Origin of the sequence: Bradyrhizobium sp. Bra64, from assembly GCF_024519875.1 — a bacterium.
GTDB classification, from domain to species: Bacteria; Pseudomonadota; Alphaproteobacteria; order Rhizobiales; family Xanthobacteraceae; genus Bradyrhizobium; species Bradyrhizobium japonicum_G.
On record NZ_JALJRD010000007.1, the window covers coordinates 113,678 to 340,921 of the forward strand.

Genomic DNA, 227,244 nt, shown 5'->3' on the forward strand with positions numbered 1-227,244 from the left:
GAGGCCGTCTGCACCACGCTGGTGTGGTCGGGCGTCGGTTCGGCGATCCTCTACAAGGTCGTCGATGTGATCGTTGGCCTCCGCGCCAATGTCGAGACCGAGCGTGAAGGCCTCGACATCACCGAGCACACCGAGCGCGCCTACAACATGTAAGTCTCCTCCCGGGCGCGGCCTCCTCGGGGGTCGCACCCACAACTACGGTTTGGGGCACATACCCGGCAATGTCCCGACCGTTGAGGGGCTCCAGCGCAAGTTGGAGCCCCTTTCTTTTTGGAACGGGCGCAAAAGAAAAGGATTGCCATTCCGCCCCGACGGCGCAGAAATATCGACCACAAGAACAACAATCGGGAGGTCGTCATGCGTTTGGAAGGCGGATGCTATTGCGGTGAAGTGCGCTATGTCGCCGAGGGCGATCCGATGATGCAGGCGCAGTGTCATTGCCGCGAGTGCCAGTACATCTCGGGCGGGGCGCCCAACACCTTCATCGCGATGCCGGCGGCGAGTTTCAGCTACATCACCGGACAACCCAAGCAGTTCACGCGCAAGGACCTCGAGCGCGCAGTGACGCGCGAGTTCTGCGCCGAGTGCGGCACCCATCTGGTCACCAAGGTTCCAGGCCTGCCCGCCGCGATCGTGAAGGTCGGCACCCTGGACGAGCCCGCGCAGTTCCATCCGCAGATGGCGATCTACACCTGCGACAAGCAGGAGTTTCACGCGATCCCCGCCGGCATGGCGACATTCGAGAAGCTGCCGGGGCACTGAAGGTCGAATCGAGCCCGGAAAACGGTGTGCTCCCTCTCCCGCAAGCGGGGGAGGTTGGAACAGCCGCGCATCCCGTTGTTATCCGGCCTCATTATTCCTGCTCTGGACGGAGCCGGCGACCGATGGTTAATCGCGTCTTAACCTCGCCCTATCTATGGTGAACTGAACCGCTTCCCGCCGGCGCCTTGGTGCGACCGGCTGTTCCAAGAGTGCTGGCGTCCAGAATGGCTATGATCGCTTCATCCCGTGCGCCGCTGGAAGGTGGAAGCTCCGATAGCGAACGCTCTCCCTTCGTCCGGCTGAACGAGCTGCTGGCCCCCCATCAGCCGGGTAAGCCCTTGATTAGCCTCGCCGTCGGCGAGCCGCAGCATCCCGTGCCTGACTTCGTCGGCCCGGTCCTTGCCAAGCACATCGCCGATTTCGGCCGTTACCCCGCGAACAAGGGCACGGACCCGTTCCGCAAGGCCGCCTGCGCCTGGCTGTCGTCGCGCTTCAAGCTGCCGCGGCCGCTCGACCCCGAGAACGAGATTCTCGTCCTCAATGGCAGCCGCGAGGGGCTGTTCCTCGCCGCGATCGCGGCGGTCCGCTACGTCGGCCCGCGCCCCGGCAAGCCCGCCATCCTGATGCCGAACCCGTTCTATCCGGTCTATGGCGCCGGCGCCGGCGCAGCCGGCTGCGAGCCGGTCTATCTGCCGACCACGGCCGAGAACGGCTTCCTGCCCGATCTCGACGCCATCGACGAGGCGACCCTGGCGCGCACGGTGGCGTTCTATCTGGCCTCGCCTGCCAATCCGCAGGGCTCGGTCGCCAAGCCCGACTATTTCCGGCGGTTGAAGCAGCTCGCCGACCGCTACGGCTTCGTGATCCTCAGCGACGAGTGCTATTCCGAGATCTACACCCGAGAGGCACCGGGCAGCGCGCTGGAATGCGCCGGCCCCGACTTCACGCGCGTGGTTGCGTTCCAGTCGCTGTCGAAGCGCTCCAACCTGCCCGGCCTGCGGGTCGGCTTCGCCGCCGGCGACAAGAGATTCATCGGAATGTTTCTCGAGCTGCGCAACATCGCTGCGCCGCAGGTGCCGGTGCCGCTCCAGCATGTCGCAACCGTCGCCTATGGCGACGAGGCGCATGTCGAGGAGAACCGCAGGCTCTACCGGATCAAGTTCGATCTCGCCGACCAGATCATCGGCAATCGTTACGGCTATCGCCGGCCCGACGCCGGCTTCTGCGTCTGGCTCAACACGTCAGAGCTCGGCGACGACGTGTCGGTGTGTCTGAAACTCTTCACGCAAGCAGGCGTGCGCGTGGTGCCCGGCAGCTATCTGGCGCGGCTCCAGCCCGACGGCTTCAATCCCGGCGCAGGCTACATTCGCCTCGCGCTGGTGCAGGATGGCGAGACCACGGCGCAGGCGCTGCACCGGCTGGTCGAGACTCTGGGTTAGGCGGGCCCATGAGCATGTCGGCAATCGAACGAGTCATTCCACTGGTCGGCCATCTGCCGGCGTCGATCCGCGAGGGGCTGGCGCGGCGCGCGCGCGAGCTCGCGGGTCTCGGCCTGATCGTGCTGTCGGGCATCGCCTCGGCTGCGCTGATGACCTGGTCGGTGCAGGATCCCAGCCTCAGCCACGCGACCTCGCGCCCGATCCGCAACATTCTCGGCTATGCCGGCGCGATCGGCGCCGACCTCGCGATGCAGATCCTCGGACTCGGCGCGATCATGCTGGTGCTGACGGTCGCGGTCTGGGGCTGGCGCATGCTGACCCATCGGCCGTTCGATCGCGAGGCGCTGCGGATCGGTTCGTGGATTCTCTGCACGGTGATCGCGGCAGGCTTCGTCAGCTGCTGGCCGCATGGCGGCGCATGGCCGCTGCCGACCGGCCTCGGCGGTGTCGTCGGCGACGCGCTGGTGCGCGCGCCCGCGGTGATTTTCGGGCCGCCGGGCACGATCTACCGCATGGTGCTGGGCGCGATCCTGTTCGCCGCGATGGCTGCGACCTTCCTGATGGCCTGCGGCCTTGGCGCACGCGCGCATGACGACCACCTCACGGAGATCGAGGACGACGACAAGCCGCTCGACGAGGACGAGGAGAGCGACCGCGGCTCGGTGTCGCTGGGCTGGCTGTTCCACGCGTTGATGAGCACCAAGGCGCGGCTGATCTGGCTGCTTGGCGCCGCTTACCGCTCGCTGGTCTCAAGCGGGCCGAAGACCAGGGCCGTTTCGTTCAGCCGCCAGGAGCCAAATCTCGGCGGCAGCGGCCGCACAGCACCGCCAATCTCGCCGCAGTCCGCAAACGAGGATGACGAGGACGAGCCCGAAGACGAGGACGAGGAGGAGGAAGAGGAGGAGCCGGCCGCGCGCGCCCCGCGCAAGAAGGCTGTACCGAAGGCCGCTTCCAGGAAATCCTCCGACAAGTTCGAGCTTCCGTCCGTCTCCGTGCTGGCCGCGCCGAAGGCCGGCGATCGCCAGCCGCTCAGCAAGGCCGAGCTGGAAGCCAATTCGCGCTCGCTCGAAGGCGTGCTCCAGGACTTCGGCGTGCGCGGCGAGATCGTGAAGGCCAATCCGGGTCCCGTGGTCACGCTGTACGAGCTGGAGCCGGCGCCCGGCATCAAATCATCGCGCGTGATCGGACTTTCCGACGACATCGCCCGCTCGATGAGCGCGCTGTCGGCGCGCGTCGCCGTCGTGCCCGGCCGCAACGCCATCGGCATCGAGCTGCCGAACGCGCATCGCGAGAAGGTGTATCTGCGCGAGCTTCTGGTCGCCAAGGAGACCGTCGACACGGTTGCGAAGCTGCCGCTCTGCCTCGGCAAGACCATCGGCGGCGACCCCGTCATCATCGACCTCGCGCGCACACCGCACATGCTGATCGCCGGTACCACCGGCTCCGGCAAGTCGGTCGCCATCAACACCATGATCCTCAGCCTGGTCTACCGGCTGCGGCCCGACCAGTGCCGACTGATCATGGTCGATCCGAAGATGCTCGAACTCTCCGTCTATGACGGCATTCCCCATCTGCTCACGCCCGTCGTGACCGACCCGAAGAAGGCGGTGGTCGCGCTAAAATGGGCCGTGCGCGAGATGGAAGAGCGCTACAAGAACATGGCCAAGCTCGGCGTGCGCAACATCGACGGCTACAACACGCGCCTGCTCGAATTGAAGGCAAAGGGCGAGGAGCCGACGCGCACGGTGCACACCGGCTTCGACAAGGAGACCGGCAAGGCGATCTACGAGGAAGAAAAGCTCTCGCTCGACCCGCTGCCCTACATCGTCATCATCGTCGACGAAATGGCCGACCTGATGATGGTCGCCGGCAAGGACATCGAAGGCGCGGTGCAGCGTCTCGCGCAGATGGCGCGCGCCGCCGGCCTGCACGTGATCCTCGCGACGCAGCGTCCGTCGGTCGACGTCATCACCGGCACCATCAAGGCGAACTTTCCGACCCGCATCGCCTTTCAGGTCACCTCCAAGATCGACAGCCGCACCATTCTCGGCGAGATGGGCGCCGAGCAGCTGCTCGGCCAGGGCGACATGCTCTACATGGCCGGCGGCGGCCGCATCAGCCGCGTGCACGGCCCGTTCGCGTCGGACGAGGAAGTCGAGAAGGTGGTGCGTCACCTCAAGACGCAGGGCCAGCCGGAATATCTCGAAGCTGTCACCGCCGAAGAGCCGACCGAGGACGAGGATGGTGGCGCCGTGTTCGACGCCAGCGGTATGGGCGCGGATGGCGGCGGCGATCTATTCCAGCAGGCCGTTGCGATCGTCAAACGCGACCGAAAGGCCTCGACCAGCTACATCCAGCGCCGCCTGCAGATCGGCTACAACCGCGCCGCATCGCTGATGGAACGCATGGAACTGGAAGGCATCGTCGGACCCGCCAACCACGCCGGCAAGCGCGAGATTCTGGTCGAGGAAGAAGACAGCCACATGTGAGGCGAACGGCCTCAAACGTGATCTCACACAAAATCGATATCTGCTTTTGCCCGAAACCACGGTAAAAGGGCGCCCAGCCATACAGGACGACGCGTTGATCAGACCTCCGGACATACGATTCGCTGCCACCATCGCCGCGCGAAGCGCGCGCGTGGCCGGCGTGCTTCTCGTCGCCGCCGCGATGGTGACCACGGCATCGTTCGCGCAGAACGTTCCCGTGCCGAAGCCCGCGCCGAAGGGCCGCGACAATGCTCCGCCCTCGGGGGGGCCATCGATTACCGGGGCGACCCAGACGCCGCCGAACCCGGTGATCCCGGATCCACGCCGCAACGTGCCGAGCAGCATCTTCCAGACCTTCGATGCCAACCAGAAGGCGCAGGCTGCCAAGGTCAGCGCCTATCTGTCCTCGGTCTCGACGCTGGTCGGGAATTTCGTCCAGGTCGGTCCCGACGGCAGCAAGACGCAAGGCGACTTCTACATTCAGAAGCCCGGCAAGATGCGCGTCGAGTATGATGCGCCGAGCCCGATCGACATCGTCGCCGACGGATCGTCGGTCGTGGTGCGCGACCGCAAGCTGGCGACGCAAGACGTCTATCCGCTGTCGCAGACGCCGCTACGTTTCCTGCTGTCGGACCGGATCGACCTCATGAAGGACACCAACGTCGTCAACGTGACGGCGGACGATCTCTTCATCAGCGTCACCATCGAGGAGAGGCAGGCGGTCGTCGGCACCAGCCGACTGCTGCTCATGCTCGGCGCCAAGGACGGCCAGCTCAAGCAATGGACCGTGACCGACCCGCAGGGCTACGACACCACTTTTGCGGTCTATAATCTCGACACCAGCAAGAAGCTCGATCCCAACATGTTCAAGATCGACTTCACAAATTACAGCGTCCCGTCGCCGGGATAGGTGCCGCAGGGTGGGCAAAGCGAAGCGTGCTCACCATTAATCCAGCCCCGGAAAAGACGGTGGGCACGTCGCTTTGCGCCTTTGCCCACCCTACGATGGCTTGCTAAGACGCACTCCTCATGCGTCTTTCCCTGACAAGCTGGAACATCAATTCGGTGCGGCTGCGCATCGAACTGGTCGCGAAGTTTCTGAAGAGCGCACGGCCGGACGTGCTGTGCCTCCAGGAGACCAAATGCATCGACGATGCCTTTCCGCTGAAGCGCTTCAAGCGGCTCGGCTATGAGCACGTCGCGCTGAACGGGCAGAAGGGCTATCACGGCGTCGCCATCGTCTCGAAGATTCCGTTCGAATCGAAGGACATCCGCACCTTCTGCGACAAGGTGGATTCGCGCCACATCTCCGTGTCCTTCGGGGCGCAGGCCGGCATCGCAAAGCCGCTGGTGCTGCATAATTTCTACGTTCCCGCCGGCGGCGACATTCCCGATCCCGCGCTGAACGAGAAATTCGACCACAAGCTCCGCTTCCTCGACGAGATGAAGGCGTGCGAGCCGCTGCATCCGCGCGGCGAGGACCGGCACATCCTGGTTGGCGATCTCAACGTCGCCCCGCACGAGAACGATGTGTGGTCGCACAAGCAGCTTCTGAAAGTGGTCTCGCACACGCCGATCGAAACCGAGAAGCTCAAGGCGGCGCTCGAAGCCGGCGAGTGGGTCGACGTTGCGCGCGATCGCATCCCGATGTCGGAGAAGGTCTACACGTGGTGGAGCTACCGCTCCGCCGACTGGACCGTCGGCGACCGCGGCCGCAGGCTCGACCACATCTGGGTCTCGCGTGCGCTGAAGGACGCGGTCAGTGATTTCAACATCCTGCGCGACGCGCGCAGCTGGGAGCGTCCGTCGGACCATGTGCCGGTGACGGTGACGCTGGAGGTGTGATTTCGGCAGGCCGGTCACCCGCTCAGGACGTCAGCTTCGCACCCGCCATCAGGATATCGCTGGCGATCTGGCTGGAGCGGACCGCGAATTCGTCGCGCAGGCGCACCGCGGCGGCAGGGTCGCTCTCGAGCACGCGCTGGAACAGGCTGCGCGCGACGCGGATGACGGAGGCGTGCTCGATCGCGATCGCGCTCGACGGCCGCTTCATCGGCACCACCAGCGCAAGCTCGCCGATCAGCGCACCGGGACCAGCGATCATCTCCGCGCCGGCGCCATCGTCAACCCGGAAAGCGCCGCGCTGGACCACGAAGCCGGCATCGGCGTCGTCACCGAGATTGAACAGGATGTCGCCGCGGACGAAGTCGCGCTGCTCGGAGCCGATTGCCAGCATGCGCAACGAAGCCTCTCCCAACAGGCGCAGTGTCGGGACACGCTCGAGAAGCGCTACATCGTCGTCGATTGACATTCAGGTCCGAGGCTCGAGGGCACGCAATCTAAAACGATTCGCATGCCCCTGAAGCGTATCACGGCACCAGCTTGTAGCCACCGGCTTCCGTGACCAGGATCTCCGGGTTGGCGGCGTCCTTCTCGATCTTCTGGCGGAGGCGGTAGATGTGGGTTTCCAGCGTGTGGGTGGTGACGCCGGAATTGTAGCCCCAGACCTCCTGGAGCAGGGTCTCGCGCGAGACCGGCATCTGGCCGGCCCGGTAGAGGAAACGGAGGATGGCGGTTTCCTTCTCGGTCAGCCGGACCTTGCGCGCGTTGGCGGCGGTCAGCATCTTGGAGCCGGGACGGAAGGAGTAGGGGCCGACCGAGAACACCGCGTCCTCGCTGGCCTCGTGCTGGCGGAGCTGGGCCCGGATGCGAGCCAGCAGCACGGCAAAGCGGAAGGGCTTTGCGACATAGTCGTTAGCGCCGGATTCCAGCCCCAAAATCGTGTCGGAATCGGTATCATGCCCGGTGAGCATGATGATCGGGGCCTTGAAGCCGCCCTTGCGCAGCGAACGGACAACCTCACGGCCGTCAGTATCGGGCAGGCCAACATCCATCAGGACGAGATCGGGGGCATTGGCCTTCGCGGCGCTCGCGCCCTTGGCGCCGGTATCGACGGCGGAGGCTTCAAATTCTTCGTGCAGCGATAATTGCTCCACCAACGTATCGCGCAGATCGGTATCGTCATCCACGATCAGGATCTTGCGGGCATTGGCCATAGGGGGTCATCCTTTTGGGGCCGGCTCGGCGCGCATCCAATGCTGCACCCAGCCGCGAGGGAAGTTTAGGGGGTCGCCGTTATTATTGTTGTTCGTGTTGAAGTAGTGGGCTGTTACCGATTCACAAGCCAGAACCACTCTAACCCAGAATAACAGGGCGGTCTGATGAATGTCCTGTAATGAATTCGACATCGCATGTTTACATGAAAAGCAAAGTCGCTTCAGCTAGTTACACCATGCCCAGACGTGCCGGGCCATTATCTGCGATCCGCGTTAAGCCTGCAGCGGGGAATCCGCGCCGGGGCTGGCTGACCGTGGGGGCGCTGACCATTCCGGTCGCGCTGGGGCGGGGCGGCATTCTGGCGAACAAACGCGAGGGCGATGGCGGCACCCCGAGGGGCAGCTTCCGTCCCAGGCAATTGTGGTGGCGGGGCGACCGGCACAGTCGCCCGCAGACGTTTTTGCCGGCCCGGATCATCACCGGCGAGGACGCCTGGTGCGAGGACCCCATGGACCGCCACTACAATCAGGGGATCCGGCTCGGCGAAGGGCAGGGCGGCGACCGTCTCAAGCGGGCCGACCATCTCTATGACTTCATCATCGAAATCGACCACAACACGAGGCCGCGCATCGCCGGCCGCGGCAGCGCGGTGTTCCTGCATCTGGCCCGCGACAATTTCGGCCCGACCGCGGGCTGCGTCTCGATGACGAAGGCGGCGATGCTGCAATTGCTGCGGCGGCTGGGACCAAAAACAAGAATCATCATCGGGTGAGGACGCATGCTGGACAAGGATCAGATCGCCGCCGCTTCGCATCTGCTGGTCAAACATTGGCGCGACGGCACCAAGTTCGACGCGCTGGAGCCGCGGTTGCGGCCGCATAGCCGCGCTGACGGTTATGCCATCCAGGCCGCGCTCGAAACGCAATCGCTCGGACAATTGTTCGGCTGGAAGATCGCGGCAACGAGCGAGTCTGGACAGAAGCACATCAACGTCGCCGGACCGCTGGCCGGCCGCATCATGAGCGACACCGTGATCGCCGATGGCGGCACGGCCTCGATGAAGGGCAACGCGATGCGCGTCGGCGAACCGGAATTCGCCTTCCGCATGGGCCGCGACCTGCCACCCCGGTCCGCGCCCTATGGCGTGGACGAGGTCCTCGCCGCCGTCGGCAGCTTCCATCCGGCGATCGAGATTCCCGATTCGCGCTTTGTCGATTTCGCCGGCGCCGGCGAGGCGCAGCTCATCGCCGACAATGCCTGCGCGCATCTGTTCGTGTTGGGCGCTGCGACGAGCGCGAACTGGCGCGCCATGGACCTCGTCGAGGAGCGGCCGCAGATCACGCTGCGCGGCCAGCGCTATCTCGGTCACGGCAGGAACGTGCTCGGCGACCCCCGTGGTGCACTTGCCTGGCTTGCCAACGAGCTGCGTGGCCTCGGCATCACCTTGCGGGCAGGGGAGGTGGTGACAACGGGCACATGCCATCCGCCGCTGCCGATCCAGGCCGGCGATCAATTCGCGGTGGATTTCGGCGTGCTGGGGAAGGTGTCGGTGGGGTTCGACTAATCACCGCCGTCGTTGCGAGCGCAGCGAAGCAATGACGAATTCGAGAGTCAGTATGGCTCTCTGCCGTCGATGACGGCTCTCACCTGTGCCCGAAGATCGCACTGCCCACGCGGACATGGGTGGCACCTAACATGATGGCAGTCGCGTAATCCGCGCTCATGCCCATCGAGAGCTTGTTCAACCCGTTTCGCGCGGCGATCTTGGCGGTGAGCGCAAAATGCGCCGCCGGCGGCTCGTCGACCGGCGGGATGCACATCAGGCCGGAGATCGTCAGCCCGTAGGTGTCGCGGCAGCTCGCGATGAAGGCATCGGCCTCGCCGGGAGCGATGCCGGCCTTCTGCGGCTCCTCGCCGACGTTGATCTGGACGAACAGCTCCGGGTGCTTGTTCTGGGATTCGATTTCCTTGGCTAACGCCTGGCAAATGCTCGGGCGGTCGACCGAATGGATGGCATCGAACAGCGCGACCGCCTCTTTCGCCTTGTTGGATTGCAGCGGGCCGATCAGATGCAGCGCGATGTCCGGGTAAACAGACGTTAACGCGGGCCACTTGCCCTTGGCTTCCTGCACGCGATTCTCGCCGAATACGCGCTGCCCGGCGTCGATGACCGGTGTAATCGCATCCGCGGCGAATGTCTTCGACACCGCGATCAGCGTGACGGACGCACGTTCGCGCCGCGCGTCCCTGCAGGCGCGCGCGATTTCGGCTTCGACCGCGGCGAGCGCGTTTGGTGAATGGCCGGTTACCGGCGCGGCGTTGGGTTCAGTCATGATGTCGCATCGGCACTGATTGTTGCGGGCCTAGTTCCAATTTTACCGAGTTCAAGAAAGAGTTTTTGAACCCTTCGCTTTACCTTGGCCCATGGGGTGGGTCGCGAAGATGGCAAACGTCAGTTTCAACCGCAAACGAGCGAAACTCAAGCAAGTTCTCGGAATCCGGGCGCGGCTTGCGTTGCTCGCGGTGATTCTGGTGGCGCCCTTGATGTTCGAGCGCATCCGTTCGCTCGAAACCACGCGCACGCGGCAGATCGCGCAGGCCGCGGCTGAATTCACTACCGTCGCAAGACACAGCGCGGACGCGCAGCGCGAGGTGATCTCGTCGGTCGAGACCATCCTGAAATCGGAAGCCTTCATCCGGGCATCGGCCGGCGGCATCAGCAAGAGCTGTGACGTGCTGCGCGCCAGCCTGCCGTCGAATCTTCCCTGGATCCGCACGCTTCTGATCGCCGGCCAGGACGGACGCATCCAGTGCGCCACCAACAACATGTATGTCGGCCTCGACCTCAGTGACCGGCCTTACTTCCAGCAGGCGCAGGAAACCGGCCGTTTCGTGCTGAGCGACTTCATCCTGTCACGACCGGTGCCGTCACCGACCGTGATGGCGGTCTACCCGGTATCCGCGTTCAGCGGTGTGGCGGATGCCGTGGTCCTCGCCACCGTCAACCTCGACTGGATGTCGAAGGTCATGAGCAATCTCGGTGGCCGTCCCGGCATCACCGCCGTGCTCGTCGACAGCACCGGCACCGTGCTTGCGGCGCCCGCCGACCAGCACAGCGCGATCGGCCGTCCGCTCGACAACTTGCCGCTGATGTCCGCGATCGCCGACAAGGCGCTGCGGTCGGACCAGGACGAAGGCTCGCTCTCTTTCCTCGCCGCCGACGGCTCCCGCCGCGCGGTCAGCTATATCCGCATCGCCGGGACCAATGCGCGCCTGATCGCCAGCATCGACGAGGACAAGGTGTCCGCGGCCGTGAGCCGCGACATCCGCACGGCCTATCTCCAGCTCGCTTTCGTCGTCCTGTTCGTCCTGCTCGGCGCGCTGATCGCCGCCGAGAAACTGGTGATCAAGCCGATCCAGATGCTGGCCGATATGGCCAAGCGTCTCGGCGAGGGCAATCTGTCGGCGCGCGCGGCGCGCAACCGTCTGCCGGCCGAGTTCGTTCCGCTGGCCCGCGCCTTCAACGCGATGGCCGCGCAGCTCAGCCAGCGCGAGCGCGAGCTGATCGCGAGCAACGACCGGCTCACGGTGATGGCCTCGATCGACATGCTGTCCGGTCTTGCCAACCGCCGCGGCTTCCAGAGCCGGCTCGACTTCGAATGGATGCGCGCCCAGCAATACGGCAGCGAGCTCGCGCTCCTGATGATCGACGTCGACCACTTCAAGCTGTTCAACGACACCTATGGCCATCTCGAAGGCGATTCCTGCCTGACCAGGCTCGGCGAGTCGCTGTCCGGCATCGCCGCCGACACGATGGGCTTCGCGGCGCGCTATGGCGGCGAGGAATTCTGCCTGCTACTGCCGAACACCGACGTGGCCCGCGCCGTCGAAATCGGCGAGCTGGCGCGCGCGGCCGTGCTGAAGCTGTGCCTGCCGCACATCACCTCCGCCCACATGATCGTCACCGTCTCGATCGGCGTCGCCGCGGCGAAGCCCAACGAGAGCTTGCGCCCCGGCGATCTGATCGAAGCCGCCGACGCCGCGCTCTACGCCGCAAAACACCGCGGCCGCAACAACGTCGTCGAGCACGGCGTGCAGGCGATCGAGAACGGTGCGGCAGACATGATGCTGGCGGGCTGATCGCCAGAGCCGATTGCGTTCAAATGACTTCGGAACGGGGCTCTCGACTCTTGCTTTGACGCGTTTTCTCTACGCGAACCGGTATCCACTTCGCTCGAAAACGCTTTAGCCCGCAGCCCCGGCACGATCGAGCTCGCGCTCCGTCACCACGCGATTGCGGCCGCCGCTCTTGGCAAGATAGAGCGCGCGGTCACAGCGCTCGATCAGATCCGTGATCGCTTCGCCCGTCCGGTACTGCGCCACGCCGATCGACACGCTGATGCCGGGCAGGACCTCGCCGGTCGAGCGGCGCGTGATCGTGCATTCGGCGATCGCATGCCGGATGCGCTCGGCGATCTCGGCACAGGCGGCCAGATCGGCAGCCGGCAGCACCGCGATCAGCTCCTCGCCGCCGTAGCGGGCCGACAGATCCTGCTCGCGCACCTTTTCGCGCAACACCTTCGCCATCAGGCGCAGCACCTGGTCGCCGACGCCGTGGCCGAAACTGTCGTTGAAGGTCTTGAAGTGGTCGATGTCGAGCATCAGCACGCTGAGCGGCTCGCCCCAATCCGCCGTCGCCTGCGCCTTGCGCAGGAATTCATCGAGTGCCCGCCGGTTCGCGAGGCCGGTCAGCGTGTCGGTCCGGGCCCGTTCCTCGGACTTCGAGAGCGAGTCTCTGATGACGTCGAGCTCGCGGGTCTTCTCCGCAAAGCCTGCCTCGAGCCGCGTCGCGCGGGCGGCGGCGCGGGCGAGCTCGTTCATGAGCTGGGCGACCAGCGCCTTCGGATCGACGCCGGCCTTGCCCTGGTCGGCGACCTCGCTGATCGCCTCCATCTGGGAGTGGTTGTCGGCGATCGCGGTCGCCAGAAACTCCTTCGCCGCGCCCATGAGAGCGTGCAGCCGCTCGGAGGTGTCGAGGACGATGGCGCTGACCTGGGGCGCGACGTAGGTCTCGAACAGTTCCTGATTGGTGCGGCTGTCGAAGGGACGATTGTGGTCGATCAGGAGATCGATCGCGTTGCGCAGATCGTCATGGCTGCCTGCGAAATACTGGAACCAGACCGCAAAATTGATCGGGGTCGGCGCAATCCGCTGTTCGGCCATGCTTCGCAGCGCCCGTCCGGCGATGGAGACGGCATAGTCGAGATCGAGATCGAAGCTGTCGTCCATCGCACGCATTTGGGTCCTGGCCAGCCGCAACCTCGCATCGACCCCTTAATCACACCCCAACGCGGCCTCAGTAGTTATGCGGGGCGGTGTCGAAGGTTCCCAAGTTGCGGCAACCCATTGACCCCTTGAGGACTTCTATGGCCTAGTCCGCCGTCTTCAGACGGCCGAACCCACGAAAACCCAACGATTCCATGACCTCCGAACGCTACAACGCCCGCGACGCCGAACCGCGCTGGCAGGCCGCCTGGGACCAGCAGGCGATCTTCGTCTCCAGGAACGACGATTCGCGGCCGAAATACTATGTGCTGGAGATGTTCCCCTACCCGTCCGGGCGCATCCATATCGGCCATGTCCGCAACTACACGCTCGGCGACGTGCTGGCCCGCTTCATGCGCGCCAAGGGCTTCAACGTGCTGCATCCGATGGGCTGGGACGCATTCGGCCTGCCGGCCGAGAACGCCGCCATCGAGCGCAAGGTCGCGCCGAAGGCCTGGACCTACGACAACATCGCCGCGATGAAGAAGCAGCTCCGCTCGATCGGGCTGTCGCTGGACTGGTCACGGGAATTCGCGACCTGCGACCCCAGCTACTACAAGCACCAGCAGAAGATGTTCCTGGACATGCTCGCCGCCGGCCTCGCCGAGCGCGAGAAGCGCAAGCTCAACTGGGATCCGGTCGACATGACCGTGCTGGCCAACGAGCAGGTGATCGACGGCCGCGGCTGGCGCTCCGGCGCCGTTGTCGAACAACGGGAAATGAGCCAGTGGGTCTTCAAGATCACGAAGTACTCGCAGGAGCTGCTGTCGGCGCTGGATGGACTGGATCGCTGGCCCGACAAGGTGCGGCTGATGCAGCGCAACTGGATCGGCCGCTCCGAAGGCCTGCTGGTCCGCTTCGCGCTCGATGCGGCGACCACGCCTGCCGGCGAGAGCGAGCTGAAGATTTTCACGACGCGTCCCGACACGCTGTTCGGCGCGAAATTCATGGCGATCTCGTCGGATCATCCGCTGGCGCAGGCAGCGGCCGCGAAGAACCCGAAGCTTGCGCAGTTCATCGCCGACATCAAGAAGATCGGCACGGCGCAGGAGATCATCGACACTGCCGAGAAGCAGGGTTTTGACACCGACATCCGCGCGGTGCATCCGTTCGATCCGTCCTGGAAGCTGCCGGTCTATGTCGCCAACTTCGTGCTGATGGAATACGGCACCGGCGCGATCTTCGGCTGCCCCGCGCATGACCAGCGCGACCTCGACTTCGTCAACAAGTACAGCCTGGGTGTCACGCCGGTGGTGTGTCCCGAGGGCCAGGATCCCAAGACATTCGTCATCACCGACACCGCCTATGACGGTGACGGACGCATGATCAATTCGCGCTTCCTCGACGGCATGACCATCGATCAGGCCAAGGACGAGGTGGCGAAGCGCCTGGAGAGCGAACTGCGCGGCAACGCGCCGGTCGGCGAGCGTCAGGTCAACTTCCGTCTGCGCGACTGGGGCATTTCGCGCCAGCGTTACTGGGGCTGCCCGATTCCCGTCATCCACTGTCCGAAGTGCGATGTGGTGCCGGTGCCACACGCCGATTTGCCGGTGACGTTGCCTGACGATGCGACCTTCGACAAGCCGGGCAACGCGCTCGATCATCACCCGACCTGGAAGCACGTCACCTGCCCGCAATGCGGAGGGAAAGCGCAGCGCGAAACCGACACCATGGACACCTTCGTGGATTCGTCCTGGTACTTTGCGCGCTTCACCGATCCCTGGAATGAGAACGCGCCGACGACGCCCGCGGTTGCCAACCGGATGCTGCCGGTCGACCAGTATATCGGCGGCGTCGAGCACGCGATCCTGCATCTGCTCTATAGCCGCTTCTTCACCCGGGCCATGAAGGCGACCGGGCACATCGCACTGGACGAGCCGTTCGCCGGCATGTTCACCCAGGGCATGGTGGTGCACGAGACCTACCAGAAGGCCGACGGCACCTATGTGCAGCCGGTCGAGGTGACGGTCGAGACCGGCGCCAACGGCCGCCGCGCCACGCTTCTTGCGACCGGCGAGGACGTCCTGATCGGTGCGATCGAGAAGATGTCGAAGTCGAAAAAGAACACGGTCGACCCGGACGACATCATCGAGACCTACGGCGCCGACGTCGCCCGCTGGTTCATGCTGTCGGACTCCCCGCCCGACCGCGACGTGATCTGGAGCGACGAGCGCGTCCAGGGCGCCTCGCGGTTCGTGCAGCGGCTGTGGCGGCTGGTGAACGACTCCGTGGAACTCGGCAAGAGCGCGCCGGCAGCCCGGCCGGCCAGCTTCGGTCCGGACGCCACCGCCTTGCGCAAGGCCGCCCATGGCGCGCTGGACAAGGTCACCACCGGGATCGAGCGGCTGCACTTCAACGTCTGCCTCGCCCATATCCGCGAATTCGCCAATACGTTCTCGGAGGTGCTCCAGCAATCGGGCCAACCGGCCCCCGACCTCGCCCCAGATTTGGCTTGGGCGATCCGCGAGGCAAGCCAGATCCTGGTCCAGCTGTTCTCCCCGATGATGCCGCATCTGGCCGAGGAGTGCTGGCAGGTCCTGGGCCACAGCGGGCTGGTTTCGGAGGCCAATTGGCCGCAAATCGAACGCGATTTGCTGGTCGAAGACAGCGTGACCCTGGTGGTCCAGGTCAACGGCAAGAAGCGGGGTGAGGTCACAGTTGCAACAGCGGCCCAGAATCCGGAAATCGAGGCTGCCGTTTTGGCCCTCGATGCGGTAAAACTGGCCCTGGACGGCAAGCCCGTCCGCAAGGTGATCATCGTCCCCAAGAGGATCGTGAATGTTGTCGGCTAGGATCCGCATCGCAGCCCGCCTGCTGGCAGTCGCCGCACTGGCGGCGCTGACAGCCGGCTGCTTCCAGCCGATGTATGCCGAGCACGCCGACGGCACCCCCGGCCTGCGCGACAAGCTCATGGGGGTCGAGCTCCCGCCGATCAGCAAGCCCAACGCCTCCCGCGAGGCCCGCATCGGCGTGGAAGTCCGCAACGCCCTGGCTTTCAAGCTCTACGGCACCGCCACGGGCATGCCGCCGACCCACCGTCTGGAGATCCGCTTCACCTCCTCCCGCTCGTCCCTGATCGTCAGCCAGACGACGGGACTGCCGACCAGCGAGAATTTGGGAATCGACGCCCAGTACAACCTGATCGAGGTCGTGTCCGGCAAGTCGGTGATGAGCGGCACGACGTTCTCGCGGGTGTCCTATGACATGCCCGGCTCCTACCAGCGCTTCTCCCGCAACCGCGCGGTGCGCGATGCAGAGGATCGTGCCGCCAACGAGATCGCCGAGAACATCAACACCAGGCTTGCCGCGTTCTTCACCGCGGGCACGTAGATCGCTCCAGTCGTTCCAAACCGTCCGGAATGACGACCCCCAAGCAACGACGAACCCCAAGCAACATGGTCGCGCTGCGCGGAAAAGAGATCGACGCCTTCCTCGCCCGCCCCGACGCGGGCCGACCGATCATCCTGCTTTACGGTCCTGACGCAGGCCTCGTCCGCGAGCGCGCGGATGCGCTGATCGCATCGGCCGTCGACGATCCCAACGATCCCTTCTCGCTGGTCAAGCTCGATGGCGACGAGCTCTCCGCCGAGCCGTCGCGCCTGGTCGACGAGGCCATGACGGTGCCGCTGTTCGGCGGCCGCCGCGCCATCCGGGTCCGCGCCGGCTCGCGCAGCTTCGCCAGCGGCGTCGACACGCTGGCGGAGATGGGCGTGAGGGATTGCCGCATCGTGATCGAGGCCGGCGAGCTGCGCCCGGAATCGCCGCTGCGCAAAGCCTGCGAGCGCGCCAAGGCGGCGGTGGCGATCGGCTGCTATCCCGACACCGAACGCGACCTTGCCAAGCTGATGGAAGACGAGCTCCGCATCGCCAATCTGCGCATCGCGCAGGACGCCCGCGCCGCGCTGATGTCGTTCCTCGGCGGCGACCGCCAGGCCTCGCGCAACGAGCTGCGCAAGCTGACGCTCTATGCCCATGGCAAGGGCGAGATCACGCTCGAAGACGTGATGGCGGTGGTCGCCGATGCTTCCGAGCTGAAGCTCGATCCGATCGTCGACGGCGCCTTCGCCGGGCGGCCCGACATCGTCGAGACCGAGTTCGCCAAGGCCATGATCGCCGGCACCTATCCCGGCGTCATCATCTCCGCGGCGCAGCGCCAGGCAGCGTGGCTGCATAAATCGGCGCTCGCGATCTCCGACGGCACGCCCGCTTCCGCGGTGCTCGACGGCGGCTTTCCGCGCCTGCATTTTTCACGAAAGCCAATGGTCGAAACCGCGCTGCGCAATTTCAGCGTGGCGCGGCTCGCAGGCATCATCGAGCAGCTCGCAACCGCTGCACTCGACACCCGCAAGCAGTCCACCCTCGCCGCCGCCATCGCCCAGCGCACGCTGATGGCGATCGCAGCGAACGCGAAGCGGCGGAGTTAGCCCGCACGCTCTCCGCGACATTGCGGGCACATCTCTCTCCCCCAGTCATTGCGAGGAGCGCAAGCGACGAAGCAATCCAGAGTCTCTCCGCCGCAAGAGTCTGGATTGCTTCGCTTTGCTCGCAATGACGAGGAAAGTGCGGGGGCCTAAAGCGCGCCCTTCGCGAGCCGCTTCATCACCTCGTCGAGCTGATCGAGGTTGCGGTAGTTGATCTGCACCGAGCCGCCGGGATCGCGGTGACTGACGGTGACCTTGAGGCCGAGCGCGTCGCTGACGCGCTTTTCGAGATCGATCGTATCGGGATCCTTGTCCTTGCCGCCGGCGCGCGCCTTTTGCGGCTTGCGCTCCGGCACGCCCTCTTCATGCGCCAGCGCTTCGGTCTGGCGGACGTTGAGGCCCTCCTCGACGATGCGCTTGGCGGCTGCGAGCGGATCGGGCACGCCGATCAGCGCGCGGGCGTGACCGGCAGTCAGCTCGCCGCTCGTGATCAAGGCCTGCACCTCGGCCGGCAGCTTGGTCAGCCGCATCATGTTGGCGATGTGGCTGCGGCTCTTGCCGACGACTTTTGCGATGTCGTCCTGGCTGCGTTTGAACTCGTTGGCGAGCGCGTGATAGCCCAGCGCCTCTTCCATCGGGTTGAGGTCTTCGCGCTGCACGTTCTCGACGATCGCGAATTCCAGCGCATCGCTGTCGCTGATGTCGACCGGCACGATCGGCACTTCATGCAGACCGGCCATCTGCGAGGCGCGCCAGCGCCGCTCGCCGGCGATGATCTCGAAGCGGTCCTGCGCGCCCTTCACCGGACGCACCACGATCGGCTGGATCACGCCGTGCTGCTTGATGGAGTCGGAGAGCTCCCTGAGCTCGGCCTCCGAAAATGCGCGGCGCGGATTGCGCGGATTGGGCTTGATGAATTCGATCGGCACCTTGCGCTGCGCGCGCGGACGGTCGACATGCTGGGCTTCGCCGCCGACGTCACCGATCAGACTCGCAAGACCCCGGCCCAGTCGCGAACGCGCTTCATCGGCCATCGCCAGCTCCCTTGGATTCACGCTGCAGCACTCCAGAACTGAATTGTCGTAGGGTGGGCAAAGCGAAGCGTGCCCACCAGTTTTGTGCGGAGGATGGTGGGCACGGCAAATACACCTTTGCCCATCCTGCGGTATCGTCAATGCGTGACGCGCAGCTCGCGCTCGCGCTGGATCACTTCGGTGGCGAGTCGCAAATAGGCTTCGCTGCCGACGCATTTGAGATCGTAGACCAGGACCGGCTTGCCGTAGGACGGCGCTTCCGAGATGCGCACGTTGCGCGGGATCATGGTCTTGTAGACCTTCTCGCCCATGAACTGCCGGACGTCGGCAACGACCTGGTTCGAGAGGTTGTTGCGCGAGTCGAACATGGTCAGAACGATGCCGTGGATCGACAGGTTCGGATTGAGCGTCGAGCGCACCTGCTCCACCGTCTGCAGCAATTGCGACAGACCTTCGAGCGCGAAGAACTCGCACTGCAGCGGCACCAGGATCGCGTCGGAGGCCGCCATCGCATTCACCGTGAGCAGGTTGAGCGAGGGCGGGCAGTCGATCAGCACATAGGTGTAGTCGGCGTCCGGCGAGACGTTGTTGTTGAGCGCGCCGATGGCGTCGCGCAGCTTGAACGCACGGCCGGGCGTGGTGCCGAGCTCGAGCTCGAGGCCGGACAGATCCATGGTCGAGGGCGCGATGTGCAAGCGCGGCACCGCGGTCGACACCACCGCTTCGCGCAAGGCGGCTTCGCCGATCAGCACGTCGTAGGTCGAGCAGGAGCGGTTGCGGCGATCGATGCCGAGGCCGGTCGAGGCGTTGCCCTGCGGATCGAGATCGACGATCAGGACGCGCTCGCCAATCGCCGCGAGCGCCGTGCCGAGGTTGATCGCTGTGGTTGTTTTTCCCACACCGCCCTTCTGATTCGCCAGCGCGAGGATGCGCGGATGGCCCTGCGGGACCACTGCAGTCTCTTGCGCGGCGTTTTGCTCCTGCGGTTCGTCAATCACGCTCATCGCCAATTCCCCACTCCACCCCTGAACGTCTCACTTGCGCCGTTCGACGGACGTCAGCTCCACGATCCAGCCGTCACCGGTGCGGCTTTGGTGGAGCTCAGGCTGAATATTCCAATATTTAGCGGCTTCGGTCAATTCAGCCTCTACATCTTGACCCTTGAGAAACAACGCTTTTGCGCCATGGCGCATCAGCGGCTCCGCAAAGCCGATGAGTTGATGTAGCGGAGCCAGCGCACGCGCGGTGACGCAATCGACCGGGCCGGTGATTCTATCCACATTATCCCCGATCTCAGCGAGATGTACGACTCCCGGAGATGTGGTGACGCGGATGGCTTCGCGCAAAAAGGCGGCCTTCTTGGTGATTCGCTCGACGAGGTGGACGCTGGCGCCCGGCGTCCCGGCCATGGCGCAGGCGAGCACGACGCCGGGAAAGCCACCCCCGCTGCCGAGGTCGGCCCAGCGTTTGGCCGACGGTGCGAGAGCCACAAGCTGAAGCGAGTCGGCGATGTGCCGGGTCCAGAGATGCGGCAGGGTCGAAGGCGCAACCAGATTGGTCTTGGCCTGCCACTCCCGGAGCAGCGCGATGTAGCGATCGAGCCGGGCTTCCGTTTCATGTGAAACGGGCGCGAGCTTCAAGGCCTCGCGCTTGTCCGCGGCGATGACGGCGTCGAGTGCCCGATCGTTGGCGCTGGCCTTGTCGATGATCTTCGGCTTGGCCGGCGCTGGGTCCGGCCGACGACCGGCGCCCTCGCCCGCCCCGGGTCGTCGCGATAGCGGTCTATCCCCGCCAGGTCCGCGCTGTTTCACGTGAAACGCCTATGCGATTGCCTTGGACGTCTTCCGCGCCTCACGCCGGAGATAAGCCGCGAGGATGCCGAGTGCCGCCGGCGTCATGCCGTCGATCCGGCCGGCCTGGCCCACCGTGAACGGCCGGGCCTTTTCCAGCTTGGCCCGGACCTCATTGGAAAGACCGGGGACCTGCTGGAAGTCGACCTCCGACAGCACCATCCCTTCGTCGCGCCGGAAGGCTTCGACGTCGGCGCTCTGGCGCTCCAGATAGACGTCGTACTTGGCATCGATCTCGAGATGGGTGGCGATGACGGGATCGATGGCAGAGAGCTCCGGCCAGATCGTCCGGACCTGGGTCCAGCCGATGTCCGGATAGGCCATCAGCTCGAACGCCGATCGGCGCTGGCCATCCCGGTTCAGGGACAATCCGTGCTTGATCGCCTCGTTCGGGGTGACAATCAGCGACTTCGACAGTGCCCTGGCCGCGGTCAAGGCATCCATCTTGGCCCGATGATGCTGCGTTCGAGCACCTCCGACGCACCCCAAGGTAATGCCCTTCTCGGTCAGGCGCTGATCGGCATTGTCGGCCCGCAGCGTCAGCCGATACTCGGCGCGCGAGGTGAACATCCGATAGGGCTCGCTGATGCCGCGGGTGACGAGGTCGTCGATCATCACCCCGAGATAGCCATCGGCACGATCGAACACCGTCAGCGCGGCCCCGCTCGCGGCCAGTGCCGCGTTCAGTCCGGCCACGATGCCCTGGCCGGCGGCCTCCTCGTATCCCGTGGTGCCGTTGATCTGCCCGGCCAGGAACAGGCCACGCAGACGCCTGGTCTGGAGGGTCGGATCGAGCTCCCGGGGATCGATGTGGTCGTATTCGATGGCATAGCCCGGCCGGACCATCTTGACCCGCTCAAGGCCGGGAATGCTGGCGAGGATTGCGAGCTGAACCTCCTCCGGCAGCGAGGTCGAGATGCCGTTGGGATAGACCGTGCTGTCGTCGAGCCCTTCCGGCTCCAGGAAGATCTGATGGCCGTCGCGGTCGCCAAATCGGACGATCTTGTCCTCGATCGACGGGCAATAGCGCGGTCCGGAGCTCTTGATCTGGCCGGAGTACATCGGCGAGCGATGGACATTGGCCCGGATCACCTCATGGGTCGCGGCCGTGGTCCGGGTGATCCCGCACTGGATCTGCGGGGTCGTGATCCGCTCGGTCATCACCGAGAACGGCTCCGGCGGTTCGTCGCCGGGCTGCATCTCGACCGCCGACCAGTCGATCGTGGTGCCGTCCAACCGCGGCGGCGTGCCGGTCTTAAGCCGTCCAAGGGTGAACCCTGCGCGTTCGAAAGAAGCGGAAAGGCCCATCGCCGGCGCTTCGCCGACCCGGCCGGCCGGCCAGTTCTTCTCACCGAGATGGATCAGACCGCGCAGGAAAGTGCCGGTGGTGACGACAATTGCCCCGGCCCGAAGCGCTCGGCCATCGGCCAGGCGCAGGCCGGTCACCCGACCCTCGACCACGATCAGCTCGTCAGCCTCGCCCTCGATAACAGATAGACCCTCGCACTCCTGGATCGCGGCCTGCATCGCCGCAGCATACAGCTTGCGATCGGCCTGAGCCCGCGGACCACGGACAGCGGGACCCTTGCGGCGATTGAGGACGCGGAACTGGATGCCGCCGGCATCGCCCACGCGGCCCATCAGGCCATCGAGCGCATCGATCTCGCGGACCAGATGACCCTTTCCGAGACCGCCAATGGCGGGATTGCAGGACATTGCGCCGACCGTCGAGAAACGGTGCGTTACAAGAGCGGTCGCCGCGCCCATCCGGGCAGCCGCAGCCGCGGCCTCACAGCCGGCGTGGCCGCCGCCAATCACGATGACGTTGAAGCTCTCTCGCTCTGTTCGCATGGGCGGACTTCTATCCCAGTGGGGGAAAAGCCGGAAGTCAAAACTGGGGTGAGGCGGGTGTTTCACGTGAAACAGCCTCTTACTGGCTGGCCGAAGCGCTTTTCGTGAAAACAAACCCATGCACAGTAGAAGCCCCTTGGAATGTCTATTGTTTCACGTGAAACGAAACCAGGTTCGTGCGGGATAAAGGCATGGTGGTCGAAAGTTGTTGCCTCGGCAAATATGACTCGCCGGGAGGGCCAGTGGACGGCGCGTTCCGCCATTGCGAGCGCCGCGAAGAAATCCAGAATCCCTCGACGGCGGCGGCCTGGATTGCTTGGTCGCAGGATTCCTCGCAACGACGGGTTGCGGCAGTATCTACGCTCATCACCATCAACGCGGCGTCGCACAGTCGATTTTTCGTACGATCGTTCAGTTCCAGCGCGGTGATCGGGCGACCGGTGTTTCACGTGAAACAGCACGGAACCCGCTCTGTTTCACGTAAAACACAAACAATGGAACAAGCGCTAGTTCTACATTGAAGAACTAGCGCTACTTTCCGATGCAGAATTTCTGGAAAATCGCCCCGAGAACGTCCTCGACGTCCACCCGGCCCAGCAGCCGGCCCAGGGCGTAGGCCGCAGCGCGCAGCTCTTCGGCGGCGAGCTCTTCGCCCTCTTCTACAAGCTCCAGACTCCGGCGCAAGCTGTCCGATGCCCGGCGCAGCAGATCGCGTTGGCGGACCCGGGTCACCAATGCGCCCTCGGTCATTCCGAAGAAGTCGGACGCGAACTTGACCAGCGCCTCGACCAGCTCGGGGATGCCGTCCCCCCGGCACGCCGAGATCCCGAACTCGCCGTGCGGCCCGGAGTCACCTGCTCCGCCAAGATCGATCTTGTTGCGGACGATCCAGACCGGACCACCCGCGGGATTGCCGTCGCCGGATTTTCTCAGCGACCGCATCGCTTCCGGGGCGACGGGCTGCTCGCCCTCCACCAGCCACAGCACGAGGTCGGCGTCTTCGGCGCGCGCTCGCGCCCGGCGCACACCCTCCTGCTCGACGGGATCGTCGGTCTCGCGGATGCCGGCGGTGTCGATCACCGTAACGGGGTAGCCGTCGAGATCGAGCTGCACTTCGATCACGTCGCGCGTCGTGCCGGCATGGGGCGAGACGATCGCGACCTCGCGGCGGGCGAGCTGGTTGATCAGCGTCGACTTGCCGACGTTCGGCTCGCCCGCGATCGCAACCACCAGTCCGTCGCGCAGGCGTTCAGCTTGTCCCTGTGCCGCAAGGACTTCTGCGATTTCCGCCTGCAGCGCTCTGATCGCTTTCACGGCCGGTGCCATCAACTCGGCGGGGACGTCGCCCTCGTCGGAAAAATCGATGCCAGCCTCGATCAGCGCCGAGGCCTCGATGATGCGCTCGCGCCAGTCGCGCGCGCGATTGCCAAGCAGGCCCTGCAACTGACGCAGCGCCTGGCGGCGCTGGCGGTCGGTGTCGGCATGAATGAGATCGTCGAGGCCCTCGGCCTCGGTCAGATCGAGCTTGCCGTTCTCGAAGGCACGCCGCGTGAACTCGCCGGGCTCGGCCGCCCGCGTATTCGGAATAGAAGAAATTGCGGCGAGGAGTGCGGCCAGCACCGCGCGGCCGCCATGGACGTGGAATTCGGCGACGTCCTCGCCGGTCGCGCTCCCCGGCCCTGGAAACCAGAGCACGACCGCGTCGTCGATCGGCGGGCCTGCGCCGTCACGAAGCAGCCGGCGGCTGGCCTGCCGTGGCGCTGCCGGCTTGCCCGCCAGCGTCGTCAGCACCAGACTGGCCTGCGGCCCGGAGACGCGCACCACGGCGATCGCGCTCGGGGCCCGGCCCGACGACAGCGCAAAAATGGTCTGGTCTCGCGGATGCATGGCCTATTTGTCCGGCTGCCGAGGAAAAGGCAAACATCCGTTTCAGCGATCGGATCGCAGAGTTTTGCTGCATCATCCGCCGCAGCAAAATCGCATATTGCGATGCAGCATCAAGGAGCAATTTGCTGCAAAAAGTGCTTCCGCTCCGATCAAAATGACCCCGCATAAGTCAAGTATTTATAAATTATATCAATAACTTAATATATCTTCAGGGCGAGAAGGAAAAGCGTCTTCCCTTGCTGCGCCTCAGCCGCAACAGGGCCGCACAAACAAAAAGGGCGCCCGAAGGCGCCCCAATCTCATGTTGCACTGCAATCAGGTATTCATGGAGTCGAAGAACTCCGAATTGCTCTTGGTCGAGCGCAGCTTGTCGAGCAGGAAGTCGATCGCGTCCATCGTGCCCATCGGGTTGAGGATACGGCGGAGCACGTACATCTTCTTGAGCACCTGCGGATCCGTGATGAGCTCTTCCTTGCGGGTGCCGGAGCGCGAGATATCGATCGCCGGGAAGGTGCGCTTGTCCGAGACCTTGCGGTCCAGGATCAGTTCCGAGTTACCAGTGCCCTTGAATTCTTCGAAGATGACTTCGTCCATGCGGCTACCGGTATCGACCAGCGCGGTCGCGATGATCGTCAGCGAGCCGCCCTCCTCGATGTTGCGGGCGGCACCGAAGAAGCGCTTCGGGCGCTGCAGCGCGTTGGCGTCGACACCGCCGGTCAGCACCTTGCCGGATGACGGCACCACGGTGTTGTAGGCACGGCCGAGGCGCGTGATCGAATCCAGCAGGATCACGACGTCGCGGCCATGCTCGACCAGGCGCTTGGCCTTCTCGATCACCATCTCGGCGACCTGGACGTGGCGCACCGCCGGCTCGTCGAAGGTCGATGACACTACCTCGCCCTTCACCGAACGCTGCATGTCCGTGACTTCTTCCGGACGCTCGTCGATCAGAAGCACAATCAGATAGCACTCGGGATGATTGTGCGTGATCGAATGCGCGATGTTCTGCATCAGCACGGTCTTACCCGTGCGCGGCGGCGCAACGATCAACGCGCGCTGGCCCTTGCCGATCGGCGCGACGATGTCGATCACCCTTGCAGAAAGGTCTTTTCGCGTCGGATCGTCGATCTCCATGCGGAAACGCTGATTTGGAAACAGCGGCGTGAGGTTGTCGAAATTGACCTTGTGCTTGGCCTTTTCCGGGTCCTCGAAATTGAGCGTGTTGACCTTCAGCAGCGCGAAATAGCGCTCGCCTTCCTTCGGGCTGCGGATGTGGCCCTCGATGGTGTCGCCGGTGCGCAGGCCGAAACGGCGGATCTGCGAGGGCGAGACGTAGATGTCGTCCGGGCCCGGCAGATAATTCGCATCGGGCGAGCGGAGGAAGCCGAAGCCGTCGGAGAGAACCTCGACAACGCCCTCGCCGACGATGTCGGTCTCGGCGAGCGCAAGCTGCTTGAGAATGGCAAACAGCAGCTCCTGCTTGCGCATGGTGCTGGCATTCTCGACCCCGTTCTCTTCCGCGAACGAGACGAGCTCGGCCGGCGTCTTCGACTTGAGGTCCTGAAGTTTGATTTCCCGCATTGGGGTGGTCCTGTGGGGTAACCTGGGGAGGAGGGGGTGCGAGGAGGCTCTGAAATGCGGACGTGAGAAGATAAGGTCCGCAGGTCTGGCAAGGAGAGTGCCGGAGAGGCTTCAAACCTGATGCGGTGTCCGGCCTCTGAAAAGCTCAGACACAACCACATCCGCCTGCGTTGGGTGGGATATCACCAATATAGAAAATCGCGTCTCACAGCGCAAGCCGAAGCGCTGAGCGATCGTTCACGATCCTTGCCTAGAACGGCTTCACGATCACCATGACGACGATGAGAATCATCAGGACGGTCGGCACCTCATTGATAATCCGATAGAATTTCTGGCTGCGCGGACGCCGGTCGGCCGCGAAATCCTTGCACCATCGCGAAAAAAAGCCGTGGACCGCGGACATCGCCAGGACCAATGCCAGTTTTACGTGCAGCCAGCCGAACGAGAACCAGTGCCCAAACCAGGCAAGATACAGCCCGGCGAGCCAGGTGACGATCATGGCGGGGTTGATGATCGCCTTGAGCAGCCGGCGTTCCATGACCTTGAACGTTTCCGACTGCTTCGAGCCGATCTCGGCTTCGCAATGATAAACGAACAGCCGCGGCAAATAGAGCATGCCCGCCATCCAGGCGATGACGGCGATCACATGCAGCGCCTTGATCCAGAGATAGACGTCTTCAAACATTTTGCGCGTCCCGGTGCCCAGCTCAGAGAACGCTGGGGATAGTAAGACCTCGTTAAGGTCTTACCTGCACACATGTCCATCCGTAGCGCCCCTCTTACTTCTAAGAATCTTAGATTCTTAAGGTTTGAGTCTTAGTGACGGTGGATTGGACTCATGCAATTCCGTCCGCACGCTCACGCGCGCTTGTTCACATCCATCAACATATCCCGGACAGTTGCGGCGACTTGCGATAAGTCGGCCAGCTTCAATGACTTGCGCCTTTCCATCGGCAGCTTATCAAAGGGGTTGTCCGCGCAATCCCGCTTCCGTCTCGGCAGGGCGCCAGACTTGTTCCGGCGGGCAGCGGTGTGAACAAAATTGGCAGTTGTCCCGCCCCTGGTGTCGCGCAACCCTTTCCGAGCGGTTAAGGTCCACAGAAATCCACAGACCACACCGACTCCATACAAAGGGATTTTGTGCCGACCTCGAACAATTATTTCCACCTGCACCTCGTCTCCGACTCCACCGGCGAGACGCTGATCACGGTCGCACGCGCCGTCGCCGCGCAGTACGCGAATGTGACTCCGGTCGAGCACGTCTACCCGCTGGTGCGCAGCCAGAAGCAGCTCGATCGCGTGCTCGACGAGATCGAGGAAGCGCCGGGCATCGTGCTGTTCACCCTGCTCGAGAAGGATCTGGTTTCCAGGCTCGAGGACAAGTGCAAGGGAATCAACGTTCCGAGCCTGTCGATCATCGGGCCGGTGATGCAGCTGTTCGAGGCCTATCTCGGCGCCGCCACCACGGGCCGGGTCGGCGCCCAGCACGTGCTCAACGCGGAATATTTCAAGCGCATCGATGCGCTGAACTACACGATGATTCACGACGACGGCCAGCATGTCGAAGGCCTCGACGATGCCGATGTGGTGCTGGTCGGCGTCTCCCGTACCTCGAAGACGCCGACATCGATCTATCTCGCCAATCGCGGCATACGCACGGCCAATGTGCCGCTGGTTCCGGGCATTCCGGTGCCCTCGCAATTGGAAACGCTGACGCGGCCGCTGGTGGTGAGCCTGCATGCGACGCCGGAACGCCTGATCCAGGTGCGCCAGAACCGTCTCCTCTCCATGGGCGCCGATTCCAGCAGCGACACCTACACCGACAAGCAGTCCGTCGCCGAGGAAGTCGCCTTTGCACGCAAGCTGAGTGCCAAGCACGATTGGCCGCTGCTGGACGTTACGCGGCGCTCGATCGAGGAAACCGCGGCGGCGATCATGAAGCTCTACAGTGATCGCCAGCGCAACCGTCCCACTGAATAGTCTTTGGAATAATTTTCGCGATGAGTCTGTGGCTCGGCAAAGCTCCGTTGATCCTGGCCTCGCAGAGCAGCGCGCGAAAGATGCTGCTGGCCAATGCCGGTCTAGAGTTCAAGACTGTTACGGCCGATATCGACGAGCGCGGCATCCAGGCCGCCTCCGGGCTTTCGAATCCGCGCGAGATAGGCCTGCTGCTGGCGCGCGAAAAGGCCAAAGCCGTTTCGGCGCATTTTCCCGGCAGCCATGTGATCGGCGCCGATCAGACACTGGCGCTCGGCGATCGTCTCTTCAACAAGCCCGCCGGCCGTCCCCAGGCGCTGGCCCAACTGCGTGAGCTGGCCGGGAAAAGCCATGAGCTGAATTCCGCCGTGGCGATCGCACGCGATGGCGAGATCATCTTCGAGGACGTCTCGGTCGCCCGCCTGTCGATGCGGCAGATGAGCGAGGCTGAGCTTTCGGCCTATCTCGACGCGGCTGGCGATGCCGTGACCACCAGCGTCGGCGCCTATCAGCTCGAAAGCCTCGGCATCCACCTGTTCGAGCGCATCGACGGCGACCATTTCACCATTCTCGGCCTGCCGCTGCTGCCGCTGCTTGCGTTCCTGCGAGGCGAGCGGCTAGTTGCGGTGTAAATGACAGAGATGGCTGGACGCTGATGCGGATCCTCGGACTGACCGGCTCGATCGGGATGGGCAAATCGACCACCGCGAAACTGTTCGCGGAGGCCGGCGTTCCCGTCTACGACGCCGATGCCGCCGTCCATCAGCTCTATGAGGGCGAAGCGGCCCCCGCGATCGAAGCCGCCTTTCCAGGCACGACCGTGAACGGCAAGGTTGACCGGCCAAAGCTGTCGGCGCGCGTGGTGCACGATCCCGCCGCCATCAAGCAGCTCGAGCAGATCGTCCATCCGATGCTCGGCGCGTCCCGGACAAAATTCTTCGCCGACGCCGAAGCTGCCAACGCGCCGGTCGTGGTGCTGGACATACCGCTGCTGTTCGAAACCGGCGGCGAGAAACGGGTTGACGCGGTGGTCGTGGTGTCGACCTCGCCGGAACTGCAGCGGGAGCGGGTGCTGGCGCGCGGCACGATGGACGAGGCGAAGCTCGACGCGATCATTGCCAAGCAGACTCCCGACGCCGAAAAGCGCAAGCGCGCCGATTTCGTAGTGGATACGTCACACGGACTTGAACCGGTGCGGGCGCAAATCACGCACATCCTGGCCGAGGTCGTTAAGATGCCGCAGCGGCGAGCCTGATTCGCTGCCCTCAACACGGCCTCTCAAGATCATGCGCGAAATCGTCCTCGACACCGAAACCACCGGCCTCGATCCCATCCGTGGCGATCGCCTGGTCGAAATCGGCTGCGTCGAGATGTTCAACCGCATGCCGACGGGGCAGAGCTACCACGTCTACATCAATCCCGAACGGGACATGCCGGCGGAAGCCTTTGCGGTGCACGGGCTGTCGGCCGAATTCCTGGCGACGAAGCCGCTGTTCCATGAGGTCGTCGACGAGTTCATCGAGTTCATCGGCGATGCGCCGTTGGTGATCCACAACGCCTCGTTCGACATCAGCTTCATCAATGCCGAGCTCGACCGGATCAAGCGCGCCGCGATCCCGCGGGAGCGGCTGGTCGATACGCTGCTGCTGGCGCGGCGCAAGCATCCCGGCGTGTCCAACCGGCTCGACGACCTCTGCTCGCGCTATGCGATCGACAATTCACGCCGCACCAAGCACGGTGCGCTGCTCGACGCCGAGCTGCTCGCGGAAGTCTATGTCGATCTGGTCGGAGCGCGGCAGTCGCAGCTGCTGCTGGCTGCGGAAACGGAAGAGAGCCGCGCCAATGCGGCTGGCGATACGCCGCGGCGGCAGCGGCTGGTGCCGCTTGCGCCACGGATTTCGGACGCCGAGCACGAGGCCCACCGGGCCTTCATCGCAACGCTCGGCGACAAGGCGATCTGGAACGAGTACCTGCCCGCTCCAGCCGCCCCGACGGCCGGTCAGGCCTGACCGCTCGGCTGAGCGGCCATTTGCCGCTCCATGTTCTGGCGATAGAGACCGACGAAGTCGACCGGATCCAGCATCAGGGGCGGGAACCCGCCGTCGCGCACGGCGGTCGCGATGATCTCGCGGGCGAACGGGAACAGCAGGCGCGGGCATTCGATCATGACCAGCGGATGCAGGTTCTCCTTCGGCACGTTGGCGATACGGAACACGCCGGCGTAAGCGAGCTCGAACGAGAACATGATCTTGCCCGCGGTCTCGGCCTTGCCCTCGACCGACAGCGTCACCTCGAACTCCTGTTCGCTGAGGTTGTTGGCGCTGACATTGATCTGGATGTTGATCTGGGGCGGCTGGCTCTGCTGCTGGAGCGAGCTGGGTGCGTTCGGGTTTTCGAACGAGAGGTCCTTGGTATATTGCGCCAGCACGTTGAGCTGGGGAGCCTGGGCCGCCTCGGGAGGGATGCCGTTACCGTTGGTCATAAGAGTGTCTCCTTACCCGATTTGGGCTGAATTTCGCGGCGGTTGGCTAACATAGGGCCGCCTCATTCCACAAGGACGAACGGTCCCGGCCGGGGAATTGAGGCTCCGCCCACAACCGTGACGTTCCACCCTGCCCTATCCACGACACTACGCCTTAAACGATTGAAGATGCGCTATTTCCGGGCAGGATCGGGTTTCCCCTTAAGGATAAAAGGCGCTACACTCGGGCTGTGCCAAAAGGCGCCATTGGCCGGGCGAGATTTCGTGCCTACATCCCACGGACCTGACGCGCGGACCTAAAATGGTGATGTAGACTTGCCGTTTCCGTATGGAACGGTCTACTGGCCGGATTGATTTTCCCGGCAACGATCCCTTCGAGACGGCCCCTTTCGACAGAAGACCAGAAAGCGAATACGACGTGGACATCTACACCATCATCTTCCTGGCGCTGGCGGTCTTCATCTTTCTGAGGCTGCGCAGCGTGCTGGGGCAGCGCACGGGCAGCGAGCGGCCGCCGTTCGACCGCAACGCACTCCAGGGCGCCCAGGACAAGAACGTCGTGACCATGCCGGGCAAGGTCATCGACCAGGCCCCGCTCGCGCCGACGGCCGAGCCGACCCCGCCCTCCGACCGCTGGAAGGGCCTGACCGAGCCGGGCACCACGCTGGCGCAGGGCCTCGACGCCATCGTCGACAAGGATTCCACCTTCGATCCGCGCCATTTCATCTCCGGCGCCCGCGGCGCCTACGAGATGATCGTGCTGGCCTTCGCCAATGGCGACCGCCGCGCGCTGCGCGACCTGCTGTCGTCGGAGGTCTATGAAAGCTTCGATGCCGCGATCAAGGAACGCGAGAAGAACGAGCAGAAGACCGAGACGCGCTTCGTCTCGATCGACAAGGCCGAGCTCGTCGGCGCCGAGCTGCGCGACCGCATGGCCCAGCTCACGATCCGCTTCGTCTCGCAGATGATCTCGGCGACCCGCGACAAGGCCGGCAACATCGTCGACGGCAGCGCCGACACGGTCGCCGACATTACCGACATCTGGACTTTCGCCCGCGACGTCACCTCTCGCGATCCGAACTGGAAGCTGGTTGGCACCGGAAGCGCGAATTAAGGCTTTCCTGAAGACCAGCGCGACGGCGCTTTGCGCAGGTGTCGTCGCGCTGTCGTCGTTTTCGCTCGGCGCCGAAGCGGCGCGGCGGCACTATCGCAGCCATCACCATCATCTCCCGGCATTGCCTGCCGCGCCGCCGCGGGCGTTGCCGTATCCGCAGCTCCCCCTGCCGTTCGAGATTCCCGGCGCGCAATACCTGCCGCTGGCCTGGGCCGATTTGAAGGGCTGGAGCGACGACGATCATCTTGCCGCCTACAAGACCTTTCGCGCGAGCTGCCGTTCGATCAACGCGCAGAATGGCGCGGCCGAACCCAAGGCCGAAATCAAGGGCGAATCCAAAGCACTTGGCGCCTCGCTGAGAGAACCTTGCCGCGCCGCCAAATCGCTCGAGCTCACCGACGACGCCAGGGCCAAGACGTTCTTCGAGGAAAATTTTGCGCCGCTGCGCATCTCCCGGCTCGGCGAGCCCGACGGTTTCGTCACCGGCTATTACGAGCCGGTGCTGGAGGGATCGCGCACGCAGACCGATGTCTACAATGTCCCGGTCTATCGCCGGCCCTCGAACCTGTTCGTGCGCGGCTACAAGCAGGATTCGGTCAGCCTGCCGAACAAGGGCCCGGTCTATCGCAAGATCGGCCGCCGCAAGCTCGTGCCCTATTACGACCGCGCCGAGATCGAGGACGGCAAGATCGCCGGCCGTGGGCTGGAGATTGCCTGGCTGAAGGACCCGACCGATCTGCTGTTCGCGCAGATCCAGGGTTCGGCGCGGATCAAGTTCGAGGACGGCGGCATGGTCCGGCTCAACTACGACGCCTATAACGGCTATCCCTACACGGCGGTCGGCCGGATCCTGATCGAGCGCGGCATCATTCCGAAGGAAGAGATGTCGATGCAGAAGATCAGGGAGTGGATGGCGCAGACCCCGGACGGCGCCAAGGAGCTGCGGCGCCAGAACCGCTCCTACATCTTCTTCCGCGAGGTCAACCTGTCCGACAAGGACGAGGCGGTCGGCGCGCAAGGCATTCCGCTCACGGCCGGCCGTTCGATCGCGGTCGACAAATCGCTCCACGTCTACGGCACGCCGTTCTTCATCGAGGGCGAGTTGCCGATCGATTCAGAACGGTCGAAGACGCCGTTCCACCGGCTGATGATCGCGCAGGACACCGGCTCGGCGATCATCGGCCCCGCGCGCGCCGACCTCTATTTCGGTGCCGGCGCGGATGCCGGCCGCGTTTCGGGCCGGCTGCGCCATCCCATGCATTTCGTGATGCTGGTGCCGAAGGGCCTCGATCCGACGGCACGCGCCGCGCGGCTCCCGGTGCCGGACCCGCGGCCGTCGGAGAAGATTGCAAAACTTTTTCCGCAAACCGATCTTGCCAAGGATATTGCCAAGGATACTGCGAAGGATCAGGCCAAGCCTGCGGCTGCGGCCGCAGCCGTGGCGCAAGGCAAAGGCGAGACGGTCGCCGTCGCCAATCCAGTCCCGTTGCCAGTGCCGCGTCCCGTGATTGAGCCCGTTCAGGAGCCGCGGCGGCCGATCAAGAATCGCCCCCATCGACAGCAATGAAGCGATCGTCCCGTCCGCCCGTGCTGGAGCCTCGTCCCTCGCCGCGCCGCCGCGCGCTGAGCGAGGAGGAGCGCGAGCTGTGGGACACGGTGGCAAAGCAGGTCAAGCCGCTGAGGAAGCATCGGGGGGCGAAAGCGCATGCGCCGCCGCGCGCAGAGCCTTCACCCGCTGCGTCCGCCACGCGGCCTGCGCCATCGCCACGTCCGATCGCCGCTGCCCCGGCGCCGCGCGCAGCGAAGCCCGCGATACCGCCGCTGGCACCGCTCGGCAAGCGCGAGCGCACAAAGCTGTCGCGCGGCCGCAGCGAGATCGAGGCGCGGCTCGACCTGCATGGCATGACCCAGATGCGCGCCCATCGGGCTCTGACCGGCTTCCTGCACCGCGCCCACCATGACGGCCTGACCTTCGTGCTCGTCATCACCGGCAAGGGACGAAGCGGCGGCGAAAGCGGCGTGCTGCGCCGCCATGTGCCGGAATGGCTGAGCCTGCCGGAATTCCGCGCCTTCGTCGTCGGGTTCGAGGAGGCAGGTATCGGCCATGGCGGCGAAGGCGCGCTTTATGTCCGGATCAGGCGGGCGCGGTATTAGACTAGAGGCGGGCGCGGTTCACCTCTCCCGCTTGCGGGAGAGGGAGCGCACTTCCGATGCGGCTCTAAAACGGCCGGACGATTCCGACGCGCGGGATCAGTGTGATGATCAGGCCGAAGATGTTCGTCTTCCGGTCCTGCGCCGGCATCGGCGGCGTCTCGCGCGCGGCCGGCAGCATTTTCACGGCGTGCAGGATCAGGAACATGCACACCGCCCAGTTCGAGATCCAGCGCGAATAGTCGAACACCATCGCGAACATCACGAGATAGGCGAGGCTGATGCCGATCAGTGCGGCGACCACGAGACGGCGGTGCATTTCGCTCGCGAGCGCGGCGATCAGGTTCGCAAAATAACGCCACAGCGGCGTGTGCAGCCAGATCAGGAGCGCGAACACGGGCACGCCGAGGATGTTGTGCGGCAGGCGGCCCCAGGTGTCTGAGATTTCCTTCGCCAGCGGCTGGTACCAGATGTAGGCGAATTGCAGCAGATCGGTGCGCGCCGGATCGGCCATCCGGCTCTTCAGATACGCGACGAAATCCGCCTCCGGGATCGGCATCGTTCCCCAGAACTGCGCCGTGAAAAACAGTGCGGAAACGAGGGCGAGGGCGGCGATGCCGAATGCAACGTTGCTGCGGCTGCAGCCGCAGGCCAGATAATGCCTGATCACCACGATCGTGACGATCGTCGGCACATACATCAGCAGATGGATGTGGTGGATCAGCACGAGGACGATCGAGAACAGCGCGGCCAGGGCGACGAACAGCAGCGAGCCCGCCGGCACCAGCAGCAGCATGATTGCCAGCGCGCAGCCATAGATGTCGAAATGGCCGAGCGTGTGCATGAAGTTCTTCAGGAAGAACGGCGAGCCCGCGATGAAGACGAACAGCGGCAGCGTCCTGGCGGTGAAGCCGAACGTCCGCTGGAACAGTTTTGCGTACAGCCCCAGCGTTACCAGCCACGTCGCGCCGCCGAGCGCGAACACCAGCCATACCGGCACCTTGTCGGTGACCAGCGCGACGATCGCCCCGATCAGCGCGCGCTTGATGAAGCCGAAATGATAGTCGACGAGGAGATGGATGTAGGGGACGTAAGGCGGCAGCTGGATCTTGTGGATGAAGACGCCGGCAATCACCGCCGCGTTGATCGCGAGCAGGATGCGCCAGGGGTTTTGCAGGATGCGTGCGGTCACGCGGCATCCATAGCGCGGTCGCCCGGAATTACAAAATGAACCGGCTCAAATCCGTATTCTTGGCGAGGTCGCCGACGTGCTTCTGCACGAACTCCGCATCGACCTTGACGGTCTCGCCGCTGCGGTCGGGGGCGGTGAAGGAAATCTCGTCCAGCACCCGCTCCATCACCGTCTGCAGCCGCCGCGCGCCGATGTTCTCGACGGTCGAATTCACGGCGACCGCGACGTCCGCCAGCGCGTCGATCGCGCTATCGGTGATGTCGAGCGTGACGCCCTCGGTCTGCATCAAGGCGATATATTGCTTGATCAGCGAGGCCTCGGGCTCGGTCAGGATGCGGCGCATGTCGTCGCGGGTCAGCGCCTGCAATTCGACGCGGATCGGCAGGCGGCCCTGTAATTCCGGCAGCAGGTCGGACGGCTTGGCGACGTGGAAGGCGCCGGATGCGATGAACAGGATGTGGTCGGTCTTCACCGCGCCGTGCTTGGTCGAGACCGTGGTGCCCTCGATCAGCGGCAGCAGGTCGCGCTGCACGCCCTCGCGCGAGACGTCGCCGCCGACCCTGCCGTCGCGCGCACAGATCTTGTCGATCTCGTCCAGGAACACGATGCCGTTGTTCTCGACCGCGCCAATCGCTTCCAGCGTCAGCTGCTCGGTGTCCAGCAGCTTGTCGGATTCCTCGTTGACGAGGATCTCGTGCGAGCTGTCCACCGTCAGCCGCCGGGTCTTGCTGCGGCCGCCGAGCTTGCCGAAGATGTCGCCGATCGAGATCGCACCCATCTGCGCGCCGGGCATGCCGGGGATCTCGAACATCGGCATGCCGCTGCCGCCGCCTTGCGTCTCGATCTCGATTTCCTTGTCGTTGAGCTCGCCCGCACGCAGCTTCTTGCGGAAGGATTCGCGGGTTGCGGCGCTGGCATTGGCGCCGACGAGGGCATCGAGCACGCGTTCCTCGGCGGCGAGCTGCGCGCGCGCCTGCACGTCCTTGCGCTTGCGCTCGCGCACCTGGGCGATCGCGACCTCGACGAGATCGCGCACGATCTGCTCGACGTCGCGGCCGACATAGCCGACCTCGGTGAATTTCGTCGCCTCCACCTTCAGGAACGGCGCATTCGCGAGCTTGGCGAGCCGGCGCGCGATCTCGGTCTTGCCGACGCCGGTGGGGCCGATCATCAGGATGTTCTTCGGCAGCACCTCCTCGCGCAAGGAACCTTCGAGCTGCTGCCGCCGCCAGCGGTTGCGCAGCGCGATCGAGACGGCGCGCTTGGCATCGGCCTGGCCGACGATGAAACGGTCGAGTTCGGAAACGATTTCGCGGGGAGAGAAGTCTGTCATGGGACCTTAGCTAGGATCAGATGCGGGCCGGGACAAGCCGCATTTTTGCGTCAGATGATCGGCGGTCCGGATTGCCATTGTTTCACGGCCTCGACCGGATGGATCAGCATCAGGACGTTGAGCGTCAGATTGTCGCGAATGTGCAGCGCCAGCATGATTTCGAACGCGAGCCCGAGCAGGACGGTCACCGGTACAGGCAGCAGGCGCGCGGCGAGGAAGCCCAGCATCATGGACAGCGTATCGGAGATCGAATTGACGACGCTGTCGCCGAAATAATCCAGCGAGATCGTGCCGGCGCGGTAGCGTTCGATGATGAACGGCGAGTTCTCGACGATCTCCCAGGCACCCTCGATCAGCATCGCGATGATCAGCCGCGCCGGCCAGGACAGAGGCAGGAAAGGCAGCCGCGCGAACAGCAGCCAGGTCAGGCCGTAGAACAGGAAGCCGTGGAGGACGTGCGAAAAGCTGTACCAGTCGGCGATGTGCTGCGAATTCTCCGAGCTGTTGACCACGCCATGCCACAGCTTGACGTAGCCGCAGGTGCAGATCGGCACCCGGCCCATCGCAAGCAGGATCGAGGCCTGCAGCGCCAGCAGCAACAGCGCGATACCGACCCAGTAGGTTGGGGGGATCGTCGTGCGTATGCTTTGCTTGGCGCCATCGGCAATGGTCATTGGGCGCGTATCATTGCAGTGAGAGGCCGTCATGCGCAACCAGAGCGATGCTGCGCTCCCTCTCCCGCTTGCGGGAGAGGGCTGTCTCCGCAGAGGGATTCCCCCGGAGGAGAAAACCCTCACCGGGCGCTTCGCGCCGACCTCTCCCGCAAGCGGGAGAGGTTACACCGCATCCCGGGCTCCGCTGTTCAGTCACAGTTCTAGCCCGCCGCCAGGGCTTCGATGGTGACGTTGCGGTTGGTGTACACGCAAATATCCGCGGCGATGTCGAGGGAGCGGCGGACGATGGTCTCGGCGTCCTTGTCGGTGTCGAGCAGGGCGCGAGCGGCGGCCAGGGCGTAATTGCCGCCGGAGCCGATCGCCATCACCCCGGCCTCGGGCTCCAGCACGTCGCCGGTGCCTGTGAGCACCAAGGAGACGTCCTTGTCGGCCACGATCATCATGGCCTCCAGCCGCCGCAAATAGCGGTCGGTGCGCCAGTCCTTGGCGAGCTCGACCGCGGCCCGGGTCAATTGCCCGGGATATTGCTCGAGCTTGGATTCCAACCGCTCAAAGAGCGTGAAGGCGTCGGCCGTGGCGCCGGCAAAGCCGCCGATGACGTCGCCCTTGCCGAGTTTCCGGACCTTCTTGGCGTTGTGCTTGATCACGGTCTGGCCGATCGAGACTTGGCCGTCGCCGCCGACCACGACCTTGCCGCCCTTGCGGACCGTCAAAATCGTGGTGCCGTGCCAGCCCGGCGAGCTGTTTGGGGAGTCCTGCATGAATGATCCTCGTTGTCCGGCCTGATTTAGGGGGTCGGGAGCGGGGGCACAACGGGCCGTTCCGGCCCTAGATTTCGCTCACCATAGGCGGAAGTGCTGCCCTGCCGGGGCGTTCCCGCAGTAGCGAAGGCGTCATTTGGCTGTTAAAAGACCGGCGTTTTCGGCCCAAAACCATAGCGAAAGCTTTCAATGCGCACCGCGACGATCAAGCGCAAGACCAAGGAAACCGATATCGAGGTGACCGTAAACCTCGATGGCACCGGCGTGTCCAACATCGCGACCGGCATCGGCTTTTTCGACCATATGCTCGATCTCCTCGCCCGCCATTCCCGCATCGACCTCACGGTCAAGGCGGTGGGCGACCTGCACATTGATCATCACCATACCACCGAGGACACCGGCATCGCGCTCGGCCAGGCGGTCAAGCAGGCGCTCGGCAACATGGCGGGCATCACCCGCTATGCCGGCGTGCACATGCCCATGGACGAGACGCTGTCGCGCGTGGTCATCGACATCTCGGGCCGCCCGTTTCTGGTGTTCAAGGCCGACTTCCCCCGCGACAAGATCGGTGAGTTCGACACCGAGCTGGTGCGCGAGTGGTTCCAGGCCTTCGCCATGAACGCCGGCGTGACTCTTCACGTCGAGACCCTATATGGCGATAACAGCCACCATATCGCCGAATCCTGCTTCAAGGGTCTGGCGCGGGCGCTGCGCACCGCCGTCGCGATCGATCCGAAGGCTGTGGGCGAGATCCCGTCCACCAAGGGCTCGCTCGGCGGCTGACATCTCCGCTCGGCGGCGAAACGCGCCGCTTGCGGTATCACTGAATTCTTGAGAACGGGGCATCACCATGCCTGTCTACACAGTTCATGCTCCCTCCCCTGCCGGAGCCGACCTGCGCGCGACCGACAAATTCGTCTTCGTGCGCGACGGCTTCCATTTCTGGGCGATGATCTTCGGCCCGGTCTGGCTGCTGTGGAATCGGCTGTGGCTGGCGCTGATCGGCTGGGTGATCTTCGTCGCCGCGTTCAACGCCGGGCTGTCCACCCTCGGCCTCGGCCGTTTGTCGATCTTCGTCGCCGACATCATCGTCGCGCTGCTGATGGGGTTTGAAGCGTCGAGCCTGCGCCGCTGGACCCTGTCACGCGGCAGCTGGAGCCAGCTCGATGTCGTCGTCGGGGATGACGAAGACACAGCCGAGCGCCGCTTCTTCGAGCGCTGGAGCCAGAAGCAGCACGGCATCGTCAACGATCAATGGGCCGTCGATCGTGGCGGACCGCCGCCGACCCGCAACACGCCGGGTCGGCAATTCTCGAACCCGCCGCCGCTGCCGGCCGGCGGCATCATTGGATTGTTTCCAGAACCGGGAGGGTCAAGATGAGCGTCGCCATCATCGATTACGGTTCCGGCAATCTGCATTCCGCCGCGAAAGCGTTCGAGCGCGCCGCGCGTAGCATGGAGAATCCGCAAAAGGTCTTCGTCACCAGCGATCCGGACCAGGCCTATTCCGCCGACCGTCTGGTGCTGCCGGGCGTCGGCGCCTTCGCCGATTGCCGCCGCGGGCTCGACGCCGTCAACGGCATGGTCGAGGCGATCACCGAAGCGGTGCGCGTCAAGGCGCGGCCGTTCTTCGGCATCTGCGTCGGCATGCAGCTGATGGCGAGCCGCGGCAAGGAGCATGTCACGACCGACGGCCTGAACTGGATCGGCGGCGACGTCGAGAAGATCACGCCGCGCGACGAGAGCCTGAAGATCCCGCACATGGGCTGGAACACGCTCGACGTGCTGCGCGAGCATCCGGTGCTGGAGAGGCTGTCGCTCGGCCCGAAAGGCCAGCACGCCTATTTCGTGCACTCCTACCACCTCAACGCCGCCAACGAGGCGGACGTTCTCGCGCGCGCCGATTACGGCGGGCCTGTTACCGCGATCGTCGCGAAGGACACCGCCATCGGCACGCAGTTTCACCCCGAGAAGAGCCAGCGCTTTGGCCTGGCCCTGATCTCGAACTTCTTGCGATGGAAACCGTGATGCGAGCTGCTCTTGTTACCTCCCCCCTTGCGGGGGAGGTCGAACGCGCAGCGTTCGGGAGGGGGGTAAGCCCCAACGGCCATGCCTGTGGCTACCCCTCTCCCCAACCCTCCCCCGCAGGGGGGGAGGGAGCAGACCGTCTGCGCGGAAAGGACGCTGCCGACAGATGATTCTTTTTCCCGCGATCGACCTCAAGAATGGCCAGTGCGTGCGCCTCGAGCAAGGCGACATGGCGCGCGCGACCGTGTTCAACCTCAATCCCGCGGCGCAGGCGCAGAGCTTTGCCGAGCAGGGTTTTGAGTATCTCCACGTCGTCGACCTCGACGGCGCCTTTGCCGGCAAGCCGGTGAATGCGCAGGCCGTCGAGGCGATGCTGAAGACGATCAGCATCCCCGTGCAGCTCGGCGGCGGCATTCGCGATCTCAAGACCGTGGAAGCCTGGCTCGCAAAGGGCATCACCCGCGTCATCATCGGCACCGCCGCGGTGCGCGACCCTGAACTGGTGAAGGCTGCCGCGAAAGAGTTTCCCGGCCGCGTCGCGGTCGGGCTCGATGCGCGCGACGGCAAGGTCGCGGTCGAAGGCTGGGCCGAGACCTCGCAGGTGACGGTGCTGGAGATCGCGCAGCGTTTCGAGGATGCCGGCGTTGCCGCCATCATCTTCACCGACATCGCGCGCGACGGCCTGCTCAAGGGCCTGAATCTCGATGCGACGATCGCGCTGGCCAACGCCATCTCGATCCCGGTGATTGCTTCGGGTGGCCTCGCCTCGATCGAGGACGTCAAGGCGATGCTGACGCCGCGCGCCAAGAAGCTCGCCGGCGCGATCGCTGGCCGCGCGCTCTATGACGGCCGGCTCGATCCAGCTTCTGCCCTCACCCTGATCCGCAACGCGCGCGGCTAGGAGACATCCGATGTTCAAGGTGCGCGTGATCCCCTGCCTCGACGTCAAGGACGGCCGGGTCGTCAAGGGCGTCAACTTCGTCGATTTGCGCGATGCCGGCGATCCCGTCGAAGCGGCGATCGCCTATGACGCCGCCGGCGCCGACGAGCTCACCTTCCTCGACATCACCGCGACCCATGAGAACCGCGGCATCATGCTGGACGTGGTCCGGCGCACGGCCGAGGCCTGCTTCATGCCCGTCACCGTCGGCGGCGGCGTGCGTGAGGTCAACGACATCAAGACGCTGCTGCGTGCGGGCGCCGACAAGGTCTCGATCAACAGCGCCGCGGTGTCGCGTCGCGAGTTCGTCAAGGAAGCCGCAGAAAAATTCGGCGAGCAGTGCGTGGTGGTCGCGATCGACGCCAAGCGGGTCAAGCGCGCCGGTGGCGGAGAGCGCTGGGAGATCTTTACCCATGGTGGCCGCAACTCGACCGGGATCGACGCCATCGAATACGCCCAGGAAGTGGTCTCGCTCGGCGCGGGCGAGATCCTGCTCACCTCGATGGACCGCGACGGTACCAGGCAGGGGTTCGACCTCCCGCTGACCCGAGCGATCGCCGACAGCGTTCCCGTTCCGGTGATCGCCTCGGGCGGCGTCGGCAATCTCGATCACCTGGTCGACGGTATCCGCGACGGCCACGCCACCGCGGTGCTGGCCGCCTCCATCTTCCACTTCGGGGAATTCACCATTCGCGAAGCCAAGGAGCACATGTCCCGGCGCGGGCTGCCCATGCGCCTCGATGCCTGACGACTCCCGTCGATAAAAATGCTAGATCAGCCGGTGGGGACCGGCTGTCACCCGCCAAGGTCATCAGTCAGGCCGCGTTTTCCGAGTATTCTGAATGCCGCGTTTCACGATCCACGATCTGGCCCAGACCATCGACGCCCGGGCGGCGGCCGGCGGCGAGGCCTCGTACACCCGCAAGCTCCTGGACAAGGGCGCCGAACATTGCGCCAAGAAGTTCGGTGAGGAAGCAGTCGAAACCGTCATCGCAGCAGTCGAAAACGATCGCGATCATCTGATCGCTGAAGGCGCCGACCTGCTGTACCATTTCCTTGTGTTGCTCAAGGCCCGCGGCGTAAAGCTGGAGGAGGTCGAGGCCGCACTGGACAAGCGGACCAATATGTCTGGGTTGGAAGAAAAGGCGTCGCGCAAGGGCGGCAACTAGCCGAGGTGGAGAGTCGCGTCATGGATATCCGCGCACCCGAGCAGCAGTATAATCCGTACCGTGTCTACACGCGCGAGCAGTGGTCGCGACTGCGCGACGACACGCCGATGACGCTGGAGCCCGGCGAGTTCGACCGGCTGCGCTCGCTGCACGATCGCCTCGACCTGCAGGAGGTCGAGGACATCTACCTGCCGCTGTCGCGCCTGTTGTCGATCTATGTCGATGCGATGCAGCGCCTGTATTACGCGGAGCGCCAGTTCCTCAACATCCGCGACCGCAAGATGCCCTACATCATCGGCGTTGCCGGGTCGGTCGCGGTCGGAAAATCCACCACGGCACGCGTGCTCCAGGCATTGCTGGCGCGCTGGTCGCCGCGTCCCAAGGTCGAGCTGATCACCACCGACGGCTTCCTGTATCCCAATGCCGTGCTCGAACGGCAGGGCATCATGCAGAAGAAGGGTTTTCCCGAGAGCTACGACCTGCCGCTGCTGCTCAGCTTCCTCTCCGACATCAAGGCCGGCCGCCGCCACGTGCGGGCGCCGGTCTATTCGCATCTGACCTACGACATCGTACCGAACCAGTGGGCCGAGATCGACCAGCCCGACATCCTGATCGTCGAGGGCGTCAACGTGCTGCAGACCGGCAAGCTGCCGCGTGACGGCAAGGCCGTGCCCGTGGTCTCCGACTTCTTCGATTTCTCGGTCTATATCGACGCCGAAGAGGCCGCGCTGCGGCAGTGGTACATCAGGCGTTTCCTGTCGCTGCGCGACACCGCGTTCACCAATCCAAAATCCTACTTCAACCGCTATGCGCTGTTGTCCGACGAGGAAGCCACCGCCACCGCGATCGCGATCTGGGAGCGCACCAACCTCGCCAATCTCGAGGACAACATCCTGCCGACCCGCCCCCGCGCGACACTGATCCTGAAGAAGGGCGCGGATCACACGGTGGCGAGCGTGGCGCTGCGACGACTGTAGAGCTCGGTGTCGCAGGGTGGGCAAAGGCGCGAAGCGCCGTGCCCACCATCCATCCGCATTGTCGAACGTGAATGGTGCGCACGCCACGCTTTGCCGACCGTACGAGATTCGCGCCTGCCACCACATCGTCACTGCGAGCGCAGCGAGGCAATGCAGAATCTTTCCGTGGTGGCAGTCTGGCTTGCTTCGTCGCAAGGGCTCCCCGCAATGACGGCGGACAGCCTTTCTACACCGCGATCTGCCGCGACGCCGCCAGCCCGGCCAGCGCCTCCTCCAGCTTCTCGCGATCGAGCGGCTTGATCAGGAATCCGTTCATGCCCGCCTCGAAGCAGGCGTAGCGATCCTCCACCAGCGTATTGGCGGTGAGCGCCAGGATCGGCGTGTGGGGGCCACCCTTGGCTGCCTCATGCGTGCGGATGCGTTTTGTCGCCTCGATGCCGTCGAGCTGCGGCATCTGGATGTCCATCAGGACCAGATCATAGGGCGTGCCGGCCGATGATGCCGCAAGCCAGGATTCCAGCGCGTCCTCGCCATGGACCGCGATGACGACGCGGTGGCCGAGTTTCGTCAGCAGCGAGCGCATCAACAGCGCGTTGATCTCGTTGTCCTCGGCGACGAGGACCGAAAAGCCCTTCGCCGGTGCCGCGCCGGTGGATTGGGCCGGTGGCTCCGGCGCCAGATCGGGCGAGGCGACCTCCGGCGTCAGCGCGAGGCGTGCGGCCAGCGAGGCCGCGCGCAGCGGCTTCACCAGGAAGCCGGTGAAGGCCGGCGAAATTTTCTCGTGACGCGAGCCCGACGTCAGCAGCACGAGGCGTTGCATCGCATGCGCCCGGGCGGCCTCGCCGAGGCGGTCGGCGATGGCAGCGCCGAGCGCACGGTCGATCAGCACCGAATGCCACGAGCGCTCCGGCAGCAGCGCTTCGGCCACCGCTGCGTCCGCCACCATGCAGGTCTGGCCACCCCAGCGCTCCAGCCGCCGCGCGATCAGCGAGGCCTCGATGCCGTCGGCAATCAGCAGGATCGACTTGCCCGTGAGGTCGGGACTGGGGAACGCCGTCTGTTCCGCGCCGATCTGCGATGACGCCAGCGGCACCGCGACCTCGAAGGTCGCGCCCTTGCCCGGCTCGCTCGTGAGCGTGATGCGACCGCCCATGCGCTTGACGATCCGCTCGCTGATGGCAAGCCCGAGCCCCGTGCCGCCATAGGTGCGCGCGACGCGCTCGTCGGCCTGTTCGAATTCGCGGAAGATGCGCGACTGCGCCTCCGGCGCAATGCCGATGCCGGTGTCGCGCACCAGAAAGCAGATCTCGTTCGGCCAGATACCGGGTTCGACGATCAGCGCGACGCCGCCGCTCGCGGTGAACTTGATGGCATTGCCGGCGAGGTTGAGCAGCACCTGGCGCAGCCGCGCGGCATCGCCGACCACCTCGAGCGGCAGGCGCTCGTCGACATAGGCGGCGATCTCCAGCTTCTTGGCCTGTGCGCGGGGCGCGAGCAGCTCAGTGATTTCCTCGATCAGGGCGGAGAGCGCGAAGGGACGCTGCTCGAGATCGAGCTTGCCGGCTTCGATCTTGGAATAGTCGAGCAACTCCTCGATCAGCGCCATCAGCGCTTCGCCGGAGGTCTTCACGGCCCTGGCGTAGGTCGCCTGCTCCGGCGTCAGCGTGGTGTCGAGCAGGAGCCCGCCCATGCCGATGATGCCGTTGAGCGGGGTGCGGATCTCGTGCGACGCCATCGCCAGGAAGCGCGATTTGGCGCGGTTGGCGGCGTCGGCCTGGTCGCGCGCGTCGGACAGCGCGCGCTCGGTCTCGGTGCGGTCGGTGACGTCGCGTCCGACGCTCTGCAATTCGGCGGGCTGGCCGGCGTCGAGCCGGACATAGCCTTCGCGCCAGGCGATCCAGCGCGCGCCGAGCGGGGTTGTGATCTTCTGGTCGTGAATACGCGTGCCGTTGCTCTCGCGGGCGCTGTCGCCCTGCTCCAGCACGTCGAAGTCGAAGCGCGTGCCGACCAGCGCGCCGCGCGCCTGCCCCGCGAGTGCGCAATAGGCGTCGTTGGCAAAGGTGATGCGGCCCTGACGATCGCGCAGCACGATCAAATCGCCCTGCTGCTCGAACAGGCTGCGCGCGCGCTCTTCGGCTTCCTTCAGTTCCCAATTGCGGTCGATCAGCGCCTCGTTGTGAGCGGCGAGCGAGCGCATCCGCTTGTTGACGAAGCGCAGCCGCATGCTGAGCGTGGCAAGGCCGAGGCAGGCGAGCGCGAACAGGAAGCTCGCGCCGATCGCAAAGGTGTTGGGATCATAGCCGGAATTCTCGGACCGGCTGCCGGAGACGAAACCATAGGCGCCGCCGAACGTCGCCGAGAAGATCATGAAGGAGCGAATCGCGAAGGCTATGCGGGGATGCTGCCGCCTGAAGCGGCGCATGCGCACCTTGATCCGGAACGTCCGACCCATCGCCACCGACCCCGACTCTTTTGCGAAATTCCGCCACCGCCGCCCGCGACGATGTCGCCTCGACCTTGCGAACAGTTTGAGGCTTCGCCGCTGCCTCCAAACAGGGTTGACGAGGTGTTAATGCGTCAGAGCGAGGCGGCCTGCAGCGGGAGAGGGCGGTGGCCGCCGCGAGCACCGACGATCAGGGCCGCGGCCTCGCGCTGCGAGAACGTCTTCGAGCGCACATAGATGCGGTAATCCGCCGGTCCCTCGGTGGAGAGATAGATCACCTGGCCGCCGTCGACGGGCTGCGCGGCAATCGAGATGAGGCGGGTCGAAGGATTGGCCTGGCAGGACTCCGATTCCGAACCGGGCCCGTCGTCGACGACGGCGAAGTCCGCCGCGTCCGCATCGTCGGTGATCTGGACCCGCACCGTGGCCCGCGCGGGGTCTTCGGTGAAGGCGACATGCATGCCGGCGGTCCAGAACAGCGACGTCAGCTCGACCGAAGTTTCGCCCAGGGCGATGCAGGGATGCGAGACCGATCCGGTCTCACTGCGTGCGAACACTACGGCCGCCAACAGGGGAATGACCGAGGCCAGGACCTTGAAACGCAACATGACACGCTACTCGCCGGGCCCTGTACGGGAACTGATGGGCCTTATGGTTTGCAGAGCGTAAAGGAAACTCGTTACCGCCGGGTTGACGCGCGCGGCCTTCAGGCCATCTGGCGCACATCCTCCGCGAGTGCGCGGTAGGACAGCGCCTCGGCCAGATGCAGCCGGCCGATCTTCTCGCTGCCGTCGAGGTCGGCGAGCGTGCGCGCCACCCGCAGCACGCGGTGATAGCCGCGCGCCGACAGCCGCATGGTCTCGGCGGCATCGCGCAGCAGCTTCTGGCCCTGTGCGTCCGGCTTGGCGATCTGTTCCAGCACGGAGGCCGGTGCTTCCGCATTGGTGCGAACACGCGGCAGGCCCGCATCCGCATAACGCGCGATCTGGATGTCGCGCGCCGCCGCGACGCGCGCGGCGACTTCGGCCGAGCCTTCGGCCGGCGGCGGCAGGATCAGATCGGCTGCGGTGACCGCGGGAACCTCGATGCGCAGGTCGATGCGATCCATCAGCGGCCCCGAGATGCGCGCCTGGTACTCGCCGGTGCAGCGGTCGATGCGGCCGCGCTTGCAGGCATAGCCGGGTTCGAACGCATTGCCGCAGCGGCAGGGATTCATCGCGGCGACGAGCATGAAGCGGGCAGGGTAGGTGACGCGGTGATTGGCGCGCGACACCGAGACCTCGCCGTTCTCCAGCGGCTGGCGCAGCGAATCCAGCACGCGCGGGTCGAACTCGGGCAGCTCGTCGAGGAACAGCACGCCCTGATGCGCGAGCGAGATCTCGCCGGGCCTTGCGCGCATGCCGCCGCCGGTGAGCGCGGCCATGCTGGCGGAATGATGCGGCGAGCGGAACGGACGCCGTGCCGTCAGCGCGCCGCCTTCGATCTCGCCGGCAACGGAGGCGATCATCGAGACCTCGAGCAGCTCGCCCGGCGACAGCGGCGGCAGGATCGAGGGCAGCCGCGCCGCCAGCATCGATTTGCCGGCGCCGGGCGCGCCGATCATCAGGATATGGTGGACAATTAAATTACTATTTGTTAATAATTACAGATGGTTATAGTTCACCCATCGGCCCGCCCGAAAGCCTTCTCCTACGTCCGGATGTCCACCGACCTTCAGCTGAAGGGCGATAGCCTTCGCCGTCAGCGTGAAGCCTCCCGGAAATACGCCGAACAGCACGGCTTGGAGTTGGTCGAGGACGATCGTTGGCATGACATCGGTGTCTCGGCCTACTCCGGCAAAAATATCGCATCCGGGAGGTTTGGCGAGTTCCTGGAGGCTGTTCGGGCGGGCGAGATCGAGAAGGGCTCGTACCTGCTTCTCGAATCTTTCGACCGAATGAGCCGCCAAGAGCCGATGATCGCCCTGAAGCCATTCATGGAGATCGTCGAAGCGGGCTTGATTCTGGTCACCCTGGACGATGAGCGCGTCTTCACGGGCAAGATCAGCTTTGAAGACCTGATCATTTCGATCGCCAAGATGAGCCGGGCCAACGAGGAGTCAGCTCGCAAGAGCGATCGTCTGTCCCAAGCCTGGAAGGCAAAGCGGGCCGTCATCGGTCAGAAGAAGCTGACCGCAAGGTGCCCAAGCTGGCTGCGCCTGACCCCGGATCGGATGGGTTTTGAAGTGGTGGAGGACCATGCTGCCGTGGTCCGCCGGATTTTCGATGAGGCTGCATCTGGAATCGGTACGTTCACGATCGTTCGCCGGTTGAACGAAGAAGGTGTCCCGACCTTCACCGGCAAGGGCGGATGGCAAAACTCGACCGTCAACAAGATCTTGAGCAGTGCAGCGGCGATCGGAACGTTCCAGCCGAACCGCATGGAAGGCGGGAAACGGACTCCTGACGGCGATCCGATTCGCAACTATTTCCCCCGAATCGTGCTCCAGCCTGTTTTCGAAGCGGCGCAGCGCGGTCGGCTCGAGCGCAAGACCAAGCCCGATAAGGAAACAGGTAAGAAGGGCAGCGGCGGCTCGAAGGGGAAGCACTTCACCAACCTGTTTTCGAAGTTGGCGGTCTGCGACTACTGCGGCAAGCCAATGCACTATCAAAACAAAGGCACGCCGCCCAAGGGGCAGTCGTACCTCGTGTGCTCGAATGCACTCCGGAATATCGGATGCGAAATGACCGGCCGCTGGCGCTATGACCAGTTCGAGTCGACGTTCTTGTCATTCGTCGAGCAGCTCGATCTCGCCTCGCTCGTCTCGTCGAGTGAACATTCGTCAAAGCGCAATGAGGTGGCGTTTCACCTTGATGCTGCTGTGGGCAAAGTGAGACTGTTGGAGGACGAGCAGCACAAAGCTTACGAGATCGGCCTGAAAATGGCGGATTTTGACAGCGCATTCATCGCCGAGCGGATAAAGAAGGCTGAACTGGAGCTGGTCGCAGCGAAGAAGCAGGAGAAGCAACTTCGCCACGAGATGTCGGTGCTCGACCAGACGGCATTGACGTATTACCGGCACCCCGACCAGGTTGCGGGGCTGATCGAGCGTGTGCGGGCCGCCAGAGGTGGGGATGTCTACAAGCTCCGCGCTCAGATCGCATCGAGGCTGCAATCGTTGATCAGCGAGTTGCGCCTGACCGTGGACCCTGACACACAGCGCTTTGAGGTGGTCTTCCGAGATGGTCAGAGCATGACACTCTTCGTCGATCCTGAAGACCCGGCGAAGTTCATCCAGAAAGTCAGTGGGAAGGCGCCGGATTTCGACGTGCTTTCCGCAGATGGCACCGTTTTCCAACTGCCAGCCGACGAACCAGCTCTGGACGGGAAATAAAGAATCCCGATCAGGTCACTCAGAGAGCTAATATTTCCCCAGTGGGATTCGCGGTCTTGAGGTGCTCGCTTGAGGCTAGTCGGGTTCGTAGCAGGAGGCAAAATGTTAGATGCATTCATCCGCAAGCGTTCCGACGTTCCCGATAAATTAAAGGCTGACGGCGCGCAGTTGATCGTCGAAGATGCCATTACGTCCGCGTTATTCACTCCAGTTCGTTTTATGTCACCAGCGGACGTCTTCAAGATTGTCGCACTACTCGCAGGAGAGAACGATGCTAGCGAGCCGGATTGGACCAGTGTGCAATTGTGGCCAATGCTCGACGTGGCTCCCGGATACCGGAATAAACGATACGTCGAACCTGACGTGCTGATTGATCTTCATTATGGTGATCACACTCTGCGAATCGTAATCGAAGTCAAATGGGATGCGGCCTTCGGAGAAGACCAAGTTGAGATGCAGATAGCGAGCGCAAGCCGCGATCTAAAAGTAGGTGACAAACTCCAGCACTTGTCCATCGTCAAGTACGGTAGCAGCGATGCACAAGCACGTGGCAAGACTAGCCTACGCCAGTGGTCAAGCATATTAGTTGACCTGATGTCTGCCAAAAGCCGAGTAGCTCACTCGCCTCGACCTGCTTGCTTCGTCGAGTGGTGTGAGAGCGCAGCATCCTTTCTGAGAATGCAAGGGATTGGGACCTTCAATGGCGTCGACGTCCTTCAATTGAAGGACGTTGAACGCGTAGGAGGCTTTTTGGAATATTTTCAATGGGCAACTCTCAAACCCATACAGCGAGAATCTGAGTCTATCAGTTGGAGGTGAGCACCAATGTCGATCGTGTTTGATTCCGTCGCGAACGTAGCCAAAGTAACTCAAGAGCTTGAACACTTGCCACAGTCTGCAAAAGACCTGTTGGGCTCGCGCATTGGGATGCAGCTGGGAACTTTCTCCTGGAACAAGCATGCGGAATGGGCAGGTTCAGGAAAGTGGACGTGCTGTTGGACTTCAATGGGCGCCGAGGTGTCGAGTGATCAACCCAAGGGAGTGAAGCCTTTGGGGCGAGTCATATTATGTACCGATCTATATCGTCAGAGTTCGCCGGGGGTTCCAAGGCGTAAGCTGGAACACGCTGAATCGTCCCTCCTTACATGCTGTTTCATAGCTGGTACGGGCGTCCAAGAAGAAGTTACGTACTTTGTTCGATTTCTGAAATTCGATACGTGCGGTTGGCCCATCGAGTCCGCTTCATACGATAGGCACTTAGGAGGCAGATTGCTCGTCTACAAGCAACCCGAATCAGGGGAGCAACCGTGGACCAAGCGATCATGGGTATTTGCAGTGCCGCTAGAGGCGATTCGAGACCAAGAAGCCTTCCGTAATGAGATATCCGATCCCTTTTGGGCTATTCTGCATGGCGATCTGACGAATGCGTTTCCACCCAGGAGCCTAGCTTGCGCGTTCCCAACATCATAGCATGCTCAACCGTCGGACATAGTTCTTGACCGTCTGCGGGTAGAATTTTCGCCCGGTCGCCGTCGTTATTCCCGCGTCGTTCAGGTGCCGCGCAATTTCGCTGTAAGGTCGCCGCAATAGATCCGCATCCAGTTTTTGCCTGAGCTGAGATGCAAATTCGTCAGCAGCCTTGCGGTTCTTCGCGGCCAAATTCCTTCCGTTTAATCCTAGAATCTTGCCTCGACGTTTTGCCTCGGCCAATGCTGCCTTCGTTCGTTCGGAGATCAATCGGCGTTCTTCTTGAGCGAGAGCGGCAAATATATGCAGCTGGAAATCTGTGGCATTGGGCATTTCAGCGCAAACCAGGCCGATGCCTTGTTCAAGAATGCTGGCGATGAAGCTAACGCGGCGGGAAAAGCGATCGAGACGCGCGATGACGATCTTTGCGTTCTCCCGCTTTGCTAGCTGGATTGCCTTCTGCAATTCTGTGCGGGAATCGTCCTTCCCGGATTGGATATCGCAGAATTCAGCGATCAGTGTGCCGGCGCCTGCAACGAAATCAGCGATCTTGCGACGCTGAGCGGCTAAGCCAAGACCAGACTTGCCCTGGCGTTCGGTGGACACACGGAAATATGCGATGAATTTTGACAAGTGCCCCTCATAGGTAAGCGAGGGGCGTGATCATCCAAACGAAAAACTCAGACAACAGATCGTTTGAAGCATCTAGAGCCCGTTGATCAGCCGCCATCCTTCCGTTCTGAATGGTATTTCTTGAACTCGACGCGCTCAGAGAGTGCAGAGGGGCGACACCGGCTTCTTCACCGGCCCGCACACGCACGTCATGGGCCGCAGGATCGACACGAGTGGTGTATTCATTGACAAGAACGATGCCGACCATTCGTTTGATCTCATGGCCTACTGGAAAGCATTTACGCCGTGGATGCACCAGCATCATCACAGGCGAGCCGATCAACGCCGACCTCGCCACATCGCTCGGTAAATCGCCTTTCAGAACGCTGTAAGCGCCTACGGCTCGCGCTGGCTCTACATCATTTCCGCAGTTGACCGGCAGCCCGATTCTCGGCTCGTAAAGCTCATTTTGTGCGGGATACACCCTTGAATCACAGCCGCGTGACCTTGTAACCGGAACTTCTCCTGCCCAGATTCCCGCCAACCGCCGAGGAGGGCCGGGAAATGATCACAGAGGACGACTTTTTAGCTGCTGCTGACTGTCCGCCCGATCTGGCGTTTGTGCGCCTCGAGCGCAAATTCCGGGAAATGCTGGAGAGCAACCTGGAGAGCTCTCAGAGCGGCAACATGTACGAGCATTTCGTCATTGAGTACATGAACCACACGTTGGCAGCCGCCAACGCCCTTGGTCTGGATATTCTGGAGTTCTTCTCAGTCCCCGACCCCAACAACACCTCGAACCTGACCCAGACCTACAACCACTTCCGCCAAGTGGTCGACGGCTACACCGTCGGGGTCCACATCAGGAATATCCGGGTCGGGCCGGCAACGTCGCTGCCCTTCGACGAGCACGAAAAGAAGCACATCCGGGCCTACGTCACGAAGATTAAGGAAATCGTCGACGCCTCAGCCCTGGAGGCCGCGAAAAAAGAGGCGCTGATGAACCGCCTCAACGCCTTCCTTGCTGAGGTCGATAAAGACCGCACCTCGATGCAGCGCTTCCAGGACTTCATCATGTCGCTTGCCAAGACCACGGCCGACGCAACCGAAGAGCTGGAGCCGACTTGGAAATGGGCACGGCTCATTGCCGCCATCTTCGGTGTCCGCCAGGACACGGAGAACGCCAAGCTGCCGCCGCCGCCGAAACGGATCGAGAGGCCCAAGCAGCAGATACCGCCGCCGTCTGCACGTAACGGCACCAGGCGGGCTGATATGGACGACGATATCCCCTTCTGATGAACTTGCGGCAGGACATCTACAAAGCCTCCCGCGAGGGGCAGGATAAGTACACGTACTTCCTGCTGGCCGCCGCCGGCGCAGCCATCGCCTTTGCCGTGACGCAGTCGCAGACGGCGACGCTGTCCTGGTCAAAGCTGCCGCTTGCCCTTGCCGTCCTATCGTGGGCTTTCAGCTTCTATGCCGGGTGTAGGCAGCTTCGCGACGTGGCCAACGTCGTGAGCGCGAATTACGACATGCTGCGGGTCCAGGAAGGGATCCACCCCCAGTATCCCAATCACCCACAAGTCGTCGAAATTATCGAGGAGGCTGTGCGTGAACTCGCCGACAAGACCGGCAGGTGGGGCGTGTGGCAGTTTCGCTTTCTTATCCTCGGAGCGGTCTTTTACGTCCTCTGGCACGTCACTGAAATGGCGCTGCGCACCCCCGGCTTGACCGTCCCTTATCTCGGGTACTCATAGCGGCACGCCTTTGGTTAGCGGGAGATCAGTCCCTTCATCACGCCACGCCCGATGGCTCCCAAGAGAGTATTGGGGCCAAAATCTTCGAGGTAAGAATCAATACTCAAGCCCCGCCGGACCTTGCATTGCACGTCCTCGATCCTACACATGACCTCTGGCTCTACGAGTTTTCCGTCGAAAAAAACAGCGACCTCCAGCCTCTCTTTCGGATTGAGAAAGGGGGCGGTCAACCTCACGCTGGAATATTGCTCTACCGACGCTACCTTCATTAGCACGTCTGTCTGCAACAGCAGGCTCGATGCATTCAGACTCGGTTGAACGAATTTATGCGGCCCGGGCAGCAATATCTCAAACGAAAAATTGGCAATGGAAGTATTTCCGTTGTGATAGGCATGCACCTCCGTTCGGTTAAGTGAGTCCAATTCCTGCTTATTGATCGTGACTTTCGCGATCTCTCCGCTCCGCGCCTTCAGTGAATCGGTCAGGCTCTCCGACTTCCCCGCAAAGAGGATTACCCGCTTGCGCTTCTGCACCAGCGTATAGGTCACAGCTGCGCCGATCAGTGCGCCTACCGTTGCCCCAATAATAGGGGCAATCGGCCCGACGTACAGCGTCCACCATTCCGGCATATCCACACCCCCAACCCGACTCGCCCGTAGGTGGCATATTACAGTGAGTCTATGGTCCAAGGTAAGGATAACGCGCAGAGTGGAGCCTTCCGCGCGGCGTCACGTGAGCCGATTGCAATTCGCGCGTGTTGCGTGTGTATTGTTGTCCCGGTGCGGGGAGACAAAATGCCAAAGAAATTGAAGAAGACTGGGAAGCAAGGCGGGGATTTGTTCCCGGATTCTTCAACTCTGAATCGGCTCCGCGATCATGACCGTAAGCTCGAAGCGGAAATAGCGCACAAAATCGGCGAACTTTTTCAAGCAGCGAAATTAGACCTGACTACATTGCCCGATGGTGGCCGAGCCCGTCCAGGCGATCTCTTATTCAAGCGGACCGACTTCGGGCAAGAGCGGCGCTACATCATCGACTGTGTGCAAGAGATTAATCCCGCAACGGTAAAGCGGGCTTACGAGGACTTCCGCTATTCGCTGGATATGTATAAGCGCCAGGACTTCGATGAATACTGGCTGGTCGGTGCACGTAGCGTCGGCAATCCGATGCGGAAGCGGCCGGAAAATGACCGGCGCTTCCGTGCGCTGGACTTGAAAGAGCTCGAAGCCCTGTTGGCTACGCCGAAGTCCAAGCGGGGTGCGGCGACTACCCGGATCGGCAAAGCGGTTCAGGCGAACGAGAAGGAAATCAATCTAGCGATCAACGGCCTCATTCTGCAGATAGATGCCAGGCTCGAAGCCCTGAACGGAGAACGTCCCAATTCTGACGATGGACGGGCGCGGGTTTCCCAGGAGACTTCCGACTTCGAGCGGATGAAAGCCGAGCTTGAGCGCATCCGCGAGATGGTCGCTGCGTTCAAAAAGAGCAAGGCGTCCGAGAAAGAGGTCGTGACTGCGACCAAAACGTTCAGACAAGGAGTCGAGGAGTGGTGGACCAATAAGAGTGGAGAGATCATCACCTCGACGGCAAAAGGGGCCGTGCTGGTCTCATCGATTGGCCTTTTAGCGCTGATGAAGGCGGATAGCGTCGCCGCCATTACTGCCGTGGCCGCCGTCGTCAATGGGGGGGCAATCCAGAAGGCCAAGCAGATCGGCACGGCAATCAAACGACTCGGCAAGCAAGCTCTCGCTGCCGATGACGACGGCGCGGTACAATAGAAACGCTCTTTGTATCCGATTGGCGGTCCCGTAGCGCGTAGCGCGCCCACCATTGGCTGCATCGTATCGGTGTCCGTTTATCGCGAAGCATGAGAGCTACTCCGCGTCGCGATGCGGAAGAAGCGCCGCCAAGCCAAAGTGCAGGCTGTATGATGTACGAAAGACAACCCTATCGGAGCCGAATTGATGGCGCTCAAGCCTTGGGATGACCGCCCGCACCCTAAGAAGGGGGACAAAAAAGCGGATGCTACGTATGCGGCGGTCGGACGCGCCCTCACGCAGTGGGAGTATCTGGAAACGAAGCTTGCCGAATTGTTTTCGCAGTTGGTCGGCGGGGAATGGCCGAGCGGTGACGACACGGTCTATCACCCTGCCGACAGAGCCTACGGGTCCGTTTTGGGCAGTTCGGCAAGGCTCACGATGATCGAGGAAGCCGCCAAGGCTCATTTCCAATGGTACCCGAACGCAGCATTGGAAAAGCGGCTGCATTATCTCATCGGTACCGAATGTAAGCATTTCGCCGGCAAGCGAAACAACATAGCGCACGGCATCGTGGACATGCGCTTCAGCGATCCACCCAAGCTAAAACTGGGCTATTGGCTCGTTCCAAGTTTCTACGCGACCAAGAAGCACCCGCTCAAAGGGCCAAGCGCATATGCCTACACTTCTGCCGAGATCGGCTATTTCACCCGGGAGTTCGACCGGCTTTGGATCGAAGTGGGACAATTGACGAGCGACCTAGCCAAGGATCGCCGCTAACAGGCGCTCAGGGACTCGGCAATGTCGTACAGCATCTCTTTTAGGAAGGGCTTGTCGTCAGGGACAAACCTGTTCGGTCTTGTTATCTCAAACACGGCGATCAGCATGTTGTAGAACCAAGATGTATCGTTCTGCATTGGCGGTATCGCGTGTGCGTGCGCCAAATAGCCGACAGCTTGGGCCAGGAGCGCCGTGTCGATATTCAGCGACGCGCTCTCTTGGTCCATGGCGATCTCGTAGAAGCTATCGCTAAGGGTCTGAATGGCCGCAGTATCGACGGGCGTCATGTCCCAATTGGTGACGCGCGCCAGTTCGAAGCAGGCATGCCGTAGCTCTTCACTCATTTCCAATCATTCCACAGGTCAATGGTGGCGTCCTTGAAAGCGCGATAGTTTGCCGTGGACCACTTGGTTGGCGAGTTGTCCCCGATCAGGGCGCCAGACATTCCGTTCGGACAGCTCAGCGAGCTTTCGACGGCCGTATTCATCCAATTCAGGCAGTTAAAGACCGTTGTGCTGTAATCCTTGCCAAAGGAGGCGAGCGGAGCGTTCCAGAGCACGCCCTCGACGTAGTAGGACGGTGCAACGCCACTGGCGAGCTTGCCGTCGTCGATCAGGCGATTGCGCATGTTCTTGAATATGCGGATCGTAGGTTTCAGCCAACTGCTTGATAGCTGGTGCCTCGCGGTCAAGGCTGCGGAATGTGCCTTGGGAAAATTCTCGATTCGCTTGCCGTCGGTCGTGAGGAACGCGACGCCCGTATCGTAGTCGCTGGGGTAGCCGGTAAGGTTTTTGTATTTGCGGAAATCCTGACAGACGAGAACGTCGGCACCTCGCCGGCTCCCGTTAGCTTTGATCTTGATCGCCTTTTTGTGGCTCGTATCAACGTCGTTGCCGAAGTTGCCCTGCAGGACTTTGATAACGTCAGCGCGGAATGTTTGGTACGGATACGATACTGCACCGCTCGATGTCGAGTTGAACATCGCTTGCTGCATAGGTGTAAGGGCGCTCAGGTCGTAAAAAAACGCGCGGTCGCATTGCACCACGATATCAACATCGCTCTCCTTGCCGTAAACGTTGGTGTCGTTGCCGTAGGAGCCTTGCAGGTAGATATCGACATCGCCCGCGTACGGCGCTGTGTTGACGATCAGGGCGTTGCGAATGGTCGCATAGGTTTCCTTTGACTGAACTTGCGAGCCGACCTTCGACCACGTTTCAAGTTGGGTTTCTCCGATGCTCATCGGCTAACGTTCCCTCAAACCAAAAAATTCTTCAAATCTTGCTCGACCTTCGCGTAGGACTCGCGTCCTCGGATGAACAGGTCGTTGAGTTTCTTCATGTCATGCTCGAACAGGTCCGTTGCCATATGCGGCTCTGGAAACGAGTCGTTGATCCTGATGGTGGGAACGTCCTTGAACATGATGGCGCGCAGCTGATCCATCGACTGCGTGTTGATCTCCATAACCTTCTGCATAAGCTCTACGCTCTCGGGATCATACTTTTTCGCCCACCACATTTTGCTGAAGCGCTTTAGCGGCTTCGGCGGATACTCGCCGACGCCCACGCTCACTACACGAATCTCAGCTCGAGGTTTCCCCAGCGGCCCAGTCACGTCAGCGAGCGCGTACATCGTCGGATTGTTGGCGCAGAACCCGCCATCGATTAGCTCGAAATCACCGAGCGGTGTCTTGACCAGCTTTTTCTCGAAGAACGGAAATGCGGAGCACGATGCCTGGACAGCTTCGGCGATCGTGCAGCCGAAGCCGGGCTTAAATGTTCCTTGCCGTCCGTGCGCCTGCTCCTTCGATCCCTTGAACACCATTGGTCGATCGTTGATCCATTTCGTGGTCACGATGCCAATTCCGGTCTTCACATCTTCAAAGGTCTTTTCCTTGAATACTTCGATAGCAAGCGCTCTCAGACTTGCGGTCTTCCCTGCTGCCGTCTGGGACGCCATCACCTTGACGACGTTCTCTTTGTAGAGATGGTGTATTTCATCAACGGAATGGCCGAGTGCCAGCATGGCAGCGATGATCGCTCCGGTGCTTGTGCCGAAGATCAGGTCAAATTTCTCATGTAATCGGACGCCTACAAGGCCCTCGATTTCTCTCAGGACCCCGAGCGTATAGAAACCCTTGGCACCGCCCCCATCGAGGGTCAGCACGCGGTATGGCTGTATAGACACGGCTATTCAGGCCTCCCTCGTCGTTTAGAGTCCGCATTTCCCCCTACCGCCCACGTGGCGACCCATCGAGGTCGCGCAACTCCTGATTCTAGTCAACGACGAATACTACCTTACTATGGACTTGATTCGCGATCCCGGCTGTTCGCTGGGGGGCGACGCCCCTGGGACTCCTGCCCCCCGGAGCGTGGACTAGCCCACCCGATTGATTAGTGGTGAAGGACGCCAACGGAGTACCCATCATGGAAGCGCGCGATGGAGAGCAAAGACACTTTGTTCTCAGCGACGATCTACCTAAGGAAAACCCGTGGCAGGACGACCGCTTAGGGTACAAGCCGTTCTGTGAACGGCTCTCGAAGGTGATGCTCAGCCTTAGCGTGCCCAATGGGTACGTTGTAGGCCTGCATGGCGAGTGGGGCAGCGGAAAAACGACTGCCCTCAACTTCGTTCACGCCTTTCTGGACAAGCATAATCAAGAATGCCCGGTCGATACCGAAAGGCTGACGCTGGTCACTTTCCGACCTTGGATCGTATCCGGCCATCAGGACCTAATAGCGGCGTTCTTCAAGATCATGACTGAAAACCTTGGTGAACGGCGGAGTTGGCTTGGGCGGCAGTGGAATAGACTGCTGCGAGCGTTCCAGCTGGGCGGTGACCCGCTCATCGAAGCGGTTGCTACGGTAGCGGTTACTGTTGATCCCAGCGGCGGCGTTGCCTCGAAGACTGTCGGAACAGTAGCGAAGAAGTCGCTCGGCGCTATGGTGGACAGATTCCTTGCCAACCCATCTTTGCAGACTGCTTATGAAGAATTGCGCAACCGGCTCGCTGAGAGCGGCAAGAGATTCCTTGTGACCATTGACGATCTGGATAGGCTTCATGACGAGGAAATCCGGTCGATCATGCAGATGGTGAAGACGGTCGGGCGATTGCCCAACGTAATCTATATTTTGGCTTACGACCGACGGATCGTGTGGAATGCACTCAACGGCGACGACGACGAGCATATCGGACCGCGATTTGCAGAAAAGGTCGTTCAGCAAGAAATTGAGCTGCCTCGGCCTTCAACAAATTCGCTCCTTTCGATGCTCGATGAGGAAATCGCCTTTCTTAACGAGCACATCAATGACTCGCTACGTTGGCAATATATCGTCCGCGATGGGGTTCGCCGGTGGGTACGCAACCCGCGCGACCTATTTCGACTTGCGAACGCCGTAAAGTTCTCTTGGCCCGCGCTGCAGGGCGAAATTGATCCAGGAGACCTCCTCGCGATGGAAGGCATCCGTCTCTTCGATGCCGAGGCTTTCGAGTGGATTCGACGGAACAGAGATTTCCTGTTTTCCGAGGGAGCCTTCATGATGTCGAGAGACGAGACCAGGGTTGCAGCGGTGAACCGGCTGAAGGAAAGCCTGCCAGAGCCGAAGCGGGAGCACGTGATGAGCCTCGTCAAGGTCCTCTTCCCGCGCAGCATTAAGGCTTTCGAAGATAACAAAGCTATGTCGGAGGAAGCCCCAGCCGCTACGGCCGCACGTCGGGGTGTGGGCTACGCGCCAGGATACGACGCATATTTCGGCCTACACCCTTCTTCGGATGCCATCCCAAAGACGGTGATTGACGGCATCGTTGCAAACATGAGCGACGCAAGTGCCTTGCGAAACGCCATTCTGCCCTACATCGAAAAGCCAAGCCGAAGCGGTCAACCCGCGATTGGGCAGCTACTAGAAGAACTCCGTTACCGATTTTATGGACACGGGCGCCCGCAGCCAACGCAAGAGCTTTTGGCTGTCTTATTCGAGATCGGCGAGAAGGTCTTATCATCAGACTGGACAGCAGAGCTATTCGTGCTATCGCCGCGCGCGATCCTGTCGTTCCTAATAGCGGACATGCTCGAAGCTTGGGGACAGGAGCATGCTGGAAAACATCTTCTTATGTCGTTCAAACAATGCACGTCCGCCGCCTTTTGCGCCGACGTTTTCGTCGAGCGCGCGCGTGAGCTGGGTAAAATGCGAGACCAGGCAACAAGGTCGCCGACGATAACCGAACAAGATTTGCAGGCTCTTGGCGAGGACCTTTTGGCCAAAATCGAAAGCGCGGCATCCGGAGGAACGTTGGCGGACGCGCCTTTCTATTTCGATATTGTCAGAGCGTGGGCATACATGGGCAAAGCTGGCGAAGCCAAAGCGTGGCTCTCCGGCGAGATAATCAAAAGCCCGAAATCGCTGGCGAAGGCCGGCATGGGGCTGGTGTCTTATTCGCTCGGCAGCCGAGATCGGTTCTACACGATGCGCTCCCGACCCGACGACCTGTACGACATCAACGTCATTCACGAAGCAGCGACCAAGCATGCAGGGAGCGAGGAACTGAATCAAGACGAGCGTAACCTAGTCGCGAGCCTCGCCAAAGGGGCGGTTGAACTTCTAGGGTACAATGCAGCGGAAGCGGCTGCAAAAGATCAAGAGGCGGAGGCAAGAGGTCCTTAGCCTCGTCCTTATAACATAGACCAGCGTTTATGTTTGAAGTATCCCGCCAATCGAGCATTGGCCAAGCATGACACCGCAAATCTCGGCACGGTCAGGAAAAATCGTTCGTCCGTGAAAATAGCGGCTCCGTGGAACGCACGGAGCCGATGATTGTTGCCGTCACTTCTGAACCAATCAGGATTAGAAGCTAAGGGGTGGCCTGGGACGAAGCTGAAAATCATACTTCGTTCGCGTCTCATCGAGCAATACATACGGAGCCTTTGTCGACGTCAAAGATGTACTCCTTGCCGTCAAACAGCTTCAGTGTGATCAGATACGAAGCGATGTCAGACGGAAGGGCCTTTGATATCCTTCAGCCAATCGAAATCAACAGAGAGCGCTGGACCATCAGTGGCAGTCGCCGTCGCTTTGACACCAGGGATCAACATTCGGCCCTGAACACCGACGTCGGACTTGTGACCGTGGGTCAGCCTGAACGCAAAGCCGTTCGGCGTGAGACTCTCCGAGAGCAAACCTGAATAGGAAGCCCCACACCCGACGTCTTCCAATACCTAAGACCATTCTTAACGGGCGCTTCAACATCAATTTTCCAACCATCTGCGACGTCGGGTTTCTAGCTTGACGGGCAGGCCCATAGGTTGCCAGGCCACAAAACTTGCAATCTGTGCGAGAATGCGCAATCATTGCGATTATTATGTGAGATTGCCCAATGAAGCATTACGCGAGAACAGCACTCTGGCTTTGTTTTGTAGTGTTGGGCCCAAGCACACCTGCGAGTGCAGGAGACTTTCTGCAATCGCTTCTCCCTTCATGGCCATTAGTGAATGCAGGCGATCCTATTCCGGCGAATCTTGTGAAACTCTGGTCTAACAAAGGGGATTCGTGTCCCGGCCTTAAGGGACATTTTTCCGCATTCCCTTCGAAGGGGAATGCTAATCCGGAAGCCCCTGCAGACCCGACAAAACCTGACGGGCCCAAGATCAAGGAGACTCGCGATTACCGACTGGATCACGACGACATTTGCGATGACGGTGACCAAACAACCTATAACGGCCTTCTTTGTGCGAGCGGAGATAGTGGCGCATGTAGAAGCATCGCGGAGTCGCAGGATAATGAGGGGCGCTGGTTTCGTTCGCCTCACCGGCGTTGGATGTGGGAAAATCGTTGTTTCGACAAAACGTTTCCCTTAGCTACCAGCAAATTCAACGATAATTGTGCCTACGGATTTTCGCCTGACATGAATCTTGGCGTCTTGCTTTACACGCTGAAGACCAAGGATGTTCGGCGATACTCGGCTTGGCTCCGATGGCTCAACACAAATGCTTCTAAGACGAAGTTGTGCAAGCTCGACGAAAAACGCGAAGTCATCGAAGGCTCTTGTGAGAAAATCGAATGGCCGCGGGTCTGTACCGACGATCTCGGTCATCTGAATCCTAATGAGAATCCAGGATATGACATAAACGGGAGGTATGGCGGAAAATGTGCCCTTCGTCCGTGGGATGCACTCGATTTCTCGGCCGTTAATGAAGCTACAGCAACAGCTCCCCCGACGCGGATGAGCAGCTGGGAGGTAGAATCACGTGCGCTAATCGGCGCTAGCAAGCAATTACTTAATGGAGCTCCTGTAATAGGAGCGCCCCTCTCGCAGACCCCCACATTGCTTATAATGTCGTCTGTTGAAGGAACCAACTTCCCGTTACACCTCGATGCGGTGCGCGTTTTGATCAGAATGATGATCCGCAACCCATCTCTTGAACTTAATACTTTACCAACCCTGCCTGGTCCCGATGACTTGCCAGGATTGCTCGGAATCGCAGCGTCTGATGCCACTGATCCGCTTTCGATAAAGACCGCAGCTGCAATTATAGCCGCGCGAGCCTCTTGGAATCCATTCTACCAGCTACTGTCTGAAGGACCAACTTCAAATGTGAGATCCTTGATTCTTGAGCGCTGTCCGGCAAACGAAAGCGATAGCGTTCAAAAGACGGATTGGTTGTGGGAAAAGGATACCCATAAGCGGGACGATGGAACATTGGATAACGACAGGCAGCACGGCATGGGGTGGGACTGTGCGTTTGTTGGCAACCTCTACAACAAAATGCGCGTCAAGAAATCGACCATGGACGAGCTGTTCTCCCTGTTTAGAAGGTACGCCGACGTCTTGGGTAACTCCCTGAAGCAATTGACGCAGGCGCTTCAACTGGCTGAGACCGCGAATGCTTTGGCGGAAAAGGCCGTCGATGAAGCCGAACGAGATCTTTCCACCGCTCAGGACTTTGTAAACGCGCAGTATGATCAACAACGAAAGATCGCTCTGGATCGAGTAAATTCTCTGACAGCGCAGCTATCTCAACTAGCTCAACAGCAGTCCGCACTTCAAAGCCAAGTTTCTAGTTTGCGAAGCAGCGCGGCAAGTTTGCCGGATCAAATAGTCACGCAGGTTACAGATAGAGTATGTAAGACGTTACCCTGGCCCGCCAGCGAGCTCTGCAACAATGTCACTAGAACAATTTCAGTGGTGAATCAGACGAAGCAGAATATGTTGGGCCAAGTTCGCCAGCTCGAAAAGCAAGTTGCCGATATTAGAGATCAAACGATTGTATCCACTCAATCTCGGCTATCTGAGGCTCAGCAGCTTGTGAATAAGTTGGACGAAGAAGTCCAAGCAGCACAGAACAAACTTCAAAAGCAAGTCCTGCAAACGGCTGTAAGAATTGCAAAGACGGATCTTCAATTGAAGGCGCACATACTGAGTGAAACGAGAAAGGGTGTGTCGGAAGTCCGACGAGCCAACTCACGCGTTAACAGCTATCTATGCGTGTGGAAAAATGATTCCAAGTGCGATGCTTAAAACAACACGTCTTTTAATTTATGAGGATGAGCCAGTTTTAGTATGAGGATGAGCCAGCGGATTTCGCGAGCGCCGACCACGCAGCAAGCATCATTGCTCGCATCCTCGTCAGGATCGAACCTCGCAGCGAAGGCTTTACATCATCTGGCTGCTCTACTTTAGGGCGTCGATCTTTACGGATTATTGCTGAGGTCGAGATAGACCAATCAAGGAAAAATGTCCGTTTTGGGTCATATGCCGAATTCTCGCATTTCAATTTTCAGGTCCGCTTCGACCCTCATTGCAGACGATCTGGATTGTCTGCGTCGACATTTGGCTTTGAGCAGAGCAGCGATTTCAGCGATCTTCTTCTCAAGATTTGAGCCGTGTCATAGCGAATAAGGTCGCATGATGACAAAGGCTGAATTGGGTCCTGTCAGACTACCTCTTACACTGCGACAGGACTGACTTGACGGTCTCGATGAATTCCGCATTCATCAGAGCGTTTGTATCCTGTTGGCGTGGCTGCATCGCATGGCCGTAATGCGAAGAAGTCGAGAGCAGAAGAAACGTTCGCATCCGATTGTCATGCAGTAGCCGAAGGCCTTCGTCAGAATTGGTGTCTCTATTGTTCGTGAAGCCGGCTATTTGGTAGCCGGGAATCTCGATTTCGTAGCGATTGGCTTCGGCCGCCCATACCGCTCGCGCCCTCAGCAAAGCATCATACTGCTCATCATCCGAGCCAGATAGTTTCAAGGTGCTAGCCAGGGGTGGCGGTGGGACATCGATCCACTTGTCCGGGTTGTCGGAAAAAGCCAACCGACGAACGACCGAGGACGGATCATCGATTTCGAAATAGATATCCAATCCGGCCGCAGCCTTTCGGATCAGAGCTTCATCAAGGGTTGCGAGGTCAAATGCGACCTCGCGACCGACAATTGCTTTACCAACGACCTTGCCGTCCCAAGCCTTCTCCGGCTCTGCGAACAGGGGCGTTCGTTCCCGAACGACCATTTTGCAGTGCTGCGGGCTGCTCGTTTCAAACCAGAAGCCCCTCGACAAGATGCACGCCTTGCGGTCAAAGTAACTTTTCCCCCGAACGGCGAGTTCGGTGCAGTTCGCGCTCGACAGGCGCCGATCAAGCCAAAATGTTTCGAGGAAGTACGCGAAGCGCTTCTCTATCGGGTAAGTTTTCCACTCTGGCGACCGGACAGGCTCGGACGAATCCGATGCCCGCGGGCGTAGGTCCTGTTCGCACTTTGCGATGATCCGGCTGTAGTAGGGATCGTTAGGATAGATGTTCCGCTGAATAAGGTCGCCGACGCTCGTGCGCTCTCTTTGAAGGCTGGAGTCGGTGCATGACAGGACCGGGCCAGCGAGCCGCTCCCAAGCTGATTTTGCGTTGGCTGGATCACGGTTAACAGTACGACCGTTTGATCGATCCTGCGCCGCACCATCTCTAAAGACATTGAATTGAGCATTTGCGGGAGCTGTCAGAGCAGCCAAGCACGCAGCCAAGACCGAAAATCTCCGCATAGCAATCTCCCTGGCATCGTATCACTTTGTCGATTTAAAGCGGTGGTCGCTTATAAGCAACAGCCCGATCACTTGGCCTTATGGACTGGCGGCAGGTGGTTGCGGGAAACTTGAGAAGGATTCGGCGGGAACGAGGGTTTTCGCAGGAAGATCTTGCGACTGACGCAGACGTTAACCGCACCTACATCAGCAAGCTGGAGAAGGGATCGACGTGGGTCGGCCTGGAGGTGTTGGTGAAGATCTCCAAGGTGCTTCAGGTGGAGCCGACCGACTTTCTTCAGCGTCCAGCTCGAAAGCCGGCCAAGAAGGCCTAAGCAGCCTCCCCAGGGTCAGCCAGCATCATTCTTCGCTCGCACCGCATCAATCAGATCGTCGGTAACGGTGGTGTATGTGCGCCAGAATTCGAGGTCCTGAGGCCCTTTGCGGCCAAGACGCCGATCCACCTCGGCCGTCACCCATTTGCAAACGCGAATATCGTCACGGACGAGCGAAAGAGCATGGGCAACAAGTTGATCGTCCATAGAAAACCCTCCTTGGTATCGAGTCCAAGGAGGGTCTGACGAGTTATCGAAGATGGTCAACAGCCGGGGCTAACCCTTGCCGGCCTTCTTGTCCTTTGCAGTCTTGAAGTTCGACCGCACTGCATTGGCGCATGCCGAGAGGGCATCGTCCAAACCGCCAGCAACCGCGAGCGTTTTGATCTGCTCCAGTTGCTCTACGAGATCATCCCAAGCAGCGTTGCCAGTGCCGACAGCCTTGAGGGTGCTCTTCCCCTTCTCTAGCTCCAGCGGCTGCTTCCCATAGCGCAGCTGGAAGAAGATCCCGCCGTTCGCATCCACCCAGAACTGTTCGCGTGAGATTCGCTTTCCCTCGCGGAAGAGCCCGATCTTCGTGATCTGCTGATCAATGCTCGACGTAAATTTGTTGCGACGCTGAAGGACCGGAGTGTTGGCGGTCGGCTTCTGTACGGAAACCAGAGAGATAGTCGCTCGTGCCATGATGGGCTCCTCGTTGTTGATGGAGCCGCCGTCTTCTGAATTCAGCACTTGGGCAACAGCGATGTGGAGCGAATCCCTAAGCCGATCTATCTGATTGTAATCTAACCATTTTCGTCTCCCTCCCGAGCCGATCAATCGGGCGACGGTAGTTCTTCATTCTAGACTCGGTCAGCAGGCAGGTGGCGTAGCGGAGCGATGCTACCGTCTGCTCTGCCAAGCCCGCCCTGGTCCAAAGAGCCGCGGACGCCGAGATGATCAGAGCTGGTCGATACATCGCTTGCGCTCGCCCTGCAGTTGCGGTTGGATAGCAGAAGGTCGGGGGAAGCCATGCGGAAATTTGTGGTGTTAGCGGTGAGCGTTGCTGTGGGGGGCTGCGCATTTCAACGAGCTGAGATTGCCCAAGATGCGCGCTCGCAAATGGTAGGCATGTCGAAGGAACGAGTGCTTGCATGCATGGGCCCCCCAGTCAGCAAGGCAGCTGAAGGCAACACAGAAGTGTGGGGCTACGACTCTGGCAATGGGATGCAGGTGGCCAGCATCAGTGGCGATCGGTATAGCGCTTCCGCAGTCAGCTCGAAGCGCTTTTGCAGGATTAACATTGTGTTCGGCGCCGGCCAAGTTGCGTCCGTCAATTACTCCGGCCCAACAGGTGGCATCCTGACGGCCGGAGAGCAGTGTGCTTATGCGGTTGATGCGTGCGTAGCGAAGCGACAGTAGCTGGTGCCATGTCAATACGAAGCGCTATGGGTCTCACATGCTGTTTGATGCTTCTAAGCGCGCCTGCGTGGGCTGCGTGCGGTGATAATGGCGGCCCAGGTTATCGAAACCAAGCTGGCAAGTGTGTTGGCTGGGAAGCATTAGCCCGCCAATGCGGGAACCCGCCCTCGGCAAATTGCACGCCTGAGAACGTCGCTGGGGGAGCCGGGGACGCCGCGACAAGGGGGGCCGCTATCCGCTCACTCATGGATCGCTCACATGCAGAAAAAGCTTCTGCAAGTCGTTAAAACGCAAAGCATCTTGCGACCATCCTTCGGCTATCTAAACTTAGCCGCGGCTGCAGTCGTTATCGCCATATCGACGCTCGCCCTCCCTTCTCTCGCCGCTATCGATCCGGCAAACGGTTCGAGATACTTGGGCCACGCTGCAGTCGAGATCGAGCAATGGCAAAGGATCGATTTTCGATCTGGACGCGCACCGTTTCGAAGAGCGGGGCAGATCAAAGTCGCCATCAGCACGAAGGGTCCCAGCTTGCAGGGTTTGATCCGAATACCTGGTGCGCTCGCGTCCAACTTCGATACCGGCAATGGGATGACTGTCGTCGATCTAACTAATGCCGGCGATGACAACAGTGGCTATGCTGACATTGTAGCTCTGGAAATATTTCTGACGCAGACAATGCCGGGACAGTTTTACGAGGTGTTCGCCGTCGAGGATCGCGACCAAGCCAAATAGATTTGCTACGGCGCAACAGCTGCGGATGTCTGCCGATGGCTAACTCGCTCGTCATACGAAAGGGAACGGCCTTAGAGAGGCGCAGCCGAGCCCTTCGTGCAGCGCAATATGTACGCATGTCGACAGAGCTACAGCGGTACTCGATCCAAAATCAGGCGGCTGCAATAGCTGCGTACGCCCAGCAAAAGAACCTCACCATTGTTCGGACCTACGTCGACGAAGGCCGCAGTGGCTTGAGAATAAAAGGTCGGCCGGGCCTCATCGAACTGATCGAAGACGTTCAATCAGGGAACGCAGATTTTGACCATATCCTTGTTTACGACGTCAGCCGGTGGGGCCGGTTTCAGGATGTCGATGAAAGCGCGCATTATGAGTTCGTCTGTAAGCAAAATGGCGTTCGGATCGCCTATTGCGCCGAGCAATTTGAGAATGACGGCAGCTTACTGTCGAGCATCGTCAAGAACATAAAGCGCGTGATGGCGGCAGAGTATAGCCGGGAGCTGTCGGTCAAGGTTCACACCGGCCAATGCCGGATAGCAAGCCTGGGCTTTCGCGTAGGTGGGCCGCTTGGCTATGGGCTTCGTCGAATGATGGTCGACGAGAACAAGAACGCGAAAACACGGCTCAACAAAGGGGAGCGCAAGGCGCTGCAAACTGATCGTGTTAGGCTGGAGCACGGATCTCCGGAAGAGTCTGCTGTGATCAGGTGGATCTTCAATCAGTTCGTGGCCGAGCGAAAGTCATACACGGAGATCAGGCGACAACTAAATGACGCGCAAATCGACAATCACAACGGACGACTTTGGACCGACGGGATGATTTCGACGATTCTCGCGAATGAAAATTACGTTGGAAAGATCGTTTACAACCGCACATCAAGGCGTCTGGGACAACGCCTTGTTAAAAATCCGATCCACGCTTGGGTTCGCGGTGATGCAGCCATTGACCCGATCATTGATCCGGACACTTTCGCCAAAGCTCAGACTTTACTCGCGGAGCGGCGCCTTGAAATCTCAGAAGAGGAAATGCTGACGCGATTGCGTATGACGTTGCGCCGCAAAGGAAAGCTAAATTCCCGCATCATCAATACGACGCTCGGGGTGAATCATGTCTCGTCATACGTGAAGCACTTCGGGTCGCTACGAAAGGCCTATAGCCTAATTGGATACACAGTCTCGCGAGATTGCGACTGGATAGACACCAAGAAGCTCTGGACCGACGAGTTGACACGGCATGCAGATCGGCTCTCCTGGACACTGACCGCTGACCTTGGACTAACCGTCGAGAGCGCTCACGGTGGTATCGCCATCGACTTGAACGGGAAACGCGGGGTCACATTTCTTGTTGCGCGGCAACTGACGACACGCGGTCCAGATCATGCCCCGCAATGGAAGCTAAATCGGAGGCAGATTCAAACCGGATTACTAGCAATCTTGCGCTTGGATAAGTCAAACCGTGCAATCGAGGATTATCTCTTGCTGCCTTCTCGGCTCAAGGCTGGACGCTATGTCTGGCTCTCGGATGATGCTCTAACGCGTCACCACGCGGTGCGCTTCCCCACCTTCGAAAAACTCGTCCACGAGCTGAAGGTTAGACTTGGGGAAGCCACCCGTGCCGAGTCAGCCAAGCGAGCGCCGCGGAACAAGCGAACGAAGCAAGGCCGACCCAAAACCAAGAGCGCCCGCGTGCGGCACTAATGGAACGCAGATACAAGAACGCCCCGAGAAGCGTTCCGTAGTTCCTTCTGAAATCACCGTTGAGCTTGGCGATCTTCGAAAGTTCTGAAGACGTGTCGTCGGTCACGGTGCTGGCTCCCTATAGCGGCTACCAGCACCCTATGAACCACTGTTTTGCCCGACGGAGCAAGCGAAAATTTCGGTATATCAAAAATTCCCGGCCGTGACATGGATGACAGCTGGAACGAGGAGCCAATTCTTTCGAGACGATTAGCCGGGAGAAAATATCGCTCCCAAGCGCAGCGAAGGTGACCCACCGAATTCTAAATACCTCCATTGGAGCCGCAGACAGCATGTGCGGTTCACGATCCCAAACCCAATGGAGACCCCTATGGCCGAAGCGCCGCCGCTCTGGGAGCCAGAGCCAACCCTCAATTCATCCCCATCATCATCGACCGAGCCATCACCGAAGCCTAAGCAGCGATATCGCGACCGCTTCCAGAATGGCATGCCAACAGACGTGCTCGAATGGCTGAAGCAGAACGAACCGGCCAATTTCGCCGAGCTGATGGACCTCCGCAAGTCGCTCTACGCGCGTCGCACGAAGGGTAAGTATCAGATCAGACTTGCTGGCCTCACTTCGATCGGCGAGCAGAAAATGTTGCTGACCGGCCCAACCAGTGCGGTCCTGATCCTGAGTGACAAGGCCCGCCACTTCCTTCTTCGCACACTGTGCAGACTTCGCAGGGCCCGTCGTTGGCAGCCAATTCGATACCGATGATGCCACCCGAGCAGGCATGTCGAGAGCAATTGGATCGACTAATAAACACGATGCCGTTTGTCGCGCCCGCCGCAGTGACGCTTACGATGAAGAAGCGGAACGGCGCACGTTCGGCCGATGACATCGTTGCTTCCGAAAATTTCAGGCACTTCCGTAACAGGCTTGAGCATTCGTTACTGGGCAGCGCAGCCAAGCGTCACGGCAAGCATCTGCTCATGATCGTGGTCCTCGAAATGAGCGCTGACGATCGGCTGCATTATCACTGCATCATCGATCGCCCTTATCATTGCTGCTTTGGCCGGTTCGAGTCCGTGGTGCGTGAGGAATGGGCGAAGACAGATTTCGGGTATCGGCAAGTTGATATCCAGGACCAGCCGGACGAAGGCTGGACAGATTATCTACTCAAGCGTCGTCAAAAGCGGTCGCTGTTCGATTCCATAGATTGGGCCAATTGCCAACTGTTTGCTGAGTGAAGTCTCCTCTCAGGCAACCGATCGTTCATCGAAGTGCAAAGGGCGTCTCCGTGAGGGGGCGCTTTAATAGCCAACTGTACTCCAACGGAATAGCTAACTGTACTCCGATGGAAGAGTAGCAGAGTACGAAGGCACCGTTGCAGAAACAGCCTGATCGGTAAGCCAGGTCAATTGAATTTCATCGAGCGTCGCGAGCTTTAAAGATTGAACTATAGCTGGCCGCTGCTAATGAAGCGCCTTCATATTCTTATGGGAGGCAGTAATTGGCTAAGAAGTCGAAAAGCGTAAAGCTGGTACGAAAGCCTTACTCAGCAGCCGACATCAAATTGCTCAAAGCTCATTCGAAGTCGCGAACGCCGGTCGCTAAGATATCGAAGCGGATGAAACGTAGCGAAGGTTCTTTGAGGCAGAAAGCATTGAAGCTCGGCATTGGTCTGGGACACCAACGATAAGTGTTAACGACCGCACGCCGGCTGTAAGCTGAGTTTGCGCATCAAAGAGCCAAGGCCATCTGTTCGACAGTGTTGTGACTCGGCAAGCTTGGTAGAGGTGCCGTTACGGGAGGCCATTCTTGATGACACGGGCTTCAACTTCTTTGCACTGGCTCTGGTGTCATTAGGATCATGCCAGTGGCGAGAAATAAACTCGGGCGCCGTAGTCTTGGCTACTTCCTTTGGCTGAGGCTGAGCTGGTAATTGAGGCTCGGAAAGTGGCGTGTAAGCGAAGGCGACCTTGCCTACCGTCGGCTGGATGTCCAGCATGCTGATCAGCGATAGCCGATCAGCCTTAGTGCCGGTTACAGCGGGATAGACTACCGAAGATATTGGCACCGGGGCGGACTTCGAGGTGGCGGCAGCGATAGCTCCGATGCCCCCCACACAAACCAATCCAAGTACGACGACCTTAATCACAGCGATGCCCCACACCGAGGCACCAAGCCGTAGACGACAATTGGCCTGGATTAAGGCGACTGGATTATTTGGTTAATGGTAAGGACGCCTGAGGCCCTTGCCGCTGGTTGTAAGAGCGTTTCGCAGCGATCATTATCAACGGAAACGGAACAGGACAACAATGCCGGCGAAAGCGAAGTCGAGCCAGAGGATATCGCTAAAACAAACGCGTATCGCGATTCATCGCACATTAGACGATATCGCAGAACTGGAGGGCGACATACCAGACGAGTACGTCCAGTGGGTTCGAGACAGCCTCGCTGAACCGAGCGATCCAGTTGGAAGACTTTTCGAGCGCACGAAACTAGACCCAGACAACGCTGGACACTGGGTTGCGCTGTTATCGTACATTGCGGAGGTGATCTACGAGGAGAGAAGGGGAGCCCCGGTCGTGTGGACCGCCAAGCACGACGAACAGCTGGTTAGGGCTGCCTTTCAAATTCATAAGACCGCAGAGCGAAAGGGTACTCCGATTACAAAGGAGGCGATCTGCGAAATCCTCCGCAAACGAGAGACGTACAATCTAAAAACGGGAACCTTCACGGGCCAACGGCGAGAGCGCAGAACATTGCTCCGGCGACTGGAGCAGGCGCTGACGAACATCGAAGATGAGTTCGTTTATCCAGCTCGGCGCAAAGAGCTAGATACCCTACCAAAACTTCGAGCAAAATACGAGACGTGGCTAAATGCGATGCGCCCCAAATGGCATGCTCGGCTTTCTGGATCTGCAAGACGCAGACGAGATAAGCCCAAAAACGTTGATTAGTCGTGCTGTTAGAACGTGCGTTTTACCTACATGGCCGCTGGTGACACTTCTTTCACATCGCTCTCATGGTGGGGGCGGTGAAGAAAGGAAAATCAGTTGTGAGACTTGATATTGAAGGTGCCGACATCCCAGATCCCGATCAATTTAAAGACGTCGGGATTTCGACCAAGTTGCAACTTCGTTGCGACTTCATGATCAATGAATTGGAGATCGACGGCAAACTTGCCGCGGTCTCGATCGAAGATCGGCCTGGCGGAGGCGGGAAGACCTACGTCCTTGTGTTCGAAGGCGGAGGTACATGCGAGTTCGACATTCATGGAGAGGGCAAGTGGCTGGAATTGATGGACAGCCATGGGCTCGATTTCTCCTGGGCCGGGAATGGAACGGTCAGAATTCGACCTTACCGGCCTTCATTGGCACCGGGCAGCCGGTCTACTTGGGGACGTGAAGAGGTGCTCGAAGACAACGGCAGCGACGAGAATTAGTCGTCTTCACGGAATGCAAGATCAACACCGAGGTCGGCCAATTGGCCGACCTCTTTTTTTTGATTTGTTTGTGCACCTAGACATTGTCATCGGGAAAATACTCCTCGCGGGTCAACCACCGCGAGGGTGGCGGCGGGTCAGTGAACTCGCGCGATTGCTCAAAAATACGCTTTATCTCGGCGTTTGACTGTAGCGTCGGCTCTAATCTACCGACGCCAGGGATCGTTATACCCTCGTAATATGAGTCTCCACGAGCCCGAAGCGTGGCATAAGGACGTCGCCGCGGCTTGATCGACGCGACAGCAATGTGCGTTGTGCAAAGAGCCTCGGGCGACAAGTCAGGAAATAGTTGTTGCAATTTTCCGATTGCAGCCAGCACGCCGTCGGTCGGAGGTACGCTATTCGACGCAAAATGTTGCTTGCTGCCGTTCTCGACGTTCGCCCTGCTACACTTGACCCCGCAAGCGGTAAGGGTGTCAGCAAATTGCTGTGCGCTTTGCACGTGCGGATTATCTCTAAGGCCGAACGCCCGGCTGTGCCAACCAGAGCACAGCATCATACGCAATCTTTTCAAGTCGCCGGACCGTTTGCGAAGGTAGCTACGCTCCTGCTCGGAAAGCTGCATACTGGCATCGACGTACACAGAGAGAGAATCGAAGTCTCCAACGGATTTGATGCAGTGCGGGTCAGAGTCGAGATACCGCTCAAATAGCTCGCGGACAGCAACAAATTGGTCGACCGTGTCCCACGGATTGGTCGAAAACGCGCAATGCTTGTATTCATGATGGTCGAACAAGATGTCCGGCCTTCGCTTCCAATCGTACTCCATGTTGACGCGACGGGTAACTTCTTTACGGACCAGGTCGGCGTCAAATTCGATGATGTCGCGGATGCCTGTCAGACTCTCGAAAGTCAGCTTGTCATCCGGCTGCCTATCGAAAAACATTCGGACAATCTCTGCATTGCGTAGCTCGTCCGTGGTAAATTTATCATCCAGCCGAAGGCCACCTTTCGCCAGGACAAGGTTTGTCGGGCGATCAACCGAACCCTCGACCAACGTTGCTTGGCCACGCGTTCTCCATCCAAGGGGGCAACGGACTTGATGCTTGATCTCAAGCACGGTTGGCTCACCGGTAAGCAGTTCACGCGTTTGGTTGAAAGCACTAGCGGCCGGACCTCGGATAGCGGCATCGATATCGGTCTTTGTGGCGTTAGTCAGGAAGCCGTCCGTCGTACAGCTAAAAACGCAGACGCGGTCTGGCAGCGCGTTGAGGATTTCTCCAATAACCGCACGATCGAACGAAGTAATGTAAGCAGCGAAGTACGGGTTCGTTATCTTGCTTGGCGGGAGGGGAGCCATATCCATAGCGCGACTGTCATAAACACGCTTCTCACGAAGCCCCTGGGCGGTCTTCCCATACGTCGAGTTGCTAAGCTCCTTCCAGAACAAGTCATCGAGCGACTTTTTCGGATGTTTGCGCCGCTCGGTAATGCAATGAGTGATGTAGCTTGCGAAGACGGGCTCGCGGCGGTCCGATTCAATAACAACGCCGTGCTTGATGCTCAGCGCAGCGCCCAACGAGCGCGCAAGGGCGATCTCAGGTGCGGCGCAGAACGACTGTCCCTTGCTTGGAAATACGAGACCATTATCAGTGCGGACCGGTAGAGAAGGGAATCGCACCGAAACAGGAAATTCAAAGTCAACCAGTGCATATCCAAGCGTTCGGATACCAAAATCATCAACAGCAAGCGTGTGCTTGAATTTACTCCAATCGGGCGTGCCAATCAGCGCCATGCCGGTCGCATAGGCACTTGAAAGATCGTAGTCGGTCCAGTCGTCGACGAAGGCGGGTCCAAACCAGTACTGCTCATTCCTGCCACCGTGATAGGCCTCGGTCGCAAGCGTCTCATACAGAGCGTAATTAACTTGTGCGACTTCCCGATTTTCAGATTGATAACGTCCGAGGCGTTTCTTCCACCGCTTCTCCTTCACGGTCTCTCGACCAAGAATTGCCTCAGCGTCGCGCGAGTCGTCGCTCCATTTCTTCATGAGCAGGTCGACGCCAATAGACGTTAGCGTGACTGGCAGCCGGGTCTTTCCAAGGTGCTGTTCACACAGCCGGATAATGCGCTGCGCATATTCTGCACAGATCACCGCGTCCTGTATCGCGTACCGCCGAAACAATGGCCACTCGTTAGACCGCAACAAATCCATGCGGCTTTTGATTCGGTGCTCTTCGGCCGGATCGTCTCTAAGCACTACCTTAGGGATACCAAGGATTTCGCCGAGGGAAGCAAGCGATTGAGAGCCAGCAGGGGCGAGCAGAAACGTGTCCCTCAACAAAACACTGAGTTCGAGATCGCCACTGCCCGTGCTGATGGCGAAATCAAAGCTGGCGTCCGTCGATACGAATGAACTGCGGACTGCGGAGGCGATCTTTTTGATGCTGTCAAAGTCACTGAACGCTGGAAGGTCTGCCTTCGTGTAGTGGCCGACGAGATAGATTGAGCGCGGCAGCAAACTGGTACCCGCTGCTGCTGCTGGCCGAGACCCGAGAGCGAAGACAATCAGCTCCCCCATCGATATCCGTTCCCCGTCGGGTGGGATGGTGATTCCGGACCAGGCGTCTCCGGACGGAAGGAGACAGTGGACTTGATACGAAAGGACCCGGTATTTCGCTCTACCCTCACGGACGTCGTCGCGGCTTGAGGGCGATTCGGGCGTTACGTACTCGGTATCGAAGCCAATGATCGCATAATCTGCCACCCCCGAAACTTTCTTCTCCGGCTTCGGCTTAAACCTGCTTGCGTCGAGGGAAAACGTGCAGGCCTCCGAAGAAACTTCCGGCGGCGTCAGATTGAGGGTCACGGACCCTGGTATCGATTTGAGGTCTTTGGGCTTACGTTTTTGCATTCCGAGTGACGAGGTTAAGCTTCAGTAAATGTCGTACCTCTTCTCCCATAGCAGACATTTACTGAGGTTCAGGTCCGGGTCCGTGTGAAGCCACAACCTTCAGTAAAAGGGCGAGCTCTTCTCCCATACGGGACATTTACTGAGGTCGAAGTTCGAACCGAGCGCCCTTGTAGCAATTGACCACCATATCAAGATATGCTGTCCAATTGATCCAAAGTCAAAAGGCCATCACTTAAGCAGATGATGTCCGCCGGCGGCCGCGATCTCCAATGCGCGCTTGGCGCTCTCCTGGCCCTTGATGTCGCGCAGGTCGAGCGGCGAGGCCGCGGCTTCGTGCACCTTCGGAACAGGCCGCGACAGCACTTGCGTGCCCTTGAAATGGTTGGCGATCTGGATGAGTGAGCTTGCAGCGACGATCTGGATGTCCGGGCTCGCCCACGCCGCTTCCGAGCCGCAGGATGCCGGGCAGATCAGCCCCTCCTCGCGCACATTGGCGCCGATCGCGGCGGGAAGAACGCCGGCCACCGGCGCGATCGATCCGTCGAGGCCGAGCTCGCCCAGAACGGTGAAGCCGGTCAGCGCGTCCGGCGGGATCGCGCCAATTGCCGCCATCAGCCCGAGCGCGATCGGCAGGTCGTAATGGCTGCCTTCCTTGGGCAGATCGGCCGGCGCCAGATTGACGGTGATCCGCCGGGCCGGCAGCGCCAGCCCCGAGGCGATCAGCGCCGAGCGGACCCGCTCGCGGGCCTCGGACACCGCCTTGTCCGGCAGGCCGACGATGGCGAAGGCCGGCAAGCCCGGTGCGACCTGCACCTGCACGTCGACCGCACGGGCCTCGATCCCCTCAAAAGCGACGGTGGAAACCCGCTGAACCATGCCCGAACCAGCCTGCCCTCTTGCACAATCGAGGGTAGCAGAGCGCGGGAGTGTCCGCAAGAACAATACGGGAACAGGTTTGGAGGCCCTAAAGCCCTAACCCATCGTAAACGCGGTGGAGACACTACGTCTCGAATGCGAACGACCCCACTCAGCACATCCCAACGAATGTCCGCTACTCCTTGGGGTGCGGGATGGGCCGTGGTCTAACGGGTGAACAATTCAAATGCTTGCAAATCGCCGGAGAAGCGAACGACGAGTGTGTACGCGGCTTGCCAAGATCCATTTTGGCGCGGGCTCGCTGCCGCGGGACTGCACGATCACGGATATTTCGGATGGTGGCGTGAAAGTGGTGGCCGAGTTTCTGGAAGTGCCGCCGCAATTCACCATCATCTTCGCGCCGGACTATTCCCGCCAGTGCCGCCTGCGCTGGCGCATCGGCTGCGAATTCGGTGCCGAATTCACCGACTAGGCTCGTAAAGGCCGCGGCCTTAACCGGACTTTAGCGTTAATCGGTAAGCATCTCTGATCAGTCGCCGAGTGATCAGAGTATGTCCAAGCGTTTGTCCGTTGCCTGTCCTACGGCGAGATATCTGTTTTCCGCGCTTCTGATCCTTGCCCTCGGCGGTTGCCAGACCACTGGCATCGAGGACATCACCGGCGCGCTCGGCGGCAAGTCGGAAACGGCCGACAGGGCCGACGCCAGGCCGGACATGAAGCCGGACATGGACGCATTGCGCGAGCGCTATCGCGCGAGGCCCGGCGACCCCAACACCGCGCTCGAATACGGCAAGGCCCTGCGCGCGACCGGACAGCGTGCGCAGGCGGTCGCGGTGCTGGAGCAGGCCGTGCTCGCCCATTCCAGCAACAAGGCGCTGCTCGCCGGCTATGGCCGCGCGCTCGCCGACAGCGGCAATTTCCAGCAGGCGTTCGATGTGCTGAGCCGCGCGCATACGCCCGAGGATCCCGACTGGCGCATCCTTTCGGCGCAAGGCGCGGCGCTCGATCAGCTCGGCCGCAACGACGAGGCGCAGCAATATTATGCGACCGCCTTGAAGATCGTGCCCGACGAGCCGCAGGTCCTGTCCAATCTCGGACTGTCCTACATGCTCCAGAACAATCTGCCGCGGGCCGAGGAAACCATGCGCCGCGCGCATGAGCGCAATCCCGCCGATTCCCGCGTGCGCGCCAATTTCGCGCTCGTGCTGGGACTGGAAGGAAAGCAGGCCGAGGCCGAGGCCATCGTAAAGGCCGACCTGCCGCCGGATCAGGCCGCGGCAAAAGTCGCGGCGCTGCGGCAGCTGGTAGCGAAGAAGCAGCAGCGGGCGGACAAGTAGCCCGCCGCGCAGCGCACGTCAGGACGCCTTGCGATGCGGGGCGGATGCGCGCCCCGACCTGGCCTTCAGCCTCTTGAGGAGCGGCCCGAGTAGCGAGCGCTTCGGCTTCTTCACCTCGCCGCGTCCGGCGAGGCGGTTGGCCATGTTCTGGAACAGCAGCGTGGTGCGGTGGCTCTTGGAGACCTCCGCGATCATCTGGCCGTTGTTGGCCGCGGCCGAGAACAGTTTCGAATCGAACGGGATCACTGCGATCGGCTGGCTCTCCATGGTCTTGGCGAATGCCTTGACCTCGATCTCCGCCCGCTTGGGCATGCCGACCTGGTTGATGCAGTACAGCGGCGGCCGGTCGTTCGGCCGCGCCGCCTTCAGCACGCTCAGCATGTTCTTGGTGTTGCGCAAATTGGCGAGGTCCGGCTCGGCCACGATCACGATGTCGTCCGCGTTGACCAGCGCGCGCCGGGTCCAGCCCGACCACTGATGGGGAACGTCGAGCACGATGCAGGGCGTGGTCATGCGCAGCGTGTCGAACACCGCGTCGAAGGCCTCGGCGCCGAAATCGTAGACGCGGTCAAGGGTGGCGGGCGCAGCAAGGAGGCTGAGCCGCTCGGTGCATTTGGCGAGCAGGCGCTCCATCAGCGCCGTGTCCGGCCGGTCCTGCGACAGGACCGCGTTGGCGATGCCCTGCACCGGATCCTGGTTGTAGTCGAGGCTCGCGGTGCCGAAGGCGAGGTCGAGATCGATCACGACGGAATCGAGCGCGAGGTCACGGGCGATGGTCCAGGCCACATTGTGCGCGACGGTGGACGCACCGACGCCGCCCTTGGCGCCGACCACCGCGATGACGCGGCCGGTGATGATGGTTTCGGACGCCGAGAACAGGCTGCAGATCGAGCGGACGACGTCGAGCGTCTCGACCGGGCCCACAACATAGTCGTTGACGCCGCGGCGGACCAGCTCGCGATAGGGCGCGGTGTCGTTGGGATTGCCGATCACGACCACGCGGGTGCCGGGATCGCAGACGCCGGCGAGATCGTCGAGTCCCTCGAGGATGTCGCGCGTGCCGTCGGATTCGATCACGATGACATTCGGCGTCGGCATCGTTTCATAGACTTCGATCGCCGCGGCGAGACCACCGTCCTTGGCGGTGAGATGCGCCTTGGCGAGACGGCGATCCTGCCCGGCCGCGGTCACGGCGGCGAGCGTCTGCTCGGTTTCGCAAAACGCCTGTACGGAAATGCGAGGAACCGGCGCAATGTGTTCCTCGGGGTGCTGCGGATCGTCCGCCTCTTCGTCGTGGACGCTTGTCATCTGCCTGTGTCGCTGAGTTTGGCCTTGTCAGCCTCGGGGTTGGGAGTCGCGATCGGCGTGCCCTTGCGATAGCGTTCAAAGGCGATGTCGCGACGTGCGGTATAGGCCGGAGTCTCGGTCCGCGGCTGCTCGAGGTCGGCGGGGTTGTCGATCATCGCCGCGAGATTGCGCTGGCTGGCGCAGCCCAGATTGAAATACGGCCGGTTCTCGTTGTAGCCGGGGTCGAGGATGGAGGGGCCGACGTCTTCGGGCCATAGCCCGCAGGGGCCTGCGACCGCGGCGATGCGGGAATAGCTCAGGCGAATGGTGGGCAGCAGTCCGGGATCCTCGGGCCGATAGGGGTGCTGGACGATGGCGCGCGAGGGCACGCCGCCGGATGCGAGCACGGAACGGATTTCGTGATAGGTCGCAGCCGCCGCGCGCGAATTCGCGGTGTCGACCGGCACGTCGACCACGACCGAGCCGGTGCCTTCGCGCACCCAGTCCCGGGCAATGCCGGCGACGTCCGAGTGCTGCGCGGCCGAGAGGCCGCCGCGAGCCTTGCCGACGAAGATCACGATCGACTTCTTGGCTTCCTGCACCGCGATCGGGTGGCGCTGGCGATAGTCGGTCGGCACCGTCTGGGTGACGATCTCGCCGGTGGTGTTGCAGGCGCCGAGCACGACGGAGAGCCCCGTCAGTGCCAGCGCGATGCTCAGATTGCGACGTCGATCGGCCATGGTCTTCGTCATCGCCTCATCCCCCTCTTGCCCCGTCTCTTGCCCCGCATTTTGCCCCATTCCCCGAAGCCGTCCGCTCGTCTCAGTCGATGATGAAGCCGAAATCACCGGGCGTGCCGGCGATGGGATCGACGCGGCGCGCGATGCCATAGAGGCGGTTCATGCGGCCGAGCAGCGCCGTCTGTGCATCCGAGGCCGGCGCGAAGCCGTCGTCGGGCCGGGACAATTCCTTCTGCGCGACCGCGCGCACCACATAGGGCGTCACGATCACCATCAACTCGGTCTCGTTGTTGACGAAGTCCTGGCTCCGGAACAGCGCGCCGAGGATCGGCACCTGATCGACGCCGGGCAGGCCGTTGATCGCCTGCTTGGTCTGCTGCTGGATCAGGCCGGCCATCGCCATCGAGCCGCCCGAGGGAATCTCGAGCGTGGTCTCGGCGCGGCGGGTCTGGATCGAAGGGATGGTGATCGAGCTGGTCGAGCTGGCGGACACCGCCTGTGTCACGGAGATGGCGTTCTGATTCGACAGCTCCGAGACTTCGGTCATCACGCGCAGGCTGATGCGTCCCTCGCTCAACACGACCGGCGTGAAGCTCAGGGAGATGCCGAACTTTTTGTAGGTGATCTGGGTGGTACAGACGTGGGTGACCGGATCGCAGGAATAGCCCGCAGGGATCGGGAATTCGCCGCCGGCGATGAAGGTGGCGGACTCGCCGGAGATCGCCGTCAGGCTCGGCTCGGCCAGCGTTCGCATCACGCCGGCGCTCTCCATCGCGCGCATCGTGGCGCTGACCGTGGCAACGCCCTTGGCGAGGCCGGCGACGCCCAGCCCGTTGCTGCTGACGAGCGGGCCGCCGGAGACCGAGAACGGGTTGGAATTGTTGAAATTGACGACCGCGGTGCCGGCATTCAGGCTGGCGCTGAGATCGACGCCCAGCTGCTTGACGATGTCGCGGCGCACCTCGCCGACGACGACCTTGAGCATCACCTGATCGCGGCCGCGCACGACGATGTTGTTGACCACTTTCTCGGAGCCGCCGACGAGCTTTGCGGCGACGTCGCCCGCCTGCTGCGCCTCGACCGGGCTCGACACCGAGCCGGTCAGCATCACGCTGTCGCCCACGCCTTCAATCTGCACGCCCGGCAACGACTGGCGCAGCGCGGCTCGCATGCCGTTGAGGTCGCGCTTCACCGCGATGTCGTAGGCGGCGACCTGCTGGCCGTCGGCGGCGAAGAACACGACGTTGGTCTGGCCGACCTGACCGCCGATGATGTAGGCGCGCTGCGCCGAACGAATCACCGCGTTGGCGATCTTGGGATCGGCGACCAGCACGTCCTTGACCTCGCGCGGCAGGTCGATGACGATGGATTTGCCGACGCCGAGCGACAGGAAACGCGTCTTCGCCGGCGCGATGGTCGCGACCGAGGCCACCTCGAGATCCGGCGCCTGCATCGGCGCCTGGTCGCCGACCGGTGCATCCGCGGCGTTCGCCAGGTGCGGGACTGCGACCAGCCCCAGCGTCAGCATCACCCCCGCCCAGAACGTGCGTGCGCCATTCCCCCGAATGCGCAGCGCCGTCCGATAGTCCCCATGTCTCATCTTGGGTATCCCCATCACTTCTGTGACGTCAGTTGCCGTGTCTGGACGCCGTAGCGGATCACGTTGATCCCTCCGGAACGCTTGGTTGCCGGGTCCTCGGGCATGCCGTCGGCGGCGTTGGCATCGACGATGCTCCGCAGCGCGAGCTGGAGCGTGCCGCCCTGGCGCGCGGCTGCGAGAGTTGCGACCTGGTCCGGCTTGAGCTCGAGCGTCACGGTCTTGCCGAGCACGGCGTTCTGGCCATCCTTCTCCTTCGGCGCCTGGTCGATCGCGAGCACGCGGATGTTGCTCAGGATGGCCTCGGACAGGATGAGGTCATTGCCGGCCGTCGGGCCGTTGGCGCCGTCGGGATTCTTCAGGCGGCGGGTCAGGACGATGTCGACGCGGTCGTTCGGCAGGATGAAGCCGCCGGCGCCGGTCTCGGCTGAAATCTCGGTGGAGACGGCGCGCATGCCCGACGGCAGGATCGCGGCCATGAAGCCGGAGCCTTCGGCCTTGACCAGCTTCTGCTCCCGGATCGGCTCGCCCTGCATCAACGGCACGCGTGCGATCGAGCCGGCGATCTGGCTCTGCGCCTCGGGCCTGGCGTCGCGGCGGATGAAGGCGCTGCTCGCTGTGGTCGACGGCCAGGTCTGCCAGAGCAGATCCTCGGCCTTCACGGCCTGGCCGAGCTGGATGTCGTTTTTCGCGACGAGAACCTCGACCGTCGGCAGCTTCTCGGCGACGGGAAGGGCGGGCGCGGGCTTGTTGTCGTAGCCGCTCGCCAGATACGCAGCGACGCCGCCGGCGCCGAGTGCGATGACGAGAACGACAATGCGTGCGGTGTTCATACGCTTCTACTCTTACGCGGGGCACTCGAACCGCACGTGGCGGGTTCCCCCGCGTCGATGAGTAGGGAGTAAAAGTATAAGGGGTGTTGCGAGGCCGGATGTGATCGCCCGTCACGATGCGGGTTCTGGGCAGATGGTGAATGCCGCGTTAGCCGGTCGGCCAGTGGCCCCGTATATTTACGAGCGGCGGCTCGTTCGTTCGCACGAGGCGCAGGGTGTCATGGTGAATGGGTGGTTAGTGATGCGCGCGGGCTGATGCCGCGCTGCTATGGCCGTGGGGCGGAAGCAACGTGCCACATCATGAGTGATCAGTGTCGTCCTGGCGAAGGCCAGGACCCATACCGCGTGATCTTTCGAGTGTAGAAGGCAGACTTACCAACGACGAATCTTCGCCAAGCCACGCCCAGTCGTTATGGCTCCCGGCCTTCGCCGGGAGGAGATTGGGGAGGTCGCGTGCGAGCGCCTACTTCGCCCGCTTCTGCTCGATCACGTCCCAGACCCTGGCCGCAACGTCAGGACCGCCGAGCCGCGCGATGGCGCGGATGCCGGTGGGCGAGGTCACGTTGATCTCGGTGAGGTTGCCGTTGATGACATCGATGCCGACGAACAGCAGGCCGCGCTCGCGCAGTGCCGGGCCGACGGTGGCGCAGATCTCGCGCTCGCGCGGCGTGAGCTCGGTTTCCTGCGCGGCGCCGCCGCGCACCATGTTGGAGCGGAGGTCGTCCGCAGCGGGCACGCGGTTGACCGCGCCGGCGAATTCGCCGTTGACGAGGATGATGCGCTTGTCGCCGTGCTTCACCTCGGGGATGAACTGCTGGATCACCCAGGCTTCCTTGAACGTCACCGAGAACATGTCGAACAGCGAGCCGAAATTCATGTCCTGCGGCATCACGCGGAACACCGCCGCGCCGCCATGGCCGTGCAGCGGCTTCATCACGACGGCGCCGTGCTTGTCGCGAAAGGCGTTGATCTCGTCGAGATCGCGCGAGATCAGGGTCGGCGGCATCAGCTGCGGAAAGTTCATCACGAACAGTTTTTCCGGCGCGTTGCGCACCGAGGCGGGGTCGTTGACGACCAGCGTCTTCGGGTGGATGCGTTCGAGCAGATGCGTCGAGGTGATGTAGGCGAGGTCGAACGGCGGATCCTGGCGCAGCAGCACCACGTCAAAGCCGTTGAGCGCCTCGCGTTTTGGCTCGCCCAGCGTGAAGTGATCGCCGGGCTCGTCGCGCACGGTCAGAAGTTGAACGGGAGCGACGATCTCCTCGCCGACCATCGAGAGCTTGTCGGGCGTGTAATAGGACAGGCCGTGGCCCCGCTTCTGCGCCTCCAGGAGCAGCGCAAAGGTGGAATCGCCCTTGATGTTGATGCGGGCGATGGGGTCCATCTGGACGGCGACGTTCAGTTTCATGGTCTGCCTTTCAGGTCGAGGCGTCGAATGCCGCCAACACATGGCGTGGAAGTGACCGCGGCGCAATCAGCATGGCGTCGAATCGCAGTTCGAATTCGGCATGCTCGGGATGCGCTGCGAGCCAGCCTTGCGCGGCGTCGATGATGCGCTGCTGCTGGCGCGGGGTCACCGCGAAGGCGGCGTCGTCCAGCGTCGCGCGCGCCTTGACCTCGACGAAGGCGATCAGGTTGCGGCGGCGGGCCACGATGTCGATCTCGCCATGCGGCGTGCGGTAGCGCTTGGCGAGGATGCGATAGCCCTTGGCCATGAGATAGGCGGCGGCGCGGCTCTCCGCGGAAATGCCGGTGCGGAACGCGGCGACGCGCTCGGGCGAGGCGACTTTCGGTTCCTTCGCACCCTCAGTCTTCGCCATCGCCGCCCCGCAGGTCTTTGGCGAGCTCGAGCGCGCGGGCATAGACCTCGCGGCGCGGCCGGCCCGACAGCGCGACCGCATGGGCCACGGTGTCCTTGACGCTGTGCGCGGCCAGCTGCTCGCGCAGGACATCGTCCAGCGCGTCCGATGTCAGCATCTCGGAATCCGCCGCAGGCGGGGCGATCACCAGAACGAATTCCCCGCGCGTCTCCAGCGTGTCGGCGTCGCGTGCAAGATCATGCAGCGTCGCGCGCGAAATCTGCTCGTGCAGTTTCGTCAGCTCACGGCAGATCGCGGCCTCGCGGCTGCCCATGATCCCGGCGAGCTCGGCGAGCGTGTCCTGCACGCGGTTTCCGGATTCGAACATCACCAGCGTCGCATCGATGCGGGCGAGCTCCGTCAGGCGCGATCGCCGCGCGGCCGATTTCGCCGGCAAAAAGCCTTCGAAAAAGAAGCGGTCGGTCGGCAGCGCTGCGACCGAGAGCGCCGCCAGCACCGAGGACGGGCCGGGCAGCGCGTAGACCGCATGGCCGGCGGCGCAGACCTCGCGCACCAGCTTGAAGCCGGGATCGGAGATCAGCGGGGTGCCGGCGTCCGACACCAGCGCGACGGAACCGCCTGCCGCAAGCGCCTCCAGGATCTTTGGACGGGCCGCTTCCGCGTTGTGCTCGTGATACTGCTTGAGCTGCGCCGTGATGGCGTAGCGCTCGGTCAGGCGCCGGGTGATGCGGGTGTCCTCGCAGGCGATGACGTCGACGCCAGCGAGGGTCTGAAGCGCGCGCAGCGTGATGTCGCCGAGATTGCCGATGGGGGTCGCGACCAGGTGCAGGCCCGGCGCGGCCTTCGGGGCGGCAAGCCGATGGGCGTCGATGGAGAAACCGCGCGAGGCGGCGTCCGTAGACTCAGGTGTATTTATCGGGGCCGGCTTTGCGCGCATAATGAAACGAACTTAGGCATGATCCCCGAGGCTGGGAACCGGTCCTCCGAAAAAGATCGCGGCGAGGCCAGGGCGAGGCAAGGACTGAGGAAGGACTGGAATGTGATCCATTCGGCATCACATTCCAGAGGGAATGAAGCGTCAGCGCCATATTCGCGGCGGAAACGCCGCCTTGATGCTGGGTGACGGACGGTGGACAGCTAGCCAGGACTTGCGGTGGGGCCGCGTTAAGCGGTTATTATCCTTTTGTTTTAGTTAACTATTTGCCGACAATATGCCTGAATCCACGGCTTGTGTCGTGGAAAGAATGTTGTGACCGGCTGGCGACGGCCGGTCGGAAGAGAAGCTGCGATGCCGGGCCCGCGTGATCCAAAGTCTCCCATTCAGGGGCCCCGATTGTCGGGAGCGACCCGGCGCAGCGCGCTCGGCCTGTTGCTCGGCGCGCCCGTGCTGTCGGCCTGCGCCGGCGTGCAGCAGAGCCTGAGCCAGTTCTCCAGCCCGTTCAGCAGCTCCTCGGCGCCGGCCCAGCCGGCTGGCCCGCCGCAACAGGCAACGACCGCCGGCACCGGCGGGGTGAAGGTCGGGGTGATCCTGCCGCTCTCGGCCGCCGGCAATGCCGGCCTTGCCGCGCAATCGATGCGCAATGCCGCCGAGATGGCACTGGCCGAGTTCCAGAATCCGAACATCCAGCTCCTGATCAAGGACGACAATGGCAGCCCGCAGGGCGCCCAGGCCGGCGCGCAGCAGGCGGTCGACGAAGGCGCCGAGATCATCCTGGGGCCGCTGTTCGCGCAATCGGTGCCTGCGGTCGCGCAGGTCGCGCGCACGCGCGGCATTTCCGTGATTGCGTTCTCGACCGATTCCAGCATCGCCGGCCGCGGCGTCTATCTGCTCTCTTTCCTGCCGGAGTCCGACGTCAATCGCATCGTCGAATATTCCGCCAGCATCGGAAAGCGCTCCGTTGCCGTGCTGGTGCCCGACAATGCCTATGGCAATGTCGTCGAGGCCGCGGTGAAGGCGGCGGTGCCGCGGCGGGGCGGGCGCATCGTCGCGTTCGAGAAATACGGCGCCGATCGCGCCACGCCGGCGCGCACCGTGGCGCAGCAGCTCGGCAGTGCGGACGCACTTTTCATTGCCGATGACGGCGATGCCGTCGTCACAGTGGCCGACGCGATGACCGCGGCGGGCGCGAATTTGCGCAACATCCAGCTGCTCGGGACCGGCCTGTGGGACAGCCCGCGGGTCTATGCGAGCCCGAGCTTGCAAGGCGGCCTCTACGCCGCGCCGGACCCGGCCGGCTTCCGCGCCTTCTCCGGCCGTTATCGCACCAAATACGGCGCCGAGCCGATCCGCACGGCAACGCTCGCCTATGACGCCGTCGCCCTCGTCGCCGCGCTCGCGCGCACGCAAGGCACCACGCGCTTCTCGTCCGACGTGCTCACCAACCCTTCCGGCTTTGCCGGCATCGACGGCCTGTTCCGGTTCCGCGCCGACGGCACCAACGAGCGCGGGCTCGCGGTAATGAAGGTGACGAACGGTGGTGGTGTTGCGGTGGCAGGATCGCCGAAGAGTTTCGGGGCTTGATGGTTCACCTCTCCCGCTTGCGGGAGAGGTCGGCACGTAGCGCCGGGTGAGGGTTCTGTCCTCTGGGGGATTGTCCCGTTGCGGAGACACCCTCTCCCCAACCCTCTCCCGCAAGCGGGTGAGGGAGCGCACCGCCGATCTGGCTCAAATTTACGCCGCCAGATCCGCGACCACCGCATCCAGCACCGGAAAACCGCTGCTCGTTACGCGCAGGCGGCCCGTCGCATCCACGGTGATCGCGCCCTCTTCGCGCAGCAGCGCGATGCGCTTGGGATCGAGCGGGCGGCCGGAGAGCGCCCTGTAACGCTCGGGGTCGATGCCCTCGGCCAGCCGCAATCCCATCAGCAGGAATTCGTCGGCGCGCTCTTCGCTGTTGAGGAGGTCGTCGGTGACGTTTCCATGGCCGTTGGTCTCGACGCGCATCAGCCAGGCTTCCGGACGCTTCTCGGTGGCGGTGGCGTGCCTGATACCGTCGATATCGAGCCTTCCGTGCGCGCCGGGGCCGATGCCGGCGTATTCATCGCCGCGCCAATAGACCAGATTGTGCCGGCATTCGGCGCCGTGCCGCGCGTGATTTGAAATCTCGTAGGCGGGCAGGCCGAGCTTGTCGCAGGTCTCCTGCGTGACGTCGTAGAGCGCGCGCGCGACCGCTTCGTCCGGCGTCTTCAGCTTGCCGGCCTGGTGCAGGCCGAAGAACGGCGTGCCTTCCTCGATCGTGAGCTGATAGAGCGACAGGTGCTCGGCGGCCTCATCGATCGCGAGACGCAGCTCATCGGCCCACATCGCCGGGGTCTGGTCGGGGCGGGCGTAGATCAGGTCGAACGAATAGCGGTCGAACGAGCGGCGCGCGATCGCGACGGCATCGAGTGCCTCGCGTGCGCTGTGCATGCGGCCCAGCGCTTTCAGCGAGGCATCGTCGAGCGCCTGCACGCCGAGCGAGACGCGATTGACGCCGGCGCTGCGATAGCCGGCGAAGCGCGTGGCCTCGACGCTGGTGGGATTCGCTTCCAGCGTTACTTCGACGTCCTTCGCCACGCTCCAGTGCTTGCCGATGGCATCGAGCACGGCGCCGACGGTCGCGGGCTGCATCAGGGATGGTGTGCCGCCGCCGAGAAAGATCGAGGTGACCTCGCGGCCGGGTACGCGCTCGGCGGTCGCCGCGATCTCGCGCGCGAAGGCGGAAGCGAAGCGCGCCTCGTCGATCGCAGCATGGCGAACGTGGCTGTTGAAGTCGCAATAGGGGCATTTCGACAGGCAGAACGGCCAGTGCACGTAGACGCCGAAGGCTTCCTTAGCGTGGCTCAAGGCAGATCTCCGCCAGTTTCACGAAGGCACGGGCGCGGTGCGACAGGCCGAGGCCGAGCGGCGGCAGGCCATGCTTCTCGATGCTGATCATCTCGCCGAAGGTGCGGTTGTGACCGTCAGGCAAGAACATCGGATCGTAGCCGAAGCCGGCGGTGCCGCGCGGCGGCCAGACCAGCGTGCCGTCGACGCGCGCCTCGACCTCTTCGAGATGATCATCGGGCCATGCGACGCAGAGCGCGGAGACGAAATGCGCCTTGCGCTTGTCGGGCGTGGTGGCGCCGCGCTCCTGCAACAGGCGCTCGATCTGCGCCATCGCCGCGGCGAAATCCTTGGAGGGGCCGGCCCAGCGCGCGCTGTAGATGCCCGGCGCGCCGTCGAGTGCGTCGACCACGATGCCGGAATCGTCGGCGAAGGACGGAAGCTTGGTCGCCCGCGCCGCCGCGATCGCCTTGATCGCGGCGTTGCTGCGGAAATCATTGCCGGTTTCTTCCGGCTCGGGCAGGCCGAGCTCGCCGGCCGACACCGCCTCGATGCCGTAAGGCGCGAGCAGCTCCTTCATCTCGGCGAGCTTGCCGGGATTATGGGTGGCGACGACGAGCTGTCCGGTGATTCGGCGGTGCATGGGCCTATTGACTACGCGACAGCCAGTTTCTGCAAGTCCACGAGGCGCGCAATGCCCTTCTGGGCCAGCGCCATCAGCGCCAGGAACTCGTCCTGCGTGAACGGCTCGCGTTCCGCGGTGCCCTGCACCTCGATGATACGGCCGTCGCCGGTCATGACGAAATTGGCGTCAGTCTGCGCTTCCGAATCCTCGGCATAGTCGAGATCGAGCACCGGTGTGCCGTTGTAGATGCCGCAGGAGATCGCGGCGACGTTGTCGCGCAGCACCTTGGCCTTGATCATGTTGCGCGCTTTCATCCAGTTGATGCAGTCGGCGAGCGCGACCCAGGCACCGGTGATCGACGCCGTACGGGTGCCGCCGTCGGCCTGGAGCACGTCGCAATCGACCGTGATCTGGCGCTCGCCGAGCGCTTCGAGATCGACGATGGTGCGGAGCGAGCGGCCGATCAGGCGCTGGATCTCGACGGTGCGGCCGCTCTGCTTGCCGGCGGCAGCTTCGCGGCGGGTGCGTTCGGAGGTCGCGCGCGGCAGCATGCCATATTCGGCGGTGACCCAGCCGCGGCCCTGGCCTTTCAGCCATGGCGGCAGGCGGTCTTCCAGCGTGGCGGTGACCAGCACATGGGTGTCGCCGAATTTCACCAGGCAGGAGCCTTCCGCATATTTGACCACGCCGCGCTCCAGCGTCACGGGGCGCAATTCGTCGGGCGCACGGCGGCTTGGCCGCATGGGAAATCCTCCAAAACTCACGGGAAAGGCTGTTCGCGGTGCTTGTAGGTGGGGTGAGGGTGAGCGGCAAGGCCTTTTCGGTCCCCAGGCAAAGTGCAAAACCACGCTTGTCAGGGACCTCGCGGATGGACAGATTACAAGCACCTGACAGGAGTTGCCGTCTGTGGCCCATCACGATCCGATCCATCTGATCGCGCCGCGCGCAGGCCTTGCCCAGCTCAACGAGCGTTCCCGCGACATCTTTCGTCAAATTGTCGAAAGCTATCTGGCGACCGGAGAGCCCGTAGGTTCGCGCAATATCTCGCGCCTGATCGCCATGCCGCTGTCGCCGGCGTCGGTCCGCAACGTCATGGCCGACCTGGAACAGCTTGGCCTGATCTACGCGCCGCATACTTCCGCCGGCCGGCTGCCGACGGAACTCGGCCTGCGCTTCTTCGTCGATGCCCTGATGCAGGTCGGCGACCTCAATGACAGCGAACGGCAGACGATTCAGAGCCAGTTGACCTCCGTAGGCCACGCGCAATCGGTCGAGGCGGCGCTGGAGGAGGCGTTGACGCGGCTCTCCGGCCTGACCCGGGCTGCCGCCGTCGTGCTGACCCCGAAATCCAATGCGCGGCTCAAACATATCGAATTCGTCCGGCTGGAACCGGAAAAGGCACTGGTGATCCTGGTCGGCGAGGACGGGCAGGTTGAAAACCGCGTCTTGACGCTGCCACCGGGAGTTCCATCCTCGGCGCTGACAGAAGCCGGCAACTTCCTCAATGCACGAATCCGGGGCCGGACCCTGGCCGAGGCGCGGCTCGAGCTCGAGACCGCGCTCGGAGAGGCGCGCACCGAGCTCGATCAGCTGACGCAGAAAGTGATCTCGGCCGGCATCGCCAACTGGTCCGGCGGCGACAACGAGGATCGTCAGCTCATCGTCCGCGGCCACGCCAATCTGCTCGAGGATCTGCATGCGCTGGAGGATCTCGAGCGCGTTCGCCTGCTGTTCGACGATCTCGAGACCAAGCGCGGCGTGATCGACCTGCTCGGCCGGGCCGAGACAGCGGAAGGCGTGCGGATCTTCATCGGCAGTGAGAACAAGCTGTTCTCGTTGTCGGGCTCGTCCACGATCATCTCGCCCTATCGGGATGCCGCCGGCCAAATTGTCGGAGTTTTGGGCGTGATCGGACCGACACGGCTGAATTATGCCCGCGTGATCCCGACCGTGGACTACGCCGCCCGCATCGTCAGCCGGCTTCTGGGCGGCTGACCGAAGTTCCCCCCGATCACGGGCGCTTGATTTTCGGCGCCCGAAGCACGATATCCGGGCCAGAAAACTCCTGAGACGAATGCGAAAAGAGAGCCGATGACCGATCGAGACCGGCAACCCGAAGACACGAGTGCTGCGGCCGGCGAGCCCGTGGTGTCAAAACCCTACATCATGCCCGACGATCCGGAGCCCGGCTCGGTCGAGACGTTGCAGAAGGAAGTCGCCGAGGCGCGCGACCGCATGCTGCGGACGCTGGCCGAGATGGAGAACCTGCGCAAGCGCACCACCAAGGAAGTCGCTGACGCCCGTCTCTACGGCATCACCGGCTTTGCCCGCGACGTGCTCGACATCGCCGACAATCTCCAGCGCGCGCTCGATGCCATTCCGGCCGAAACACGTGCCGCGGCTGATCCCGGCCTGACCTCGCTGATCGAGGGTGTCGAGCTCACCGAACGTTCGCTGCTCAACGCGCTGGAAAAGCACGGCGTGAAGAAGTTCGATCCCTCGGGCCAGAAGTTCGACCCGAACTTCCAGCAGGCGATGTTCGAGGTGCCCGACGCGTCGGTGCCTGCGGGCACCGTGGTGCAGGTCATGCAGGCCGGCTACACCATCGGCGAGCGCGTGCTGCGCCCCGCTTTGGTCGGCGTCGCCAAGGGCGGCGCGAAGGCCGCGCCCGCGGCCAACACCAACGAGCCGAACAGCGCGGCGAATTGATCGATCCTCATGGTGAGGAGGCGCGTCAGCGCCGTCCCGAACCATGCAGGCCGAGCTGCCGCAGCGGTGCCTTCATCCTTCGAGACGCGCGCGAAGAAGCGCGCTCCTCGGGGTGAGGGTCTTGCAGTTGTTCGCGTCGATTACGCGCCGACCGCAATGTCCGCGGACTGAATCCGCTTCACGCCGGCCTTGGCCATATCCGTCCAGGCCTTGGCCAGCGAGCCCTGCGTGTCGATGCCGCGGCAGGCGTCTTCCACCACATAGACCTCGAAGCCCGCCTTGCGCGCGTCGAGCGCGGTCCAGGCGACGCAGAAATCGGTCGCCAGCCCCGCGACGAAGACGCGCTTGATCTTGCGCGCCTTCAGATAGCCGGCAAGGCCGGTCGAGGTCTTGCCGTCGGCTTCGAGGAAGGCCGAATAGCTGTCGACGTCCTTGTGAAAACCCTTGCGGATGATCAGCTCGGCCTGCGGGATCGAGAGGTCCTTCGACAACGCGGCGCCGTCGGTGCCCTGCACGCAATGGTCGGGCCACAGCACCTGCTTGCCGTAGGGAAGATCGATGGTCTCGAACGGCTTCTTGCCCGAATGCACCGACGCAAACGAGACGTGGCCGGGTGTATGCCAGTCCTGCGTCATCACCACGTTCGCGAATGCCTTGGCCATCTTGTTGATGACCGGCACCACCTGCTCGCCTTCCTTCACTGCGAGGCTGCCGCCCGGCAGGAAGCAGTTTTGCACGTCGATCACGAGCAGCGCGGATGTCTCGTCCGGCTTGATCGATGCCGCTGCAAGAAGTGCGGTTGGCGCGAGGGTCGCCAGCGCCGTGGTCCCGAGCGCTGCCAAAATTTGTCGTCGATCAAGCATCGTTCGCCTCCCTCCAGGATGATCCAACGGAAGGGGGAGCCTAGTTCCGTTCGTACACGAACAGAAGCCCGAAAATGCAGGCGGTCCTGGCGAGTGGCCGGGCTTGTCGGCCCTATGATTCTACCCCTTCGGCTGGATGCCGTCGCGCACGGCGCGGAAGCGGGTGAAGGCGGCCGGCCATTGGTCGCGCGGGGCGCTGGCGATGATGCGCAGCGAGGCGCCGCCGCCGCTGAAGCGGATCCATTGCACCACGGTCACCGCGGTCTTGTCCTTGCCGCTGATGCCGTCGATCCGGGTCTCGAAACCCTGCTGGCCATTGATGCGGATCGGCTCGGACATGGTGACGCGCGACTCGCGCAGGCCCGGAATCTGCAGCGCCGCCTCCTGGGCGAAGCGGGCACGGTCGTCGGCCTGCTGCGGGGTGGCGCCGATCAGGCCGAGGATCATGAACGGCTTCGACTCATAGCCCGTGGTCTCGTCGCCGTCGGCCAGGATGATGCTGCTGCCCGGCGCCAGCGTGCGGATGTCCTTGAAGTCGGCGAGATCGGTGATCTTGAACGGCATCAGCGCGATCTGCTCGTCGGCCGAGACCTGCTTGCGGGTGACGGTGCTCGCGAACATCTGCCGCACCGCCTCGTCGGTGTAGATCTTGGTCGCATTGTCCGGGATCTGCACCGCGACATAGCCGGAAAAGCCGGCGCCCGGCACGATCATCGAATAGCGCTTCACCGGGGTCTCGCCGGCCTTGCCGCTTTCGGTGGTGAAATAGGCAAGACCCGCGGGGGTCTCGATCTTGTCCTGCTTGACGCCATTGGCGCCGGCCGGATTGGAATTGAAGGCGCTCACGACCTCGCCATAGGCCGCCGGCGGCAGCTCGGTGATCAGCACCTTGACGTTGCCGTCCTCGCTTTCGAAGCCCGGGAAGGTCTTTGCCGTGCTCAGGCCGATCAGCGGCACCATGCCGAGGCGCAGGCCGGGCGGGAAGACCGCGTCGGCAGCCAAGGCCGGAAGCGCGGAGGCGACGAGGAGGGCGAGCGCGGCTAGGGGGCGGATCAGCGTCATGGGCACTCTGATTGGTTCACATTGAGGCCGTTCGATGGTCGGCCACTGGGCCGCTTTGTCGCGCGAAGCAGGCTCGCGGCTTCGGTCCGGCCGGCCGCCTTTTAGCGGCTTTGGCCTTGCCGCAACAGGGGTGGGGGGTGATCGCGGTGGCGGGGCTTGCCCAGGCCCGGACCTGTTAATAATTCCTCACCCGCAAGGGCGGTGAAGCCCGGATATGATCTGCCAAAACCCAATGTTTTCACGGCGGAAACGTAGCTTCGGTCCTTGCGGGCCCCTCCCCCCCTCCTATATGAGCGTCAACCATCGCAATATCGCGAATGTTTGATCTTAGGGGGTTTCGGTTCGGGTGCCTTCTGGGCCCAGCCAACCTGCCGCAAAAAGAAGGATATCAGGACCATGGGAAAGGTCATCGGGATCGACCTCGGCACCACGAATTCGTGCGTTGCCGTAATGGATGGCAAAAACGCCAAAGTCATCGAGAATTCCGAAGGCATGCGCACGACGCCTTCGATCGTCGCCGTCACGGACGACGGTGAGCGCCTCGTCGGCCAACCGGCCAAGCGCCAGGCCGTCACCAATCCTGAGCGCACCTTCTTCGCAGTGAAGCGCCTCATCGGCCGCCGCTACGACGACCCGATGGTCGAGAAGGACAAGAAGCTCGTTCCGTACAAGATCGTGAAGGCTTCCAACGGCGACGCCTGGGTCGAAGCCGATGGCCAGACCTACTCGCCCTCGCAGGTTTCGGCCTTCATCCTGCAGAAGATGAAGGAAACCGCGGAAGCCCATCTCGGCCAGAAGGTCGACCAGGCTGTCATCACCGTTCCCGCCTACTTCAACGACGCCCAGCGCCAGGCGACCAAGGACGCCGGAAAGATCGCGGGCCTTGAAGTGCTGCGCATCATCAACGAGCCGACCGCGGCCGCGCTCGCCTATGGTCTCGACAAGACCAAGACCGGCACGATCGCCGTGTACGATCTCGGCGGCGGCACGTTCGATATCTCCATCCTCGAAATCGGCGACGGCGTGTTCGAGGTGAAGTCGACCAACGGCGACACCTTCCTCGGCGGCGAAGACTTCGACATGCGCCTCGTGGGCTATCTGGCCGACGAGTTCCAGAAGGAGCAGGGCATCAACCTGCGCAACGACAAGCTCGCGTTGCAGCGCCTGAAGGAAGCCGCTGAAAAGGCCAAGATCGAGCTGTCGTCGACGACGCAGACCGAGATCAACCTGCCCTTCATCACCGCGGACCAGACCGGCCCGAAGCATCTGACGATGAAGCTCACCCGCGCCAAGTTCGAGGCGCTGGTCGACGACCTCGTCCAGAAGACCGTCGAGCCCTGCCGCAAGGCGCTGAAGGACGCCGGCGTCACCGCCGGTGAGATCGGCGAAGTGGTTCTGGTCGGCGGCATGTCGCGCATGCCGAAGGTCCAGGAAGTCGTGAAGCAGCTGTTCGGCAAGGAGCCGCACAAGGGCGTCAACCCGGACGAAGTCGTGGCGATCGGTGCCGCGATCCAGGCCGGCGTGCTCCAGGGCGACGTCAAGGACGTGCTGCTGCTCGACGTGACCCCGCTGTCGCTGGGCATCGAGACGCTGGGCGGCGTGTTCACCCGCATCATCGACCGCAACACCACGATCCCGACCAAGAAGAGCCAGGTGTTCTCGACCGCCGAGGACAGCCAGAACGCGGTCACCATCCGCGTCTTCCAGGGCGAGCGTGAAATGGCCGCCGACAACAAGATGCTCGGTCAGTTCGACCTGATGGGCATTCCGCCGGCTCCGCGCGGCATGCCGCAGATCGAGGTGACCTTCGACATCGACGCCAACGGCATCGTCAACGTTTCGGCCAAGGACAAGGCTACCGGCAAGGAGCAGCAGATCCGCATCCAGGCCTCCGGCGGCCTGTCGGAAGCCGACATCGAGAAGATGGTCAAGGACGCCGAGGCGAATGCCGAGGCGGACAAGAAGCGCCGCGAGGCCGTGACCGCCAAGAACGAGGCGGATGGTCTGGTGCATTCGACCGAGAAGGCGCTTGCCGAGCACGGTTCGAAGGTCGCCGAGACCGAACGCCGCGCCATCGAGGATGCCGTCAGCGACCTCAAGGAAGCGCTGAAGGGCGACGATGCCGAGGCGATCAAGGCCAAGACCCAAACGCTGGCCCAGGCGTCGATGAAGCTCGGCGAGGCCATGTACAAGCAGCAGGCCGAGGCCGACGCCAAGAAGGACGCGGCCAAGGACGACGTCGTCGACGCGGAATTCACCGAAGTCGACGACGACAAGAACAACAAGAAGTCCGCCTGATCCCCAAGAGGGTGATGATGCGGACGGCTTGGACCCCACACGCGCTAACGGCCTCCTCCCTCGCGGGGGAGGCCGCCGTGTCGGGCTCGACAGGCCAGGGCTCTGGCCTCGTTACGATCGATCAATTCCCAGTTGTTATTCTGAACGCTGCCTTGCAGTCCTCTGCCGCGAGGCGGAATGGCGCTTATATCGTCGCATGGCGACGTTGTTTCGCTCCGACTTGAATCGCGATTGGATAGACCGAGTTCATCATGTCCACGTCCACCAAGCGCTGCTATTACGAGACTCTCGAAGTCGAACGCGATGCTGACGATTCCGTCCTGAAATCGTCGTTCCGCAAGCTGGCGATGAAGTTCCACCCCGACCGCAATCCCGGGGACGACACCAGCGAAGTCAAGTTCAAGGAAATCAACGAGGCCTACGAGGTCCTGAAAGACAAGGAAAAGCGCGCCGCCTATGACCGCTTCGGTCATGCCGCCTTCGAGCAGGGTGGCGGTGGCGGCGCCGGTTTCGGCGCGGGCTTCGCCTCCTCCTTCTCCGACATTTTCGAAGACCTGTTCGGCATGGCTGGACAACGTGGCCGCGGCGGCCGCGAGCGCGGCGCCGACCTGCGCTACAATATGGAAATCACCCTCGAGGAAGCCTTCGGCGGCAAGACCGCGCAGATCGAGATTCCGGTCTCGGTCACCTGCGAGGCCTGCTCGGGCATCGGCGCCAAGGCCGGCACCAAGCCGAAGACCTGCTCGACCTGCGGCGGCGCCGGCCGGGTGCGGCAGTCGCAGGGCTTCTTCACGCTGGAGCGGACCTGTCCGGGCTGCCAGGGCCGCGGCCAGATGATCGAGGACGCCTGCCCGTCCTGCTCGGGCCAGGGGCGTGTCACCCGCGAGCGGACGCTGTCGGTCAATATTCCTCCGGGCGTCGAGGACGGCACCAGGATCAGGCTCGCCGGCGAGGGCGAGGCCGGGGTCCGCGGCGGCCCGCCCGGCGACCTCTACATCTTCCTGTCGCTGGCCCAGCACCAGTTCTTCCAGCGCGACGGCGCCGATCTGCATTGCCGCGTGCCGATCTCGATGGTGACGGCCGCCCTTGGCGGCGAATTCGAGGTGCCGACGATCGAGAAGGGCAAGACCAAGGTGAAGGTCCCGGCCGGGACCCAGTCCAGCCGTCGATTCCGCATCGCGTCAAAAGGCATGCCGGTGCTGCGCTCGCGCCAGATGGGCGACATGTACGTCCAGGTCGTGGTCGAGACCCCGCAAAATCTCACCAAGAAGCAGCAGGAATTGCTGGCCGAGTTCGAAAAGCTCTCCTCCGGCAACACCCAGCCGGAATCCGAGGGCTTCTTCACCAAGGTCAAGGATTTCTTCGGTAATCGGGCGAATTGAGCCGTCTTGACCGTACCGCCTTCGGCCTATACCTGTTTATGACCATTTTCTGACACGCCGCGGTCACGCGGTCTCGTCCCGTCCGGTCCAGACATGCCATTGCCGTCGTCCGCGCGTGCGTTGAAGAAGCCTCGTCTTGACGACGAGGTGCGTTTTCTCCGGTCATGGATCGAAAAGCCCCTGCACATGGGGGCGGTGATGCCGTCGGGCAAGCTGCTGGCCCGGACCATGGCCCATTACGTCGATGTCAATTCGGACGCTCCGGTGGTCGAGCTCGGGCCCGGCACCGGCGCCATCACCTCGGCCCTGATCGAGCGCGGCGTCGATCAGAAGCGTCTCGTCCTGGTCGAATACAATCCCGGCTTCTGTGCGCTGCTGCGCGACCGCTATCCGCAGGCCAAGGTGGTGCAGGGCGATGCCTATCGCCTGCGCGACACGCTCTGGAACGTGCTGAGCGCGCCGGCTTCCGCGGTCGTCTCCGGCCTGCCGCTCGTCACAAAACCGATGCTGACGCGGCTGCGGCTCATCCGTGACGCCTTCACCGCGCTGGCGCCCGGCGCGCCTTTCGTCCAGTTCACCTATGCGGTGGTGCCGCCGATCCCGAAATCGCTGCCCGGCGTGTCCACAGAGGCCTCCGAACGGATCTGGATGAACCTTCCGCCGGCCCGCGTCTGGGTGTATCGCAAGCACTAATTCCGCCGGCATCCTTAGTTTGCGCGGCGGGCTCGTTTCGCCGAACGCATGGAAGTGGATGTCCGCACCCAAAATCCTGGTCATTCCCGGCTCGCTGCGCACCGGCTCGCACAATGCGAAGCTGGCGGCGGTCGCTGCCCATGAATTCGCGAAGGCCGGTGTCGACATCACCCGCATCTCGCTCGCCGATTTTCCGCTGCCGATCTACGACGGCGATCTCCAGGCCAAATCCGGCGTGCCCAAGCACGCCATCAATCTCAAGCGCATGATCGGCGCGCACCATGGCGTGCTGATCGTCTCGCCCGAATACAATGCTTCGGTGCCTCCGCTGCTGAAGAACGCAATCGACTGGGTCAGCCGGGTGCATGAGCTGCACGAGGCGCGCGGCGACGTCTTCCGCAACCGTGTCTTCGCGCTCGCCGGTGCCTCGCAGAGCCGGCTCGGTGCTGCTCGCGCGCTGCAGGCGTTGCGGCTGATCCTGACCTCCTGCCACGCCAATGTGATTGCCAGCCAGCTCACGCTCGCCTTTGCCGATCAGGCCTATGACGATATGGACAGGCTGAAGAACGAGGGCGATATCGCCGCGTTGAAGGAGCTGGTGCGGCAGTTGATCGACATTTCCCAACGCATGATGTGAGGTGACATGACGCAAGCCGAGATCGCCCCGAAAGACCGCCTGATCGTTGCGCTCGATCTGCCGAGCGTTGATGCCGCGGAGGCGATGATCGCGAAGCTCGGCGACAGCGTCACGTTCTACAAGATTGGCTATCAGCTGGCTTATGCCGGCGGCTTGCCGCTGATCGGCAAGCTCGCCGACAAGGGCAAGAAGGTGTTCGCCGATCTGAAGATGCACGACATCGGCAATACGGTGACGCGTGGTGTCGAGAGCGTGGCGAAGCTGGGCGCAACTTTCGTCACGGTGCATGCCTATCCGCAGACCATGAAGGGCGCCGTCGAAGGCCGCGGCAGTGCCAGCCTGAAGATTCTCGCCGTCACGGTGCTGACCTCCTACAACGACGACGATCTGCATGCAGCCGGCTATCGGCTCAGCGTCTCCGAGCTGGTCGAGGCGCGCGCGCAGCAGGCGCAGGTGCTCGGCATCGATGGATTGGTGTCGTCGCCCGAGGAGGTGGGAGCCTTGCGCAAGATCGTCGGCCACCAGATGAGCCTCGTCACCCCCGGCATCCGCCCGGCGGGTTCGGCAACCGGTGACCAGAAACGCATCATGACGCCGGGGCGCGCGATCACTGCGGGCGCCGATTACCTCGTCGTCGGGCGTCCGGTGGTGGAAGCCGCCGATCCCAAGGCAATAGCCGAGGCCATCCAGGCCGAGATCGCGCAGGCGCTCGGAGCATGATCCGGACCCGAAGGGCCGCGTTAGCGCAAAGTGTGCAGCGATTTTCCGATCAGATCATGCTCAAATAGAGATCAACAACAACACAGGGAGAAGAACAATGGCAAAGGGCTACTGGATCGGACGCGTCGATGTGAGCAGCGACGAGGGCTACAAGCCCTATGCCGTCGCCAACGGTCCGATCTTCAAGAAATGGGGTGGCCGCTTCGTGGTCCGCGCCGGCAAGTTCACCACCGTCGAAGGCGCCAGCCGCACCCGCAACGTCGTGATCGAATTCCCGGACTACGACACCGCGATCGCCTGCTACAACTCGCCGGAGTACCAGGCCAACATCAAGGTACGCCAGCCGCACTCCATCGCCGACCTCATCATCATCGATGGCTATGACGGCCCGCAGCCGTCAGACGGCTGAGGCGCGATCTCAGGCCTGCATGGTTCGAGACGCCCGCTTGCGCGGGCTCCTCTCCATGAGGGTCTGATATCCCGCCGCGAAACGCGACCTCATCCTGAGGCCCGCCGCAGGCGGGCGTCTCGAAGGATGGCCGCAGGCGACCCTGCCCGATCCCCCTCGGTTGCCGGAACTGCGTCCTCCCGCTAAAACCGCCCCGAAGAGGATCACACCATGTCGGACATGCGCCTGATTGTTGCTGGAGCCGGCGGCCGGATGGGCCGGGCGCTGACGCGGGCGATCGCCGAGAGCAAAGGCGCGGTGCTGGCGGGCGCGCTGGAGGCGCCGGGCTCGGAGCTGCTCGGCAAGGATGCCGGTGTGCTCGCAGGCCTGCCGGCCAACGGGATCAAGCTCTCGGCCGACCTCTGGGCGATGTCGAAGGAGGCTGACGGCATCCTCGATTTCACCGTGCCGGCTGCGACCCTCGCCAATGTCGCGATCGCGGCCGAGCGCGGCCTCGTCCACGTCATCGGCACGACGGGCTTGTCGGGTTCCGACAATGCCGTGATCAAGAGCGTCACCAACCGCGCCGTCGTGGTGCAGTCCGGCAATATGAGCCTGGGCGTCAATCTGCTCGCCGCCGTGGTCAAGCGCGTCGCCAAGGCGCTCGACCAGAGCTTCGACATCGAGATCGTCGAAACCCATCATCGCATGAAGATCGACGCGCCCTCGGGCACCGCGCTGATGCTGGGCCAAGCGGCTGCTGCCGGCCGCGGCGTTGCGCTCGACGAGCATGCGGCGCGCGGCCGCGACGGCATCACCGGCGCGCGCCGGCCCGGCGATATCGGCTTCGCCTCGTTGCGCGGCGGCACCGTGGCGGGCGATCACAGCGTGAGCTTCCTCGGCCCGTTCGAGCGGCTGACGCTGTCGCACCAAGCCGAGGACCGCATGCTGTTCGCTCATGGCGCATTGAAGGCGGCGCTGTGGGCGCATGGCAAGCCGGCGGGGCACTACTCCATGGCCGACGTGCTCGGCCTATCCGACATCTGAACAAAACGGAAAGCAGTTGATGAGTGAACGTCTTCTCGTGCTCGTGCGCCACGGCCAGAGCGAATGGAATCTGAAGAACCTGTTCACGGGCTGGAAGGATCCCGATCTCACCGAGCTCGGCGTGGCCGAGGCAAAGGAAGCCGGCCGCAAGCTGAAGGCGCAGGGCCTCGTGTTCGACGTCGCCTACACCTCGGTGCTGACGCGCGCGCAGCACACGCTCGATCTCATCCTCGGCGAGCTCGATCAGAAAGGCCTGCCGACGAGCAAGGACCTCGCGCTGAACGAGCGCGACTACGGCGATCTCTCCGGCCTCAACAAGGACGACGCCCGCAAGAAATGGGGCGAGGACCAGGTGCTGATCTGGCGCCGCTCCTACGACGTGCCGCCGCCCGGCGGCGAAAGCCTGAAGGACACCCTCGCGCGGGCATTGCCTTACTATGTGCAGGAGATCCTGCCCGGCGTGCTCAACGGCAAGCGCACGCTGGTTGCCGCCCACGGCAACTCGCTGCGCGCATTGATCATGGTCTTGGAGAAGCTGTCGCCCGAAGGCATCCTGAAGCGCGAGCTCGCCACCGGTGTACCGATCATCTATCGGTTGAATGCGGATTCGACGGTGGCGTCGAAGCTGGATCTGGCTGGGTAGCGCCGACACCGTAGGGTGGGCAAAAGCGTAGCGTGCCCACCATGCATCAACGATCGCAAAAGAATGGTGGGCACGGCGCGCGAAGTGCGCCGCCTTTGCCCACCCTACGAAATCTACTGCATCCCCAGCTGCCCGGCTTCCCAGCCCAGCATCGCCTGCTTGCGGGTGATGCCCCAGTGATAGCCGGTGAGCGTGCCGCTCTTGCCGAGCGCGCGGTGGCAGGGCACGACGAACGAGACCGGGTTCTTGCCGACCGCGGCGCCGACGGCGCGCGAGGCCTTCGGGCTGTTGATGTTGCAGGCGATGTCCGAATAGGACACCGCGCGGCCCATCGGGATCTTCAGCAGCGTCTCCCACACCCGCACCTCGAAATCGGTGCCGATCATCACCACACGCAGCGGCTGGTCCGGCCGCCACAGCTTGGTGTCGAAGATGCGCTGTGCCAGCGGCGCGGTGCCTTCGTGATCCTCGACGTAAGTCGCGTTCCGCCATCGCCGCGTCATGTCGGCGAGCGCGATCTTCTCTTCGCCGGGGTCGGCGAAGGCAAGCCCGGACAGTCCGCGGTCCGTTGCGATCACGATCGCCGTGCCGAACGGCGAGGGGTGGAAGCCGTAGCGCAAGATGAGACCCGCGCCGCCGTTCTTCCATTCGCCCGGCGACATCGCTTCGTGCGTGACGAACAGATCGTGCAGGCGGCCCGGGCCCGAGAGGCCCGAGTCGAGCGCCGCATCGAGGATGCTCGCTGAATCCCGCAGCAGGCCTTTGGCATGATCGAGGGTCAGGGCCTGCATGAAGGCCTTTGGCGTGATCGAGGCCCAGCGCCGGAACAGATGGTGCAGCTCGTCCGGCGTGACGCCGGCCGCATCCGCCATCGCCTCGATGGTCGGCTGTGCGCGCCAGTTTTCGGAGATGAAGGCGATCGCCCGGCGCACGGAATCATAGTCGCGCAGCGCGGCGTTCTGGGAGCCTGGCCTGGCCAGGCGCTGGTCATGTATCGCGAGTGTCATCATGACCGCAAATGTAGGAGAGGGGAGGCTTCGAAACCACCCGATTTCCGACAGCGCTCAGGTCACCGGATTGTAGGTCGGGCCGCGCTTGGCGGCGTTCAAGGCCTCGATCAAGCCTTTGTAGAAGCTTGCCTTTTCGTCCGGTCCGAGAAAGCGGGCGATCTGGATCTGGCGGCCCCGCGAAATCAGATAGAGATGCTCGATGCCAAAATCCTCGTCGACTTCCGTGTCGAGCCGGACCCAGAGCGGATTGAAGGTCCATTCGGCGACCTGGCCGCGATGGCTGACGCGCCGCACGCGCAATTCGGATGTCGTGACCACGATCTCCTCGCGGGCGCGCGCGCTACGGAAATTGGCCTTGAAGGCCCACCAGATCACCAGCACGTCGAGGCCGAAGAAGCCGAACACCGGCCATGCCCCCATCATCAGGAAGACGAGGCCGGTGACGAAGCTGACGGCGCTCAGGAACAGCATCACGGCGAGGAAGCCGGTACGGTTCAGCGAGCGGTGCGGGGTCAGCAGCGCGGAGAAGATCTGCACTTCGCTGTCGCGCTCAATTTCGTTGCCTGTGCTCATCGTCCCTCAGTATATCCCGATCATGGCGAAAATCACCCGCAAGCCGGCCCCGCGCAAAAAGCCCGTGCCGAAGAAAAAGGCAACGGCAACGGTCGCGAAGCCCAAGCTTCCCGCTAAAAAATCGGCGCCGGCCAAAAAATCCCTGAAAGCGACAAGGCCCAATTCTATCAAATCTATCAAACCTTGGACGCCGGCCGAGATCCACGAGGTCTTCAGCCGTTTTCGCAAAGCCAACCCGGAACCGAAAGGCGAGCTCGAGCACGTCAACCCGTTCACGCTGCTGGTCGCCGTGGTGCTGTCGGCACAGGCCACCGACGCCGGCGTCAACAAGGCGACGCGCGCCTTGTTCGAGGTCGCCGATACGCCGCAGAAGATGCTCGACCTCGGCGAGGAGTCCTTACGCGACTACATCAAGACCATCGGCCTCTACCGCACCAAGGCGAAAAACGTGATCGGGCTCTCGGCAAAACTGCTCAGCGAGTTCGGCGGCGAAGTGCCGCGCACGCGGGCCGAGATCGAATCGCTGCCTGGTGCCGGGCGCAAGACCGCCAACGTCGTGCTCAACATGGCCTTTGGCGAGCACACCATGGCGGTCGACACGCATGTCTTCCGTCTCGGCAACCGGACCGGCCTTGCGCCCGGCAAGACGCCGCTGGAGGTCGAGCTCGGTCTCGAAAAGGTGATCCCCGCAGAGTTCATGCTCCACGCCCATCATTGGCTGATCTTGCATGGCCGCTATACTTGCCTCGCGCGCAAGCCGCGCTGCGAGGTATGCCTGATCAACGATCTCTGCCGCTGGCCGGAGAAGACGGTCTGAGGTAACGGCAAGACTTGCGTTCGGGCAAGGTCGCTTGGGGGCAAAGTCGTTTTGAGGGATGTCGTGAGTCAGCAGGAACAAGTCTCGTCGCCATCACCGGTCGCCGCGCCGGCCCCGCCGCCGAAGCCCACGCAGCCGCCGGCGAGCTCGCTGTGGAGCCGGCTCGCGATCCCGCTGTTCGCGGTGATCGTCGCGCTCGGCTTCGTCGCGCTGGCAACGCAGCGCTTCGACGAATGGGTCGGCAACGCGGTGATCCAGACCACCAATGACGCCTATGTGCGCGCCGAGCTGACACAGCTTGCGAGCCGCGTCTCCGGCGAAGTACTGACCGTTGGGGTCACCGACTTCCAGCGCGTCAAGGCCGGCGATCTGCTGGTTCAGATCGATCCTGCGGACTATCAGGCGCAAGTCGCGCAGTCCGAAGCTGCGGTCGCCGCCGCTCAGGCCGCGCTCGACAATCTGGCCAATCAGGTCGAGCTGCAATATGCGACGATCGCGCAGGCGCAAGCCGCGCGGCTCTCGGCCGAAGCCCTGGAGGTCGAGGCGAAACAGGAGCAGGAGCGCCAGCAATCGCTGTCGCAGAGTGAATCCGGCACGCGGCAGCGGTTCGAGCAGGCGGTCGCGGGCTATGCCAAGGCGCAGGCCGACGTGCGCGCGAGCCGCGCCGTGATCGCCGCCCAGCAGCATCAGCTCGAAGTCCTGCAGGGCACCAGGAAGCAGCGCGCCGCGGATGTCGAGGCGGCCAAGGCGGCGCTTGCGGGCGCAAAACTCAAGCTTGGCTATACGAAGATTGCGGCGCCGTTCGATGGCGTCGTCGGCGAGCGTCAGGTGCAGCCCGGCGACTACGTCAACATCGGCACCAACCTCATCAACGTCGTGCCGCTGCCCAAGGTCTACGTGATCGCAAACTACAAGGAGACCCAGCTCACGCACGTGGCGCCGGGCCAGCCGGTCGAGATCACCGTCGACAGTTTCCCGCGTGAGACGCTGCGCGGCAGGGTCGAGCGCATCGCACCGGCGACGGGCTCGCAAGTCGCCTTGTTGCCGCCGGACAATGCGACCGGCAATTTCACCAAGGTGGTGCAGCGCATTCCCGTCCGCATCCAGCTCGACGACAACCAGCCGATCACGGCGCGGCTGGTGCCGGGCATGTCGGTCGTCACCAGCATCGACACGAAGGCCGCGAATGGCGGAAAGTGACGATGCCGGCCGCGGACCCCTCTCGCGCGGTGGCGTCGCGCCACAGCCCCTGTTCGCCGTCGCGGCCGTGCTGCTCGGCTCGTTCCTCGCCAATTTCGACAGCCGGCTGACCACGGTCGGGTTGCCCGACCTGCGCGGCGCTTTCTCGCTCTCGTTCGACGAGGGCGCCTGGCTCTCCACGGCCGGCATCGGCTCGCAGATCTTCATCGCGCCCGCGGTGGCCTGGCTTGCCACCGTATTCGGCCTGCGCCGCGTGCTCGGCATCCCCAGCCTCGTCTATGCCGGCGTGTCGCTGATCATCCCGTTCGTGCACGATTATCCGACGCTGCTCGCTTTCAGCGTCGTGCATGGCCTGCTGCTCGGCACCTTCGTGCCGGCGACGCTGATGATCGTGTTTCGCAATCTGCCGATCCGCTGGTGGCTGCCGGCGATCTCGATCTATTCGATCCGCGTCGGCTTCGCGCTGGACACGTCGAGCTCGCTGGTCGGCTTCTATGTCGACCATCTCGGCTGGCAATGGCTGTACTGGCAAAGCGTCGTGATCGCGCCGCTGATGGGCCTGATGGTCTATCTCGGCACGCCCAACGAGCCGGTCAATCGCACGCTGCTTGGCGAGGCCGATTGGGGCGGCATGCTGCTGCTCGGCGCCTCGGTCTCGATGATCTATGCCGGGCTCGACCAGGGCAATCGGCTGGACTGGCTGGGATCGGGAACGGTGATGGCGTTGCTGGCCGCCGGTGCGGTGCTGTTCGCAGGCTTCCTCGTCAACGAGTCCCTGGCCAGGCAGCCATGGGCGCACGTCAACGTGCTGTTCTCGCGCAATATCGGCCTGGGGCTGGTGCTGATCCTGCTCTACACGCTGACCAGCCTGTCCAACGCCTCGCTGGTGCCGAATTTCCTCGGCGCCATCGCCTTGCTCAGGCCGGAGCAGAGCGGCCTTTTGCTTCTCACCTGTGGCGCGTTGCCGATGCTCGTGCTGGTGCCGCTCTCGATCTGGCTGCTGCGGCATTTCGATACGCGGACGGTGGTGGTCGTGGGATTTGCCTGCTTCGCCGCCGCCAATCTCTGGGGCACGCAGCTCAGCCACGACTGGGCGCGCGAGGATTTCGCCGGCATCGTGCTGCTGCAGGCGATCGGGCAGTCGCTGACCCTGCTGCCGCTGATCATCACGCTGCTGTCCAACTCCGATCCCAGCCGCGCGACCTCCTTTGCCGCCTATATCCAGATCATGCGGCTCGGCGGCGCCGAGATCGGCGTGGCGCTGATGGGGACGTGGCTGCGCGTCCGCGAGCAGGTCCATTCCTTCTATCTCGGCCAGAATCTCGGCGTCGGTGATGTCGATGTGGTTCGCATGCTGAAGCAGCTCGCCGACCATTTCGCGGCCCATGGTGCGGGCTCGGCGCAGGCCCGCGCGGTCGGCACGCTCGCGGGCCTGGTCCAGCGCGAGGCCAATGTGCTCGCCTATATCGACGGCTTCTGGCTGTGCTTCTGGATGGCGATGGCCGCGCTCGGCTGCATCGCGCTGCTCACCCGCGCGCCGCCCGGCCCGTTCACGCCGGCGCCGTTCGGCTTCGCCAGGATGCTGTTGCGCAAATTTGGAGTGCAGGTGACTTAAGTCAGCGTCACCGCATCTGCCGTGCCGGCTCGATCAGCTCGGGCCGTGGACCCGACAGCCGCTTGTGCATGTGGACCATGAAGGCCATGCCGAAGATCGGCGTCGCCAGATTGACGATCGGGATCGAGACGAAGGCCGCAATGATCAGGCCGGCAGCGAAGATGGTCGCGGCATTGTCGCGCCGCATCGCCTTGGCTTCCTCCGGCGAGCGGAAGCGCATCGCGGCGAGCTCGAAATATTCGCGTCCCAGCAGCCAGGCCGTGGCGAGGAAGAAGATCAGGAAACCGGCGCCGGCCAGGAACACGAAGGGCAGCGCGATCAGATAGACCAGGATGGTCAACAATGCGGTCTTGACGCCCTCGTAGATCGCCTGGCCGACCGGCAGCGCGACGCCGGGACGCTCGGCGGGATAATGCTCGCGCTCGACATGGTCGGCGACGTCGTCGACGAACAGGCTCGCCACCAGCGAGGTGATCGCCGGCATCAGGAACACTGCGCCGAACACGACGCCAAGGCCCGCCGCGATCGAGACGATCCAGGCCAGGACCTCGAGCGAGCCGTGCCAGCCGGGACCGAGCAGGCCTTCGAGCCAGACCTCGCCATAGGTCGCAAACCAGCTGAGCAGCCGCTGCAGGCCGATCGCCAGCACGATGATCAGCACCAGTGCGACGCCGATCGACCGCCACAGGATCGAGCGCATCGGCGGCGAGATCATTTGCGACAGCGCCTTGACGGCGGCATCCAGCATGGGAGTACCTCTCGGGAAAACCACCCGCGAGAGGTAGACATACCCGGAAGGTTCAGCAAGAGGCCGAGCCTTCCGGGAACGCTCTAGCTCACCCTGATGACGAGGGCATAATTCTGCGGCGCGAGGGCGATGGAATGCGCGATGACGGAGATCACGGCTTCGCCGGGCGGCAGATTATCGAAGATGACCTGCTCCACGTTGTTCCTGCGGTCGAAATCCGTCGAGCCGGCCGGCATGTTGCCGTGACGTTCCTGCTTGTTGGCGACCACGACGAGGTCGAGGTCGCTTTGCAGGCCTTCGCCGGGCGGATCGGTCCAGACCAGCGTGACCTTCAGGCGACGGCCTCCCGCAGGGATCGTCACCGTGCGGTCTTCGCGGTCGCCGGCGTCGAGCTTCTTTTTCTCGTCGAAGAACTGCAAGGTTTCCTTCGCAGCGAGCGGGCCGACCACGGCCTGGACGTCGACCCGGCCGAAGCCCTGACTGTTGTTTGCGACGGAGCCGGCCTCCGACGGATTGTATTGTCCGGCAAGACTGCGTGCTCCGTTGATGATGAGCGCCTTGAGCAGCGCCGCGCTCGGCGACTTCAGTCCGTGGCTCTTTCTCAGGAACGCCCGGACCACGGCAACACACCCGGCGACCAGGGGGGTTGCCATGCTGGTGCCGCCCTCGAACATGTAGAGCGGGTCCTTCGAGAGCTGCCATCCCTCCGATTGCGTGGTGCGGGAGCGCGCTGACAGGATGAACGATCCCGGCGCCACGACGTCGGGCTTGATGCGTTCGTCGTTGGTGGGTCCCCGGCTGCTGAACGCCACCATCCCTTCGGGATTGTTGGCCACGCGATCGGATCGAATGGGAGTGGCTGGAAAATCGTGTGGCCAGGCCGCTCCGTAGGTCATGGTCTGGTTGGGGCGATTGTTCTCGCAGGCGCCGATGGTGAGGCAGTTCTTGGCCGTACCGGGCGGTGTCACGGAGTTGGGGTCCACCTGACCGTTGCCATCCTTGTCGCTGCCTTCATTCCCCGCGGCGAAGCAGATCAGCATGTCGCGATGCGCATAGACGAACGTGTCGAGCTCGTTGGCCTGGGAGTCGTATACGCCGAAGTTTCCGACGCTGCCCCAGGAGTTGGAATGGATTCGCGCCTTGTCGGACTTGTAGGGCGGGCCGAACAGCGCATCGAGGCTGTCGGGCAGGCCGCCGAGATTGCCGCCGCTGTCGAGCACGGATTGCAGGACCAGCTTGGCGCCGGGAGCGGTGCCGCGGATCGGGCCGTCGCTCTTCGACACGCCGTCGCCCAGGGCAGAACCCGCAACATGAGTGCCGTGGCCGTCCGGATCGTCCTTGCGTCCGGGACGGCCGAGCCCATAGAGCTTCTTGACGCGCCCCTTGAAGGCCGGGTGCGTGTTCGTGGTCGATCCCTTGTCGAAACCGGTATCGGCGATCGCGATGATCTCGCCGGTGCCCTCGCCACCATTGCCCGGCGCCGCCGCGGGAACGCGAAGAATTCCCCGCGCGATGTTGTTGAACAGCTTGCGGGGAAACACCTTCTCCACACTGCGGACCTCGTCGAGCGCCGCGACGTCGGCAAGACGGCGCATCTTCAGCGTCACGCGAACCTTGGCGGTGCCCGGGACGACGTCGTCGAGATGCACATGCGCCGCTTCAGCGATCGCCTTTGCGGCGGCCTTCACGCCGATATTGCGGTGGAGCATGACGTCGACGGTCACGCTGGTGCGATCGAGCGCCGCCGGCTTTGCGGCAAGCGCGCGCGCCGCGGCGACCCCGCCGGGTTGAGTGTCCAGATTTCGCAGCGCCGGCGCGATCTTTACGATGCCCGGATAAACGTCTGCCCACGTCACGAACGGCAGCTTCCGGACCTTGTCGAGCCCGGACGCCGGAAAGTGACAGATGACGGCGCTGCCCGGGACGGCTTCCAGGATCTTGGCGCCCGCCTTGGCAAGCTGCTTTCTGCGCTCGGCATTGAGCGGCTGGTTGGTCTGCACGATGATGTAGTCAGATTCCTTCGCATTAGCATGATCCAGCGAGAGCGCTGCGCGTTCCGCATGCGGAGCCGAAGGATCGATCGTGATGCCGTTGATCGTGATCTGTGCCATGGCCGTTCTGCTCTCCCTGAATCATCATCCGTTTTTGTTGTCCGCGATGGCAAAAGCGCCGGCTCGAGGCCACGCCGCGATACGCGTCTCCGCAGCTTGACTTCGACAAGCGTCTTTCATTGGTCGGCCAAGTCGGCCGGCGGTTACAATCCTAGATCGAATTTATTGGTGTCGAATGGGTCGGGGCTATTGACCGATCGCGTGCCGGTTCGGGCCGCAGACGGTTCCGTCGTTCAATAAAGGCAATCCCGGAAAAAAGGCGCGCAGTATCTGAACCAATCCAGACTTCAGACTACACCTAGAGTTGAGGCGCGACAATCCGTCTTCCGGCCGCAGGCGGAGCACGTCGTGGCAAGCTCGGCGACGCCGATCCCGCCGCCGGCTATCGGATCTTCCTCAACGGCATCGGCACGACGACCGCGGCACCAGCTGAGTGCCATGACGTGCGGAACGTCACACCGTATCCAGCGGCCTGCCGCGCACGTTCGGGCCGAACAGCGCCATGGCGATCACCACGATCAGCATCGCCGCGGTAATCAGGCCGAACACGCCGGTGACGCCGGCCTCCTTCAGCATGTAGGCGACGATGAAGCCCGAGAACGTCGCGCTCAGCCGGCTCATCGAATAGACGAGGCCGGAGGCGCGCGCCCGGATCTGGGTCGGAAACACCTCGGTCTGGTAGGCGTGATAGGCGTAGGACATCGTCGTGTTGCAGGCCGTCAGCAGCACGCCGCAGACGATCAGCAGTACGGGCTCGGTCAGCTGCGCGAACGCCATGCCGAAGACGATGATGGCGACGCAGGCTCCGGCGATGATCCACCGGCGCTCGAATTTGTCGGCAAAGCTCGAGGCCAGCAGCGGCGCGATAGGATAGGCGAAGGCGACGATGAAGGAATATTGCAGGCTCTTGGTGATGTTGATGCCCTTCTCCACCAGCAGCGTCGGCACCCAGTTGGCGAAGCCGTAGAAGCCGAAGGCCTGGCAGAGGTTGAACACCATGAAGAGGACGACGAGCGAGAGATAAGGCGGGCGGAACAGGTCGGCGAAGCCGACGTCCGCGGCCGAGCGCGTGGCCAGCGGTGCGGGCGGCGGCGCCGGTCGCGCCGGAGCAATGTTTCCGCCGGCGGCTCCAAGCTTTGCCAGTTCGAGTCTTGCAAGGATGCGATAGGCTTCCTCGGCGCGGCCGTGCCGCGCCAGCCAGAGCGGGCTTTCGGGCAGGAACAGCCGCAGCACCCAGACGATCATGCTGGCGGCGGCACCAATCAGCACCACCCAGCGCCAGCCGTCGATGCCGTAAGGCGCGAGCGGCACCAGCCACCAGGCGAGAAAGGCGACGACGGGCACGGCGATGAACATGATCGACTGGTTCACCGCGAAAGCGCGGCCGCGCATCCGGCTCGGCACGAGCTCGGTGATGTAGGCGTCGATGGTGATGACCTCGACGCCGATGCCGATGCCGGCGAGGAAGCGCCAGAACAGCAGGCCTTCCGGGGAGGTCTGGCAGGCCATGATCACGGATGCCGCGGTATAGAAGAGCAGGGCATAGGTGAAGATCGCGCGGCGGCCGAAGCGGTCGGCCAGAAAGCCGAGGAAGAAGGTGCCGACGAACAGGCCGGCAAAGGTCGCGGCGACGAAAGCCCCGATGCCGGAGAAGCCGAAGAAGGCCTGCGTCGTCGTGGAGAGCAGGCCGCTGCGAATGAGGCCCGGCGCGATATAGCCGGTGAGGAACAGATCGTAGATCTCGAAGCAGCCGCCGAGCGAGAGCAGGACGACGAGGCGCCAGACGTAAGCGGAGCCGGGCATCGCCTCCAGGCGCTGCGAGATTTCATCCGGTGCCGCGGATGCGGTGCCGAGCTCAAAGCCAGTGCCGATGCCGACAACGCTCATGAAATCCTCCCCGGAAGAGCGCGCATCTGCGTGCGGCTCTGGTTCCCGGCGGCTTTCTTGCTGAAGCTCTGCCGGATCGCGGCCATGTTGGCGTCCGCGAGCCAGAAATCCAGACGAACATATCGATGGAAGCGTTCGAGATTTTCGAACTCGGCTATGAGAGGCAGGACAGACGCTCGGCGAACCCGGTTACCTCTCCCGCAAGCGGGAGAGGGAGCGCACCATCGTGTCTACTCCGCCAGCGTCGCCTGCCAGCCGCCGCTGCGCACCTGCCCGGCGATCAGCGCCAGCATCAGGCGACGCATCTCCTCCATGGCATAGGTCATCGGGCGGTTGCGCAGGCGGCAGAGATAGAGCGTGCGGGTCAGCTTCGGCTCGATCACCTCGCGCGCGACCAGGCGGCCCGCCGCAAGCTCCTCCCGTGCGAACAGCTTTGTCGCGATGGTGCAGCCCAGTCCTTCCACCAGCGCGCCGGTCATGCCTGTGATCGAGTTGGCGTGCAGGATGGCGCCGCCTTCCAGCCGCTTGAGCAGCACCGGATCGTCCAGCAGCGCGCGCGAGGACAGGCCGAGACCGTAGCGAAGCAGGATCAGCGGCAGCCGGTTCAGCTCCTCGAAGCGGATCGGCGCCTTGCTCTTGCCGACCAGTTTTGGAATGCCGACGAGGAACATCTCCTCTTCGAGCACGGCTTCCGTGATCAGCTCCTTCTCCGACGGCGGATTGTAGACCAGCGCGAGATCGACATTGGACACCATCAGATGCATCAGCGTCGCGCCCGACAGGCTCTCGGTGAGCGACATCTTGAGCTTGGGATATTTGGTGAGCACCGTGCGCATCAGCTCGACGCCGATCGCCTTGACGCCGGAATTTGCCATGCCGATCGAGATGTCGCCGGCAATGACGCGAGCGCCCTCGCGCACCTCGGTCTCGGCCTCCGCCATCGCACGCAGGATGATGCGCGCGTGTTCATAGAGCCGCTCGCCGGCCGCGGTCGGCTCCATGCCGCGCGACTTGCGCTCGAACAGGGGCGTTGCGAACTCGGCCTCCAGGTTCGAAATATGATGGCTCAGCGCGGACTGCGCGACATTGACCTGGTCGGCCGCACGCGACAGGTTCCGCTGCTCGTAGACGGCGATGAAATAGCGGAGCTGGCGTGAATCCATGGCAGAAAAGCGTTCTATAATCGTGAAGATAATCTTCGATAGATTATATTTTTCAGATGGCTTGTGAAGGCCTAGTCTTTGGGATGGACGAACAGGGAGACACGCATGGCCGAGACCGGACTGCCGCTTGCAGGCGTGCGCGTCGTCGAGATGACCCACATGGTCATGGGCCCGACCTGCGGCATGATCCTCGCCCAATTGGGCGCGGAGGTGATCAAGGTCGAGCCGCCGGCGGGCGACAAGACCCGCTCCCTTGGCGGCATGGGCACCGCGTTCTTTCCGCTGTTCAACCGCGGCAAGCGCAGCGTGGTGCTGGATTTCGAGCAGCCGGATGATCGCGACACCATGCACCGGCTGCTCGCGAGCGCCGATGTGTTCCTGGAGAATTTCCGCGACGGCCAGCTCGAGAAGCAGGGACTTGGCGCGGACGAATTGCGCCGCCTTCATCCGCATCTGATCATCGCCGGCCACAAGGGTTTCCTGTCCGGCCCCTACGAGCATCGCCCTGCGCTAGACGAGGTCGTGCAGATGATGTCGGGACTCGCGGCCATGACCGGCACCAAGGAAAAACCGCAGCGCGTCGGCTCGTCCGCCAATGACATCATGGGCGGCATGTTCGGCGTGATCGCGATCCTCGCGGCGCTCTACCAGAAGCGCGGAGGCAAACGTGACGGCGCCGACATCCGCATCGGCCTGTTCGAGAACTGCCTGTTCCTGGTCGCCCAGCACATGGTCGAATACGAGATGACCGGCAACAAGCCGCGCTCGATGCCGGAGCGCGAGCACGCCTGGCCGATCTACGACATCTTCGAGACCGCCGGCGGCGAGCGCATCTTCATCGGCGTCGTCACCGAAGGCCATTGGCGGAGCTTTTGCCGCGAATTTGGCCTGGCCGAGTTTCTCGATGATCCCGCCTTGCGCACCACGACCGATCGCATCCTCGCGCGCGGGCGGATCATTCCGCGCGCCGCAGAGGTGGTGAGGCAGTGGGACGTGACGAAGCTGTCCGAGAAGCTCGATGCGCTCAACATCTGCTTCTCGCCGATCAATCGGCCCGAGGATCTCTTTGCCGATCCCCATGTGCTGCGGCCGGGCGGGCTCGTCAACAATGTCACCGCCGACGGCAAACCGTTCCGGGTGCCGGCGCTGCCGATCGAGTGGAACGGCCGCAACATCGGCGAAGGCCTGAAGGTCGCGCCGCTCGGCGCCGACACCGCGGCGGTTCGCGCCGAGATCGACGATCAAGACGTCACGTCAAAAACAGGGAGGCGCGCATGAGCCGGATTCAGGAGATCTACCCCGCAGACCGAGTCAGCCTGCGCGAAGTGGGTCTGCGCGACGGGCTCCAGCTCGTGAAGAAAATTCCGTCGACAGGCGCCAAGCAGCGCTGGGTCCGCGAGGAATATGCCGCCGGCGTGCGGCATTTCGAGGTCGGCTCGTTCCTGCCGGCAAAGACCTTTCCGCAATTCGTCGATGTCCGCGACGTCGTCGCGACCGTCGCGGCATTGCCCGGCGCGCATGGCATCGCGCTCGCCCTGAACGAGCGCGGGGTGAACGAGGCGCTGCAATCCGGCGTCGGCGAGATCGCCTCGGTGGTCTCGGCCACGGAAGAGCACAGCCAGGCCAATGCGCACCGCTCCCGCGAATCCGCGATCGCCAATGTGAAACGTCTCTGCGACATGCGCGATGCGAGCTCCCACAAGCCGCTGGTGAATGCCGCGATCTCGATGGCGCTCGGCTGTTCCATCACCGGTGCGGTTGATCCTGCCGAGGTGCTTCGCCTAGTCGACAAATGCCTTGAGGCCGGCGTCGACTTCGTCGCGATCGCCGACACCGTCGGCTATGCCGGGCCGAAGCAGGTGGCCGAGCTGACGCGCGCTGCGGTTAAGCTCGCGGGACCAAAGCCGATCTGCATCCATCTCCACGACACCCGCGGCATGGGCATTGCGAATGCGGCGGCCGCGCTCGACGAAGGCGTCCGTATCCTCGACGGCTCGCTCGGCGGCCTCGGCGGCTGCCCCTTCGCGCCCGGCGCAACCGGCAACGTCGTGTTCGAGGACCTGGTGTTCCTCTGCGAGAGCAAGGGTTTTGCGACGGGCATCGATCTCGAGAAGCTGATCGCGGTGCGCAGGATCCTGCGCGAGGAAATGCCGAACGAGGCGCTGTACGGCGGCATCGCGCGGGCGGGCCTGCCGGGCGGGACCGCGGCGAAGGCGGCGTGAGGTTTTCTTCTCTTCTCCCGCAAGCAGGGGAGAGGGGAAGTGGACCGTGCTGTCAGTTCGACCTACTCATGCCGATGCCCGTGCTTGCGCACCTTCGCCTGCTTGCCATCCCCCGTCGGGATCATCACCACGCGCCCGTAGCGCACGCCGCGTTCGGCGATGATGTGGTCGGCGAAATGCTTGACCTCGCCGGCGTCGCCGCGCAGGGCGGTCATCTCCATGCAATTGTTGTCGTCGAGATGAACGTGCAGCGTTGCCAGCGCGAGGTCGTGGTGGCCGTGGAATTCCTGCACCAGTCGTTTCGACAGATCGCGCGCGGCGTGGTCGTAGACATAGACGAGGCCGGCGACGCAAGAACCGGTCTGCGCGGTATCCTCACTGCTCTGCTGCAGGCCGGCGCGGGCGAGATCGCGGATGATCTCGGAGCGGTTCTGGTAGCCGCGCGCTTCGGCCGCCGCGTCGATCTCCGCCAGGAGATCGTCCTCGATCGTGATCGTAATCCGCTGCATCAGGTCTTCTCCGCGTACGCCGAATGGAGCTGTTTTACACGGATTTTGCGACCCTCACAGCCGCGTAGCGCGCAACCTCAGCGCATTTCCGACCACGCTGACCGAGGACAGCGCCATCGCTGCTGCGGCGATGATCGGCGACAGCAGGATGCCGAACGACGGATAGAGGATACCGGCGGCGATCGGAATGCCGGCCGCGTTGTAGATGAAGGCGAAGAACAGATTTTGCCGGATATTGCTCATCGTCGCCTGCGACAGTTTTCGCGCGCGCACGATGCCAATGAGGTCGCCCTTCAGCAGGGTGACGCCCGCGCTCTCCATCGCCACGTCGGTGCCGGTGCCCATGGCGATGCCGACTTCGGCCGCGGCCAGCGCCGGGGCGTCGTTGACGCCGTCTCCGGCCATCGCGACGATGCGGCCGGCCTTTTGCAGCCTTGTCACCACCGCGCTCTTCTGGTCCGGCAGCACCTCGGCTTCGACCTCGGCGATGCCAAGCCGGCGCGCCACCGCTTCCGCCGTGGTTCGATTGTCGCCGGTCAGCATGATGACCTTGATGCCTTCGGCAGCTAATGCCTTCAGCGCCTCCGGCGTCGAAGCCTTGACGGGATCGGCGATCGCGAACAGGCCGGCGAGCCGGCCGTCGACGGCCATGTTGATCACCGTGGCGCCGTCGCCGCGCAGGCGCTCGGCCTCGGCGTCGAGCGCTTTGGTATCGATGCCGATCGATGTCAGATATCGCGCATTGCCGAGCACGATGGTTTTGCCGTCGACCTTGCCGGTCGCGCCCTTGCCGGTCGGCGAATCGAACTGCTCGGCTTCGCCAAGGGCGAGCTGCTTCTCCTTTGCCGCGCGCACGATGGCGTCGGCCAGGGGATGCTCGCTGGCGCGCTCGATGCTGGCAGCCATGCGGAGGATGTCATCTTCCGCAAATCCAGCCGAAGGCAGGATCGCGACGACCTTGGGCTTGCCCTCGGTCAGGGTGCCGGTCTTGTCGACGACCAGCGTGTCGATCTTCTCCATCCGCTCCAGCGCCTCGGCGTTCTTGATCAGCACGCCCGCCTGCGCACCGCGGCCGACCCCGACCATGATCGACATCGGGGTCGCAAGGCCAAGCGCGCAGGGGCAGGCGATGATCAGAACGCTGACGGCGGCGACGAGACCGAAGGCGAGCCGCGGTTCCGGGCCGAACCAGGCCCAGGCCGCAAAGGCCGCGATCGCAACGGCAATGACGGTCGGCACGAACCAGCCGGCGACCTGATCGGCCAGCCGCTGGATCGGCGCGCGCGAGCGCTGCGCGTCCGCGACCATCTGCACGATCTGCGACAGCAGCGTCTCGCGTCCGACCTTGTCGGCGCGCATGATGAAGCCGCCCGACTGGTTGAGCGTGCCGGCGATGACTTTTGCGCCGCTCTCCTTGGTGACCGGCATGGATTCGCCCGTCACGAGCGACTCGTCGAGCGAGGAGCGCCCCTCCAGGATGGTGCCGTCGACCGGCACCTTCTCGCCCGGACGAACGCGCAGACGATCGCCGGCGTGGAGCGTCTCGATCTCGACCTCATGCTCGCCACCGTCGGCATCGACGCGGCGTGCGGTCTTCGGCGCGAGCTGGAGCAGCGCCCTGATCGCGCCCGAGGTCGCATCGCGGGCGCGAAGCTCCAGCACCTGTCCGAGCAACACCAGCACGGTGATGACGGCGGCCGCTTCGAAATAAACGGCGACCGCACCCTCATGGGCGCGGAAATTGGCAGGAAAGATCTGCGGCGCGAGCGTGCCGATCAGGCTGTAGACGTAGGCGACGCCGGTGCCCATCGCGATCAGCGTGAACATGTTGAGGTTGCGCGTCAGCAGCGACTGCCAGCCGCGGACGAAGAACGGCCAGCCGGCCCACAGCACCACGGGCGTGGCGAAGACCAGCTGGATCCAGTTGGAGAGGGTCTGGTCGATCCAGTTGTGCGGACCCGCGAGATGGCCGCCCATCTCCAGCACCACGGCCGGCAGCGCCAGCGTGCCGCCGATCCAGAGCCGCCGCGTCATGTCGGCAAGCTCCGGGTTGGGGCCGGTCTCCAGGCTCGCCACCTCCGGCTCCAGCGCCATGCCGCAGATCGGGCAGCTTCCGGGTCCGACCTGGCGAATCTGCGGATGCATCGGGCAGGTGTAGATCGTGCCCGCGGGCATCTCGGGCTCGCTCGCCTTGTCCTTGGCGAGGTACTTGGCGGGATCGGCGCCGAATTTGGTGCGGCAACCGGCCGAGCAGAAATGGAAGGTCTCGCCGTGATGCTCGAACCGGTGCTTCGAGGTCGCAGGATCGACCGTCATGTCGCAGACGGGATCGCGGACTTTTGCGGCAGCGGCGCCGTGGCCGGCATGATCGCCGTGCCCGCCGCAGCAGGAGGAAGCCGCGGGCTTGTCGGCGGGTGGAACAGGCTTGGCGGAGCAGCCGCATCGGGAAGGTGTTTCCGACTGGTGATGGTGCCCGTGCTCGGTGTCGTTCATTGCCTCGCTCCAGCCTTGCAATTTATACCCTAGGGGGGTATATAGGCGGCATGCGCAAGGACATCAAGGCATCTGTCGGAAAACGTCTCGGCCGGATCGAAGGGCAGGTTCGCGGCCTCTCGAAAATGGTCGAGGATGACCGCTACTGCATCGACATCGTGACGCAGATCTCGGCGGTGCGCGCCGCGCTGCGCCGGGTCGAGGAAGAGGTCTTGAAGGACCACGTCGCCCATTGCGTCGAGCACGCGATATCAAGCGGCGACAAGGCCGATCAGCGCGAGAAGATTGCGGAGCTGATGGCGGTGATCGGTCGGGCGGAGCGGTAGGTTGCCGTCATTGCCGACGGTGGAGCGAGGACGGCTATGCCGCCATCTCCTGCGCCCGTCCCCGCGCGCGGTAGATCGCGAGTTCGGTGAGCAGCACAAAATGCTCGGAGAAAGCGACGGCCATCTCCGCCGCCGCTTCGCTCATTACTTCCTCAGCCGGAATTTCATCTTGCGCCGCCTCGTCAACCGCTTCAGGAACGAGCGGCGGCGCACTGATCGCTTCTGGAAACACCCCGAATGAGCCTGCTACCTCCTCGAGCGGCTTTTGCTTGTCGGCCCAGTGCAGGGCTGTGTAGTCGAAGCCGTGCACGATGGTGGGTTTGACGACTTCGAAATAGGGCGAGATGTCGAAGTCGCGGGGCATGTAGAGCGAAGAATCGCGGATGTGCAGGATCTCGCGGCGGGCCGCGCGGCTGCCGGCCTTGGTGATCTTCGGCAGGATCGGATAGCGCACGGCGTCGAACGCCTGCGCGATCAGCGCCGAGCAGATGATCTTGGTGGGATCACCCGAGCCGATCGCGATCATGCGGCGCCGCCAGCGCTGCGGGATCGGCAGCGGAAACAGGAAGCGCATGAGATCGACGATGTTCTTGGTGTCGTAGCCGAAGCCGATGCGGTTGATCGCATAGCGGCAGACGGTGGTGCGGTCCTCGTAGGACAGCCCGACCGGACGGCAAACGCGGGTGTGATAGGGAAAATATTTCGACAGCGGCGCGGAGGTGACGCCTTCGCCGATATTGGCCTCGATCAGCACGTGCGGCTCGCCGTCGGGTTCCTGCGCCCCCTCGATCGGGCCGACATAGAGCGCGCCATGCGACCATGTCGACTGCGTCAGATATTTGATGATGCCGGAGATGCGGTTGTTGCCCTCGACCAGCAGCACGTCGCCGGGTTCGATGACGCCGCGCAGGTGCTCCGGGTCGCTCGGCGTGAACGGCTCGTAGCCCGGCACCTCCTTCGAGAGGTACGCGGCAATCAGCTTGCCGACTGAATCCAGGACCGTCCCCATTTCAAACTCCCCCCGCGGCCTTTTCCGGCCACCTTTTTCCCTTCTCTATCATGGTCGGAACGTGTTGCAATTCGGTTCATCGCTCTGTGAGATCAAGCACGATTGATTCACCATGATGGTTGCCGCGCAACATCAGATACGGCAAGGTTCTCTGGCTGTTCCCGTTCGCCGCAAGTCCCCGGAAACCATGACATGACAATCACGCGCCGCAGCTTCCTATCGGCGTCGGCGGGCCTTGTTGCGATGCCGGTCCTGCGCGCAACCGCCGCACCCCTGCCGCGCGAGGCTGACATCGTCGTGATCGGCGCGGGCGCAGCCGGAATTGCCGCAGCGCGGCGCATCATGGCGGCTAACCGCAAGGTCGTGGTGGTGGAAGCCGCAGGCCAGATCGGCGGGCGCTGCATCACCGACACCACGACCTTCGACACGCCGTTCGATCGCGGTGCACGCTGGATGCACAATCCCGACACCAATCCGATGATCCGGCTGGCCCGCAGTGCTGGGCTCGACGTGCTGCCCGCGCCGTCGGGCCAGAAGATGCGCATCGGCCGCCGCAACGCGCGCGCCGGCGAGACCGAGGAATTTCTGGCGGCGCTGGTACGTGCCAACCGCGCGATCGACGAGGCCGCGCGCGGCAAGCTCGACACCGCCTGCGCCTCGGTGCTGCCGAAGGATCTCGGCGACTGGGCCGGCGCGGCCGAGTTCATGCTGGGTGCGAGCTTCGCCGGCAAGGACCTTAAGGAGTTTTCTGCGATCGACAAGGCGCGTGCCCAGGACCGCAATGCCGCGATCGCCTGTCGCCAGGGCCTCGGCACGCTGATCGCCAGGCTCGGCGAGCAGGTGCCGGTCGCACTGGCGACGCCGGCAAGCCGAATCGCCTGGAGCAATCGCGATGTCAGCGTCGAGACGCAAGCCGGCAAGATCGCCGCGCGCGCCGCCATCATCACGGTCTCGACAAATGTGCTGACATCGGGCGCGATCAAGTTCGGGCCTGACATTCCCAAGCGCACGCTCGATGCCGCCGCGAAGCTCAGCCTCGGCAGCTACGATCACATCGTGCTGCAACTGCCGGGCAATCCGCTCGGCCTCGCGCGCGACGACATCCTCATCGAGCAGAGCAATTCGACACGCACGGCGCTGATGTTCGCCAATATCGGCGGCTCCTCGCTGTGCTCGATCGATGTCGGCGGCTCGTTCGGCCGCGATCTTTCCGAGCAGGGCGAAAAGGCGATGACGGCCTTCGCCAGGGAATGGATCACGAAACTGTTCGGCAGCGAAGTCGCCGCTGCCGTGCAGAAGGCCAGCGCGACGCGCTGGAATGCCTCGCCCTTCGCGATGGGCGCAATGTCGGCGTCCGCACCCGGCGGGCAGCTTTCGCGCAGAATCCTGAGCGAGCCGATCGGCAATCTGTTCCTCGCCGGCGAAGCCACGCACGAGACATTGTGGGGCACCGTCGACGGCGCCTGGGACAGCGGCGAGCGCGCCGCGGATGCGGCCTTGCGCAAGATCGGCGCACTCAAGGACGAGCCGGCCGATGTCCCGACGCAGTCGACGAAGAAGCGGCGCGCGCCGCGGCGGCAGGCCAACTAGCGCAAGACGCCATCCAGCACCGGCAGCCCCGCGATCACCGCCGTCGCGATCAGCGCGTAGCAAATCCCGCGAAACACCTTTTCGCTGGCACGGCCGAACAGCGATGCGCCGAACGCGACGCCGACGGCATAGACCGGGCCGACGATGAGCGAGAGCACCAGCGATTCGCGGCTGATCAGCCCGGTCGTCGCGTAGCTGATCATCGAGAACAGATCCGAGGCGCCGAAGAACAGCACGATGTTGGCGCGCGCGACGATCGGGGCGATGGGACGGCCGAGCCAATAGCCGACGATCGGCGGGCCGCCGGTCTGCGCGAGACCGCTGCAGAAGCCGGAGAGGCCGCCGATGCCGACCGAGAGCCAGGCGTGGTCCTTGCCGCGATAACGCCAGCCCGACAGCAGCAGAAGCAGCAGCGCGGCGACGAAGCAGGAGATGATCCAGCGCGTGGTGACGGGCTCGAGCACGCTGAGGAAATAGGTGCCGACTGGGACGCCGACCAGCGCGCCCAGCACGATCACGGCGGTGGCCTTGCGGTCGGCCTTGCGCCAGGCATCGGGCAGCATCGGCGCGGCCGCGACGAAATCGATCACGAGCAGCAGGGCGGCGACGAGACGCGGCGCCGCGATGCTGCTCGCCAGCGGCATGAAGATCAGCGCCGAGCCGAAGCCGGAGAAGCCGCGCGCGGTGCCCGAAACGAAAGCGACGGCGCAGAGCGCCATCGCAATGGTGAGGCTGACGTCCTTGGGAAGAAAGTCAGTGAGGGTCATGCTCTCGGTTTCTGGAGCATGATGTCATCCGAAAACCGCTTCGCACTTTTCGGCATCATGCTCTCAACGTGCCGCCGGTCTTCTTCGTGACCTCGGCCACGATCTTCGCGGCGACGGCCTCGATCTCCTGGTCGGTCAGGGTCTTCTCGCGCGGTTGGATCGTCACTGCGATCGCGATCGACTTCTTGTCGTCATCGATGCCCTTGCCTTCGTAGACGTCGAACACGTTGACGCCGGTGATCAGCTTCTTGTCGACGCCCTGGGCTGCGCGCACGATGTCGCCGGCCTTCACGGTGCGGTCGACAATGAAGGCGAAGTCGCGCGACACCGGCTGGAATGCCGACAGCTCGATCACGGGCTTGGCGCGGGTCGGCTTCTTCTTTGCTTCGGGCACGCGGTCGAGGATTACCTCGAACACCATCAGCGGACCGTCGGCGCCGAGCGCCTCGAGCGCGCGGGGATGCATCTCGCCGAAATGGCCGAGCACGTTCTGCGGCCCGATCTGGATCGTGCCGGAGCGGCCCGGGTGCAGCCAGGCCGGACCGCCGGCGATGATCTGCAGCGCCTGCATCGGCGCGCCGGCCGCGGCCAGCACAGCGAGCGCGTCGGCCTTGGCATCGAAGACGTCAGCCTGCGCCGAGCCCGACCAGTGCCGGCCGAGACCCTCGGACGACGCAACGCCGCGACGCACGCCGCTTGCCGCCATGAACTGATCCTGCGGCCGATCGCCCTTGAAGATCTGGCCGACCTCGAACAGCGCGACATCGCCAAAGCCGCGATCGGCATTGGCCTGCGCCGCGGCGATCAGGCCCGCCAGCAGGGTCGGGCGCATGTCGGAGAGATCCGCCGCGATCGGGTTGGCGACTTCGAGCTCGCGCTGGCCGCCTCCGAACAGCTTTGCCGCAGCTTTCGTGATGAACGACCAGGTCACCGCTTCGACGATGCCGCGGCCCGCCAGCGCGCGCTTGGCGCGGCGGGTGCGGAGCTGAAGCGGGGTCAGCACGGATTTCCGGGCGTCCTCGCCGCGCTCGAACGGCGTCATCGGCACCTTGTCGACGCCATAGATGCGGACGACTTCCTCGACGATGTCGGCCTTGCCGTGCACGTCGGTGCGCCAGGACGGCACCGCGACCTTCACCACCGGACCCGGGCCCGCCATCATGAAGCCGAGATGGGTCAGGATGCGCTTCATCTCCGGCTGCGGGACCTCGATCCCGGAGAGGCGCTTCACTTCCGTCACCGGGAAATCGATCACGCGGTCATCGCCAAAGGCTTTGCCGACCACGACGTTCTCCGACGGCGTGCCGCCGCACATTTCCATCACGAGTTTCGTGGCGAGCTCCAGCCCGGGCACCATGAAGGCCGGGTCGACGCCGCGCTCGAACCGGTAGCGTGCATCCGAATTGATGCCGAGCTTGCGCCCGGTCTGGGCGATGTTGATCTCGTTCCACAGCGCCGATTCGATCAGCACGTCGGTGGTGGCCTCGTCGCAGCCCGAGGCCTCGCCGCCCATGATGCCGGCGAGCGATTCGACGCCGTGCTCGTCCGCGATCACACAAGTAGCTGGATCGAGATTGTAGCTGCGGCCGTCGAGCGCCAGCAGCGTCTCGCCGTCGCGGGCGCGGCGCACCACGAGATTGCCCTTGACCTTCCTGGCGTCGAACACATGCAGCGGCCGCGCGCGGTCGTAGGTCATGAAGTTGGTGATGTCGACCAGCGCGTTGATCGGGCGCAGCCCGATCGCGGTCAGCCGCTTCTGCAGCCATTCCGGCGACGGCCCGTTCTTGACGCCGCGCACGAGGCGAAGCGCGAAGCCCGGACAGAGCGTCGCGTCCTCGACCGTGACCTTCACGGGGCAGGGGAATTCGCCCTTGATCGGCTTGATGGTCGGGTCCTTGAACTTGCCCATGTCGGCGGCGGCAAGATCGCGCGCGATGCCGTGCACGCCGGTGCAATCCTGCCGGTTCGGCGTCAGATTGATCTCGACCACGGGATCGCCGAGCGCGGCCCATTCGGCGTAAGCAGCGCCGATCGGCGCGTCCGCCGGCAATTCCATGATGCCGTCATGGTCGTTGGAGATCTGCAGCTCGGCCGCCGAGCACAGCATGCCGCGGCTCTCGACGCCGCGGATGGTGCCGACACCGAGCGTGATGTCCTTGCCGGGAATGTAGGTGCCGGGGGCTGAGAACACGCTGACCAGTCCCGCACGCGCATTCGGCGCGCCGCACACGACCTGCACCGGTGCGGCACCGTTCCCGGTGTCCACCATGCAGACGCGCAGGCGATCCGCATTCGGATGCTGCTCGGCCGAGATCACCTTCGCGATGGTGAAAGGCTTCAGCGCCGTCGCCTTGTCCTCGATGTTCTCGACCTCGAGCCCGATCATGGTGAGCTTCTCGGCGAGCCTGTCCAGCGGCTCGTCGGTCTCGAGATGATCCTTCAGCCAGGAGAGGGTGAATTTCATGGCTGTCTGCCTCGGCTCTTGTCGGTGGAATTGCTTTGGTCGGTGTCAGTGTTCCCTCCCCCCTTGTGGGGGAGGGTCAGGGAGGGGGGTGAGCCGCGGGCTCCGGCGGAAGCTGCTTGGCGGATGGCCTCAACAACGCCTTCCAGGTTCGACATCACCTGCTCATTGGTGAAACGAAGAACGCGAAAGCCCTCGGCTGCGAAGAATGCATCGCAACGCTGGTCCATCTTCTGACGCTCTTCGAAATCGTGAGATTCACCATCGACCTCGATGACGAGCTTTGAGGAGAAACAAACGAAGTCAGCGATGTAATTTCCGACCGGCGCCTGGCGTCGGATGCCGACACCGTCCATGCGATTGGCTTTCAAATATCGCCACAGCAGTGTTTCGGCGCGCGTCATCGCCTGGCGAAGCTGCTTCGCCCGGCGGCGTTGACGTTCGCTTACAACTGCGTGCGGCATCCGCGGCTACCCCCCTCCCTGACCCTCCCCCACAAGGGGGGAGGGAACGGAGAGAGCCTTCGTGTGTCCGGGCGCAGCCATCACGAGCTCAGCCCTCCCGCGAGCGTGGGCACTTCGAGCGGCTTGAAGCCGTAATGGGACAGCCAGCGGACGTCGCTGTCGAACAGTTGGCGCAGATCGGCGATGCCGTATTTCAGCATGGCGATGCGGTCGATGCCCATGCCCCAGGCAAAGCCCTGGTATTCGTCGGGATCGATGCCGCAGGCGCGCAGCACGTTCGGATGCACCATGCCGCAGCCGAGAATCTCGAGCCAGTCCTCGCCCTCGCCGAAGCGGATCTCGCCCTTGTCGCGGCGGCACTGGATGTCGACTTCAAGCGACGGTTCGGTGAACGGGAAGAACGAGGGACGGAAGCGCATGTTGATGTGGTCGACCTCGAAGAACGCCTTGCAGAACTCGTGCAGGATCCATTTGAGGTGGCCGAGATGCGAGTGCTTGTCGATGACGAGGCCTTCGACCTGGTGGAATTGCGGCGTGTGGGTCGCATCCGAATCGATGCGGTAGGTGCGGCCCGGGCAGATCACGCGGATTGGCGGCTTCTGGCTCAGCATGGTGCGCACCTGCACCGGCGAGGTGTGGGTGCGGAGCAGCATGCGCGAGCCGTCCTCCTTCGGATGGAAGAAGAAGGTGTCGTGCATCTCGCGCGCGGGATGGCCTTCCGGGAAATTCAGCTTGGTGAAGTTGTAGTCGTCCGTCTCGATGTCGGGGCCTTCGGCGACCGAGAATCCCATGTCGGCGAAGATCGTGGTGAGCTCGTCCCAGACCTGGCTCAGCGGGTGGATGCGGCCGGCCTCAGTCGGCGCATCGCGCAGCGGCAGGGTGACGTCGATGGTTTCGGAAGCGAGCCGCGCATCGAGCGCTGCGGACTTGAGCACGTCGCGCCGCGTGGTGAGCGCCTCGGTGACCTTGTCCTTGGCCTGGTTGATCGCAGCGCCCTGCGTCTTGCGCTCGTCCGGCGACATCTTGCCGAGCGTGGCGAGGAGCGCCGAGATCGAACCCTTCTTGCCGAGGGCTGCGACGCGCACCGCTTCGAGGGCGGCTTCATCGCCGGCGGCGGCGATCTGGTCGAGGATGGATGTTTCGAGCGTTGCGAGGTCGGACACAGTCAAATCCTTGCTGCCAAATTCGGCTGGGTTGTCGCCGCCCGAAGGGCGTAACGTCAAGCAAAAAGCCGGTCATTTCGGGCTGAAGAACGGCTGGGTTGAACCTCACGCGGGGGCCCGGCACCAAGGGGGAAACGAGGAGACTTCCGCGATGCTTTCGAAATCCTGCCTTGAAGTTCTTCTTGCCGCTCTCGCCGTCGTTCTATCCGTCGCCGGGACGCCTGCGCGCGCCATGGTCTGCATGGACAAATCCATGACGCTGGACGAGGTCGCCGACGCCATCAGTGCCCAGAAGAGCTGCGAAAGCGCGATGAAGGTCTTCAAGGATTGCGAATTGACCGCGAGCGGCGACGTCGAGCTCGGTGCCGCCGTCGAGAAGAAATGCGAGGCGGACTTCAAGCCCGGCTTCAACGCCGCGCAGACACAGGCCTACCAACGCGAGATGCGCGTGTGCGACGGCAAGTACCGGAACAAGTCCGGCACCATGTATCTCTCGTTCACTGCATTCTGCCGGGCGGAGGTCGCCCAGCGTTACTCGCAACGCGCGCTGAAGGCTGCGGGCCAGAAGACCCGCTAGCGCAAGCCTCAGGCGGCCAGCGCGGCCTTGGCCTTCTCGGCGATCGCCTGGAACGCCGCGGGCTCGCTGATCGCGAGATCCGATAGCACCTTGCGGTCCACGGTGATGCCGGACTTGGCCATGCCGTCGATAAATCGGCTGTAGGTCAGGCCGAACGGACGGACGGCGGCATTGATGCGCTGGATCCAGAGCGCGCGGAACGTCCGCTTCTTGCGCTTGCGATCGCGGAAGGCGTAAACCAGAGCCTTCTCGACCGCCGGCTTGGCGGTGCGGATGGTGTTCTTGCGGCGGCCGCGGAAACCCTTGGCGGCCTTGTAGACTTTCTTGTGCTTGGCGTGGGCGGTCACACCGCGTTTGACGCGAGACATGACAAATATCCTTCGAAAGATGACTTAGTTTTGGGATCGCCGCGAAAGCTGCGGCGCTGGCGGCAATGATCGTGGACGCGATCAGGCGTTCGGCAAGAAGTACTTCTTGACGTTGTCGCCGTCGGTCTTGAACAGCACGGCCGTGCCGCGCAGCTGACGGATCTGCTTCTTCGTCCGCTTGATCATGCCGTGACGCTTGCTGCGATGGGCGAACATCACTTTGCCGGTGGCAGTCACCTTGAAGCGCTTTTTTGCGCCCGATTTGGTCTTCAGCTTGGGCATTTGGCTCTCCTAATGGCCACAGAAATCCGCCCGCGAAGGCGGCTGGGCCGTCAAAATGCTCTATTAGAGCGTTGATTGTGCTCAGGTTTTTGCGAACTAGCGCAAAACCCGCACGGAACGCCGCCACGGCAGCCCTTAATCAGCCGGGCGATGAAGGCTGGGCTTATGCCAGAGGACAGGCCGATTGGCAACGATGAACCGGCGCAACCTGCCCGGCGACTATCCGGAATCGCGACCTCATGTCCAAGCCTTGTCGCCCGGAGCAGGACCCAAATGGCCCCTTTTTCCCGAATGCTTTCGTCTTTGACCGATGTCGCTCGTCCGCGCCGCCTAGCGCTGTTGGCCGTGCTCGCCGTGGCTGCGTTTCCCTCGACCGCAGATGCCCGCCTCGGCGGATATGACGGCGTCTGGAACGTCACCTTCGCCACCACGCGCGGAAATTGCAGCTCCGGCTACAGCGTCCCCTTCACCGTCACCGGCAGCCGGGTCTCGTCCGCCGGCGGAGGCCGGGTCTCCGGCAAGGTCAATCGCGGCGGCGCCGTCGCGGTCCAGGTTTCCGTCGGGGCGTCCCACGCCACTGGCGGCGGCCGGCTCGCCGGCGTCGCCGGGACCGGCTCCTGGAACGGAATCATCTCCGGCGATCGCTGCAGCGGCACCTGGCAGGCGACGCGGAACTAGTGAGGAAAGCGACCGCCAAGATGGCGATCGGCTGCCTCTCCCGCAGTCGGGAGAAGTTGCAGCGGCGCCTGCGGCTTGCACCTCGCCCAAAACAAAACGGCCCGCCGAGATCCGGACGGGCCGTTGAATTCCTTGGCCTCAAGAGACGGGCCTCAAGAGCCGGTGTCAGCGCGGTGCCAGCACCATGACGACCTGACGGCCCTCGAACCGCGCGTCCTGCTCGACCTTGGCGAGCTCGGCGACGTCGGTCTTGATCTTGTCGAGCAGCTTGGTGCCGATCTCCTGGTGCGCCATTTCGCGGCCGCGATAACGCAGGGTGATCTTGACCTTGTCACCCTCTTCGAAGAACCGCTGCATCGCGCGCATCTTAACTTCGTAATCGTGGTCGTCGATCATCGGGCGGAGCTTGATCTCCTTGATCTCGACGATCTTCTGCCGCTTGCGGGCTTCGGCGGCTTTTTTCTGCGCGGAATATTTGTACTTCCCGTAGTCCATGATCTTGCAGACGGGAGGGCTGACATTCGGCGAGATCTCGACCAGATCCATGCCGGCTTCCTGGGCCATGCGGATAGCCGCGACGGTCTCGACCGTGCCTTTGTTGTCACCGGTCTGATCGATCAGCTGGATCTGCGCATTGCGAATATCGTCATTGATGCGCGGCCCGTCTTTGGCGGCAACGGGCGGGGCTTTATTGGGACGGCGAATGGGTGGTTCTCCAAAGTTGTGAAAGAGGCAGCTATCTTGCAGGAAGATACGTTTGCCGGCAAGCAATTCGCTCGTGCGAGGGGCGAAAAAGCCTCAAATGCGAGGCATTTTGGCCACGCCCGGGCACGCTGACCACATAGACACCTTGCTTCTGTTCCGCAAGCGTCCCAAAGGGCCAATGCCGGTGTCCCAATGCGCCGCAAAGCAGATCCGAGCAGCTCAAACCGCACAGCCAGAGTAAACGTTCCATGACCAACGCAATTCCCGATGCCGTGCTCGACTTCATCGATGTGGGCGAGGGCCAGTCTGCGCGCAGGATCGCGGTGCGCCGCCGCGCGGGCCAACAATCTGGCCAAGGACCCGGGCTGGTCTGGCTCGGCGGGTTCAAATCGGACATGCAGGGCAGCAAGGCCGTTGCGCTGGACGACTGGGCCCGGGCGCAGGGCCGCGCTGTGGTCCGGTTCGACTATTCCGGCCACGGCGAATCCGGCGGCGATTTCGCCGACGGCACCATCGGGTGCTGGCTTGAGGAAAGCGTCGCGGTGGTCGAACGCTTCTGCGACGGCCCGCAGGTTCTGATCGGCTCCTCCATGGGCGGCTGGATGGCGCTGCTGCTCGCGCGTGAGATCGGGAAGCGGCAAGAGAAACCGCAAGCCAAGGCGTCGCTCGCAGGCCTGGTGCTGATCGCGCCGGCACCCGACTTCACCGAGGAGCTGATGTGGAAGAATTTTTCGCCCGCGGTGAAGCAGGAGATCGAGACCAAGGGCGTCTGGATGCGGCCGTCGGATTATGGCGACGGCTCGCCCTATCCGATCACGCGGAAACTGATCGAGGAAGGGCGGAATCATCTGCTGCTCGGCAGCGCGATCGATCTCGGCTGCCCGGTTCGCATCCTGCAAGGCGCACAGGATCCGGACGTGCCCTGGCAGCACGCCTTCGCGCTGACCCATCGCCTGCCGGCCGACGACGTCGTACTGACGATGATCCAGGACGGCGACCATCGGCTGTCGCGCCCGCAGGACATCGCGCGCATTCTTGCAGCGGTCGCCGAGATCGGGTGAAGTGTCTCCAAACGCGAAGCCAGGAGAAACGCCGATGACCAGCGCCGAAATGCTGCGCGCCTTCTGCGATGCCGTCGAGCAGCGCAACGGCCGTGCCTTTGCCGATCTCTTCACCGAGGACGGCGTCTATCACGACGTGTTCTACGGCGCCTTCGAAGGCCGCGAGAAGATCGCCGCGCTGATCGACGACTGGTTCTATCGCACGGCGACCGATTTCCGCTGGGACATGCACGACCCCGTCACCGACGGCACCACGCTCTGTGCGCGCTACACCTTCAGCTACAGATCAACCTTGCCGGAAGCGAACGGCGCGCGGGCGATGTTCGAGGGTGTCGCGATCATGACGCTGCGTGACGGCAGGATCGCTTTCTATCACGAGGTCGCCAACACCGCGCCGGCGTTCGTCGATTTGAAGTTCGCGCCTGAAAGAATCGCGAAGATCGTCGCCAGGCAGGGTGCGGAACTGAAGGCGCGGCCGGAGATGAAGCGGCATCTGGTTTAGCTGCACTACCGCTTCGACGGATTCGCCATCGGCTTGCGTTGCGCCAGGGCTGCGACCGTGGCGGTGCCGATCGGGCCCTGTTCGTCGTAGAGCCAGCATTCGCCGACCGCCACGCCATCGGTGGCCTGGTGGTTCACCACGTCGAAGCCGATCCAGTTCGTCACCGGCAGGCGGTGCAGATAGATCGTGACGTCGCTGTTGATGTAGCCGAGCCCCTTGTCGCCGGCGTTTGCAAACGGGCTGGCGAAGTCGGCTCCAACAGCGACATGGACGAAGGGCGTCATCGGCACGCCCGCGACCAGCTCGCGCACCTCGCTCATCCAGAGCCGGCGCGGACCCAGCGAGCCCATATGGCCGACGATCGGCCGTGTCGTCCATTTGCCGTTCAAGCCGAGCCGCGGATCGGTCGGCTTGGGGATGTCGGCCGGTTTCGGCACGTCCCAGTTCGGCGGCGACCAGACGTTGCCGTCCGGATTCTGCGTCCGCCGCAACAGCTGGCACGAGGCGCGTGCCATGCTGACGCCGCCGGACAGGAACTCCGCTTCCACCACGCGGATGCGCAAGCCGTCGCGCACCAGCCGCGTCGTCACCTCGATCGGCTTGTCGATGGTGGGAAGCCGAAACATGTCGACGGTCAGCCGCGCCGGCACCAATTCCGGGCCCGAATGGCGCTCCTCGATGGCGAAGCCGAGCAGGCCGACGATGACGCGTCCGTGCAGCGATTTCGGATCCCAGGGACCGTTGGCGACTTCCGTCGGATGGAATGTATCGCCCTCGCGGGTGAAGAAAGGCATGTTTGTCATGGCCCGCGAGCTTGAAGGAAGCGGCGGGGAAATCAAGATGCTCAACCCTCATGGTGAGGCGCGCGGCACGCGCGTCGCGAACCATGAGAGCCCCGCTGCTGCAGCTTGGCCCGCATCCTTCGAGACCCGCGCGAAGACGCACGCTTCTCAGGATGAGGGTCGGGAAGCTGCCCGCCACTCCTCATGCACGCCGTCGTCGCGCTCGCTGTTCATCGCGGCAGACTTGATCGCCTCGAACTCATCGCGCGACAGCAGCTGCGCCAGCGCCCACACCGCCGCGCAGCGCACCAGCGGACTCGCGTCGTCGAGCAATCGCCGCGCCTCCTCAGCCAGCGCCGCATCGCCGGAATTGCCGATCGCGATCAGCACATTGCGCAGAAAGCGGTCGCGGCCGATGCGCTTGACCGGCGACTTCGTGAACAGCGCACGAAACGAAGCGTCGTCGAGCCGTGCGAGCTCGGCAAGACCCGGCGCGCGCAATGCCTCGCGCGCGGCGAGCTTTGCCTCGCGGCCTTCCTGCGCGAACTTGTTCCAGGGACACGCGGCGAGGCAATCGTCGCAGCCATAGATGCGGTTGCCGATGGCCTTGCGGAATTCGCGCGGGATAGGTCCCTTGTTCTCGATGGTGAGATACGAGATGCAGCGCCGCGCATCGAGCTTGTAGGGCGCGGGAAATGCCGCGGTCGGGCAGATGTCGAGACAGGCCCGGCACGAGCCGCAATGATCGATCTCGGCCGGGTCGCGCGGCAGCTCCAGCGTGGTGTAGATCGCGCCGAGAAACAGCCAGGAGCCGAACTCGCGCGAGACCAGATTGGTGTGCTTGCCTTGCCAGCCGAGACCCGCGGTCTGCGCCAGCGGCTTCTCCATCACCGCCGCGGTGTCGACGAACACCTTCACCTCGGACGGTGCGGCCGCGACCAGCCAGCGCGCCAGCGCCTTCAGGCGCTTCTTGATGAGGTCGTGATAGTCGTCGCCCTGCGCATAGACCGAGATCGCCGCGCGCGTTCGCTGCTTCAGGATCGCGAGCGGATCCTGGTCGGGGCCGTAATTGACGCCGAGCATGATGACGCTGCGCACGTCCTGCCACAGCCCGCGCGGATCGACGCGGCGCTCCGGCTGCGCGGCGAGCCAGTCCATGTCGCCATGGCCGCCCGATGCGATGAATTCGAGGAAATGCTGTCCGGCGCTTTCGATCGTGCCTGGTACCGTTACGCCGATGCAGTCGAAACCGAGCGCGCGTGCCTCGTTGGCCAGCGCTGCCTTCAGTTCAGTCGGGTCGGAGTTCAGAAGTCGAGGTCCACGTAGGTCCGCGATGCCGGCACGCCCGCCAGCCATTCGCTCAGCAGCGGACGGAACGACGGGCGGGATTTCACCCGCGCGTACCACGCCTTTGCTGCGTCGTCCTCGCTCCATGGCACGTCGCCCAGATAGTCGATCGCCGAGAGATGCGCCGCGGCGGCGAGATCCGCGTAGGTGAGCCGGTCGCCGGCGAGGAAGTTACGCGTCTGCGCCAGCCAGCCGATATAGGCCAGATGATAGCGCACGTTTGCCTTCGCTGCGCGCATCACGTCGGCCGAGGGCGCGCCGCCGCCATTGTCCTCGCTCATGAAGCGCTTGTAGATGCGCTCGGTGACGAGCGGGTGTGAGACTTCCTCGAAGAACTTCTCGTTGAACCAGGCCATCAGCCGGCGCACCTCGACGCGCTCGCCGATCGTTTCCGGCATCAGCCGCTTGGGGCCCATGTCGTGCCCATAGGACTCGTCGACATATTCGGCGATGATCGCCGCGCCCGGGATAGGCGGCTGCTCGTCGTCCACCAGCACGGGCGTCGCGCCCGCCGCATTGAGCAGCAGAAAGGCTTCGCGCCGCTCCCAACTGCGCTCTTCAACCAGCTTCAGGTCGAGCCCGTATTCTCCCGCGATCAGGCGGATGAACCGCGAATGCGGACAGAACGGATGATGAAACAGCGTAAACATGAAGCCTTTGACTATTTGATGGTGCTTAAGAATCCATCAATGTTTGTGCGGCGCCACACTAGTCCTTCAAAACCGCGAAGCAAGGGTGCGATGCCGCATTTTGCGATTGCGGGAAAGAGGCGGATGGGCGAGAAGAGCCCCGTTTTTCCAGCGGAAATGGACCGTAAATATGTCAGATGCAATACGGGCAGTGATCCTCGGCATCATCGAGGGTGTGACCGAGTTCCTTCCCGTGTCCTCGACCGGTCACCTGCTGCTTGCGGAGCGCTTCTTCCATCTCGGCGAGGGCGCGTTCTGGGATTCGTTTACGGTTCTGATCCAGCTCGGCGCGATCCTCGCGATCGTCGTGTTGTACTTCAAGAAATTGTGGGACGTCGCGATCGGCATGTTCACGGGCGACGCCCATGCGCGCCGCTTCGTGATCGGCGTGCTGGTGGCGTTCCTGCCCGCTGTCATCGTCGGTCTCGTCGCCGGCAAATACATCAAGAGCATGCTGTTCAATCCATGGGTGGTCTGCTTCTCGCTGATCGTCGGCGGCGCCATCCTGCTCTGGGTCGATCGGCTCGATTTCAAGGCGCGTGAGCACGACGCCACCCGGTTTCCGCTGCTGATGTATCTCTATATCGGCATCGCTCAGTGCGTGGCGATGATCCCGGGCGTGTCGCGCTCCGGCGCCAGCATCGTGGCGGCGATGTTCCTGGGTGCCGACAAGCGCGCGGCGGCGGAGTTCTCGTTCTTCCTCGCCATCCCCACCATGATCGGCGCGTTCGCCTACGATTTCTACAAGAACCGCTCCGAAATGACGATGGACCACATCGGCGTCGTCGCGATCGGCTTCGTGGTGTCGTTCATTACCGCGATCATCGTGGTGAAGACGTTTTTGTCCTACGTCACCCGCCACGGCTTCGTGGTGTTCGCCTGGTGGCGCGTCATCGTCGGCACGCTCGGCCTGATCGCGCTGGCGCTCGGCCGCTAGAGGTCGAACGGGCCGCCGCGCCCGCGAACGGCGAGGCGAAGAGACCCTACGCGCTCTTGCGCTGGAATTGCCCGGCGGCGCGGAAGCGCCAGAGATATTGCGGGGCGATGGCTTCCATCGAATCGGCGGTGATGCCGAGACCTTCCAGCGTCAGGCCGGCGGCCTTGGCCGCATCCGACACGACATTGTCGCGCTCGAGCAGCGTGACCTGGTCAGGCGTCAGCTTGAACGCGCCCGGCGCGAATTGCAGGAAGTTGGCCTTGAAGCGGGCGAGCCCGAACGGCAGCGGCACCAGCATCCGCTCGCGGTCGGTGATCTCCAGGATGGCTTCGATGATCTCGCGCATGGTCAGGACTTCCGGCCCGCCGAGCTCGTAGGTCGCGCCCGGCCTGGCCTTGCCGTCGACGGCATCGGCGATCGCGGTGGCGACGTCGCCGACATAGACCGGCTGCATCCGGGTCGTCCCGCCGATCAGCGGCAGCACCGGCGACATCCGCGCCAGCGCCGCGAAACGGTTGGTGAACTGGTCCTCGGGGCCGAACACCACGGAGGGACGGAAGATCGTCGCCGACGGCACCGCGGCCAGCACCGCGGCCTCGCCGGCCGCCTTGGCCCTGGCGTAGTGCGAGGGCGATTCCGCGTCGGCGCCGATCGCCGAGACGTGCACCAGGCGCGCACCTGCCGCAGCGGTGGCCTTGGCCACGGCCTCGGCGCCCTTGGCCTGCACCGCGTCAAACGTCTGCGCGCCGCCCTCGGCGAGGATGCCGACCAGGTTGATCACGACATGCGAATCACGCAGCGCCGCCTCGACCGAGGCCGGATAGCGCAGGTTGGCCTGGACGGTGTGGACCTGCCCGACCTTGCCGGAGGGCTGGAGGTATCCGGCTAGTTCCGGCCGCCGCACCGCGACCCGGACCCGATAGTCGCGCCGGCACAGCGCGCGGACGACATTCCGGCCCAAAAACCCCGATCCGCCGAAAACCGTGACGAGAGTTTCCAGATTCGATGCCATGGGATCCATTCCTGCGGGAAGACTGCGTGTTATCAGGCTTGTATCGGGCCGGTTTGCGATGCGCAATCCGCATCCCCAGCCCGGGGCACGCATGAATTGACAACGGCGTCACTGAACCGTAGTAACCGCCTCCGTGCCCAACCGGCATGCCCAGGTGGTGGAATTGGTAGACGCGCTGGCTTCAGGTGCCAGTGGCTTAACGGCCGTGAAGGTTCGAGTCCTTTCCTGGGCACCATCTTTGGCACTGTTTCCCGTTCGATTCTCCCCTTGGGGGATGCTCCGCACGGTGTGCCGCAGTGTCGCGACGTCTTGTCGTAAGGTCTTGGTCGCAACGTCTTGATCGTAAGGTCTTGATCGCACCGCGACATGCGCGATGCGATCGACGTCGTCGCTTTTTTCACCCGTTTGATCTGGTCGCTCCGTCGCGGACGCCCGTGCTTGCGCGGCCGGGCTGCAATGGGTACATCGCGGGCAATCCGAATTAGCCTATTGTTCCGACGCAACCGATTCGCTCGAGGTTTTGAAACGCCATGACCGTACGCCTGCATCGCGGCGACCTGCCGGACCTCTCCCGCTATACCGGAGCGGTGGCGATCGACACCGAGACCATGGGCCTGAACCCGCACCGCGACCGGCTCTGCGTGGTGCAGCTCTCGCCCGGCGACGGCAGCGCCGACGTGGTGCAGATCCCCAAGGGCCACACCGATGCGCCGAACCTGAAGGCCCTGCTGGCCAATCCCGCCAACACGAAAATCTTCCACTTCGCGCGGTTCGACGTCGCAGTGCTGTACCAGACCTTCGGCGTCATGACCGGGCCGATCTACTGCACCAAGATCGCCTCCCGCCTGACCCGCACCTATACCGACCGCCACGGCCTCAAGGACCTCGTGCGCGAGGTGCTCAATGTCGACCTCTCCAAGCAGCAGCAATCCAGCGACTGGGGCGCCGACAGCCTGACCGAGCCGCAGCTCGCCTACGCCGCCTCCGACGTGCTGCATCTGCACGGCTTGCGCGAGCGGCTCGATGCCATGCTAGTGCGCGAGGGCCGCGCCGCGCTGGCAAAGGCCTGTTTCGACTTCCTGCCGACCCGCGCCTTGCTCGATCTCCAGGGCTGGGCCGAAGAGGACATTTTTGCGCATTCCTGAGCGGTTCGGCCGGCTGCTGAGGCGAGTTGCCGCCCCGTTTCGGACACTTTCGTAACGGCCTGTCGCTGGCTGCATGTTTGGGCGTTGCCAGCTACAATGGGGCGACCTTCAACCGGACACGGCGAGCGACACCTCAGGAGCCCAGGTGAATTCGGCCCATAATCCCACCTACGACGCCGCGCTTGCGGCGAAGTTTGCCAGCGCGGCGCGCCACAGCCGCCTGGTGCGGATTCTGCGCATTGCCGTGCCGGGCGCGGTGCTGTTGTCCCTGGCCGCCATCCTCGGCGTCTCGATCTTCAATCCGTTCCGCATGCTGATGCCGAAACTGCCGCTCGATTCCGGAAACATGGTGGTGTCAGGCACCAAGATCACGATGGAATCGCCGCACATGGCCGGCTTCACCCCGGACCAGCGGCCCTACGAGCTCTGGGCCAAGACGGCAACGCAGGACATCACCGATCCCGATCACGTCGATCTTCACGACCTGCGCGCCAAGGTGCTGATGGAAGATCAATCCACCCTGTTCCTGGACGCCCGTACCGGCCGCTTCGACAACAAGCAGCAGCAGCTCGACCTGCACAAGGACATCTTCCTGCGCACCTCGACCGGCTACGAGGCGCGGCTGAACTCCGCCTTCGTCGACATGGGCAAGGGCACGGTCTCCTCGGACGAGCATGTCGACGTCAAGCTGACCAACGGCACGCTGACCGCCGATCGGCTGCGGATCACGGAAGGCGGCGACGTCATTCGCTTCGAGGGCAACGTCGTGATGCACCTGGACAAGCTGGACGACCCCGCCGTTCAGCCTGCACCGCCCGAGCCCGCGCCGCCGGTGAAGACGCGTACGCCCCAGAACAAGTCTGCCAATTCAAAGTGATTTTCATGGCTCCTTTTTTCTCGCGCAACGATAACAAGCGGCGCGCCATCGGCAGCGTCGCCGCGCTCGCCGTCGGCGTCGTGCTGGCCGGTGCGGCAACCGCGCAGAGCACGATGCAAGGCGTGCCGAACGCGATGCAGGGTTTTTCGCAGAACCGCGACCAGCCGATCCAGATCGAAGCCGCCTCGCTCGAGATGCGCGACAAGAAGAAGGAAGCGACCTTCTCCGGCAATGTGAAGGTGATCCAGGGCGACACCACCATGACCTCGAAGACGCTGGTGGTGTTTTACGAGTCCGGCGGCGACAAGCCCGCCACGCCGCAGCCTGCGTCTGCCAAGGGTGCGAAGTCCGCGCCGATTCAGTCGGCGACGCCGGGTCCGGGCGGCAGTTCCTCGATCAAGCGGCTGGAAGCGCGCGGCAATGTCGTCGTTACCCAGAAGGACCAGGTGGTGACGGGCGAGACCGCCGTGTTCGACACCAAGACCAACCTCATCACCATGCTCGGCGGCGTGGTGCTGACGCAGTGCAAGAACGTGCTGCGCGGCGACCGGCTGGCGGTCGACATGACCACGGGCGTGTCGCGTGTGGAATCCGACACCGGCCGGGTGCAGGCACTGCTGCCGCAGGGCGCCGGCAGCGAGTGCGGATCCGGCAGCCCGGCCAAGCCCGGCCCGGGCGCGCCTCTGCAATTGCCCGGCGCAAGTAAACCAAAGTAACTTCAATAAGTTGGGCTGACGCCTCCCGATCCGAGGTTGAAGCTTGGCCGGCGAGACTGTATTTACCGCGAAGGGCTTTCGAAGCGGGGTCCGCCGCTTTTCGGGCGTGTTTCACTGGGCATGAGACATTCCTCAACTCATGCTGCGTCGGCAAAACGAAAGGCCGGCGCGGCAGATCGCGCGAATGTCGTTCAGGATCGTCGTGGAAGGCTAGAAGGCGGGGATGGTCGATCTCTTCAGCATGTTCCGTCGGCGCCCCGCCAAGCGCGGCCGGCCAGGATTTGCGCGTCAGGATATCACCGCGCTCGGTGACGGCGTCGGGGGGCTCGTGCCCAGCCCTGTCAGGGACACACCGCCGATTGCCCGCGACCAGCCGATGCGTGCGCCGGATCAGTTCCAGACCGATTATCAGGCCGAGCCGCAGCGTGCGCAGGCGGCTCACCCCGCCAGGTCGGCCACCAGGCCCAATGGCGCCGGCGGGCCCCAGCTCCTGAAGCGGCCGGGCTACCTCGCTGTGCATAGCGTGGAAAAGAGCTTCGGTAGCCGCAAGGTGGTGCGCGGTGTCAGCATCTACGTGCGCCGCGGTGAAGCGGTCGGCCTGCTCGGTCCGAACGGCGCCGGCAAGACCACCGTGTTCTACATGATCACCGGCCTGATCAAGCCCGATCGCGGCGCGATCGAGCTCGACGGCCACGACGTCACCAAGCTGCCGATGTATCAGCGCGCGCGGCTCGGCATCGGCTATCTGCCGCAGGAAGCCTCGATCTTCCGCGGCCTCACCGTCGAGCAGAACATCCGCGCCGTGCTCGAAGTGGTCGAGCCGTCGCGCAAGAAGCGCGAGCAGCAGCTCGACTCGCTGCTCGACGAATTCAACATCACGCGGCTGCGCAAATCGCCTTCGATCGCGCTGTCCGGCGGTGAGCGGCGCCGCGTCGAGATCGCGCGCGCGCTGGCGACGCGTCCGAACTACATGCTGCTCGACGAGCCTTTCGCGGGCATCGATCCGATCGCAGTCGGCGACATCCAGGATCTGGTCCGCCATCTCACCAATCGCGGCATCGGCGTGCTGATCACCGACCACAATGTGCGCGAGACGCTGGGCCTCACCGATCGCGCCTATATCGTCTATGCCGGTGAAATCTTGACCGAGGGCAGCCCGGATGAGATCGTCGCTGATCCGGATGTGCGCCGCCTTTACCTTGGCGAGGAATTCCGCCTCTAGCCCATTTTTCCAATTCGTCAAGCCGTGTACATCGGGCGCGGACTAGGATAAGCAAAAATCGGACCAACTTTTCGGGATCGGTTCTTGCTTCATGGCGCTTTCGCAGAGATTAGAGTTCCGGCAATCGCAGTCGCTGGTCATGACGCCGCAGTTGATGCAGGCGATCAAGCTGCTGCAATTGTCCAATCTCGATCTCACGACATTCGTGGAAGAGGAACTCGAGCGTAATCCGCTCCTGGAACGGGCCAACGACGAGCCCCCCGCGGGCGAGGCTCCCGCCGAGGCCCGCCAGTTCAGCGATGGCGAGGAGTCCGGCGGCCAGGGCGACGGACAGGGCGACGGACAGGGCGATGACGGCTTTGGCGGCAGCGGCGAGGCCTTCGAGCCGGGCCAGGAAGACTGGATGAACAAGGATCTCGGCACCCGCGCCGAGATCGAGCAGACCCTGGACACCGGCCTCGACAACGTCTTCTCCGAAGAGCCGGCCGAGGCTGCCGCCCGCAACGCCCAGGACGTGGCGCCGACCACCTATACGGAATGGGGCGGCGGCGCCTCCGGCGACGAGGACTACAATCTCGAAGCCTTCGTCGCCGCGGAAACCACGCTCCGCGACCATCTGGCCGAGCAGCTTTCGGTCGCCTTCGCCGGCCCTGCCCAGCGCATGATCGGCCAGTACCTGATCGACCTCGTCGACGAGGCCGGCTATTTGCCGCCCGATCTCGGCCAGGCCGCCCAGCGCCTTGGCGCCCCGCAGCAGGACATCGAGGCCGTTCTTGCCGTGCTGCAAAAATTCGATCCGCCCGGCGTTTGCGCGCGCAATTTGAGCGAATGCCTGGCGATCCAGCTCCGCGAGCTCGATCGCTACGACCCGGCGATGCAGGCGCTGGTCGAGCATCTCGATCTGCTCGCCAAGCGCGACGTCGCCTCGTTGCGCAAGCTGTGCGGTGTCGACGACGAGGACATCGCCGACATGATCGGCGAGATCCGCCGGCTCAATCCCAAGCCCGGCATGAAGTTCGGCTCGGCCCGTTTGCAGACCATGGTGCCTGACGTCTATGTCCGCCCGGGTCCGGACGGCGGCTGGCATGTCGAGCTCAACAGCGACACCTTGCCGCGCGTGCTGGTCAACCAGACCTATTATTCCGAGCTGTCGAAGAAGATCGGCAAGGACGGCGACAAGTCCTATTTCACCGACGCGCTCCAGAACGCGACCTGGCTGGTGCGAGCGCTCGACCAGCGCGCCCGCACCATCCTGAAAGTCGCAACCGAGATCGTGCGCCAGCAGGACGGCTTCTTCACCCACGGCGTGGCGCATCTGCGGCCGCTGAACCTGAAGGCCGTCGCCGACGCCATCCAGATGCATGAATCCACGGTGTCGCGCGTCACCGCCAACAAATACATGGCGACCAATCGCGGCACGTTCGAGCTGAAATATTTCTTCACGGCCTCGATCGCGTCGGCCGACGGCGGCGAGGCGCATTCGGCCGAAGCCGTGCGCCACCACATCAAGCAGCTGATCGATTCGGAAGCACCTGCCGCGATCCTGTCGGACGACACCATCGTGGAACGCTTGCGCGCCTCGGGCATTGATATTGCCCGCCGCACGGTCGCGAAGTACCGCGAAGCCATGCGCATTCCATCCTCGGTGCAACGCCGTCGCGACAAGCAGAGCGCTCTTGGTAACGTCCTCTCCAACGCAATGCCCGATCGCTCCCGCAACCCCGAGCCGGCCTGATTGCGCTGGCGCGAAATCGCGCTACTCTCCTTCCCCCATTCGCGACCGATCCAAGCACGCGCATGATCCGGAAAAGTGTGAAGCGGTTTTTCGAACGGATCACGCGCAGGGAACAAGCCCGGCTGCGATGACGCGTCGTCGCAGCGGGCGCAAACCAAGCGAGGCATCACATGACTCTTCGGATTTCGGGCAAGAGCGTCAGCGTCGGCGAGGCCCTGCGCGGCCGCGTGACCGACCGGACCGAAGAGGTCCTGCGTAAATATTTCGACGGCAATTATTCCGGCCACATCACGCTCAGCAAGGACGGTTTCGGCTTCCGGACCGACTGTGCGCTGCACCTCGATTCCGGAATTACGCTGGAAGCCGATTCGAACGCGCCGGACGCCTATGCCAGCGCCGACCAGGCGCTGCTGATGATCGAGAAGCGGCTCAAGCGCTACAAGAGCCGGCTCAAGGACCGCTCCGCCCGCAAGGCCCACGTCGCGTCCGCCGCGCTCGCGGCCATGGATGCCACGAGCTACGTGCTGGAAGCGCCGGGCGAGGGTGAGGACGAGGAAGAGGTCACCGGCTACAGCCCCGTCATCATTGCCGAGGCCACCACCGCCCTGAAACCGCTGTCGGTGAGCGAGGCCGTCATGGAGCTCGACCTCAGCGGAGCGCCCTGCCTGGTATTCCAGCATGGTTCCAGCGGCCGGGTGAACATCATTTACCGCCGCGCCGACGGCAATGTGGGCTGGATCGACCCGCCGGGGGCCAAACCGGACGGCTAGGGCCGGAACCGGGCCCCGTAGCATCCGCAGGCCTTAACAATGACCGGGGCAAAGCCGCACGCAGCAGTTGGCACCGGGATTGCGTTGGAGTAGAAGCGCCCCACATCAGGATCGGGGCTAAGTCCTCTTCCTGCTTCACCTTCTTGACGCCGGCCCGGCATGGTTTCTCTCCAAGCTGGCCAATTCGGAACCTGACGGTTTAATTCACCTCGGAAAATTTCCATGCCGATTACCGATCTGGTCGCACCCGAGGCGATTCTCCCGGCATTGAAGGTCAACAGCAAGAAACAGGCGCTCCAGGAGCTCGCGGCGAAGGCCGCCGAGCTGACCGGGCAGAACGAGCGCTCCGTGTTCGAGGTGCTGCTGCAGCGTGAGAAGCTCGGCACCACCGCGGTCGGCTACGGCGTCGCCATTCCGCACGGCAAACTGCCCAAGCTGGAAAAGATCTTCGGCCTGTTCGCGCGGCTCGATCGCCCGATCGATTTCGAGGCGATGGACGGCCAGCCGGTCGATCTCGTCTTCCTGCTGCTCGCCCCCGAAGGCGCCGGCGCCGATCATCTCAAGGCGCTCGCCCGCATCGCCCGTCTCCTCCGCGACCAGGACATCGCCAAGAAGCTCCGCGCCTCGCGCGATGCCCAGGCGATCTATTCGGTGCTCGCCCTGCCGCCGGCGACCGCGGCGTAATTTCTCACTGACTGCGAGAGTGCGAGTGTTTCATCTCGCTCTCGTACCCTGGACGCGAGAGTTGAGCGCGCCGTAGCCTCACACTCCGTCATTGCCGACGCGAAGACATCATTGCGCAAATGAAAACGGGCACGCCTTCGTCTGAAGACGTGCCCGCTTGAAACTCTATTCGTGCGACGCGCGCGTGCTCAGTGCACGCTCACCGCTTGCAGCTCGTTGCTCCAGGCGTTGGCGACCGCGGCTTCGCGGCTGTCGGTCAGCATGATCGGGGTGCCGTCGGCGGCGTGGAGCGCGAAGAGCTTGAGGCCCGGCGCGATTTTCGGCGCCTCGGGAAACAGGCCCGGAACGTCTTCGGAGCGGATCTGCTTCACATAGGCGATGTGGCCTTCGCCGAGGGTTGCCAGCGTCTCCGGAGAGACGTTCTTGGCTTCGTATTCGAACGCAACGTGACCTTCACTCATGGTCTCGACTCCTTCACAGAAACTAAGCGGTCGAGTCCGCTACTCGTTCCATTATTCGTGCTCATTGATAGCGATTGTCTTAACGATCCTCTCCGGTTCCGGCCGGGCCAGATCGATCGACAACAACCCGTTCTTCAGATCCGCACCCAGCACCAGCATCCCCTCCGCCAGCACGAAGGTGCGCTGGAAGTGGCGCGCGGCGATGCCGCGATGGATGTATTGCCGGGTCTTGTCGTCCTGCTGCCGCCCGCGGATCACGAGCTGGTTTTCCTCAATGCTTACATCGAGTTGGTCGCGGGTGAATCCGGCGACCGCCAGCGTGATGCGCAGCCGCTCGGGCTGGCCGTCGGACCGGTCGCACCGCTCGATATTGTAGGGCGGGTAACCGTCGGCGCCTTTGACGACGCGGTCGAGCACGCGCTCGATCTCGTCGAAGCCCAGAAGGAACGGACTGGAAAGCGTTGGAACACGAGACATAGTTTACAAAGTCCTCTCGAAGCGACTTTGGCATTTCAGGGCCCTGAAACGGCACCCCTTGGTCAGCAATATGGTCATATCCCCATGTCGGTTCAAGGACGTAGCCGGGGCTGTGGATGGACCGTCCCGGCCATCCTCGACCTTGACAAGCCGGGCACGACGAATCTGCGGGCGATTTATCCCAATGAAAACAACCCCCCGGCTACTGTGCATGGGGTTGTTTTCGCCGTTTTGGTCGCGGACCTGCGAAATCGGTCAGGCCTCGATCCGCGTCCGTCCGTCGTCGCTGAACAGATGCAGCTTTTGGCGCACCGCTGCGACGCGGATTTTCTGGCCGATCGGCGGCGCCTCGGAGCCGGGAATGCGGACGATGACCTCGCCGGGCGGCAGCTCGCCCGGATTGGCTGCGATGCGCTGCTCGTCCTGCGCCCGCGTGCCATAGACGAAGGTTTCGGCGCCGACACGCTCGATCGCCTCGACAGTCAACGCAAGCGCGACGCCGCCGGCGGGCGTCTGGTCGGTGATGACGAAATCCTCGGGACGGATGCCGAGGATGCCGGCGTCGGCGCTGCCGAGCTGCGATTTGATCTCGTCGGCGCGCGTCGACATCAGATTCATCGGCGGCGCCCCGATGAAGGAGGCGACGAAGGTCGTGGCCGGCTTCTCGTAGATCGCCAGGGGATTGCCGACCTGCTCGACCTTGCCGCCATTCATCACCACGAGAATGTCGGCGAGCGTCATCGCCTCGAGCTGGTCGTGGGTGACGTAGATCGACGTCGTGTTGAGCCGGCGCTGCAATTTGCGGATCTCGACGCGCATCGCGATGCGCAGTTTCGCGTCGAGGTTCGACAGCGGCTCGTCGAACAGGAACACCTTAGGCTGGCGCACAATGGCGCGGCCCATCGCGACGCGCTGACGCTGGCCGCCGGACAATTGTCCGGGCTTGCGATCGAGCATGGTGCCGAGCTCGAGAATGCGCGCGGCTTCCTGCACTCGCGTCTCGATCTCGGGCTTCGGCATGCCGCGATTGCGCAGGCCGTAGGCCATGTTGTTGTAGACGCTCATATGCGGATAGAGCGCGTAGTTCTGGAACACCATCGCGATGTCGCGATCGGCCGGCTCGACCTGGTTGACGACGCGTCCGCCGATGTCGATCTCGCCCGAGCTGATGGTCTCGAGCCCCGCAACCATCCGGAGCAGCGTTGACTTGCCGCAGCCCGATGGACCGACCAGCACGCAGAACTGCCCGTCGGCGACATCGACGTCGACGCCTTTGATCGCCTCGAAACCGTTGGGATAGGCCTTGCGGACGTTGCGCAGGGTAACATTGGCCATAGGCCTACTTCTCCGTTTCGATCAGGCCCTTCACGAACAGGCGCTGCAAAAGCACGACGATCGCCACTGGCGGCAGCATCGCGAGCACCGCGGTCGCCATCGCGACCGACCATTCCGTGAGTGCGTCCTTCACATCGATGATCTTCTTGATGCCGATCACGATGGTCTGCATGTCGTCGCGCGTGGTGATCAGGAGCGGCCAGAGATACTGGTTCCAGCCGTAGATGAAGAGGATGACGAACAGCGCGGCGATGTTGGTCACCGAGAGCGGCAGCAGCGTATCGAAGAAGAAGCGGATCGGGCCGGCGCCATCCATCTTCGAGGCCTCGACCAGCTCCTTCGGGATGGTCATGAAGAACTGCCGGAACAGCAGCGTCGCCGTCGCGGACGCGATCAATGGCAGGATCAGGCCGGAATAGGAATCCAGCATGTGCAGGTCGGACGTGATCTTGTAGGTCGGGAAGATGCGCACCTCGACCGGCAGCATCAGCGTGACGAAGATGGTCCAGAACGTCGCCATGCGGAACGGGAAGTTGAAGAACACGATGGCGTAGGCCGAGAGGATGGAGATCGCGATTTTTCCGACCGCGATCCCCACCGCCATGATGAAGCTCGCCATCAGCATGCTGCCGACCGGCTCGCGCGTGGTCCTGCCGGCACCGGAGACGATGGTGTTCCAATAGGTCTCGAGCGCGTGGCTGCCGGGATAGAGCGGCATCTGGCCGTTGGCGATGACGGTGTTGTCGTGGGTGGACGCGATGATCGCGAGATAGACCGGGAAGGCGACCACGGCCACGCCGGCCAGCAGCACCAGGTGAGGCAACAGATTTCCAAATCGGCGATGCTCTACCATGGCTCAGTAATGCACTTTCTTTTCGACGTAGCGGAACTGGATCGCGGTGAGCCCGATGACGATGATCATGAGGATCACCGATTGCGCCGCCGAGCCGCCGAGATCGGAGCCGGCCTTGCCGTCGAGAAACACCTTGTAGACCAGCGTCGACGTGGATCCGTTCGGGCCGCCTTCGGTTGCGGTGTCGATGATGCCGAGCGTGTTGAAGAAGGCATAGGTGATGTTGACGACGATCAGGAAGAACGTCGTCGGCGACAGCAGCGGGAAGACGATGGTCCAGAACCGCCGCGCGGGCCTCGCCCCGTCGATCGCGGCCGCCTCGATCACGCTCTTCGGGATCGACTGCAGGCCGGCGAGGAAGAACAGGAAATTGTAGCTGATCTGGTTCCAGACCGCGACGATGACGATCAGGATCATCGCATGGTTGCCGTTGAGCACAGGATTCCAGTCGATGCCGTTGCGCTGGAGCGCGCGCGCGATCATGCCGAGCCCCGGCTGGAACATGAAGATGAACAGCACGCTCGCCACGGCAGGGGCGACGGCATAGGGGATGATCAGGAAGGTGCGATAGATCTGCACGCCCGCGATGTTGCGGTTCGCCATGACGGCGAGCAGGAGTCCGATGGCGAGCGAGAAGAACACCACGAGCAGCGAGAAGAAGAAGGTGGTGCCGATCGCGTGATAATATTCGGGCGTCTTCAGCAGGGTGACGTAATTCTCGAACCAGACGAACTCGGTCGAGAGCCCGAAGGCATCCTGCACCAGGAAGGATTGCCAGAGCGCCTGCGCCGCCGGCCAGTAAAAGAAGATCAGGGAGATCGCAAGCTGCGGAAATACCAGGAGGCAGGCGAGGAGCCTGCCTGAGAAGATCGCCCGGTTCTCCATGAAGCCCCCGCCTCAATTGTGTGATCGTGGCTGCGGCCCGTCCGCAGCCACGATGTGACGACGCTACTTGGTCGCGGTGCGCTCGAACTGACGCAGCATCTGGTTGCCGCGCGAGACCGCGGCATCGAGCGCCTCCTTGGCCGACTTCTTGCCGGCGAGCGCTGCCTCGATTTCTTCGGACCAGACGTCGCGCATCTGCACCATTCCGCCGAAGCGCAGGCCGCGGGAGTTGTCCGTCGGCGGCTTGTTGGTCAGTTCCTTCAGCGGCACTTCGAGAATCGGATTCTTCTCATAGAAGCCCGACGCCTTGGTCTTGTCGTAAGCCGCCTTGGTGATCGGCAGATAGCCGGAGACCTCGTGCAGGTAGACCTGGCGGTCCGTGTCGGACAGGAAGGTGAAGAACTTCGCGATGCCCTTGTACTCTTCCTTGGACTTGCCGCCCATGACCCACAGTGAAGCGCCGCCGATGATGGAGTTCTGCGGCGCGTCCTTGGCGTCCGGGAAATAGGGCATCGGAACCGCCGTATAGTTGAACTTCGCGTTCGCCTTGACGTTCGGATAGAAGGCCGAGGACGTCATGTAGAGCGCGCATTCGCCGGAGGTGAAACGACCTTCGCCGGTGTTGGTGCGACCCGAATAGTCGTAGCTCTTGTCCTTTTGCAGCTCGACGAGATTTTCCAGAAGCTTGGTCTCGAGCGGATTGTTGAATTCCAGCACGGTGTCGAAGCCGTCGAGCCCGTTGGCCTTCGTGCCGATCGGGATATTGTGCCAGGCCGAGAACTGCTCGATGAAGCCCCAGGTGACCCAGGACGACGAGAAGCCGCAGGTCGGGCTCGTCGCATGCAGCTTCTTGGCATCCGCGAACACCTCGGGCCAGGTCTTCGGCGGCGCGTCGATGCCGGCCTTCTTCAGGGCGTCGAGGTTGGCCCACATGACCATGCTCGACGAGTTGAACGGGAACGAGAGCATCTCGCCCTTCGCGGTCGAGTAGTAGCCGGTGATTGCCGGCAGGTAGGACTGCGGATCGAACTTCTCGCCCTGCTCCTTCATGAGATCCGAGACGGGCTTGATGGCGCCCTTGGCGGCCATCATGGTCGCGGTGCCGACCTCGAACACCTGCATGATGCCCGGTGCGTTGCCGGCGCGGAACGCCGCGATGCCGGCGTTCAACGTGTCGGCATAGCTGCCCTTGAAGGTCGGGACGATCTTGTAGTCGCCCTGAGACGCGTTGAAATCGTTGGCAAGCTTGACCACGACGTCGTTGTTCGGGCCGGTCATCGCGTGCCACCACTGGATTTCGGTCACGGCCCACGCGGGCGAAGCGCCCGAACCAACCATGGCTGCAACAGCGGCAGCCGCTCCAAAGCGTCGAAGAGCCATCAAGTAAACCTCCCTTGGGTCGTCAAAATGATCGCTTGCGCTAGCAGCGCCATATGACGTTCACATGACTGTGTAAGCGGCCGAAACGAAAGCGGCAAGCGCTGGAAAAGGGAAGCCGTCAAATAGGCGAATGCCGAGCGTGCAGCCGCCTCCGTTCGCGGTGCACATGCGCGCCCGCGCCGCAGTGCGGCATTGGATCTGTGAGGCTGACGAACAGGCCGCGGGTTCAAAACCTCTCCCGCTTGCGGGAGAGGTCGCGCGTAGCACGGGTGAGTGTTCTCTCCTCCGGGGGATTGTCCCATTGCGGAGACACCCTCTCCCCAACACTCCCCCGTAAGCGGAGGAGGGAGCGCACTTGCGCTGCCGCTCGATCTTCGTCCTATCTCAGCGCTTGCGCTCGGGGCCGCAGACGGTGCCCTTCTCGACCATCGCGTCGATCTCCGCCTTGGAGTAGCCGAACTCGCCCAGCACTTCCTGGGAGTGCTGGCTGAATTTCGGCGGCAGGCGGCGCAGGCTCGGCTTGCTGCGATCGAGCCGGATCGGCGAGGCGACACCCTTGTACCAGTCCTTCTCGATGATGTCGCCGCGATGGATCGTGTGCGGGTTCGTCAACGCCTGGTCGATCTTCTGCACAGGGCCCGCCGGCAGGCCCGCGGCAAGCAGGCGATTGCACAGCGGCTCGGCCTCGTGCTGGCTGAACACGGCGGCAAGCTCGGCCCGCAGCGCCTCGCGATTGGCGATGCGGTCCTTGTTGCGGGCGAAGCGCGGATCGGTGCCGAGCTCGGGCTTGCCGATCTCCTTGGCGAGCTTGCGGAAGGTGCCGTCATTGCCGACGCCGATGAAGATGTCGTCGGTCTTGGTCGGGAAGATCGCGTAGGGCACGAGGTTGGGATGCTCGTTGCCGGTGAGCGACGGCGGCTTGCCATGCATGAAATAGTTCGCAGTGTGCGGATGCATGATGGCAAGGCCGGTCTCGTACAGCGTCGTCTCCAGGAACTGCCCCTGGCCCGAGCGCTGCCGCTCCGACAGCGCCATCAGGATGCCGATCGCCGCATACAGCCCGGTGGTGATGTCGACCAGCGGCACGCCGATCCGCATCGGCCCGCTCTCGGGCGAGCCGGTTGCAGCGATCATGCCGGTCATGGCCTGGATGATGGCGTCATAGCCGGGATTGCCGCCGCGCGGCCCGTCGGCGCCGAAGCCGCAGATCCGGCAATGCACGAGGCGCGGGAATTTTTCGCGCAGCACCTCGCTGCCGATGCCCCATTTCTCCAGCGTGCCCGGCTTGAAATTCTCGATCAGGACGTCGGCCGTCTCCAGCATCTTGAGCAGAACAGTTCGGCCGCCTTCGGAGGCGAGGTCGAGGCCGATCGAGCGCTTGTTGCGGTTGATGCCGACGAAATAGGCCGCGTCCTCCTCGTGGAAGGGCGGGCCCCAGTCGCGCACCTCGTCGCCGGCGGGCGGCTCGACCTTGATCACGTCGGCGCCATGGTCGGCGAGAATCTGGGTGCAATAGGGGCCGCCGAGCACGCGCGTGAGATCGATGACGCGCAGTCCACTCATTGCGCCTGGTGCGGCTCCAGAACTGGCGGCTTCAGTCATGCCTTCGCTTCCCCTGTGTCGATCATTGATCACAGGCCTAGCGAGGTTTTTTTGCCCCAGCAATGGCTTGGTGCGTAGGGGCGTATGCGGTGCCGCCGCGCCATCCCGCGGGATGGCAAATCAAGAATCTGGCAAATCGAACCGAAGCGGCCGGCCCGAGGGGGATCCCGGGCCAGCCAATCCGCCGTTGGATCAGACGACCGTCAGGCGAACGTCGACATTGCCGCGCGTCGCGTTGGAATACGGGCACACCTGGTGCGCCTTCTCGACCAGCGCCTCGGCCTCCGCGCGGGCAAGGCCCGGCAACGAGACGGCGAGATCGATGTCGAGCCCGAAGCCGCCGGCCGAGCGCGGGCCGATGCCGACCGTCGAGGTCACGGAGGCATCGCCGGGAACCTTCGGGCCGCCTTGCGAGGCCACGAACTTCATCGCGCCGATGAAGCAGGCGGCATAGCCGGCCGCAAACAGCTGCTCGGGATTGTTGCCTGCGCCGCCGCCGCCGCCGAGCTCCTTCGGCGTGGTGAGCTTGACGTCGAGCGCGCCGTCGAGGGTCGCAGCATGGCCGTCACGGCCGCCGGTGGCTTTTGCGCTGGTCTTGTAGAGGACGTTCACGGACATTTTCGTCTCCTCAGGTCTTCGGGTTGGGGTGACGCTTCTATCGCAAACAATTAGATTGTGTGCAATTGAAATCAGACTGTCTCACATTTAATTGTTCGCAATTGAATGTGCCGCCCGCCGGGCCCAGAATGAGGAAAGCCCCGTGAGATTCTCCATGCCCCGGAAACATCCGGCAGCGGACCAGCCGCTTCGCCTCGACAACCAGATCTGCTTCGCGGTCTATTCCGCTGCGCATGCCTTCAACCGCGTCTACAAGCCGCTGCTGGACCGGCTCGGCCTGACCTATCCGCAATATCTGGTGATGCTGGTGCTGTGGGAGCGCGACGACGTGCCGGTCAAGGACATCGGTGAAAGGCTGTTCCTCGATTCCGGCACGCTGACACCGCTGCTCAAGCGGCTCGAGGCCGCCCATCTCGTCAAGCGCACGCGCTCGAGCGAGGACGAACGCCAGGTGCTGATCGCGCTGACGGCGCAGGGCCACGCCCTGAAGGACAAGGCGCGCGCCGTTCCGCAATCGATCCTGGCGGCGTCGGACTGCTCGGTCTCGGAACTGGTCGCGATGAAGGACGAGATCGTCGCGCTACGCGACCGGCTGAATGCGGTGATCGGGGAGTAGGGCGGTTAGCGCGGGCAATCAGAAGTATTTCTTTGCGAAAGCTCGCCCCGAGCCGGATTTAAGATATCGCTCGAATGCGACGGCGCGTGCGGCATCATCAAATGCGAAATAGGTTCGTATTCTCCAGGGACCATATTTCGACGTGTGAGGAACCTCTCCGGCATTATGCTTGGCTAAACGAGCCCGCAGGTCGTCGGTGACGCCCACATAAAAATGCTCGTGGTCGAGACTTTCGAGAATGTAGACGTACTTCGTGTCCCATACCCCCCACGAGGACAGGATACAAAACCAGTCTAAGGATGCGATTGGGAATTTGCCCAGGCCCGCCGTCGCCCTTCGGGCTACGGCGAGGCAGCCTTCGCTACGATGGGGCTTGCCCAGCCGAAGCAGGCGCAGCCTGCGAAGGCTGGTGGAGCCAGGCGGGATCGAACCGCCGACCTCTTGCATGCCATGCAAGCGCTCTCCCAGCTGAGCTATGGCCCCTTAGTCTTCCAGTTGGGTGGGTCCTGGGGGACCCGTCCCGGCCGGCGAGCCCTAAGCGACTCGCGCGGTGCACCCTTTTTCACAGATCAGGGCTGATCTCAAGTCTCTTCATCGCCGCCGACGTCACCAATGATGTCGGTCACGTCTTCGTCGCCTTCTTCCTCGTCGGGGATGAAGGTCGAATCATCGTCATCGTCGTCGTCGAGTGTCTCGTCGACCTCGATGTCGTCCTCGGATTCGGGCACCACGGCCTTGACCTTGCCGGTGTTTTCCTCGGCATCGGCCTCCTCGAGCGAGACCTCCTCGACCTCCGCCGGCTCCGGCGTGGTGTCGGCGGCTGCTGCGTGGCGGGCTTCGGCGCCGCGGGGCGCGCGCGCCGGCGCCACGGGCGCAATCGGCACGACTTCACCGGTATAGGGTGAGATCACCGGATTCTTGTTGAGGTCATAGAATTTCTTGCCCGTGGTCGGGCAAATACGTTTGGTTCCGAGTTCGGACTTGGCCACGGCAGGAATCCTGGAGATGTCTGAAAAGCGGTGCTTCACTTGGCTAGTTGGCGGCCCGCTGTCAATAGCGCATTACGGGAGAAAGACATGCCCGTGACGGCGGGGAGACCATGTGGTACCTGCCCCGGAAACCCGGCAGGGATGTTTTGGGCCTATCCAAGGACGCAATCTTGACCCATTCCGACAAGCCGACGCCGCTTCAGTCGCGCGCAAGCGGTCCCCTGACCGGGAGGGTACGGGTGCCCGGGGACAAGTCGATCTCCCACCGCGCCCTCATCCTGGGCGCGCTCGCGGTCGGCGAGACCCGGATTTCGGGCCTCCTCGAGGGCGAGGACGTGCTCAACACCGCCAAATCCATGCAGGCCCTGGGCGCCAAGGTCGAGCGCATCGGCGATTTCGCCTGGAAGGTGCAGGGGGTGGGCGTCGCGGGCTTCGCCCAGCCCAGGGCGCCGCTCGATTTCGGCAACTCCGGCACCGGCTGCCGGCTCGTCATGGGCGCCGTCGCCGGCTGCCCGATCTCGGCGGTCTTCGACGGCGATGCCTCGTTGCGCAGCCGCCCCATGCGCCGGATCCTGGATCCGTTGGAAAAGATGGGCGCGCGGGTCGTCTCCGGTGGCGAGGGCGGCCGCTTGCCGCTGACCGTCCAGGGCGCGCGCGATCCGCTGCCCATCACCTACAAGACCCCGGTCGCCTCGGCCCAGATCAAATCGGCCGTGCTGCTGGCGGGCCTGGCCGCGCCCGGCGCCACCACGGTGATCGAGTCCGAGGCCAGTCGCGACCACACCGAGTTGATGCTGAAGCATTTTGGTGCGGAGATCATCTCCGTGCCGGAGGGCCTGCACGGCCGCCGCATTACGCTCACGGGTCAGCCCGAGCTGCATGGCGCCACCGTCGTGGTGCCCGCCGATCCCTCGTCGGCGGCGTTCCCGGTCGTTGCCGCGCTGATCGTAGAAGGCTCCGATATCGTCCTGTCCGACGTCATGACCAATCCGCTGCGGACCGGTCTTTTCACGACGCTGCGCGAAATGGGCGCCTCGATCGAGGAAAGCGAGGTGCGCGGCGACGCCGGCGAGCCGATGGCGAAGCTGCGCGTGCGCGCCTCGAAACTGCGCGGAGTCGAGGTGCCGCCGGAGCGCGCACCGTCGATGATCGACGAATATCTCGTGCTGGCGGTGGCGGCCTCCTTCGCCGAGGGCACGACGATCATGCGCGGCCTGCAGGAGCTGCGCGTGAAGGAATCCGACCGCCTGGAAGCCACCGCCGACATGCTGCGCGTCAACGGCGTCAAGGTCGAGGTCTCCGGCGACGATCTGATCGTCGAGGGCCGCGGCCACGTCCCTGGCGGCGGCACAGTCGCCACCCACATGGACCATCGCATCGCGATGTCCGCGCTGGTGATGGGCTGCGCCTCCGATCGGCCCGTGACCGTCGACGACACCGCCTTCATCGCCACCAGCTTTCCGGATTTCATTCCGATGATGCGTTCGCTCGGGGCCGAGTTTTCATGATCATCGCCATCGACGGGCCCGCGGCCTCGGGAAAGGGGACGCTCGGCAAGCGTCTTGCCCACCACTATGGCTACCGTCATCTCGATACCGGCGTGATCTATCGCGCGGTGGCCTACGCCCTGATGCAGTCCGGTCATGATCTCCGGGACGAGGCGGCGGCGGTCGCGGCGGCGCTGGAACTCGATCCTGAAAAGTTCGGCAATCCCGCCCTGAAAACCCAGAAGGCCGGCGAGGGCGCCTCCATCGTCTCGGCCATCCCCAGGGTCCGCGAGGCCCTGATCAATTTCCAGCGGCAATTCGCCGCCGATCCGCCGGGAGCGGTGCTGGACGGCCGGGACATTGGAACCGTGATCTGCCCGCATGCCGACGTGAAGATCTTCGTCGTCGCCGACCCCAGGGTCCGCGCCCGCCGCCGGACCATGGAGGCCAGGGCGCGGGGCGAGGAGGCGGACGAGGCGGCCGTGCTCGCCGACATCATCCAGCGCGACGAACGCGACAAGAACCGGCCGATTGCGCCCCTGAAGCCGGCCGCCGATGCTTACTTGCTAGATAACTCCCAACTGGATATAGAGGGCGGCGTCCGGGCCGCCATCGACATTATCGAGGCCGTCCGAGCGGGCCGGTCGCGGGGTTAAGCCGCTGCCGTCATTGGAGGAAGCGCCCGCTCCCGCTCTATGAGGTCGATACCTTCGGTCCCTGTTTCGGGGCCGTCGCGATCCAGGCTCCGGACACAGATTTCCACGTATCGAACGCGCGGGCCTCAGCCGGCCCGCTTCCGCTGTTCCGCCTCCAGGCCGGAGCAGCGAGCGGTCGCTCGAAGGTCTTGCGGACCTTCCGACACTGCGCGTGCGATCCGCCCATGAACCCAACGGCCGGCACGACATCCGCAACTGGAGAACAAATGGCTTCGACTTCCGCTGATACCTATAGCCCGTCGCGTGACGATTTCGCCGCGATGCTCGACGAGTCCTTCGCAGGCGGCAACCTGCAGGAAAGCTCCGTCGTCAAGGGCAAGGTGGTTGCAATTGAAAAGGACATGGCCGTCATCGACGTCGGCCTGAAGACCGAGGGCCGCGTCGCCCTTCGCGAATTTTCCGGCCCCGGCCGTGACAGCGAGATCAAGGTCGGCGACGAGGTGGAAGTGTTCCTCGATCGCATCGAGAACGCCCTCGGCGAAGCCGTGCTGTCGCGCGACAAGGCGCGCCGCGAAGAGAGCTGGGGCAAGCTCGAGAAGGCGTTCCAGAACAACGAGAAGGTCAACGGCGTCATCTTCAACCAGGTCAAGGGCGGCTTCACCGTCGACCTCGACGGTGCCGTGGCCTTCCTGCCGCGCTCGCAGGTCGACATCCGTCCGATCCGCGACGTTGCGCCGCTGATGAACAACTCGCAGCCGTTCCAGATCCTCAAGATGGACCGCCGCCGCGGCAACATCGTGGTGTCGCGCCGCACGGTTCTCGAAGAGACCCGCGCCGAGCAGCGCCAGGAGCTGGTGCAGAATCTCGAAGAGGGTCAGGTCATCGACGGCGTGGTCAAGAACATCACCGATTACGGTGCGTTCGTTGATCTCGGCGGCATCGACGGCCTGCTGCACGTCACCGACATCGCGTGGCGCCGCGTCAACCACCCGACCGAGGTGCTCTCGATCGGCCAGACCGTGAAGGTCAAGATCATCAAGATCAACCACGAGACGCACCGCATCTCGCTGGGCATGAAGCAGCTGCTGGACGACCCGTGGCAGGGCATCGAAGCCAAGTACCCGCTGGGTGCCCGCTTCACCGGCCGTGTCACCAACATCACCGACTACGGCGCGTTCGTCGAGCTCGAGCCGGGCATCGAAGGCCTGATCCACGTTTCCGAGATGTCGTGGACCAAGAAGAACATGCACCCCGGCAAGATCGTCTCGACCTCGCAGGAAGTCGAAGTGCAGGTGCTGGAAGTCGATTCCGTCAAGCGCCGCATCTCGCTCGGCCTCAAGCAGACCATGCGCAACCCCTGGGAGGTCTTCGTCGAAGGTCACCCGACCGGTTCGACGGTCGAAGGCGAGGTCAAGAACAAGACCGAATTCGGTCTGTTCCTGGGCCTCGAGGGCGACGTCGACGGCATGGTCCATCTCTCCGACCTCGACTGGAAGCTTCCGGGCGAGCAGGTGATCGACAACTACAAGAAGGGCGACATGGTGAAGGCCGTGGTGCTCGATGTGGACGTCGAGAAGGAGCGCATCTCGCTCGGCATCAAGCAGCTCGAAGGCGACCCATTCGCCGAGCCGGGCGATGTCAAGAAGGGCGCGGTCGTGACCTGCGAAGTGCTCGAAGTGAAGGAGAGCGGCATCGAGGTGAAGATCGCCGGTACCGACTTCACCACGTTCGTCAAGCGCTCGGAGCTCGCCCGTGACCGCAACGACCAGCGCGCCGAACGCTTCGCCGTCGGCGAGAAGGTCGATGCCCGCGTGATCCAGTTCGACAAGAAGGCCCGCAAGGTCCAGGTGTCGATCAAGGCGCTCGAAGTCGCCGAAGAGAAGGAAGCCATCGCGCAGTACGGCTCCTCCGATTCGGGAGCGACGCTCGGCGACATCCTCGGCACCGCGCTCAAGAACCGCGACAGCAAGTAAGCGAGACGCAAGTTTCGCTGTCATCAAAGCCCCGGCGCGAGCCGGGGCTTTTTTGTTGGTATGGTCGTCCCGGCCTTCGCCGGGACGACGAGGAGTGTGTGGCAACGTCCCGGTCCTTCGGGGAAGTCGGCCATCGGGCCTTGTTTTCTACAAATTGGGCCGCAATTGATGTATCCAGATAAGCCAATGGTCACGCTGTGACGGCACAACGCGCGTGGTCTTTCATTTTGGAGATATTCCGATGTCGCTCGATTCGGACATCATCGTCGACCGCCGCAGGATCCGCCGCAAGCTGACGTTCTGGCGCGTGGTGGCCGCGCTGATCGCGATCGCGGCGATCGCGGGCTTCGCGCTGATCGCGACACCCGGTGCGCGCGGCACGTTCGCATCCGCCGGCTCGATCGCGCGGGTCCAGATCGAAGGCCTGATCCGCAGCGATTCCGATCGCACCCAGGCGCTGGAGCGGCTGGAGAATTCCCAGGCCGCCGCCGTCGTCGTCCATATCAACTCGCCGGGCGGCACCACCGCCGGCTCCGAGCAGCTCTACGATTCGCTGGTACGGCTGAAAGCGAAGAAGCCGCTCGTCGTCGTGGTCGAGGGCCTCGCCGCCTCCGGCGGCTACATCACGGCGATCGCCAGCGACCACATCGTCGCCCAGCAGAGCTCGCTGGTCGGCTCGATCGGCGTGCTGTTCCAGTTTCCCAACGTCTCCGAGCTCTTGAAGACCGTCGGCGTCAAGGTCGAGGAGGTGAAGTCGTCACCGCTGAAGGCCGCGCCCAACGGTTTCGAGCCGACCAGCCCCGAGGCACGGGCCGCGCTCGATGCGCTGGTGAAGGACTCCTACGCCTGGTTCAAGGGATTGGTGAAGGAACGGCGTGGCATGGATGACACGCTGCTCGAGAAAGTGGCCGATGGCCGCGTCTTCACCGGACGCCAGGCGATCGATCTCAAGCTGATCGACCAGATCGGCGACGAGAAGACCGCAGTGGCCTGGCTGGTCGAGCAGAAGGGCGTCAAGAAGGGTCTCTCCGTGCGCGATTACAAGCTCCAGCCGCGCTTCGGCGATCTGCCGTTCCTCAAGGCGGCCGCCGCCGTAACGCTGGAAGCGCTGGGTTTGGGCTCGATTGCGCATCAAATCGGGCAAACCGGCGTCGCACAGGCGGTCGATCGGCTCGGAATGGATGGAATGCTGGCCCTGTGGCAGCCGGCGGCGTCGAACTGACGGTACCAGAGCGAGCCGTCGAGGTTTTTCCCGTCTGACGCGTGCCGGGCCAGCCCGCTTTTTCGGCATTTGTCACGCATTTTCACGACGCTCAACCTTGATTTAGCGTCTTGACAGATCAAGGTATTTTCACGGAAATGGTCATCCGCACGCTCCCGGGTCCTATCTCTCGATGATCAAATCCGAACTTGTTCAGCGTATCGCCGAGCACAACCCGCATCTGTACCAGCGGGATGTCGAGAACATTGTGAACGCGATTCTCGAAGAGATCGTAGCGGCACTCGCGCGCGGTGACCGCGTCGAGTTGCGTGGCTTCGGTGCCTTCTCGGTCAAGCATCGCCCTGCACGCGCCGGGCGTAATCCGCGGACCGGCGCTCATGTGCCTGTCGACCAGAAGAGCGTTCCGTTCTTCAAGACCGGCAAGGAAATGCGCGAACGGCTGAATCGCGACCATCCGGATCCAGGCGCGCCAGACTGAGGCCGGCGTCGGAGTTTCCCGCGGTCGCGACGGTGCGGCCCGAAGCTTGATTCAAGGCGAGCGAAGCGAGATGCGAAAGTTTCTGACCGCGCTGATCGTGATTCCGCTGGGCCTGGTCCTGGTGACTTTCGCCGTCGCCAACCGGCATTTCGTCACGGTCTCATTCGATCCCTTCGTGTCCGACGACCCGTCTTTCTCGGTCACGCTGCCGCTGTTCCTGCTCCTGATCCTGGTGGCCGCCGTCGGTGTCCTGGCGGGCGGTTGTGCCGTCTGGTTCGGCCAGCGGCACTGGCGCCGTGCGGCGCGCCGGAACGATGCGGATGCACGGGCTGCCAGAACCGAATTGGCCGGTCTGCGGGCCCAGGCGGCCGCGGCAAGGCCCGAGCCCCAGCGTCTCCCCGTTCCCTCCGGGGTGGGCCTTTACGGGCCCGTCGGGCGAGACAAGCAGCGCGCGACGTTGTAGAAGCGGCCGCAACCGAAAACCCCGGTTTTCGGCCGCAGACCCGCGGCCTCCCTTTGCTTTGAGCCCATATCCCTCGAGAACATGTCCCTGCTCGTCAAAATCTGCGGCCTGTCCACGCCCGAGACGCTCGAAACAGCGCTCGACGGCGGTGCCGACATGGTGGGGTTCGTGTTCTTTCCGCCGTCGCCGCGGCATCTGTCGCTGGAACTCGGCCGTGACCTCGGCCGCCAGGTGAAGCGGCGCGCGCTCAAGGTCGCGCTGACCGTCGATGCCGACGACACGAGGCTCGACAACATCATGGATGCGCTATCGCCGGACATTTTCCAGCTCCACGGCAAGGAAAGCGTCGCACGGTTGCGCGACATCAAGCAGAAATTCGGCCGCCCGGTGATGAAGGCGCTGCCGGTCGAGACATCAGCCGATCTCGCCGTGCTACCAGGCTACGCTGCGGTTGCTGACCGCATCTTGTTCGACGCGAGGCCGCCGAAGGACGCGACTCGGCCGGGCGGGCTCGGCACAGCCTTCGATTGGCACCTGCTCGAAAACCTCGAGCTCAAACTGCCGTATATGGTTTCGGGCGGTCTGCATGCGGAGAACGTCGCCGAAGCCGTTCGCGTCACCCGCGCAGGCGGCGTCGATATCTCCTCCGGTGTCGAGAGCGCTCCCGGTGTGAAGGATCCGGAGATGATCAAAGCCTTCATTCGCGCCGCGCGCGCCACCCAAGAGTTGAGCGTCCGATGAACATCGCCAAACCCAATTCCTACCGCAGCGGCCCTGACGAGCGCGGTCATTTCGGCATTTTCGGCGGACGCTTCGTCGCCGAAACCCTGATGCCGCTGATCCTCGATCTGGAAAAGGCCTATACCGAGGCCAAGGCCGATCCGGCGTTCCAGGCCGAGATGAACGGCTATCTCAAGAACTATGTCGGCCGGCCTTCGCCGCTCTACTTCGCCGAGCGCCTGACCGAGCATCTCGGCGGCGCGAAAATCTACCTCAAGCGCGAAGAGCTCAACCACACCGGCTCGCACAAGGTGAACAACGTGCTCGGCCAGATCATGCTGGCGCGACGCATGGGCAAGAAGCGCATCATCGCCGAGACCGGCGCCGGCCAGCACGGTGTTGCCACCGCGACGCTGTGCGCGCGCTTCGGCCTCGACTGCGTGGTCTATATGGGCGCTGTCGACGTCGAGCGGCAGCAGCCCAACGTCATCCGCATGGAGATGCTGGGTGCAAAGGTGGTCCCGGTGCAGTCGGGCACACGCACGCTGAAGGACGCCATGAACGAGGCGCTGCGCGACTGGGTCACCAACGTGCACGACACCTTCTATTGCATCGGCACGGTCGCGGGCCCGCACCCCTATCCGATGCTGGTGCGCGACTTCCAGTCGATCATCGGCAACGAGACCAAGGTGCAGATGCAGGAGGTCGAAGGCCGGCTGCCGGATTCGCTGGTCGCCTGCATCGGCGGCGGCTCGAATGCGATGGGACTGTTCCATCCGTTCCTTGACGATTCCACCGTCGAGATTTTCGGCGTCGAGGCAGCGGGCCACGGGCTGACGCAACTGCATGCGGCGTCGATCGCGGGCGGCCGTCCCGGCGTGCTCCACGGCAACCGCACTTATCTCCTGATGGATGCCGACGGCCAGATCCAGGACGCGCATTCGATCTCGGCCGGCCTCGACTATCCCGGCATCGGCCCCGAGCATTCCTGGCTGCACGAGATCGGCCGCGTGAACTATCTCTCTGCGACCGATGACGAGGCGCTGGCTGCCTTCCAGCTGCTGTCGAAGCTGGAAGGCATCATTCCCGCGCTCGAGCCCGCGCATGCCATCGCCAAGGTGATGGAGCTCGCGCCGAAGCGGCCAAGGGATCACCTGATGGTCGTCAACCTCTCCGGCCGCGGCGACAAGGACGTCCCGCAGGTCGGCGACATCCTGAGGGGCAAGAGCAAGTGACCACGCGTATCGATACCCGTTTCGCCGAGCTGAAGAAGCAGGGCCGCGCGGCCTTCGTTACCTATGTGATGGCCGGCGATCCCGATCCGGCGACATCGCTCGAGATCGTCAAGGCGCTCTCGAAATCAGGCTCCGACGTCATCGAGCTTGGCATTCCCTTCACCGATCCGATGGCGGATGGTCCGTCGATCCAGGCCGCCGGGCTCCGTGCGCTCAAGGTCGGCATGACGCTGAAGAAGACGCTCGATCTCGTGCGCGGCTTCCGCAAGGACGACAACGTCACGCCGCTGGTGCTGATGGGCTATTACAATCCGATCTACATTTACGGCGTCGACAAGTTTTTGGCTGATGCCAAGACGGCCGGCGTTGACGGCCTGATCATCGTCGATTTGCCGCCGGAGGAAGACGACGAGCTCTGCATTCCCGCGCTGAAGGCGGGCCTGAACTTCATTCGCTTGGCGACCCCGACCACCGACGACAAGCGCCTGCCCGCGGTGCTCGCGAACACGTCAGGCTTTGTCTATTACGTCTCTATCGCCGGCATCACCGGTGCAGCGGCGGCGGATGCGAATGCCGTCGGTGAAGCTGTCGCGCGCATCAAGCGGCATACCAAGCTGCCGATCTGCGTTGGTTTTGGCATCCGCACGCCGGAGGCGGCGCGCGCCATTGCCGAGAAGGCCGATGGTTCGGTGGTCGGCACCGCGCTGGTCGATGCGCTCAAGAACAGCCTCGATTCGGAAGGGCGGGCGACCGCCAAGACCGTTAACGCCGTCGCCGAATTGACGGCGGCGCTGGCCCAGGGCGTCAAGGGCGCGCAACAGGCGGCGGAATAGGCCATAATTTCGCTTTTGGGGCGGCTGACACGGCGGGTTGCCGGGCCGAGGTCCGGCCGCCATATATCCCTTCAGGCGATCCCCTGCGCGGGGTCGCACATCGGAGCAAACCATGAACTGGCTTACCAATGTGGTCCGGCCGAAGATCCGCAACATGCTGCGGCGGGAGACGCCGGAGAATCTCTGGATCAAATGCCCGGATTCCGGACAGCTCGTGTTCTACAAGGACGTCGAGGCCAACCAGTTCGTCATCCCCGGCTCGAACTACCACATGCGCATGGGCGCGGTGGCGCGCCTGAAGTCGATCTTCGACAACGAGACCTGGTACGACGTTGCGCTGCCCGACGTCACGCCCGATCCGCTCAAATTCCGCGACGAGAAGAAGTATGTCGACCGCATCAAGGATGCCCGCGCGCGGACCAATCTGAACGACGCGATCAAGGTCGGCTATGGCAGGCTCGAAGGTGCCGCCGTCGTCGTCGCCGTGCAGGATTTCGATTTCATGGGCGGCTCGCTCGGCATGGCCGCGGGCGAAGCCATCGTGCGCGGGCTGGAGCTCGCGGTCGAGAAGAAATCGCCCTTCATCGTGTTCGCCGCGAGCGGCGGCGCGCGCATGCAGGAAGGCATTTTGTCGCTGATGCAGATGCCGCGCACCACCGTTGCGGTGCAAATGCTGCGTGAAGCAAAACAGCCCTACATCGTCGTGCTGACCAACCCCACCACCGGCGGCGTCACCGCGTCCTACGCGATGCTCGGCGACGTGCAGATCGCCGAGCCCGGTGCGCTGATCGGCTTTGCCGGCGCGCGCGTGATCGAGCAGACCATTCGCGAAAAGCTCCCCGAGGGTTTCCAGCGCGCCGAATATTTGAAGGAGCACGGCATGGTCGACATGGTCGTGCATCGCCACGAGCTGCGTCCGACCCTGGCGCGGCTCTGCCGCCTGCTGACCAAGGCGCCGGCACAGGAGACCGCATCGAAATCGGTGCAGCCAGTCGTCAGCCCGGCGCAGATCGTATCGGCGGCCGAGACGGCGCCGGCCGTGCCGCACGCGTGAACGCATCCTCTGACAGCGCAAAGCCGCCGCTCGGCGAATTGATCGGGCGGCTGTCGGCCCTGCATCAGAAGCGGATCGATCTCGGGCTGGAGCGGATGCACCGCCTGCTCGAGCGGCTCGGTCATCCCGAACGAAAGCTGCCCCCGGTGATCCATATCGCGGGCACCAACGGCAAGGGCTCGACCGTTGCCTATCTGCGCGCGACGCTGGAGGCAGCCAGCCTGCGTGTCCACGCCTACACCTCGCCCTATCTCGTCCGCATCAACGAATGCTTCCGGCTCGGCCGCGCCGGCGGCGGCGTGCTGGTCGGCGATGACGAGCTGCGCGCGGCGCTGGAAGAGGTCGAGCGTGTCAATGCGGGTGAGCCTGCGACCGTGTTCGAGCTCAAGACGGCCGCGGCGTTTCATCTGTTCGCGCAGAACCCGGCTGATGTCGTGTTGCTCGAGGTCGGCCTCGGCGGGCGGCTGGATTCGACCAATGTGATCGAGACGCCGGCGGCCTGCGTGATCACGCCGATCAGCATGGATCACATGGACTTTCTCGGTGACACCTTGACGTCGATTGCCGGCGAGAAGGCCGCGATCATCAAGCGCGGCGTGCCGGTGGTTTGTGCCGAGCAGTCGGGCGAGGCGATGGCCGTGATCGAGGCGCAGGCCAAGCGCATGCGCGCGCCGCTGTTTGCGGCGAACGAAAGCTGGCACGTCAATGTCGAGCATGGGCGCCTGGTCTATTCCGACGATCGCGGCTTGATGGATCTCACGGCGCCGCGCCTGTTCGGCCGCCACCAGTTCGACAATGCGGGTCTGGCGATCGCGACGCTGCGTGCCATCCCGAATTTCAAGATCAATCAGGCGGCGTTCGAGGCCGGCATCGTCGGTGCGGAATGGCCGGCGCGGATGCAGCGCATCACGTCGGGCGAGTTGCTCGCTCTCGGCCCACAGGGGTCCGAGATCTGGCTCGACGGAGGGCACAATGCCGAAGGTGGCCGCGTTGCGGCGGCCGCGCTCGGCGATCTCGAGGAGCGGGTGTCGCGGCCGCTGGTGGTGATCGCCGGCATGATGGCCAACAAGGACGCGCGGGGCTTTCTCGCCAATTTCGCCGGCCTGACCCGTCACATCATTGCGGTGCCGATCCCCGACACCGAGAACGCGATGCCGGTCGACCGTGTCACGGATGCCGCGCGCAGCCTCGGCATGCGCGTCGAGATTGCGCCCGGCATCGAGGCCGCGCTGCACGCCCTGGCCAAGCTCGCCTACGAGGTGCCGCCGCGCATCCTGATCACCGGCTCGCTCTATCTCGCCGGCCACGTGCTCGCCATCAACGGCACGCCTCCTGCATAGAAAGTCTCGTGTCCTGGATACGAGCTTGGGAATGCCAATGCGTTTTGCTGCGATTGCCGACGTGCACGGAAACTACCTGGCGCTGGAGGCGGTGCTCGCCGACATCCGCGTCCAGGGCATCGCCGACATCGTCAATCTTGGCGACATGCTGAGCGGCCCGCTCGATGCACGTCGGACCGTCGAGATCCTGATGAAGCTCGATGCCGTGCACGTGCTCGGCAATCACGACCGCTATCTGCTCGACCGTCCTCCGGAGAAGATGGGCTCGTGGGATCGTCCTGCTCACGCCCAGCTCAACGAAGCGCAGCTCGACTGGCTGCGCGCGCAGCCGATGACGCGGGTGTTTCGCGACCAGGTGTTCCTGTGCCACGCGACGCCCGGGAACGACGAGATCTACTGGCTCGATACCGTGCATCCCGACGGCACGGTCGCGCTATCCCCGCTCGACCGGATCGAGCAATTCGCGCAAGGCATCTCGCAATCGCTGATCCTGTGCGCCCACACCCATCTCGCCCGCGCCGTGCGGCTTCACGACGGCCGGCTGATCGTCAATCCAGGCAGCGTCGGCAGCCCCGGCTATCGCGACAAGCATCCGTTCCCGCATGTGGTGGAGGCCGGTACGCCGCATGCGCGTTATGCGATCCTCGAACTGGCGGACGGTGTCTGGCAGGTCACTTTCCGCAACATCGCCTATGATCACGAAACGATGGCCGCGCTCGCACGTCGCAATAACCAGCCGGAGCTGGCGAACGCGCTGGCGACGGGGTGGATCAAATCGTGAAAAAACAAAACGGCCGGCGTATCGCCGGCCGTTGCAGAATTCTCAGTTACTTGCGACGCGGATCAGACCGCCGACGTGATCCACTGCTGCAGCTTCGCCTTCGGCGCCGCGCCGACCTGGCGGGAGGCCATCTCGCCGCCCTTGAAGATCATCAGGGTCGGGATCGACATCACGCCATACTTCGACGCCGTCTTCGGGCTCTCGTCGACGTTGAGCTTCACGATCTTGACCTTGTCGCCCATCGCGCCGGCGATCTCGTCGAGGGCGGGCGCGATCATGCGGCAGGGGCCGCACCACTCGGCCCAGAAATCAACGACGACAGGGCCGTTCGCCTTGAGCACTTCGGCTTCGAAATCGGTGTCAGAAACCTTGCCAACGGCCATGGGAGTACCTCACTCGGTTGAAAGAATCGGCGCGACCTGGAATCGCGCCAAGGATCATGGCGTCAACCTATGAACGGCCCCTTGCCGGGTCAAGGATGCTCACGTCGACATGAAGGGATGCCAGCGCCGCGTCCAGCGCGGGAGCCGAAATCTCCATATATTCAAGGGCCTCGGTCCAGAGCAGGACGGCTCGAACAGGCTTTTGGGGATAAAGCCGGGCCAGCACCGCCCGGTACAGCGCAAGCTGCCGGACATAGGCCGCTGGCGCCTCGGTTGCACTCCTGGGCGCCGCCTGGTTGGTTTTGAAATCGACGATCAAAACCTCGTCTGGACGAACGACCAGCCGGTCGATCTGCCCCGACACCAGCGCCGGGCTGCGGCCCGGCCGCTCCAGCCTGCCGACGATGGAGACCTCCGCCCGGCTGCCGGCGGCGAAGACCGGCGCAAACCGCGGTTCGGTGATCAGGGCCAGCACCTTGTCGGCCAGTGCAACACGGTCGGTCTCGGCCCAGTCCGAGGCGTTGCGGGCCATGAAGCCGAGCGCGGCCTCGCGCCGGCGCTCGGTGGCGATGTCGGGCAGGGATTGCAGCAGCCGGTGCACCAGCGTGCCGCGTTGCAGTGCGAGCGAACGGGACTGCACTGATTCGCCGGTCCGCACCGCGCGGCCTTCCTCGGCCGACTGGCCCGACGGGCGCACTGTATCGTCTTCAAGGGTCTCGCGAGCCGCCGGCATCCGCAGCCAGTCAGGCAGCGCAATCGTCTGGTCCACGAACGTGGCCGGCGTGCCTGATGCCTCGATATCCCCGGGCCGGGCAAATCGCGTCACCTTGCCGAGCGGCGTCTCGATGATCTGCTTGTCCAGGCCCGAGCCGGCGAGGCCGGTGTCGACCAGATCGTACCAGCTCAGCTTGCGCACCGTCTTCATATTGCCGGGCATGCAACCGCCGACGATCAGACGATCGGCCGCGCGCGTCATCGCGACGTAGAGCAGGCGGCGGTATTCGTCCTCGGTTTCTTCGATCATGGCTTTGCGCGCGTCGGCGACCGGTTTGGGATCGTCGGCCTTGCGGCCGGCCCAGACCACGACCTCGCCGCCATTGCCGCGCGGCACGTGGATCAGCCGGACCCGCTGCGAGTCCGCGGGCGACGATGTGGTGTCGACCATGAACACGACCGAGGCTTCCAGGCCCTTGGCGCCGTGCACCGTCATCACCCGCACCTCGTCGCGCGAGATCTCCATGTCGCGCTTCACCTCGGTGTCGGCCGAACGCAGCCAGGCCATGAAACCCTGCAGCGAGGCCGGCGCCTTGCGCTCGTAGTTCAGCGCGAGCTCGAGGAATTCGTCGAGCGCGTCGTTGGCCTCGTGACCGAGGCGGCGCAGGATGCGCGCCCGTCCGCCGTCGCCACCGAGCAGCCAGGCGTAGAAGGCGAACGGCGTTTCCTCGCGCACGCGTGCCTCGCAGGCCTCTAGCCGCCGCAGTGCCGCGGCGAACCTCTCGCTTGTGGCTGCATGCTCGCCAAGCGCGCGGCGCAGCGATCCCTTGCGATTCCAGGCGAGCATAAACAGGTCGTCGTCATCGAGCCCGAACAACGGGCTCTTCAGGGCCACCGCGAGCGCGAGATCGTCCTGCGGAAGCAGCAGCGCGTCGGCGAGGTTCATCAGGTCGATGATCGCGATGTGCTCGGTCAGCTTGAGCCGGTCGGCGCCGGCCACCGGAACGTTGGCGTGCTTCAGCGCCTGGATCACGGCATCGAACGCATTGCCGCGCCGGCGCACCAGGATCAGCATGTCGCCATAGCGCAGCGGCCGGCGCTCGCCCTCGTGCCCCGTCAGCGTGCCGCTCTCGACCAGCCGTTTGATCTCGATCTGGATGCGGCGGGCGAGCTTGACCTCGGGACTGGTGACGGCGACGCCGTCGAACGGCGCGCGCCAGCCCTCGATGTCCTGCCGGTCGTCGGCCTCCGCAAGGTCCCATAGCTCGATCACGCTGGGACCGGCGTCGGCGAGCGCATTGTGCAGGGGATGGCCGATCTCGGGCGAATGGATGCTCTTGTAGATCTCGGGTTCACGGAAGACGTGGTCGACAGAGTGCAGGATCGACGCACCCGAGCGGAACGAATAGGTGAAGGCGACCGGGTCGAACTTCAATCCGGCCGCGGTGAACTTGCGATTCAGCTCGCGCCTGCGTGCGTCGAATTCCCGGGGCTGCGCGCCCTGGAACGAGAAGATCGACTGCTTCTCGTCGCCGACGGCGAAGATCGTGCGGTTGAGCCCCTCGCGTGCGCCTTCGCCGGCCGTGAATTCCGAGATGATGTGCGCGACGATGTCCCATTGCCGCGGGCTGGTGTCCTGGGCCTCGTCGATCAGGACGTGATCGACGCCGCGGTCGAGCTTGTAATGCACCCAGCCCGACGAGACGCGGTCCAGCATCGCCAGCGTCTTGTCGATGAGGTCGTCATAGTCGAGCAGGCCGCGCTCCTGCTTCTCGCGGCGGTAGTTCGCGGCAGCCGCGGTCGCGATATGCAGCAGGGCCGCGGTGCGGTCGCGCATGGTCACCGCGCGGCGCGTCTCGATCAGTCCACCGAGGCGCTGCGCCTCGTTCTCGAACAGGCGGGCGACCGAAGGATTGTGATCGCCAAACTTCCTGGTCAGCACCGCCTTGCGCGGCAGCTTTTCGTCGGTGAGGAAAACACCGAGATAGGCATCGACCTGCGCCGCGCCGGAAAACGCCTTTGCCTCGCGAAGGCGGCTGGCCTGGTCATTGTCCGACTTGCTGCCGTCTTCCAGCGCAAAGGCAATGTCGTCCCAGCGGGATCGCGGCAGGAACGGACCGTCGAGAATTTCCGTCTCGACGTCCTCGATGCGGTCGTTCGCGTCCACGCCCAGCGCCGCCGCCATCTGCGCCGCGGCAGCTTCCGCGTTGCCGGCCTCGTCGGTCCAGGCCATGAAATGATCGCGGCTCAGGCAAGCCTCGCGCACGACCTCCTTGAAAGTCACGTCGGCGGCGCTCGCCATCGCGGTCAGCAGTGCGCGGCCGGTGATGCTCTCCGGATCGCGGGCGGCCTCCAGCAGCACCTTCAGATTGGCGCGCTCCATCATGTCGGTCTGGTCGCGCTCGTCGATCACGGCGAAGCGTGCCGGCACGTTGGCCTCGAACGGAAACTGCTGGAGCAGACGCGTGCACAGCGCGTGGATGGTCTGCACCTTCAGCCCGCCCGGCGTTTCCAGCGCACAGGCGAACAGCTTTCGTGCGTCGCGCCGCAGTTTTGTATTGGGATGCGGGATGCCGACGGCGCGGATCGCCGCGTCGAGTGCCGTGTCGTCCAGCGTGACCCAATGACCGAGTGTGGTGAACACGCGCTCGGCCATGTTGGCGGCAGCGGCCTTGGTGAAGGTGATGCAGAGGATCTTTTCCGGCGGCACGCCCGCCAGCAGCAGACGGATCACGCGCTGCACCAGCACGTGCGTCTTGCCCGAGCCGGCATTGGCCGACACGAAGGCCGACGAAGTCGGATCGGACGCGCGGGCCTGCCTGGCGCGCACTTCATCCGGGATGGGGCGCGGAGCCTTCACCATTCCTCGATCCCCAGGCCGCCGGCCGCCGACCATTCCTTGATGCGGGCGAGATCGTCATAGGTGCCGTAGCGGTTGGTCCACATCGGCAGGTTCAGCGAGGTGTATGGCTGATTCTCGTCCTCGAAGGCGCGGATCAGCGCCTCCAGCTTGGCCCTCGCTTCTGCGGCCGCGGTGTCCGGCGGCTGCGGCTCGTCGCCTTGCTTGAATTTGAGCTCGAGGATGCGCTCCTCGCCGGGCGGATTGTTGCCGCTGAGACGAACATAGACGAGCTGGCTCACCGAGGCGCCGGCGTCGATGTCGGGAAAGCCGCCCTCGCGCAGGATCGCGGCTTCCAGCGTGAGCTGCGGCGACAGGCCCATGCGGACCTGCTTGCCGGTCGGCGGCTGGCCGGTCTTGTAGTCGAGGATGGCGTAGCGGCCGCCCTGGCGCCGCTCGATGCGGTCGGCGCGGGCGGAGAGCTGGAAGCTGCGCTCGTTGTCGAGCCGGATCGAGATCTGGCCGCGGGTCTCGGCAGCGATCGCTTCGATGGTGCCGCGCCGCGCCGTCTCCCACTCGCCGAACCAGCGCGCGATGCGCTGGAAGCGCGGCCACCACAGCGCGCGCGCTTCGGGCCGCTCCATCAACGGCGCAAAATGCTTCTCCCCGATCGCGCGCAGCACGCCGGCGGGATCGTCGGGCAGATTCGTTGCATAGGTTTCGGTGAACTCGCCGAGCGCCTCGTGGATCGCCGAACCGCGGTCGGCGGCCGACAGCGGCATGTCGACCGGATCGAGCACGTCGAGCCGCAGGATGTGCTTGGCGTAGATCGTGTAGGGATCGCGCAGCCAGTCCTCGATCGCGGTGACGGACATTTTCAACGGCCGCGTGGCGCGCGGCGGCCGCGGCTCGGGCTGCTTGATCGGCGTGACCTCGGCGGGCTGATCCAGTGCGCTCGCAAACTGCACGTATTTTTCGCCGGCGCGAATGGCGGCCTTCCAGTGCGCGTCGCCCGCGACCGCCTCCAACCGGTGCAGGAAGCGCGAGGCCACCGCCGGCGCGCCGCCGGCCTTGGCGGAATGGGTGAGGATCACTTCATCTCCGCCGAGCAGCTGCGCAAAATCGTGTGCAGAGAGGCCGATACGGCGCTCCGGCAGATCGAGGCCGAGCTCGTGCCGCATCGGTCGGCTCAGCCAGGGATCGATGCGCGGCGCCGGCGGCCAGACGCCCTCGATCAGCCCGCCGACGATGACGCGGTCGGCCTGCATCAGGCGCGATTCCAGCGGGCCGTAGATTTGCAGGCGCGCGCCCGGTCTGTCCCGCCGCCGCACCGCGCGATCGCTGAACGCGGTCTGGAACACGTCGGGATAGTCGGGCAGCGGCACCATCAATCCGCTCGTCGTGCCGCCGCGCAGGAGATCGTCGAAGGCGCTCGCGAGTGCGAGGCCCTCGCGTTCCTCGAAAGCCAGCGGGATGCCCTGCTCGTCGCGCGACAGTTCGATCAGGATCTCGCGATGCCGGTGCGCGAGCTCGGCAAAGTCATACGGTTTCGACGACGCCAAGCTCTCCATCGGCGCCAAGGCTCGTCGCAAGGCATCGATCAGTGCCTGGACGCCGTCGAGATCCTCCGCCTTCAGACGCGCGCGCGGCTCCGCGCGGTGCAGGGCGGAAACCTCGCTGCGCCACAGCTTTGCCAACTCCTCGCGAAAACGATTGAACTCGCGCAGCAGCCCGGCCGTGCCCGCAGGCGGGCGCGTGCCGCGCAAGACCGCGAGCTCGAGGTCTTCGATCGCGGCCTTCCACGCGCCAGGTCGCCGTCCGAGCCGGCACAGCGGATGTTTCAGCATCGCCAGCAGCGTCGGCGGCTCCAATCCCCTGGTCGCCGCTTCCGATGCCAGACGCGCGAAAACGCCGGCAGAGGTTTCCATCAAAACGTCGCCGCCGGAATCGTCGAACGCGAGATCCCATCGGGTCAGCGCCGCCATCACCCGCCGCGCCAGCGCGCGATCCGGCGTGACCAAAGCCGCCGATTTATCGAGATGCCGCGCCTCGCGCATCGCGATGGCGATGGCGAGCGCTTCCATCTCGGGATTGGGCGCTTCGACCACAGCGAGATTGCTCATGCCGGCGGTGATCTTCGCGGCCACGTCCGGCTGCTTCAGCCGGTCGTGCCAGACTTCCGTCTTGGCCGAAGGCCGCATCGATTCGGACGCCAGGAGATCGCGACCGCCTTCCGCCGGTGGTTGGAGACTGTCGACGTCGCTGCGCTTGATGCCAAAACGATCCAGCAGCGCATGCATGGCGTATTGCGGATGGTTCGACGCCGGATGCTCGACGAATTTGCCGAGCGCATCGCGCACGCCGCCGATGGTCCGCCAGGCGTCGTCGTCGAGATCGGTGTCGAGGCCCGGCAGCACCACCGCCCCATGCGGCAGCGAAGCGACCGCGTGGAGGAATTTTGCGGTGGCCGGCATCGAGCCGGTCGAACCCGCGGCGATCACGGGTCCACGGGGATGCGCGGTCAGCCGTTTTGCTTCCGCCGCGATCAGGAGATCGCGCCGCGCGGCGGGCTCGATCCGGTTGATCTCGGCGAGGTGGCCGGGCCAGGCGATGTGCGCGATACGCAGGAATTCGAGCGAGTGCTGCCAGTAGCGATCGAGCAGGTCCGGCACCAGCCCATCGAGCGCGCTCCAGTCGACGCCGCGCGTGACCATATCGTCGATCAGGCGTGCGAGATCGGAAGCCAGCGCCAGCGTCGAGGCGGGCCCGCCGACCACCAGTGGCGACAGTACCGGACCCTTGGCCCAGGCCGCGACGAGTTGCGCCAGCGTCAGCCGCCGTTCGAGCTCGCCGAGCCGCGGCGGAATGTCGAGCGGCGTTGCGCCGGAAAACTGCTCGCCTTCATCGGCAAAGGCGAGTTCGTCCTCGTCGATGTCGCCGAGCGCGACGATGCGCGGCAGCACGACGGCGTCGGCCTTCATCTCGTCGAGGAAGATCTCGCGGACGACCCGCATGGCGCGCCTTGTCGGCAGGTACAGCGTAGCGTCCGCCAGTCGCGCCGGCTCCTTGCGTGCCTCGAAGCCGTCGACCAGCCGGCCGTCGAGCAGGCTCGAGACGACCGTGCGCAGGAACGGAACTGAGATGGGAACACTGAAAACGCGCATCGGCTGCCTGATTCGGGGATCAGGCGCCAATATAGGGGGGCGGACTCAAATGGATATGGGTGCGGGGAGATCTTCCCCGCTGTTCGCTGGGCTAGAACAGGTGCTGCAGGGTGGGCAAAGGCGCACTTGCGCCGTGCCCACCTTGTCTGCCGCGAGTTTCAGCTTGGTTGGTTGGCATGCTTCCGCCTTCGCTCTTCGAGCCACGGCGGACAAGTCGCTTTGCCCACCCTGCGGCACCGTGTTCGAGGCGACTTACGCCACGCTCTCCAGAAACGCCTCTTCCGCCGCGTGCACGGCGTCCGGCGTGCCGACATGCATCCAGACACCGTCGAGGCGGAGGCCGAACAGCCGCTCCTGCTCGCCCGCGCGGTCGAACATCTTCGTCAGCGAGAATTCGCCCTGCGGCGCGTCGGCGAAGATCGAGGGCGACATGATCGCGGCGCCCGCGTAGACGAACGGAACGACCTCTTTTTCCTTGCGCTTGCGCAAGGCACCGTCGGGCGTCATGCCGTAATCGCCGCGGCCGCTATAGCCGATGCTGGTCGTCGTCGGCGCCATCAAGAGCAGGATGTCCATCCGCGCAGGATCGAAGTTTTCGGCGAGCCGCGTCAGGTTCGGACGTACGCCGTCGATCCACAGCGTGTCGGAATTGACGTGGAAGAACGGTGCATCCCCGAGCAGCGGCAACGCCTTGACCACGCCGCCGCCGGTGCCGAGCACCTGATCGCGCTCATCCGAAATGGTGACGCGCGGGTGCTGGCGGGATGCGGTGTGATCGATGATCTGGTCCGGCAGATAATGCACGTTGACCACCGCCTCGGTCACGCCGGCCCGGCCGAGCTTGTCGAGCACATGATCGAGCAGCGGCTGGCCGGCCACCGGCACCATCGGCTTCGGCATCTTGTCCGTCAACGGACGCATGCGCAGCCCGAACCCTGCGGCGAGCACCATGGCTTTGGTCGGTTTGACGGACATCCTTCGCTTTCTCAAGCCTGCTGATTTCGCGTTCGCAGCAATCCTAACACGAGGTTGGACCGGCCGCACCGCGTCTTAACCGCCTTAGCCAGCTGCGGTGACGGTTGTGCGACGGGTGTTGCCGTCACGCCCCGACGGCTGTGGACCGCGCCTTTTTCTTCCTGTCACCGAGCTTGAGGAAATTGACGCCGATCTGGTCGCCATTGACCCAAGCCAGTTCGCAACGCCGATACGCAAGTCCGGTGGACGACAACAGCAGAAAGAATTCCTTCAGATGCAGGCCCTCGACCGAGCCGTCGATGGTCAGCTTGGCGCCGCTATCGGAAACATCCTCCATGGTGCAGTCGCGCCGCCAGGTGCCGTCGATCCCCATCATCTGGGCCGCGATCCCGCGCTCGAAAACAACCCGGCTGTTGCCGCGCTGGTCCGTCTTCACCGCCATCTGCCCTGCTCCAGCCCGTAATTACCCGGCTGCCTCGGCGCCAGATTACCGGTGACTTGGCTAACGGCCGGTAAATCCGGCCCCCGAAGCAGCCTCGGAGCCGCTCTTGCAGCTGCATGCTAGGGCGCCGGCACGTTAGCGAGATACCAGTCGCGCAGGGAGCTAAGCGCGGGATGCGCCAGCGAGCGTTGGAGATAGGTCCAGATCCGCGGCTGGTGACGCAGATAATGCGGCTTGCCGTCGCGGCGGTTGAGGCGGGCGAAGGTGCCGAGCAGGCGCGTGTTCCGCTGCGCCGACATGATGGCGTAGAGCTCGGCGAAGCCGGCCGCGTCGAAGCTGGCGTCACCCGCGCGCCGCGCCTTGATGTAGCGCGACAGCAGCGTCAGCTCGAGGCCTTCCGGCACGTCGATGCGTGCGTCCTGGAGCAGCGACACCACGTCGTAGGATTGCGGTCCGAGCACGGCGTCCTGGAAATCGATCACGCCGACGCGCTCGATGCCGTTGCGGTCCGCAAGCCAGATCAAATTGGGCGAGTGATAGTCGCGGATGATCCACGTCTTCGGCGCCGCCAGCGGCTTTCGCAGCAGCTCGCGCCACATCGCGAAAAATTCCGCGCGCTTCGCCTCGCTCAGCGGCGCATCGCGATCGGGCAGGTACCATTCCGGCATCAAGCCGATCTCGATCAATAATGCTTCGGTGTCGAAGACCGGAATGGCGTAGGTCTGCCCGTCCAGCGGCAACGTCTCCGGCAGCGTCTTGCCGTGCAGCGCGGCCAGCACGTCGGCCGCGGCTTCGTAGCGCTCGGCGATCGGGCGCGGCGGATACCCTTCGATCACGCCTTCGCTGCCGAAGTCTTCCGTGATCAGGAAGCCATGGTCGAGATCGGAATGGTGGATCGCGGGCGCCGAGATTCCCTGCGCGCGCAGGCCTTCGTCGATCGCCACGAACGGTCGGACGTTCTCGGCGAGATGCACCGCGGCGCTGTAGGATTTTCCGTTGTACATCGCCGCGCCGTCGGGCCGCTGCGGAAAGTTCATGAGAATGACGATCTCGTCGTCACGCAGCAGCCGCGCATAGGAGCGGGTCGAGGCGTCGCCCGCCATGCGCTTGCGCATCGCATCCATGTAGCCGGATGCATCGAGGAATTCGCGCAGCGCCTGCAGCCGTGCGACGGCCGCGGCGGCCTTGCCGTAACCGGTGATGTCGGCGGCGCGCGCATTCGAGCCCAGCGCCGGCCGATGCGTCAGTGCGATGTCGATGCGATCCTGCGGCATCGCCGAGGGCGCGCGCTCCGGCCATTCGATCAGCACGAGCGTGGCGTCCGGGAGCGGCGACAATCCGATCTCCTCGAGCTCGCTCTCGTCCTCGACGCGGTAGAGGTCGGCATGCATCACCGGGAACGGCGGCAGCTCGTAGCCCTGCACCAGCGTGAAGGTCGGGCTCGGCACCTCCAGCGCCTCGTCGCCGGCGAGATAGCGGATCAGGCTGCGGGCCGCTGCGGTCTTGCCGGCGCCGAGGTCGCCGGTGAGCGTGATGACGTCGCCGGGACCGACCAGCAGCGCGAGGTCGGCCATCAATTGCGCAGTCGCCGTCTCGTTGTGAAGCGCGACGGAGAATGTGGTTGGCGCAGTCATTCGGCGGCGTCGCGATGCGCCGCCTGGTCGGTCGGGAAGTCGCAGATCACGACCGTGCCGCGGCCGACGATCGAATCCACCCGCACCTTGCCGCCATGCAGCTCGACGAAGGAGCGCACCAGCGACAGGCCGAGCCCGGCGCCGCGGTGACGCGAGCCCTGCGAGCGGCTTTCGAACCAGTTGAACACCTTGTCCTTCATGTCGGCAGGTATTCCAGGCCCGGAATCTGTCACAGTGAAGACCACGCTGTGTTCGGTGCGGCGGGCGCTGATGCCGACGGTGGAATCCTGTGGAGAAAACCCGACGGCGTTGGCGAGAAGGTTATAGAGCACCTGCACCACGCGCTTCTCGTCGCCGATGAAGCTGCCGATATCGGGCGCAATCTCGACCTTGAGGCGGATGCGGTCGGTGGCGAGCCGGTCCTGGATGCCCTCGGCGGCGAGCTCGATGGTCTTGCTGACGTCGACCGGGCCGAGTTCCAGCTTCATGGCGCCGGCGTCGATGGTGGCGAGATCCAGGATGTTGTTGGTCAGCGCCAGCAGCGCGTTGGTCGATTTGGTGACGTAGTCGAGATATTCGGCCTGTTTCGGCGTCAGCGGCCCGGTCGAGGGATCGCTGAGGAAATGCGCAAAGCCGATGATGGTGGTGAGCGGCGAGCGCAGCTCGTAGGAGACGTGGTGGACGAAATCCACCTTCATCTGGTCGGCGGCCTCCAGCGCCTCGTTGCGCTCGCGCAGCGCGCGCTCGACGTTCTCGGTGTCGGTGATGTCCTGGAACGTCAGCATGGTGGCGCCGTCATGCAGCGGCCGGATCATGCCGTCGAGCACGCTGCCGTCCTTGCGCTCGAGCTTCAGCGGCACGTCGGCGCGGCTCTCGATCGAGGTGACGGCCTCGCGGATCTGCCGCCAGACCACGGGATCGTCGAACAGCTGATGGCACCAGCCCTCGACCGTCTGGATGTGCGGCTCGTCGCGCATGGCGTCGCTGGACAGCTTCCACATCCGGACGAAGGCCGGGTTGAACAGCTGGGCCTTGCCGTTGCTGCCGAACACGGCGACGCCCTCGGCGAGGCTGTCGAGCGTCTCGCGCTGGACCCGGATCATGCCGTCGAAGCGGCGGGCAAGCTCCAGGCTCTCGGTGACGTCGTCGAACAGATAGGTGACGCCGCCTTCCGGATTGGGCGTGGTGACGACGGAGAGCGCGCGGCCGTCGGGCAGGTACCAGGTGTCCTTGGCGGTCTCGACCGCGCGATAGGCCTCATGCAGCTTGGCCTTCCAGGCGCGGAAGTCCGGCTGCTCCGGCAGTTTCCGCGCGGCGCGGAGCTTGTCGAGGACGCTGGAATCGTCGGGGTTTGCGTCGAGGAAGGTGCGGTCGAGGTCCCACAGCCGCCGGTAGGAATCATTGTAGAAGGCGAGCCGCCGCTGACCGTCGAACACGGCAACGCCGGAGGAGAGCTGGTCGAGCGTGCGCCGATGCGCCTCCGCCATCCGCACCAGCGCCGTACTCAGCCCATTCGCCTCGCTGGCATCGATGGCAACGCCGACATTGCCGCTGCCGACATTGACGGCGCGGACGTCATAGATGCGGCGCTCGCCGCCGATCACGATCGGCAGCCGCGAAGTGAAATTGGCCGCTTCCTTCAGTCCCCGCTCCATCGCGATCCGGTCGGCGCTGTCGAGCAGTTCGAGCTTGCGCTCCTGGGCATCGGTGATGCTGGCCGCCTCGGTCGCACGGACATAGGCGGGGTTGGCGTAAGCCAGCGCGCCGTTCTCGCCCTTGGCCCAGATCGGCCAGGGTGCGGCAGCGGCGAAGCCGCGCAGCATCTCGGTCTCGTCGGAGAGCGCCTTGTAGCGAAGATTGGTCTCGGCCAGATCGCGGCGGACCCCTGAGAGTTCGCGAATCCTGACGATGGCCTGGCCGCCGATGGCGCGGCCAATGGCCTCGAGCGTATGGCCATGCGCGGTGGTCAGCGTCAGCTGGAACCCGTCACCGCGGTCGCGCAGCGCATCGACTGCGTGATCCATCTGGAGCGCGGGTTCCGGCGGCAGCCAGGTTCCAAACGCGAGCACGCGCTGCGGGGAGGAGTCGCGCGGCAGCACCAGGGAAATGTCGCCGGAAACCTGCGCGCGATTGTTGCCCGCCGGCCAGGAGATCAGGATCTGCGGCTCGGCGAACAGCAGCGCGCCGAAGCGGTCGGCCTGGAGCTGGAGTTCCCCGATCCGCGCGCGCAGCTGCGCCTCGTTCTTCGCCGTACGCACGCGCGTGCGCATCAGGAGGATCGCGGCCACAACCGAAAAGCCGAGCAAGGCCAGCGCGGTGGCCAGCACCGCGAGTTCCTGCCGGTTGAAATCCAGCATCATTGAGAGTGTGTCGACGAGGTCGGCGGCTTCAGCCGGTCCAGCCGGCAGCAGCGCCGCAAGAGCGCTCCCCACAAGCCCGTCGCGCACGAGCGATGTGCACGACAGCAGCGTCCGACGCATCGACACGATCACGCCTGACATCATTGCCCCAAGATCGCACAGATTTGCGCGCGACGACCCCCGTCGCGCGCGAATCAAACGACAATACCCTCACCGTGACTCGGCCGGTAAGAGTCCAGATCGTGAACGCAAAGGGCGCCCCAAAAAAATGCAGGGCACAGCGTTCCAGTTCGCGTCGTTCTTCGGGATGATTCGGCCGGGATTGGCGCGCGTTAGCGACCGGTCGAGCCGAAGCCGCCGGCGCCGCGGTCGGTTGCCGACAATTCGGCCACTGGAACCAGCGCGGCCTGCACCATGGTCGCGATCACCATCTGCGCGATGCGCTCGCCGCGCTGGATCACGAAGGGGGCCTGGCCGTGGTTGATCAGGATCACCTTGACCTCGCCGCGATAGTCCGCGTCGATCGTGCCCGGCGAGTTCAGCACGGTGACGCCATGCTTGGCTGCAAGCCCGGAACGCGGCCGCACCTGCGCCTCGTGCCCGGGCGGCAATGCGATCGCAAGCCCCGTTGGTACCAGCGCGTATTGGCCGGGCGCGAGCGTCAGTGGCTCGGTGTCCGGAACCGCTGCCATCAGGTCGAGACCGGCGGCGTCGCTGGTCTGATAGGCCGGCAGCGGGAGGCCTTCGGCATGCGGCAGGCGTTGCAGTTCGACGGTGACTCTCGTGCTCAAGATGCCGGCTCCCGGGATTTGTCGGCCACGCTTTTTGCGATACGCGCGACCAGCTCGATGGCGACCTGTTCCTTGGTCATCACCGGCCAGGAATCAACCGCGATCTCGCTGGCCCCGCGACTTATGAGGTGCACCGTGTTGCGGTCGCCGCCCATCACGCCGGTCGCCGGCGAGACGTCGTTGGCGACGATCCAGTCGCAGCCCTTGCGGGCAAGCTTGGACTTGGCGTTGTCGATGAGGTGCTCGGTCTCGGCGGCAAAGCCGATCACCAGCGGCGGACGCCTGTCGGCCAGCCTGGAGATCGTGGCGAGGATATCGGGGTTCTCGACCAGCTGAAGCGGCGGCATGCCGGCCGAGCTCTTCTTCAGCTTCTGCTCGCCTTCATTGGCGACGCGCCAGTCGGCGACCGCCGCGGCGAAGATCGCGATGTCGGCGGGAAGCGCGGCCTGCACCTGCTCCAGCATCTGCCGCGCCGATTCAACACGCTTGACCGTCACGCCCTGGGGATCGCCGAGATCGACCGGGCCACTGACCAAAATCACCTCGGCGCCCGCGGCTTGTGCGGCGGCGGCAATGGCAAAGCCCTGTTTGCCGGAGGAGCGGTTGGCGATATAGCGCACCGGGTCGATCGGCTCGTGAGTTGGACCTGCCGTGATCAGCACGCGCTTGCCGGCGAGCGGGCGCGGTACCGGCGGCCGCAGCAGGCGCTCTGCGGCGGTGGCGATCTCGATCGCCTCCGACATGCGGCCGACGCCCGCCTCGCCCGCTTCGGCCATCTCGCCGGAATTCGGGCCGATCAGCACCACACCGTCACGCTGAAGCTGCCCGATGTTGCGGCGGGTCGCCGCATTGTTCCACATCAGCGGATTCATCGCTGGTGCCAGCAGGATCTTTCGGTTGGTCGCGAGCAGGATGGCGCTGGCGAGATCGTCGGCATGGCCGCCTGCCATCTTCGCGAGGAGGTCGGCAGTCGCAGGCGCGACGACAACCAGATCGCACTCGCGCGCGAGACGGATATGGCCGGCGTCGAATTCGCTCTGGGGATCGAACAGATCAGTGTAGACGCGCTCATGCGAGAGCGCACTCACGGCCAGCGGGGTGACGAATTGCTGCGCCGCCTTGGTCAGCACGCAGCGCACCTCGATGCGGCGTTCCTTGAGGCGGCGGATCAGGTCGAGGGATTTGTAGGCCGCGATCCCGCCGCCGATGATCAGGGTGACGCTGGCCTCCGGAACGGAGGCGGCGCGCTGGGGGGTGGGAACGGCGGAAGGAATCGCAAACGGTGTCAGCGGCTCCTCGCGGCCCTCGACCAGTTCGCCCAGGATGATCCGGACCTCTTCCTCGACCGACCGACGGTTCTTGGCCGATCGCAAGCGGAGATAGGTTTTGACACCCTCGTCAAGCTTGCGGATGGTCAGGCTTGCCATGGCGCCCTCCAGCACGGAATGATAGCGATGCTATCACTCCAATGATTGCAGTGCAATCATAGATTCCGGACGGCGATCAGGATGCCGATGAAGGTCGCTGCGATGATCCAGAGCGCCACGGTGCGCCAGCGGTTCTTGCGGCCCTCGCTGCGGCCCATCGCGGCGATGCTCTCCGGCGACAGCCGGATGCCCTCCCGCGTCATGGTCTCGAGCTGTTCGAGCACCACGACGGAGCGTTGTGCGATGTCGGGAAGCCGCATCAGCACGCGGGCGAGGTCGCCGGTACCGGACAGTGCGCCCTGGACCCGGCCGATCGGTCCGAGATTGCGTTCGATCCACTCGCGCACCACGGGGTCGGCGACCTTCCAGATGTCGAGCCTGGGGTCGAAGGCGCGCGCCACGCCCTCGACCACCACCATGGTCTTCTGCAGCAGGATCAGCTCGGGCCGCGTCGTCATGTCGAACAGGCCGGTAACCTCGAGCAGCAGCGTGAGCAGCCGCGCCATCGAGATTTCCTCGGCGGTGCGGTTGTGGATCGGTTCGCCAATGGCGCGGATGGCTTGCGCGAAATTCTCGACCGAGTGATGCGCGGGGACATAACCCGCTTCGAAATGAACTTCCGCGACGCGGCGATAGTCGCGGGTGATGAAGCCGAGCAGGATTTCCGCGAGGAAGCGCCGCTCCTTCATGCCGAGCCGGCCCATGATGCCGAAATCGACCGCAACGAGACGGCCGGCGTCATCGAGGAACAGATTGCCCGGATGCATGTCGGCATGGAAGAAGCCGTCGCGCAGCGCGTGACGCAGAAAACTCTGGATCACCTTGCGGCCGAGATCGGGCAGGTCGACCTGCGCGTCTTCGAGACGCTTGTGATCGTTCAGCGCGATGCCGTCGATCCACTCCATCGTCAGAACGTTGTGCGTGGTACGGTCCCAGTCGACGGTCGGCACGCGAAAATCGGGATCGTCGCGCGTGTTCTCCGCCATCTCCGACAGCGCTGCCGCCTCGAGCCGCAGGTCCATCTCCATCGCGACCGAGCGCGACATGGTATTGATGACCTCGATCAGCCGCAGCCGTCGCGCCTCGGACGAATAGGCTTCGGCCTTGTGCGCGACGAAGAAGAAATCGGAGAGATCGCGGCGGAAGCGCGCGGCCACATTGGGCCGCAACACCTTGACCGCAACCGACTTGCGCACATCGTCGCACAGCACGTCGGCGCGGTGGACCTGGGCGATCGAGGCGGCGGCGACCGGCGGGCCGAAGCTTGCGAACACGTCCTTCAGCGGCCGTTCCAGCGACGTCGCGATCGCGGCCTCGGCTTCTTCCTGCGAAAAAGGCGGCAGGCGATCCTGCAGGCTTTCGAGGTCGCGCGCCATGATGACGCCGACGACGTCCGGGCGCGTCGCCAGGAATTGTCCGAGCTTGAGATAGGCCGGGCCCATCCGCGTCAGCGCGCGCGACAGCCTTGGTCCATGTTTGGGCCCGCGCCGTTCGATCAGGCGCGCCAGCTTCAGCGCGAGTTGCCCGGGCGGCGGGACGAGGCTTGGATCGACCGAGCCGAACACGCCCTCGCGCGCGAACACGAACGCGGCGCGCATCAGGCGCGCAGTGTGGGTGATGGCAGAGATCACAAACGCCAGCCCGAATGCAGTGCGACGATGCCGCCGGTCAACGTCTGCCAGTTCACGCGGGCGAAGCCGGCATCGCGGATCATGTCGGCGAAGGCGGCAGGCTTTGGAAACTTGCGGATCGATTCGACGAGATATTGGTACGACTCGGCATCGCCCGTGACCATGCGTCCGAGCGGCGGGATCACCTTGAACGAGAACAGGTCGTAGAGCCGGTCGAGGCCGGGCATCTCGACGGTGGAGAATTCCAGGCACAGGAAGCGGCTGCCCGGCTTGAGCACGCGATAGGCCTCGCGCAGCGCAAGGTCGATCCGCGGCACGTTGCGAATGCCGAAAGCGATCGTATATGCGTCGAAGCTGCGGTCGGCGAAGGCCAGCGCTTCGGCATTGCCTTCGACGAAATCGACCTGGGTCTCGAGATGCCGCTTCGCGGCGCGCTCGCGGCCCACACTCAGCATCTCGGTATTGATGTCGCAGACGGTGGCATGGAAGCCCGCGCCCGCCGCCTTGGCGGCGCGGAACGAGATGTCGCCGGTGCCGCCCGCGACGTCGAGCAGCGCGAACGGCCGGTCGCCCCTCGGCGGGTCGAGCGCGGTGATCATGATGTCCTTCCAGACCCTGTGCAGGCCACCGGACATCAAATCGTTCATCAAATCATAGCGCGAAGCCACGCTGTGAAACACATCGTTCACCAGCGTCTGCTTGTCCCCCAGGGGGACGTCCCTGAAGCCAAAATGCGTGGTTTCGCCCGGCCGATCCATTACTCTACTCCACTGGGCGGACCATAGCGCGGCCGCCGCAATGGCGCTATCACACCGCCCTCATAAGGTGAATGCCCGACCATGCCTGAATTGCCCGAAGTCGAGACCGTCCGCCGCGGCCTTCAGCCCGTCATGGAGGGTGCGAAAATCCTCGATGCGGAGGCCCGCAGGCCGGATCTGCGCTTTCCGTTCCAGCCGGATTTCGTGGCCCGGCTGAAGGGCCAGGTCGTCACCGGGCTTGGCCGCCGTGCAAAATATCTCATGGCCGATCTCGCCTCCGGCGACGTGCTCCTGATGCATCTGGGCATGTCGGGCTCGTTCCGCGTCATCAAGCCGGACAACGATGCATCGCCGGGCGAGTTTCATTATCCGAAGGGGAACGACACCACGCACGACCATGTTCTGTTCCGGATGTCCTCGGGCGCCGACATCGTCTTCAACGATCCGCGCCGCTTCGGTTACATGAAAGTGATCGCGCGCAATGCGCTCGAGGAGGAGCCGCTGCTCCGCGACCTCGGCCCCGAGCCGCTCGGCAACGAATTCGACGCCGCGATGCTGGCGCGATCCTGCGCGGGCAAGACCACGAGCCTGAAGGCCGCGCTGCTCGACCAGCGCGTGGTGGCGGGGCTCGGCAACATCTATGTTTGCGAGGCGCTGCATCGCTCGCATCTGTCGCCACGCCGTATCGCCGCGACGCTGTCGACGAAAAAGAGTGAGCCGACGGATCACGCCAAGCGGCTGGTCGGTGCGATCCACACCGTGCTGAACGACGCCATCAAGGCCGGCGGCTCATCGTTGCGCGACCATCGCCAGACCTCGGGCGAGCTCGGCTATTTCCAGCATTCGTTCAAGGTCTACGACCGCGAAGGCGAGAAATGCACGACGCCCGGCTGCGGCGGCACGATCAAGCGCTTCACCCAGAACGGCCGCTCGACGTTCTGGTGTCCGAAATGTCAGAAGTGAGAATCTGGCCTGCGGCCGCGAGGCCGTGAGTTTCTGCGAGGGTCCGGCCGGTTGGTGGCCGGATTGCTTCGTCGCGGGGGCCCTTCCGGATGGTGAAGGGCAGGCTGCCGTCCGAGCGATCGCCCCGCTCAGGACGCCAGTGTGGTGGTCTCGTCCGCTGCGAGTTCCGAGGCCGCGTGCAGCATGCCATCGGCAGCCGAGAGGACCTGGTCGATCAGGACATTGGTCGTGGCGGTGAGCTCGAGACGGGTCTCGATCCACTGCCAGAGGCCGCGGATCTCCTCGGTCGACTTGCCGTTCGGCGCGAATTCGCTCACCGCAAGGCCGCTCGCGAGCGAGTCCTGGTGGTCGTTGCGCATCACGATCAGAGGACGCGCGAGCACCTCGATGAGATCCAGCGCGGCTTCTTCGGCGAGAGCGTTGGCGGCATTGTCGATGCGCTGGCCGCGGATCGGCGTCTGGTTCAGCACGAAGCTGAAGGGCCGCTTCCAGGCCCGCGCGACGCTCAGCGTCGAGGTGGTCGCCTCGATGTCGGCGACGCTCGGGCGGGCCGGGATCAGGCAGAGGTCGGAATGGCGGATCGCGGCGGTGGTGGCGGCGCTGAGGCCGGCCGCGGTATCGACGATCGCGAGCTGGAGGCCGCTTTCGGCGAGCATTTTCAGGCGCGGCGCGATGTCGGCGGCGTGATAGATCGGCTCGACGACGAGATCATCGGCGGCGCGGCGGCGCTGCCAGTTGGACAGGGTGCCCTGCGGGTCTGTCTCGATCAGGCGGACGGTGAAGCCGGCCTGCCTGGCTGCCAGCGCGAGGCCGATGGCGAGCGTGCTCTTCCCACTGCCGCCCTTTTGGGTGGCCAGTACGATCGTGTGCATTGAAGGTGTATCCTTTGGAGTGCCTGGGTCAGGAATACGCCACGCGAACGTGCATCGATCTCGATGCTGAGCTCTTCTCGCTCAGGACGTGCCGGCCCGATCCAAAGGGGATCGCGGTGGTCCGAATCAACGGTAACAATGATGGCAGAATCGGGAATGCCAGCTAATCCGTACCATTACTGGACCCGTAATCCTGCGTGTGATGTGCTCGCCGCCGTGAATAGAGAGGGGACGAGCGGCATGAGCGGAAACTGGCGCGACCGGACGACCACGACCTTTGAATGCCAGAAAATGCCTGCGGTCTCCAGTCGCGGCATGGTCGTCAGCAACCATCCGCTGGCCTCGAGCGCCGGCGCCGAGATGCTGGCGGCGGGCGGCAATGCGATCGACGCCGCGATCGCGACCCTGTTCACGCTGACCGTGGTCGAGCCGATGATGGTCGGCATCATCGGCGGCGGCATGGCCCACATCAGGCTGGCCGACGGCAGCCATCGCTTCATCGACGGCCAGAGCACCGTGCCCTCGGCGGTGCGCGACAACAGCTACACCTCGAGGCCGGGCTCGGCGCATGACGTATTCGACACCGTCGGCAACGAGAATCTCAACGGCCCCAAGGCGGTTGCTACGCCGGGCTCGCTGAAAGCCTGGTGCGAGACGTTGCGCCGGTTCGGCACCATGAGCCTCGCCGATGTCATGCAGCCCGCCATCAAGCACGCCGCGCGCGGCTATGCGGCGACGCCGTACTTGCACGAATGCATCAGCGAGAGCGCCGCCGAGATGCGCAAGGACAGGCCGATCGCGGCGATCTATTTGCCCGATGGTGAGCCGCTGAAGGTCGGCGCGCGCGTGGTGCAGGCCGAATATGCCGAGACGCTGCGTCATATCGCCGACCACGGCGAGACCGCGCTCTACGAGGGGCCGCTCGGCGACATCCTCGCCGATTACATGGAGAAGGCCGGCGGCTTCATCCGTCGCACCGATCTGGCCAGCTACAGGACGGTCGAGCGGCAGCCGATCCGCGCGGACTATCGCGGCTGGACCATTTTTGGGCCGCCGCCGCCGGCGGCGTCGGGCGTGCACATCGCGCAGATGCTGAACATCCTGGAAGGCTATGACATCGGCAGCCTCGGCTTCGGCACATCCGAGACCATCCACTATCTCGCCGAGGTCCTGAAGATCGCCTTTGCCGATCGCGCTGCCGCCAGCGGCGACCCTGATTATGTCGGCGTGCCCGTGGAGAAGCTGACCTCGAAATCCTATGCCGACGAGCGTCGCCGCGCCATCGATCCGGCGCGGGCGCAGGCCTGGGGCGCCGGCGTGTCGCAGCTCGAAGGCGCGCACACCACGCACATGACGGCGGCGGATGCGTTCGGCAACGTGGTTGCGACCACGCAGACCATCAACAATCTGTTCGGCGCCAAGATCATGATCCCGGGCCTGGGGGCCATCGCCAACAATTACATGAACCTGTTCGATCCGCGTCCCGGCCACGCGCTGTCGCTGGCGCCGGGCAAGCGCGTGACGACCTCGATGTCGCCGATGATGGCGCTCAACGGTGGCAAGCTGCGTTACGCGCTTGGGCTGCCCGGGGGAAAACGCATCTTCCCGAGCGCGATGCAGGCGCTGGTCAATCTGATCGACCACGGCATGAGCCTGCAGGAGGCGGTCGAGGCGCCGCGGGTCTGGACCGAGGGCAATGCGCTCGAGGTCGAGCAGAAGGTGCCGGAAGCCGTGCGTGCGAAGCTGACGGGCCTCGGTCACAAGGTCCAGCCCGTTGCGACGGTCGCCGGTGGCATGAACGGCATCGCCTTCCACGACGACGGCACCATGACCGGCGCCGCCTGCTGGCGCGCGGACGGCACGCCGGTCGGTATTTCAGGAGGTCTCGCGAAGGCCGGGATCAGGTTCAGGCTGAGCTGATCGCTACTTCCGCACGCAGATCACGCGCACGACGGCGGTCTTCGCATCCGTCGACGTGCCGTTCGCCGTGACACCGTTCGCCTTCAGGAAATCGCGCACCGTCTCCGCGGAGACCATCACCGCCTGTGAGGCCGGCACCGCTGTCGCGGGTCCTGCGACCATCGCCGGCTTCAACAGCGCGACGCCGGCGAATTTGCCGTCGCCGTCGATCGCGGGGCTGCCGGAGAATCCGACCGCCGGCGGCGGAGACAGTGCGGAATCGCTGCTCGTGACCGGCGCCAGCGCACCCTTGAGGCTCGACACACCGGCTGCTCCGCCCTGGCTCTGCGGATCGGCGATGCCGACGACATCGACACTCGTCTTCGCCGCGCCATTTGCGAGGTTGAGCGGTTTCAACCCACGCGCGCCGTAGATGTGCAGCAGCGCGAGATCGTGCTCCTTGTCCTCGGCGAGACGGTCGGCGCTGCCATAGCCGGCGATGGTGATCGCAAGACAGCTATCGGTGACGAGCCGGTCGGCGATGATCGCGCCATCGTCGCTGACGACGATGCCGGTGCCGTATTCGACGTTCTTGCGCGGCGGCGGCCCGGTCTGCGGGCCCGACGGAAATGCATTGAACGCGCTCGACATCGCGATCACGACCGGCTCGACCGTGTTCTCGGTGGCCTGATCGTAAAGGATCGTCATGATGCGAACTTCGTCACCCTTGAAGGTGCCGCGCACGTAGAACTTCTTCAGGCCCTGCAATCCCGACAGCACGAAGAAGTCGGGCTTCACCACGGTGTAGTCGACCTTGCGCCCGGCCGGTTCCTTCTTCTCCGCTTCCGCAAGCTTTGCAGTGCTCGGGTTCGCCTCCTTGCGGCGGCTGAGCAGCACTTGCACCGTTCCCGTCGGCGAGGTCCATTTCGAGCCGTTGGCGTCGGTCGCCTGCTGCGGCACCAGCTTGCCGGGGATGCCGAGCCGGGCGCCGCTGGTCATCTCCGTCACGATTTTCCAGCCGACGCTGTCCTGCTTCCGCCTTGCGGTCTCGGCGAGCGCGGCGCGCTCCTGCGGATTGAGCACGCCGGTCGGCTTGCCGCCCTTGTTCTTCTGGTACTCCTTGATCGCGTCGACCATGCGCGCACTGACGTCGCCGGTGATGGCGCCGTTATACTGGCCGACCCAGGCGAGGTCGGACTGCAGCGACAGCCGTTCTGCCTGCGCCATCGCATCGGCGGTCTCGGATGCCGTCTGCAAGGCGGGAGGACGGATCGGAACGGTCTGGACCACCTTCGGCTTGGTGCCCGGGACCTGCGGCGTCGTCATCTGGGCGCTCGCGCCTGTGGCAGCTGCAAACATCAGTGTTGCCGCAAGCATCGATCTCATGACAAATCCAGCCAGCCCATTGAACGCAATGCCATTGAAGCACATCTCGTTGGTCGCGAACAATGTTGGGGTGGTTCAGTTGGCGATAGAGGTCACGAACGCAGGCCCTCATCCTGAGGAGCGGCCTTGGGGCCGCGTCTCGAAGGATGGCCGCGGGTGATATCGGGGCCTTCATGGTTCGAGATGCGCGTTCCGCGCCCCTCACCATGAGGGTTGAGAGAACGAAGGACGACGATGCTGAGCCCGGACGAACTCGAACGCTATGCCCGCCATATCGTGCTGCGCGATGTCGGTGGTCCCGGCCAGGCCGCGCTGAAGCGGGCCTCCGTGCTGGTGATCGGCGCCGGCGGGCTCGGCGCGCCTGCGCTGATGTATCTGGCTGCCGCCGGGATCGGCACGCTCGGCGTGGTCGATGACGACGTGGTGTCGCTGTCCAACCTCCAGCGCCAGGTGATCCACACCACGCCCGATATCGGCCGGCACAAGGTCGAGAGCGCGGCCGAACGGATCACCGCGCTCAATCCGCATGTCCGCTTCGTCGGCCACGCCACCTGGCTCAACGCCGACAACGCGCTCAGCCTGATCGGCGACTACGATCTCGTGCTCGACGGCTCCGACAATTTCTCGACGCGCTATCTGGCTTCGGACGCCTGCTTCTTCGCGAAGCGGCCGCTGATCACGGCGGCGCTCGGCACCTTCGACGGCTCGCTCACCACCATCCGCGCGCATGAGACAAACGAGCAGGGCGAATTCAATCCGACCTATCGCTGCCTGTTTCCCGAGGCGCCGCCGCCCGGCACGGTGCCGGCCTGCGCGGAGGCCGGCGTCATGGGCGCGCTCGCGGGCGTGCTCGGCTCGATGATGGCGCTGGAGGCGATCCGCGAAATCGTCGGCTTTGGCGACGGCCTTGTCGGCCGCCTCCTGATGATCGATGCGCGCGCGATGCGCTTCGAGACGCTGCGTTACGGGCGCGATCCGGCCAATCCGCTCAACGGCGATGGGCCTGTGTTCGATGATCTAAGCATCCATCGGGAGTAGTCGCGCCGCACGACGAGCACAAGCGATGACCGAGAAGCGGTACGTTGCAGCGCGGAACAGTCGCAACCTGCGTGTCGTCCCTACCGTTCCCGACAGGGATGAGGACGGGCCTAAATCGACACTTGCAAGTGTCTTTCTTCGTGATTGAATTCGCATCGCCGCAAGGCAAATGGATATTTCAGATTGGAGATTACTATGAAGTACATCTCGAGCTGGAAATTGCCCCCGAATTTGATCGATTCCGCGATCGAAAAATTTCTGAAGACAGGGGGCGTGCCACCGGAAGGCGTGAAGATGCTCGGCCGCTGGCACGGAATGAACGGGACGGGCTTTGCAATTTCGGAGAGCAACGACCCGAAGGCCATGTACCAATGGTACGCCCAATGGGCCAACGTCATGGAGATCACTGTCACGCCCTGCGTGGAAGACGCCGAAGCCGGCCCGATCCTGGCCGCCCTGGCGAAGCAGTGAATGCCTCGGGGCGGCCGCGGTACGCCGGCCGCTCCGTTCAAGTCTGCGCGCCCCCGGCCGCAGCGCTTCACAGCATGCTCGGCAGCACGCGATCAGGCGGCTTGTGGGCGTCGAGGAAGGTGCGGATGTTGATGATCACCTTCTCGCCCATCTCGACGCGGCCCTCGATGGTGGCCGAGCCCATATGCGGCAGCAGCGTCACCTTGCCGGCCTTGGCGAGCCGCACCAGTTTTGGATTGACCGCGGGCTCGTGCTCGTAGACGTCCAGGCCGGCGCCGCCGATCTCGCCGCCTTCGATCAGCTTGATCAGCGTGTCCTCGTCGGTGACCTCGCCGCGCGCGGTGTTGACGATGTAGGCGTCTTTCCGGATCAGCTTCAGCCGGCGCGCCGAAAGCAGATGGTAGGTCGCCGGCGTGTGCGGACAGTTCACCGAGATGATGTCCATCCGCGCCAGCATCTGGTCGAGACTTTCCCAATAGGTCGCGCCCAGTTCCTCGGCGATCTTCGGCGCGACGGGGCGGCGGTTGTGATAGTGAATCTGCAAGCCGAAGGCGCGGGCGCGGCGCGCCACCGCCTGGCCGATCCGGCCCATGCCGATGATGCCGAGGCGCTTGCCCCCGATGCGATGGCCGAGCATCCAGGTCGGCGACCAGCCCGGCCAGGGCTTTCCTTCCGTCAGGATCGAGGCACCTTCGATCATCCGCCGCGGCACGGCGAGGATCAGAGCCATGGTCATGTCGGCGGTGTCTTCGGTCAGAACCTTCGGCGTGTTGGTGACCGTGATTCCGCGGGCATGGGCGGCCTCGACGTCGATGTTGTCGACGCCGTTGCCGAAATTGGCGATCAGGCGAAGCCTGCAGTCGGGCTGATTGACGATGTCGGCGGAGATGTGATCGGTGACGGTCGGAACCAGCACGTCGGCGGTGCGCGCGGCTTCCGCGATCTGCTCGCCCGACATCGGCGTGTCGTCGAGATTGATCCGCGCGTCGAACAGCTCACGCATCCGGGTCTCGATCGAGTCCGGGAGCTTGCGCGTCACCACGACGAGGGGCTTTTTCTTCACCGACATGTCCTGCCCTCATGAGGCGTTGCAAGCCGCCTCTGTCACCAAAGGCCGGCCCGTTGAGGCCTCATTAACCCGGTTGTTCGACACTGCCATTGCCGTGTCGTCCCCGGCGTTTCCTTCAAGCTCTCCCGACATTTCCGGCCGGAAAATCGGGCAAACTGGTTGTTCAGATGTCCGTCCTCTCTAGCAGAAGGCCGGGCCAAGACAAGAACCACGGGCAAAGGGCTCGGGAACACCCGCGTGGGGCGGGTCAGGGAGAATGCGGCGCGGTTGTGGAATTTTGAGGTGAAGGCCCGGCTTTGTAGGGGTCTTCGACAGGAGACGGGTTGATGGCGTTGGGGCGTTTTTGTTCGGTGATGGCGCTCGTTTGCACCTGGTTGAGCGCCTCGGTCAGCCCCGGGCACTCAGCCAAGGACAGCACGCCCCAGACCGCCAGCGGCCTCCCCGTGCCGCGCTATGTCAGCCTCAAATCGGATCACGTCAACGTCCGCGCCGGCCCGACCAAGGACAATGACGTCGCCTGGGTCTATACCCGCGCCGGCCTGCCGGTCGAAATCACCGCCGAGTTCGAGAACTGGCGCCGGGTGCGCGATTCCGAGGGCGCCGAGGGCTGGGTCTACCATTCGCTGCTGTCGGGCCGCCGCACCGCGGTCGTCACCATGAAGCACAAGGACGAGCTTGCACCGATCTATGATCAGGCCGATCCCGAGAGCGCGGTTGCAGCAAAACTCCAGGCCGGCGTCGTCACGCAGGTGAAGAAGTGCAGCGCAAACTGGTGCCACGTCATCGGCAACGGCTTTGACGGCTGGATCCAGCAGGAGCGTCTCTGGGGCGTCTATTCGGACGAGCAGGTGAACTGACGGCCTGAAACGACAATGGCCGGGAAATCCCGGCCATGACGGTCAAATCAGCCGAGTAAACCTCAGCGCTTCTTGCGCAGCCGCACGACCATGTCGATGCGCGCGATCTCGTAACCCTCGGGCACCTCCGGCATCTTGGACAGCGCCAGATGCGGATCCTCGATATCGACCAGCTCATGGCTGTTCTCGAGGTAGTAGTGATGGTGGGTCGTCACGTTGGTGTCGAAATAGGTCTTGGTGCCGTCGACACTGACCTGACGGAGCAGGCCGGCATCGGTGAGCTGGTTCAGCGTGTTGTAGACGGTCGCCAGAGAGACCGGCACCTTGGCCAGCGTCGCTTCCTCGTAGAGCATTTCAGCCGTGAGATGACGCGCACCCTTGCCGAACAGGAGCCAGCCGAGCGCCATGCGCTGGCGCGTCGGACGAAGCCCCGCGGACTGGAGCATTTCGTTGACATCGTGCCACGGGCAGCCGGTCAAAGCCGGCTGGCGGCCGGACAGAAGGGCCGCGGAATGGACGTCGTCGTCGTGATGGGGCGCGGAATTCTCGTTCATTTCCAGATTTCGGGCACGCGTGAACAATAACTCCCTGCAATATAAGAACAGAAAGATGCAGATGCAAGTTTCTCGCAACTAGAGAGGTTCTAATCAGTCTTGGAACCTGGCGAGGACCACGTCATTTTACCTTCACGAGAGCGCTTTGCCACTGAAATCGCCTGTGTTAGAGAGCCCGCGGTTCCGCGCAGCCGATTTTGGGGCAGCCAGGCCTGAAGGCCAGGCCCGCAGTCCATCCGGGGCTTGCGGAAGCCGCGCCTGACGGTGGCAATTGGCGTTGCTCTCCGACCGAGACGGGCCCATTTTCGCCAAAACGCCGCTCCATCGGGATTAGAACAGAGGCTCGTGCATGCTGAACAGGCGCAACGGATACGAATACGAAGACCTGCTGGCATGTGCCCGCGGTGAGATGTTCGGCCCGGGCAATGCCCAGCTGCCGTTGCCGCCGATGCTGATGTTCGACCGCATCACGGACATCAGCGACAATGGCGGCGAGTTCGGCAAGGGCGTGGTGCGCGCCGAGCTCGACGTGAAGCCCGACCTCTGGTTCTTCGGCTGCCACTTCAAGAACGATCCCGTGATGCCCGGCTGCCTCGGCCTCGACGCGCTGTGGCAAATGGTCGGCTTTTATCTGGGTTGGACCGGGGGCGAGGGTCGTGGGCGGGCACTCGGCCTGAATGAGCTGAAGTTCAGCGGTCAGGTGCTGCCCGAGGCCCGCAAGGTTGTGTACAACGTCGATATCAAGCGCGTGATGCGTTCAAAGCTGGTGCTCGGTATCGCCGACGGATGGCTTTCGGTCGACGACCAGATTATCTATCGCGCGAAGGATTTGAAGGTCGGCCTGTTCAAGCAGGGCACGAGCCTAGGCTGAGCGCATCACCAAGACGACAACGAGTAAGGCGAGGCTGTCATGAGGCGGGTTGTGGTCACCGGAATGGGCATCGTTTCGTCCATCGGAAACAACACCCAGGAAGTGCTTGCGAGCCTTCACGAGGCGAAGTCGGGCATTTCGCGGGCTGAGAAATATGCCGAGCTCGGCTTCCGCTCGCAGGTGCAGGGTGCGCCGTCGCTCGATCCTTCGACGGTGGTCGACCGCCGCGCAATGCGTTTCCTCGGTCAGGGCGCTGCCTGGAATCACGTCGCGATGGAGCAGGCGATCCAGGATTCCGGTCTGTCGCCCGACGACATCTCCAATATCCGCACCGGCATCATCATGGGCTCCGGCGGTCCGTCCGCCCGCACCATCGTCGAGGCTGCCGACATCACCCGCACCAAGGGGCCGAAGCGCGTCGGACCGTTTGCAGTGCCGAAGGCGATGTCGTCCACGGCCTCCGCGACACTTGCGACCTGGTTCAAGATCAAGGGCGTGAACTATTCGATCTCGTCGGCCTGTGCGACGTCGAACCATTGCGTCGGCAACGCCTATGAGACGATCCAGATCGGCAAGCAGGACGTCATCTTCGCCGGCGGGTGCGAAGAGCTGGACTGGTCGCTGTCGGTGCTGTTCGACGCCATGGGCGCGATGTCCTCGAAGTACAACGATACGCCTGCCACCGCCTCGCGTCCCTACGACGTCAACCGCGACGGCTTCGTGATTGCCGGCGGCGCTGGCGTGCTGGTGCTGGAGGAGCTCGAGCATGCCAAGGCGCGCGGCGCGCGCATCTACGGCGAGATCGTCGGCTACGGCGCGACCTCCGACGGCTACGACATGGTCGCACCCTCAGGCGAGGGCGCCGAGCGCTGCATGCGCATGGCAATGTCGACCGTGAAGACCAAGGTCGACTACATCAATCCGCACGCGACATCGACGCCGGCCGGCGATCCGCCGGAGATCGATGCGCTCCGCAGGGTGTTCGGAAATGGCGACAAGTGTCCGCCGATCTCGGCGACCAAGGCGCTGACCGGTCACTCCCTGGGCGCAACCGGCGTGCAGGAAGCGATCTATTCACTGCTGATGATGAACAACGGCTTCATCTGCGAGAGCGCTCACATCCAGGAGCTCGATCCCGCCTTCGCCGACATGCCGATCGTGCGCAAGCGCATCGACAACGTCAAAATCGGCACCGTGCTGTCGAACTCCTTCGGCTTCGGCGGCACCAACGCCACGCTGGTGTTCAGCCGGCTGGACGTGTGAGCCAGCACCCTTCGGTTTCCCGGCCTACAATGATCGCCGCCAGAATATTGTATCGCCCACATGCGTGAGCGACGACCTCGGATAATGGGAGTTGCGAGGCAATGGAAGGTTTGATGAAAGGCAAGCGCGGTCTGATCATGGGGATCGCCAATGATCATTCGATCGCCTGGGGTATGGCGAAGACGCTGCATGCCCATGGCGCCGAGCTTGCCTTCACCTTCCAGGGCGAGGCCCTGGGAAAGCGCGTCAAGCCGCTGGCGGAGTCTCTCGGCGTGGAACTGGTGTTGCCCTGCGACGTCGAGGACATCGCCAGCGTCGATGCCACCTTCGCTGCGCTGCGCGAGAAGTGGGGCCAGCTCGATTTCGTGATCCACGCGATCGGCTTTGCCGACAAGAACGAGCTGAAGGGCCGTTACGCCGACACCAGCCGCGAGAATTTTTCGCGCACCATGGTGATCTCCTGCTTCTCCTTCACGGAAGTCGCCAAGCGTGCCGCGGAGCTGATGACGGAGGGCGGCAGCATGGTCACGCTGACCTTCGGCGCTTCGGAGCGCGCGATGCCGAACTACAACGTGATGGGCGTCGCCAAGGCGGCGCTGGAAGCCTCGGTGCGCTATCTCGCCTCCGATTTCGGACCGCGCGGCATCCGCGTCAACGCGATCTCGGCCGGTCCCATCCGCACGCTCGCCGGCTCCGGCATCGGCGAGGCGCGCGCGATGTTCGCCTTCATGCAAAAGCATTCGCCGCTCCGCCGCGGCGTCACGCTCGACGAGCTTGGCGGCTCGGCGCTGTATCTGCTGTCGGATCTCTCCGGCGGCGTGACCGGCGAGATCCACTATGTCGATTCCGGCTACAACACCGTGCTGATGCCGAGGCCGGACGATTTGAAAACGTCGGATTAGGGCGGTCCGCTACCCCGCCGCGATCTTCTCTCCGCGCTGGAACGCCGGACGCGCCATGCAGCGTGCGATATAGGCATCGAAGGCCGGGCGCGACGGCACCATCTTGAACACGCGCACCGCGAAATTCAGGCCCGAGCCGATCGTGATGTCGGCGGCCGAAAACTCCTCGCCGAGGATCCACGGCCCCTTGGCAAGCGCGGCTTCCAGCACGTCGAAGACCTGCGTCGCGCTGCCCCAGGCCGCGGTCGATGTCGGGATCTCGATCCTGGTGAAGATCTGGATGATGGCGGGTTCGATGCAGCTTGGCGAGAAGAACAGCCATTGCAGGTAACGCGCGCGGCGCGGATCGGTCACGTCTGGCGCGAGCTTCGTATCCGGATAGCGATCGGCGATATAGGCGCAGATAGCGGCGGCTTCGCCGAGCGCGGCATCGCCGTCGGTCAGCGCCGGCACCTTGCCCATCGGATTGATCTTCAAATAGTCCGGCGCCTTCTGCGCGCCCGTCGAAATGTCCGTCAGCACGCGCTCATAGGGCAGTCCGCTCTCCTCCATCAGCCAGAGCGTCGAGAACGAACGCGAGCGCGGCGACCAGTAGAGTTTGATCATGGCGCGTTTCCTTTGTTCTTCCACCGGTAATACTTCATCATGAACCCGTTCGAGGGCTCGATCTCTTCCTTCTCGAACACAAAACCCTCGCGCTCGTACCAGCGCCAGGCTTTTTCGTTCTCGCGGACGCAGCGCAGGTACATCTCGTCGGGCATTTGCGTGCGCGTGAAAGCGAGCAATTGGCGGCCGAGCGATTGCCCCTGATAGGCGGGGGCGACGAACAGCATGTCGAGATAGAGCTTCGGCAGATGCAGCGCCAGCATCGCCGCGAGCGTGCCGTTGTCGTCGGCGACGAACAGGCTCCAGCCGGCCTCTATCTCGCGGTGGATCCGCGCACGCAGGTTTGCCAGCAGGAAGGCGCTCGCTTCGCCGAGCCCGGTCGAGACCCAGCTTTCCATCCAGACGCGGCCGACCTCGTCATATTCGTCGGCGCGGGCTGGGCGGATGATCGGATGCGACATCGCCGCGTCAAGCCCGCTGACTGCGCACGGATGGCCGTGCGCGCGCCTTGCCGGCCGACAGGCACACCACTTCGGAGATTTGCAGGAGTTGCCGAGCCAGCGGGCTGGTCTTGCGCCAGACCATGCCGATGGTGCGCGACGGCTGCGGGTCGCGGAAACGCGCCAGCGAGACCGAGGCCGATCGCGTCTCCACCGGCACGGCCATCTCGGGAATCAAGGTCACGCCGATGCCGGCGCTGACCATCTGCACCAGCGTCGACAGCGAATTCGCGTCCAGCATCTCGCGCGGCGGCGCCGATTGCATGTTGCAGAAGGACAGCGCCTGATCGCGGAAGCAGTGGCCTTCTTCGAGCAGCAACAGCCGCATCTCGCGCATCATCTCCCGCGACGGCACCGGCGTGCCTTCATCGGAACCCGGCCGCACCAGCAGGAATTTCTCGTCGAACAGCGCGACCTCGGTGAGCGAGGGTTCGGACACCGGCAGCGCGACGATGGCGGTATCGAGCCGGCCTTCCACCAGTTCCTGGATCAGCCGCGGCGTCATCGTCTCGCGCACGCGGATGTCCAGCTCGGGATGCATGCGCGTGAGATTCTTGGTGATCTTGGGCAGCAGATAGGGCGCGATCGTCGGGATCATGCCGATCCGCAGCCGGCCCGCAAAGCGGTCCTGCGAGGCGCGCGCGAAATCGCCGAGCTCATCGACCGAGCGCAGGATGTCGCGGACGCGTGGCGCGAGCTCTTCGCCGAACCGGGTCAGCGCCACCTGGCGGGCGCTGCGCTCCAGCAGCAGGCCGCCGAGCGCCTCCTCGAGTTCCTTGATCTGCATCGACAGGGCCGGCTGCGAAATGGCGCTTGCCTCCGCCGCGCGGCCGAAATGGCCGTGACGCGCCAGCGCGTCGAAATACCTGAGCTGGCGCATCGTCACGTTGGCCATCAGAAAATCCTATCGCAGCGATCATTAAAGTCAACTTCCCCTGATGGAATGGGAGGCTTAGAGTGGTTTGACCTGGTCAAAGGTGCGAGTTCGACGCCACCAGAGGAGGTATTCATGGACGACACTTCAAAGTGCCCGTTTTCGGGTGGAAAACGCGTGCCGGCGAACCGCGATTGGTGGCCAACCCAGCTCAGCATCGAGATGCTGCACAAGAATTCCGGCCTGTCCGATCCGATGGGCAAGGAGTTCGACTACGCCAGGGAATTCAAGTCGCTCGACCTCAACGCGGTCATCAAGGACCTGACCGCTCTGATGACGGATTCGCAGGAATGGTGGCCTGCCGACTTCGGCCACTATGGCGGCCTGATGATCCGCATGGCCTGGCACAGCGCGGGCACCTATCGCACCACCGACGGTCGCGGTGGCGCCGGCGCCGGTCAGCAGCGGTTCGCCCCGCTCAACAGCTGGCCTGACAACGCCAATCTCGACAAGGCGCGTCGGCTGCTCTGGCCGATCAAGCAGAAATACGGCCGCAAGCTCTCCTGGGCCGATCTGATGGTGCTCGCCGGCAATGTCGCGCTGGAGTCGATGGGCTTCAAGACGTTCGGTTTCGCCGGTGGCCGCGCCGACGTCTGGGAGCCGGAAGAGCTCTATTGGGGTCCCGAAGGCACGTGGCTGGGCGATGAGCGCTACAGTGGCGAACGCGAACTCGCCGAACCGCTCGGCGCGGTGCAGATGGGCCTCATCTACGTCAACCCGGAAGGCCCGAACGGCAAGCCGGATCCGGTCGCCGCGGCCAAGGACATCCGCGAGACGTTCGCCCGCATGGCGATGAACGACGAGGAAACCGTCGCGCTGATCGCCGGCGGCCACAGTTTTGGCAAGACCCACGGCGCGGGCGATCCGTCGCTGGTCGGACCGGAGCCGGAAGCGGGCGCGCTCGAGGATCAGGGCCTCGGCTGGAAGAGCAAGCACGCGTCGGGCCTGGCTGGCGATTCCATCACCAGCGGACTCGAGGTGACATGGACCAAGACGCCGACGAAGTGGAGCAACAATTTCTTCGAGAACCTGTTCAATTTCGAATGGGAGCTGACGAAGAGCCCGGGCGGCGCGAACCAGTGGACGGCGAAGGGCGCCGACGCGATCATTCCCGATGCGTTCGACAAGTCGAAGAAGCACCGGCCGACGATGCTGACGACCGACCTCTCGCTGCGCTTCGATCCGGCCTATGAGAAGATCTCGCGTCGCTTCCTGGAGAACCCGGATCAGTTCGCGGACGCCTTTGCCCGCGCCTGGTTCAAGCTCACCCACCGCGACATGGGACCGATCCAGCGCTATCTCGGCCCGCTGGTGCCGAAGGAGACGCTGATCTGGCAGGACCCGATTCCGGCGGTGAATCACGAGCTGGCCAGCGATCAGGACATCGCCGCGCTGAAGACCAAGATCCTGGCTTCGGGCCTCTCGGTCTCCGAGCTGGTTTCGACCGCATGGGCGTCGGCCTCGACGTTCCGCGGCTCCGACAAGCGCGGCGGCGCCAACGGCGCACGCATCCGTCTTGCCCCGCAGAAGGACTGGGAGGTGAACCAGCCGGCCCAGCTCTCGAAGGTTCTGGGCAAGCTCGAAGCGATCCAGAAGGAGTTCAACGCCTCGGCCGGTGCGAAGAAGGTCTCGCTTGCGGACCTGATCGTGCTCGGCGGCACCGCCGCGGTCGAGAAGGCCGCGAAGGATGCCGGCGTCGACGTGAAGGTCGGCTTCACGCCGGGTCGCATGGATGCCTCGCAGGAGCAGACCGACGCTGCATCCTTTGCTCCGCTGGAGCCGCGGGCCGATGGCTTCCGCAACTACGTCGGCAAGCGGCATCAATTCCTGCAGCAGGAAGAAGCCCTCGTCGATCGTGCGCAGCTGTTGAAGCTCTCCGGTCCCGAACTGACCGTGCTCGTCGGCGGCCTGCGTGTGCTCGGCGCCAACGCGAACGGTTCGAAGCACGGTGTTCTCACCGCCAAGGTGGGCACGCTCAGCAACGACTTCTTCGTCAACCTGCTCGACATGGGTGCGCAGTGGACGGCGGCGGCTGACGGCACCTACGAGGCCCGCGACCGCAAGACCAATGCGGTGAAGTGGACCGGCACGCGCGCCGACCTGATCTTCGGTGCGCACTCGCAGCTTCGCGCCTACGCCGAGGTCTATGCCACTTCGGATTCCAAGGAGCAGTTCGTCAATGACTTCGCCAAGGCCTGGACCAAGGTGATGAACCTCGACCGGTACGACATCGCGGCCTGATCCCGATCAGCAAGCGACAAACAAAAGGGCGGCCGAGAGGTCGCCCTTTTTCGTTGGCCCGGATTGTCGTCACACGTCGAGTGTGCCGGCCTTGGCGGCTGTAAAACGTTCGCCCACGACCTTCCAGTTCACCGTGTTCCACCATGCCTTGAGATAATCGGCGCGACGGTTCTGGTAGTTCAGGTAATAGGCGTGCTCCCAGACGTCGTTACCGAGCAGCGCGCGCTTGCCGTCCATCATCGGATTGTCCTGGTTGGGCCGCGTCTCGATCGCGAGCTTGCCATCCTTGCCGACAGTCACGAACACCCAGCCCGAGCCGAACACGCGCCCGCCGGCTGCGTTGAAGTCGGTCTGGAATTTTTCCATGCCGCCCAGATCGCTGTCGATTGCAGCGAGCAGGGCACCTTCCGGCTTGCCGCTGTTCGGCCCCATGATCTGCCAGAACATCGTGTGATTGGCGTGGCCGCCCATGCTGTTGCGGACGCCGGTGCGGATTGCTTCCGGCACGGCGCCGAGATTGCCCAGCACTTCGCCGACAGGCTTTTCCGCGAGCTGCGGATTGTCCTTGGCGAAATTGTTCAGGTTGGTGATGAACGCCTGGTGATGGCGGTCGTGATGGATCTCCATCGTCTTGGCATCGATATGCGGTTCCAGCGCGTTCGCCGGATAGGCCAGCGGTTCTAGCTTGAACGGACCTGCGGCCGCCATGGCAGCCTGCGCGAACAGGAGGCGCGGGGCAGCAGCAGTCGCGACGAGGCCAGTTGCAGCGACGATGAGACGGCGCCGGGATAGGGATGACATGTGGTTCTCCTGTCTGGGGACGATCCGCCGATACGGCGGACGGCCGTGACAACAGGTACGCAGCAGCGACCATCGCCGGTTTCGATCGCAGTCATTGTGACGCTGCGGCGGAATCGCGCATTGCCATTCCGGTGATGCAGGCTGCTGACGGCTAATAAAAAGGGCGGCCTCTCGGCCGCCCCTCGTGTTTCCGATGGTGCCGAGCGATTACTCGCCGGCCGCTTCGCGCGGGGCCTTCTCGCCGTCGCCGCCCTTGCCTTCGAGGTCTTCGCCGGTGGTCTGGTCGACCACCTTCATCGACAGGCGGGTCTTGCCGCGGTCGTCGAAGCCGAGCAGCTTGACCTTGACCTTGTCGCCTTCCTTGACGACATCGGAGGTCTTCTGCACGCGCGCCGAAGCGAGCTGGCTGATGTGGACGAGACCGTCCTTGGAGCCGAAGAAGTTCACGAAGGCGCCGAACTCCATCACCTTGACGACGGTGCCGTCATAGATCTGGCCGACTTCCGGATCGGAGGCGATCGACTTGATCCACTTGATCGCGGCCTTCATCGCCTCGCCGTCGCTGGAGGCGACCTTCACGGTGCCGTCGTCCTCGATGTTGACCTTGGCGCCGGTCTTCTCGACGATCTCGCGGATCACCTTGCCGCCGGTGCCGATCACTTCGCGGATCTTGTCGGTGGCGATCTTGAAGGTTTCGATGCGCGGCGCATATTCGCCGAGCTCGGCACGGGCGTTGGTGAGTGCCTTGGCCATTTCGCCGAGGATGTGGATACGCCCATCCTTGGCCTGGCCGAGTGCGACCTTCATGATCTCTTCGGTGATGCCCTCGATCTTGATGTCCATCTGGAGCGAGGTGATGCCCGCTTCCGTGCCGGCGACCTTGAAGTCCATGTCGCCGAGATGATCTTCGTCACCGAGGATGTCGGAGAGAACCGCGAAGCGCTTGTCTTCGAGGATCAGGCCCATCGCAATGCCCGCGGTCGGCCGCTTCAGCGGAACGCCGGCGTCCATCAGCGCGAGCGAGGCGCCGCAGACCGAAGCCATCGACGAGGAACCGTTGGATTCGGTGATCTCCGAGACCACGCGGATCGTGTACGGAAATTCGTGATGCGGCGGCAGCACCGGATGGATCGCGCGCCAGGCCAGCTTGCCGTGGCCGATCTCGCGGCGCTTGGTGCCGCCGAGGCGGCCGGTCTCGCCGACCGAGTAGGGAGGGAAGTTGTAGTGCAGCAGGAACGTCTCTTTGTACGTTCCCGACAGCGCGTCGATGTACTGCTCGTCCTCGCCGGTGCCGAGCGTGGTCACGACCACCGCCTGGGTCTCGCCGCGGGTGAACAGTGCCGAGCCGTGGGCGCGGGGCAGCACGCCGACTTCGGCGATGATGTTGCGCACGGTCTTGCTGTCGCGCCCGTCGATGCGCTTGCCGGTGTCGAGGATGTTCCAGCGAACGATCTTGGCTTCGAGCTCCTTGAACACGCCGCCGATGCGCAGCTTGTCGTATTTCGGCTCCTGCCCTTCGGGGAAGTAGTGCGCGATCACCTTTTCCTTGACCTTGCCGACCGCGGCGTAGCGATCCTGCTTGACCGGAATGGCGTAGGCGGCGCGCAGCTCCTGCTCGACCATGCCGAGCATTTCCTTTTCGAGCGCCGAATTGTCGATCACGGTGACTTCGCGCGGTTCCTTCGCGGCCTTCTCGGCAAGCTCGATGATCGCGTTGATCACCGGCTGGAAGTGACGGTGACCGAACATGACCGCGCCGAGCATGATGTCTTCGTTCAGTTCCTTGGCTTCCGATTCCACCATCAGCACGGCGTCGGCGGTGCCGGCCACGACGAGGTCGAGCTGGGTGTCGACCATCTCGTCGAGCGTCGGGTTGAGGATGAACTCGTCATTGGCGAAGCCGACGCGCGCGGCGCCGATCGGGCCCTTGAACGGAGCGCCCGACAGGGTCAGCGCAGCCGACGAGGCCACCAGCGCGACGATATCGGGATCGTTCTCCATGTCGTGCGACAGCACGGTGACGATCACCTGGGTCTCGTTGCGCCAGCCGTCGACGAACAGCGGGCGGATCGGACGGTCGATCAGGCGGGAGACCAGCGTCTCCTTCTCGGTCGGACGGCCCTCGCGCTTGAAATAGCCGCCGGGAATGCGGCCCGCGGCGTAGGTCTTTTCCTGGTAGTCGACGGTCAGCGGCAGGAAGTCGACGCCTTCGCGCGGCGACTTCGCCGCGACGACGGTGGCGAGCACCACCGTCTCGCCATAGGTGGCGACGACGGCGCCGTCGGCCTGGCGCGCGATCTTGCCGGTTTCCAGCTTGAGGGGACGTCCACCCCAGTCGATCTCGACCGAATGCTTATTGAACATAGATGTCTTCTTTCATGGGTTCTCGAAAGAAGGACGGATCGAAAAACAAAAACCATGCGCAAGATTGCGGGACGTTGATCGAAGAGGGCGATCAGCGTCCTGCGATCCTGCCATGGTTTTTGGATTTCGGATGGCGTCCATCCCTTCGGGTCATACGGGCGCCTTGCCCGTTTTGCCCAGCCGCCGGATTGCCGCTGGACTGTCAGTCGGCACGAACGCGAACACCGAACCGCGGTCTTCGCCGATCATGCCCGGATGCGAATCGTCACTCGAGTATGATCCGGAAAAGTGCGAAGCGGTTTTCCGACAAGATCATGCTCAAACAACAATCCAAAGTGCGATTCTTATCGCGCTTTGGGCCCGCACCCGACGCGCACGCAGCCTCGATCAAAAACCTTTGAACAAACGCTTTCGTTCGAAACCACGCGCAAAAACGCGCGCCGTTGGCGCGCGCAAGAACTCTTAACGACGAATGTTGTGCTTCTCGAGCAGTGCCTTGTACCGCGCCTCGTCCCTCTTCTTGAGGTAATCGAGCAGCGAACGGCGGGTCGAAACCAGCTTCAAGAGGCCGCGACGCGAATGGTTGTCCTTCACGTGGGTCTTGAAATGGTTGGTGAGGTTGTTGATGCGTTCCGACAGGATCGCGACCTGAACCTCGGGCGAGCCGGTGTCGCCGGCCTTGTTGGCATTCGTCTTGATGACTTCCGCTTTGCGTTCTGCGGCAATCGACATCGTCAATTTCTCTCGTTGCGACCGGAGCTGGCAGTCAGGCCGGTCAGGTTGAACACACGCTTGGGGATGATTTCGCCATTGCCAACTTCAGCAAGCGCGAGAAGCCGGCCTGCCACCGTGACATAGACTGTGCCGCTACAAGTGGGCGCATCCCGTCCGCGCAACAAAACGGCCTGGCCCCGATGGAGCCTTGCCGCATCAGCCCGAGTGACGGCCAGTGCCGGGATGTCGTCCAGCGCGGTCTCAACGGGCATAAGCGCGTCGGCGAGGCTGCCCTCGCCGGACGCGGCTCTATCGCACAAAGCCTCCAGCTGATCCAGCGGAATCATGTCGTTTTCGTCAAATGGGCCGACCAGGGTCCGCCGCAGCGCGCAGATATGACCGTAAGTCCCGAGAATCCGGCCCATATCGCGGGCCAGCGCGCGGACATAGGTGCCCTTGCCGCACTCCGCCTCGAACACGGACCGGTCGTTATCCGGTTGATCTACAAGGGTTAAATGGTGAATCTCGACCGGGCGGGGAGCCAGTTCCACGATCTCGCCGTCGCGGGCGAGATCGTAGGCGCGCTCGCCCTGGACCTTGATCGCGGAATAGCGCGGCGGGATCTGCTCGATCACGCCGGTGAAGCGGGGCAGCAGGGCCAGAATGGCCTCCCGTGTCGGGCGCTGGTCGGAGATCGCGGTCACCCGGCCCTCGATGTCGTCGGTGTCGCGCTCCTCGCCCCAGCACACGGTGAACTGGTAGCGCTTGCGGCCGTCCATGACGAAGGGGACGGTCTTGGTGGCCTCGCCGAGCGCGATCGGCAGGCCGCCGGAGGCGAGCGGATCGAGCGTACCGGCATGACCGGCGCGCTTGGCGTTGAAAAGGCGCTTGAGCACGGCGACCGCCTGCGTCGAGGTCATGCCGATCGGCTTGTCGAGCACGACCCAGCCATGGACGTCGCGCCGGTCGCGGCGCGGCTGGTTGCCCTTCTGCTTGCCTGCGCGCGGATCGTTGTTGACGCGGCGCTGCTCCTGATCCGGCTGCGAATTGCCGCTCATGTCCGCAAAATTATTTTTCTGCGCGTCGCGCTGATCGGTCTCTTCGCCGCCGATCGTGCCGTGAGCCGGGTCCATCGTCATTGCTCTTCTTCCCGATCCGAATCCGGATCCTGTTCCAGGTCCTTCTGCACCGCAGGTGTTCGCAAAAGCTTCTCGATCCGTTCCGCTTCGTCGAATCGTTCGTCGACGCGGAAGCGAAGGTCAGGTGCAAATTTCAGGTTAACGCGCCGCGCGACCTCGCCGCGCAGGAATTTCTTGTTGCGGTCGAGCGCAGCGATGATGATCCCGGTGTCGCGGCCACCGAGCGGCATCACATAGACTGTTGCGAGCTTCAGGTCGGGCGACATCCGCACCTCCGGCACGGTGATGATGTGACCTTCGAGGTCCGCATCATGCAAATTGCCTTGCGCCAGAATCTCGGCCATCGCATGGCGAACCTGCTCGCCGACGCGCAACTGGCGTTGCGAGCCGCCCGGCGCGGAACTCTTCTTCTGATGATGGCGGGGCATCTGGAAATCACCTCGTCATGCCCGCGTTTGGGACACGGGCATTGTCATTTGTCCTGTTGAAACGAATGAGAGGCGGATGGCCGGAAAAAATCCGGCCACCGCACTCTCGCTATTTCAGCTCAAAAAGATCCGTGCGCTTCGGTAAGATTTGGACTTACAGGGAGCGCTGGATCGTCTCCACGCGGTAACACTCGATCACGTCACCGGCGCGCATGTCGTGGTAGTTCTCGAAGGCCATGCCGCATTCCTGACCGGACTGGACTTCCTTCACTTCGTCCTTGAAGCGCTTCAGCGTCGACAGCTTGCCTTCGTGCACGACGACGTTGTCGCGGATCAGGCGCACATTGGCGCCGCGTTCCACGGTGCCGTCGGTGACGCGGCAGCCGGCGACCTTGCCGACCTTGGAGATGTTGAAGATCTCCAGGATCGCGGCATTGCCCAGCATGGTTTCGCGCAAGGTCGGCGCGAGCAGGCCGCTCATGGCCTTCTTCACGTCGTCCACGAGGTCGTAGATGATGTTGTAGTAGCGGATCTCAATGCCGTTGCGCTTGGCGGCCGCAGCGGCCTCCTTGTTGGCACGAACCGAGAAGCCGATGATCGCGGCGTTGAAGCCTTCCGCGAGCGTCACGTCGGATTCCGAGATGCCGCCGACACCGGCATGCAGGATGCGCGCGGCGACTTCGTCGGTGCCGAGCTTCTCCAGCGAGCCGAGGATCGCTTCCAGCGAACCCTGCACGTCGGCCTTGATGATCAGCGGGAATTCCTTGCGGCCCGCGGTCTTCAACTGCGACATCATCTGCTCGAGCGAGCCGCGCATGCCGGAGATCGAGGCAGCCGCGTTCTCGCGCTTCTGGTGCGCGCGGTAGCTGGTGACCTGGCGGGCGCGGGCTTCGTTCTCGACCACGGCGAGACGATCGCCGGCTTCCGGCGGACCGTTGAAGCCGAGCACCTCGACCGGCACCGAAGGACCCGCCTCCTGCACCGTGTCGCCCTGATCCGAGATCAGCGCGCGGACGCGGCCCATTTCGGCGCCGGCGACGATGATGTCTCCGACACGGAGCGTGCCGCGCTGAACCAGCACGGTCGCGACCGGACCACGGCCGCGGTCGAGCTTGGCCTCGATCACGGTGCCTTCGGCCGGGCGATCCGAATTGGTCTTGAGGTCGAGAATGTCGGCCTGGAGCGCGATCATCTCGAGCAGCTTGTCGAGATTGGTCTTGTTCTTGGCGGACACTTCGACGTCGACGACTTCGCCGCCGAAGGATTCCACCTGCACCTCGTGCTGGAGCAGCTCGGTGCGCACGCGCTCTGGCTTGGCGTCGGGCTTGTCGATCTTGTTGATGGCAACGATGATCGGCACCCGCGCCGCCTTGGCGTGGTTGATGGCTTCGATCGTCTGCGGCATGACGCCGTCATCGGCCGCAACCACCAGCACGACGATGTCGGTCACCTTGGCGCCGCGGGCGCGCATTGCGGTGAACGCGGCGTGGCCGGGCGTGTCGATGAAGGTGATCTTCTTGCCGCTTTCGGGCGACAGCACCTGATAGGCGCCGATATGCTGGGTGATGCCGCCGGCTTCGCCGGAGACGACGTTGGCATGGCGGAGCGCGTCGAGCAGCGAGGTCTTGCCGTGGTCGACGTGGCCCATCACGGTCACCACAGGTGAACGCGTCTCGGTGTCGGTGGAATCCTCGATCGCGTCGAACAGGCCTTCTTCAACGTCGGACGCGGCAACGCGCTTGACGGTGTGACCCAGCTCTTCGGCGATCAGCTGCGCGGTGTCGGCGTCGATCACGTCGGTGATCTTGTGCATCGCGCCCTGCTTCATCAGCATGCGGATGACGTCGACCGCACGCTCGGCCATGCGGTTGGCGAGCTCCTGGATCGTGATCGCTTCCGGAATGATCACCTCGCGGATGAGCTTTTCTTTCGGCTCGTTCGCGGCATGGCCCTTAAGGCGCTGGGTGCGGCGGCGGAACGAGGCGATCGAGCGCTCGCGGACGTCGTCGGCATTGAATGCGGTGACGACCGTCAGGCGGCCGCGCTCCTTCTGCGGGCCGGGCTTGTGGGTGGGCTTGGGGGCTACCACGGGCCGCGCAGCGCCGCCGGGGCCGCGGCGGATCTGGCGCGGACCCTCGTCCTCGTCCGGTCCGGCTGCGACAGCGGGGGCGCGGCCCACCGGGCCTCCCGGCCGCTGCGTGGTCGTTCCAGGCCGCGCCGTCGTCGTTCCGGGGCGGGCCGTGGTGGTCGTCCCGGGCCGGGCCGCAGGTGCTCCGGGCCGCGGTGCAGGAGCAGCCGAGGCCGTCGCTGCAGGGCGCGCCGCGGATTGCGGTTGCTCGCCTTCGCCAAAGCGCTTCTTGGCCTCGGTTTCGGCCTTGCGCCGGGCTTCCTCTTCGTGGCGGTGACGCTCATCCTCGGCCTTGCGGCGGGCTTCGGCGGCCTCGCGCTCGGCGCGCTCGGCGTTTTCGCGGACAGCGCGGCGCTGGGCCTCTTCCTCGGCATGGCGGCGCTCTTCGACTTCGCGCACCTTGGCATCGGCCAGCGCGCTGGCGCGGGCAGAACGTTCGTCCTCGGTCAGCGTACGCAGCACCACGCCGGATCCGGCGTTGCGCGGCTGGGCGGGCGGGGCGGGGCGAGACGGCGCTGGCGCAGCCGGTGCCGGCTTTGCAACAACCGTGGGCGCCTGCGGCTCGGGGCTGCCGTCGATCCGGCGCTTGCCGCGCTTCTCGACCACGACCTGCTTGCTGCGGCCATGGCTGAAGCTCTGGCGCACAGTGCCCGTTTCGACGCGCGGCTTGAGCGATAGCGTCTTGCTCGGAACGCTCAGCTTCTTGTCGTCAGGGGTCTTGGTATCAACCATTCAGCAGTCCTAATCCTGATCTGTTAGCGTTGTGCGTTGCCGCACCGTCCTATCGGGTCGTCGTTGTCTCTCAGAAATCCTGGCCGGGCTTTTCGGCAGTCTTGTCAGCGTCCGCCATCCGGTATCGGACCAGCATCTGGCTACGTGACAGGAATGACTTGCTCGCCGGGCCCGCGAGCAGGGCAGCATGTATCACATTTGACCGGGTAAGTGCCAAATCCAATTCTATCGATTTCAGTGCGGTAACGACGGGAATCTGCGGCTTGCCGCCGCGATTTCCGCCGTTTTGACGCGCCAGCGTGTCCAATTTGCGGATTCCGTCCGCGGCCCCCTCGCTGGCGTGGATCAGGACCTCGACCGTGCCTTCCCGAAGCGCGCTTTCGACCTTGCCGAAGCCGGCCACGATCTGGCCCGCCTTGGCGGCAATCCCAAGGGCTTCGGTCACGCTCCGAACCAGGAGCGCCTCGATATCGGCGGGAAGCGTCTGGGGAATGCGCAACTCGCGCTTGAAGGCCCTACCAAAATGGTGACGCCGCACGGCTTCCGCAACCACCTCGCGCGAGGCGGTGACCCACATGCCGCGTCCCGGCAGCTTGCGCTTGAGATCGGGAACTATATCGCCTTGGGGCGAGACGACGAAGCGGATCAGCTCGTCGATCGGCCGGACCTCGCGGCTGACCGCGCACATCCGCATGGTCGCGGACCTTTCGGTCCGCGGGCCATTGTCGAGATCGTGGTCAGTATCTGCGAGCATCCGAGCGGCATTCTCCTTTGCCCTTAAGCCGGCTGATCTTCAGCCGCCTCAGCCTCTTCGGCCGGCTTGGCCAAGTCAGCCTCGGTGATCCAGCCGGCCTTGACGCGCGCCTGCATGATCATGGCTTCCGCATCGTCGCGGGAGACGTCGAGACCATCGAGCGCGCCGGCGAACTTGGTCTGCTCGCCGCCTTCCTTGCGCTCGGTCCAGCCGACCAGATCGTCGGTGGCGCAGCCGGCGAGGTCGTCGACGGTCTTGATGTCGTTCTCGCCGAACTTCACCAGCATCTTGGAGGTGACGCCGGGCACGTCCTTGACGGCGTCCTCGACACCGAGCTCCTTGCGCTTGGCTTCGATCTCGGCTTCCTGCTGCTCGAGATATTCGCGGGCACGGTTCTGGAGCTCCTGCGCGGTCTCCTCGTCGAAGCCCTCGATGCCTGCGAGTTCCTTGAGGTCCACCATCGCGAGTTCCTCGACCGAGGTGAAGCCTTCGGACGCCAGCAATTGGCCGACGACTTCGTCGACATTGAGCGATTCCATGAAGACTCGGGTGGAATTCTCGAAGTCGGCCTGGCGGCGCTCCGATTCCTCCTGCTCGGTCAGGATGTCGATGTCCCAGCCGGTGAGCTGCGAGGCCAGACGCACGTTCTGGCCGCGGCGGCCGATTGCCAGCGAGAGCTGGTTGTTGGTGTCGGGCACGACGACCTCGATGCGCTCGCGGTCCTCGTCGATGACGACCTTGGAGACTTCGGCCGGCGCCAGCGCGTTGACCACGAAGGTCGCGATGTCGGGCGACCAGGGGATGATGTCGATCTTCTCGCCCTGCAATTCGTTCACCACCGCCTGCACGCGCGAGCCGCGCATGCCGACGCAGGCGCCGACCGGATCGACCGAAGAATCGCGGGAAATCACGCCGATTTTCGCGCGCGAGCCGGGATCGCGGGCGACCGCCTTGATCTCGACGATACCGTCATAGATCTCGGGCACTTCCTGCGCGAACAGTTTCGCCATGAACTGGGGATGGGTCCGGGACAGGAAGATCTGCGGGCCGCGGGTCTCACGGCGGACGTCGAAGATGTAGGCGCGGACGCGGTCGCCGTTGCGGAACACTTCGCGCGGCAGCATCTCGTCGCGGCGGATGATGGCCTCGCCGCGGCCGAGGTCGACGATCACGCTGCCATATTCGACGCGCTTGACCACGCCGTTGACGATGTCGCCGATGCGGTCCTTGAATTCCTGATATTGCCGGTCACGCTCGGCCTCGCGCACCTTCTGCACGATCACCTGCTTGGCCGATTGTGCGGCGATGCGGCCATATTCCAGCGGCGGCAGGGTGTCGGCGATGGTGTCGCCGACCTGGGCGCCGGGATTGGCGCGCTGCGCATCCACCAGCGAGATCTGGTTCGAGTGGTTTTCGACCTTCTCGACCACCAGCATGTGGCGCGACAACCGCAGCTCGCCCTTCTTCGGGTCGATCTCGGCATGAACGTCAGTCTCGCTGCCGTAACGTGCCCGGGCCGCCTTGGCGATGGCGTCCTCCATCGCCGCGATGACGATGCCGCGGTCGATCGATTTCTCGCGCGCGACGGCATCGGCGATCTGGAGCAGTTCAAGTCGATTGGCGCTGACTGCCATGGCTAGTCTCCTTCGTCAGGCTCGATCTCGCCCCGTCGCGCGCGTTCGGCGGCCAGGCGATGCTTCTTTGTGTTGGTCGGGGCCGGCTTCTTCTTCGGCTTGGTGTTCTTGGTGATCTTCGCGCTGATCTCCGCGTGCGGCGCAGCCGGCGGCTCCAGCCCGAGATCGCGGCGCATCTTGCGCTCCTCGGCCTTGCCGCGGCGCATGGATTCCGCGATCAGCTCGTCGGTGAGCACGAGCCGTGCCTCGCCGATGTCTTCCATGGTCAGGAGAACGTCGGGACTATCGCCCGCCTTGACGTCCTCGCGATGCAGGTGCACGCGGTCGCCTTCGACGGCACCGAGCGTGCCGCGGAACCGCTTCCGTCCCTCATGGGCGACGGCCATGTCGATCTTCACCAGATAGCCGTAATAACGCTCGAAATCGGAGCGCCGCACCAGCGGGCGGTCGATCCCCGGCGAGGAGATTTCCAGCCGATAGGCGCGATCGATCGGGTCGGCGACGTCGAGCACCGGCGACAGCGCCCGCGAAATCGCCTCGCAATCCTCGAGTTGCATCGAACCGTCCGGCCGCTCGGCCATGATCTGCACGGTGCAGCCGGATTCCGCCGAAATGCGGATCCGCACCAGACGGTAGCCCATGCCCTCGAGCACCGGGCCTGCGACCGCGGACACCCGTGCCGCCACGCCCGGCTCGACCACGAGCCTCGGCTCTGCCAGCAATTCGGCATCCGTGGAACCAGGGTTCGGTTCGGTCATATCAGAGGTCAAGGCGCTCGTTGGATAAGGCTTGGGTCAAGGCTTGGTTAAGACTTTGAAAGCCCGCTGCGGAACTTTCCCGACAGCGCGTCGGCTGCATCTCCCACCAAGCCGCGTTCAGGTAATAAAAAAGAGCGGGTCCTTTCGGGCCCACTCTCACTACGCGGATCGTATGAGAAGATGAATTGGCGCTGATATAGCCCTTTCCGCCCTCCCGGACAAGGCCCATCGCAGGGCGGGCGAGGCTTTTTGCGTCCGGTCCGCGGCCCCTCGCGCAACGCTTCCTTCACCTCCGGGGCCTAAATTCCCCGATCGTGGGGCGGCTTGGACCAAGGGCGCACCCGCGGCGTGCCCTGTACGAGTTTGCGTTTTCATGACCGTTGCCACGTCGCTCATTCCCGGACTGGACGATATCGTCAAACGCGGCGACCCGCGGCGGCGCGGCGAGATCGCGAGCGCGATCGCCCAATTGTTCTTCCAGGACGCCGAGAAGCTCCGTCCCGATCTCGTCGATCTCTTCGACAATCTGCTGATCGATCTCGTCCCGCATGCCGAGCTCGCCTCGCGCGTCGATCTCGCCGAACGCTTCTCGCGCCTGAACAACGCGCCGCGGCATCTGGTGAGCCAGCTCGCGCGTGAAAACGAGATCATGGTGGCTGGCCCCGTGCTGCGCCATTCGCCCGTGCTCGACGACGCCGCTCTCGTCGAGATCGCGCGGCTGAAGGGCCAGGGCCATCTGCTGGCGATGACCGAGCGCCCCCTGCTGTCCGCTGTCGTCACCGACGTGCTGGTCGAGCGCGGCGATCGCGACGTGGTGCGCCGCGCCGCGGGCAATGCCGGCGCGGCGTTCTCGCCCGATGGTTATTCCGAGCTGATCAAGCGCGCCGCGCAGGACGGCGTGCTGACGCTCAGGATCGGCCAGCGCAACGATCTCTCCGGCGAGCACCTGAAACAGCTTCTCGACGGCACACTCGACGTCATCCGCCGCCGCCTCTCGAGCGTGGTCAATCCCGCGCGCCAGGTCGAGATCAAGCGCGCCATGGCGGCGATCGAGGAGGCGGCACTGCCGCCGGGGCCGCGCCGCGATTTCTCCGCGGCACAGCGCACGGTGCTGGCCTTGCATCGCGGCGGCCATCTCGGCGAGAGCGCGCTGCTCAGCTTCGCCAAGGCGCACAAATACGAGGAGTCCATCGCCTCGCTCTCGGCGATGTCCGGCGTCCGCCTCTCGGTTCTCGACCGCCTGATCGCCGGTGACCGCTACGATCCGATTCTGGTTCTGGGTCGCGTGCTGAATCTCGGCTGGCCGACGGTGCGCGCACTGATCCTGATGTGGTACGGCCCGAATCGCACGCCAGCCGATGCCGATATCGAGCAGGCGCGCGTGAACTTCACGCGCCTGATGCCGGCCACTGCCGAGCGCGTCGTGAATTTCTGGCGCAACCGGCAGACGATCTAGAGCCGCTTGAATCGCAGATAGGCCGCCTTGCGGCCCTCGCGTGCAGCCTTCCGGCCGTAGCGCGTCATGGTGTAGCCGGCCCATGGCTGCCGGAAATCGTCGGCGCGCTCCGCCAGCCAGACGAAATCCACCGAGCGCGCCAGATGCGACAGCGTCCAGGCGCAGTAATCGTCGATGTCGCAGACGAAACGGAATTCGCCGCCGGCTTTCAGCACGCGCGCCATCGCGGCGATGGTCCGGTCCTGGACGAAGCGCCGCTTCCAGTGCCGCCGTTTCGGCCAGGGATCGGGATGGATCAGGTCGATCCGCGACAGCGAGGCTTTGGGCAGCCAGGCCAGGAGCTCGGCGGCATCGCCTGCGAACAGGCGGATGTTGCCGATGTTGGTCGCCTCGATCTGCGCGAGGATTTTCGCCATGCCGTTGACATAGGGCTCGCAGCCGATGAAGCCGGTCGTGGAGAAGCTCTGCGCTTCGGCCGCAAGATGCTCGCCGCCGCCAAAGCCGATCTCGAGCCGCACATCGTCCGCCGCGGGATCGAAGATCTCGCCGGCATTCGCCGGCGCCTCACCGTCGATGTCGAGCGCGAGATGCGGCAGCAGATGATCGATCAGCTCGGCCTGATGCTGCCGCAGCTTGTGGCCCTTGCGGCGCCCGAAAAAGGCGCGCTCGCTGTCGTCGCGATCGGGATCCGATTTGCGTTCGATCATCGCAGCGTCTGGTAGAGGCGATGGAGCAGCCGCGCCCGCGGCGCGAGCGACGAGACATAGAGCTGCTCATAATGGGTGTGGGCGCCCTTGCCGTCGACGCCGAGCCCGTCGAGCGTCGCGGTGTGCGCGGCTGTGAAATTGCCGTCCGAGCCGCCGCCGGTGTGGGTGTCGACCAGCTCGAAGCCGATCTCGGTGGCGAGCGTCTTCGCATGCTCGTACAGCGAGGCGCCGGCATTGCTCTTCTCGTAAGGCGGACGATTGAGCCCGCCCGTGACACTGACGGTGACGCCATCCGTCTTCGACGTCAGGGCGAGAATCCTGCCGACGAATTCGTCCGCGTCCTCAAGGCTCAGCACGCGCAGGTCGATTTCGGCATGGGCTTCTTCCGGCGTCACGTTGGGCCGCGTGCCGCCGCGCACCACGCCGACATTGACGGTAACGCCGCGGGCCGGATCGTTCATCGCTTCGAGCGCCAGGATGACATTGGCAAGCTCGCGGATCGCACTGCGGCCGTCCTCGGGCCGCGTGCCGGCATGTGCGGGCACGCCTTTGATGAAGACCTCGAATCGCCCGACACCCTTGCGGCCGGTGACGATCTTGCCGCCGTCGCGCGCCGGCTCCGTCACCAGCACATATTTGGCCTTGCGGCCTTCCGTCTCGATCAGTGTGCGTGAGGTGGGGCTGCCGATCTCCTCGTCGGAGGTGAACAGGTGGGTGATGCCGAGCGGCGAGCGATCGGCGGTGGCGCAGAGCGCACCAAAGGCATGATGTGCGATGTAGGCGCCGCCCTTCATGTCGTAGATGCCCGGACCGAACGCGCTGTCGCCTTCGACCTTGAACGGCAGGCGCGTGATGAATCCCATCGGATGGACGGTATCGAGGTGGCTCAGCACGAGGATGCCCGGCCGGTCCTGGCCCCAGGTCGAGCGCACCACGAGATGATCGCCGCAGCCATCGACGCCGGCGACACGCTCGAGCGTGACAGGCAGATCGCGGTATTGCTCCGCGACCACGGAGATCAGCTTGTTGACCTGTTCAGGCGAGTCCGTCGGCGTCTCGATCTCGACCCAGCTGCGGATGCCATCGAGAATAGTTTGGGAATCGAACCAATTGGAGCTGATCATGAGTGCATCTGTGCCCTTGTATCGCATCATCGGAGCGGATGCGCATCAAAACGCGGCCGCAAATGACGACATAGGCCAGATTTGACGCAGTCTCAAATCGGATTGAGACGGGCGTCAGCGTTTGTCGGGACCTTCGCGGGCCGCGATCTGCTCGACGAGATCGACGATCGAGCGGCGCATCTTCGAATCGGTGATTCGGGTGAACGCCTTGGTCAAAGCAAGACCTTCGGAAGTCGCGAGGAAGTCCGAGACATAGGAGGGCGATGCGCCTTCGGCGAAGCCGTCCGGGCCGGCCACGCCGCTAGGCCCGCCTTCGAACAGGAACGACACCGGCACCTGGAGTATCTCGGCGATCTGCTGGATACGGCTCGCACCGACCCGGTTCGTGCCCTTCTCATATTTCTGGATCTGCTGGAAAGTCAGGCCCAAAGCTTCACCGAGCTTTTCCTGGCTCATGCCCAACATGATGCGGCGCATTCGCACGCGGCTGCCGACATATTTGTCAACAGGGTTGGGCGCTTTCGACATTTCCTCAGCCTCCAAACACCACCTTCGGCGCAATCATCAGGAATGCCTCGGGTGTCAGCATCGTCAAAATCAGACCCTGTTATTGGGAAACATTGCGGAGAAATTTAGCAATGCCCACTGTCTTTTGCAGCCGGCGCAGAATGAGGAGGCCGCGTGCAGTCTGTCAACCGTGGGACTACGGTTGTCAAAGGATTCCGGTCGCCTCGACCGAAAACCGCTAGCGAGGTGTGATCACGGATGCCGTTTGGCAACACGTCGCCGTACCGCCAGAAGCACAGCCAGCGCGACGAGCATGGCTGCGGGGATGTCGCCCACCCTTGCATAGACGGTCGGCGGGATTGCGGCGGGCAGACTTGCATCCAAAATGCCTTCGACGCCGAGGCCGAGGCTGGCAACGGTTCGTCCCACCGGATCGATCACCGCCGAGACGCCGGTATTGGCGGAGCGCACCAGTGGAAGTCCGAGCTCGATCGCGCGCATCCGCGCCTGCTCGAGATGCTGATAGGGACCGGTCGAAATGCCGAACCAACCGTCATTGGTGAGGTTCACGATCCAGCCCGGACGCTCGTTGCGCCCGGCAACCTCGCCGGGAAAAATTGCCTCGTAGCAGATCAGCGGCAGCGCGCTGGGCGCGCCCGGCACTGGAAGCGCGTGCCGCACGGTGCCGGGAATGAAGCCGCCGCGCACGCGCGTCAGTTGCTCGAAGCCGAGCTTCTCCATCAGGTCCTGGTAGGGAAGGAATTCGCCGAACGGCACGAGATGCAACTTGTCGTAGACCGCGAGCACGCTGCCGTCGTGGTCGATCACGTAGATCGAATTATAGGCGCGCGTGATCGGCGTGCCCCGCGGCAGGTCGGGCGCGCGGACCGAGCCCGTGATCAGCACTGTGCCCTTGGGCAGAAGCTCGGCGATTTGCGCCATCACGTCCGCTTCGCGGGTCAGGAAGAACGGAAAGGCGGATTCCGGCCAGATCAGGATGGTGGCATCGCGCACGCCAGTCGATTGCGGCCCGGAGGCGCGGTCCGACAGCGCCAGATATTTCTTCATCACCTCCGCCTTGGCGGCGTAGTTGAATTTCGCGTCCTGCTGGAGGTCCGGCTGCATCAGGCGCAGCTTGGTGCCCGCGACCATCGTGGTCGGATGCAGCGACAGGCGGATCGCGCCGAAGATGCCCATGACGAGCAGGAGCGCAATCGCAGCGGCCGGAGCGCGCCACGCCGGGCGGCGATCAGGCGTGCGGTCGATCAGCGCCGCGGGGCTCGCGAAGATCGCAACGCTGAGGAACGTCATGCCCCACAGGCCGATCAGCGAGGCCGTCTGCGCCAGCGGCAGCGGCTCGGACAAGGCGTAGCCGAAGGCATTCCAGGGAAAGCCGGTCAGCGCGTGACCGCGCAGCCATTCGGCGATGGTGAGGCTTGCGGCGAGCGCCAGAATGCGCGTGGCATCCTTGGTCCAGAGCAGGCGGGCGAGCGCAAATCCGATCGCCGTGAAGATCGAGAGATAGGCCGGCAGGCCAAGCACGGCGAACGGCGTCAGCCAGGCGAATGTATCGGCATCGACGAAGAAGGCGTAGCCGATCCAGTAGAGGCCGGGGACGAAATAGCCGAGCCCGAACCAGTAGCCGGTCAGCGCCGCGGCAGGAATGCCGCGGTATCGTCCAGCACCGGCACCGTCGATCAGCCAGACCAGCACCGGGAGCGTGATGAATAGCACCGGGAAGATGTTGAACGGCGCCAGCGCCAGCACCGACAGCGCGCCGGCGGCCATGGCGATGACGGCGCGCTTCCATCCCCAGGTGAGGATGACGGCAAGCGCTATCTGCCGAAATCGCTGGAACGGGCTCACTGCGGACCGGTCCCGTCGCTTGGCGGGGTGGGCGTGTCGCTGGCCGCCGGTTGACTGCCATCCGGCGTAACCTCGCGGCGGCGGCTCTCGCGCTGGGTGCGCGGCGCGGGACGCTCCTTCCGCGTCGAGATCCGCAGCCGCTTGACGCGGCGCGGATCGGCATCGAGCACCTCGACCTCGTAATGGCCGGGGCCGGAGATGACTTCGCCGCGCACCGGCAGACGCCCGACGAAGCTGACGAGATAGCCGCCCAGCGTCTCCACTTCCTCGCCGGCCTCGCCGGTGACGAAATCCTCGCCGATCACGGTGCGGACGTCGTCGAGGCTGGCGCGCGCATCGGCGATGAAGGCGTTGTCGGGCAGCCGTACGATCGAGGGCGGCTCGTCGCTGTCATGTTCGTCGTCGATCTCGCCGACGATCTGCTCGACGATGTCCTCCAGCGAAACCAGCCCGTCGCTGCCGCCATATTCGTCGACCACCAGCGCCAGATGAATGCGCGTGGCCTGCATCTGCGCGAGCAGGTCGATCGCCCGCATCGACGGCGGCACGTAGAGCAGCTTGCGGATGATGCGCGCATCCTGAAGCGGCAGCGCCAGATCGACCGTACGCAGATCGAGACCGGCCGGCAGCGGCTTCTTGCGCTTGGTCTTCGTGGCCTCCGACACGCGGGCACGCGCGGTCATGAAGGCGAGCAGATCGCGGATGTGGACGATGCCGACGGGATCATCGAGCGTCTCGTTGTAGACCACGAGGCGCGAATGGCCGGCGCTCTCGAACCGGTCCATCAACTCACCAAGCGGGATGTCGCGCTTCACCGCGATGATGTCGGCGCGATGCACCATGACGTCGGCGATGCGGCGCTCGTGCAGGCCGAGGATGTTGCGCAGCATGGTGCGCTCGACGGTCGAGAAGCCGGTGTCGTCGGGCGTCGTGGCGTCCAGCACGACCTGGAGGTCGTCGCGGACCGATCCCGCCTTCCAGCCGAACAGCGTGCGGATGGCACGCAGCAGCCAGCCTTCCGCGGTCGGGCGCGTCATCTCGCCCGGCGTCACCACGGCCGGCAGATTGGCCGTGTTGCGCGGATTGTCGTGGATCGGTTCGGAATCCGGCATCTCAGTGCGTCCCCGCGCGGTCGGCATAGGGATCGGGGATGCCGAGATGAGCCAGGATCTCCCGTTCGAGGGCTTCCATCTCCTCGGCGTCGCCGTCGTTCTCGTGGTCATAGCCGACCAGATGCAGGAAACCGTGCACGGCGAGATGGCTCAAATGATGATCGAACGGCTTCTGCTCCTCGTCCGCCTCGCGCCGCATGGTCTCGTACGCGATCGCGATGTCGCCGAGCATGCGCGGCGCGTCGCCCGGCTTCCATTCGCCTTCCGGCTGAAGCGCGGGAAACGACAGCACATTGGTCGGCTTGTCGATGCCGCGCCAGTTGCTGTTGAGCGTGCGGATGCCGGAATCATCGGTCAGCATTACAGCCACTTCCGCCTCCGCGACGTCTGCATCGACACTCTCTGCGGCGGCCGCAACGGCGCGCTGGATCACGGCTTCGGAATCGGGCTCACGCTGCCAGCAATCGGCGACGACGAGGACCTCGGTGATGGGAAGGTTGGGGTGTGACATTCTCTTTGTTCGGAACGAAAAGGCGCCTGCGTCCGCGCCCAAATTGTCCGGTTGTTGTCGTCAGGATTTACCGGCGGCCGGCCGCTGCGGCTGCCCTTCATAGGCGGAGACGATCCGCGCCACGAGCTCGTGGCGAATCACGTCCTCGGCCTTGAAATGAACTTGCGCAATGCCTTCGACGCCGCTCAGCAGCCGGGTCGCCTCGGCGAGACCCGAGGTCTGGCCGTTCGGCAGGTCGATCTGCGAGGGATCGCCGGTCACGATCATGCGGCTGTTCTCGCCGAGACGGGTCAGGAACATCTTCATCTGCATCGACGTGGTGTTCTGCGCCTCGTCCAGGATGATGGCGGCGTTGGTCAGCGTGCGGCCGCGCATGAAAGCGAGCGGCGCGATCTCGATCTCGCCGGTCTGCAGCGCACGCTCGACGATGCGCGCATCCATGAGGTCGTAGAGCGCGTCGTAGATCGGGCGCAGATAGGGATCGACCTTCTCGCGGAGGTCGCCGGGCAAGAAGCCGAGCCGCTCGCCGGCTTCCACCGCCGGACGCGACAGGATGATCTTGTCGACCTCCTTGCGCTCGAACAGTTGCGCGGCATGCGCGACCGCGAGCCAGGTCTTGCCGGTGCCGGCGGGGCCGATGCCGAACACCAGCTCGTGGCGCTTCAGCGCCCGGATATAGGAATCCTGCGCGGCCGTGCGCGCGCGGACCGGGCGCTTGCGCAGATTGATGCTGTCGAAGGTCGATTTGGCCGACTTGGCGTCGAACTCGAACAGTGAGCCTTGCGCGATCACCGCACGGATCGCGCCTTCGACCTCGCCCTGGTCGAGGTCCTGCCCCTTCACCGCTTGCGCGTAGAGCGTCTCCAGCACGCGGCGAGCGGCGTCGCAGCCGTCGCGCGAGCCGCCGATGGTGATGTGGTTGCCCTTGGAGTCGACGACGACGCCGAGCCGCCGCTCGATCTGCGCGAGATGCTGGCCGTAAGGGCCTACCAGCGCGGAAGCGGCGCGGTTGTCGTCGAAGTCGATGACGACCTGGGTCTCGGGCGGAACCTGCATGTCGCGGTCAAATTTGCGGCTGGAAGCGATAGAAGACGAATCCGATGCGCTTTTTGGCAAGGGTTCAAGCTCCAGTGGCAATGGGCGATAAAGCGGGCTCGCGTGCCGTGGCGAGCTCACCGAGGAAACTGTAGCGTTCGAGACTGTCGATCCGGACCGGCAGGATTTGTCCGATGATGTCGGGCGAGGCCATCACATGCGCCGGCTGGAGAAATGCAGTGCGGCCCACGATCTGGCCGTCCTTGCGGGCCGGACGCTCGAACAGCACATCGACCGTTGAGCCAATCGCAGCCTTGTTGAAGGCCGATTGCTGGCTGTCGATCAATTCCTGGAGCCGCACCAATCGCTGGTCCATCTCGGCGGGGGACACCGTCTCCTGCATATCCGCGGCCGGCGTTCCCGGCCGGGCGGAGTATTTGAACGAATAAGCCGCAGCGTAGCCGATTTGCGTGACAAGCGCGAGTGTGGCGAGAAAATCTTGCTTGCTCTCGCCGGGGAAGCCGACGATAAAATCTGATGAAAAAGCAATGTCTTGGCGGGCGGACCGGAATCGGTCGACGACACGCCGGTAATCATCGGCGGTATGTTTCCGGTTCATGGCGGCCAGAATCCGGTCCGAGCCCGACTGCACCGGCAGGTGCACGAACGGCATCAAGGCGTCGAGATCGCGATGGGCTGCAATCAAGCTGTCATCGACGTCGCGGGGGTGGCTGGTCGAATAGCGCAGCCGCGCGACGCCGGGAATCCGCGCCAGATGTTCCAGCAGCCTGCCGAGCGGCCAGCTTTTCCCGTCCGGTCCCTCGCCGTGATAGGCGTTGACGTTCTGCCCGATCAGCGTGAGCTCGCGCACGCCGTTCTCGGTGAGCCGCCTCACGTCGTCGACGATCTTCGCCACGGGCCGCGAGACTTCCGAGCCTCGCGTGTAAGGCACGACGCAAAAAGTACAGAACTTGTCGCAGCCTTCCTGCACCGTGACGAAGGCGGAAATGCCGCGCGCGCGGATCGCGTCGGGCTTGGGCTGGGCGAGGAAGCCGAACTTGTCGGCGGCCGGAAATTCGGTCTCAATCGCGCGGCCCTCGTCGGCGGCGCGCTTCAAAAGCTCCGGCAGATGATGATAGCTCTGCGGTCCCACCACGACGTCGACCACGGGCGCGCGGCGCACGATCTCCCCGCCCTCGGCCTGCGCCACGCAGCCCGCGACCGCGATCTGCATCGCGCGGCCCTCGCGTGCGGCCTCGTCCTTGGCAAGGCGCAGCCTGCCGAGCTCGGAATAGACCTTTTCGGAGGCCTTCTCGCGGATATGGCAAGTGTTGAGGATGACGAGGTCGGCGTCCTCGGCGCTGGCCGTCTCCACGAATCCTTCCGGAGCCAGCGTGTCCACCATGCGCTGGGCATCGTAGACGTTCATCTGGCAGCCATATGATTTGATGTGCAGCTTGCGCGGCGGCGTCATGGAACCCGGAATGGAGGTGGGGGACAGCCCTCAGATATAGACTGGAGCGGCGAAAATCCAGCAATGAAGCCCCTTCTGGCCGTCATTCCGGGGCGGCGCCAACGCGAACCCGGAATCCAGAGGTTTTGAGGCGAGATTGCCGGGGCGGTGCTGCGAAATGGGCCAAATAGCCGAAATCAGCCCGCCAGGGCGTCCGCCTCGACCCGCCGGACCAACTCCGGCAATTGATGCATGTCGGCGAAAGTCAGGTCGGCACCGGCCCGGCGCAGGGTCTCGGCATGGCCATCCCCGCAATGTGCGCCGCCGCAGAAGCCGAACACGATCATGCCGGCCGCGCGAGCGCCGGCAATGCCGGCAAGACTGTCCTCGATCACGACGCAGCGCTCGGGCGCCACACCCATCTCCTTGGCCGCGAACAGAAACAGGTCCGGCGACGGCTTGCCGTTCTTGACCTGCGAGGCCGAAAATATGTTTGGCGCGAGACGCTCATAGAGTCCAGTGCTCCCCAAGCTCACCTGCATGCGCTGATGCGAACCGCTCGAGGCGACACAGACGTGCTGGGTCACGACATCGAGCACGTCGTGAATGCCGCGGATCGCTTCGAGCTCGGCTTCGAATGCGCGGAACAGCTCGTCCTGCAGATCACCGTGATAGGCTTCGGGCAGCTTGCAGCCGAGTTCGGCCTCGATCTCGAGATTGGCCTGCCGCGTCGAGCGGCCGAGGAAACGTTCGAACACCTGCTCCGATGTGATCGGATAGCCGTGCCTGGTCAGCACGTCCGCATGCGCGCGACAGGAGATCACCTCGCTGTCCACGAGCACGCCGTCGCAATCGAAGATGATGAGATCTATCGGCACTAAGGCATGATCCGGAAAAGTGTGAAGCGGTTTTCCGACAAGATCATGCCACTTAGGACGTCGGCGTGTCGTCGTCGAGCGGGACGCAATAGAGCTCGAGCCGGTGATCGACCAGCTTGTAGCCGAGCTTGCGGGCGATCTCCGCCTGCAGCTTCTCGATCTCTTCGGAGGTGAACTCGATCACCGTGCCGTCGCGCAGGTTGATGAGGTGGTCGTGGTGGCTGTCGCGCATCGTCTCGTAGCGCGCGCGGCCCTCGCGGAAATCATGGCGCTCGATGATGCCGGCATCCTCGAACAGCTTGACGGTGCGATACACCGTCGAGATCGAGATCTTGTCGTCGACGGCGACACAGCGCCGGTACAGTTCCTCGACATCGGGATGATCGATCGCTTCCGCGAGCACGCGGGCGATGACGCGGCGCTGCTCGGTCATGCGCATGCCGGTCGCGGCACAGCGCGCCTCGATGCCGGACGCCTTGGATGCGGAGGAAGGTTTCAGTGCGGTCATGATCTGTCTGCCTGACGGGGCGCTTTCTGCCATCAATGTTACGACAAGTCACGCCGCATCAGAAGGGCGTTCAATTGTTCCCCGTTCGGCTGGTTATAGTAGCGTTCTCGGCGCCCGACCACCACGAATCCGGCGCGGTCGTAGAGGCGCCGTGCCGGCTGGTTGTTTTCCTCGACCTCGAGAAATATTGTGCGCACGCCGTGCCCCGCGAGATGGCCGAGATGGGTCATCAGCAGCGTGCGGGAGAGGCCGCGGCCGCGATGGGCATGGTCGACCGCGATCGAGAGGATTTCCGCTTCGTCCGCGCCGATCCGCGACACCGCGAAGCCGACCGTCTTGCGGCCGAGGCGCAACCGGTGCACCAGCGTATTGCGCTCGGTGAGCATGCTCTCGAATTCGCTTTCGCCCCACCCGCGCGCGAAAGAGGCGCCGTGAAGCTGCGCGAGCCGCGCGGCGTCGCGCGCGGATGCGGGGTCGACGGCGGCCGTGCCGCCGCGCCACCATTCCGACAACCATCTCATCATGAGGTCGCGGCTCGTGCTGCGAGCGGCGGCTGCGCGACCGGCTTTGCATCGGGCGCGCGCAGATAGAACGGCCGCGCCGGATTGGCCTCGGGATCGGCCGCGGCGCCAAGCCATGCGACCCAGCCGATGTCGGGCGCGGGCTGCGCATCGACCGCGACCGGCTGAGGTGCATCCTTTGGCCAGCGCTCGGCGAGGATATTTGCGGCATTGCCGACCAGGTGAGGCGCGCCGAATTGCGAGGCCGCGATCGCCTCGTCGATGGGGACAACGCCCGGCCGTACCAGTTGGCTGCCGTCGCCGGCCACGATCTGGAAGTAGACGTGGTCGTGCCGCGCATCGATCGCCGAAATCACCGGTGCCGTTCCGCTCTGCCCGACGACGGTGGCAGCATAGGCGGATAACGTCGTCAACCCGACGGCGGGCCGCTTTGCCGCAAGCGCAAGGCCGCGGGCCGCCGAAATGCCGACGCGGAGGCCCGTGAAACTTCCCGGGCCGACGGTGACGGCAATGCGGTCGAGCGAGGTGAAGGCCAGATTTGCCGATTGCATGACGCGCGCGATCATCGGCATCAGCGCCTCGGCATGGCCGCGCTTCATGAGAAGCTGCTCCTGCGCAAGCAGCTGCCCGGCGTCGGTGTCGAGCACGGCGGCCGCACACGCCTCCAGCGCGGTGTCGATGGCAAGGATCAGCATGGAACGATCGTAGCATCATCCGTCAGGGAATGCTCGTCGTCATGGCGGGGCTCGTCCCGGCCATCCACGTCTTTGCAGCCCCAGAACGTGGATGCCCGGCGCGTCTAGCGCGAAGACGGGCTTCGCGCTCGCGGCCGGGCATGACGGTGTGGGGGCATCCGGCCCCTGGGTTACATCGGCCGGACTTCGACCACGTCGGGCACGAAGTGCTTGAGCAGGTTCTGGATGCCGTGCTGGAGCGTCGCGGTCGATGACGGGCAGCCGGCGCATGAACCCTTCATGTTGAGATAGACGATGCCGTCCTTGAAGCCGCGGAAGGTGATGTCGCCGCCGTCATTGGCGACTGCCGGCCGCACCCGGGTCTCGATCAGGTCCTTGATCATGTCGACCGTTTCTGCGTCGGCCTCGTCGAAGAACTCGTCCTCGTCGTCAAGATCGGCATCGCTTTGCGCCGCACCGTCGGCGAGCAACGGCGCGCCCGACATGTAGTGCTCCATGATGGCGCCCAGGATCGCGGGCTTGAGCTGCTGCCATTCACCGTTCGCCTTGGTCACGGTGATGAAGTCCGATCCGTAGAACACGCCGGTGACACCGGGTACCTCGAACAGCTTTTCGGCGAGCGGCGAGCGAGAGGCCGATTCGCGGCTCGCAAATTCCATCGGACCGCCATCGACGACGACGCGGCCGGGAATGAATTTCAGCGTGGCGGGATTGGGGGTGGCTTCGGTTTGAATGAACATGGTTTTCTCCGGACGTCGCCGGTTCAAGGCCGGCGCGTGAGCTATCCAGTAGCAGATGGCGACGGCGAACGCACGGTCAAGGGGGCGGAGGGCATTCGTCCATGATTTTCAGAGGGTTAGGGCGGTGCTTACGCTGCGCGGGAGGGCAGGACGCGGCCTACGACAGCGAATCCACGCTTCCGTCGCTGAGGGCGCCGGAAATGATCGTCACCGGCACCGGGAACGTCCCCAGCGCGTTCTTCAGCAGCGAGACCAGCGGCCCCGGACCTTCCGCGCCGGGATTGGCGGCGAGCACGAGCATGGCGATGTCGGGGTCCGCGTCGATCACCGCGAGCAGTTGTTCCATCGCGGCACCCTCGCGGATCACCCGTTCCGGCGTGATCGCGGCGATGCCATTGGCGCGGCCAGCGGCGCGGTCGAGCGCGGCTTCCGCCGCTTCCTGCGCCTCGGCGCGCATGATGTCGGCGACACCCAGCCATTCCTGGGTCTGCTGTTCGGGCTCGATGATGCGCAGCATCACAACGCCGCCGCCGGCGCGGATCGCCCAGCGGCTGGCATAATAGACCGCACGGTCCCATTCGGCGGTGTCGTCGACGATGACGAGGCATTTGGGCTTGTGACCCGGCTCGAAGCAAAGTCGCTGGCTGGTCATGCATGTCCCGGCGTGTGCGCAACCGACATGCTGCCACACTCCCCCGCGCTTGGGGAGAGGAGAAGCGGCCGGCGCCGCGGCGCAGGCCGTGTTTCGTAGATGCTGCGATCAGCGCCGGCGGATGAAGCCGACGATATCCTTCGAGAGGTTCATGGTCTCTTCGGCGATGGTGCGGGCACGGTCGGCGCCATCGTTCAGGATCGCGTCGATATGGCCGGGATCGGCGACGAGGCGCTTCATCTCGCCGGCGATCGGCGAGAGTTTCGTGACGCACAAATCCACCAGCGCGTTCTTGAAGCTGGAGAACTGGCCGCCGCCGAAATCGCGGAGCACGTCGGCCTTGGAACGGTCGGAGAGCGCGGCGAAGATGCCGACGAGATTGTCGGCCTCGGGGCGCGCTTCCAGGCCCTTCTCCTCGGTCGGCAGCGGCTCCGGATCGGTCTTCGCCTTGCGCACCTTCTGCGCGATGGTGTCGGCGTCGTCGGTCAGATTGATGCGCGAATTGTCGGACGCGTCCGACTTCGACATCTTCTTGGTGCCGTCGCGCAGGCTCATCACGCGGGTCGCCGGTCCCGTGATCAGCGGCTCCGGCAGCGGGAAGAACAGTCCGTCATTGGCGCCGTGGCTGCGGATCGAATCGCCGAAATCATTGTTGAACTTCTGAGCGATGTCGCGCGAGAGCTCGAGATGCTGCTTCTGGTCCTCGCCGACCGGAACGTGGGTGGCGCGGTAGAGCAGGATGTCGGCGGCCATCAGCACGGGATAGTCGAACAGCCCGACGGACGCATTCTCGCGGTCCTTGCCGGCCTTCTCCTTGAACTGGGTCATGCGGCCGAGCCAGCCCATGCGCGCGACGCAGTTGAATATCCAGGCGAGCTCGGCATGGCCCGAGACCTGGCTCTGGTTGAACACGATGTGCTTGCTCGGATCGATGCCGCTCGCGATGAACGCCGCCGTCACCTCGCGGGTGTTGCGTGCAAGCTCGACCGGCCCGCCCCAGACGTCCACGCCCTGCGTGATCGCGTGCATGTCGACGACGCAGTAGATGCAGTTGTGGGTTTCCTGCATTTTCACGAAGTTGACGATCGCACCGAGGTAATTGCCGAGGTGCAGATTGCCCGTCGGCTGGACGCCCGAAAAAACCCGTTCAACGAATGCCATGGCAGCTTTCCTGCGAGATACGGGGCGTCGTTTCCAACAGCGGCGCTGCCCCGTCAAGGGTATTTCTGTGAGCTCAGGCGCCCGGATCGGGCCGGACGGAGCGCTTCAGGGCACCGGCCGCCTCGCGCCACGACGCGACGCCGAGGATTTGCAGGAGCACGCCATAGACGGAGATTCCGGCGGCGATCTGCAAGCCCAGCGCAATGAAGCGGATCAGCCCGTGGGCCTCCGAAGGCACGAGGCCCGCGCTCAGCCACAGCAGGGCGCCCATGGCGAAAGCGGCGAGCACGATCCGCGGCAGCCGCTTTCGCGCGGCAGCGTCGACCGAGAAGCCGAATTCGCCGGTGCCTTTTCGGAGCAGGGAGAACGCGCTGCTCCAGGCCCCGGCCGCGATGCTGGCCGCGATTCCGCTTGCGCCAAAGTAGTGGCCGAGCAGCACGGCGAGGACGACCGCGACCGCAAAACCCTTGGCCGTTGCGAGCAGCGGCGTCATCGTGTCGCTGCGGGCGTAGAAGGCCGGCGAGAGCGCCTTGATCAGCACATGCGCCGGCAGGCCCAGCGCCAGCCACATCAGCGCGCGTGCGGTCGCGGTGCTGTCGTTGGCACCGAAGGCGCCATGTTCGAACAGCAGCCGCACGATCGGCTCGGCCAGCACGATCAGGCCGAGCGTCGCGGGCAGCGCCAGCCCGGTCGCGAGTTCGAGCGCGCGCGATTCCGCTTGCCCGACGGCATCACGGTCGCCGCTAGCCACCGCGCGCGTCAGCTCCGGCACCAGCACCGTGCCCATGGCGACGCCGACGATGCCGAGCGGCAGCTCGATCAGGCGGTTGGCGAAATACAGCCACGACACGGCGGAGGGCGTGGCCGAGGCGATGATTGCACCTGCGATCATCAGCCATTGCGGCCCCGAGCTTGCGATCATGCCTGGGATCGCCTTGGCGAAGAAGCCGCGCATCTGCTCGTCGAAGCTCACGCGCAGCGGCGCGGCGAGGCGGGCGCTTCGCTGCGACAGCAGCATCAACAATTGCAGCAGGCCGGCGACGCCGACGGCGGCCGCCAGCATCCACGCGGCGAAGGTCGCATCGGTGTGCCACAGCATGAGTGTCGCGATCGCGGCGATCAGCGCGATGTTGAACAGCAGCGGCGAGAACGCAGTGAGTGCAAAGCGCCCCTGTGCGTTGAGCAGCCCCATCAGCACCGTGACGGGTCCCGCGAAGGCGAGGTAAGGCAGCATCAGCCGCGCGTTCTGAACGGCGAGGTCGAGCGTGCCGCTGCCGAGGAATCCCGGCGCGATGATGGTGATGATCAATGGCATCGACAGTGCAACGGCGATCGAGATCCCGATCAGGGCCGCGCTGACGGTGGCAAGCACGCGTCCCGCAAACGCGGCCGCAGCCACTTCGCCGTCGCGGTCTCTGACCCGCAGCCAGGCCGGGATCAGCGCGGCATTCAGCGCTCCCTCGCTGAGCAGGCGCCGTACCACATTCACGAGCTGAAACGCCGCCAGAAACGCATCCGCCACGGCGCCGGTGCCGAGCAGCGCCGCGATCAGGGAATCGCGTGCGAAGCCCAGCAGCCGCGAGGCCAGCGTCCCCGTCGAGACGGTCAGGAAGGAGCGGATCATCGGAACTGCATAATACCGTTGCTTGCCCGCACAGGTCCGGTCGTGATAGGCCGCGAGCTACATTTTCAGGCAGATAGGAAGCTGATTTTCCGCCGGTCTGCAATCGGGCAACGGGATCAAAGTGAATGGCTGACGTGAAATATGACGTTCTCGGCATCGGCAACGCGCTGTTCGACGTGCTGGTCAGGACCGATGAAGCCTTTCTGGCCAAGCACGGCATGACCAAGGGCAGCATGTCCCTGATCGACGAGGCGCGGGCCGCCGCCATCTACCAGGACATGGGCCCGGCGACGGAAGTTTCGGGCGGCTCGGCCGCCAACACCATCGTCGGCATCGGCAGCCTCGGCGCACGCGCCGCCTATGTCGGCAAGGTCAAGGACGACCAGATCGGCAAGCTCTACGTCCACGATATCCGCGCCGCCGGCGTCGCCTTCAACACGCCCGCCGCGAAGGACGGCCCCGCCACCGGCTGCTCCTACATCCTGGTGACGGGCGACGGCGAGCGCACCATGAATACCTATCTCGGCGCGGCACAGGATTTGTCGCCCGCCGATATCGACCCGGCCGAGGTCGCCGCGGCCGGCATCGTCTATCTCGAGGGTTATCTGTGGGACCCCAAGAACGCCAAGGACGCCTTCGTCAAGGCCGCCAAGATCGCCCATGACGCCAAGCGCAAGGTGGCGCTGACGCTGTCGGATTCGTTCTGCGTCGATCGCTATCGTGACGAGTTTCTATCGTTGATGCGCAACGGCACCGTCGACATCGTGTTCTCAAACGAATCCGAGCTGCACTCGCTCTACATGACCTCGGATTTCGACACCGCGCTCAAGCAGCTGCGCAACGACGTCAATCTCGGCGTCGTCACCCGCAGCGAGAAGGGCTGCATGGTGGTGTCAGTGGAAGACGCCGTTGCCGCGCCCGCCTCGCCGATCAAGCAGCTGGTCGACACCACCGGCGCCGGCGACCTCTTCGCCGCCGGCTTCCTGTATGGTCTGGCGCGCAACCTGCCGTACAAGCAGTGCGGCGAGCTCGGCGCGCTCGCGGCCGCCGAAGTGATCCAGCACATCGGCGCGCGCCCGCAGGTGTCGCTGAAGGAATTGGCCCAGCAGCGCGGGCTGACGGCGTAACGCTCGTCTCTCTCTCCCGTCATCGCGAGGAGCGCAACGACGAAGCAATTCAGACTGCCGCCGCGGTAAGATTCTGGATTGCTTCGCTGCGCTGGCAATGACGACGGGGTTGGCAAGCTACGCCGTCTTCGCCGCCTTCAGCCCCAGCCGCTGCTCGACCGCCTCGCGCATTACGAATTTCTGGATCTTTCCGGTCACGGTCATCGGAAATTCGTCGACGAACTCGACGTAGCGCGGGATCTTGTTGTGGGCGATCTGGCCGTCGCAGAAAGCGCGGACCTCTTCGGCCGTCAGCGTCTCGCCGGACCGAACGCGGATCCAGGCGCAGAGCTCCTCGCCATAGCGAGTGTCGGCCACGCCGAAAATCTGCACGTCCTGAATCTTGGGGTGGCGGTACAGAAATTCCTCGATCTCGCGTGGATAGAGGTTCTCGCCGCCGCGGATCACCAGATCCTTGATGCGGCCGACGATGTTGCAATAGCCCTCGTCGTCGATGGTGGCGAGATCGCCGGTGTGCATCCAGCCGTTCGCATCAAGCACGTCTCCCGTCTTTTCCTTCTCCTCCCAATAGCCCAGCATGACGCTGTAGCCGCGGGTGCAGAGCTCGCCGCGTTCGCCGCGCCTGACGATCCTGCCTTCGAGATCGACGACCTTCACCTCGACATGCGGATGAATCCGCCCGACGGTCGAGACGCGCCGCTCGAGCGGGTCGTCTGTCGCGCTCTGGAAGCTGACCGGGCTGGTCTCGGTCATGCCGTAGGCGATGGTGACCTCGCGCATGTTCATCTCGGTGTTGACGCGCTTCATCACCTCGATCGGGCAGGGCGCGCCCGCCATGATGCCGGTGCGCAGTGATTTCAGGTTGAATTTCGAGAACTCAGGATGATCGAGCTCCGCGATGAACATGGTCGGCACGCCGTACAGCGCGGTGCATCTCTCCTGCTCGACTGCGCGGAGAGTCGCGAGCGGATCAAAACCCTCGCCGGGATAGACCATGGTCGTGCCCAGCGTGACGGATGCGAGGTTGCCCATCACCATGCCGAAGCAATGATAGAGCGGTACCGGAATGCAGATGCGATCCTGTTCGGTCAGCCGCATCGCCCGGCCGGTGAAATAGCCGTTGTTGAGGATGTTGTGATGCGTCAGCGTCACGCCCTTCGGCGATCCCGTGGTGCCGCTGGTGAACTGGATGTTGACGGGATCGTCGAACTGAAGCGTCGCGCCGAGCGCGGCAAGCTGCTCGCGATGCTTGGCGCCGCCCATGCGCGCGACGTCTTCGAAGGGGATCGTGCCCGATGCCCGGGGGCCGCCGATCTGGATCACCATCCGCAGGGACGGCAGGCGCGCCGCCTGCAACTGTCCGGGTCTTGCGCTCGCCAGCTCCGGCAACAGCGTGTTGAGCATCTCCATGTATTGGCTGGTCTTGAATGCCGTCGCGGTCACGATCGCCGCGCAGCCGACTTTCTTCAGCGCGAACTCCAGCTCGCTGAGCCGATAGGCCGGATTGATCGTGACCAGGATCAGGCCGGCCTTGGCGGCGGCGAACTGGGTCAGTGTCCATTCCGGCCGGTTCAGCGACCAGATGCCGATCCGCTCGCCGCGCTCCAGGCCGAGCGCGAGAAAACCGGCTGCAAGCGCATCGACGCGTTCGGCGAATTCCGTCCAGGTCCATCGCACCCCCTGGCTGGGCGAGACCAGCGCCTCGCGCGCGCCCCAGCGCCGCACGGCGTGGTCGAGACTGCGACCGATGGTGTCGCCGAGCAGCGGCGTGTCCGAGATGCCGCAAACGTAACTGTCGGCTTTGCCTGCAAGATCGCCCGTCAAGTTCGTCTCCTCAGATTGTCGCCTCGTGCCCGAAGCCGACGGCGTTCGGGCACGAGGCTATCCGTTGCAGGGAAGGCGCGCGACGCCGCGCGCCTCATACTAAGGAGTTAGGCCGCCTTTTGCCCGCTGCCAGCATCGAGGCCGGCATAGACCCCGCGCTCGAAGCCCGCGAACGCTTCCAGGCACTTCGCGTCGGCGAACGGCAACAGCTGCATCAGGATCACGCCGGTGACGTCGCGCGCCGGATCGATCCAGTAATAGGTGTTGGCGAGGCCCGCCCAGGCGAGGCTGCCGGCGCTGCGGCCTTCCGCCGTCTTGGCGGTGTTGATCATGAAGCTGAGGCCCCACTTCTTCACCTGCTCCGGATAGAGGTCGACGTCGTTGGTGTACATCGGCGCCGCCGTGGTCAGCTTGCCCATGGCGAGATCGCCGATGTGGTTCTGCCCCATGGTCGCGACGGTCTCGGCCTTCAGTACCTGATTGCCGTTGCCGCGGCCCTTGTTCAAGATCATCTGGGTGAACTTGATGTAGTCGGCCGCGGTCGAATAGAGGCCGCCGCCACCCATGTGGAATTCCGGCTCCTGCTCGAGCTCGAACGGGATCGACGCGAGCTGGCCGTCCTCGCCGCGTGCATGCATGCCGACCAGGCGCTTGCGCATGTTGTCGGTGATCTTGAAAGCGGTGTCGCCCATGCCGAGCGGCGCGAACAGATTGTCGCGCAGATAGGCATCGAGGCGCTTGCCGCTGACGGCTTCCACGGCCTTGCCGACGAAATCGATATTGGTGCCGTATTCCCAGCGCGTGCCGGGATCGGTCATGATCGGCGTCTTCAGCGCCGCGTTCTGGCAGGTGGTGATGGCGGGGATGCCGACCTTGTCCAGATAGACCGCAAGGTCGCCGTTCCACATGTTGTAGCAGAAGCCGGCGGTGTGGGTCATCAACTGGCGCAGCGTGATCGGCCCTTTGGCCGGCCGCAGCTTCGCCTCGCCGCGGGCGTCGAATCCTTCGAGCACTTGCGGCTTGGCGAGATCGGGCAGCAGCTCGCCGATCGGCGCATCCAGCGACAGCTTGCCTTGCTCGACCAGCTGTATCGCGCCCGCCGTCGTCACCGCCTTCGTCATCGAGGCGATCCAGAACACGCTATCCGCCGTCATCGCGTCGGGCTTCGACAAATCGCGTTTGCCGAACGCACCCTGGTACAGCACGTCGCTACCGCTGGCGGCGATCGCGACGACGCCGGGAATCTCCTTGGCCTCGCTCTTCTGGCGCAGAATCTCGTCGATCTGTGCTTGGCTTTGCATACGCGTTTCCTCCGGTTTGTTTATTGTTGGAAGCGATCGATTGTCCTCCCGCGTGCTTCGCGCGGCAAGCGCATCCACGTACCTTCGCCGGTCGCGATGTCGTGACTTGACGCTTCGTCACTCACGCAGGACGAGAAAGGGCTGAACTGCAACACTCCGTCACAATCTGCGGTGGATGGCCGCAACGAGCCGTGACCTCGGATGGGC

The 227,244-nt window shown here is 63.9% G+C and carries 214 protein-coding genes, 2 tRNA genes and 2 pseudogenes (1 of these 218 running past the window's edge); 100 read left to right on the forward strand and 118 right to left on the reverse strand.

Annotated features, from left to right (window positions below):
* The 6 genes from NR187_RS21200 to xth all read left to right on the forward strand — a co-directional run.
* Window positions 1–153: the end of an ammonium transporter gene (locus NR187_RS21200; protein WP_211383747.1), read on the forward strand. Its footprint begins 1,296 nt before the window's first position; the window shows 153 of its 1,449 coding nt (coding positions 1,297–1,449); its start codon lies off the left edge, out of view; its stop codon occupies window positions 151–153.
* Window positions 154–357: 204 nt separating this feature from the next.
* Complete coding sequence (locus NR187_RS21205) at window positions 358–762, forward strand: GFA family protein (protein ID WP_211383748.1); 405 nt, start codon at window positions 358–360, stop codon at window positions 760–762.
* A 224-nt stretch (window positions 763–986) separates the two neighbouring features.
* Window positions 987–2,201 carry an aminotransferase class I/II-fold pyridoxal phosphate-dependent enzyme gene (locus NR187_RS21210; RefSeq protein ID WP_211383749.1) on the forward strand — a complete coding sequence of 405 codons (1,215 nt, stop codon included), beginning with the start codon at window positions 987–989 and terminating at the stop codon, window positions 2,199–2,201.
* 8 nt (window positions 2,202–2,209) lie between these two features.
* Window positions 2,210–4,690 carry a DNA translocase FtsK gene (locus NR187_RS21215; protein WP_211383750.1) on the forward strand — a complete coding sequence of 827 codons (2,481 nt, stop codon included), beginning with the start codon at window positions 2,210–2,212 and terminating at the stop codon, window positions 4,688–4,690.
* A gap of 151 nt (window positions 4,691–4,841) precedes the next feature.
* Complete coding sequence (locus NR187_RS21220) at window positions 4,842–5,600, forward strand: outer membrane lipoprotein carrier protein LolA (protein ID WP_211383751.1); 759 nt, start codon at window positions 4,842–4,844, stop codon at window positions 5,598–5,600.
* A gap of 119 nt (window positions 5,601–5,719) precedes the next feature.
* A complete protein-coding gene (gene xth, locus NR187_RS21225; RefSeq protein WP_211383752.1) occupies window positions 5,720–6,535 on the forward strand; it encodes an exodeoxyribonuclease III in 816 nt (271 codons plus the stop codon).
* A gap of 22 nt (window positions 6,536–6,557) precedes the next feature.
* Here the strand turns inward: xth and NR187_RS21230 are convergent, their stop codons facing one another.
* Together NR187_RS21230 and NR187_RS21235 are read right to left on the reverse strand one after the other, a co-directional pair.
* Window positions 6,558–7,001 (reverse strand): cyclic nucleotide-binding domain-containing protein, encoded by a 444-nt coding sequence (locus NR187_RS21230; RefSeq protein WP_211383753.1) that lies wholly within the window; start codon window positions 6,999–7,001, stop codon window positions 6,558–6,560.
* A gap of 58 nt (window positions 7,002–7,059) precedes the next feature.
* On the reverse strand, window positions 7,060–7,746 hold the full coding sequence (locus tag NR187_RS21235; protein ID WP_007598630.1) for a response regulator transcription factor: 687 nt from the start codon (window positions 7,744–7,746) through the stop codon (window positions 7,060–7,062).
* Window positions 7,747–7,949: 203 nt separating this feature from the next.
* On the opposite strand from NR187_RS21235, the gene NR187_RS21240 reads away from it, so the two are divergent.
* Together NR187_RS21240 and NR187_RS21245 are read left to right on the forward strand one after the other, a co-directional pair.
* Entirely contained in the window at window positions 7,950–8,519 is a 570-nt protein-coding gene (locus tag NR187_RS21240) for a L,D-transpeptidase (protein ID WP_211384210.1), read from the forward strand.
* Window positions 8,520–8,525: 6 nt separating this feature from the next.
* Entirely contained in the window at window positions 8,526–9,311 is a 786-nt protein-coding gene (locus NR187_RS21245) for a 2-keto-4-pentenoate hydratase (protein WP_256807463.1), read from the forward strand.
* Window positions 9,312–9,390: 79 nt separating this feature from the next.
* Here the strand turns inward: NR187_RS21245 and NR187_RS21250 are convergent, their stop codons facing one another.
* Window positions 9,391–10,080, reverse strand: coding sequence for a YggS family pyridoxal phosphate-dependent enzyme (locus NR187_RS21250; RefSeq protein ID WP_256807465.1), 690 nt, complete (start codon window positions 10,078–10,080; stop codon window positions 9,391–9,393).
* Between the two features lie 109 nt (window positions 10,081–10,189).
* Between NR187_RS21250 and NR187_RS21255 the strand changes: the two genes are divergently transcribed.
* On the forward strand, window positions 10,190–11,887 hold the full coding sequence (locus tag NR187_RS21255) for a diguanylate cyclase domain-containing protein (RefSeq protein WP_211383756.1): 1,698 nt from the start codon (window positions 10,190–10,192) through the stop codon (window positions 11,885–11,887).
* A 105-nt stretch (window positions 11,888–11,992) separates the two neighbouring features.
* On the opposite strand, the gene NR187_RS21260 is transcribed toward NR187_RS21255, so the two are convergent.
* The gene (locus tag NR187_RS21260; protein WP_372703249.1) at window positions 11,993–12,970 is read right to left on the reverse strand and encodes a GGDEF domain-containing protein; all 978 of its coding nucleotides are present in this window, start codon (window positions 12,968–12,970) and stop codon (window positions 11,993–11,995) included.
* A gap of 257 nt (window positions 12,971–13,227) precedes the next feature.
* Here NR187_RS21260 and leuS point away from each other — a divergent pair, with 257 nt between their 5' ends.
* The 3 genes from leuS (at window position 13,228) to holA (ending at window position 17,496) form a co-directional block, all read left to right on the forward strand.
* A complete protein-coding gene (gene leuS, locus NR187_RS21265; RefSeq protein ID WP_256807469.1) occupies window positions 13,228–15,864 on the forward strand; it encodes a leucine--tRNA ligase in 2,637 nt (878 codons plus the stop codon).
* Window positions 15,851–16,402: an LPS assembly lipoprotein LptE gene (gene lptE / locus NR187_RS21270; protein ID WP_211383759.1), complete on the forward strand. Its 552-nt coding sequence runs from the start codon at window positions 15,851–15,853 to the stop codon at window positions 16,400–16,402. Before leuS ends, lptE begins: the two co-directional genes overlap by 14 nt.
* A 65-nt stretch (window positions 16,403–16,467) precedes the next feature.
* Window positions 16,468–17,496 carry a DNA polymerase III subunit delta gene (gene holA, locus NR187_RS21275; RefSeq protein ID WP_211383760.1) on the forward strand — a complete coding sequence of 343 codons (1,029 nt, stop codon included), beginning with the start codon at window positions 16,468–16,470 and terminating at the stop codon, window positions 17,494–17,496.
* Window positions 17,497–17,642: 146 nt separating this feature from the next.
* On the opposite strand, the gene NR187_RS21280 is transcribed toward holA, so the two are convergent.
* The 4 genes from NR187_RS21280 to mnmG all read right to left on the reverse strand — a co-directional run bounded on the left by NR187_RS21280 (window position 17,643) and on the right by mnmG (window position 22,228).
* Window positions 17,643–18,527 carry a ParB/RepB/Spo0J family partition protein gene (locus NR187_RS21280; RefSeq protein WP_211383761.1) on the reverse strand — a complete coding sequence of 295 codons (885 nt, stop codon included), beginning with the start codon at window positions 18,525–18,527 and terminating at the stop codon, window positions 17,643–17,645.
* A gap of 137 nt (window positions 18,528–18,664) precedes the next feature.
* Entirely contained in the window at window positions 18,665–19,531 is an 867-nt protein-coding gene (locus NR187_RS21285; protein WP_211383762.1) for a ParA family protein, read from the reverse strand.
* 30 nt (window positions 19,532–19,561) lie between these two features.
* Window positions 19,562–20,338 carry a 16S rRNA (guanine(527)-N(7))-methyltransferase RsmG gene (rsmG, locus tag NR187_RS21290; RefSeq protein WP_372703232.1) on the reverse strand — a complete coding sequence of 259 codons (777 nt, stop codon included), beginning with the start codon at window positions 20,336–20,338 and terminating at the stop codon, window positions 19,562–19,564.
* 9 nt (window positions 20,339–20,347) lie between these two features.
* Window positions 20,348–22,228, reverse strand: a complete 1,881-nt coding sequence (gene mnmG, locus NR187_RS21295) for a tRNA uridine-5-carboxymethylaminomethyl(34) synthesis enzyme MnmG (RefSeq protein WP_256807472.1) — start codon at window positions 22,226–22,228, stop codon at window positions 20,348–20,350.
* Window positions 22,229–22,419: 191 nt separating this feature from the next.
* Between mnmG and NR187_RS21300 the strand changes: the two genes are divergently transcribed.
* Window positions 22,420–22,749 carry a hypothetical protein gene (locus tag NR187_RS21300; protein ID WP_256807473.1) on the forward strand — a complete coding sequence of 110 codons (330 nt, stop codon included), beginning with the start codon at window positions 22,420–22,422 and terminating at the stop codon, window positions 22,747–22,749.
* Between the two features lie 10 nt (window positions 22,750–22,759).
* Here the strand turns inward: NR187_RS21300 and mnmE are convergent, their stop codons facing one another.
* The 3 genes from mnmE to hemJ form a co-directional block, all read right to left on the reverse strand.
* Window positions 22,760–24,115 carry a tRNA uridine-5-carboxymethylaminomethyl(34) synthesis GTPase MnmE gene (mnmE, locus tag NR187_RS21305; protein WP_256807474.1) on the reverse strand — a complete coding sequence of 452 codons (1,356 nt, stop codon included), beginning with the start codon at window positions 24,113–24,115 and terminating at the stop codon, window positions 22,760–22,762.
* Window positions 24,116–24,430: 315 nt separating this feature from the next.
* Entirely contained in the window at window positions 24,431–25,696 is a 1,266-nt protein-coding gene (gene rho, locus NR187_RS21310; protein ID WP_166811593.1) for a transcription termination factor Rho, read from the reverse strand.
* A 250-nt stretch (window positions 25,697–25,946) separates the two neighbouring features.
* Complete coding sequence (gene hemJ / locus NR187_RS21315; protein ID WP_211383766.1) at window positions 25,947–26,381, reverse strand: protoporphyrinogen oxidase HemJ; 435 nt, start codon at window positions 26,379–26,381, stop codon at window positions 25,947–25,949.
* Window positions 26,382–26,836: 455 nt separating this feature from the next.
* On the opposite strand from hemJ, the gene NR187_RS21320 reads away from it, so the two are divergent.
* From NR187_RS21320 to dnaQ, 4 genes are read left to right on the forward strand one after another with little or no spacing between them, the layout of a single operon-like run.
* Window positions 26,837–27,676 (forward strand): pyruvate, water dikinase regulatory protein, encoded by an 840-nt coding sequence (locus tag NR187_RS21320; RefSeq protein ID WP_211383767.1) that lies wholly within the window; start codon window positions 26,837–26,839, stop codon window positions 27,674–27,676.
* Between the two features lie 20 nt (window positions 27,677–27,696).
* Window positions 27,697–28,305, forward strand: coding sequence for a Maf family nucleotide pyrophosphatase (locus NR187_RS21325; RefSeq protein WP_211383768.1), 609 nt, complete (start codon window positions 27,697–27,699; stop codon window positions 28,303–28,305).
* Window positions 28,306–28,328: 23 nt separating this feature from the next.
* Window positions 28,329–28,928, forward strand: a complete 600-nt coding sequence (coaE, locus tag NR187_RS21330) for a dephospho-CoA kinase (protein WP_211383769.1) — start codon at window positions 28,329–28,331, stop codon at window positions 28,926–28,928.
* 31 nt (window positions 28,929–28,959) lie between these two features.
* Window positions 28,960–29,682 (forward strand): DNA polymerase III subunit epsilon, encoded by a 723-nt coding sequence (dnaQ, locus tag NR187_RS21335; protein ID WP_211383770.1) that lies wholly within the window; start codon window positions 28,960–28,962, stop codon window positions 29,680–29,682.
* Here the strand turns inward: dnaQ and secB are convergent.
* A complete protein-coding gene (secB, locus tag NR187_RS21340; protein ID WP_256807476.1) occupies window positions 29,673–30,155 on the reverse strand; it encodes a protein-export chaperone SecB in 483 nt (160 codons plus the stop codon). The two genes, dnaQ and secB, sit on opposite strands and share 10 nt — an antisense overlap.
* Window positions 30,156–30,573: 418 nt before the next feature.
* On the opposite strand from secB, the gene NR187_RS21345 reads away from it, so the two are divergent.
* The 3 genes from NR187_RS21345 to NR187_RS21355 are packed head-to-tail and all read left to right on the forward strand — an operon-like array spanning window position 30,574 to window position 33,423.
* The gene (locus tag NR187_RS21345; protein ID WP_211383772.1) at window positions 30,574–31,269 is read left to right on the forward strand and encodes a Tim44/TimA family putative adaptor protein; all 696 of its coding nucleotides are present in this window, start codon (window positions 30,574–30,576) and stop codon (window positions 31,267–31,269) included.
* On the forward strand, window positions 31,247–32,836 hold the full coding sequence (locus NR187_RS21350) for a murein transglycosylase A (RefSeq protein ID WP_256807478.1): 1,590 nt from the start codon (window positions 31,247–31,249) through the stop codon (window positions 32,834–32,836). Before NR187_RS21345 ends, NR187_RS21350 begins: the two co-directional genes overlap by 23 nt.
* Window positions 32,833–33,423, forward strand: a complete 591-nt coding sequence (locus NR187_RS21355) for a Smr/MutS family protein (RefSeq protein WP_211383774.1) — start codon at window positions 32,833–32,835, stop codon at window positions 33,421–33,423. Before NR187_RS21350 ends, NR187_RS21355 begins: the two co-directional genes overlap by 4 nt.
* 64 nt (window positions 33,424–33,487) lie before the next feature.
* On the opposite strand, the gene NR187_RS21360 is transcribed toward NR187_RS21355, so the two are convergent.
* The 4 genes from NR187_RS21360 to hslV form a co-directional block, all read right to left on the reverse strand.
* The gene (locus NR187_RS21360; protein WP_211383775.1) at window positions 33,488–34,612 is read right to left on the reverse strand and encodes a hypothetical protein; all 1,125 of its coding nucleotides are present in this window, start codon (window positions 34,610–34,612) and stop codon (window positions 33,488–33,490) included.
* 28 nt (window positions 34,613–34,640) lie between these two features.
* Complete coding sequence (gene hslU / locus NR187_RS21365; RefSeq protein WP_211383776.1) at window positions 34,641–35,945, reverse strand: ATP-dependent protease ATPase subunit HslU; 1,305 nt, start codon at window positions 35,943–35,945, stop codon at window positions 34,641–34,643.
* Between the two features lie 50 nt (window positions 35,946–35,995).
* A complete protein-coding gene (locus tag NR187_RS21370) occupies window positions 35,996–36,619 on the reverse strand; it encodes a DUF2585 domain-containing protein (protein WP_211383777.1) in 624 nt (207 codons plus the stop codon).
* Between the two features lie 200 nt (window positions 36,620–36,819).
* Window positions 36,820–37,380, reverse strand: a complete 561-nt coding sequence (gene hslV, locus NR187_RS21375) for an ATP-dependent protease subunit HslV (protein ID WP_211383778.1) — start codon at window positions 37,378–37,380, stop codon at window positions 36,820–36,822.
* Window positions 37,381–37,569: 189 nt separating this feature from the next.
* Between hslV and hisB the strand changes: the two genes are divergently transcribed.
* The 7 genes from hisB (at window position 37,570) to coaA (ending at window position 42,494) form a co-directional block, all read left to right on the forward strand.
* Window positions 37,570–38,163 (forward strand): imidazoleglycerol-phosphate dehydratase HisB, encoded by a 594-nt coding sequence (hisB, locus tag NR187_RS21380; RefSeq protein WP_028150158.1) that lies wholly within the window; start codon window positions 37,570–37,572, stop codon window positions 38,161–38,163.
* A gap of 67 nt (window positions 38,164–38,230) precedes the next feature.
* Window positions 38,231–38,761 carry a DUF2628 domain-containing protein gene (locus NR187_RS21385; protein ID WP_256807480.1) on the forward strand — a complete coding sequence of 177 codons (531 nt, stop codon included), beginning with the start codon at window positions 38,231–38,233 and terminating at the stop codon, window positions 38,759–38,761.
* Window positions 38,758–39,408, forward strand: coding sequence for an imidazole glycerol phosphate synthase subunit HisH (gene hisH / locus NR187_RS21390; RefSeq protein WP_211383780.1), 651 nt, complete (start codon window positions 38,758–38,760; stop codon window positions 39,406–39,408). The genes NR187_RS21385 and hisH overlap by 4 nt, the downstream gene beginning before the upstream one ends.
* 166 nt (window positions 39,409–39,574) lie before the next feature.
* Window positions 39,575–40,309 (forward strand): 1-(5-phosphoribosyl)-5-[(5-phosphoribosylamino)methylideneamino]imidazole-4-carboxamide isomerase, encoded by a 735-nt coding sequence (gene hisA / locus NR187_RS21395; RefSeq protein WP_256807482.1) that lies wholly within the window; start codon window positions 39,575–39,577, stop codon window positions 40,307–40,309.
* 10 nt (window positions 40,310–40,319) lie between these two features.
* Window positions 40,320–41,096 (forward strand): imidazole glycerol phosphate synthase subunit HisF, encoded by a 777-nt coding sequence (gene hisF / locus NR187_RS21400; RefSeq protein WP_256807484.1) that lies wholly within the window; start codon window positions 40,320–40,322, stop codon window positions 41,094–41,096.
* A 94-nt stretch (window positions 41,097–41,190) separates the two neighbouring features.
* Window positions 41,191–41,517 carry a phosphoribosyl-ATP diphosphatase gene (locus NR187_RS21405; RefSeq protein ID WP_211383782.1) on the forward strand — a complete coding sequence of 109 codons (327 nt, stop codon included), beginning with the start codon at window positions 41,191–41,193 and terminating at the stop codon, window positions 41,515–41,517.
* Window positions 41,518–41,537: 20 nt separating this feature from the next.
* Window positions 41,538–42,494 carry a type I pantothenate kinase gene (gene coaA, locus NR187_RS21410; protein ID WP_211383783.1) on the forward strand — a complete coding sequence of 319 codons (957 nt, stop codon included), beginning with the start codon at window positions 41,538–41,540 and terminating at the stop codon, window positions 42,492–42,494.
* A 226-nt stretch (window positions 42,495–42,720) separates the two neighbouring features.
* Here coaA and NR187_RS21415 read toward each other — a convergent pair whose 3' ends face one another.
* The 3 genes and pseudogenes from NR187_RS21415 to NR187_RS21425 form a co-directional block, all read right to left on the reverse strand.
* Window positions 42,721–44,946 carry an ATP-binding protein gene (locus NR187_RS21415; RefSeq protein ID WP_256807485.1) on the reverse strand — a complete coding sequence of 742 codons (2,226 nt, stop codon included), beginning with the start codon at window positions 44,944–44,946 and terminating at the stop codon, window positions 42,721–42,723.
* 125 nt (window positions 44,947–45,071) lie between these two features.
* Complete coding sequence (locus tag NR187_RS21420) at window positions 45,072–45,545, reverse strand: hypothetical protein (RefSeq protein ID WP_211383785.1); 474 nt, start codon at window positions 45,543–45,545, stop codon at window positions 45,072–45,074.
* Between the two features lie 98 nt (window positions 45,546–45,643).
* Window positions 45,644–46,552: pseudogene (locus tag NR187_RS21425) on the reverse strand (YifB family Mg chelatase-like AAA ATPase); the annotation flags it as partial.
* Between the two features lie 33 nt (window positions 46,553–46,585).
* Here NR187_RS21425 and NR187_RS21430 point away from each other — a divergent pair.
* On the forward strand, window positions 46,586–48,310 hold the full coding sequence (locus NR187_RS21430; protein WP_256807487.1) for a recombinase family protein: 1,725 nt from the start codon (window positions 46,586–46,588) through the stop codon (window positions 48,308–48,310).
* A 102-nt stretch (window positions 48,311–48,412) separates the two neighbouring features.
* Window positions 48,413–49,129 (forward strand): hypothetical protein, encoded by a 717-nt coding sequence (locus NR187_RS21435; protein ID WP_256807490.1) that lies wholly within the window; start codon window positions 48,413–48,415, stop codon window positions 49,127–49,129.
* A 645-nt stretch (window positions 49,130–49,774) separates the two neighbouring features.
* On the opposite strand, the gene NR187_RS21440 is transcribed toward NR187_RS21435, so the two are convergent.
* A complete protein-coding gene (locus NR187_RS21440) occupies window positions 49,775–50,410 on the reverse strand; it encodes a recombinase family protein (RefSeq protein WP_256807491.1) in 636 nt (211 codons plus the stop codon).
* Between the two features lie 7 nt (window positions 50,411–50,417).
* A complete protein-coding gene (locus NR187_RS21445; RefSeq protein ID WP_256807492.1) occupies window positions 50,418–50,873 on the reverse strand; it encodes a hypothetical protein in 456 nt (151 codons plus the stop codon).
* Between the two features lie 80 nt (window positions 50,874–50,953).
* Between NR187_RS21445 and NR187_RS21450 the strand changes: the two genes are divergently transcribed.
* Both NR187_RS21450 and NR187_RS21455 read left to right on the forward strand, forming a co-directional pair.
* On the forward strand, window positions 50,954–51,685 hold the full coding sequence (locus NR187_RS21450) for a hypothetical protein (RefSeq protein WP_256807493.1): 732 nt from the start codon (window positions 50,954–50,956) through the stop codon (window positions 51,683–51,685).
* Entirely contained in the window at window positions 51,685–52,146 is a 462-nt protein-coding gene (locus NR187_RS21455) for a hypothetical protein (RefSeq protein ID WP_256807494.1), read from the forward strand. The genes NR187_RS21450 and NR187_RS21455 overlap by 1 nt, the downstream gene beginning before the upstream one ends.
* Before the next feature lie 14 nt (window positions 52,147–52,160).
* Here NR187_RS21455 and NR187_RS21460 read toward each other — a convergent pair whose 3' ends face one another.
* Entirely contained in the window at window positions 52,161–52,781 is a 621-nt protein-coding gene (locus NR187_RS21460) for a hypothetical protein (protein WP_256807495.1), read from the reverse strand.
* A 159-nt stretch (window positions 52,782–52,940) separates the two neighbouring features.
* On the opposite strand from NR187_RS21460, the gene NR187_RS21465 reads away from it, so the two are divergent.
* Together NR187_RS21465 and NR187_RS21470 are read left to right on the forward strand one after the other, a co-directional pair.
* Window positions 52,941–53,924 carry a hypothetical protein gene (locus NR187_RS21465; RefSeq protein WP_256807496.1) on the forward strand — a complete coding sequence of 328 codons (984 nt, stop codon included), beginning with the start codon at window positions 52,941–52,943 and terminating at the stop codon, window positions 53,922–53,924.
* Window positions 53,925–54,110: 186 nt separating this feature from the next.
* The gene (locus NR187_RS21470) at window positions 54,111–54,683 is read left to right on the forward strand and encodes a hypothetical protein (protein ID WP_256807497.1); all 573 of its coding nucleotides are present in this window, start codon (window positions 54,111–54,113) and stop codon (window positions 54,681–54,683) included.
* Here NR187_RS21470 and NR187_RS21475 read toward each other — a convergent pair.
* Genes NR187_RS21475 through NR187_RS21485 form a run of 3 tightly spaced genes read right to left on the reverse strand, consistent with a single transcriptional unit; the run spans window position 54,680 to window position 56,846 of the window.
* Window positions 54,680–55,027 carry a hypothetical protein gene (locus tag NR187_RS21475; protein ID WP_256807498.1) on the reverse strand — a complete coding sequence of 116 codons (348 nt, stop codon included), beginning with the start codon at window positions 55,025–55,027 and terminating at the stop codon, window positions 54,680–54,682. The genes NR187_RS21470 and NR187_RS21475 overlap by 4 nt on opposite strands.
* Window positions 55,024–55,923 carry a nucleotidyltransferase gene (locus NR187_RS21480; protein WP_256807499.1) on the reverse strand — a complete coding sequence of 300 codons (900 nt, stop codon included), beginning with the start codon at window positions 55,921–55,923 and terminating at the stop codon, window positions 55,024–55,026. Before NR187_RS21480 ends, NR187_RS21475 begins: the two co-directional genes overlap by 4 nt.
* A 14-nt stretch (window positions 55,924–55,937) precedes the next feature.
* A complete protein-coding gene (locus NR187_RS21485; protein ID WP_256807501.1) occupies window positions 55,938–56,846 on the reverse strand; it encodes a patatin-like phospholipase family protein in 909 nt (302 codons plus the stop codon).
* Window positions 56,847–57,106: 260 nt separating this feature from the next.
* Between NR187_RS21485 and NR187_RS21490 the strand changes: the two genes are divergently transcribed.
* Both NR187_RS21490 and NR187_RS21495 read left to right on the forward strand, forming a co-directional pair.
* Window positions 57,107–59,341: a P-loop NTPase fold protein gene (locus NR187_RS21490; RefSeq protein ID WP_256807502.1), complete on the forward strand. Its 2,235-nt coding sequence runs from the start codon at window positions 57,107–57,109 to the stop codon at window positions 59,339–59,341.
* 709 nt (window positions 59,342–60,050) lie between these two features.
* Window positions 60,051–62,192, forward strand: coding sequence for a hypothetical protein (locus tag NR187_RS21495; protein WP_256807503.1), 2,142 nt, complete (start codon window positions 60,051–60,053; stop codon window positions 62,190–62,192).
* Window positions 62,193–62,612: 420 nt separating this feature from the next.
* On the opposite strand, the gene NR187_RS21500 is transcribed toward NR187_RS21495, so the two are convergent.
* The gene (locus NR187_RS21500) at window positions 62,613–63,707 is read right to left on the reverse strand and encodes a hypothetical protein (protein WP_256807504.1); all 1,095 of its coding nucleotides are present in this window, start codon (window positions 63,705–63,707) and stop codon (window positions 62,613–62,615) included.
* Between the two features lie 80 nt (window positions 63,708–63,787).
* On the opposite strand from NR187_RS21500, the gene NR187_RS21505 reads away from it, so the two are divergent.
* A complete protein-coding gene (locus NR187_RS21505) occupies window positions 63,788–64,021 on the forward strand; it encodes a helix-turn-helix domain-containing protein (RefSeq protein WP_256807505.1) in 234 nt (77 codons plus the stop codon).
* 15 nt (window positions 64,022–64,036) lie between these two features.
* On the opposite strand, the gene NR187_RS21510 is transcribed toward NR187_RS21505, so the two are convergent.
* Both NR187_RS21510 and NR187_RS21515 read right to left on the reverse strand, forming a co-directional pair.
* Entirely contained in the window at window positions 64,037–64,228 is a 192-nt protein-coding gene (locus NR187_RS21510) for a hypothetical protein (RefSeq protein ID WP_256807506.1), read from the reverse strand.
* 69 nt (window positions 64,229–64,297) lie between these two features.
* Window positions 64,298–64,705 carry a hypothetical protein gene (locus NR187_RS21515; protein WP_256807507.1) on the reverse strand — a complete coding sequence of 136 codons (408 nt, stop codon included), beginning with the start codon at window positions 64,703–64,705 and terminating at the stop codon, window positions 64,298–64,300.
* Between the two features lie 975 nt (window positions 64,706–65,680).
* Here NR187_RS21515 and NR187_RS21520 point away from each other — a divergent pair.
* The 7 genes from NR187_RS21520 to NR187_RS21545 all read left to right on the forward strand — a co-directional run bounded on the left by NR187_RS21520 (window position 65,681) and on the right by NR187_RS21545 (window position 71,288).
* The gene (locus NR187_RS21520; protein ID WP_256807508.1) at window positions 65,681–66,157 is read left to right on the forward strand and encodes a hypothetical protein; all 477 of its coding nucleotides are present in this window, start codon (window positions 65,681–65,683) and stop codon (window positions 66,155–66,157) included.
* A 35-nt stretch (window positions 66,158–66,192) separates the two neighbouring features.
* Window positions 66,193–67,854 carry a recombinase family protein gene (locus tag NR187_RS21525; RefSeq protein ID WP_256807509.1) on the forward strand — a complete coding sequence of 554 codons (1,662 nt, stop codon included), beginning with the start codon at window positions 66,193–66,195 and terminating at the stop codon, window positions 67,852–67,854.
* Between the two features lie 370 nt (window positions 67,855–68,224).
* Entirely contained in the window at window positions 68,225–68,614 is a 390-nt protein-coding gene (locus NR187_RS21530; RefSeq protein ID WP_256807511.1) for a hypothetical protein, read from the forward strand.
* Window positions 68,614–69,087, forward strand: a complete 474-nt coding sequence (locus NR187_RS21535; RefSeq protein WP_256807513.1) for a hypothetical protein — start codon at window positions 68,614–68,616, stop codon at window positions 69,085–69,087. Before NR187_RS21530 ends, NR187_RS21535 begins: the two co-directional genes overlap by 1 nt.
* Before the next feature lie 263 nt (window positions 69,088–69,350).
* A complete protein-coding gene (locus NR187_RS34900; RefSeq protein WP_306235674.1) occupies window positions 69,351–69,539 on the forward strand; it encodes a hypothetical protein in 189 nt (62 codons plus the stop codon).
* A gap of 619 nt (window positions 69,540–70,158) precedes the next feature.
* Entirely contained in the window at window positions 70,159–70,803 is a 645-nt protein-coding gene (locus tag NR187_RS21540) for a hypothetical protein (RefSeq protein WP_256807516.1), read from the forward strand.
* Between the two features lie 77 nt (window positions 70,804–70,880).
* The gene (locus NR187_RS21545; protein ID WP_256807518.1) at window positions 70,881–71,288 is read left to right on the forward strand and encodes a hypothetical protein; all 408 of its coding nucleotides are present in this window, start codon (window positions 70,881–70,883) and stop codon (window positions 71,286–71,288) included.
* Window positions 71,289–71,364: 76 nt separating this feature from the next.
* Here NR187_RS21545 and NR187_RS21550 read toward each other — a convergent pair whose 3' ends face one another.
* Entirely contained in the window at window positions 71,365–74,157 is a 2,793-nt protein-coding gene (locus tag NR187_RS21550; RefSeq protein ID WP_256807520.1) for a DNA polymerase, read from the reverse strand.
* 279 nt (window positions 74,158–74,436) lie between these two features.
* Window positions 74,437–75,078: pseudogene (locus NR187_RS21555) on the reverse strand (magnesium chelatase domain-containing protein); the annotation flags it as partial.
* Between the two features lie 226 nt (window positions 75,079–75,304).
* On the opposite strand from NR187_RS21555, the gene NR187_RS21560 reads away from it, so the two are divergent.
* Window positions 75,305–75,550, forward strand: coding sequence for a PilZ domain-containing protein (locus tag NR187_RS21560; protein WP_027534981.1), 246 nt, complete (start codon window positions 75,305–75,307; stop codon window positions 75,548–75,550).
* Between the two features lie 79 nt (window positions 75,551–75,629).
* Window positions 75,630–76,415: a tetratricopeptide repeat protein gene (locus NR187_RS21565; protein ID WP_211383792.1), complete on the forward strand. Its 786-nt coding sequence runs from the start codon at window positions 75,630–75,632 to the stop codon at window positions 76,413–76,415.
* A gap of 18 nt (window positions 76,416–76,433) precedes the next feature.
* On the opposite strand, the gene NR187_RS21570 is transcribed toward NR187_RS21565, so the two are convergent.
* The 7 genes from NR187_RS21570 to rsmI all read right to left on the reverse strand — a co-directional run bounded on the left by NR187_RS21570 (window position 76,434) and on the right by rsmI (window position 83,629).
* On the reverse strand, window positions 76,434–77,723 hold the full coding sequence (locus NR187_RS21570) for an AAA family ATPase (RefSeq protein ID WP_211383793.1): 1,290 nt from the start codon (window positions 77,721–77,723) through the stop codon (window positions 76,434–76,436).
* The gene (locus tag NR187_RS21575; RefSeq protein ID WP_211383794.1) at window positions 77,720–78,454 is read right to left on the reverse strand and encodes a CpaD family pilus assembly protein; all 735 of its coding nucleotides are present in this window, start codon (window positions 78,452–78,454) and stop codon (window positions 77,720–77,722) included. The genes NR187_RS21570 and NR187_RS21575 overlap by 4 nt, the downstream gene beginning before the upstream one ends.
* Window positions 78,455–78,524: 70 nt before the next feature.
* Entirely contained in the window at window positions 78,525–80,042 is a 1,518-nt protein-coding gene (locus NR187_RS21580; RefSeq protein WP_211383795.1) for a type II and III secretion system protein family protein, read from the reverse strand.
* 14 nt (window positions 80,043–80,056) lie between these two features.
* Window positions 80,057–80,872, reverse strand: a complete 816-nt coding sequence (gene cpaB, locus NR187_RS21585) for a Flp pilus assembly protein CpaB (RefSeq protein ID WP_256807532.1) — start codon at window positions 80,870–80,872, stop codon at window positions 80,057–80,059.
* Between the two features lie 463 nt (window positions 80,873–81,335).
* The gene (gene gshB, locus NR187_RS21590; RefSeq protein ID WP_211383797.1) at window positions 81,336–82,280 is read right to left on the reverse strand and encodes a glutathione synthase; all 945 of its coding nucleotides are present in this window, start codon (window positions 82,278–82,280) and stop codon (window positions 81,336–81,338) included.
* A 10-nt stretch (window positions 82,281–82,290) separates the two neighbouring features.
* Complete coding sequence (locus tag NR187_RS21595) at window positions 82,291–82,692, reverse strand: YraN family protein (protein WP_256807534.1); 402 nt, start codon at window positions 82,690–82,692, stop codon at window positions 82,291–82,293.
* Window positions 82,679–83,629 (reverse strand): 16S rRNA (cytidine(1402)-2'-O)-methyltransferase, encoded by a 951-nt coding sequence (gene rsmI / locus NR187_RS21600; protein ID WP_256807535.1) that lies wholly within the window; start codon window positions 83,627–83,629, stop codon window positions 82,679–82,681. Before rsmI ends, NR187_RS21595 begins: the two co-directional genes overlap by 14 nt.
* A gap of 351 nt (window positions 83,630–83,980) precedes the next feature.
* Between rsmI and NR187_RS21605 the strand changes: the two genes are divergently transcribed.
* Window positions 83,981–85,213, forward strand: a complete 1,233-nt coding sequence (locus tag NR187_RS21605) for a penicillin-binding protein activator (RefSeq protein ID WP_211383800.1) — start codon at window positions 83,981–83,983, stop codon at window positions 85,211–85,213.
* 150 nt (window positions 85,214–85,363) lie between these two features.
* Here NR187_RS21605 and hemW read toward each other — a convergent pair whose 3' ends face one another.
* From hemW to rph, 3 genes are read right to left on the reverse strand one after another with little or no spacing between them, the layout of a single operon-like run.
* Window positions 85,364–86,518 (reverse strand): radical SAM family heme chaperone HemW, encoded by a 1,155-nt coding sequence (gene hemW, locus NR187_RS21610; protein WP_211383801.1) that lies wholly within the window; start codon window positions 86,516–86,518, stop codon window positions 85,364–85,366.
* Window positions 86,505–87,140, reverse strand: a complete 636-nt coding sequence (gene rdgB, locus NR187_RS21615) for an RdgB/HAM1 family non-canonical purine NTP pyrophosphatase (protein ID WP_256807538.1) — start codon at window positions 87,138–87,140, stop codon at window positions 86,505–86,507. The genes hemW and rdgB overlap by 14 nt, the downstream gene beginning before the upstream one ends.
* Before the next feature lie 11 nt (window positions 87,141–87,151).
* Window positions 87,152–87,865 (reverse strand): ribonuclease PH, encoded by a 714-nt coding sequence (gene rph / locus NR187_RS21620; protein ID WP_211383803.1) that lies wholly within the window; start codon window positions 87,863–87,865, stop codon window positions 87,152–87,154.
* Window positions 87,866–88,028: 163 nt separating this feature from the next.
* On the opposite strand from rph, the gene hrcA reads away from it, so the two are divergent.
* Window positions 88,029–89,117 carry a heat-inducible transcriptional repressor HrcA gene (hrcA, locus tag NR187_RS21625; protein ID WP_211383804.1) on the forward strand — a complete coding sequence of 363 codons (1,089 nt, stop codon included), beginning with the start codon at window positions 88,029–88,031 and terminating at the stop codon, window positions 89,115–89,117.
* Between the two features lie 96 nt (window positions 89,118–89,213).
* The gene (gene grpE / locus NR187_RS21630; protein WP_211383805.1) at window positions 89,214–89,831 is read left to right on the forward strand and encodes a nucleotide exchange factor GrpE; all 618 of its coding nucleotides are present in this window, start codon (window positions 89,214–89,216) and stop codon (window positions 89,829–89,831) included.
* Between the two features lie 140 nt (window positions 89,832–89,971).
* On the opposite strand, the gene pncA is transcribed toward grpE, so the two are convergent.
* Window positions 89,972–90,694 carry a bifunctional nicotinamidase/pyrazinamidase gene (gene pncA, locus NR187_RS21635; protein ID WP_256807540.1) on the reverse strand — a complete coding sequence of 241 codons (723 nt, stop codon included), beginning with the start codon at window positions 90,692–90,694 and terminating at the stop codon, window positions 89,972–89,974.
* A gap of 120 nt (window positions 90,695–90,814) precedes the next feature.
* Window positions 90,815–91,756, reverse strand: coding sequence for a hypothetical protein (locus tag NR187_RS21640; protein ID WP_211383807.1), 942 nt, complete (start codon window positions 91,754–91,756; stop codon window positions 90,815–90,817).
* A 396-nt stretch (window positions 91,757–92,152) separates the two neighbouring features.
* Here NR187_RS21640 and dnaK point away from each other — a divergent pair, with 396 nt between their 5' ends.
* The 8 genes from dnaK (at window position 92,153) to NR187_RS21680 (ending at window position 99,564) form a co-directional block, all read left to right on the forward strand.
* Complete coding sequence (gene dnaK, locus NR187_RS21645; RefSeq protein ID WP_063198803.1) at window positions 92,153–94,054, forward strand: molecular chaperone DnaK; 1,902 nt, start codon at window positions 92,153–92,155, stop codon at window positions 94,052–94,054.
* A gap of 251 nt (window positions 94,055–94,305) precedes the next feature.
* Window positions 94,306–95,436 (forward strand): molecular chaperone DnaJ, encoded by a 1,131-nt coding sequence (gene dnaJ, locus NR187_RS21650; RefSeq protein WP_256807542.1) that lies wholly within the window; start codon window positions 94,306–94,308, stop codon window positions 95,434–95,436.
* 93 nt (window positions 95,437–95,529) lie between these two features.
* A complete protein-coding gene (locus tag NR187_RS21655) occupies window positions 95,530–96,129 on the forward strand; it encodes a class I SAM-dependent methyltransferase (protein ID WP_211383809.1) in 600 nt (199 codons plus the stop codon).
* A 58-nt stretch (window positions 96,130–96,187) separates the two neighbouring features.
* On the forward strand, window positions 96,188–96,766 hold the full coding sequence (locus NR187_RS21660) for an NADPH-dependent FMN reductase (RefSeq protein ID WP_211383810.1): 579 nt from the start codon (window positions 96,188–96,190) through the stop codon (window positions 96,764–96,766).
* Between the two features lie 6 nt (window positions 96,767–96,772).
* Window positions 96,773–97,486, forward strand: coding sequence for an orotidine-5'-phosphate decarboxylase (gene pyrF, locus NR187_RS21665; protein ID WP_211383811.1), 714 nt, complete (start codon window positions 96,773–96,775; stop codon window positions 97,484–97,486).
* A 97-nt stretch (window positions 97,487–97,583) separates the two neighbouring features.
* On the forward strand, window positions 97,584–97,895 hold the full coding sequence (locus NR187_RS21670) for a DUF1330 domain-containing protein (protein ID WP_256807543.1): 312 nt from the start codon (window positions 97,584–97,586) through the stop codon (window positions 97,893–97,895).
* Between the two features lie 210 nt (window positions 97,896–98,105).
* Window positions 98,106–98,921, forward strand: a complete 816-nt coding sequence (gene dapB / locus NR187_RS21675; protein WP_211383813.1) for a 4-hydroxy-tetrahydrodipicolinate reductase — start codon at window positions 98,106–98,108, stop codon at window positions 98,919–98,921.
* 19 nt (window positions 98,922–98,940) lie between these two features.
* A complete protein-coding gene (locus tag NR187_RS21680) occupies window positions 98,941–99,564 on the forward strand; it encodes a 2,3-bisphosphoglycerate-dependent phosphoglycerate mutase (RefSeq protein WP_211383814.1) in 624 nt (207 codons plus the stop codon).
* A gap of 113 nt (window positions 99,565–99,677) precedes the next feature.
* On the opposite strand, the gene NR187_RS21685 is transcribed toward NR187_RS21680, so the two are convergent.
* Together NR187_RS21685 and NR187_RS21690 are read right to left on the reverse strand one after the other, a co-directional pair.
* Window positions 99,678–100,574, reverse strand: a complete 897-nt coding sequence (locus NR187_RS21685; protein WP_211383815.1) for a bifunctional helix-turn-helix domain-containing protein/methylated-DNA--[protein]-cysteine S-methyltransferase — start codon at window positions 100,572–100,574, stop codon at window positions 99,678–99,680.
* Window positions 100,575–100,628: 54 nt separating this feature from the next.
* Window positions 100,629–101,147, reverse strand: a complete 519-nt coding sequence (locus NR187_RS21690; protein WP_211383816.1) for a DUF2244 domain-containing protein — start codon at window positions 101,145–101,147, stop codon at window positions 100,629–100,631.
* Between the two features lie 22 nt (window positions 101,148–101,169).
* Between NR187_RS21690 and nth the strand changes: the two genes are divergently transcribed.
* From nth to NR187_RS21705, 3 genes are all read left to right on the forward strand, one after another.
* Window positions 101,170–101,964, forward strand: a complete 795-nt coding sequence (gene nth / locus NR187_RS21695) for an endonuclease III (RefSeq protein WP_211383817.1) — start codon at window positions 101,170–101,172, stop codon at window positions 101,962–101,964.
* A 63-nt stretch (window positions 101,965–102,027) separates the two neighbouring features.
* Window positions 102,028–103,164 carry an HlyD family secretion protein gene (locus tag NR187_RS21700; RefSeq protein WP_211383818.1) on the forward strand — a complete coding sequence of 379 codons (1,137 nt, stop codon included), beginning with the start codon at window positions 102,028–102,030 and terminating at the stop codon, window positions 103,162–103,164.
* Window positions 103,151–104,779, forward strand: a complete 1,629-nt coding sequence (locus tag NR187_RS21705; protein WP_256807547.1) for an MFS transporter — start codon at window positions 103,151–103,153, stop codon at window positions 104,777–104,779. Before NR187_RS21700 ends, NR187_RS21705 begins: the two co-directional genes overlap by 14 nt.
* A gap of 7 nt (window positions 104,780–104,786) precedes the next feature.
* Here the strand turns inward: NR187_RS21705 and NR187_RS21710 are convergent, their stop codons facing one another.
* The 4 genes from NR187_RS21710 to NR187_RS21725 all read right to left on the reverse strand — a co-directional run bounded on the left by NR187_RS21710 (window position 104,787) and on the right by NR187_RS21725 (window position 110,688).
* Window positions 104,787–105,527 (reverse strand): sulfate transporter family protein, encoded by a 741-nt coding sequence (locus NR187_RS21710; protein ID WP_211383820.1) that lies wholly within the window; start codon window positions 105,525–105,527, stop codon window positions 104,787–104,789.
* 83 nt (window positions 105,528–105,610) lie between these two features.
* Window positions 105,611–107,638, reverse strand: coding sequence for a S8 family serine peptidase (locus tag NR187_RS21715; RefSeq protein ID WP_256807548.1), 2,028 nt, complete (start codon window positions 107,636–107,638; stop codon window positions 105,611–105,613).
* 453 nt (window positions 107,639–108,091) lie between these two features.
* On the reverse strand, window positions 108,092–109,525 hold the full coding sequence (locus tag NR187_RS21720; protein ID WP_256807550.1) for an MFS transporter: 1,434 nt from the start codon (window positions 109,523–109,525) through the stop codon (window positions 108,092–108,094).
* A 230-nt stretch (window positions 109,526–109,755) separates the two neighbouring features.
* Complete coding sequence (locus tag NR187_RS21725; RefSeq protein WP_211383823.1) at window positions 109,756–110,688, reverse strand: LysR family transcriptional regulator; 933 nt, start codon at window positions 110,686–110,688, stop codon at window positions 109,756–109,758.
* A gap of 105 nt (window positions 110,689–110,793) precedes the next feature.
* Between NR187_RS21725 and NR187_RS21730 the strand changes: the two genes are divergently transcribed.
* Together NR187_RS21730 and NR187_RS21735 are read left to right on the forward strand one after the other, a co-directional pair.
* Window positions 110,794–111,966 (forward strand): CaiB/BaiF CoA-transferase family protein, encoded by a 1,173-nt coding sequence (locus tag NR187_RS21730; protein ID WP_256807552.1) that lies wholly within the window; start codon window positions 110,794–110,796, stop codon window positions 111,964–111,966.
* A complete protein-coding gene (locus NR187_RS21735; protein ID WP_256807554.1) occupies window positions 111,963–112,910 on the forward strand; it encodes a hydroxymethylglutaryl-CoA lyase in 948 nt (315 codons plus the stop codon). The genes NR187_RS21730 and NR187_RS21735 overlap by 4 nt, the downstream gene beginning before the upstream one ends.
* 62 nt (window positions 112,911–112,972) lie before the next feature.
* Here NR187_RS21735 and nikR read toward each other — a convergent pair whose 3' ends face one another.
* Entirely contained in the window at window positions 112,973–113,419 is a 447-nt protein-coding gene (gene nikR, locus NR187_RS21740; protein WP_256807557.1) for a nickel-responsive transcriptional regulator NikR, read from the reverse strand.
* A gap of 54 nt (window positions 113,420–113,473) precedes the next feature.
* Window positions 113,474–115,912, reverse strand: coding sequence for a heavy metal translocating P-type ATPase (locus NR187_RS21745; protein ID WP_256807558.1), 2,439 nt, complete (start codon window positions 115,910–115,912; stop codon window positions 113,474–113,476).
* Between the two features lie 50 nt (window positions 115,913–115,962).
* Between NR187_RS21745 and NR187_RS21750 the strand changes: the two genes are divergently transcribed.
* Window positions 115,963–116,238, forward strand: a complete 276-nt coding sequence (locus tag NR187_RS21750) for a metal-sensitive transcriptional regulator (RefSeq protein ID WP_092027570.1) — start codon at window positions 115,963–115,965, stop codon at window positions 116,236–116,238.
* 34 nt (window positions 116,239–116,272) lie between these two features.
* On the opposite strand, the gene NR187_RS21755 is transcribed toward NR187_RS21750, so the two are convergent.
* Window positions 116,273–117,247, reverse strand: a complete 975-nt coding sequence (locus tag NR187_RS21755) for a YiiX/YebB-like N1pC/P60 family cysteine hydrolase (protein ID WP_256807561.1) — start codon at window positions 117,245–117,247, stop codon at window positions 116,273–116,275.
* Between the two features lie 192 nt (window positions 117,248–117,439).
* Here NR187_RS21755 and NR187_RS21760 point away from each other — a divergent pair, with 192 nt between their 5' ends.
* The gene (locus tag NR187_RS21760) at window positions 117,440–118,837 is read left to right on the forward strand and encodes an FAD-dependent oxidoreductase (protein WP_211383829.1); all 1,398 of its coding nucleotides are present in this window, start codon (window positions 117,440–117,442) and stop codon (window positions 118,835–118,837) included.
* Here the strand turns inward: NR187_RS21760 and NR187_RS21765 are convergent.
* The 4 genes from NR187_RS21765 to pheS form a co-directional block, all read right to left on the reverse strand.
* Window positions 118,834–119,604, reverse strand: coding sequence for a sulfite exporter TauE/SafE family protein (locus tag NR187_RS21765; RefSeq protein ID WP_211383830.1), 771 nt, complete (start codon window positions 119,602–119,604; stop codon window positions 118,834–118,836). The two genes, NR187_RS21760 and NR187_RS21765, sit on opposite strands and share 4 nt — an antisense overlap.
* A 55-nt stretch (window positions 119,605–119,659) precedes the next feature.
* Window positions 119,660–122,068 carry a phenylalanine--tRNA ligase subunit beta gene (gene pheT, locus NR187_RS21770; protein WP_256807563.1) on the reverse strand — a complete coding sequence of 803 codons (2,409 nt, stop codon included), beginning with the start codon at window positions 122,066–122,068 and terminating at the stop codon, window positions 119,660–119,662.
* The gene (locus NR187_RS21775) at window positions 122,065–122,529 is read right to left on the reverse strand and encodes an endonuclease domain-containing protein (RefSeq protein WP_211383832.1); all 465 of its coding nucleotides are present in this window, start codon (window positions 122,527–122,529) and stop codon (window positions 122,065–122,067) included. Before NR187_RS21775 ends, pheT begins: the two co-directional genes overlap by 4 nt.
* Before the next feature lie 80 nt (window positions 122,530–122,609).
* Window positions 122,610–123,692, reverse strand: a complete 1,083-nt coding sequence (gene pheS, locus NR187_RS21780; protein WP_211383833.1) for a phenylalanine--tRNA ligase subunit alpha — start codon at window positions 123,690–123,692, stop codon at window positions 122,610–122,612.
* Between the two features lie 151 nt (window positions 123,693–123,843).
* Here pheS and NR187_RS21785 point away from each other — a divergent pair, with 151 nt between their 5' ends.
* On the forward strand, window positions 123,844–124,269 hold the full coding sequence (locus tag NR187_RS21785) for a hypothetical protein (protein WP_256807564.1): 426 nt from the start codon (window positions 123,844–123,846) through the stop codon (window positions 124,267–124,269).
* An 8-nt stretch (window positions 124,270–124,277) separates the two neighbouring features.
* Here NR187_RS21785 and rplT read toward each other — a convergent pair whose 3' ends face one another.
* Window positions 124,278–124,637 (reverse strand): 50S ribosomal protein L20, encoded by a 360-nt coding sequence (gene rplT, locus NR187_RS21790; RefSeq protein WP_211383835.1) that lies wholly within the window; start codon window positions 124,635–124,637, stop codon window positions 124,278–124,280.
* An 81-nt stretch (window positions 124,638–124,718) separates the two neighbouring features.
* Window positions 124,719–124,919 (reverse strand): 50S ribosomal protein L35, encoded by a 201-nt coding sequence (rpmI, locus tag NR187_RS21795; protein ID WP_007598540.1) that lies wholly within the window; start codon window positions 124,917–124,919, stop codon window positions 124,719–124,721.
* 273 nt (window positions 124,920–125,192) lie between these two features.
* Between rpmI and NR187_RS21800 the strand changes: the two genes are divergently transcribed.
* The gene (locus tag NR187_RS21800; RefSeq protein WP_256807565.1) at window positions 125,193–125,597 is read left to right on the forward strand and encodes a hypothetical protein; all 405 of its coding nucleotides are present in this window, start codon (window positions 125,193–125,195) and stop codon (window positions 125,595–125,597) included.
* 165 nt (window positions 125,598–125,762) lie between these two features.
* On the opposite strand, the gene infC is transcribed toward NR187_RS21800, so the two are convergent.
* Entirely contained in the window at window positions 125,763–126,302 is a 540-nt protein-coding gene (infC, locus tag NR187_RS21805) for a translation initiation factor IF-3 (protein ID WP_211384211.1), read from the reverse strand.
* Between the two features lie 248 nt (window positions 126,303–126,550).
* Between infC and NR187_RS21810 the strand changes: the two genes are divergently transcribed.
* Window positions 126,551–127,363 (forward strand): carboxylesterase, encoded by an 813-nt coding sequence (locus NR187_RS21810; protein WP_256807566.1) that lies wholly within the window; start codon window positions 126,551–126,553, stop codon window positions 127,361–127,363.
* Window positions 127,364–127,397: 34 nt separating this feature from the next.
* Complete coding sequence (locus NR187_RS21815) at window positions 127,398–127,865, forward strand: nuclear transport factor 2 family protein (protein ID WP_256807567.1); 468 nt, start codon at window positions 127,398–127,400, stop codon at window positions 127,863–127,865.
* Window positions 127,866–127,870: 5 nt separating this feature from the next.
* Here NR187_RS21815 and NR187_RS21820 read toward each other — a convergent pair whose 3' ends face one another.
* From NR187_RS21820 to NR187_RS21830, 3 genes are all read right to left on the reverse strand, one after another.
* Window positions 127,871–128,668 (reverse strand): acyl-CoA thioesterase domain-containing protein, encoded by a 798-nt coding sequence (locus tag NR187_RS21820; RefSeq protein WP_256807569.1) that lies wholly within the window; start codon window positions 128,666–128,668, stop codon window positions 127,871–127,873.
* 147 nt (window positions 128,669–128,815) lie between these two features.
* Window positions 128,816–130,003, reverse strand: a complete 1,188-nt coding sequence (gene queG, locus NR187_RS21825) for a tRNA epoxyqueuosine(34) reductase QueG (protein WP_256807570.1) — start codon at window positions 130,001–130,003, stop codon at window positions 128,816–128,818.
* The gene (locus NR187_RS21830) at window positions 129,952–130,644 is read right to left on the reverse strand and encodes a glutathione S-transferase family protein (RefSeq protein WP_211383841.1); all 693 of its coding nucleotides are present in this window, start codon (window positions 130,642–130,644) and stop codon (window positions 129,952–129,954) included. The genes queG and NR187_RS21830 overlap by 52 nt, the downstream gene beginning before the upstream one ends.
* 169 nt (window positions 130,645–130,813) lie before the next feature.
* Between NR187_RS21830 and NR187_RS21835 the strand changes: the two genes are divergently transcribed.
* Complete coding sequence (locus NR187_RS21835; protein ID WP_256807572.1) at window positions 130,814–131,620, forward strand: undecaprenyl-diphosphate phosphatase; 807 nt, start codon at window positions 130,814–130,816, stop codon at window positions 131,618–131,620.
* A 46-nt stretch (window positions 131,621–131,666) separates the two neighbouring features.
* Here the strand turns inward: NR187_RS21835 and NR187_RS21840 are convergent, their stop codons facing one another.
* Entirely contained in the window at window positions 131,667–132,632 is a 966-nt protein-coding gene (locus NR187_RS21840) for a complex I NDUFA9 subunit family protein (protein WP_256807574.1), read from the reverse strand.
* 148 nt (window positions 132,633–132,780) lie between these two features.
* On the opposite strand from NR187_RS21840, the gene NR187_RS21845 reads away from it, so the two are divergent.
* From NR187_RS21845 to ptsN, 8 genes are all read left to right on the forward strand, one after another.
* Window positions 132,781–132,867: transfer RNA gene (locus NR187_RS21845), tRNA-Leu, on the forward strand.
* A gap of 295 nt (window positions 132,868–133,162) precedes the next feature.
* On the forward strand, window positions 133,163–133,777 hold the full coding sequence (locus NR187_RS21850) for a ribonuclease D (RefSeq protein ID WP_211383844.1): 615 nt from the start codon (window positions 133,163–133,165) through the stop codon (window positions 133,775–133,777).
* A 145-nt stretch (window positions 133,778–133,922) separates the two neighbouring features.
* The gene (lptC, locus tag NR187_RS21855) at window positions 133,923–134,654 is read left to right on the forward strand and encodes an LPS export ABC transporter periplasmic protein LptC (RefSeq protein ID WP_211383845.1); all 732 of its coding nucleotides are present in this window, start codon (window positions 133,923–133,925) and stop codon (window positions 134,652–134,654) included.
* A 5-nt stretch (window positions 134,655–134,659) separates the two neighbouring features.
* Window positions 134,660–135,370: an LptA/OstA family protein gene (locus NR187_RS21860; protein WP_211383846.1), complete on the forward strand. Its 711-nt coding sequence runs from the start codon at window positions 134,660–134,662 to the stop codon at window positions 135,368–135,370.
* 223 nt (window positions 135,371–135,593) lie between these two features.
* On the forward strand, window positions 135,594–136,592 hold the full coding sequence (lptB, locus tag NR187_RS21865) for an LPS export ABC transporter ATP-binding protein (protein WP_256807575.1): 999 nt from the start codon (window positions 135,594–135,596) through the stop codon (window positions 136,590–136,592).
* 91 nt (window positions 136,593–136,683) lie between these two features.
* Entirely contained in the window at window positions 136,684–138,327 is a 1,644-nt protein-coding gene (gene rpoN / locus NR187_RS21870) for an RNA polymerase factor sigma-54 (RefSeq protein ID WP_211383848.1), read from the forward strand.
* Between the two features lie 170 nt (window positions 138,328–138,497).
* The gene (gene hpf, locus NR187_RS21875) at window positions 138,498–139,097 is read left to right on the forward strand and encodes a ribosome hibernation-promoting factor, HPF/YfiA family (RefSeq protein ID WP_211383849.1); all 600 of its coding nucleotides are present in this window, start codon (window positions 138,498–138,500) and stop codon (window positions 139,095–139,097) included.
* Between the two features lie 222 nt (window positions 139,098–139,319).
* Window positions 139,320–139,781, forward strand: coding sequence for a PTS IIA-like nitrogen regulatory protein PtsN (gene ptsN / locus NR187_RS21880; protein ID WP_008141251.1), 462 nt, complete (start codon window positions 139,320–139,322; stop codon window positions 139,779–139,781).
* 188 nt (window positions 139,782–139,969) lie between these two features.
* On the opposite strand, the gene NR187_RS21885 is transcribed toward ptsN, so the two are convergent.
* The 8 genes from NR187_RS21885 to NR187_RS21920 form a co-directional block, all read right to left on the reverse strand.
* Window positions 139,970–140,242: a DUF1150 domain-containing protein gene (locus NR187_RS21885; RefSeq protein ID WP_011083553.1), complete on the reverse strand. Its 273-nt coding sequence runs from the start codon at window positions 140,240–140,242 to the stop codon at window positions 139,970–139,972.
* Window positions 140,243–140,293: 51 nt separating this feature from the next.
* Entirely contained in the window at window positions 140,294–140,719 is a 426-nt protein-coding gene (locus NR187_RS21890) for an Hsp20 family protein (RefSeq protein WP_211383850.1), read from the reverse strand.
* A 255-nt stretch (window positions 140,720–140,974) separates the two neighbouring features.
* Window positions 140,975–142,054 carry a sn-glycerol-3-phosphate import ATP-binding protein UgpC gene (locus NR187_RS21895; RefSeq protein WP_211383851.1) on the reverse strand — a complete coding sequence of 360 codons (1,080 nt, stop codon included), beginning with the start codon at window positions 142,052–142,054 and terminating at the stop codon, window positions 140,975–140,977.
* A 4-nt stretch (window positions 142,055–142,058) separates the two neighbouring features.
* Window positions 142,059–142,907, reverse strand: a complete 849-nt coding sequence (ugpE, locus tag NR187_RS21900; protein WP_211383852.1) for a sn-glycerol-3-phosphate ABC transporter permease UgpE — start codon at window positions 142,905–142,907, stop codon at window positions 142,059–142,061.
* Window positions 142,908–142,910: 3 nt separating this feature from the next.
* The gene (gene ugpA / locus NR187_RS21905; protein WP_211383853.1) at window positions 142,911–143,792 is read right to left on the reverse strand and encodes a sn-glycerol-3-phosphate ABC transporter permease UgpA; all 882 of its coding nucleotides are present in this window, start codon (window positions 143,790–143,792) and stop codon (window positions 142,911–142,913) included.
* Window positions 143,793–143,855: 63 nt separating this feature from the next.
* Window positions 143,856–145,172, reverse strand: a complete 1,317-nt coding sequence (gene ugpB / locus NR187_RS21910) for a sn-glycerol-3-phosphate ABC transporter substrate-binding protein UgpB (RefSeq protein ID WP_211383854.1) — start codon at window positions 145,170–145,172, stop codon at window positions 143,856–143,858.
* A 384-nt stretch (window positions 145,173–145,556) separates the two neighbouring features.
* Window positions 145,557–146,774 (reverse strand): CaiB/BaiF CoA-transferase family protein, encoded by a 1,218-nt coding sequence (locus NR187_RS21915; RefSeq protein WP_211383855.1) that lies wholly within the window; start codon window positions 146,772–146,774, stop codon window positions 145,557–145,559.
* A 192-nt stretch (window positions 146,775–146,966) separates the two neighbouring features.
* Entirely contained in the window at window positions 146,967–147,392 is a 426-nt protein-coding gene (locus tag NR187_RS21920) for an organic hydroperoxide resistance protein (RefSeq protein WP_211383856.1), read from the reverse strand.
* A gap of 154 nt (window positions 147,393–147,546) precedes the next feature.
* Between NR187_RS21920 and NR187_RS21925 the strand changes: the two genes are divergently transcribed.
* A complete protein-coding gene (locus NR187_RS21925) occupies window positions 147,547–148,008 on the forward strand; it encodes a MarR family winged helix-turn-helix transcriptional regulator (protein ID WP_211383857.1) in 462 nt (153 codons plus the stop codon).
* A gap of 18 nt (window positions 148,009–148,026) precedes the next feature.
* Here the strand turns inward: NR187_RS21925 and NR187_RS34995 are convergent, their stop codons facing one another.
* The 3 genes from NR187_RS34995 to NR187_RS21935 all read right to left on the reverse strand — a co-directional run bounded on the left by NR187_RS34995 (window position 148,027) and on the right by NR187_RS21935 (window position 148,997).
* Entirely contained in the window at window positions 148,027–148,455 is a 429-nt protein-coding gene (locus NR187_RS34995; RefSeq protein WP_211384212.1) for a GIY-YIG nuclease family protein, read from the reverse strand.
* Window positions 148,416–148,491, reverse strand: a tRNA-Ala gene (locus tag NR187_RS21930). The genes NR187_RS34995 and NR187_RS21930 overlap by 40 nt, the downstream gene beginning before the upstream one ends.
* Window positions 148,492–148,589: 98 nt before the next feature.
* Entirely contained in the window at window positions 148,590–148,997 is a 408-nt protein-coding gene (locus NR187_RS21935) for a TIGR02300 family protein (RefSeq protein ID WP_211383858.1), read from the reverse strand.
* A gap of 110 nt (window positions 148,998–149,107) precedes the next feature.
* Between NR187_RS21935 and aroA the strand changes: the two genes are divergently transcribed.
* The 12 genes from aroA to NR187_RS21995 all read left to right on the forward strand — a co-directional run bounded on the left by aroA (window position 149,108) and on the right by NR187_RS21995 (window position 161,239).
* The gene (gene aroA, locus NR187_RS21940) at window positions 149,108–150,505 is read left to right on the forward strand and encodes a 3-phosphoshikimate 1-carboxyvinyltransferase (protein ID WP_372703242.1); all 1,398 of its coding nucleotides are present in this window, start codon (window positions 149,108–149,110) and stop codon (window positions 150,503–150,505) included.
* Window positions 150,502–151,140 carry a (d)CMP kinase gene (cmk, locus tag NR187_RS21945; protein ID WP_211383860.1) on the forward strand — a complete coding sequence of 213 codons (639 nt, stop codon included), beginning with the start codon at window positions 150,502–150,504 and terminating at the stop codon, window positions 151,138–151,140. The genes aroA and cmk overlap by 4 nt, the downstream gene beginning before the upstream one ends.
* A gap of 266 nt (window positions 151,141–151,406) precedes the next feature.
* Entirely contained in the window at window positions 151,407–153,113 is a 1,707-nt protein-coding gene (gene rpsA / locus NR187_RS21950) for a 30S ribosomal protein S1 (protein WP_211383861.1), read from the forward strand.
* Window positions 153,114–153,354: 241 nt separating this feature from the next.
* Window positions 153,355–154,335 (forward strand): signal peptide peptidase SppA, encoded by a 981-nt coding sequence (sppA, locus tag NR187_RS21955; protein WP_211383862.1) that lies wholly within the window; start codon window positions 153,355–153,357, stop codon window positions 154,333–154,335.
* Between the two features lie 172 nt (window positions 154,336–154,507).
* Window positions 154,508–154,813 carry an integration host factor subunit beta gene (locus NR187_RS21960; RefSeq protein WP_007598410.1) on the forward strand — a complete coding sequence of 102 codons (306 nt, stop codon included), beginning with the start codon at window positions 154,508–154,510 and terminating at the stop codon, window positions 154,811–154,813.
* Window positions 154,814–154,883: 70 nt separating this feature from the next.
* The gene (locus tag NR187_RS21965) at window positions 154,884–155,276 is read left to right on the forward strand and encodes a lipopolysaccharide assembly protein LapA domain-containing protein (RefSeq protein ID WP_211383863.1); all 393 of its coding nucleotides are present in this window, start codon (window positions 154,884–154,886) and stop codon (window positions 155,274–155,276) included.
* Between the two features lie 81 nt (window positions 155,277–155,357).
* The gene (locus NR187_RS21970) at window positions 155,358–156,017 is read left to right on the forward strand and encodes a phosphoribosylanthranilate isomerase (RefSeq protein ID WP_211383864.1); all 660 of its coding nucleotides are present in this window, start codon (window positions 155,358–155,360) and stop codon (window positions 156,015–156,017) included.
* Complete coding sequence (gene trpB, locus NR187_RS21975; RefSeq protein ID WP_211383865.1) at window positions 156,014–157,231, forward strand: tryptophan synthase subunit beta; 1,218 nt, start codon at window positions 156,014–156,016, stop codon at window positions 157,229–157,231. Before NR187_RS21970 ends, trpB begins: the two co-directional genes overlap by 4 nt.
* Entirely contained in the window at window positions 157,228–158,064 is an 837-nt protein-coding gene (trpA, locus tag NR187_RS21980) for a tryptophan synthase subunit alpha (protein ID WP_211383866.1), read from the forward strand. Before trpB ends, trpA begins: the two co-directional genes overlap by 4 nt.
* Before the next feature lie 112 nt (window positions 158,065–158,176).
* Window positions 158,177–159,118, forward strand: coding sequence for an acetyl-CoA carboxylase, carboxyltransferase subunit beta (accD, locus tag NR187_RS21985; protein WP_211383867.1), 942 nt, complete (start codon window positions 158,177–158,179; stop codon window positions 159,116–159,118).
* Complete coding sequence (locus tag NR187_RS21990; protein ID WP_256807579.1) at window positions 159,115–160,458, forward strand: folylpolyglutamate synthase/dihydrofolate synthase family protein; 1,344 nt, start codon at window positions 159,115–159,117, stop codon at window positions 160,456–160,458. The genes accD and NR187_RS21990 overlap by 4 nt, the downstream gene beginning before the upstream one ends.
* 37 nt (window positions 160,459–160,495) lie before the next feature.
* On the forward strand, window positions 160,496–161,239 hold the full coding sequence (locus tag NR187_RS21995) for a metallophosphoesterase (protein ID WP_211383869.1): 744 nt from the start codon (window positions 160,496–160,498) through the stop codon (window positions 161,237–161,239).
* A gap of 62 nt (window positions 161,240–161,301) precedes the next feature.
* On the opposite strand, the gene trxA is transcribed toward NR187_RS21995, so the two are convergent.
* The 11 genes from trxA to ubiE all read right to left on the reverse strand — a co-directional run bounded on the left by trxA (window position 161,302) and on the right by ubiE (window position 178,357).
* Window positions 161,302–161,622, reverse strand: a complete 321-nt coding sequence (gene trxA, locus NR187_RS22000; RefSeq protein ID WP_007598398.1) for a thioredoxin — start codon at window positions 161,620–161,622, stop codon at window positions 161,302–161,304.
* A gap of 67 nt (window positions 161,623–161,689) precedes the next feature.
* Complete coding sequence (gene addA, locus NR187_RS22005; RefSeq protein WP_256807580.1) at window positions 161,690–165,199, reverse strand: double-strand break repair helicase AddA; 3,510 nt, start codon at window positions 165,197–165,199, stop codon at window positions 161,690–161,692.
* A complete protein-coding gene (addB, locus tag NR187_RS22010; protein WP_256807581.1) occupies window positions 165,193–168,339 on the reverse strand; it encodes a double-strand break repair protein AddB in 3,147 nt (1,048 codons plus the stop codon). The genes addA and addB overlap by 7 nt, the downstream gene beginning before the upstream one ends.
* A 252-nt stretch (window positions 168,340–168,591) precedes the next feature.
* Entirely contained in the window at window positions 168,592–169,314 is a 723-nt protein-coding gene (locus tag NR187_RS22015; RefSeq protein WP_211383872.1) for a nucleotidyltransferase family protein, read from the reverse strand.
* A gap of 124 nt (window positions 169,315–169,438) precedes the next feature.
* Complete coding sequence (locus tag NR187_RS22020; RefSeq protein ID WP_256807582.1) at window positions 169,439–169,756, reverse strand: PilZ domain-containing protein; 318 nt, start codon at window positions 169,754–169,756, stop codon at window positions 169,439–169,441.
* 119 nt (window positions 169,757–169,875) lie between these two features.
* Window positions 169,876–171,390 carry a tRNA (adenosine(37)-N6)-threonylcarbamoyltransferase complex ATPase subunit type 1 TsaE gene (gene tsaE, locus NR187_RS22025; protein ID WP_256807583.1) on the reverse strand — a complete coding sequence of 505 codons (1,515 nt, stop codon included), beginning with the start codon at window positions 171,388–171,390 and terminating at the stop codon, window positions 169,876–169,878.
* Window positions 171,387–173,891, reverse strand: a complete 2,505-nt coding sequence (locus NR187_RS22030; protein WP_211383875.1) for a PAS domain-containing sensor histidine kinase — start codon at window positions 173,889–173,891, stop codon at window positions 171,387–171,389. The genes tsaE and NR187_RS22030 overlap by 4 nt, the downstream gene beginning before the upstream one ends.
* 191 nt (window positions 173,892–174,082) lie before the next feature.
* On the reverse strand, window positions 174,083–174,541 hold the full coding sequence (dut, locus tag NR187_RS22035; RefSeq protein WP_211383876.1) for a dUTP diphosphatase: 459 nt from the start codon (window positions 174,539–174,541) through the stop codon (window positions 174,083–174,085).
* Complete coding sequence (gene coaBC / locus NR187_RS22040; protein ID WP_211383877.1) at window positions 174,538–175,968, reverse strand: bifunctional phosphopantothenoylcysteine decarboxylase/phosphopantothenate--cysteine ligase CoaBC; 1,431 nt, start codon at window positions 175,966–175,968, stop codon at window positions 174,538–174,540. The genes dut and coaBC overlap by 4 nt, the downstream gene beginning before the upstream one ends.
* Before the next feature lie 56 nt (window positions 175,969–176,024).
* Complete coding sequence (gene ubiB / locus NR187_RS22045) at window positions 176,025–177,599, reverse strand: 2-polyprenylphenol 6-hydroxylase (protein ID WP_256807584.1); 1,575 nt, start codon at window positions 177,597–177,599, stop codon at window positions 176,025–176,027.
* Window positions 177,596–178,357, reverse strand: a complete 762-nt coding sequence (gene ubiE / locus NR187_RS22050) for a bifunctional demethylmenaquinone methyltransferase/2-methoxy-6-polyprenyl-1,4-benzoquinol methylase UbiE (RefSeq protein WP_211383879.1) — start codon at window positions 178,355–178,357, stop codon at window positions 177,596–177,598. Before ubiE ends, ubiB begins: the two co-directional genes overlap by 4 nt.
* Before the next feature lie 81 nt (window positions 178,358–178,438).
* Here ubiE and mutM point away from each other — a divergent pair, with 81 nt between their 5' ends.
* The gene (gene mutM / locus NR187_RS22055) at window positions 178,439–179,320 is read left to right on the forward strand and encodes a bifunctional DNA-formamidopyrimidine glycosylase/DNA-(apurinic or apyrimidinic site) lyase (protein ID WP_256807585.1); all 882 of its coding nucleotides are present in this window, start codon (window positions 178,439–178,441) and stop codon (window positions 179,318–179,320) included.
* Between the two features lie 128 nt (window positions 179,321–179,448).
* Here the strand turns inward: mutM and NR187_RS22060 are convergent, their stop codons facing one another.
* On the reverse strand, window positions 179,449–180,192 hold the full coding sequence (locus NR187_RS22060; RefSeq protein WP_256807586.1) for a ParA family protein: 744 nt from the start codon (window positions 180,190–180,192) through the stop codon (window positions 179,449–179,451).
* A gap of 240 nt (window positions 180,193–180,432) precedes the next feature.
* Here NR187_RS22060 and ggt point away from each other — a divergent pair, with 240 nt between their 5' ends.
* On the forward strand, window positions 180,433–182,112 hold the full coding sequence (ggt, locus tag NR187_RS22065) for a gamma-glutamyltransferase (RefSeq protein ID WP_256807587.1): 1,680 nt from the start codon (window positions 180,433–180,435) through the stop codon (window positions 182,110–182,112).
* A 3-nt stretch (window positions 182,113–182,115) separates the two neighbouring features.
* Here ggt and NR187_RS22070 read toward each other — a convergent pair whose 3' ends face one another.
* Window positions 182,116–183,477, reverse strand: a complete 1,362-nt coding sequence (locus NR187_RS22070; protein ID WP_256807588.1) for a serine protease — start codon at window positions 183,475–183,477, stop codon at window positions 182,116–182,118.
* A gap of 234 nt (window positions 183,478–183,711) precedes the next feature.
* On the opposite strand from NR187_RS22070, the gene NR187_RS22075 reads away from it, so the two are divergent.
* Entirely contained in the window at window positions 183,712–184,515 is an 804-nt protein-coding gene (locus tag NR187_RS22075) for a molybdopterin-synthase adenylyltransferase MoeB (RefSeq protein ID WP_256807590.1), read from the forward strand.
* A 195-nt stretch (window positions 184,516–184,710) separates the two neighbouring features.
* Complete coding sequence (locus tag NR187_RS22080; protein WP_211383885.1) at window positions 184,711–184,986, forward strand: DUF3303 domain-containing protein; 276 nt, start codon at window positions 184,711–184,713, stop codon at window positions 184,984–184,986.
* A 67-nt stretch (window positions 184,987–185,053) separates the two neighbouring features.
* Here the strand turns inward: NR187_RS22080 and NR187_RS22085 are convergent, their stop codons facing one another.
* Window positions 185,054–186,055: a D-glycerate dehydrogenase gene (locus tag NR187_RS22085; RefSeq protein ID WP_211383886.1), complete on the reverse strand. Its 1,002-nt coding sequence runs from the start codon at window positions 186,053–186,055 to the stop codon at window positions 185,054–185,056.
* Between the two features lie 326 nt (window positions 186,056–186,381).
* Between NR187_RS22085 and NR187_RS22090 the strand changes: the two genes are divergently transcribed.
* Entirely contained in the window at window positions 186,382–186,912 is a 531-nt protein-coding gene (locus NR187_RS22090) for an SH3 domain-containing protein (RefSeq protein ID WP_211383887.1), read from the forward strand.
* 62 nt (window positions 186,913–186,974) lie between these two features.
* On the opposite strand, the gene irrA is transcribed toward NR187_RS22090, so the two are convergent.
* Window positions 186,975–187,466: an iron response transcriptional regulator IrrA gene (gene irrA, locus NR187_RS22095; RefSeq protein ID WP_211383888.1), complete on the reverse strand. Its 492-nt coding sequence runs from the start codon at window positions 187,464–187,466 to the stop codon at window positions 186,975–186,977.
* Window positions 187,467–187,815: 349 nt separating this feature from the next.
* On the opposite strand from irrA, the gene fabA reads away from it, so the two are divergent.
* The 3 genes from fabA to fabI all read left to right on the forward strand — a co-directional run bounded on the left by fabA (window position 187,816) and on the right by fabI (window position 190,502).
* Window positions 187,816–188,337, forward strand: a complete 522-nt coding sequence (fabA, locus tag NR187_RS22100; protein WP_211383889.1) for a bifunctional 3-hydroxydecanoyl-ACP dehydratase/trans-2-decenoyl-ACP isomerase — start codon at window positions 187,816–187,818, stop codon at window positions 188,335–188,337.
* Window positions 188,338–188,376: 39 nt separating this feature from the next.
* Window positions 188,377–189,600 (forward strand): beta-ketoacyl-ACP synthase I, encoded by a 1,224-nt coding sequence (gene fabB / locus NR187_RS22105; protein ID WP_211383890.1) that lies wholly within the window; start codon window positions 188,377–188,379, stop codon window positions 189,598–189,600.
* 101 nt (window positions 189,601–189,701) lie between these two features.
* A complete protein-coding gene (gene fabI, locus NR187_RS22110; protein ID WP_211383891.1) occupies window positions 189,702–190,502 on the forward strand; it encodes an enoyl-ACP reductase FabI in 801 nt (266 codons plus the stop codon).
* A gap of 9 nt (window positions 190,503–190,511) precedes the next feature.
* Here the strand turns inward: fabI and NR187_RS22115 are convergent, their stop codons facing one another.
* Genes NR187_RS22115 through NR187_RS22125 form a run of 3 tightly spaced genes read right to left on the reverse strand, consistent with a single transcriptional unit; the run spans window position 190,512 to window position 192,503 of the window.
* The gene (locus NR187_RS22115; protein ID WP_211383892.1) at window positions 190,512–191,108 is read right to left on the reverse strand and encodes a glutathione S-transferase family protein; all 597 of its coding nucleotides are present in this window, start codon (window positions 191,106–191,108) and stop codon (window positions 190,512–190,514) included.
* Entirely contained in the window at window positions 191,105–191,569 is a 465-nt protein-coding gene (locus NR187_RS22120; RefSeq protein WP_211383893.1) for a GNAT family N-acetyltransferase, read from the reverse strand. The genes NR187_RS22115 and NR187_RS22120 overlap by 4 nt, the downstream gene beginning before the upstream one ends.
* 7 nt (window positions 191,570–191,576) lie before the next feature.
* Window positions 191,577–192,503 (reverse strand): hydrogen peroxide-inducible genes activator, encoded by a 927-nt coding sequence (locus tag NR187_RS22125; protein WP_211383894.1) that lies wholly within the window; start codon window positions 192,501–192,503, stop codon window positions 191,577–191,579.
* Window positions 192,504–192,617: 114 nt separating this feature from the next.
* Here NR187_RS22125 and katG point away from each other — a divergent pair, with 114 nt between their 5' ends.
* On the forward strand, window positions 192,618–194,783 hold the full coding sequence (katG, locus tag NR187_RS22130; protein ID WP_256807595.1) for a catalase/peroxidase HPI: 2,166 nt from the start codon (window positions 192,618–192,620) through the stop codon (window positions 194,781–194,783).
* A 69-nt stretch (window positions 194,784–194,852) separates the two neighbouring features.
* Here katG and NR187_RS22135 read toward each other — a convergent pair whose 3' ends face one another.
* The 9 genes from NR187_RS22135 to rimP all read right to left on the reverse strand — a co-directional run bounded on the left by NR187_RS22135 (window position 194,853) and on the right by rimP (window position 206,235).
* Window positions 194,853–195,584, reverse strand: coding sequence for a superoxide dismutase (locus tag NR187_RS22135; RefSeq protein WP_306235676.1), 732 nt, complete (start codon window positions 195,582–195,584; stop codon window positions 194,853–194,855).
* 207 nt (window positions 195,585–195,791) lie between these two features.
* Window positions 195,792–197,948: a polyribonucleotide nucleotidyltransferase gene (gene pnp / locus NR187_RS22140; RefSeq protein WP_211383896.1), complete on the reverse strand. Its 2,157-nt coding sequence runs from the start codon at window positions 197,946–197,948 to the stop codon at window positions 195,792–195,794.
* Window positions 197,949–198,410: 462 nt separating this feature from the next.
* Entirely contained in the window at window positions 198,411–198,680 is a 270-nt protein-coding gene (gene rpsO, locus NR187_RS22145; RefSeq protein ID WP_008131787.1) for a 30S ribosomal protein S15, read from the reverse strand.
* Window positions 198,681–198,682: 2 nt separating this feature from the next.
* A complete protein-coding gene (gene truB / locus NR187_RS22150) occupies window positions 198,683–199,801 on the reverse strand; it encodes a tRNA pseudouridine(55) synthase TruB (RefSeq protein WP_211383897.1) in 1,119 nt (372 codons plus the stop codon).
* Window positions 199,798–200,229: a 30S ribosome-binding factor RbfA gene (rbfA, locus tag NR187_RS22155; protein WP_256807596.1), complete on the reverse strand. Its 432-nt coding sequence runs from the start codon at window positions 200,227–200,229 to the stop codon at window positions 199,798–199,800. Before rbfA ends, truB begins: the two co-directional genes overlap by 4 nt.
* Window positions 200,230–200,383: 154 nt before the next feature.
* A complete protein-coding gene (gene infB / locus NR187_RS22160) occupies window positions 200,384–203,089 on the reverse strand; it encodes a translation initiation factor IF-2 (RefSeq protein ID WP_211383899.1) in 2,706 nt (901 codons plus the stop codon).
* A 70-nt stretch (window positions 203,090–203,159) separates the two neighbouring features.
* A complete protein-coding gene (locus NR187_RS22165) occupies window positions 203,160–203,843 on the reverse strand; it encodes an RNA-binding protein (RefSeq protein ID WP_256807597.1) in 684 nt (227 codons plus the stop codon).
* 23 nt (window positions 203,844–203,866) lie between these two features.
* Window positions 203,867–205,477, reverse strand: coding sequence for a transcription termination factor NusA (gene nusA, locus NR187_RS22170; RefSeq protein WP_211383901.1), 1,611 nt, complete (start codon window positions 205,475–205,477; stop codon window positions 203,867–203,869).
* 2 nt (window positions 205,478–205,479) lie between these two features.
* The gene (rimP, locus tag NR187_RS22175) at window positions 205,480–206,235 is read right to left on the reverse strand and encodes a ribosome maturation factor RimP (protein ID WP_256807598.1); all 756 of its coding nucleotides are present in this window, start codon (window positions 206,233–206,235) and stop codon (window positions 205,480–205,482) included.
* Between the two features lie 373 nt (window positions 206,236–206,608).
* On the opposite strand from rimP, the gene NR187_RS22180 reads away from it, so the two are divergent.
* Window positions 206,609–207,691, forward strand: coding sequence for a DUF2336 domain-containing protein (locus tag NR187_RS22180; protein ID WP_211383903.1), 1,083 nt, complete (start codon window positions 206,609–206,611; stop codon window positions 207,689–207,691).
* Here NR187_RS22180 and trmB read toward each other — a convergent pair.
* The 16 genes from trmB to murJ all read right to left on the reverse strand — a co-directional run bounded on the left by trmB (window position 207,688) and on the right by murJ (window position 222,785).
* Window positions 207,688–208,398, reverse strand: coding sequence for a tRNA (guanosine(46)-N7)-methyltransferase TrmB (gene trmB, locus NR187_RS22185; protein WP_211383904.1), 711 nt, complete (start codon window positions 208,396–208,398; stop codon window positions 207,688–207,690). The two genes, NR187_RS22180 and trmB, sit on opposite strands and share 4 nt — an antisense overlap.
* Window positions 208,395–209,552, reverse strand: coding sequence for a M20 family metallopeptidase (locus NR187_RS22190; protein ID WP_211383905.1), 1,158 nt, complete (start codon window positions 209,550–209,552; stop codon window positions 208,395–208,397). The genes trmB and NR187_RS22190 overlap by 4 nt, the downstream gene beginning before the upstream one ends.
* An 84-nt stretch (window positions 209,553–209,636) precedes the next feature.
* Window positions 209,637–210,050: a helix-turn-helix domain-containing protein gene (locus NR187_RS22195; protein ID WP_008131807.1), complete on the reverse strand. Its 414-nt coding sequence runs from the start codon at window positions 210,048–210,050 to the stop codon at window positions 209,637–209,639.
* 231 nt (window positions 210,051–210,281) lie between these two features.
* Window positions 210,282–211,895 carry an apolipoprotein N-acyltransferase gene (lnt, locus tag NR187_RS22200; RefSeq protein WP_211383906.1) on the reverse strand — a complete coding sequence of 538 codons (1,614 nt, stop codon included), beginning with the start codon at window positions 211,893–211,895 and terminating at the stop codon, window positions 210,282–210,284.
* Window positions 211,892–213,007, reverse strand: coding sequence for a hemolysin family protein (locus tag NR187_RS22205; RefSeq protein WP_249129069.1), 1,116 nt, complete (start codon window positions 213,005–213,007; stop codon window positions 211,892–211,894). The genes lnt and NR187_RS22205 overlap by 4 nt, the downstream gene beginning before the upstream one ends.
* 1 nt (window position 213,008) lies before the next feature.
* Entirely contained in the window at window positions 213,009–213,518 is a 510-nt protein-coding gene (gene ybeY / locus NR187_RS22210; protein WP_211383908.1) for an rRNA maturation RNase YbeY, read from the reverse strand.
* Between the two features lie 60 nt (window positions 213,519–213,578).
* Window positions 213,579–214,574 carry a PhoH family protein gene (locus tag NR187_RS22215; protein WP_014438680.1) on the reverse strand — a complete coding sequence of 332 codons (996 nt, stop codon included), beginning with the start codon at window positions 214,572–214,574 and terminating at the stop codon, window positions 213,579–213,581.
* Window positions 214,575–214,638: 64 nt separating this feature from the next.
* Window positions 214,639–216,027, reverse strand: a complete 1,389-nt coding sequence (gene miaB, locus NR187_RS22220) for a tRNA (N6-isopentenyl adenosine(37)-C2)-methylthiotransferase MiaB (RefSeq protein WP_211383909.1) — start codon at window positions 216,025–216,027, stop codon at window positions 214,639–214,641.
* 176 nt (window positions 216,028–216,203) lie between these two features.
* Window positions 216,204–216,884, reverse strand: a complete 681-nt coding sequence (locus NR187_RS22225; protein ID WP_211383910.1) for an HAD family hydrolase — start codon at window positions 216,882–216,884, stop codon at window positions 216,204–216,206.
* A gap of 52 nt (window positions 216,885–216,936) precedes the next feature.
* Window positions 216,937–217,392, reverse strand: coding sequence for a Fur family transcriptional regulator (locus NR187_RS22230; protein WP_211383911.1), 456 nt, complete (start codon window positions 217,390–217,392; stop codon window positions 216,937–216,939).
* Between the two features lie 38 nt (window positions 217,393–217,430).
* Entirely contained in the window at window positions 217,431–217,916 is a 486-nt protein-coding gene (rimI, locus tag NR187_RS22235) for a ribosomal protein S18-alanine N-acetyltransferase (RefSeq protein WP_211383912.1), read from the reverse strand.
* A complete protein-coding gene (gene tsaB, locus NR187_RS22240; RefSeq protein WP_256807600.1) occupies window positions 217,913–218,608 on the reverse strand; it encodes a tRNA (adenosine(37)-N6)-threonylcarbamoyltransferase complex dimerization subunit type 1 TsaB in 696 nt (231 codons plus the stop codon). Before tsaB ends, rimI begins: the two co-directional genes overlap by 4 nt.
* A gap of 170 nt (window positions 218,609–218,778) precedes the next feature.
* Window positions 218,779–219,348 (reverse strand): NifU family protein, encoded by a 570-nt coding sequence (locus tag NR187_RS22245; protein ID WP_211383914.1) that lies wholly within the window; start codon window positions 219,346–219,348, stop codon window positions 218,779–218,781.
* Between the two features lie 157 nt (window positions 219,349–219,505).
* A complete protein-coding gene (locus tag NR187_RS22250; RefSeq protein ID WP_256807602.1) occupies window positions 219,506–220,000 on the reverse strand; it encodes a universal stress protein in 495 nt (164 codons plus the stop codon).
* 108 nt (window positions 220,001–220,108) lie between these two features.
* Window positions 220,109–221,161, reverse strand: coding sequence for a tryptophan--tRNA ligase (gene trpS, locus NR187_RS22255; protein ID WP_256807603.1), 1,053 nt, complete (start codon window positions 221,159–221,161; stop codon window positions 220,109–220,111).
* Between the two features lie 73 nt (window positions 221,162–221,234).
* Entirely contained in the window at window positions 221,235–222,785 is a 1,551-nt protein-coding gene (murJ, locus tag NR187_RS22260; protein WP_256807604.1) for a murein biosynthesis integral membrane protein MurJ, read from the reverse strand.
* A gap of 125 nt (window positions 222,786–222,910) precedes the next feature.
* Between murJ and NR187_RS22265 the strand changes: the two genes are divergently transcribed.
* A complete protein-coding gene (locus NR187_RS22265; RefSeq protein WP_256807605.1) occupies window positions 222,911–223,912 on the forward strand; it encodes an adenosine kinase in 1,002 nt (333 codons plus the stop codon).
* Window positions 223,913–224,029: 117 nt separating this feature from the next.
* Here the strand turns inward: NR187_RS22265 and NR187_RS22270 are convergent, their stop codons facing one another.
* Window positions 224,030–225,736, reverse strand: coding sequence for an AMP-binding protein (locus tag NR187_RS22270; protein WP_256807606.1), 1,707 nt, complete (start codon window positions 225,734–225,736; stop codon window positions 224,030–224,032).
* 107 nt (window positions 225,737–225,843) lie between these two features.
* The gene (locus NR187_RS22275) at window positions 225,844–227,037 is read right to left on the reverse strand and encodes a serine hydrolase (RefSeq protein ID WP_256807607.1); all 1,194 of its coding nucleotides are present in this window, start codon (window positions 227,035–227,037) and stop codon (window positions 225,844–225,846) included.
* Between the last annotated feature and the right edge of the window lie 207 nt (window positions 227,038–227,244).

Coding starts and splice junctions, on each gene's coding strand:
- NR187_RS21205 (WP_211383748.1), top strand. CDS start 358: ATGCGTTTGGAAGGCGGATGCTATTGCGGTGAAGTGCGCTATGTCGCC.
- NR187_RS21210 (WP_211383749.1), top strand. CDS start 987: ATGGCTATGATCGCTTCATCCCGTGCGCCGCTGGAAGGTGGAAGCTCC.
- NR187_RS21215 (WP_211383750.1), top strand. CDS start 2,210: ATGAGCATGTCGGCAATCGAACGAGTCATTCCACTGGTCGGCCATCTG.
- xth (WP_211383752.1), top strand. CDS start 5,720: ATGCGTCTTTCCCTGACAAGCTGGAACATCAATTCGGTGCGGCTGCGC.
- NR187_RS21230 (WP_211383753.1), bottom strand. CDS start 7,001: ATGTCAATCGACGACGATGTAGCGCTTCTCGAGCGTGTCCCGACACTG.
- NR187_RS21235 (WP_007598630.1), bottom strand. CDS start 7,746: ATGGCCAATGCCCGCAAGATCCTGATCGTGGATGACGATACCGATCTG.
- NR187_RS21240 (WP_211384210.1), top strand. CDS start 7,950: ATGAAAAGCAAAGTCGCTTCAGCTAGTTACACCATGCCCAGACGTGCC.
- NR187_RS21245 (WP_256807463.1), top strand. CDS start 8,526: ATGCTGGACAAGGATCAGATCGCCGCCGCTTCGCATCTGCTGGTCAAA.
- NR187_RS21250 (WP_256807465.1), bottom strand. CDS start 10,080: ATGACTGAACCCAACGCCGCGCCGGTAACCGGCCATTCACCAAACGCG.
- NR187_RS21255 (WP_211383756.1), top strand. CDS start 10,190: ATGGCAAACGTCAGTTTCAACCGCAAACGAGCGAAACTCAAGCAAGTT.
- NR187_RS21260 (WP_372703249.1), bottom strand. CDS start 12,970: ATGGCCGAACAGCGGATTGCGCCGACCCCGATCAATTTTGCGGTCTGG.
- leuS (WP_256807469.1), top strand. CDS start 13,228: ATGACCTCCGAACGCTACAACGCCCGCGACGCCGAACCGCGCTGGCAG.
- lptE (WP_211383759.1), top strand. CDS start 15,851: ATGTTGTCGGCTAGGATCCGCATCGCAGCCCGCCTGCTGGCAGTCGCC.
- holA (WP_211383760.1), top strand. CDS start 16,468: ATGGTCGCGCTGCGCGGAAAAGAGATCGACGCCTTCCTCGCCCGCCCC.
- NR187_RS21280 (WP_211383761.1), bottom strand. CDS start 18,527: ATGGCCGATGAAGCGCGTTCGCGACTGGGCCGGGGTCTTGCGAGTCTG.
- NR187_RS21285 (WP_211383762.1), bottom strand. CDS start 19,531: ATGAGCGTGATTGACGAACCGCAGGAGCAAAACGCCGCGCAAGAGACT.
- mnmG (WP_256807472.1), bottom strand. CDS start 22,228: ATGCGAACAGAGCGAGAGAGCTTCAACGTCATCGTGATTGGCGGCGGC.
- NR187_RS21300 (WP_256807473.1), top strand. CDS start 22,420: ATGGTGGTCGAAAGTTGTTGCCTCGGCAAATATGACTCGCCGGGAGGG.
- mnmE (WP_256807474.1), bottom strand. CDS start 24,115: ATGCATCCGCGAGACCAGACCATTTTTGCGCTGTCGTCGGGCCGGGCC.
- rho (WP_166811593.1), bottom strand. CDS start 25,696: ATGCGGGAAATCAAACTTCAGGACCTCAAGTCGAAGACGCCGGCCGAG.
- hemJ (WP_211383766.1), bottom strand. CDS start 26,381: ATGTTTGAAGACGTCTATCTCTGGATCAAGGCGCTGCATGTGATCGCC.
- NR187_RS21325 (WP_211383768.1), top strand. CDS start 27,697: ATGAGTCTGTGGCTCGGCAAAGCTCCGTTGATCCTGGCCTCGCAGAGC.
- coaE (WP_211383769.1), top strand. CDS start 28,329: ATGCGGATCCTCGGACTGACCGGCTCGATCGGGATGGGCAAATCGACC.
- dnaQ (WP_211383770.1), top strand. CDS start 28,960: ATGCGCGAAATCGTCCTCGACACCGAAACCACCGGCCTCGATCCCATC.
- secB (WP_256807476.1), bottom strand. CDS start 30,155: ATGACCAACGGTAACGGCATCCCTCCCGAGGCGGCCCAGGCTCCCCAG.
- NR187_RS21355 (WP_211383774.1), top strand. CDS start 32,833: ATGAAGCGATCGTCCCGTCCGCCCGTGCTGGAGCCTCGTCCCTCGCCG.
- hslU (WP_211383776.1), bottom strand. CDS start 35,945: ATGACAGACTTCTCTCCCCGCGAAATCGTTTCCGAACTCGACCGTTTC.
- NR187_RS21370 (WP_211383777.1), bottom strand. CDS start 36,619: ATGACCATTGCCGATGGCGCCAAGCAAAGCATACGCACGACGATCCCC.
- hslV (WP_211383778.1), bottom strand. CDS start 37,380: ATGCAGGACTCCCCAAACAGCTCGCCGGGCTGGCACGGCACCACGATT.
- hisB (WP_028150158.1), top strand. CDS start 37,570: ATGCGCACCGCGACGATCAAGCGCAAGACCAAGGAAACCGATATCGAG.
- NR187_RS21385 (WP_256807480.1), top strand. CDS start 38,231: ATGCCTGTCTACACAGTTCATGCTCCCTCCCCTGCCGGAGCCGACCTG.
- hisH (WP_211383780.1), top strand. CDS start 38,758: ATGAGCGTCGCCATCATCGATTACGGTTCCGGCAATCTGCATTCCGCC.
- hisA (WP_256807482.1), top strand. CDS start 39,575: ATGATTCTTTTTCCCGCGATCGACCTCAAGAATGGCCAGTGCGTGCGC.
- hisF (WP_256807484.1), top strand. CDS start 40,320: ATGTTCAAGGTGCGCGTGATCCCCTGCCTCGACGTCAAGGACGGCCGG.
- NR187_RS21405 (WP_211383782.1), top strand. CDS start 41,191: ATGCCGCGTTTCACGATCCACGATCTGGCCCAGACCATCGACGCCCGG.
- coaA (WP_211383783.1), top strand. CDS start 41,538: ATGGATATCCGCGCACCCGAGCAGCAGTATAATCCGTACCGTGTCTAC.
- NR187_RS21415 (WP_256807485.1), bottom strand. CDS start 44,946: ATGGGTCGGACGTTCCGGATCAAGGTGCGCATGCGCCGCTTCAGGCGG.
- NR187_RS21420 (WP_211383785.1), bottom strand. CDS start 45,545: ATGTTGCGTTTCAAGGTCCTGGCCTCGGTCATTCCCCTGTTGGCGGCC.
- NR187_RS21430 (WP_256807487.1), top strand. CDS start 46,586: ATGGTTATAGTTCACCCATCGGCCCGCCCGAAAGCCTTCTCCTACGTC.
- NR187_RS21435 (WP_256807490.1), top strand. CDS start 48,413: ATGTTAGATGCATTCATCCGCAAGCGTTCCGACGTTCCCGATAAATTA.
- NR187_RS21450 (WP_256807493.1), top strand. CDS start 50,954: ATGATCACAGAGGACGACTTTTTAGCTGCTGCTGACTGTCCGCCCGAT.
- NR187_RS21455 (WP_256807494.1), top strand. CDS start 51,685: ATGAACTTGCGGCAGGACATCTACAAAGCCTCCCGCGAGGGGCAGGAT.
- NR187_RS21465 (WP_256807496.1), top strand. CDS start 52,941: ATGCCAAAGAAATTGAAGAAGACTGGGAAGCAAGGCGGGGATTTGTTC.
- NR187_RS21470 (WP_256807497.1), top strand. CDS start 54,111: ATGGCGCTCAAGCCTTGGGATGACCGCCCGCACCCTAAGAAGGGGGAC.
- NR187_RS21475 (WP_256807498.1), bottom strand. CDS start 55,027: ATGAGTGAAGAGCTACGGCATGCCTGCTTCGAACTGGCGCGCGTCACC.
- NR187_RS21480 (WP_256807499.1), bottom strand. CDS start 55,923: ATGAGCATCGGAGAAACCCAACTTGAAACGTGGTCGAAGGTCGGCTCG.
- NR187_RS21490 (WP_256807502.1), top strand. CDS start 57,107: ATGGAAGCGCGCGATGGAGAGCAAAGACACTTTGTTCTCAGCGACGAT.
- NR187_RS21495 (WP_256807503.1), top strand. CDS start 60,051: ATGAAGCATTACGCGAGAACAGCACTCTGGCTTTGTTTTGTAGTGTTG.
- NR187_RS21500 (WP_256807504.1), bottom strand. CDS start 63,707: ATGCGGAGATTTTCGGTCTTGGCTGCGTGCTTGGCTGCTCTGACAGCT.
- NR187_RS21505 (WP_256807505.1), top strand. CDS start 63,788: ATGGACTGGCGGCAGGTGGTTGCGGGAAACTTGAGAAGGATTCGGCGG.
- NR187_RS21510 (WP_256807506.1), bottom strand. CDS start 64,228: ATGGACGATCAACTTGTTGCCCATGCTCTTTCGCTCGTCCGTGACGAT.
- NR187_RS21515 (WP_256807507.1), bottom strand. CDS start 64,705: ATGGCACGAGCGACTATCTCTCTGGTTTCCGTACAGAAGCCGACCGCC.
- NR187_RS21520 (WP_256807508.1), top strand. CDS start 65,681: ATGCAGAAAAAGCTTCTGCAAGTCGTTAAAACGCAAAGCATCTTGCGA.
- NR187_RS21525 (WP_256807509.1), top strand. CDS start 66,193: ATGGCTAACTCGCTCGTCATACGAAAGGGAACGGCCTTAGAGAGGCGC.
- NR187_RS21530 (WP_256807511.1), top strand. CDS start 68,225: ATGGCCGAAGCGCCGCCGCTCTGGGAGCCAGAGCCAACCCTCAATTCA.
- NR187_RS21535 (WP_256807513.1), top strand. CDS start 68,614: ATGCCACCCGAGCAGGCATGTCGAGAGCAATTGGATCGACTAATAAAC.
- NR187_RS21540 (WP_256807516.1), top strand. CDS start 70,159: ATGCCGGCGAAAGCGAAGTCGAGCCAGAGGATATCGCTAAAACAAACG.
- NR187_RS21560 (WP_027534981.1), top strand. CDS start 75,305: ATGCTTGCAAATCGCCGGAGAAGCGAACGACGAGTGTGTACGCGGCTT.
- NR187_RS21565 (WP_211383792.1), top strand. CDS start 75,630: ATGTCCAAGCGTTTGTCCGTTGCCTGTCCTACGGCGAGATATCTGTTT.
- NR187_RS21570 (WP_211383793.1), bottom strand. CDS start 77,723: ATGACAAGCGTCCACGACGAAGAGGCGGACGATCCGCAGCACCCCGAG.
- NR187_RS21575 (WP_211383794.1), bottom strand. CDS start 78,454: ATGACGAAGACCATGGCCGATCGACGTCGCAATCTGAGCATCGCGCTG.
- NR187_RS21580 (WP_211383795.1), bottom strand. CDS start 80,042: ATGAGACATGGGGACTATCGGACGGCGCTGCGCATTCGGGGGAATGGC.
- cpaB (WP_256807532.1), bottom strand. CDS start 80,872: ATGAACACCGCACGCATTGTCGTTCTCGTCATCGCACTCGGCGCCGGC.
- gshB (WP_211383797.1), bottom strand. CDS start 82,280: ATGAAACTGAACGTCGCCGTCCAGATGGACCCCATCGCCCGCATCAAC.
- NR187_RS21595 (WP_256807534.1), bottom strand. CDS start 82,692: ATGGCGAAGACTGAGGGTGCGAAGGAACCGAAAGTCGCCTCGCCCGAG.
- rsmI (WP_256807535.1), bottom strand. CDS start 83,629: ATGCGCGCAAAGCCGGCCCCGATAAATACACCTGAGTCTACGGACGCC.
- NR187_RS21605 (WP_211383800.1), top strand. CDS start 83,981: ATGCCGGGCCCGCGTGATCCAAAGTCTCCCATTCAGGGGCCCCGATTG.
- rdgB (WP_256807538.1), bottom strand. CDS start 87,140: ATGCACCGCCGAATCACCGGACAGCTCGTCGTCGCCACCCATAATCCC.
- rph (WP_211383803.1), bottom strand. CDS start 87,865: ATGCGGCCAAGCCGCCGTGCGCCCGACGAATTGCGCCCCGTGACGCTG.
- grpE (WP_211383805.1), top strand. CDS start 89,214: ATGACCGATCGAGACCGGCAACCCGAAGACACGAGTGCTGCGGCCGGC.
- pncA (WP_256807540.1), bottom strand. CDS start 90,694: ATGCTTGATCGACGACAAATTTTGGCAGCGCTCGGGACCACGGCGCTG.
- NR187_RS21640 (WP_211383807.1), bottom strand. CDS start 91,756: ATGACGCTGATCCGCCCCCTAGCCGCGCTCGCCCTCCTCGTCGCCTCC.
- dnaK (WP_063198803.1), top strand. CDS start 92,153: ATGGGAAAGGTCATCGGGATCGACCTCGGCACCACGAATTCGTGCGTT.
- dnaJ (WP_256807542.1), top strand. CDS start 94,306: ATGTCCACGTCCACCAAGCGCTGCTATTACGAGACTCTCGAAGTCGAA.
- NR187_RS21655 (WP_211383809.1), top strand. CDS start 95,530: ATGCCATTGCCGTCGTCCGCGCGTGCGTTGAAGAAGCCTCGTCTTGAC.
- NR187_RS21660 (WP_211383810.1), top strand. CDS start 96,188: ATGTCCGCACCCAAAATCCTGGTCATTCCCGGCTCGCTGCGCACCGGC.
- pyrF (WP_211383811.1), top strand. CDS start 96,773: ATGACGCAAGCCGAGATCGCCCCGAAAGACCGCCTGATCGTTGCGCTC.
- NR187_RS21670 (WP_256807543.1), top strand. CDS start 97,584: ATGGCAAAGGGCTACTGGATCGGACGCGTCGATGTGAGCAGCGACGAG.
- dapB (WP_211383813.1), top strand. CDS start 98,106: ATGTCGGACATGCGCCTGATTGTTGCTGGAGCCGGCGGCCGGATGGGC.
- NR187_RS21680 (WP_211383814.1), top strand. CDS start 98,941: ATGAGTGAACGTCTTCTCGTGCTCGTGCGCCACGGCCAGAGCGAATGG.
- NR187_RS21685 (WP_211383815.1), bottom strand. CDS start 100,574: ATGATGACACTCGCGATACATGACCAGCGCCTGGCCAGGCCAGGCTCC.
- NR187_RS21690 (WP_211383816.1), bottom strand. CDS start 101,147: ATGAGCACAGGCAACGAAATTGAGCGCGACAGCGAAGTGCAGATCTTC.
- nth (WP_211383817.1), top strand. CDS start 101,170: ATGGCGAAAATCACCCGCAAGCCGGCCCCGCGCAAAAAGCCCGTGCCG.
- NR187_RS21705 (WP_256807547.1), top strand. CDS start 103,151: ATGGCGGAAAGTGACGATGCCGGCCGCGGACCCCTCTCGCGCGGTGGC.
- NR187_RS21710 (WP_211383820.1), bottom strand. CDS start 105,527: ATGCTGGATGCCGCCGTCAAGGCGCTGTCGCAAATGATCTCGCCGCCG.
- NR187_RS21715 (WP_256807548.1), bottom strand. CDS start 107,638: ATGGCACAGATCACGATCAACGGCATCACGATCGATCCTTCGGCTCCG.
- NR187_RS21720 (WP_256807550.1), bottom strand. CDS start 109,525: ATGAGCGTTGTCGGCATCGGCACTGGCTTTGAGCTCGGCACCGCATCC.
- NR187_RS21725 (WP_211383823.1), bottom strand. CDS start 110,688: ATGGATTCACGCCAGCTCCGCTATTTCATCGCCGTCTACGAGCAGCGG.
- NR187_RS21730 (WP_256807552.1), top strand. CDS start 110,794: ATGGCCGAGACCGGACTGCCGCTTGCAGGCGTGCGCGTCGTCGAGATG.
- NR187_RS21735 (WP_256807554.1), top strand. CDS start 111,963: ATGAGCCGGATTCAGGAGATCTACCCCGCAGACCGAGTCAGCCTGCGC.
- nikR (WP_256807557.1), bottom strand. CDS start 113,419: ATGCAGCGGATTACGATCACGATCGAGGACGATCTCCTGGCGGAGATC.
- NR187_RS21745 (WP_256807558.1), bottom strand. CDS start 115,912: ATGAACGACACCGAGCACGGGCACCATCACCAGTCGGAAACACCTTCC.
- NR187_RS21750 (WP_092027570.1), top strand. CDS start 115,963: ATGCGCAAGGACATCAAGGCATCTGTCGGAAAACGTCTCGGCCGGATC.
- NR187_RS21755 (WP_256807561.1), bottom strand. CDS start 117,247: ATGGGGACGGTCCTGGATTCAGTCGGCAAGCTGATTGCCGCGTACCTC.
- NR187_RS21760 (WP_211383829.1), top strand. CDS start 117,440: ATGACAATCACGCGCCGCAGCTTCCTATCGGCGTCGGCGGGCCTTGTT.
- NR187_RS21765 (WP_211383830.1), bottom strand. CDS start 119,604: ATGACCCTCACTGACTTTCTTCCCAAGGACGTCAGCCTCACCATTGCG.
- pheT (WP_256807563.1), bottom strand. CDS start 122,068: ATGAAATTCACCCTCTCCTGGCTGAAGGATCATCTCGAGACCGACGAG.
- NR187_RS21775 (WP_211383832.1), bottom strand. CDS start 122,529: ATGCCGCACGCAGTTGTAAGCGAACGTCAACGCCGCCGGGCGAAGCAG.
- NR187_RS21785 (WP_256807564.1), top strand. CDS start 123,844: ATGCTTTCGAAATCCTGCCTTGAAGTTCTTCTTGCCGCTCTCGCCGTC.
- rplT (WP_211383835.1), bottom strand. CDS start 124,637: ATGTCTCGCGTCAAACGCGGTGTGACCGCCCACGCCAAGCACAAGAAA.
- rpmI (WP_007598540.1), bottom strand. CDS start 124,919: ATGCCCAAGCTGAAGACCAAATCGGGCGCAAAAAAGCGCTTCAAGGTG.
- NR187_RS21800 (WP_256807565.1), top strand. CDS start 125,193: ATGGCCCCTTTTTCCCGAATGCTTTCGTCTTTGACCGATGTCGCTCGT.
- NR187_RS21810 (WP_256807566.1), top strand. CDS start 126,551: ATGACCAACGCAATTCCCGATGCCGTGCTCGACTTCATCGATGTGGGC.
- NR187_RS21815 (WP_256807567.1), top strand. CDS start 127,398: ATGACCAGCGCCGAAATGCTGCGCGCCTTCTGCGATGCCGTCGAGCAG.
- NR187_RS21820 (WP_256807569.1), bottom strand. CDS start 128,668: ATGACAAACATGCCTTTCTTCACCCGCGAGGGCGATACATTCCATCCG.
- queG (WP_256807570.1), bottom strand. CDS start 130,003: ATGGCTGGCGGGCGTGCCGGCATCGCGGACCTACGTGGACCTCGACTT.
- NR187_RS21830 (WP_211383841.1), bottom strand. CDS start 130,644: ATGTTTACGCTGTTTCATCATCCGTTCTGTCCGCATTCGCGGTTCATC.
- NR187_RS21835 (WP_256807572.1), top strand. CDS start 130,814: ATGTCAGATGCAATACGGGCAGTGATCCTCGGCATCATCGAGGGTGTG.
- NR187_RS21840 (WP_256807574.1), bottom strand. CDS start 132,632: ATGGCATCGAATCTGGAAACTCTCGTCACGGTTTTCGGCGGATCGGGG.
- NR187_RS21850 (WP_211383844.1), top strand. CDS start 133,163: ATGACCGTACGCCTGCATCGCGGCGACCTGCCGGACCTCTCCCGCTAT.
- NR187_RS21860 (WP_211383846.1), top strand. CDS start 134,660: ATGGCTCCTTTTTTCTCGCGCAACGATAACAAGCGGCGCGCCATCGGC.
- lptB (WP_256807575.1), top strand. CDS start 135,594: ATGGTCGATCTCTTCAGCATGTTCCGTCGGCGCCCCGCCAAGCGCGGC.
- rpoN (WP_211383848.1), top strand. CDS start 136,684: ATGGCGCTTTCGCAGAGATTAGAGTTCCGGCAATCGCAGTCGCTGGTC.
- hpf (WP_211383849.1), top strand. CDS start 138,498: ATGACTCTTCGGATTTCGGGCAAGAGCGTCAGCGTCGGCGAGGCCCTG.
- ptsN (WP_008141251.1), top strand. CDS start 139,320: ATGCCGATTACCGATCTGGTCGCACCCGAGGCGATTCTCCCGGCATTG.
- NR187_RS21885 (WP_011083553.1), bottom strand. CDS start 140,242: ATGAGTGAAGGTCACGTTGCGTTCGAATACGAAGCCAAGAACGTCTCT.
- NR187_RS21890 (WP_211383850.1), bottom strand. CDS start 140,719: ATGTCTCGTGTTCCAACGCTTTCCAGTCCGTTCCTTCTGGGCTTCGAC.
- NR187_RS21895 (WP_211383851.1), bottom strand. CDS start 142,054: ATGGCCAATGTTACCCTGCGCAACGTCCGCAAGGCCTATCCCAACGGT.
- ugpE (WP_211383852.1), bottom strand. CDS start 142,907: ATGGTAGAGCATCGCCGATTTGGAAATCTGTTGCCTCACCTGGTGCTG.
- ugpA (WP_211383853.1), bottom strand. CDS start 143,792: ATGGAGAACCGGGCGATCTTCTCAGGCAGGCTCCTCGCCTGCCTCCTG.
- ugpB (WP_211383854.1), bottom strand. CDS start 145,172: ATGGCTCTTCGACGCTTTGGAGCGGCTGCCGCTGTTGCAGCCATGGTT.
- NR187_RS21915 (WP_211383855.1), bottom strand. CDS start 146,774: ATGACTGAAGCCGCCAGTTCTGGAGCCGCACCAGGCGCAATGAGTGGA.
- NR187_RS21920 (WP_211383856.1), bottom strand. CDS start 147,392: ATGTCCGTGAACGTCCTCTACAAGACCAGCGCAAAAGCCACCGGCGGC.
- NR187_RS21925 (WP_211383857.1), top strand. CDS start 147,547: ATGCCCCGGAAACATCCGGCAGCGGACCAGCCGCTTCGCCTCGACAAC.
- NR187_RS34995 (WP_211384212.1), bottom strand. CDS start 148,455: ATGCAAGAGGTCGGCGGTTCGATCCCGCCTGGCTCCACCAGCCTTCGC.
- aroA (WP_372703242.1), top strand. CDS start 149,108: ATGTGGTACCTGCCCCGGAAACCCGGCAGGGATGTTTTGGGCCTATCC.
- cmk (WP_211383860.1), top strand. CDS start 150,502: ATGATCATCGCCATCGACGGGCCCGCGGCCTCGGGAAAGGGGACGCTC.
- rpsA (WP_211383861.1), top strand. CDS start 151,407: ATGGCTTCGACTTCCGCTGATACCTATAGCCCGTCGCGTGACGATTTC.
- sppA (WP_211383862.1), top strand. CDS start 153,355: ATGTCGCTCGATTCGGACATCATCGTCGACCGCCGCAGGATCCGCCGC.
- NR187_RS21960 (WP_007598410.1), top strand. CDS start 154,508: ATGATCAAATCCGAACTTGTTCAGCGTATCGCCGAGCACAACCCGCAT.
- NR187_RS21965 (WP_211383863.1), top strand. CDS start 154,884: ATGCGAAAGTTTCTGACCGCGCTGATCGTGATTCCGCTGGGCCTGGTC.
- NR187_RS21970 (WP_211383864.1), top strand. CDS start 155,358: ATGTCCCTGCTCGTCAAAATCTGCGGCCTGTCCACGCCCGAGACGCTC.
- trpB (WP_211383865.1), top strand. CDS start 156,014: ATGAACATCGCCAAACCCAATTCCTACCGCAGCGGCCCTGACGAGCGC.
- accD (WP_211383867.1), top strand. CDS start 158,177: ATGAACTGGCTTACCAATGTGGTCCGGCCGAAGATCCGCAACATGCTG.
- NR187_RS21995 (WP_211383869.1), top strand. CDS start 160,496: ATGCGTTTTGCTGCGATTGCCGACGTGCACGGAAACTACCTGGCGCTG.
- trxA (WP_007598398.1), bottom strand. CDS start 161,622: ATGGCCGTTGGCAAGGTTTCTGACACCGATTTCGAAGCCGAAGTGCTC.
- addA (WP_256807580.1), bottom strand. CDS start 165,199: ATGGTGAAGGCTCCGCGCCCCATCCCGGATGAAGTGCGCGCCAGGCAG.
- addB (WP_256807581.1), bottom strand. CDS start 168,339: ATGCGCGTTTTCAGTGTTCCCATCTCAGTTCCGTTCCTGCGCACGGTC.
- NR187_RS22015 (WP_211383872.1), bottom strand. CDS start 169,314: ATGTCCGTCAAACCGACCAAAGCCATGGTGCTCGCCGCAGGGTTCGGG.
- NR187_RS22020 (WP_256807582.1), bottom strand. CDS start 169,756: ATGGCGGTGAAGACGGACCAGCGCGGCAACAGCCGGGTTGTTTTCGAG.
- tsaE (WP_256807583.1), bottom strand. CDS start 171,390: ATGACTGCGCCAACCACATTCTCCGTCGCGCTTCACAACGAGACGGCG.
- NR187_RS22030 (WP_211383875.1), bottom strand. CDS start 173,891: ATGTCAGGCGTGATCGTGTCGATGCGTCGGACGCTGCTGTCGTGCACA.
- coaBC (WP_211383877.1), bottom strand. CDS start 175,968: ATGGCAAGCCTGACCATCCGCAAGCTTGACGAGGGTGTCAAAACCTAT.
- ubiE (WP_211383879.1), bottom strand. CDS start 178,357: ATGGATCGGCCGGGCGAAACCACGCATTTTGGCTTCAGGGACGTCCCC.
- mutM (WP_256807585.1), top strand. CDS start 178,439: ATGCCTGAATTGCCCGAAGTCGAGACCGTCCGCCGCGGCCTTCAGCCC.
- NR187_RS22060 (WP_256807586.1), bottom strand. CDS start 180,192: ATGCACACGATCGTACTGGCCACCCAAAAGGGCGGCAGTGGGAAGAGC.
- ggt (WP_256807587.1), top strand. CDS start 180,433: ATGAGCGGAAACTGGCGCGACCGGACGACCACGACCTTTGAATGCCAG.
- NR187_RS22070 (WP_256807588.1), bottom strand. CDS start 183,477: ATGAGATCGATGCTTGCGGCAACACTGATGTTTGCAGCTGCCACAGGC.
- NR187_RS22075 (WP_256807590.1), top strand. CDS start 183,712: ATGCTGAGCCCGGACGAACTCGAACGCTATGCCCGCCATATCGTGCTG.
- NR187_RS22080 (WP_211383885.1), top strand. CDS start 184,711: ATGAAGTACATCTCGAGCTGGAAATTGCCCCCGAATTTGATCGATTCC.
- NR187_RS22085 (WP_211383886.1), bottom strand. CDS start 186,055: ATGTCGGTGAAGAAAAAGCCCCTCGTCGTGGTGACGCGCAAGCTCCCG.
- NR187_RS22090 (WP_211383887.1), top strand. CDS start 186,382: ATGGCGTTGGGGCGTTTTTGTTCGGTGATGGCGCTCGTTTGCACCTGG.
- irrA (WP_211383888.1), bottom strand. CDS start 187,466: ATGAACGAGAATTCCGCGCCCCATCACGACGACGACGTCCATTCCGCG.
- fabA (WP_211383889.1), top strand. CDS start 187,816: ATGCTGAACAGGCGCAACGGATACGAATACGAAGACCTGCTGGCATGT.
- fabB (WP_211383890.1), top strand. CDS start 188,377: ATGAGGCGGGTTGTGGTCACCGGAATGGGCATCGTTTCGTCCATCGGA.
- fabI (WP_211383891.1), top strand. CDS start 189,702: ATGGAAGGTTTGATGAAAGGCAAGCGCGGTCTGATCATGGGGATCGCC.
- NR187_RS22115 (WP_211383892.1), bottom strand. CDS start 191,108: ATGATCAAACTCTACTGGTCGCCGCGCTCGCGTTCGTTCTCGACGCTC.
- NR187_RS22120 (WP_211383893.1), bottom strand. CDS start 191,569: ATGTCGCATCCGATCATCCGCCCAGCCCGCGCCGACGAATATGACGAG.
- NR187_RS22125 (WP_211383894.1), bottom strand. CDS start 192,503: ATGGCCAACGTGACGATGCGCCAGCTCAGGTATTTCGACGCGCTGGCG.
- katG (WP_256807595.1), top strand. CDS start 192,618: ATGGACGACACTTCAAAGTGCCCGTTTTCGGGTGGAAAACGCGTGCCG.
- NR187_RS22135 (WP_306235676.1), bottom strand. CDS start 195,584: ATGTCATCCCTATCCCGGCGCCGTCTCATCGTCGCTGCAACTGGCCTC.
- pnp (WP_211383896.1), bottom strand. CDS start 197,948: ATGTTCAATAAGCATTCGGTCGAGATCGACTGGGGTGGACGTCCCCTC.
- rpsO (WP_008131787.1), bottom strand. CDS start 198,680: ATGTCGATTGCCGCAGAACGCAAAGCGGAAGTCATCAAGACGAATGCC.
- truB (WP_211383897.1), bottom strand. CDS start 199,801: ATGACGATGGACCCGGCTCACGGCACGATCGGCGGCGAAGAGACCGAT.
- rbfA (WP_256807596.1), bottom strand. CDS start 200,229: ATGCCCCGCCATCATCAGAAGAAGAGTTCCGCGCCGGGCGGCTCGCAA.
- infB (WP_211383899.1), bottom strand. CDS start 203,089: ATGGTTGATACCAAGACCCCTGACGACAAGAAGCTGAGCGTTCCGAGC.
- NR187_RS22165 (WP_256807597.1), bottom strand. CDS start 203,843: ATGCTCGCAGATACTGACCACGATCTCGACAATGGCCCGCGGACCGAA.
- nusA (WP_211383901.1), bottom strand. CDS start 205,477: ATGGCAGTCAGCGCCAATCGACTTGAACTGCTCCAGATCGCCGATGCC.
- rimP (WP_256807598.1), bottom strand. CDS start 206,235: ATGACCGAACCGAACCCTGGTTCCACGGATGCCGAATTGCTGGCAGAG.
- NR187_RS22180 (WP_211383903.1), top strand. CDS start 206,609: ATGACCGTTGCCACGTCGCTCATTCCCGGACTGGACGATATCGTCAAA.
- trmB (WP_211383904.1), bottom strand. CDS start 208,398: ATGATCGAACGCAAATCGGATCCCGATCGCGACGACAGCGAGCGCGCC.
- NR187_RS22190 (WP_211383905.1), bottom strand. CDS start 209,552: ATGATGCGATACAAGGGCACAGATGCACTCATGATCAGCTCCAATTGG.
- NR187_RS22195 (WP_008131807.1), bottom strand. CDS start 210,050: ATGTCGAAAGCGCCCAACCCTGTTGACAAATATGTCGGCAGCCGCGTG.
- NR187_RS22205 (WP_249129069.1), bottom strand. CDS start 213,007: ATGCCGGATTCCGAACCGATCCACGACAATCCGCGCAACACGGCCAAT.
- ybeY (WP_211383908.1), bottom strand. CDS start 213,518: ATGTCACACCCCAACCTTCCCATCACCGAGGTCCTCGTCGTCGCCGAT.
- NR187_RS22215 (WP_014438680.1), bottom strand. CDS start 214,574: ATGCAGGTTCCGCCCGAGACCCAGGTCGTCATCGACTTCGACGACAAC.
- miaB (WP_211383909.1), bottom strand. CDS start 216,027: ATGACGCCGCCGCGCAAGCTGCACATCAAATCATATGGCTGCCAGATG.
- NR187_RS22230 (WP_211383911.1), bottom strand. CDS start 217,392: ATGACCGCACTGAAACCTTCCTCCGCATCCAAGGCGTCCGGCATCGAG.
- rimI (WP_211383912.1), bottom strand. CDS start 217,916: ATGATGAGATGGTTGTCGGAATGGTGGCGCGGCGGCACGGCCGCCGTC.
- tsaB (WP_256807600.1), bottom strand. CDS start 218,608: ATGCTGATCCTTGCCATCGACACCGCGCTGGAGGCGTGTGCGGCCGCC.
- NR187_RS22245 (WP_211383914.1), bottom strand. CDS start 219,348: ATGTTCATTCAAACCGAAGCCACCCCCAATCCCGCCACGCTGAAATTC.
- NR187_RS22250 (WP_256807602.1), bottom strand. CDS start 220,000: ATGACCAGCCAGCGACTTTGCTTCGAGCCGGGTCACAAGCCCAAATGC.
- trpS (WP_256807603.1), bottom strand. CDS start 221,161: ATGGCATTCGTTGAACGGGTTTTTTCGGGCGTCCAGCCGACGGGCAAT.
- murJ (WP_256807604.1), bottom strand. CDS start 222,785: ATGATCCGCTCCTTCCTGACCGTCTCGACGGGGACGCTGGCCTCGCGG.
- NR187_RS22265 (WP_256807605.1), top strand. CDS start 222,911: ATGGCTGACGTGAAATATGACGTTCTCGGCATCGGCAACGCGCTGTTC.
- NR187_RS22275 (WP_256807607.1), bottom strand. CDS start 227,037: ATGCAAAGCCAAGCACAGATCGACGAGATTCTGCGCCAGAAGAGCGAG.